196 protein-coding genes, 4 tRNA genes and 2 pseudogenes are annotated in these 197925 nt (G+C 74.8%); 123 read left to right on the top strand and 79 right to left on the bottom strand.

Annotated features, from left to right (window positions below):
- Window positions 1-178 precede the first annotated feature (178 nt).
- From ACI79G_RS06970 to ACI79G_RS06935, 8 genes are all read left to right on the top strand, one after another.
- A complete protein-coding gene (locus tag ACI79G_RS06970) occupies window positions 179-838 on the top strand; it encodes a fasciclin domain-containing protein (protein WP_456880406.1) in 660 nt (219 codons plus the stop codon).
- Window positions 839-974: 136 nt separating this feature from the next.
- On the top strand, window positions 975-1610 hold the full coding sequence (gene pyrE / locus ACI79G_RS06965; protein WP_456880405.1) for an orotate phosphoribosyltransferase: 636 nt from the start codon (window positions 975-977) through the stop codon (window positions 1608-1610).
- A 4-nt stretch (window positions 1611-1614) separates the two neighbouring features.
- Window positions 1615-2967, top strand: a complete 1353-nt coding sequence (locus ACI79G_RS06960; protein ID WP_456880404.1) for an FAD-dependent oxidoreductase — start codon at window positions 1615-1617, stop codon at window positions 2965-2967.
- Complete coding sequence (locus tag ACI79G_RS06955; RefSeq protein WP_456880403.1) at window positions 2964-3575, top strand: pentapeptide repeat-containing protein; 612 nt, start codon at window positions 2964-2966, stop codon at window positions 3573-3575. The genes ACI79G_RS06960 and ACI79G_RS06955 overlap by 4 nt, the downstream gene beginning before the upstream one ends.
- A gap of 78 nt (window positions 3576-3653) precedes the next feature.
- A complete protein-coding gene (gene fbaA, locus ACI79G_RS06950) occupies window positions 3654-4688 on the top strand; it encodes a class II fructose-bisphosphate aldolase (protein ID WP_456880402.1) in 1035 nt (344 codons plus the stop codon).
- Entirely contained in the window at window positions 4688-5110 is a 423-nt protein-coding gene (locus ACI79G_RS06945) for a DUF3151 domain-containing protein (protein ID WP_456880401.1), read from the top strand. The genes fbaA and ACI79G_RS06945 overlap by 1 nt, the downstream gene beginning before the upstream one ends.
- Window positions 5111-5225: 115 nt before the next feature.
- Window positions 5226-5810 (top strand): hypothetical protein, encoded by a 585-nt coding sequence (locus tag ACI79G_RS06940; RefSeq protein ID WP_456880400.1) that lies wholly within the window; start codon window positions 5226-5228, stop codon window positions 5808-5810.
- A 106-nt stretch (window positions 5811-5916) separates the two neighbouring features.
- Window positions 5917-6066, top strand: a complete 150-nt coding sequence (locus ACI79G_RS06935; protein ID WP_456880399.1) for a GPGG-motif small membrane protein — start codon at window positions 5917-5919, stop codon at window positions 6064-6066.
- Here the strand turns inward: ACI79G_RS06935 and ACI79G_RS06930 are convergent, their stop codons facing one another.
- Window positions 6067-6684: a hypothetical protein gene (locus ACI79G_RS06930; protein WP_456880398.1), complete on the bottom strand. Its 618-nt coding sequence runs from the start codon at window positions 6682-6684 to the stop codon at window positions 6067-6069.
- A 66-nt stretch (window positions 6685-6750) separates the two neighbouring features.
- Between ACI79G_RS06930 and ACI79G_RS06925 the strand changes: the two genes are divergently transcribed.
- Window positions 6751-8040 (top strand): adenylosuccinate synthase, encoded by a 1290-nt coding sequence (locus ACI79G_RS06925; protein WP_456880397.1) that lies wholly within the window; start codon window positions 6751-6753, stop codon window positions 8038-8040.
- 37 nt (window positions 8041-8077) lie between these two features.
- Here ACI79G_RS06925 and ACI79G_RS06920 read toward each other — a convergent pair whose 3' ends face one another.
- Complete coding sequence (locus ACI79G_RS06920) at window positions 8078-9148, bottom strand: glycerophosphodiester phosphodiesterase family protein (protein ID WP_456880396.1); 1071 nt, start codon at window positions 9146-9148, stop codon at window positions 8078-8080.
- Between the two features lie 104 nt (window positions 9149-9252).
- On the opposite strand from ACI79G_RS06920, the gene rsgA reads away from it, so the two are divergent.
- Window positions 9253-10275 carry a ribosome small subunit-dependent GTPase A gene (gene rsgA, locus ACI79G_RS06915; RefSeq protein WP_456880395.1) on the top strand — a complete coding sequence of 341 codons (1023 nt, stop codon included), beginning with the start codon at window positions 9253-9255 and terminating at the stop codon, window positions 10273-10275.
- 25 nt (window positions 10276-10300) lie between these two features.
- Window positions 10301-11581, top strand: coding sequence for a phosphoribosylamine--glycine ligase (gene purD / locus ACI79G_RS06910; protein ID WP_456880394.1), 1281 nt, complete (start codon window positions 10301-10303; stop codon window positions 11579-11581).
- Between the two features lie 85 nt (window positions 11582-11666).
- Here purD and ACI79G_RS06905 read toward each other — a convergent pair whose 3' ends face one another.
- Window positions 11667-12464, bottom strand: coding sequence for an alpha/beta fold hydrolase (locus tag ACI79G_RS06905; RefSeq protein ID WP_456880393.1), 798 nt, complete (start codon window positions 12462-12464; stop codon window positions 11667-11669).
- Between the two features lie 197 nt (window positions 12465-12661).
- On the bottom strand, window positions 12662-14068 hold the full coding sequence (locus ACI79G_RS06900) for an AI-2E family transporter (RefSeq protein WP_456880392.1): 1407 nt from the start codon (window positions 14066-14068) through the stop codon (window positions 12662-12664).
- Between the two features lie 85 nt (window positions 14069-14153).
- On the opposite strand from ACI79G_RS06900, the gene purB reads away from it, so the two are divergent.
- The 8 genes from purB to ACI79G_RS06860 all read left to right on the top strand — a co-directional run bounded on the left by purB (window position 14154) and on the right by ACI79G_RS06860 (window position 21941).
- Window positions 14154-15479, top strand: a complete 1326-nt coding sequence (gene purB / locus ACI79G_RS06895) for an adenylosuccinate lyase (protein ID WP_456880391.1) — start codon at window positions 14154-14156, stop codon at window positions 15477-15479.
- Complete coding sequence (locus tag ACI79G_RS06890; RefSeq protein ID WP_456880390.1) at window positions 15476-16336, top strand: phosphoribosylaminoimidazolesuccinocarboxamide synthase; 861 nt, start codon at window positions 15476-15478, stop codon at window positions 16334-16336. Before purB ends, ACI79G_RS06890 begins: the two co-directional genes overlap by 4 nt.
- 1 nt (window position 16337) lies before the next feature.
- Window positions 16338-17102 carry an alpha/beta fold hydrolase gene (locus tag ACI79G_RS06885; RefSeq protein ID WP_456880389.1) on the top strand — a complete coding sequence of 255 codons (765 nt, stop codon included), beginning with the start codon at window positions 16338-16340 and terminating at the stop codon, window positions 17100-17102.
- Window positions 17103-17228: 126 nt separating this feature from the next.
- On the top strand, window positions 17229-18110 hold the full coding sequence (locus ACI79G_RS06880) for a DUF559 domain-containing protein (protein WP_456880388.1): 882 nt from the start codon (window positions 17229-17231) through the stop codon (window positions 18108-18110).
- A 153-nt stretch (window positions 18111-18263) separates the two neighbouring features.
- Complete coding sequence (purS, locus tag ACI79G_RS06875) at window positions 18264-18503, top strand: phosphoribosylformylglycinamidine synthase subunit PurS (protein ID WP_456880387.1); 240 nt, start codon at window positions 18264-18266, stop codon at window positions 18501-18503.
- 14 nt (window positions 18504-18517) lie between these two features.
- The gene (gene purQ, locus ACI79G_RS06870) at window positions 18518-19189 is read left to right on the top strand and encodes a phosphoribosylformylglycinamidine synthase subunit PurQ (protein WP_456880386.1); all 672 of its coding nucleotides are present in this window, start codon (window positions 18518-18520) and stop codon (window positions 19187-19189) included.
- Complete coding sequence (gene purL, locus ACI79G_RS06865; RefSeq protein WP_456880385.1) at window positions 19186-21546, top strand: phosphoribosylformylglycinamidine synthase subunit PurL; 2361 nt, start codon at window positions 19186-19188, stop codon at window positions 21544-21546. Before purQ ends, purL begins: the two co-directional genes overlap by 4 nt.
- Complete coding sequence (locus ACI79G_RS06860) at window positions 21546-21941, top strand: sterol carrier family protein (protein ID WP_456880384.1); 396 nt, start codon at window positions 21546-21548, stop codon at window positions 21939-21941. Before purL ends, ACI79G_RS06860 begins: the two co-directional genes overlap by 1 nt.
- 122 nt (window positions 21942-22063) lie before the next feature.
- Here the strand turns inward: ACI79G_RS06860 and ACI79G_RS06855 are convergent, their stop codons facing one another.
- Both ACI79G_RS06855 and ACI79G_RS06850 read right to left on the bottom strand, forming a co-directional pair.
- Entirely contained in the window at window positions 22064-22207 is a 144-nt protein-coding gene (locus ACI79G_RS06855) for an MFS transporter small subunit (RefSeq protein ID WP_456880383.1), read from the bottom strand.
- Window positions 22204-23622: an OFA family MFS transporter gene (locus tag ACI79G_RS06850; RefSeq protein ID WP_456880382.1), complete on the bottom strand. Its 1419-nt coding sequence runs from the start codon at window positions 23620-23622 to the stop codon at window positions 22204-22206. The genes ACI79G_RS06855 and ACI79G_RS06850 overlap by 4 nt, the downstream gene beginning before the upstream one ends.
- A gap of 209 nt (window positions 23623-23831) precedes the next feature.
- Between ACI79G_RS06850 and ACI79G_RS06845 the strand changes: the two genes are divergently transcribed.
- From ACI79G_RS06845 to purM, 4 genes are all read left to right on the top strand, one after another.
- Window positions 23832-24920, top strand: coding sequence for an S-(hydroxymethyl)mycothiol dehydrogenase (locus ACI79G_RS06845; RefSeq protein WP_456880381.1), 1089 nt, complete (start codon window positions 23832-23834; stop codon window positions 24918-24920).
- Entirely contained in the window at window positions 24917-25525 is a 609-nt protein-coding gene (locus ACI79G_RS06840; protein ID WP_456880380.1) for an MBL fold metallo-hydrolase, read from the top strand. The genes ACI79G_RS06845 and ACI79G_RS06840 overlap by 4 nt, the downstream gene beginning before the upstream one ends.
- Before the next feature lie 89 nt (window positions 25526-25614).
- Window positions 25615-27168 carry an amidophosphoribosyltransferase gene (purF, locus tag ACI79G_RS06835; RefSeq protein WP_456880379.1) on the top strand — a complete coding sequence of 518 codons (1554 nt, stop codon included), beginning with the start codon at window positions 25615-25617 and terminating at the stop codon, window positions 27166-27168.
- Window positions 27165-28229: a phosphoribosylformylglycinamidine cyclo-ligase gene (gene purM, locus ACI79G_RS06830; RefSeq protein WP_456880378.1), complete on the top strand. Its 1065-nt coding sequence runs from the start codon at window positions 27165-27167 to the stop codon at window positions 28227-28229. Before purF ends, purM begins: the two co-directional genes overlap by 4 nt.
- Before the next feature lie 88 nt (window positions 28230-28317).
- Here the strand turns inward: purM and ACI79G_RS06825 are convergent, their stop codons facing one another.
- From ACI79G_RS06825 to ACI79G_RS06815, 3 genes are all read right to left on the bottom strand, one after another.
- Window positions 28318-28542, bottom strand: coding sequence for a DUF3073 domain-containing protein (locus ACI79G_RS06825; RefSeq protein WP_456880377.1), 225 nt, complete (start codon window positions 28540-28542; stop codon window positions 28318-28320).
- Between the two features lie 192 nt (window positions 28543-28734).
- Window positions 28735-29217 carry an ester cyclase gene (locus tag ACI79G_RS06820; protein ID WP_456880376.1) on the bottom strand — a complete coding sequence of 161 codons (483 nt, stop codon included), beginning with the start codon at window positions 29215-29217 and terminating at the stop codon, window positions 28735-28737.
- A 91-nt stretch (window positions 29218-29308) separates the two neighbouring features.
- Window positions 29309-30373, bottom strand: coding sequence for a Leu/Phe/Val dehydrogenase (locus ACI79G_RS06815; RefSeq protein ID WP_456880375.1), 1065 nt, complete (start codon window positions 30371-30373; stop codon window positions 29309-29311).
- A 461-nt stretch (window positions 30374-30834) separates the two neighbouring features.
- On the opposite strand from ACI79G_RS06815, the gene ACI79G_RS06810 reads away from it, so the two are divergent.
- Window positions 30835-32199 carry a M23 family metallopeptidase gene (locus tag ACI79G_RS06810; protein WP_456880374.1) on the top strand — a complete coding sequence of 455 codons (1365 nt, stop codon included), beginning with the start codon at window positions 30835-30837 and terminating at the stop codon, window positions 32197-32199.
- A 115-nt stretch (window positions 32200-32314) separates the two neighbouring features.
- Here the strand turns inward: ACI79G_RS06810 and ACI79G_RS06805 are convergent, their stop codons facing one another.
- Window positions 32315-32833 (bottom strand): hypothetical protein, encoded by a 519-nt coding sequence (locus ACI79G_RS06805; RefSeq protein WP_456880373.1) that lies wholly within the window; start codon window positions 32831-32833, stop codon window positions 32315-32317.
- A 58-nt stretch (window positions 32834-32891) separates the two neighbouring features.
- Here ACI79G_RS06805 and ACI79G_RS06800 point away from each other — a divergent pair, with 58 nt between their 5' ends.
- Genes ACI79G_RS06800 through mftG form a run of 3 tightly spaced genes read left to right on the top strand, consistent with a single transcriptional unit; the run spans window position 32892 to window position 36690 of the window.
- Entirely contained in the window at window positions 32892-33758 is an 867-nt protein-coding gene (locus tag ACI79G_RS06800; protein ID WP_456880372.1) for an MBL fold metallo-hydrolase, read from the top strand.
- On the top strand, window positions 33755-35071 hold the full coding sequence (locus ACI79G_RS06795; protein WP_456880371.1) for a class I adenylate-forming enzyme family protein: 1317 nt from the start codon (window positions 33755-33757) through the stop codon (window positions 35069-35071). The genes ACI79G_RS06800 and ACI79G_RS06795 overlap by 4 nt, the downstream gene beginning before the upstream one ends.
- Before the next feature lie 17 nt (window positions 35072-35088).
- Window positions 35089-36690 carry a mycofactocin dehydrogenase MftG gene (mftG, locus tag ACI79G_RS06790; RefSeq protein WP_456880370.1) on the top strand — a complete coding sequence of 534 codons (1602 nt, stop codon included), beginning with the start codon at window positions 35089-35091 and terminating at the stop codon, window positions 36688-36690.
- Between the two features lie 3 nt (window positions 36691-36693).
- On the opposite strand, the gene ACI79G_RS06785 is transcribed toward mftG, so the two are convergent.
- Together ACI79G_RS06785 and ACI79G_RS06780 are read right to left on the bottom strand one after the other, a co-directional pair.
- On the bottom strand, window positions 36694-38733 hold the full coding sequence (locus tag ACI79G_RS06785; protein ID WP_456880369.1) for a transglycosylase domain-containing protein: 2040 nt from the start codon (window positions 38731-38733) through the stop codon (window positions 36694-36696).
- A 160-nt stretch (window positions 38734-38893) separates the two neighbouring features.
- Complete coding sequence (locus ACI79G_RS06780; protein ID WP_456880368.1) at window positions 38894-39088, bottom strand: hypothetical protein; 195 nt, start codon at window positions 39086-39088, stop codon at window positions 38894-38896.
- A 206-nt stretch (window positions 39089-39294) separates the two neighbouring features.
- Here ACI79G_RS06780 and ACI79G_RS06775 point away from each other — a divergent pair, with 206 nt between their 5' ends.
- From ACI79G_RS06775 to ACI79G_RS06760, 4 genes are all read left to right on the top strand, one after another.
- Window positions 39295-39987 (top strand): phosphodiesterase, encoded by a 693-nt coding sequence (locus ACI79G_RS06775; protein ID WP_456880367.1) that lies wholly within the window; start codon window positions 39295-39297, stop codon window positions 39985-39987.
- The gene (locus ACI79G_RS06770; protein WP_456880366.1) at window positions 39984-40460 is read left to right on the top strand and encodes a helix-turn-helix domain-containing protein; all 477 of its coding nucleotides are present in this window, start codon (window positions 39984-39986) and stop codon (window positions 40458-40460) included. The genes ACI79G_RS06775 and ACI79G_RS06770 overlap by 4 nt, the downstream gene beginning before the upstream one ends.
- A gap of 10 nt (window positions 40461-40470) precedes the next feature.
- Entirely contained in the window at window positions 40471-40899 is a 429-nt protein-coding gene (locus tag ACI79G_RS06765) for a VOC family protein (protein WP_456880365.1), read from the top strand.
- A 130-nt stretch (window positions 40900-41029) separates the two neighbouring features.
- On the top strand, window positions 41030-42028 hold the full coding sequence (locus tag ACI79G_RS06760; RefSeq protein WP_456880364.1) for a glycosyltransferase: 999 nt from the start codon (window positions 41030-41032) through the stop codon (window positions 42026-42028).
- 6 nt (window positions 42029-42034) lie between these two features.
- Here the strand turns inward: ACI79G_RS06760 and ACI79G_RS06755 are convergent, their stop codons facing one another.
- The 4 genes from ACI79G_RS06755 to ACI79G_RS06740 form a co-directional block, all read right to left on the bottom strand.
- On the bottom strand, window positions 42035-42517 hold the full coding sequence (locus ACI79G_RS06755) for a GNAT family N-acetyltransferase (protein ID WP_456880363.1): 483 nt from the start codon (window positions 42515-42517) through the stop codon (window positions 42035-42037).
- 48 nt (window positions 42518-42565) lie between these two features.
- Window positions 42566-42639, bottom strand: a tRNA-Phe gene (locus ACI79G_RS06750).
- Between the two features lie 23 nt (window positions 42640-42662).
- Window positions 42663-42736 (bottom strand) — tRNA-Asp (locus ACI79G_RS06745).
- A 24-nt stretch (window positions 42737-42760) separates the two neighbouring features.
- Window positions 42761-42833: transfer RNA gene (locus ACI79G_RS06740), tRNA-Glu, on the bottom strand.
- A 270-nt stretch (window positions 42834-43103) separates the two neighbouring features.
- On the opposite strand from ACI79G_RS06740, the gene ACI79G_RS06735 reads away from it, so the two are divergent.
- A complete protein-coding gene (locus tag ACI79G_RS06735; protein ID WP_456880362.1) occupies window positions 43104-43745 on the top strand; it encodes an AMIN-like domain-containing (lipo)protein in 642 nt (213 codons plus the stop codon).
- Between the two features lie 157 nt (window positions 43746-43902).
- On the opposite strand, the gene ACI79G_RS06730 is transcribed toward ACI79G_RS06735, so the two are convergent.
- From ACI79G_RS06730 to ACI79G_RS06715, 4 genes are all read right to left on the bottom strand, one after another.
- The gene (locus tag ACI79G_RS06730; protein ID WP_456880361.1) at window positions 43903-44238 is read right to left on the bottom strand and encodes a hypothetical protein; all 336 of its coding nucleotides are present in this window, start codon (window positions 44236-44238) and stop codon (window positions 43903-43905) included.
- Between the two features lie 23 nt (window positions 44239-44261).
- Window positions 44262-45794 carry a metallophosphoesterase family protein gene (locus ACI79G_RS06725; protein WP_456880360.1) on the bottom strand — a complete coding sequence of 511 codons (1533 nt, stop codon included), beginning with the start codon at window positions 45792-45794 and terminating at the stop codon, window positions 44262-44264.
- Window positions 45795-45864: 70 nt separating this feature from the next.
- Window positions 45865-46467, bottom strand: coding sequence for an NAD(P)H:quinone oxidoreductase (gene wrbA / locus ACI79G_RS06720; RefSeq protein ID WP_456880359.1), 603 nt, complete (start codon window positions 46465-46467; stop codon window positions 45865-45867).
- An 87-nt stretch (window positions 46468-46554) separates the two neighbouring features.
- A complete protein-coding gene (locus ACI79G_RS06715) occupies window positions 46555-47034 on the bottom strand; it encodes a GtrA family protein (RefSeq protein WP_456880358.1) in 480 nt (159 codons plus the stop codon).
- Between the two features lie 209 nt (window positions 47035-47243).
- Here ACI79G_RS06715 and ACI79G_RS06710 point away from each other — a divergent pair, with 209 nt between their 5' ends.
- The 3 genes from ACI79G_RS06710 (at window position 47244) to ACI79G_RS06700 (ending at window position 49423) form a co-directional block, all read left to right on the top strand.
- Complete coding sequence (locus ACI79G_RS06710) at window positions 47244-48125, top strand: Rieske 2Fe-2S domain-containing protein (RefSeq protein WP_456880357.1); 882 nt, start codon at window positions 47244-47246, stop codon at window positions 48123-48125.
- Between the two features lie 39 nt (window positions 48126-48164).
- Window positions 48165-49007: a hypothetical protein gene (locus ACI79G_RS06705; RefSeq protein ID WP_456880356.1), complete on the top strand. Its 843-nt coding sequence runs from the start codon at window positions 48165-48167 to the stop codon at window positions 49005-49007.
- Window positions 49008-49350: 343 nt separating this feature from the next.
- A tRNA-Lys gene (locus ACI79G_RS06700) sits at window positions 49351-49423 on the top strand.
- Here ACI79G_RS06700 and ACI79G_RS06695 read toward each other — a convergent pair.
- Window positions 49385-50083 carry a site-specific integrase gene (locus ACI79G_RS06695; RefSeq protein WP_456880411.1) on the bottom strand — a complete coding sequence of 233 codons (699 nt, stop codon included), beginning with the start codon at window positions 50081-50083 and terminating at the stop codon, window positions 49385-49387. The two genes, ACI79G_RS06700 and ACI79G_RS06695, sit on opposite strands and share 39 nt — an antisense overlap.
- A gap of 657 nt (window positions 50084-50740) precedes the next feature.
- On the bottom strand, window positions 50741-51637 hold the full coding sequence (locus ACI79G_RS06690; RefSeq protein ID WP_456880355.1) for a heparin lyase I family protein: 897 nt from the start codon (window positions 51635-51637) through the stop codon (window positions 50741-50743).
- 632 nt (window positions 51638-52269) lie between these two features.
- Between ACI79G_RS06690 and ACI79G_RS06685 the strand changes: the two genes are divergently transcribed.
- From ACI79G_RS06685 to ACI79G_RS06675, 3 genes are all read left to right on the top strand, one after another.
- Entirely contained in the window at window positions 52270-52848 is a 579-nt protein-coding gene (locus ACI79G_RS06685) for a winged helix-turn-helix domain-containing protein (RefSeq protein ID WP_456880354.1), read from the top strand.
- A complete protein-coding gene (locus ACI79G_RS06680) occupies window positions 52845-53630 on the top strand; it encodes an SRPBCC family protein (RefSeq protein WP_456880353.1) in 786 nt (261 codons plus the stop codon). Before ACI79G_RS06685 ends, ACI79G_RS06680 begins: the two co-directional genes overlap by 4 nt.
- Window positions 53631-54029: 399 nt before the next feature.
- Entirely contained in the window at window positions 54030-54533 is a 504-nt protein-coding gene (locus ACI79G_RS06675) for an AAA family ATPase (RefSeq protein ID WP_456880352.1), read from the top strand.
- 165 nt (window positions 54534-54698) lie between these two features.
- Here ACI79G_RS06675 and ACI79G_RS06670 read toward each other — a convergent pair whose 3' ends face one another.
- The 3 genes from ACI79G_RS06670 to ACI79G_RS06660 all read right to left on the bottom strand — a co-directional run bounded on the left by ACI79G_RS06670 (window position 54699) and on the right by ACI79G_RS06660 (window position 56987).
- On the bottom strand, window positions 54699-54827 hold the full coding sequence (locus tag ACI79G_RS06670; RefSeq protein ID WP_456880351.1) for a hypothetical protein: 129 nt from the start codon (window positions 54825-54827) through the stop codon (window positions 54699-54701).
- Window positions 54828-54852: 25 nt separating this feature from the next.
- Window positions 54853-55434 (bottom strand): DUF4145 domain-containing protein, encoded by a 582-nt coding sequence (locus ACI79G_RS06665; RefSeq protein ID WP_456880350.1) that lies wholly within the window; start codon window positions 55432-55434, stop codon window positions 54853-54855.
- Between the two features lie 608 nt (window positions 55435-56042).
- Window positions 56043-56987 carry a diacylglycerol/lipid kinase family protein gene (locus tag ACI79G_RS06660; RefSeq protein ID WP_456880349.1) on the bottom strand — a complete coding sequence of 315 codons (945 nt, stop codon included), beginning with the start codon at window positions 56985-56987 and terminating at the stop codon, window positions 56043-56045.
- A 760-nt stretch (window positions 56988-57747) separates the two neighbouring features.
- On the opposite strand from ACI79G_RS06660, the gene ACI79G_RS06655 reads away from it, so the two are divergent.
- From ACI79G_RS06655 to ACI79G_RS06635, 5 genes and pseudogenes are all read left to right on the top strand, one after another.
- Window positions 57748-58068, top strand: coding sequence for an effector-associated constant component EACC1 (locus tag ACI79G_RS06655; RefSeq protein WP_456880410.1), 321 nt, complete (start codon window positions 57748-57750; stop codon window positions 58066-58068).
- Between the two features lie 3 nt (window positions 58069-58071).
- Window positions 58072-59970, top strand: a complete 1899-nt coding sequence (locus ACI79G_RS06650) for a caspase, EACC1-associated type (RefSeq protein WP_456880348.1) — start codon at window positions 58072-58074, stop codon at window positions 59968-59970.
- A gap of 1038 nt (window positions 59971-61008) precedes the next feature.
- Window positions 61009-64492 (top strand): annotated as a pseudogene (gene mobF / locus ACI79G_RS06645) (MobF family relaxase).
- A 234-nt stretch (window positions 64493-64726) separates the two neighbouring features.
- Entirely contained in the window at window positions 64727-64936 is a 210-nt protein-coding gene (locus tag ACI79G_RS06640; protein WP_456880347.1) for a helix-turn-helix domain-containing protein, read from the top strand.
- 441 nt (window positions 64937-65377) lie between these two features.
- Window positions 65378-65971 carry a hypothetical protein gene (locus tag ACI79G_RS06635; protein WP_456880346.1) on the top strand — a complete coding sequence of 198 codons (594 nt, stop codon included), beginning with the start codon at window positions 65378-65380 and terminating at the stop codon, window positions 65969-65971.
- Window positions 65972-66711: 740 nt separating this feature from the next.
- On the opposite strand, the gene ACI79G_RS06630 is transcribed toward ACI79G_RS06635, so the two are convergent.
- Both ACI79G_RS06630 and ACI79G_RS06625 read right to left on the bottom strand, forming a co-directional pair.
- Complete coding sequence (locus ACI79G_RS06630) at window positions 66712-68550, bottom strand: CHAT domain-containing protein (protein ID WP_456880345.1); 1839 nt, start codon at window positions 68548-68550, stop codon at window positions 66712-66714.
- Between the two features lie 76 nt (window positions 68551-68626).
- The gene (locus ACI79G_RS06625) at window positions 68627-70225 is read right to left on the bottom strand and encodes a trypsin-like peptidase domain-containing protein (RefSeq protein ID WP_456880344.1); all 1599 of its coding nucleotides are present in this window, start codon (window positions 70223-70225) and stop codon (window positions 68627-68629) included.
- A 319-nt stretch (window positions 70226-70544) separates the two neighbouring features.
- On the opposite strand from ACI79G_RS06625, the gene ACI79G_RS06620 reads away from it, so the two are divergent.
- The 4 genes from ACI79G_RS06620 (at window position 70545) to ACI79G_RS06605 (ending at window position 74604) form a co-directional block, all read left to right on the top strand.
- Window positions 70545-70979: a hypothetical protein gene (locus tag ACI79G_RS06620; RefSeq protein WP_456880343.1), complete on the top strand. Its 435-nt coding sequence runs from the start codon at window positions 70545-70547 to the stop codon at window positions 70977-70979.
- Between the two features lie 632 nt (window positions 70980-71611).
- Window positions 71612-71842 (top strand): hypothetical protein, encoded by a 231-nt coding sequence (locus ACI79G_RS06615; RefSeq protein ID WP_456880342.1) that lies wholly within the window; start codon window positions 71612-71614, stop codon window positions 71840-71842.
- A gap of 81 nt (window positions 71843-71923) precedes the next feature.
- Complete coding sequence (locus ACI79G_RS06610; protein WP_456880341.1) at window positions 71924-72706, top strand: hypothetical protein; 783 nt, start codon at window positions 71924-71926, stop codon at window positions 72704-72706.
- A 341-nt stretch (window positions 72707-73047) separates the two neighbouring features.
- Window positions 73048-74604 (top strand): multicopper oxidase family protein, encoded by a 1557-nt coding sequence (locus ACI79G_RS06605; RefSeq protein WP_456880340.1) that lies wholly within the window; start codon window positions 73048-73050, stop codon window positions 74602-74604.
- 71 nt (window positions 74605-74675) lie between these two features.
- Here the strand turns inward: ACI79G_RS06605 and ACI79G_RS06600 are convergent, their stop codons facing one another.
- Window positions 74676-75158 carry a hypothetical protein gene (locus ACI79G_RS06600; protein WP_456880339.1) on the bottom strand — a complete coding sequence of 161 codons (483 nt, stop codon included), beginning with the start codon at window positions 75156-75158 and terminating at the stop codon, window positions 74676-74678.
- 17 nt (window positions 75159-75175) lie between these two features.
- Entirely contained in the window at window positions 75176-75697 is a 522-nt protein-coding gene (locus tag ACI79G_RS06595) for a hypothetical protein (RefSeq protein WP_456880338.1), read from the bottom strand.
- Between the two features lie 278 nt (window positions 75698-75975).
- Between ACI79G_RS06595 and ACI79G_RS06590 the strand changes: the two genes are divergently transcribed.
- From ACI79G_RS06590 to ACI79G_RS06540, 11 genes are all read left to right on the top strand, one after another.
- Entirely contained in the window at window positions 75976-77331 is a 1356-nt protein-coding gene (locus ACI79G_RS06590; protein ID WP_456880337.1) for an MFS transporter, read from the top strand.
- 104 nt (window positions 77332-77435) lie between these two features.
- On the top strand, window positions 77436-78884 hold the full coding sequence (locus ACI79G_RS06585) for a glycosyltransferase (RefSeq protein WP_456880336.1): 1449 nt from the start codon (window positions 77436-77438) through the stop codon (window positions 78882-78884).
- Entirely contained in the window at window positions 78881-80230 is a 1350-nt protein-coding gene (locus ACI79G_RS06580; RefSeq protein ID WP_456880335.1) for an exosortase/archaeosortase family protein, read from the top strand. Before ACI79G_RS06585 ends, ACI79G_RS06580 begins: the two co-directional genes overlap by 4 nt.
- Window positions 80227-81267, top strand: coding sequence for an ATP-grasp domain-containing protein (locus ACI79G_RS06575; protein WP_456880334.1), 1041 nt, complete (start codon window positions 80227-80229; stop codon window positions 81265-81267). The genes ACI79G_RS06580 and ACI79G_RS06575 overlap by 4 nt, the downstream gene beginning before the upstream one ends.
- Entirely contained in the window at window positions 81264-82412 is a 1149-nt protein-coding gene (gene wecB, locus ACI79G_RS06570) for a non-hydrolyzing UDP-N-acetylglucosamine 2-epimerase (protein ID WP_456880333.1), read from the top strand. Before ACI79G_RS06575 ends, wecB begins: the two co-directional genes overlap by 4 nt.
- The gene (locus tag ACI79G_RS06565; protein ID WP_456880332.1) at window positions 82409-83122 is read left to right on the top strand and encodes an HAD family hydrolase; all 714 of its coding nucleotides are present in this window, start codon (window positions 82409-82411) and stop codon (window positions 83120-83122) included. The genes wecB and ACI79G_RS06565 overlap by 4 nt, the downstream gene beginning before the upstream one ends.
- Window positions 83123-83230: 108 nt before the next feature.
- On the top strand, window positions 83231-83755 hold the full coding sequence (locus ACI79G_RS06560; protein WP_456880331.1) for a hypothetical protein: 525 nt from the start codon (window positions 83231-83233) through the stop codon (window positions 83753-83755).
- A gap of 192 nt (window positions 83756-83947) precedes the next feature.
- Window positions 83948-84397: a hypothetical protein gene (locus ACI79G_RS06555; protein ID WP_456880330.1), complete on the top strand. Its 450-nt coding sequence runs from the start codon at window positions 83948-83950 to the stop codon at window positions 84395-84397.
- Window positions 84398-84512: 115 nt separating this feature from the next.
- Window positions 84513-85076 carry a hypothetical protein gene (locus tag ACI79G_RS06550; RefSeq protein ID WP_456880329.1) on the top strand — a complete coding sequence of 188 codons (564 nt, stop codon included), beginning with the start codon at window positions 84513-84515 and terminating at the stop codon, window positions 85074-85076.
- Window positions 85069-85770 (top strand): PIG-L deacetylase family protein, encoded by a 702-nt coding sequence (locus ACI79G_RS06545; RefSeq protein WP_456880328.1) that lies wholly within the window; start codon window positions 85069-85071, stop codon window positions 85768-85770. The genes ACI79G_RS06550 and ACI79G_RS06545 overlap by 8 nt, the downstream gene beginning before the upstream one ends.
- Window positions 85771-85984: 214 nt before the next feature.
- Window positions 85985-87223: a hypothetical protein gene (locus ACI79G_RS06540; protein ID WP_456880327.1), complete on the top strand. Its 1239-nt coding sequence runs from the start codon at window positions 85985-85987 to the stop codon at window positions 87221-87223.
- Between the two features lie 717 nt (window positions 87224-87940).
- Here the strand turns inward: ACI79G_RS06540 and ACI79G_RS06535 are convergent.
- Window positions 87941-88114 carry a DUF1059 domain-containing protein gene (locus ACI79G_RS06535; RefSeq protein ID WP_456880326.1) on the bottom strand — a complete coding sequence of 58 codons (174 nt, stop codon included), beginning with the start codon at window positions 88112-88114 and terminating at the stop codon, window positions 87941-87943.
- 60 nt (window positions 88115-88174) lie between these two features.
- Window positions 88175-89320: an EAL domain-containing protein gene (locus tag ACI79G_RS06530; RefSeq protein ID WP_456880325.1), complete on the bottom strand. Its 1146-nt coding sequence runs from the start codon at window positions 89318-89320 to the stop codon at window positions 88175-88177.
- Between the two features lie 393 nt (window positions 89321-89713).
- Between ACI79G_RS06530 and ACI79G_RS06525 the strand changes: the two genes are divergently transcribed.
- Window positions 89714-89983 carry a hypothetical protein gene (locus ACI79G_RS06525; protein WP_091224341.1) on the top strand — a complete coding sequence of 90 codons (270 nt, stop codon included), beginning with the start codon at window positions 89714-89716 and terminating at the stop codon, window positions 89981-89983.
- Between the two features lie 69 nt (window positions 89984-90052).
- Here ACI79G_RS06525 and ACI79G_RS06520 read toward each other — a convergent pair whose 3' ends face one another.
- Complete coding sequence (locus tag ACI79G_RS06520; protein ID WP_456880324.1) at window positions 90053-91051, bottom strand: PRC and DUF2382 domain-containing protein; 999 nt, start codon at window positions 91049-91051, stop codon at window positions 90053-90055.
- Window positions 91052-91279: 228 nt separating this feature from the next.
- Between ACI79G_RS06520 and ACI79G_RS06515 the strand changes: the two genes are divergently transcribed.
- Entirely contained in the window at window positions 91280-92029 is a 750-nt protein-coding gene (locus ACI79G_RS06515; protein WP_456880323.1) for a TetR/AcrR family transcriptional regulator C-terminal domain-containing protein, read from the top strand.
- 293 nt (window positions 92030-92322) lie between these two features.
- Here ACI79G_RS06515 and ACI79G_RS06510 read toward each other — a convergent pair whose 3' ends face one another.
- A complete protein-coding gene (locus ACI79G_RS06510) occupies window positions 92323-92637 on the bottom strand; it encodes a hypothetical protein (protein WP_456880322.1) in 315 nt (104 codons plus the stop codon).
- A 58-nt stretch (window positions 92638-92695) separates the two neighbouring features.
- Here ACI79G_RS06510 and ACI79G_RS06505 point away from each other — a divergent pair, with 58 nt between their 5' ends.
- Complete coding sequence (locus ACI79G_RS06505) at window positions 92696-93403, top strand: hemerythrin domain-containing protein (protein WP_456880321.1); 708 nt, start codon at window positions 92696-92698, stop codon at window positions 93401-93403.
- Window positions 93404-93511: 108 nt separating this feature from the next.
- Here the strand turns inward: ACI79G_RS06505 and ACI79G_RS06500 are convergent, their stop codons facing one another.
- Both ACI79G_RS06500 and ACI79G_RS06495 read right to left on the bottom strand, forming a co-directional pair.
- Window positions 93512-94555 (bottom strand): YihY/virulence factor BrkB family protein, encoded by a 1044-nt coding sequence (locus ACI79G_RS06500; RefSeq protein WP_456880320.1) that lies wholly within the window; start codon window positions 94553-94555, stop codon window positions 93512-93514.
- 98 nt (window positions 94556-94653) lie between these two features.
- On the bottom strand, window positions 94654-96102 hold the full coding sequence (locus ACI79G_RS06495) for an MFS transporter (RefSeq protein ID WP_456880319.1): 1449 nt from the start codon (window positions 96100-96102) through the stop codon (window positions 94654-94656).
- Between the two features lie 193 nt (window positions 96103-96295).
- Here ACI79G_RS06495 and ACI79G_RS06490 point away from each other — a divergent pair, with 193 nt between their 5' ends.
- Window positions 96296-96478: a hypothetical protein gene (locus ACI79G_RS06490; RefSeq protein WP_456880318.1), complete on the top strand. Its 183-nt coding sequence runs from the start codon at window positions 96296-96298 to the stop codon at window positions 96476-96478.
- 242 nt (window positions 96479-96720) lie between these two features.
- On the opposite strand, the gene ACI79G_RS06485 is transcribed toward ACI79G_RS06490, so the two are convergent.
- Window positions 96721-98514: an acyl-CoA dehydrogenase gene (locus ACI79G_RS06485; RefSeq protein WP_456880317.1), complete on the bottom strand. Its 1794-nt coding sequence runs from the start codon at window positions 98512-98514 to the stop codon at window positions 96721-96723.
- A 234-nt stretch (window positions 98515-98748) separates the two neighbouring features.
- Here ACI79G_RS06485 and ACI79G_RS06480 point away from each other — a divergent pair, with 234 nt between their 5' ends.
- Both ACI79G_RS06480 and ACI79G_RS06475 read left to right on the top strand, forming a co-directional pair.
- Window positions 98749-99225, top strand: a complete 477-nt coding sequence (locus ACI79G_RS06480; protein WP_456880316.1) for a hypothetical protein — start codon at window positions 98749-98751, stop codon at window positions 99223-99225.
- 49 nt (window positions 99226-99274) lie between these two features.
- Entirely contained in the window at window positions 99275-100444 is a 1170-nt protein-coding gene (locus ACI79G_RS06475) for a zinc-dependent alcohol dehydrogenase (RefSeq protein WP_456880315.1), read from the top strand.
- Window positions 100445-100646: 202 nt separating this feature from the next.
- Here ACI79G_RS06475 and ACI79G_RS06470 read toward each other — a convergent pair whose 3' ends face one another.
- Both ACI79G_RS06470 and ACI79G_RS06465 read right to left on the bottom strand, forming a co-directional pair.
- On the bottom strand, window positions 100647-102581 hold the full coding sequence (locus ACI79G_RS06470; protein ID WP_456880314.1) for an MDR family MFS transporter: 1935 nt from the start codon (window positions 102579-102581) through the stop codon (window positions 100647-100649).
- A complete protein-coding gene (locus tag ACI79G_RS06465) occupies window positions 102578-103099 on the bottom strand; it encodes a MarR family winged helix-turn-helix transcriptional regulator (RefSeq protein WP_456880313.1) in 522 nt (173 codons plus the stop codon). The genes ACI79G_RS06470 and ACI79G_RS06465 overlap by 4 nt, the downstream gene beginning before the upstream one ends.
- A 199-nt stretch (window positions 103100-103298) precedes the next feature.
- Here ACI79G_RS06465 and hrpA point away from each other — a divergent pair, with 199 nt between their 5' ends.
- The gene (gene hrpA / locus ACI79G_RS06460; RefSeq protein ID WP_456880312.1) at window positions 103299-107234 is read left to right on the top strand and encodes an ATP-dependent RNA helicase HrpA; all 3936 of its coding nucleotides are present in this window, start codon (window positions 103299-103301) and stop codon (window positions 107232-107234) included.
- A 91-nt stretch (window positions 107235-107325) separates the two neighbouring features.
- Here hrpA and ACI79G_RS06455 read toward each other — a convergent pair whose 3' ends face one another.
- A complete protein-coding gene (locus ACI79G_RS06455) occupies window positions 107326-107688 on the bottom strand; it encodes a hypothetical protein (protein ID WP_091224010.1) in 363 nt (120 codons plus the stop codon).
- A gap of 223 nt (window positions 107689-107911) precedes the next feature.
- On the opposite strand from ACI79G_RS06455, the gene ACI79G_RS06450 reads away from it, so the two are divergent.
- Both ACI79G_RS06450 and ACI79G_RS06445 read left to right on the top strand, forming a co-directional pair.
- A complete protein-coding gene (locus ACI79G_RS06450) occupies window positions 107912-108316 on the top strand; it encodes an ATP-binding protein (protein ID WP_456880311.1) in 405 nt (134 codons plus the stop codon).
- A 67-nt stretch (window positions 108317-108383) separates the two neighbouring features.
- Window positions 108384-108560, top strand: coding sequence for a hypothetical protein (locus tag ACI79G_RS06445; protein WP_456880310.1), 177 nt, complete (start codon window positions 108384-108386; stop codon window positions 108558-108560).
- A gap of 167 nt (window positions 108561-108727) precedes the next feature.
- Here ACI79G_RS06445 and ACI79G_RS06440 read toward each other — a convergent pair whose 3' ends face one another.
- On the bottom strand, window positions 108728-109963 hold the full coding sequence (locus tag ACI79G_RS06440; protein ID WP_456880309.1) for an MFS transporter: 1236 nt from the start codon (window positions 109961-109963) through the stop codon (window positions 108728-108730).
- A 133-nt stretch (window positions 109964-110096) separates the two neighbouring features.
- On the opposite strand from ACI79G_RS06440, the gene ACI79G_RS06435 reads away from it, so the two are divergent.
- The 3 genes from ACI79G_RS06435 to ACI79G_RS06425 all read left to right on the top strand — a co-directional run bounded on the left by ACI79G_RS06435 (window position 110097) and on the right by ACI79G_RS06425 (window position 113807).
- Window positions 110097-112373 carry a xanthine dehydrogenase family protein molybdopterin-binding subunit gene (locus ACI79G_RS06435; protein WP_456880308.1) on the top strand — a complete coding sequence of 759 codons (2277 nt, stop codon included), beginning with the start codon at window positions 110097-110099 and terminating at the stop codon, window positions 112371-112373.
- Window positions 112373-112876 carry a (2Fe-2S)-binding protein gene (locus tag ACI79G_RS06430; protein WP_456880307.1) on the top strand — a complete coding sequence of 168 codons (504 nt, stop codon included), beginning with the start codon at window positions 112373-112375 and terminating at the stop codon, window positions 112874-112876. Before ACI79G_RS06435 ends, ACI79G_RS06430 begins: the two co-directional genes overlap by 1 nt.
- A gap of 73 nt (window positions 112877-112949) precedes the next feature.
- Window positions 112950-113807 carry an FAD binding domain-containing protein gene (locus ACI79G_RS06425; RefSeq protein WP_456880306.1) on the top strand — a complete coding sequence of 286 codons (858 nt, stop codon included), beginning with the start codon at window positions 112950-112952 and terminating at the stop codon, window positions 113805-113807.
- Between the two features lie 76 nt (window positions 113808-113883).
- On the opposite strand, the gene ACI79G_RS06420 is transcribed toward ACI79G_RS06425, so the two are convergent.
- The 7 genes from ACI79G_RS06420 to ACI79G_RS06390 form a co-directional block, all read right to left on the bottom strand.
- Complete coding sequence (locus ACI79G_RS06420; protein ID WP_456880305.1) at window positions 113884-115227, bottom strand: sulfate adenylyltransferase subunit 1; 1344 nt, start codon at window positions 115225-115227, stop codon at window positions 113884-113886.
- A complete protein-coding gene (gene cysD, locus ACI79G_RS06415; RefSeq protein WP_456880304.1) occupies window positions 115227-116135 on the bottom strand; it encodes a sulfate adenylyltransferase subunit CysD in 909 nt (302 codons plus the stop codon). The genes ACI79G_RS06420 and cysD overlap by 1 nt, the downstream gene beginning before the upstream one ends.
- A 96-nt stretch (window positions 116136-116231) precedes the next feature.
- Entirely contained in the window at window positions 116232-116981 is a 750-nt protein-coding gene (locus ACI79G_RS06410; RefSeq protein WP_456880303.1) for an inositol monophosphatase family protein, read from the bottom strand.
- The gene (locus ACI79G_RS06405) at window positions 116978-117691 is read right to left on the bottom strand and encodes a PaaI family thioesterase (protein WP_456880302.1); all 714 of its coding nucleotides are present in this window, start codon (window positions 117689-117691) and stop codon (window positions 116978-116980) included. Before ACI79G_RS06405 ends, ACI79G_RS06410 begins: the two co-directional genes overlap by 4 nt.
- A gap of 30 nt (window positions 117692-117721) precedes the next feature.
- The gene (locus ACI79G_RS06400) at window positions 117722-119368 is read right to left on the bottom strand and encodes a sensor histidine kinase (protein ID WP_456880301.1); all 1647 of its coding nucleotides are present in this window, start codon (window positions 119366-119368) and stop codon (window positions 117722-117724) included.
- 73 nt (window positions 119369-119441) lie between these two features.
- On the bottom strand, window positions 119442-120164 hold the full coding sequence (locus ACI79G_RS06395; RefSeq protein ID WP_456880300.1) for a response regulator transcription factor: 723 nt from the start codon (window positions 120162-120164) through the stop codon (window positions 119442-119444).
- A 99-nt stretch (window positions 120165-120263) separates the two neighbouring features.
- Window positions 120264-121034 (bottom strand): siderophore-interacting protein, encoded by a 771-nt coding sequence (locus tag ACI79G_RS06390; RefSeq protein ID WP_456880299.1) that lies wholly within the window; start codon window positions 121032-121034, stop codon window positions 120264-120266.
- A gap of 279 nt (window positions 121035-121313) precedes the next feature.
- Here ACI79G_RS06390 and ACI79G_RS06385 point away from each other — a divergent pair, with 279 nt between their 5' ends.
- The gene (locus tag ACI79G_RS06385) at window positions 121314-121523 is read left to right on the top strand and encodes a DUF2945 domain-containing protein (RefSeq protein WP_456880298.1); all 210 of its coding nucleotides are present in this window, start codon (window positions 121314-121316) and stop codon (window positions 121521-121523) included.
- 40 nt (window positions 121524-121563) lie between these two features.
- Window positions 121564-121995 carry a DUF2795 domain-containing protein gene (locus tag ACI79G_RS06380; RefSeq protein ID WP_456880297.1) on the top strand — a complete coding sequence of 144 codons (432 nt, stop codon included), beginning with the start codon at window positions 121564-121566 and terminating at the stop codon, window positions 121993-121995.
- Window positions 121996-122036: 41 nt separating this feature from the next.
- Here the strand turns inward: ACI79G_RS06380 and ACI79G_RS06375 are convergent, their stop codons facing one another.
- Window positions 122037-123197, bottom strand: coding sequence for a hypothetical protein (locus ACI79G_RS06375; protein ID WP_456880296.1), 1161 nt, complete (start codon window positions 123195-123197; stop codon window positions 122037-122039).
- Between the two features lie 178 nt (window positions 123198-123375).
- Between ACI79G_RS06375 and ACI79G_RS06370 the strand changes: the two genes are divergently transcribed.
- Window positions 123376-125538, top strand: coding sequence for an LCP family glycopolymer transferase (locus ACI79G_RS06370; protein ID WP_456880295.1), 2163 nt, complete (start codon window positions 123376-123378; stop codon window positions 125536-125538).
- A gap of 201 nt (window positions 125539-125739) precedes the next feature.
- Here ACI79G_RS06370 and pstB read toward each other — a convergent pair whose 3' ends face one another.
- From pstB to ACI79G_RS06340, 6 genes are all read right to left on the bottom strand, one after another.
- Window positions 125740-126519 carry a phosphate ABC transporter ATP-binding protein PstB gene (gene pstB / locus ACI79G_RS06365; protein WP_456880294.1) on the bottom strand — a complete coding sequence of 260 codons (780 nt, stop codon included), beginning with the start codon at window positions 126517-126519 and terminating at the stop codon, window positions 125740-125742.
- Between the two features lie 23 nt (window positions 126520-126542).
- A complete protein-coding gene (gene pstA, locus ACI79G_RS06360) occupies window positions 126543-127628 on the bottom strand; it encodes a phosphate ABC transporter permease PstA (protein ID WP_456880293.1) in 1086 nt (361 codons plus the stop codon).
- Window positions 127628-128584 (bottom strand): phosphate ABC transporter permease subunit PstC, encoded by a 957-nt coding sequence (gene pstC, locus ACI79G_RS06355; protein ID WP_456880292.1) that lies wholly within the window; start codon window positions 128582-128584, stop codon window positions 127628-127630. Before pstC ends, pstA begins: the two co-directional genes overlap by 1 nt.
- 131 nt (window positions 128585-128715) lie before the next feature.
- A complete protein-coding gene (gene pstS, locus ACI79G_RS06350; protein WP_456880291.1) occupies window positions 128716-129831 on the bottom strand; it encodes a phosphate ABC transporter substrate-binding protein PstS in 1116 nt (371 codons plus the stop codon).
- A 251-nt stretch (window positions 129832-130082) separates the two neighbouring features.
- Complete coding sequence (mshD, locus tag ACI79G_RS06345) at window positions 130083-131009, bottom strand: mycothiol synthase (protein ID WP_456880409.1); 927 nt, start codon at window positions 131007-131009, stop codon at window positions 130083-130085.
- A gap of 8 nt (window positions 131010-131017) precedes the next feature.
- Window positions 131018-131767 carry a winged helix-turn-helix transcriptional regulator gene (locus ACI79G_RS06340; RefSeq protein WP_456880290.1) on the bottom strand — a complete coding sequence of 250 codons (750 nt, stop codon included), beginning with the start codon at window positions 131765-131767 and terminating at the stop codon, window positions 131018-131020.
- Between the two features lie 224 nt (window positions 131768-131991).
- Here ACI79G_RS06340 and ACI79G_RS06335 point away from each other — a divergent pair, with 224 nt between their 5' ends.
- The 6 genes from ACI79G_RS06335 (at window position 131992) to ACI79G_RS06310 (ending at window position 135796) form a co-directional block, all read left to right on the top strand.
- A complete protein-coding gene (locus tag ACI79G_RS06335) occupies window positions 131992-132810 on the top strand; it encodes a hypothetical protein (protein ID WP_456880289.1) in 819 nt (272 codons plus the stop codon).
- 10 nt (window positions 132811-132820) lie between these two features.
- Window positions 132821-133507 (top strand): LmeA family phospholipid-binding protein, encoded by a 687-nt coding sequence (locus tag ACI79G_RS06330; protein ID WP_456880288.1) that lies wholly within the window; start codon window positions 132821-132823, stop codon window positions 133505-133507.
- A gap of 68 nt (window positions 133508-133575) precedes the next feature.
- Window positions 133576-134037, top strand: a complete 462-nt coding sequence (locus ACI79G_RS06325) for a thioredoxin family protein (protein WP_456880287.1) — start codon at window positions 133576-133578, stop codon at window positions 134035-134037.
- Between the two features lie 150 nt (window positions 134038-134187).
- Window positions 134188-134634, top strand: coding sequence for a DUF4395 domain-containing protein (locus tag ACI79G_RS06320; protein ID WP_456880286.1), 447 nt, complete (start codon window positions 134188-134190; stop codon window positions 134632-134634).
- 32 nt (window positions 134635-134666) lie between these two features.
- Window positions 134667-135500: a sulfurtransferase gene (locus tag ACI79G_RS06315; RefSeq protein WP_456880285.1), complete on the top strand. Its 834-nt coding sequence runs from the start codon at window positions 134667-134669 to the stop codon at window positions 135498-135500.
- 2 nt (window positions 135501-135502) lie between these two features.
- A complete protein-coding gene (locus ACI79G_RS06310; protein ID WP_456880284.1) occupies window positions 135503-135796 on the top strand; it encodes a DUF1416 domain-containing protein in 294 nt (97 codons plus the stop codon).
- Window positions 135797-135906: 110 nt separating this feature from the next.
- Here ACI79G_RS06310 and ACI79G_RS06305 read toward each other — a convergent pair whose 3' ends face one another.
- The 5 genes from ACI79G_RS06305 to ACI79G_RS06285 all read right to left on the bottom strand — a co-directional run bounded on the left by ACI79G_RS06305 (window position 135907) and on the right by ACI79G_RS06285 (window position 140870).
- Window positions 135907-137139 (bottom strand): PP2C family protein-serine/threonine phosphatase, encoded by a 1233-nt coding sequence (locus ACI79G_RS06305; protein WP_456880283.1) that lies wholly within the window; start codon window positions 137137-137139, stop codon window positions 135907-135909.
- A gap of 403 nt (window positions 137140-137542) precedes the next feature.
- A complete protein-coding gene (locus tag ACI79G_RS06300; RefSeq protein ID WP_456880282.1) occupies window positions 137543-138883 on the bottom strand; it encodes a hypothetical protein in 1341 nt (446 codons plus the stop codon).
- Entirely contained in the window at window positions 138880-139560 is a 681-nt protein-coding gene (locus ACI79G_RS06295; protein ID WP_456880281.1) for an ABC transporter ATP-binding protein, read from the bottom strand. The genes ACI79G_RS06300 and ACI79G_RS06295 overlap by 4 nt, the downstream gene beginning before the upstream one ends.
- Window positions 139557-140108, bottom strand: a complete 552-nt coding sequence (locus tag ACI79G_RS06290) for a PadR family transcriptional regulator (protein ID WP_456880280.1) — start codon at window positions 140106-140108, stop codon at window positions 139557-139559. Before ACI79G_RS06290 ends, ACI79G_RS06295 begins: the two co-directional genes overlap by 4 nt.
- Window positions 140109-140186: 78 nt before the next feature.
- Window positions 140187-140870, bottom strand: coding sequence for a TetR/AcrR family transcriptional regulator (locus ACI79G_RS06285; RefSeq protein WP_456880279.1), 684 nt, complete (start codon window positions 140868-140870; stop codon window positions 140187-140189).
- A gap of 127 nt (window positions 140871-140997) precedes the next feature.
- Between ACI79G_RS06285 and ACI79G_RS06280 the strand changes: the two genes are divergently transcribed.
- The 3 genes from ACI79G_RS06280 to ACI79G_RS06270 all read left to right on the top strand — a co-directional run bounded on the left by ACI79G_RS06280 (window position 140998) and on the right by ACI79G_RS06270 (window position 144373).
- On the top strand, window positions 140998-141927 hold the full coding sequence (locus tag ACI79G_RS06280) for an NAD-dependent epimerase/dehydratase family protein (protein ID WP_456880278.1): 930 nt from the start codon (window positions 140998-141000) through the stop codon (window positions 141925-141927).
- Between the two features lie 197 nt (window positions 141928-142124).
- Complete coding sequence (locus tag ACI79G_RS06275) at window positions 142125-142658, top strand: FABP family protein (protein ID WP_456880277.1); 534 nt, start codon at window positions 142125-142127, stop codon at window positions 142656-142658.
- Window positions 142655-144373 (top strand): DUF885 domain-containing protein, encoded by a 1719-nt coding sequence (locus tag ACI79G_RS06270; RefSeq protein ID WP_456880276.1) that lies wholly within the window; start codon window positions 142655-142657, stop codon window positions 144371-144373. Before ACI79G_RS06275 ends, ACI79G_RS06270 begins: the two co-directional genes overlap by 4 nt.
- 140 nt (window positions 144374-144513) lie before the next feature.
- On the opposite strand, the gene ACI79G_RS06265 is transcribed toward ACI79G_RS06270, so the two are convergent.
- Window positions 144514-145125: a hypothetical protein gene (locus ACI79G_RS06265; RefSeq protein ID WP_456880275.1), complete on the bottom strand. Its 612-nt coding sequence runs from the start codon at window positions 145123-145125 to the stop codon at window positions 144514-144516.
- Window positions 145126-145532: 407 nt separating this feature from the next.
- Window positions 145533-146918 carry a Na+/H+ antiporter NhaA gene (nhaA, locus tag ACI79G_RS06260; protein ID WP_456880274.1) on the bottom strand — a complete coding sequence of 462 codons (1386 nt, stop codon included), beginning with the start codon at window positions 146916-146918 and terminating at the stop codon, window positions 145533-145535.
- Window positions 146919-147086: 168 nt separating this feature from the next.
- On the opposite strand from nhaA, the gene murD reads away from it, so the two are divergent.
- The 10 genes from murD to ACI79G_RS06210 all read left to right on the top strand — a co-directional run bounded on the left by murD (window position 147087) and on the right by ACI79G_RS06210 (window position 155720).
- Complete coding sequence (murD, locus tag ACI79G_RS06255) at window positions 147087-148415, top strand: UDP-N-acetylmuramoyl-L-alanine--D-glutamate ligase (protein WP_456880273.1); 1329 nt, start codon at window positions 147087-147089, stop codon at window positions 148413-148415.
- Window positions 148408-149745, top strand: a complete 1338-nt coding sequence (locus ACI79G_RS06250; RefSeq protein WP_456880272.1) for a hypothetical protein — start codon at window positions 148408-148410, stop codon at window positions 149743-149745. Before murD ends, ACI79G_RS06250 begins: the two co-directional genes overlap by 8 nt.
- Window positions 149742-150629: a glutamate cyclase domain-containing protein gene (locus ACI79G_RS06245; protein WP_456880271.1), complete on the top strand. Its 888-nt coding sequence runs from the start codon at window positions 149742-149744 to the stop codon at window positions 150627-150629. Before ACI79G_RS06250 ends, ACI79G_RS06245 begins: the two co-directional genes overlap by 4 nt.
- 10 nt (window positions 150630-150639) lie before the next feature.
- Complete coding sequence (locus ACI79G_RS06240; RefSeq protein WP_456880270.1) at window positions 150640-151119, top strand: Fur family transcriptional regulator; 480 nt, start codon at window positions 150640-150642, stop codon at window positions 151117-151119.
- On the top strand, window positions 151119-152225 hold the full coding sequence (gene ygfZ, locus ACI79G_RS06235) for a CAF17-like 4Fe-4S cluster assembly/insertion protein YgfZ (protein WP_456880269.1): 1107 nt from the start codon (window positions 151119-151121) through the stop codon (window positions 152223-152225). The genes ACI79G_RS06240 and ygfZ overlap by 1 nt, the downstream gene beginning before the upstream one ends.
- 29 nt (window positions 152226-152254) lie before the next feature.
- On the top strand, window positions 152255-152812 hold the full coding sequence (locus ACI79G_RS06230; RefSeq protein ID WP_456880268.1) for an RsiG family protein: 558 nt from the start codon (window positions 152255-152257) through the stop codon (window positions 152810-152812).
- Between the two features lie 89 nt (window positions 152813-152901).
- On the top strand, window positions 152902-153846 hold the full coding sequence (locus tag ACI79G_RS06225) for an asparaginase (protein WP_456880267.1): 945 nt from the start codon (window positions 152902-152904) through the stop codon (window positions 153844-153846).
- A gap of 86 nt (window positions 153847-153932) precedes the next feature.
- The gene (locus ACI79G_RS06220; protein ID WP_456880266.1) at window positions 153933-154445 is read left to right on the top strand and encodes a helix-turn-helix domain-containing protein; all 513 of its coding nucleotides are present in this window, start codon (window positions 153933-153935) and stop codon (window positions 154443-154445) included.
- A complete protein-coding gene (locus ACI79G_RS06215) occupies window positions 154442-155182 on the top strand; it encodes a hypothetical protein (RefSeq protein WP_456880265.1) in 741 nt (246 codons plus the stop codon). Before ACI79G_RS06220 ends, ACI79G_RS06215 begins: the two co-directional genes overlap by 4 nt.
- A 250-nt stretch (window positions 155183-155432) precedes the next feature.
- The gene (locus ACI79G_RS06210) at window positions 155433-155720 is read left to right on the top strand and encodes a DUF2516 family protein (RefSeq protein WP_456880264.1); all 288 of its coding nucleotides are present in this window, start codon (window positions 155433-155435) and stop codon (window positions 155718-155720) included.
- Window positions 155721-155730: 10 nt separating this feature from the next.
- Here the strand turns inward: ACI79G_RS06210 and ACI79G_RS06205 are convergent, their stop codons facing one another.
- Entirely contained in the window at window positions 155731-155937 is a 207-nt protein-coding gene (locus ACI79G_RS06205; RefSeq protein ID WP_456880263.1) for a PspC domain-containing protein, read from the bottom strand.
- 23 nt (window positions 155938-155960) lie between these two features.
- Here ACI79G_RS06205 and ACI79G_RS06200 point away from each other — a divergent pair, with 23 nt between their 5' ends.
- Entirely contained in the window at window positions 155961-156473 is a 513-nt protein-coding gene (locus tag ACI79G_RS06200; protein ID WP_456880262.1) for an O-acetyl-ADP-ribose deacetylase, read from the top strand.
- On the opposite strand, the gene ACI79G_RS06195 is transcribed toward ACI79G_RS06200, so the two are convergent.
- From ACI79G_RS06195 to ACI79G_RS06175, 5 genes are all read right to left on the bottom strand, one after another.
- Window positions 156463-157326 carry a spermidine synthase gene (locus ACI79G_RS06195; RefSeq protein WP_456880261.1) on the bottom strand — a complete coding sequence of 288 codons (864 nt, stop codon included), beginning with the start codon at window positions 157324-157326 and terminating at the stop codon, window positions 156463-156465. The genes ACI79G_RS06200 and ACI79G_RS06195 overlap by 11 nt on opposite strands.
- A 46-nt stretch (window positions 157327-157372) precedes the next feature.
- Window positions 157373-158131, bottom strand: a complete 759-nt coding sequence (locus ACI79G_RS06190) for a maleylpyruvate isomerase N-terminal domain-containing protein (RefSeq protein WP_456880260.1) — start codon at window positions 158129-158131, stop codon at window positions 157373-157375.
- Window positions 158132-158164: 33 nt separating this feature from the next.
- A complete protein-coding gene (locus ACI79G_RS06185) occupies window positions 158165-158341 on the bottom strand; it encodes a DUF1059 domain-containing protein (RefSeq protein WP_456880259.1) in 177 nt (58 codons plus the stop codon).
- Between the two features lie 46 nt (window positions 158342-158387).
- The gene (locus tag ACI79G_RS06180; RefSeq protein ID WP_456880258.1) at window positions 158388-159524 is read right to left on the bottom strand and encodes an EAL domain-containing protein; all 1137 of its coding nucleotides are present in this window, start codon (window positions 159522-159524) and stop codon (window positions 158388-158390) included.
- A gap of 229 nt (window positions 159525-159753) precedes the next feature.
- Window positions 159754-160659, bottom strand: coding sequence for a class I SAM-dependent methyltransferase (locus ACI79G_RS06175; RefSeq protein WP_456880257.1), 906 nt, complete (start codon window positions 160657-160659; stop codon window positions 159754-159756).
- Window positions 160660-160692: 33 nt separating this feature from the next.
- Here ACI79G_RS06175 and ACI79G_RS06170 point away from each other — a divergent pair, with 33 nt between their 5' ends.
- Entirely contained in the window at window positions 160693-161748 is a 1056-nt protein-coding gene (locus ACI79G_RS06170; RefSeq protein ID WP_456880256.1) for a UDP-N-acetylmuramate dehydrogenase, read from the top strand.
- Window positions 161749-161805: 57 nt separating this feature from the next.
- Here ACI79G_RS06170 and ACI79G_RS06165 read toward each other — a convergent pair whose 3' ends face one another.
- A complete protein-coding gene (locus ACI79G_RS06165) occupies window positions 161806-162300 on the bottom strand; it encodes an N-acetyltransferase family protein (RefSeq protein WP_456880255.1) in 495 nt (164 codons plus the stop codon).
- A 4-nt stretch (window positions 162301-162304) separates the two neighbouring features.
- Complete coding sequence (locus tag ACI79G_RS06160) at window positions 162305-163090, bottom strand: SDR family oxidoreductase (RefSeq protein WP_456880254.1); 786 nt, start codon at window positions 163088-163090, stop codon at window positions 162305-162307.
- Between the two features lie 82 nt (window positions 163091-163172).
- On the opposite strand from ACI79G_RS06160, the gene mshA reads away from it, so the two are divergent.
- From mshA to ACI79G_RS06130, 6 genes and pseudogenes are all read left to right on the top strand, one after another.
- Complete coding sequence (mshA, locus tag ACI79G_RS06155) at window positions 163173-164525, top strand: D-inositol-3-phosphate glycosyltransferase (RefSeq protein WP_456880253.1); 1353 nt, start codon at window positions 163173-163175, stop codon at window positions 164523-164525.
- 76 nt (window positions 164526-164601) lie between these two features.
- Window positions 164602-165144 carry a YbjN domain-containing protein gene (locus ACI79G_RS06150; protein WP_456880252.1) on the top strand — a complete coding sequence of 181 codons (543 nt, stop codon included), beginning with the start codon at window positions 164602-164604 and terminating at the stop codon, window positions 165142-165144.
- Window positions 165145-165221: 77 nt separating this feature from the next.
- Window positions 165222-165548: pseudogene (locus ACI79G_RS06145) on the top strand (MFS transporter); the annotation flags it as partial.
- Window positions 165488-166729, top strand: a complete 1242-nt coding sequence (locus ACI79G_RS06140) for an MFS transporter (protein WP_456880408.1) — start codon at window positions 165488-165490, stop codon at window positions 166727-166729. The pseudogene ACI79G_RS06145 and the gene ACI79G_RS06140, both read left to right, overlap by 61 nt.
- A 10-nt stretch (window positions 166730-166739) precedes the next feature.
- Window positions 166740-167042 carry a hypothetical protein gene (locus ACI79G_RS06135; protein ID WP_456880251.1) on the top strand — a complete coding sequence of 101 codons (303 nt, stop codon included), beginning with the start codon at window positions 166740-166742 and terminating at the stop codon, window positions 167040-167042.
- Window positions 167043-167082: 40 nt separating this feature from the next.
- Entirely contained in the window at window positions 167083-167850 is a 768-nt protein-coding gene (locus tag ACI79G_RS06130; RefSeq protein WP_456880407.1) for a phosphoglyceromutase, read from the top strand.
- An 88-nt stretch (window positions 167851-167938) separates the two neighbouring features.
- On the opposite strand, the gene phoU is transcribed toward ACI79G_RS06130, so the two are convergent.
- On the bottom strand, window positions 167939-168598 hold the full coding sequence (phoU, locus tag ACI79G_RS06125) for a phosphate signaling complex protein PhoU (RefSeq protein ID WP_456880250.1): 660 nt from the start codon (window positions 168596-168598) through the stop codon (window positions 167939-167941).
- 225 nt (window positions 168599-168823) lie between these two features.
- Here phoU and ACI79G_RS06120 point away from each other — a divergent pair, with 225 nt between their 5' ends.
- Both ACI79G_RS06120 and ACI79G_RS06115 read left to right on the top strand, forming a co-directional pair.
- A complete protein-coding gene (locus ACI79G_RS06120; protein ID WP_456880249.1) occupies window positions 168824-170053 on the top strand; it encodes a sensor histidine kinase in 1230 nt (409 codons plus the stop codon).
- On the top strand, window positions 170050-170730 hold the full coding sequence (locus tag ACI79G_RS06115; protein ID WP_456880248.1) for a winged helix-turn-helix domain-containing protein: 681 nt from the start codon (window positions 170050-170052) through the stop codon (window positions 170728-170730). Before ACI79G_RS06120 ends, ACI79G_RS06115 begins: the two co-directional genes overlap by 4 nt.
- 57 nt (window positions 170731-170787) lie before the next feature.
- On the opposite strand, the gene ACI79G_RS06110 is transcribed toward ACI79G_RS06115, so the two are convergent.
- Together ACI79G_RS06110 and ACI79G_RS06105 are read right to left on the bottom strand one after the other, a co-directional pair.
- The gene (locus ACI79G_RS06110; protein ID WP_091213618.1) at window positions 170788-170997 is read right to left on the bottom strand and encodes a DUF3072 domain-containing protein; all 210 of its coding nucleotides are present in this window, start codon (window positions 170995-170997) and stop codon (window positions 170788-170790) included.
- Between the two features lie 10 nt (window positions 170998-171007).
- The gene (locus ACI79G_RS06105) at window positions 171008-171193 is read right to left on the bottom strand and encodes a hypothetical protein (RefSeq protein WP_456880247.1); all 186 of its coding nucleotides are present in this window, start codon (window positions 171191-171193) and stop codon (window positions 171008-171010) included.
- A 102-nt stretch (window positions 171194-171295) separates the two neighbouring features.
- Between ACI79G_RS06105 and ACI79G_RS06100 the strand changes: the two genes are divergently transcribed.
- Window positions 171296-172291, top strand: a complete 996-nt coding sequence (locus ACI79G_RS06100; protein ID WP_456880246.1) for a helix-turn-helix domain-containing protein — start codon at window positions 171296-171298, stop codon at window positions 172289-172291.
- Between the two features lie 90 nt (window positions 172292-172381).
- On the opposite strand, the gene ACI79G_RS06095 is transcribed toward ACI79G_RS06100, so the two are convergent.
- From ACI79G_RS06095 to ACI79G_RS06085, 3 genes are all read right to left on the bottom strand, one after another.
- Complete coding sequence (locus tag ACI79G_RS06095; RefSeq protein WP_456880245.1) at window positions 172382-173230, bottom strand: class I SAM-dependent methyltransferase; 849 nt, start codon at window positions 173228-173230, stop codon at window positions 172382-172384.
- Window positions 173231-173310: 80 nt separating this feature from the next.
- A complete protein-coding gene (locus ACI79G_RS06090; RefSeq protein ID WP_456880244.1) occupies window positions 173311-175473 on the bottom strand; it encodes a bifunctional MFS transporter/dTMP kinase in 2163 nt (720 codons plus the stop codon).
- A gap of 94 nt (window positions 175474-175567) precedes the next feature.
- Window positions 175568-176383, bottom strand: a complete 816-nt coding sequence (locus tag ACI79G_RS06085; RefSeq protein ID WP_456880243.1) for a hypothetical protein — start codon at window positions 176381-176383, stop codon at window positions 175568-175570.
- An 88-nt stretch (window positions 176384-176471) separates the two neighbouring features.
- Here ACI79G_RS06085 and ACI79G_RS06080 point away from each other — a divergent pair, with 88 nt between their 5' ends.
- Both ACI79G_RS06080 and ACI79G_RS06075 read left to right on the top strand, forming a co-directional pair.
- A complete protein-coding gene (locus ACI79G_RS06080) occupies window positions 176472-177419 on the top strand; it encodes a Ppx/GppA phosphatase family protein (RefSeq protein WP_456880242.1) in 948 nt (315 codons plus the stop codon).
- On the top strand, window positions 177416-178243 hold the full coding sequence (locus ACI79G_RS06075; protein WP_456880241.1) for a hypothetical protein: 828 nt from the start codon (window positions 177416-177418) through the stop codon (window positions 178241-178243). Before ACI79G_RS06080 ends, ACI79G_RS06075 begins: the two co-directional genes overlap by 4 nt.
- 60 nt (window positions 178244-178303) lie before the next feature.
- Here ACI79G_RS06075 and ACI79G_RS06070 read toward each other — a convergent pair whose 3' ends face one another.
- Window positions 178304-178873, bottom strand: a complete 570-nt coding sequence (locus tag ACI79G_RS06070) for a type 1 glutamine amidotransferase domain-containing protein (RefSeq protein ID WP_456880240.1) — start codon at window positions 178871-178873, stop codon at window positions 178304-178306.
- A 60-nt stretch (window positions 178874-178933) separates the two neighbouring features.
- On the opposite strand from ACI79G_RS06070, the gene ACI79G_RS06065 reads away from it, so the two are divergent.
- The 6 genes from ACI79G_RS06065 (at window position 178934) to ACI79G_RS06040 (ending at window position 183488) form a co-directional block, all read left to right on the top strand.
- The gene (locus ACI79G_RS06065) at window positions 178934-179659 is read left to right on the top strand and encodes a hypothetical protein (RefSeq protein WP_456880239.1); all 726 of its coding nucleotides are present in this window, start codon (window positions 178934-178936) and stop codon (window positions 179657-179659) included.
- The gene (gene proC, locus ACI79G_RS06060; RefSeq protein WP_456880238.1) at window positions 179656-180486 is read left to right on the top strand and encodes a pyrroline-5-carboxylate reductase; all 831 of its coding nucleotides are present in this window, start codon (window positions 179656-179658) and stop codon (window positions 180484-180486) included. Before ACI79G_RS06065 ends, proC begins: the two co-directional genes overlap by 4 nt.
- A gap of 251 nt (window positions 180487-180737) precedes the next feature.
- Window positions 180738-181082 carry a helix-turn-helix domain-containing protein gene (locus tag ACI79G_RS06055; RefSeq protein WP_245699996.1) on the top strand — a complete coding sequence of 115 codons (345 nt, stop codon included), beginning with the start codon at window positions 180738-180740 and terminating at the stop codon, window positions 181080-181082.
- A 232-nt stretch (window positions 181083-181314) separates the two neighbouring features.
- On the top strand, window positions 181315-181470 hold the full coding sequence (locus tag ACI79G_RS06050; RefSeq protein ID WP_456880237.1) for a 30S ribosomal protein bS22: 156 nt from the start codon (window positions 181315-181317) through the stop codon (window positions 181468-181470).
- A gap of 10 nt (window positions 181471-181480) precedes the next feature.
- Window positions 181481-182587 (top strand): NAD-dependent epimerase/dehydratase family protein, encoded by a 1107-nt coding sequence (locus ACI79G_RS06045; RefSeq protein WP_456880236.1) that lies wholly within the window; start codon window positions 181481-181483, stop codon window positions 182585-182587.
- Entirely contained in the window at window positions 182580-183488 is a 909-nt protein-coding gene (locus ACI79G_RS06040; RefSeq protein ID WP_456880235.1) for a lysophospholipid acyltransferase family protein, read from the top strand. The genes ACI79G_RS06045 and ACI79G_RS06040 overlap by 8 nt, the downstream gene beginning before the upstream one ends.
- A 128-nt stretch (window positions 183489-183616) precedes the next feature.
- Here the strand turns inward: ACI79G_RS06040 and ACI79G_RS06035 are convergent, their stop codons facing one another.
- The 3 genes from ACI79G_RS06035 to ACI79G_RS06025 are packed head-to-tail and all read right to left on the bottom strand — an operon-like array spanning window position 183617 to window position 185284.
- Window positions 183617-184534 carry an HAD family hydrolase gene (locus ACI79G_RS06035; protein ID WP_456880234.1) on the bottom strand — a complete coding sequence of 306 codons (918 nt, stop codon included), beginning with the start codon at window positions 184532-184534 and terminating at the stop codon, window positions 183617-183619.
- A 46-nt stretch (window positions 184535-184580) separates the two neighbouring features.
- Entirely contained in the window at window positions 184581-185144 is a 564-nt protein-coding gene (locus ACI79G_RS06030) for an RNA polymerase sigma factor (RefSeq protein WP_456880233.1), read from the bottom strand.
- On the bottom strand, window positions 185141-185284 hold the full coding sequence (locus tag ACI79G_RS06025; protein ID WP_456880232.1) for a sigma factor: 144 nt from the start codon (window positions 185282-185284) through the stop codon (window positions 185141-185143). The genes ACI79G_RS06030 and ACI79G_RS06025 overlap by 4 nt, the downstream gene beginning before the upstream one ends.
- Before the next feature lie 564 nt (window positions 185285-185848).
- Between ACI79G_RS06025 and ACI79G_RS06020 the strand changes: the two genes are divergently transcribed.
- From ACI79G_RS06020 to ACI79G_RS05965, 12 genes are all read left to right on the top strand, one after another.
- Window positions 185849-187411 (top strand): AMP-binding protein, encoded by a 1563-nt coding sequence (locus ACI79G_RS06020; protein ID WP_456880231.1) that lies wholly within the window; start codon window positions 185849-185851, stop codon window positions 187409-187411.
- Window positions 187401-187649, top strand: coding sequence for a glutaredoxin family protein (locus tag ACI79G_RS06015; protein WP_456880230.1), 249 nt, complete (start codon window positions 187401-187403; stop codon window positions 187647-187649). The genes ACI79G_RS06020 and ACI79G_RS06015 overlap by 11 nt, the downstream gene beginning before the upstream one ends.
- Before the next feature lie 430 nt (window positions 187650-188079).
- Window positions 188080-188763: a redox-sensing transcriptional repressor Rex gene (locus ACI79G_RS06010; RefSeq protein ID WP_456880229.1), complete on the top strand. Its 684-nt coding sequence runs from the start codon at window positions 188080-188082 to the stop codon at window positions 188761-188763.
- Window positions 188760-190190: a glutamyl-tRNA reductase gene (locus ACI79G_RS06005; protein ID WP_456880228.1), complete on the top strand. Its 1431-nt coding sequence runs from the start codon at window positions 188760-188762 to the stop codon at window positions 190188-190190. The genes ACI79G_RS06010 and ACI79G_RS06005 overlap by 4 nt, the downstream gene beginning before the upstream one ends.
- Entirely contained in the window at window positions 190187-191125 is a 939-nt protein-coding gene (hemC, locus tag ACI79G_RS06000; protein WP_456880227.1) for a hydroxymethylbilane synthase, read from the top strand. The genes ACI79G_RS06005 and hemC overlap by 4 nt, the downstream gene beginning before the upstream one ends.
- An 85-nt stretch (window positions 191126-191210) precedes the next feature.
- Window positions 191211-192752 (top strand): uroporphyrinogen-III synthase, encoded by a 1542-nt coding sequence (locus tag ACI79G_RS05995; protein ID WP_456880226.1) that lies wholly within the window; start codon window positions 191211-191213, stop codon window positions 192750-192752.
- Window positions 192753-192825: 73 nt separating this feature from the next.
- Window positions 192826-193815 (top strand): porphobilinogen synthase, encoded by a 990-nt coding sequence (gene hemB, locus ACI79G_RS05990; protein WP_456880225.1) that lies wholly within the window; start codon window positions 192826-192828, stop codon window positions 193813-193815.
- On the top strand, window positions 193812-194300 hold the full coding sequence (locus ACI79G_RS05985; protein WP_456880224.1) for a hypothetical protein: 489 nt from the start codon (window positions 193812-193814) through the stop codon (window positions 194298-194300). The genes hemB and ACI79G_RS05985 overlap by 4 nt, the downstream gene beginning before the upstream one ends.
- The gene (hemL, locus tag ACI79G_RS05980; protein WP_456880223.1) at window positions 194297-195682 is read left to right on the top strand and encodes a glutamate-1-semialdehyde 2,1-aminomutase; all 1386 of its coding nucleotides are present in this window, start codon (window positions 194297-194299) and stop codon (window positions 195680-195682) included. The genes ACI79G_RS05985 and hemL overlap by 4 nt, the downstream gene beginning before the upstream one ends.
- Window positions 195682-196332, top strand: a complete 651-nt coding sequence (locus ACI79G_RS05975) for a histidine phosphatase family protein (protein ID WP_456880222.1) — start codon at window positions 195682-195684, stop codon at window positions 196330-196332. Before hemL ends, ACI79G_RS05975 begins: the two co-directional genes overlap by 1 nt.
- On the top strand, window positions 196329-196904 hold the full coding sequence (locus ACI79G_RS05970) for a TlpA family protein disulfide reductase (RefSeq protein ID WP_456880221.1): 576 nt from the start codon (window positions 196329-196331) through the stop codon (window positions 196902-196904). Before ACI79G_RS05975 ends, ACI79G_RS05970 begins: the two co-directional genes overlap by 4 nt.
- Window positions 196904-197725 carry a cytochrome c biogenesis CcdA family protein gene (locus tag ACI79G_RS05965; RefSeq protein ID WP_456880220.1) on the top strand — a complete coding sequence of 274 codons (822 nt, stop codon included), beginning with the start codon at window positions 196904-196906 and terminating at the stop codon, window positions 197723-197725. Before ACI79G_RS05970 ends, ACI79G_RS05965 begins: the two co-directional genes overlap by 1 nt.
- Window positions 197726-197925: the final 200 nt, after the last annotated feature.

Here is a 197925-nt window from a genome sequence, read left to right as displayed (position 1 = left end):
GGGGAGAGCCGCCACGCGCCCGCCCCCCCCCCCCCCGCCCCCCCCCCCCCCCCCCCCCCCCCCCCCCCCCCCCCCCCCCCCCCCCCCCCCCGGTACCGGACTGCTGTCGCGCCGTTACCGGCTGTGGCGCGCGGCGCCGGGGATGATGGCGGCGCACCCGACGAAGGAGCCCCGCCTCGTGACGCGCACCCCGACCCGCCGCGCCCTGTTCGCCGCCGCGACCGTGCTGGCGTTGCCGCTGGCCGGCTGCGGCTCCGACGGGCCGGCGGACGACGTCGCCGCGGCGAGCAGCGCGCCCGCGACGACGTCCGCGGCGCCGGCCGCCCCGCCCGTGCCGACCGGCCCCTTCGGCCCCGGCTGTGCCGGACTCCCGCCCGAGGGCCCCGGCAGCCCGGCCGCCCTCGCCGCCGCCCCGGCCGCGACCGCGATGTCGACCGTCCCCGGGCTGACCACCACGACGGCCACCGTGCACCGGGCCGCGCTCGCCGCGTCCCTCGACGCCACCCAGGACCTCACCGTGCTGGCCCCGGTCAACGAGGCCTTCGCCGCCGTCCCGCCCGCCACGCTGGACCCGCTGCTGGCCGACACCCCGCGGCTGACCTCCCTGCTCACCCACCACGTCATCGCCGGCCGGCTGGGGCCGGCCGAGCTGGCGGGCACGCACACCACCCTCGACGGCGGTCAGGTCACCATCGACGGGGTCGGCGAGGTCTTCACGATCAGCGCCGACCAGACCCTGCTGGGCGCCGCCGACGCGACGGTCATCTGCGGCAACCTGCCCACCCTGAACGCCACCGTCTACGTCCTCGACCAGGTGCTCACCCCGCCGGCCACCTGAGGGGGCCGCGGGGCGCCGCGGCCCCGTCAGAGGCCCGCCGCGGCCCCCGTCCCGGGCCCCGCCCTGAGCGTGCGGAGGGCGGGGAGGACGGGGTCCTTCTTCGGTGAGGAGGACGGGGTCCTTCTAGGGTCGCCGCATGGAAAAGGACCCCCTCCCTCCCCGCCCCTCGTCCCTCGGAGCGGGACCCGGGGAGGGGGCTGCCCTGCCCGACCGCGACCGGCTGCTCGAGCTCGTCGTCGACCTCGCCGTCGTCCACGGGCGGGTGACGCTCTCCTCCGGGCAGGAGGCCGACTGGTACATCGACATGCGCCGGCTGACGCTGCACCACGAGGGCGCCCCGCTGGTCGGCCGGGTCATGCGCCAGCTCACCCGTGACCTGCGCTACGACGTCGTCGGCGGGCTCACCCTGGGCGCCGACCCGGTGGCGACGGCGATGCTGCACGCCGCGGCGGCCGGGGAGGGCTTCCTCGACGCGTGCGTCGTCCGCAAGTCCGGCAAGGCGCACGGGCTGCAGCGGCGGATCGAGGGGCCCGACGTCGCCGGCCGCGCCGTCCTCGTGGTCGAGGACGTCTCCACCACCGGGTCCAGCCCGCTGACCGCCGTCGAGGCGCTGCGCGAGGCCGGCGCCGAGCCGGTCGCGGTGGCGGTCGTCGTGGACCGCGGCGGACGGGCCGCGGTGGAGGCGGCGGGCCTGGAGTACCGGGCCGCGTTCACCCTCGCCGACCTCGGCCTGGGCGGAGCCGACCCCGCCTCCCCGCAGGTGACACCCTGACCCCATGAGCGCAGCGCGTCTGCTCGTCGTCGGAGGGGACGCCGCGGGCATGTCCGCGGCCGCGGCGGCCCGGCGGCTGCGCGGTGCCCCCGACCTCGCCATCACCGTCCTCGAGCAGGGCCCCGAGGTCTCGTACTCGGCCTGCGGCATCCCCTACTGGGTGGGCGACGTCGTCGGGGACCGCGACGAGCTGATCGCCCGCACGCCCCGGGAGTTCGCCGCCCGCGACATCGAGGTGCGCACCGGCACCCGCGCCGAGGAGCTCGACCTCGACGCCGGCACGGTCCGCACCAGCACCGGTGAGACGCTCGGTTTCGACCGGCTGGTGGTCGCCACCGGCGGTCGCCCGCTGCGCCCGGACGTCCCCGGCCTGGACGCGCCCGGTGTCCACGGGGTGCACCGGCTGGCCGACGGCGCCGACATCCGCGGCGCGGTCGCCGCCGGCGCCCGCCGGGCGGTCGTCCTGGGCGGGGGATACATCGGCCTGGAGATGGCCGAGGCGCTGCAGGCCCGCGGCCTCGGGGTCACCGTCGTGCTCGCCGACGACCTGCCGATGTCGCTGCTGGACCGGGACATGGGCGAGCGGATCTGCAAGGCGATGGGCGACATGGGCATCGACGTGCAGCCCGGCCAGCCGGTGCGCGCGATCGAGACCGGCGCGGACGGCGCGGCACGGGCGGTCACCACCGACGCCGGCAGCTACCCCTGCGACCTCGTCGTCCTCGGGCTGGGCATGGGCCCCGAGGTCGGGCTGGCCCGCGCCGCCGGCCTGCGGATCGGCGAGACCGGGGCCGTCGAGGTCGACCGCACCCAGCGCAGCCGCTCGCACGAGGCGGTCTACGCCGCCGGCGACTGCAGCCAGACCTTCCACCGGCTGACCGGCGAGGCGGTGCACGTCGCGCTGGGCACGCACGCCAACAAGCAGGGGCGGGTGGCCGGCTCGGTGATCGGCGGCCGGGCGGCCCGCTTCGCCGGCGTCCTGGGCACCGCGCTGACCCGGGTGGGCGACCTGGAGATCGGGCGCACCGGGCTGTGCAGCGGGCAGGCCGAGGCCGCCGGGTACGACTTCCGCACCGAGACGATCGAGGGGACCACCCGGGCCGGCTACTTCCCCGGCGCCGCGGGGATCACGGTCAAGCTGGTCAGCGACAGCGGCTCCGGGCAGCTGCTCGGCGGCCAGGTCGTCGGCGGGCCGGGCTCCGGCAAGCGGATCGACGTCCTGGCCACCGCCATCTGGGCGGGGCTGACCGCCGAGGAGTTCGCCGGCTCGGACCTCTCCTACGCGCCGCCGTTCTCGCCGGTCCACGACCCCGTGGTGGTCGCCGCGCGGGCGGCCAGCCGGGTGGAGCGGGGGTGAGCACCGCAGGTGGGGGTGTGGCCGACGTCCGCGACGAGGACTGGTACGGCGACGACCTCTCCGGGCAGCGGCACACCGGGGTCACCTTCAGCCGGGTCGACCTGTCCGAGACCACGGACGACGGCGCCGTCTTCACCGACTGCGTCTTCCGGGACTGCCGGTTCGCGCTCAGCCGGCACACCGACGCCGCGTTCCTGAACTGCACCTTCACCGGCTGCTCGTTCGCCCAGGCCGTCTTCACCGACTGCAAGCTGGTCGGCAGCACCTTCGACCGCTGCACGTTCGACCTGGCCACCGTCGAGGGCGGCGACTGGTCCTTCGTCGTCCTCCGGCGCGCGGACCTGTCGCGGGCGGGGTTCACCGGTGCGCGGATGCGCGAGGCCGACCTCACGGACGTGCGGGCCGCCGGGGCGACGCTGCGGGACCTGGACCTCTCGGCCGCGCAGCTGTCCGGTGCCGACCTCTCCGGCGCCGACCTGCGCGGCAGCGACCTGACCGCGCTGGACCCGCGGGAGGTGGAGCTGACCGGCGCCCGGGTCGACGGCGGGCAGGCCGTGGTGCTCGTGACCGCCCTCGGCCTCCTGGTCGGACCGGAGGACGACCGGTAGCGGGGTGTCGCACCCTTCGGGCCGGGCGCGATACTGGCCGCCGGACCAGCGCCGCCACCGACGCAAGGAGTGCCCCGCATGCCCATCGCGACCCCCGAGGTCTACGCCGACATGATCAACCGGGCCAAGGAGGGCGGCTTCGCCTACCCGGCGATCAACTGCACCTCGTCGGAGACGATCAACGCCGCGCTGCGTGGCTTCGCCGACGCCGGCAGCGACGGCATCATCCAGTTCTCCACGGGCGGCGCCGAGTTCGGCTCGGGCACCCGGGTCAAGGACATGGTCACCGGCGCCGTCGCGCTGGCCGAGTTCGCGCACGTCGTCGCCGAGAAGTACCCGGTCAACGTCGCGCTGCACACCGACCACTGCCCCAAGGACAAGCTCGACGCCTACGTCCGCCCGCTGATCGCCCTGTCCAAGGACCGGGTCGACGCCGGTCAGGCGCCGCTGTTCCAGTCGCACATGTGGGACGGCTCGGCCATCGAGCTCACCGAGAACCTCGACATCGCCGAGGAGCTGATGGAGAAGGCCGCGGCGGCCGAGATCGTCCTCGAGCTGGAGATCGGCATCGTCGGCGGCGAGGAGGACGGCGTCGTCGCCGAGATCAACGAGAAGCTCTACACCGCCGACGGCGACTTCCTGCGCACCGCGCAGAAGCTCGGCCTCGGCGAGCGCGGGGTCTACCTGCTCGCCGCGACCTTCGGCAACGTGCACGGCGTCTACAAGCCCGGGAACGTGAAGCTGCGGCCCGACGTGCTCGAGCGCGGGCAGGCGATCGTCGCCAAGGAGTTCAACCTGGGGGACGGCGCCAAGCCGTTCAACCTGGTCTTCCACGGCGGCTCCGGCTCGGCGCAGGAGGAGATCCGCGAGGCCATCTCCTACGGCGTCGTGAAGATGAACGTCGACACCGACACCCAGTACGCCTTCACCCGGCCGATCACCGACCACATGTTCAAGAACTACGACGGTGTGCTGAAGGTCGACGGCGAGGTCGGCAACAAGAAGACCTACGACCCGCGCACCTACATGAAGCTCGCGGAGACCAACATGGCCGCGCGCGTCGTCGCGGCGTGCGAGGACCTGCTGTCGGCCGGCCAGTCGCAGAGCGCCTGATGACGCACGCGCACCACAACCTCCTCGGTGAGCCGCCGGCCACGCTGCTGCCCGGCAACCCGGAGGCCGACGCCGAGCTCGCGGCCGGCAACCCGCCGGCGGAGGTCGCCGCGCACCACCCCACGGTGAGTGCGGCGTGGGCGGCGCTGGCCGAGGAGGCGATCGGCCGTCCGGAGCGGGTGCTCACCGACGTCATCGAGGCCTACGCGTACGCCCGTACCGGCTACCACCGCGGCCTCGACGCGCTGCGCCGCAACGGCTGGAAGGGCTACGGCCCGGTGCCGTGGTCGCACGAGCCCAACCGTGGCTTCCTGCGCTGCGTGACGGTGCTGGCCCGGGCCGCGGAGGCGATCGGCGAGACCGACGAGCAGGAGCGCTGCACCCAGCTGCTGCGCGACTGCGACCCCAGCCTGGCGCCGTAGGCAGCCCTGTGCGGGCGTTCCTCGCGGACTGCCGGCGCTGTAGCGCCCGCGATCCGCGGGGAGCGCCCGCGATGCGTCGCTCGGTGCCGTGAGCACCGACCTGCACACTCCTCCCATGGACCACTCGCCGGGAGCCGTCACCCGCCGCCTGCGTCCGCTGCTCCTCGCCGTCCACGAGGCGCTGTCGGCCGGCGTCGCGGTCAGCGCGGCGATCCACGCGCGGCAGGGCTGGAACCCGACCGCCGACCGGCACCTGGACCACCAGCTGGTCCGTCGCGAGGCGATGGAGCGGCTGCGACCGTGGGGCGCCGGCCCCGACGAGCTCTCCGACCCGCTGCAGGCCCGCCAGCTGGACCTCGACACCGGCACCGACAACCTGGGCCTGCCGATGAGCGGGCTGATCCTGCGCACCCCCACGGACGTGGTGCGGGTCTGGCGTTCCGACGACGGCGAGCTGCCCGCCGCGGCCACCGACGGCCTGCGCGCCTTCTACCGCCAGGACCCGAGCCGCCAGCTGCAGCTCGCCCTCGACCCCGACGCGCCACGGTCCACCCCGGGTCACCTGGCGCTGCTGTGGGCCGACGCCGGAGCCGTCCTCACCCGCTTCGACCTGGTCCGGCCGTGCGGCCACGTGGGCCGGCGGGTGCAGGTGGACTGGCACGTCGACCTGCGCGAGCGACTGGGACGTCCCGCAGCCTGACGTCACCCTCCGTGATACGACGACGCAGAACAGGCGGTGGAGGGCGGAGACCGTTTACTCTCCGTACCCAGCGTCCGGTCCGGACGCCCGTTCGCGGAGGTGCAGCATGCTCACCACGCTTCTCTGGATCCTCGCCGTCGTCCTCGTCGTCGCCGGCATCGTCGCGATCGTCCGCAGGCAGTTGCTGTGGGGCATCGTGCTGATCGTCGTCGGCCTGCTCGTGGGCCCGGGTGGGGTCAACGTCATCGGCCCGTAGTCAGGGCTGCAGCCGCCAGCGCACCCGGTCGTCGGCGTACCACGTCCAGCGGTCGACCGGTCGCCGGTACGGGACCCCGTCCCGCACGACCCGGGCCGGGTCGCTGGCGATCTGCACCGCCCGTCCGCGGGTGCGGCGGCCGGGCCGCAGCGGCAGCGTCATGACGGTCACGTCGAGGGTGTCCACGGCCCGCCAGTCGGGCCGCACGTCGATCCGGGTGATCTGCCCGTCGGCGATCTTGACGGCGTCGTGGTGCGCCTGCGCGCCCAGCCGCCGCGCCAGCGGACGGCGCCGGTCGTCCCCGGCCGCCTCCAGACGGCCGTGGTGCAGCAGCACGCCGCCGTGGTCGTCACGCACCAGGCCGAGCTCCCGTGCGACCCCGGTGCCGATGCCGAGCGCACGGGCGAGGGCGGTGGAGTCGCCGTCGCCGGCGGGCTCCCAGGAGACGGGGACGTCGGCCGTCCGCCCGGCCTTCCACAGCGTCGTGAGCACCGCCGCGAGCGCCGGCACCGGCCCCCTCACCAGCAGGGCACCGGCCTCGGCCGCCGGTGCGACGTCCTCGCGCGCCGGCGCCGAGCCGGGCGCGAGACCGCGCAGGTCGAACTCGACGAGAGGCATGCCGATACCCTGCCACCTGCCAGCCGGTCGACCGCCGGTGACGAGTCCGAGGGGGACCACAGCGAGATGCCGGCAGTCGTGCTGATCGGCGCCCAGTGGGGCGACGAGGGCAAGGGCAAGGCCACCGACCTGCTCGGGGGGCGGGTCCCGTACGTCGTCCGGTACCAGGGCGGCAACAACGCCGGGCACACGGTGATCACGCCGGACGGCGAGAGGTACGCGCTGCACCTCATCCCGTCGGGGATCCTCACGCCCGGGTGCACGCCGGTCATCGGCAACGGCGTCGTCATCGACCCCGAGGTGCTCATCGGTGAGCTCGCCGGCCTCGAGGAGCGCGGCGTGGACACCTCGCGGCTGGTCATCTCGGCCGACGCGCACCTGATCATGCCGCACCACCGGGCACTGGACCGGGTCACCGAGCGGTTCCTGGGCAAGCGCCGGATCGGCACCACCGGCCGCGGCATCGGCCCGGCCTACGGCGACAAGGTCGCCCGCACCGGCATCCGGGTGCAGGACCTGCTCGACCTGTCGATCCTCCGGCAGAAGCTCGAGGGCACGCTGCAGGAGAAGAACCAGGTCCTGGTCAAGGTCTACAACCGCAAGGCGATCGACGTCGACGAGGTGGTGGAGGAGTACGCCGGCTACGCCGAGCAGCTCAAGCACCGCATCGCCGACACCCGGCTGCTGCTGGCCAACGCCCTCGACGCCGGCGAGTGGGTGCTGCTGGAGGGCTCGCAGGGCACCCTGCTCGACGTCGACCACGGCACGTACCCGTTCGTCACGTCGTCGTCCCCGACCGCCGGTGGCGCGGCGGCGGGCTCGGGCATCGGCCCCACCCGCATCGAGCGGGTGGTCGGCATCCTCAAGGCCTACACGACCCGCGTCGGCTCCGGGCCGTTCCCCACCGAGCTGCACGACCAGTGGGGCGACTACCTGCGCACGCAGGGCGGCGAGGTCGGCGTCACCACCGGCCGCGACCGCCGCTGCGGCTGGTTCGACGCCGTCGTGGCCCGCTACGCCAGCCGGGTCAACGGCATCACCGACTACTTCCTCACCAAGCTCGACGTCCTCTCCGGGCTGGAGACGGTGCCGATCTGCGTGGCCTACGAGGTCGACGGCGTCCGGCACGACGAGATGCCGATGACGCAGACCGACTTCCACCACGCCAAGCCGGTCTACGAGGAGATGCCGGGCTGGTCCGAGGACATCCGGAACTGCCGGACCTTCGACGAGCTGCCGACCAACGCGCAGGCCTACGTGCGCCGGCTCGAGGAGCTCTCCGGTGCGCGGATCAGCGTGATCGGCGTCGGCCCCGGCCGCGACGAGAACGTCGTCCTCCACGACCTCATCGGCTGAGGACGACGACCAGCTCACCCGATCATCGGGGCACCCCTCAGCGCAGCTGGGGGACGGCTCCTGACCGCGGTGCGGTCCGGGAGGACCGCGAGGTGTACAGCTCCTGCCTCGCTGCGACCGCGATCTCGGGGGCGTCGGTGATCAGCCCGTCGACGCCGAGGGCCAGCAGCAGGCGGGCCTCGGTCTGCATGTCCCCGGTGCCGCTCACGGCCTCGCCGCGGCGCAGGTGCCGGGGCAGGAAGGCGTTCTCCGGGCGCAGCGTCCACGGCACGACGGCCAGCCCGGCGCGGTGGGCCTGGGCGATGAGGTCCGAGATGCCGGTCATCTCCTGGGCCTCGTCGCGCAGCAGGATCCGGTGCCGGCTCGGGGCGATGCCCTGCGCGTAGGTGCTGACCTCGCGCAGGCCCGCCGGGGTGACCAGGTGGTCGTCGGTGCCGGCGTCGTCGACGAGCTGCAGCATCGTCGGCCCCCGGTCCCCGAGGTCGGCGCGCAGCTGCCGCAGCGCGGCCGCGTCGAAGGACTGCACCACCACGGTCCCGTCGGGCCGGGCCGCGTCGAGGCGGCGCAGCTCGGCGGCGACGAGCTCGGGAACCGGGACGCCCGCCTCGTGGTCGAACCAGCTGGGCTTCTTCAGCTCGGCCAGCACGCGCACCTGCCGCGACGCGGTCGACCGGCGGCGGGCGATCGCCACGACCTCGGCCAGGGTGAGGATCCCGGCCCGCCCGTCGTAGGTGGTGTTCAGCGGGCGCAGCGCCGGCATCCGCTCGACGGCGCGCAGCGTGCGCAGCTCGGCGAGCGTGAAGTCCTCGGTGAACCAGCCGGTGCGCTCGCGGCCGTCGACGACGCGGGTGGTGCGCCGGTCGGCGAACTCGGGGCGGTCGGCGACGTCGGTGGAGTGGGAGAGCTCGTTCTCGTGCCGGACGACGAGCGCGCCGTCCCGGCTGACGACGACGTCGGGCTCGATGAGGTCGGCGCCCAGGTCGATGGCGAGCTCGAAGCTGGCCGCGGTGTGCTCGGGCCGGTACGCCGGGGCTCCGCGGTGACCCACGATGACGGGACGGGCAGGGCGGGTCGCCGGGACCGTGGCCGGCGACGCGATCGCGCGCATGCCGGCTACAACACCCCAGCCAGGTGTCGAGACGGCGAACGCGCGCCGACTGGTCGCCCACAATTCGGAGGACACCGCCCTGACCTGCGCGGGACCATGCCGGCGTGACCGACATCTCACTCCTGGGCTGGGTGCCGGCGCGCGACGCCGACCTGCCGCCGGGCACCCGCCCCGGCCGGGTCGCGCGGGTCGACCGCGGCCGGCTGACCGTGCTGACCGGCGACGGCGAGCTGCGGGCGCACCCCGCCGCGGCGCTGCTCGAGGGCAGCGGGCCGGCGGTCGGCGACTGGGTGGCGCTGCGCGGCGAGCTCGCCGTCGCGCTGCTGCCCCGCCGGACGGCGTTCACCCGCGTCGTCGCCGGGCGGACGTCGGCCGAGCAGGTCGTCGCGGCCAACCTCGACCTGGTGCTCGTCGTCGACGCGCTGACCACGGCGCCGCGGCTGCGCCGGGTCGAGCGCTACCTCGCCGTCGCCTGGGGCAGCGGCGCGACGCCGGTGGTCGTCCTCACCAAGGCCGACCTGTGCGACGACGTCCCCGGCGCGCTGCTGGCCGTCGCGGAGGACGCCGTGGGCGTCGACGTCGTGGCCGTCAGCTCGGTGACGGGGGAGGGGCTGGACGCCGTCCGGGCGCTGCTGGGCCCGGGGCGGACGGCGGCGATGGTCGGCCCGTCGGGCGTGGGCAAGTCCAGCCTGGCCAACGCGCTGGCCGGGACGGCGGTGGCGGCGACCCGCGGGATCCGCGAGACCGACGGCCGCGGCCGGCACACCACGACCGCGCGCGAGCTGCACCTGCTGCCCCGCGGCGGCCTGCTCGTCGACACCCCGGGGATGCGCGAGCTCGGGCTGGTCGACGACGAGGGCATCGACACCGCCTACGCCGACATCACCGAGCTCGCCGCCCGGTGCCGCTTCCGCGACTGCGCGCACCGCACCGAGCCCGGGTGCGCCGTGGCCGCCGCGATCGACGACGGCCGGCTGGACCCGGCCCGCTACACCGCCTGGCGGAAGCTGCAGGCCGAGGCGCACCGCCAGGCGCTGCGCTCGGACGCCCGCGCCCGGGCCGCCGAGCACGCCCGGGTCCGGGCGCTGCACCGGTCGTACCGGTCGCAGCCGAACCGGCTCCGCTGAGCCCGCGTGGGTAGGGTCGCCGTCCGTGCGCGTGCTCGTGATCGGCTCCGGTGCCCGGGAGCACGCCCTGTGCGTCGCTCTGTCCTCCGACCCCGCGGTGACCGCGCTGGCCTGCGCGCCCGGGAACGCCGGCACCCGGGCGGTCGCCGAGCCCGCCGCGGTCGACGTCGCCGACCCGGTGGCGGTCGCCGCGCTCGCCACCGGCTGGAGCGCCGACCTCGTCGTCATCGGGCCGGAGGTGCCGCTGGTCGCCGGGGCCGCCGACGCCGTCCGCGACGCCGGCATCGCCTGCTTCGGCCCGTCGCAGCAGGCCGCCCAGATCGAGGGCAGCAAGTCCTTCGCCAAGCACGTGATGGCCGCCGCCGGCGTCCCGACCGCCCGGTCCTGGCCGGTCGGCGGCCCGGCCGAGCTGGAGACCGCGCTGGACGAGGCCTGGGCGGGTGGGGAAGGTGCCCCGTACGTCGTCAAGGACGACGGCCTGGCCGCCGGCAAGGGCGTCGTCGTCACGACCGACCGGGACGCCGCCGTGGCGCACGGCCACCGCGTGCTCGAGGCCGGCGGCGCGGTGCTCGTCGAGGAGTACCTCGACGGCCCGGAGGTGTCGCTGTTCGCCGTCACCGACGGGACGACGGTGCTGCCGCTGCTGCCCGCCCAGGACGCCAAGCGCCGCGACGACGGCGACGCCGGGCCCAACACCGGCGGGATGGGGGCCTACGCGCCGCTGCCGTGGGCGCCGCCGGGCCTGGTCGACGAGGTGCTGGCCACCGTGCTGCAGCCGACGGTCGACGAGATGCGCCGCCGCGGCGAGCCGTTCTCCGGGCTGCTCTACGCCGGGCTGGCGCTGACCTCGCGCGGGGTGCGGGTGGTGGAGTTCAACGCCCGCTTCGGCGACCCGGAGACCCAGGTCGTGCTGCCGCTGCTGGAGACCCCGCTGGGCGGTCTGCTGCACGCGGCCGCCACCGGGACGCTCGCCGACCACCCGCCGCTGCGCTGGCGCGACGGGGCCGCGGTCACCGTCGTCGTCGCGGCACCGGGCTACCCCGAGCGACCGCGCACCGGCGACCCCATCACCGGCGCCGACGCCGAGGGGGTGCTGCACGCGGGCACCACCGTGGACGCCGAGGGCACCGTCCGCTCCGCCGGTGGGCGGGTGCTCGCCGTGACCGCCGTCGGCGCGGACCTCGCCACGGCCCGCCAGCGGGCCTACGAGCGGGTCGCCGGCGTGCGGCTGGCCGACGCGCACTGGCGCACCGACATCGCGCTGGCCGCGGTCGAGGGCCGGATCACCCTGCCCACCGTCGGCTGACTGCCGCGCCCTCCCACGGTGACGGTGTGGTGCCCCCTCCGGGTCGCAGCCAGGAGTCGCAGCGGTGCACTCGTCCCGAGGGTGTTCAGCCGCCGGCAGCGTGCAGGAACGCGCGGACACCGCTCGTGAAGCGCTCGGCCGCCTCCACCGGACTCACGTGGCCGACGCCTTCGAGCACCGCCAACTCCGAGCCGGGGATGGCGGCATGCAGTGCCTCGGCCGTGCCCAACGGGGCGCGGACGTCAAGATCCCCGGTCAGCACCAGCGTGGGGATCGAGACGTGACCGAGCATCGGGCGCAGGTCCGACGCAGCGGAGGCGAGCGCCATCGCGCGGAACCCGGCGGGGTGGAACTCGCGCACCGTGGCCGCGAAGCCGGCGACCCGCTCCGGGTCCGCGGATGGCGAGAACATGCTCGGGAGCATGGTCGCGAGGAACTCGTCCGGTGGCAGCGCCGCCGCGTCCAGGCAGGAGCGCAACCGCTCGGTGACGACGTCGGGCGCTAGCGAGCCGGACCACCCCGCGTAGGCGCCGGCCAGGACGAGCGTCCGCGGGATGGCCGGGTGCCGTCGGTAGAGCTCCAGGGCCACTGCCCCGCCGAACGAGATGCCCGCGATGTGCGGTCGGCGCAGCCCGAGAGCGGCCACGAACCCGGCCAGGCAGTCGGCGAACTCGGGCAACCGGAACTGTTCCGGTGGATCCTCCGACCGCCCCGCGCCCGGCCCGTCCCAGGCCACCACCGTGAACTCGTCGGACAGCGTGTCGAGCTGGGCTCCCCACGTGCCGCGGCCGTCGCCGACGATCCCGTGCACCAGGACCAGCGGCGGCCCGTGCCCGGCCCGCTCGTAGGCGATGCGCAGACCTCTGACCTCGATCGCGTCCACCGCTGCCACCCCGCCGAACGGCCCGCCGACCACAGGTAAGGAGAAGACCACGGACGTGTGACGGGGAGTCTCCTCGCCCTGCGGGTGCCCGGGAAGCCGTCGTCTCCCGGCAGGCGGTCCCGCTGCGGCGCGGATGGCTGACGCCCCGGCGTCCCAGCGGTGGAGCACGGCGCGGGAGCCGACCGGTGCCACCGGTCCTACCGGGCGGTGACCGCCGGCCGGGCGCGCTCCCGGCGCGGCTCGGGTGGGCGCGGGCCCTCGTAGCGCCGCGACAGGTAGGTGCCGGCCACGTTCGCGCAGGCCACGGTCGGCACGGCGATGAGCGCGCCGAAGATGCCGGCGACCAGCAGCCCCGCGGCGATCGCGAGGACGACGGCGAGCGGGTGCACCCGCACCGCCCGGCCCAGCAGCAGCGGCTGCAGGACGTGCCCCTCCAGCTGCATGACCAGCACGACGACGGCCAGCGCGATCAGCGCGGTGATCGGCCCCTTCGAGACCAGCGCGACCAGCACGGCCACGGTGCCGGCGAGGAACGACCCGATGATCGGGATGAACGCGCCCAGGAAGACCAGCGCGGCCAGCGGGATGACCAGCGGGACACCCAGGACCGCCAGCCCGATGCCGATGCCGACCGCGTCGACCATCGCCACGGCGGCCGTGGCGCGCACGTAGGAGATGAGCGTGCGCCACGAGCGCCGGGCGGCCTCGTCGACGTACGCGCGCGAGTCCCGCGGGAACAGGCCGACCAGCCACAGCCAGATCGAGCGGCCGTCCTTGAGGAAGAAGAACAGCGTGAACAGCGCCAGCAGGGTGCCGGTGGCGACCTCCCCGACCGTGACGGCCGTGGTGAGTGCGCCGGAGGCGAGCACGTCCTCGTTGTCGACGAGCGTCTGCTGCAGCTGGGTGACCGCGTTCTCCAGCTGCGTCCGGGTGACCGGGAAGGTGCGGACGAGGAGGTCGCGCACCTGCTCGACACCCTGACCGACCTGGTCGGCGAGGTCGCCGAAGCCGGTGGTGACCTGCTGGACGACGAGCGTGACGATGCCCGCCACGGTGCCGAGCCCGACCACCAGCATCGTGAGCGCGGCCAGCGCCCGTGGCCAGCCGCGGCGGACCAGCGCCGAGGCGCCCGGTTGCAGCAGCGCCGCCAGCAGCAGCGCGACGATCACGGGGACGACGACCACGGCGACGTAGGCGGCCGCCCAGAGCAGCATGTAGAGCCCGGCGACGACGACGATGAGCCGCCACGACCAGGCGGCCGCCACCCGCAGCGCCCGGGGCACCTCCTCCTCGGGCGCGCCCGGTCCCCGCGCGGGACGGCGGCGCCGCTCGGCGGGCCCCCGCCGCTGTTCCGTCCCTGCCGGCGGCCCGCTCACCCCGCCGGGCCCGAGCGGGCCGTCGAGGTCGGGCGCGCCGGGCTCGGGGCTGCCGAGGGGCGGCCGGTCGGTGCCGTCGGCGGAGTCGGCCGTCTCGTCGTCGAGGTACGCGTCGTCGTCCGGGTGGGGGTGTGACCAGGGGTGCGGCCAGGCGTGGGGGTCGTGTTCGCGGGCCGCGCGGATGCGCTCGCGGGCCCGCGCCAGCAGGTGGGTGCCCCGTCGCAGCATCGGTTCCTCCGGGGAGCTCGAGGGGCCGTCGTCGACAGCATCTCGCCTGCGGGAGACTGGGGCACGTGGTGCGACGAGCTGACGAGTGGCGGGCGGTACCCCGATGATCGAGCGGTACACGCTCCCCGAGATGGGGCGGGTCTGGAGCGACCAGCACAAGTACGAGCTGTGGTGCCGGGTCGAGACCCTCGTCCTCGAGGCGCACGCCGCGGCCGGGCGGGTGCCCGCCGAGGTGGTGCAGCCCGTGCGCGACGCGCCGCCGCCCACGCCTGCGCGGGTCGCCGAGATCGAGGAGACGACGCAGCACGACGTCATCGCCTTCCTCACCGCGTGGGCCGACAACACCGAGCCCCGGTCGGCCGCCGCCTACGTCCACCACGGCATGACCTCCTCGGACCTGCTGGACACCGCCCTCGCCGTCCAGCTGACCGAGGCCACCGACCTGCTGGTGGCCAGGCTCGACCGGCTGGTGGCGGTGCTGCGCGACCACGCGCTGGCCCACCGCGACACCATCAAGGTCGGCCGCACCCACGGTGTGCACGCCGAGCCCGACGTCTGGGGCCACCGGGTCGCCGACATCGCCTTCGCCGCCGCCCGTTCGCGGGACCGGCTGCGGGCCGCGCGGGAGCGGGTCGGCGTCGTCGCCATCTCCGGCGCCGTCGGCACGTACTCGCTGATCGACCCGTCGGTCGAGGTCGCCGTCGCCGAGGCGCTGGACCTGCGGCCCGCCGACGCCTCCACCCAGGTGGTGCTGCGCGACTCGGTCAGCGAGTGGGTCGCGGCGCTGGCGATCATCGCCACCGTCTGCGAGACGGTCGCGCTCGAGGTGCGGCACGGCCAGCGCACCGAGGTGCGCGAGCTCTCCGAGGCGTTCGGCTCGGGCCAGAAGGGCTCCAGCGCGATGCCGCACAAGAAGAACCCGATCCGCTCCGAGCGCATCGCCGGCCTGGCCCGCGTCGTCCGCGCCGCCGTCGTCCCGGTGATGGAGGGCATCCCGCTCTGGCACGAGCGCGACATCTCGCACTCGTCCACCGAGCGGGTGTTCCTGCCCGACGCCGCCATCACCACCGACTACCTGCTGCACCTGACCACCGGGCTGGTGGAGAACCTCGTCGTGGACGCCGACCGGATGCGGGCCAACCTCGAGTCGACCGGCGGGCTGATCTACACCTCGTCGGTGCTGCTCGAGCTGGTCGAGGGCGGGGCCTCGCGGGAGGACGCCTACGCGCTGGTGCAGTCCGCGGCGATGGAGACGTGGAACAGCGGGACGCCGTTCCGCGAGACGCTGCGCAAGCGCGCGGCGGACGCGGGCGTGGCGCTGGACGAGGCGCGGCTGGACGAGATCTGCCGGCCGGAGCGGTACGTGGCCAACCTCGGGCCGCTGTTCGACCGGCTCGCCGCGCTGTCATGACCGTGGCCCTGCCGCTCGTCGCCCGGGGCAAGGTCCGCGAGGTCTACGACGCCGGCTCCGACCGGCTGCTGCTCGTGGCCTCCGACCGGATCTCCGCCTACGACCACGTGCTGCCCACGCCCATCCCGGACAAGGGCCGGGTGCTCACGCAGCTGTCGGTGTGGTGGTTCGACCAGCTGGCGCCGGTGCTGTCGTCCTTCGGGGCGAGCCACCACCTGCTGTCGGCGTCCGACGTCCCGGCCGAGGTCGCCGGGCGGGCGATGCTGGTGCGCCGGCTGGAGATGCTGCCGGTGGAGTGCGTGGCCCGCGGCTACCTCTCGGGCTCCGGCACGGTCGAGTACCAGCGCACCGGGTCCATCCGCGACGTCCCGCTGCCCGCCGGGCTGGTCGAGGGCTCACGGCTGCCCGAGCCGGTGTTCACGCCGTCCACCAAGGCCGAGCAGGGCGAGCACGACGAGGCGATCAACTTCGCCGCCGTCGTCGCCGCGGTCGGGGCCGAGCGGGCCGAGCAGCTGCGCGAGCTGACCCTGGCGCTGTACCGGCGCGGCGCGGAGATCGCCCTGGACGCCGGGATCGTGCTGGCCGACACCAAGTTCGAGTTCGGTCTCGACGCCTCCGGCCTCGTCCTCGGCGACGAGGTGCTCACGCCGGACTCCTCGCGCTTCTGGCCGGCCACCCTGTGGTCGCCCGGGGCCGCGCAGCCCTCGTTCGACAAGCAGTACGTCCGCGACTGGCTCACGTCGTCCGGCTGGGACCGCGTCTCCCCGCCGCCGGAGCTGCCCGCCGACGTCGTCGAGGCCACCCGCGAGCGCTACGTGACCGCCTACGAGCGCCTGACCGGTACTGCGTTCCGCTGACGTGGCAGGAACGCGCTCGGGCCTCGCGTACCGCTCCGGCGGCGCGGGTGACCACCTGCTCCTGCTGCTGCACGGGCTGGGTGCCACCGGGGCGGTGTGGGACCGGCTGCTGCCGCTGGTCGAGGCGTCGTGGCGCGGACCCTGGGCCGTTCCCGACCTGCGCGGGCACGGCCGGTCGGTGGCCGAACCGCCGTACGGCTACGCGGTGCACGCCGCGGACGTGGCCGTGCTCGCCGCGGAGTCGGGCGCCGCGCGGGTCACCGTGCTCGGGCACTCGTTCGGCGGCGTGGTGGGCGCGGTGCTCGGCGGCGGCTGGTACGGCGTGGAGGTCGCGCGGGTCGTGGCGCTCGGCGTCAAGATCGACTGGACGGACGACGAGGTGAGCCGCGCCCGGTCGCTGGCGGCCCGCCCGCCGCAGGTGTTCGCGACCCGTGCCGAGGCCGCCGACCGGCACCTGCGGCTGGCCGGGCTCACCGGGCTCGTGGCCCCGGACGACGCGGTCGCGCTCGCCGGCGTCCGCGAGGTGTCCCCGGGGTGGGTGCCGGCGCTCGACCCGCGGGCGTTCGGCGCCGTCGGCCCGCCGGTCGAGGAGGTGCTGCGCCGCTCGGTCGCGCCGCTGCGGCTGGCGGCGGGGGCGTCCGACCCGATGGTGGGCCTCGACGCGATGCGCCGGGTGGACCCGGCCGCGGTGCTCGTCGAGGGCGCCGGCCACAACGCCCACTGGGAGGCCCCCGAGGCGGTGTGGTCCCTGCTGCGCGCCGACTGAGCTCCGCGGCGTCCGAGTGCGACGGACTCGTGGTCATCCCGCCGCGATGGCCACGACGTCGTCGCACTCGGGGTCACCTGTGGACGGCGTCAGCAGGCGGACGCCGTCCTGCGGCAGGCTCCGCCGGTGCCGACGCCGCCCGTGCCGCCCCGCATCGACCGGCCCACGAACCGCCGTCGCGCCCGTGCGGACGGGGTCAGCGACTGGCAGCTGCGGCACCGCGAGGTGGTGCGGACGTCCCGGGACACATACCTGCCGCGCGTGCAAGCGGGGGAGGTCCGTTGGCGGATCGATGCCGTCGTGCTGGGCGCACCCCGTTCCGCGGTCGTCAGCCACCTGTCCGCGGCTGCGCTCTGGGGCCTGGAGGTGCCGCTCGTGCCGGACGACGTGCGCGTGCACCTCACCGTCTCCCGCGGAGAGTGGGTGCGGAACCGGCCGGACCGGATCGTCCACTGTTCGGCGGTGCCGCCTGCCGAGACGCGGCAGCTGCGGGGCGTGACGGTGACCTCGCCGAGCCGCACGTGGGTGGACCTGGCGGCCGCCGTGCCGCCTCCCGCGCTGCTCGCGGTGACCGACCAGATGTTCGCTCGGGGGTTCCCCGAGGACGAGTTCCCCGCCGTCCTCCGCCGGGCGGTGGGCCGCCGGGGCGTCGCGACGGCACGGCGGGTCCTGCCGTGGGCCGATCCGCTGGCCGGGTCACCCATGGAGTCGGTGCTGCGCTGGCTGTTGCTCGAGGCGGGCCTGCCCCGACCGGTGCTGCAGCATGTGGTGCGCGACGCCGGTGGTCGCTTCCTCGGTCGTGTCGACCTGGCCTGGCCCGAGCAGCGGGTGGCCGTGGAGTTCGACGGCGACGTGCACCGCGACCGCCGGGTCTTCGTGGACGACCTGCGGCGGCAGAACGGTCTGGTCCTGGCGGGCTGGACCGTCCTGCGGTTCACCTCGGCAGACGTGCTGGGACGCCCGGAGGCGGTGGTACGCGCGAGCGGGGACGCCCTGCTGCCCACCTGAGTCCCGAGTGCGACGACGTGGTGGTCATCGCCGACCGATCACCACGAGTTCGTCGCACTCGGCGAAGAGCCGCGGCAGCAGCAGGGGCGTCGGCCGGGCCAGCGACCCCGCGCTCCGGTCAGTGGTCCACGCCACCCCGGTACCCTCGACCACGTGCCTCGGGTGGTCGTCGACGTCGTGCTGAAGCCGGAGATCTCCGACCCCCAGGGTCAGGCGGTGCTGGGAGCGCTGGGCCGGCTCGGCCACGACAGCGTCCGCAGCGTCCGCCAGGGCAAGCACTTCGTCCTCGAGGTCGAGGGCGCCCCCGACGAGGCCGAGTTGACGCAGATCGCCGAGACGCTGCTGGCCAACCCGGTCATCGAGGACGTCGAGCTCCACCTCCCGACCGACTGAGGAGTACCCCCTCCGTGCGCATCGGTGTCATCACCTTCCCGGGTTCCCTGGACGACGTCGACGCCGCCCGCGCGGTGCGCCTGGCCGGGGCCGAGCCCGTCGCGCTCTGGCACGACGACCACGACCTCAAGGACGTCGACGCCATCGTCCTGCCCGGCGGCTTCTCCTACGGCGACTACCTGCGGGCCGGCGCCATCGCCGCGCGGGCGCCCCTGATGCAGGACGTCGTCGACCGCGCCCGCCAGGGCATGCCGGTGCTCGGCATCTGCAACGGCTTCCAGGTCCTCTGCGAGGCCGACCTGCTGCCCGGCGCGCTCACCCGCAACGGCCACCTGCACTTCCGCAACCGCGACCAGGCGCTGCGCATCGAGCGCGCGGACACCGCGTGGACGCAGGACTACGAGCCCGGCCAGCGGATCGTCGTCCCGGTGAAGAACGGCGAGGGCCGCTACGTGGCCGCGCCGGCCGACCTCGACCGGATCGAGGGCGAGGGCCGGGTCGCCGTCCGCTACGTCGAGGACAACCCCAACGGCTCCATGCGCGACATCGCCGGCGTCACCAGCGAGAACGGCCGCGTCGTCGGGCTCATGCCGCACCCCGAGCACGCCGTCGAGGACCTCACCGGCCCGAGCACCGACGGTCTCGGCTTCTTCACCTCCGTCCTGAAGGCGGTCGTCGCAGCGTGAGCCAGGAGAGCGCGACGCAGGGACTCAGCGACCTCGACACCGGGCCCGGCCCGCTGTCGCACCAGCTCGACACCGTCGAGCTCGCCGCGCGGACGCCGGACCTCGAGCAGCCCTACAGCGAGCTGGGCCTGAAGTCCGACGAGTACGCCCGGATCCGCGACATCCTCGGCCGCCGACCCACCACCGCCGAGCTGGCCATGTACTCGGTCATGTGGAGCGAGCACTGCTCCTACAAGAGCTCGAAGGTGCACCTGCGCCGCTTCGGCGACCTGCCGCGCAGCGAGGCGCTGCTGGTGGGCATCGGCGAGAACGCCGGCGTGGTGGACGTCGGCGACGGCTACGCGGTGACCTTCAAGGTCGAGTCGCACAACCACCCCAGCTACGTCGAGCCCTACCAGGGCGCGGCCACCGGGGTCGGCGGCATCGTGCGCGACATCCTCACCATGGGCGCCCGCCCGATCGCCGTCATGGACTCGCTGCGCTTCGGCCCGGCCGACGCCCCCGACACCGCCCGCGTCCTGCCCGGCGTCGTCGCCGGCGTGGGCGGCTACGGCAACTGCCTGGGCCTGCCCAACATCGGCGGTGAGCTGCTCTTCGACGCCTGCTACGCGGGCAACCCGCTGGTCAACGCGCTGTGCGTCGGCGTGATGAGGCACGAGGACGTCCGGCTGGCCAAGGCCGAGGGCGTCGGCAACAAGGTCGTGCTCTTCGGCGCCCGCACCGGCGGCGACGGCATCGGCGGCGTCTCGGTGCTGGCCAGCGAGACCTTCGACGAGGAGGGGCCGGCCAAGCGCCCGAGCGTGCAGGTGGGCGACCCGTTCACCGAGAAGCTGCTCATCGAGGCCTGCCTGGAGATCTTCCGCGAGGACCTCGTCACCGGCATCCAGGACCTCGGCGGCGCCGGCCTGTCCTGCGCGACCAGCGAGCTGGCCAGCGCCGGCACCGGCGGCATGCACATCGACCTGGACGCCGTCCCGCTGCGCGACAGCACCCTGACGCCCGCCGAGATCCTGATGAGCGAGTCGCAGGAGCGCATGTGCGCCATCGTCGAGCCGGCCAAGACCGACGCCTTCCTCGCCGTCTGCCGCAAGTGGGGCGTGCTGGCCACCGTCATCGGTGAGGTCACCGACGGCGACCGGCTGACCGTCGACTGGCACGGCGAGCGGATCATCGACGTCCCGCCGCGGACCGTCGCCCACGAGGGCCCGGTGTACGACCGACCGATGCAGCGCCCGGCCGACCTCGACGACCTGCAGGCCGACGACCCGGCCGCCCTGCCCCGCCCGGCGACCCCCGAGGAGCTCGCCGCGCACTGGCTGGCCGTCGTCGCCAGCCCCGACGGTGCCGACAAGACCTGGGTCACCGAGCAGTACGACCGCTACGTCCGCGGCAACACCGTGCTCGCCCAGCCCGACGACGCCGGCGTGGTGCGCATCGACGAGGAGACCTCCCGCGGCATCGCGCTCGCCCTCGACGGCAACGGCCGTTACGCGCGGCTCGACCCGTACACAGGCGCGCAGCTCAACCTCGCCGAGGCCTACCGGAACGTGGCGGTGAGCGGCGCCCGCCCGCTGGCGGTCACCAACTGCCTGAACTTCGGCTCCCCGGAGGAGCCGGAGGTGATGTGGCAGTTCGCCGAGGCCGTCCGCGGCCTGGCCGACGCCTGCCGCGACCTGGGGCTGCCGGTCACCGGCGGCAACGTCAGCCTCTACAACCAGACCGGCGACGTCGCCATCAACCCGACGCCGGTGATCGGTGTCCTGGGCGTGCACGAGGACGTCCGGACCCGCGTGCCCACCGGCTGGCGGACGGCGGGGGAGACCGTGCTGCTGCTCGGCGTCACCCGGCCGGAGTTCGGCGGCTCCGCCTGGGCGAGCGTCGTCCACGGCCACCTCGGCGGCCGCCCCCCGGCGGTGGACCTCGAGGCCGAGCGGTCGCTGGGCGAGCTGCTCGCCGCGCTCGGCCGCGAGGGGCTGGTCACGTCCGCGCACGACCTGGCCGACGGCGGCCTGGCGCAGGCGCTGGCCGAGTCGGCGCTGCGGTACGGCACGGGCGCGCGGCTGACCCTGGACGGCGACGTGTTCACCGCGCTGTTCAGCGAGTCGGCCGGGCGCGTCGTCGTCACCACGACCGACCCGGAGGCGGTGCGGGTCACCGCCGAGTGGGCCGGCGTCCTGGTCACCGAGCTGGGGACGACGGGGGACAGCGGTCCGGACGCAGTGCTCGCCGTCGACGGCGTCGCGGAGCTGCCGCTCGCCGAGCTGCGTGCCGCCTGGAGCGCCACGCTGCCGGCTCTGTTCGGCACGCCGGAGGCGACCGTGGGCAGCGTCCCGGCGGGGACCGTCCCGACCAGCTGATGCCGGCTGTGCCCCCGTCGACGAGGCCGATCCCGGCCGACGAGCTGCGGGCCGCGGTCGACCCGGTGCGGGCCTGGCTGGCGGGGGAGGCGGAGCGGCCCCCGCGGTCCGTGCTCGGGGCCGCGGTCAAGACGACGGCCCGCTGGCTGGCCCAGCAGGTGCCGGGGCGCTCGGTCGAGCTGCGGGTGCCCCCGCACGCCGCCGTCCAGCTGGTGCCCGGGCCGCGACACACGCGCGGGACGCCACCCAACGTCGTGGAGACCGACGCCGCCACCTGGCTGCGGCTGGCGACGGGGCAGCTCACCTGGGAACGGGCGGTCGCCGACGGGAGGGTCAGCGCCAGCGGCAACCGGGCCGACCTCTCGGCCCACCTGCCGTTGGCACCTCTTCGGTGAGCCTCTGGACGGGGTCCTTCCAGGCACCTGGCCGCGGTGCCGGCCGGTAGGCCGACGATGTGCACAGCACCGCGCCCCCGTCCGGAGATCCGGACGGGGGCGCGGTGTGTGTGCTGGTGGGCTCAGCCGCCGAACAGGGCGCTGGCGGCCTTGACCGTGTTGTAGAGCCCGTAGGCGAGCGGCACGCCCACCAGGGTCCAGGCGAAGGCGATCAGCCCCACCGGGGTGTGCGTGGGCTTCCGGTCGTCGGTGGTGGGGTGGCTCATCGGACGGCGCTCCGTTCCGTGTCGGCGCGAGCGGTGGTGGGGGAGGTGGCCTTCGGCTCGTGCCACTTGCTGGCCACCGGGCGGACCAGCAGGTTGGCGACGAAGCCGACCGCCAGCAGGCCGACCATGATGAACAGCGCCGGCCGGTAGTTCGCCGCGACGAGCTGACCGGGGGTGCCCTGGGTGTCCAGGACGCCGTTGACGATCAGCGGCCCGGCCACACCGGCGGCCGCCCAGGCGGTCAGCAGCCGGCCGTGGATCGCGCCCACCTGGTAGGTGCCGAAGAGGTCGCGCAGGTAGGCCGGGACCGTGGCGAAGCCGCCGCCGTAGAAGCTGATGATGACCGCGGCGGTGAGCACGAAGATCCAGGTGGCCGTGCTGCCGAAGAGGGCCAGGACGACGTACAGGACGATCCCGACGCCCAGGTACACCATGTAGATCGGCTTGCGGCCGATGTAGTCCGACGTCGAGGACCACACGAACCGGCCGGCCATGTTGAACAGCGAGAGGAGCCCGACGAACCCGGCGGCGGTGGCGGCGGCCACCGTGGAGGTCTCCCCGGTGCGGAAGAAGTCCTGGATCATCGGCGCGGCCTGCTCGAGGATGCCGATGCCCGCGGTGACGTTGCAGAAGAGCACCGTCCACAGCAGCCAGAACTGCGGCGTCTTGATGGCGTTGTTCGCCGAGACGTTCTCGGTGGTGACCAGGGCCTTCTTCTTGACCGAGGCCGGGTCGAAGCCCGCGGGGCGCCAGTCGTCGGCCGGCACGCGCACGATGAACGCGCCGAACATCATGAAGACCGCGTACAGCGCGGCCAGCGTGAAGAACAGGGCGGCGACGGCGTCGCCGTTGGGCGCGGTCCCGGCCACGGACGGGTCGTAGGTCGGGTCGTACCAGCTCATCAGCTGCCGGGACAGCGGCGAGGCGACCAGCGCTCCGCCGCCGAAGCCCATGATCGCCATGCCGGTGGCCAGGCCGGGCCGGTCGGGGAACCACTTGATCAGCGTCGAGACCGGCGAGATGTAGCCGATGCCCAGGCCGATGCCCCCGATGACGCCGTAGCCGAGGTAGACCAGCCACAGCTGGCGGGTCTCGATGCCCAGCCCGCCGACGAGGAAGCCCGACACCCAGAAGACGGCGGAGGTGAACATCGCGGCCCGCGGGCCGTTCTTGTCCACCCACGTGCCGAACAGGGCCGCCGAGAGCCCCAGCATCACGATGGCGATCGAGAAGATGATGCCGATGGCGGTCAGGGTCGTGTCGAAGTGCGTCACGAGGGAGGCCTTGTAGACACTGGTCGCGTACGCCTGGCCGATGCACAGGTGCACGGCGAGCGCCGCGGGCGGGATCAACCAGCGGTTGAAGCCGGGACGGGCCACGATGCGATCTCGGGCCAGGAAACTGGGTACTGCCACGGGACGGACCTCCGGAGGACATCGGTCGGGGGATCCCCCGCCGGACAGGGTCTGTGCCAGACGTCACGGACCCGCGGGAACGCTACGTCCGTCCTGGACGTACCGCTGGTCGAAGCAGTCGATCCCCACCGGTCGAGACCGGATCGTTGCGGAGTCAACCAGCTCCCGGACGGTCCAACCGCCCCCCGGACCGGGCATAGGCTCCCGCCATGGCCTACGAGGTGAGGGGCGTCGTCGCCCGCAGCAAGGGAGCCCCGGTCACGGTCGAGACGATCGTCGTTCCCGACCCCGGCCCCGGAGAGGCGGTGGTGGACGTGCAGGCGTGCGGGGTGTGCGCCACCGACCTGCACTACCGCGAGGGCAACATCACCGACGAGTACCCGTTCCTGCTCGGCCACGAGGCCGCCGGGGTGGTGGCCGCGGTCGGGGAGGGGGTGACCAACGTCGCCGTCGGGGACTTCGTGATCCTGAACTGGCGGGCGGTGTGCGGGCAGTGCCGGGCGTGTGCCAAGGGGGAGCTGCAGTACTGCTTCGCCACCCACAACGCCGCGCAGCAGATGACCCTCACCGACGGCACCGCGCTGTCCGCGGCGCTGGGCATCGGCGCGTTCGTGGAGAAGACGCTGGTGCACTCCGGGCAGTGCACCAAGGTCGATCCGGCCACGCCGGCCACCGCCGCCGGGCTGCTGGGCTGCGGGGTGATGGCCGGGGTGGGCGCGGCGATCAACACCGGCGGGGTGCGCCGCGGGGAGAGCGTGGCGGTGTTCGGCTGCGGCGGTGTGGGCGACGCCGCGATCGCCGGCGCGCGGCTGGCCGGGGCGACCACGATCGTCGCCGTGGACGTCGACGACCGGAAGCTGGCGTGGGCCCGCCAGTTCGGCGCCACGCACACCGTCAACTCCCGGCAGACCGACGCGGTGGCGGCGGTCAGGGCCGCCACCGGCGGGTTCGGGGTGGACGTGGCGATCGACGCGGTGGGTCACCCGGCGGTGTTCGAGCAGGCCTTCTACGCCCGGGACCTGGCCGGGCGGGTGGTGCTGGTGGGCGTGCCGGCGCCGGAGATGACCATCACGCTGCCGCTGCTCGAGGTCTTCGGCCGGGGTGGGGCGGTCAAGTCGTCCTGGTACGGCGACTGCCTGCCTTCCCGGGACTTCCCGATGCTGGCCGATCTGTACCGGCAGGGCCGCTTCCCGCTGGACGACTTCGTCACCGAGACCATCGGGATCGACGACGTCGATGCCGCGTTCGACAAGATGCGTGCCGGCGACGTGCTGCGCTCGGTGGTGGTGTTCAAGTGACCGCGCGGATCGACAAGGCCGTCGTCTCCGGCGTCTTCAGCCTCGACGGGCAGGACTTCGACGTCGACAACAACGTGTGGCTGGTCGGTGACGACGACGAGGTGCTCGTCATCGACGCACCCCACGACGCCGCCCCGATCCTGGACGCGATCGGCGGCCGGCGGGTGACCGGGATCGTGCTGACCCACGGGCACAACGACCACATCACCGCCGCCGTGGCCCTGCGCGAGGCCACCGGGGCGCCGATCTGGTTCAACCCTGCCGACCGGATGCTGTGGGACGTCGTGCACCCCGACACGGCCCCGGACGAGGACCTGGTCGAGGGCGCCCGGTTCACCGTGGCCGGGACGACGCTGACCGCGTTGCACACGCCGGGCCACTCGCCGGGCAGCACCTGCCTGCACGCGCCGGACCTGGCCACCGTCTTCACCGGCGACACGCTGTTCCACGGCGGCCCCGGCGCGACGGGGCGCTCGTACAGCGACAAGCCGACGATCCTGAAGTCGATCCGGTCGCGGCTGATGTCCCTGCACGGCGACACCGTCGTCAAGACCGGCCACGGCGACGACACCACGATCTCGGCCGAGATCGGTCACATCCACTAGGGCGCTGAGCCGCGCTCCCGGCCGGGCGGGGTGGCCAGGGCCACCCCGCCCGGCCGGTCCCCGTCGGCCTCCGCCGGTACCCTCGGTGAGTGCCTCGCGGTGACGGACGGCTGACGCACGACCTCGACCCCCATTCCCCCGGACCCCAGGACGCGTGTGGCGTCTTCGGTGTCTGGGCGCCGGGGGAGGAGGTCGCCAAGCTGACCTACTTCGGTCTCTACGCCCTGCAGCACCGCGGCCAGGAGGCGGCGGGCATCGCCGTCTCCGACGGCGCCTCGGTCGTCGTCTACAAGGACCTGGGGCTGGTCAGCCAGGTCTTCGACGAGGCCACCCTGGGCAGCCTGCGCGGCCACCTCGCCGTCGGGCACACCCGGTACTCGACGACGGGTGCCTCCACGTGGGAGAACGCCCAGCCCACCTTCCGGACGACGGACGCCGGCACCGGGCTGGCGCTGTGCCACAACGGGAACCTGGTGAACACCGCCGAGCTGGCCAGCCGTGCCGCCGACGCCGGTGTGCCGGGCGCCTTCACCTCCACCACCGACTCCGACCTGGTCACCGCGCTGATCGCCGCCCGCCAGGACCTCTCGGTCGAGGCCGCCGCGATGGAGGTGCTGCCCCAGTTGCGCGGCGCCTTCAGCTTCACCTTCATGGACGAGAACACCCTCTACGCCGCCCGCGACCCGCAGGGGGTGCGGCCGCTGGTGCTCGGCCGGCTGGAGCGGGGCTGGGTGGTCGCCAGCGAGACCGCGGCGCTCGACATCGTCGGGGCCTCCGTCGTCCGCGAGGTGGAGCCCGGCGAGCTGATCGCCATCGACGAGGACGGCCTGCGCAGCCAGCACTTCGCCCCGGCCGAGCCCAAGGGCTGCGTCTTCGAGTACGTGTACCTGGCCCGGCCGGACACGACGATCGGCGGCCGCGGCGTGCACGCCGCCCGCGTCGAGATCGGCCGCCGGCTGGCCAAGGAGCACCCGGCCGACGCCGACCTGGTCATCTCCGTGCCGGAGTCGGGCACCCCGGCCGCCGTCGGCTACGCCGAGGCCTCCGGCATCCCCTACGGCATCGGCCTGGTCAAGAACTCCTACGTCGGGCGCACCTTCATCCAGCCCAGCCAGACCATCCGGCAGCTGGGCATCCGGCTCAAGCTCAACCCGCTGCGCGACGTCATCCGCGGCAAGCGGCTGGTCGTCGTCGACGACTCGATCGTGCGCGGCAACACCCAGCGCGCGCTGATCCGCATGCTGCGCGAGGCCGGCGCGGTCGAGGTGCACGTGCGGATCTCCTCGCCGCCGGTGAAGTGGCCGTGCTTCTACGGCATCGACTTCGCCAGCCGGGCCGAGCTGATCGCCAACGGCCTCGACGTCGACGGCGTGCGGGCCTCGATCAACGCCGACTCGCTGGGCTACGTGTCCGAGCAGGGGCTCATCACGGCCACCGAGCAGCCGGTCAACCGGCTGTGCACGGCCTGCTTCACCGGCGAGTACCCGATCCCGCTGGCGGAGAGCGAGCTGCTCGGCAAGCACCTGCTCGAGGGCATCGGCCGCCGGGTCGACCAGGACCGTGCGGTGACCGGGTGGACCGGCCAGCAGGCCGGCAGCGCCGCCGTGCCCGGTGGCGCGGACGACGCCCTGACCCGCCCGTGAGCGGCACCGGGCCCGAGTTCACCTACGCCGCCTCCGGCGTCGACATCGACGCCGGCGAGCGGGCCGTCGCCCTCATGCGGACGGCGGTGGAGGGCACCAACCGCCCCGAGGTCGTCGGCGGCCTCGGCGGTTTCGCCGGGCTGTTCGCGCTGGACACGGCGCGGTACCGCAGGCCGCTGCTGGCCTCCTCCACCGACGGCGTGGGCACCAAGATCGCTCTCGCCCGGCAGCTGGACCGGCACGACACCGTCGGCATCGACCTGGTCGCGATGGTCGTCGACGACCTGGTCGCATGCGGCGCCGAGCCGCTGTTCCTGCAGGACTACGTCGCCTGCGGGCGGGTCGTGCCGGAGCGGATCGCCGCGATCGTCACCGGCATCGCGACCGGCTGCCGGCTGGCCGGGGCCGCGCTGGTCGGCGGGGAGACCGCCGAGCACGGTGACCTGATGGCCCCCGACGACTACGACCTGGCCGCCACGGCCGTGGGGGTCGTCGAGGCCGACGCGGTGCTGGGGCCCGAGCGGGTCCGGGAGGACGACGCGGTCGTCGCGATGGCGTCGTCCGGCTTCCACTCCAACGGCTACTCGCTGGTGCGCCGGGTGGTCGCCGCCGCGGGGCTGGACCTGGCCGCCACGCCCGCCGGCTTGGACCGCCCGCTGGGCGAGGTGCTGCTCGAGCCGACCCGCATCTACGCGCTGGACTGCCTGGCGCTGGTGCAGCGCTTCGGCGTCGACGGCGTGCACGCCTACGCGCACATCACCGGTGGTGGGCTGGCCGGGAACACCGCCCGGGTGGTCCCGGACGGCCTGGAGGCCGTGCTGGACCGCGGCACCTGGGCGCTGCCGGCCGCCGTGTCGCTGCTCGAGGAGCACGGTGTGCCGCGGGCGGAGTCCGAGCGGGCGTTCAACTGCGGCGTCGGCATGGTCGCCGCGGTCGCCCCGGACGTCGCGGACGACGTCGTGGCCGTGCTGGCCGAGCGCGGGGTGCCCGCCTGGGTCGCCGGCACCGTGGGTGCCCGCACCGGCGGGGACGCGGCGCGCCTGGTCGGCGACTACCGCTGAGGCGCTGACGCCCTACACGCACTCACGGCGGCCCCGCTGCAGGGGCCCGCCGCGAGCGTGCGAGTGGTGGGGGCAGCGGGGTCCTTCCTCAGCGACTGGCGGCCCAGTCGTCGTCCGTGTCGTCGTCCGCCCAGCGGTCGGTGTACTCGCCGTCCTCGTCGTCGTCGCTGCCCGCCCGGGACGGCGCGGAGTACGACGACGTCGGTGAACCGGCCAGCTCGCGCTGCAGCGCGGAGAGGTCGGTGTTCGGTGAGCTGTACTTGAGCTCACGGGCCACGCGTGTCTGCTTGGCCTTCGCTCGGCCGCGCCCCATCGGCTCGACCCCCTCGTTACGGAGTACGGGAGCCCAGCTCCGGGCTGGACGGCCCGCGTGGCGACCCCGACTGAGTGTCTCTGTCTCGACCGAGCTTACGACACGGATCGGCGACCGGCACGGGTCTCCCCCCGCTGTCGCCCGACCGGGGCCTCCGGCCGGTGCCACCCCGCGTCGTACGACGGGCGGGGATCACGGGATCACGGTCTCCGGCTCCTGCTCGGTGCCGGCCCGGGGTGCGGGGACGGCGGCCGTGCCGGACTCCGTCAGGCCGAGCTGGGACGCGAGGTCCAGCCGGTCGTAGTAGAAGCGGTGGGACACGGCCCGGCCGTCCCGGACCGTGATGGCGTCGCACTCCCGCAGCCGGAGGGGCCTGCCGGTGGGCGGCAGGTCGCCCTCGGGGGAGCTGAGCGTCTCGGTGTGGGTGCCGACGATCCAGCCCTCGTCCAGCGCGCTGTCGGCGTCCTCGAAGGTGGCCCTGGCCTCCCAGGACAGGTCCGGGAGGGCCCGGCGGAGGGACATCACGTACTCGACGATCGCGTCCGCGCCGTCGAGCCGGCCGGCGTCGGGTGCCTCGCCGACGGCGTCGTCCGCGTACAGCTGCCGGAGGGCATCGCGGTCCCCGGCCACGATGGCCTCGGTGATGCGGTCCATGGTCTCGCGCGCCTGTCCCATCACGACCTCCTCGGCTGCTCCGTCGGCCCCTGCACAGGGCAGTGTCCGAGCCGGCCCGGCGGCGGGCGAGAGGCGAACGGCCCCGGCTCCCTCAGCGCGGGATGCGGATGGTGGCCAGCCGGCCGACCGACGCGATGCGCTCCTCGGCGAGGCGGTCGGCGGCCACGGCGGGGGAGACGCCGTCCGCGTCGGCGGCCCGGAACACCCGCAGCGCGACGTCGAAGATGCCGGCGGCGCGGGCCTCGGCGCGGGCGAAGGAGAACCCGTGCCGCTCGTCCTCGACCTGGATCACCCCTCCGGCGTTCACCAGGTAGTCCGGCGCGTAGAGGATGCCGCGGCGCATGAGCTCGGCGGCGATCCCCTCGTGGGCGAGCTGGTTGTTGGCGCCGCCGCAGACGATCTCGGCCTCGAGCACCGCGACCGTCCGGTCGTCCAGGGCGCGGCCGAGCGCGCAGGGGGCGTAGACGTCGGTCGGCGTCCGCACCAGGGTCGCGGTGTCGGCGACGGCGTCGACCGCGGGGTGGCGGGCCAGCACCCGCTCGACCGCGCCGGCGTCGACGTCGGTGACGACGACGTCGGCGCCGTCCTCCACCAGCCGGTCGACCAGCCAGCTGCCGACCTTGCCGACGCCGGCCACCCCGACGGTGCGCCCGGCCAGCGACGGCTTGCCCCAGCGGTGCTGGGCGGCCGCCCGCATCCCCTGGAAGACGCCGTACGCGGTGAGCACCGAGGAGTCCCCGCAGCCGCCGTACGCCAGCGACCGGCCGTGCGCGAACCGGGTCTCCCGGGCCACGACGTCGAGGTCGGCGTTGTAGGTGCCCACGTCGCACGCGGTCAGGTAGCGCCCGCCCAGCGACTCCACGAACCGGCCGTAGGCGCGCAGCCGCGCCTCGGTCTTGTCGGTGTGCGGGTCGCCGATGATGACGGCCTTGCCACCGCCGAGGTCCAGGCCGGCCAGGCTGTTCTTGTAGGTCATCGCCCGCGACAGCGCCAGGGCGTCGGCGACCGCGGCGTCCTCGTCGGCGTAGGGGTGGAAGCGGGTCCCGCCGAGCGCCGGCCCCAGCGCCGTGGAGTGGATCGCGATGACCGCCCGCAGCCCGGAGGCCGGGTCGGAGCAGAAGACCACCTGTTCGTGACCGGAGCCGAGTACGTCCACGGGGCGAGCCTAGGACGGCGTCGCCCGCCCGACCGGGTGCCCGGCCCGGCCGGCCAGGGAGCGGGGCGCCACGCCCCTCCGCGGCGTGGGCGTGGTCTTCGTCACGCACGACCCGCTCCGGCGCCCACCCGGTCGGCGACTGCCTCCGCATGCTCGGCCGCGGCCGCGGCCCGGCGACCCCGCGGAGGACGAGGTCAGCGTGGCGGAGCCGACCCGGCTGGTGGCCGGCGGCGCCGGGCCCGAGGAGGCTCCGACCGGGCTCGAACCGCCGCGGGACGAGAAAGGTCACGCGCAGCCCTCAAGCTCACCCGTCCGGGTGACGAGAACAGATGTGACAGGAGTGGGGCAGGTGTCCTGTGTGCCCGGTGTGACGGCCGTGCCGCGTGGAGACTTCCGAGACCGGTGTGACGCTGTCACGCTGCGGCCGCCCCCCGACGCACCCCTCTTCTCCAGGGAGCGACATGCCGCACAGCCGTCCTCGCCAGCGCACGTCCGGGACCGCCGCCGTCCCGGCGCACCGCTCGCGCGCCGGGATCGTGCGCAGCCTGCTGGTCGGCGTGGTGGCCGGCACGGTGGTGCTGACCGCGGCCGCCCCCGCCGGCGCCGCCCCCACACCGCCGCCGCCCAACCCGTCCGACGAGCAGATCGGGCAGGCGCAGTCGGCGCAGGACGCCGCCGCCGCCGAGGTCGGCCGGATCAGCGCCCTGGTCGCCCAGGCCCAGTCCCAGCTCGAGGGCTACGCCGTCCAGGCCGAGGCCGCCGGTGCCGCCTACCTCGCCGCCGAGGAGGCCCTCCTGGAGGCGCAGGCCGAGGCCGAGCGGACGGCGGCGGAGCTGCAGGCCGCCACCGAGGCCGTCGATGCCGCCATGGCGCGCATCGCCGGGTTCTCGCGGGACAGCTACATGAGCGGCAACACACTGTCCACCGCCGCGGCCCTGCTCGACGCGGAGGGACCCGCCGACCTGATCGAGCGGGCCGCGATGCTCGACTACGTCTCCGCCAACCACCTCGACGTCCTCGGTCAGCTCGAGGTCGCCCGCGTGCAGCAGGCCAACGCCGACTCCGCGGCCCGCGCTGCCCGCGACAAGACGGCCGAGGCCGAGGCCGTCGCGGCCGCCGCGAAGGCCACCGCCGACCAGCAGCTGGCCGCGCAGCGCGCCGCCTACGACGAGGTCTCCGCGCAGAAGGCAGCCTACGAGCAGCAGCTGCAGGCCGCCGAGGTGGAGCTGCTGCGCCTGCAGGGCGCCCGCGACGCCTTCCAGGCCTGGCAGCAGCAGAAGGCCGCCGAGGAGGCCGCCGCCGCCGCGGCCGCCCGCCGCGCCGAGGAGGAAGCCGCCGCCGCGGCTGCCGCGGCCCGCGCCGCCGCCCGCAGCCAGGGCTCCGGGTCCGGGAGCAGCGCCGCGGCCAGCTCGGGTGGTTCCGGCCCCTACGTCAAGCCGACCTCCGGCCGCACCTCCAGCTGCTTCGGCTCCCGCTGGGGCGCCCTGCACGGCGGCGTGGACATCGCCGCGCCCATCGGGACGCCGATCTACGCGGCCCACTCCGGCGTCGTCGCGCGCGCCGGGACGGCCACCGGCTTCGGCTACGCGGTCTACATCCGTGGCGACGACGGCGCGGTCACCGTGTACGGCCACGTCAACCAGTACTTCGTCCGCGCCGGCGAGCGGGTGGTAGCCGGCGAGCTCATCGCGGAGGTCGGCAACCGCGGCCAGTCCACCGGCCCGCACCTGCACTTCGAGGTGCACCCCTCCGGTGCCATGTACGGCGGTCAGGTCGACCCGGTGCCGTGGCTGCGCGGCCGCGGCGTGTCCATCAGCGGCTGCTGAAGCAGGAAGCGGACCACCCTCCCCCCACGCCTCGCACGCCCGGCACGGGCCCCTGGAGGGGTGCCGCCCCCGGCCCCGCCGCGAGCCTGCGAGCGGTGGGGGCAGAGGGCCTCCCTCAGCTGGTGGGCGCGGCCGAGGTCGGGTTGCAGTGGGCGGCGACGTAGTCGGTGAGCGCCGTCTCCGCCGGGCGGAGCTCCTGGCCGATCCGGGTCGACGCGTCGGCGTAGGCCTGCTGGCCCTCCGGGGTGCCCAGGTCGAGCGTGCCGGCGGTGTCGGAGAGCCGGCGCAGCCCGTCGAGCAGCGCGGTCCAGTCGCCGGCGATCTCGGCGGGGGCCTGGACCTGCTCCAGCCGGGCGACGGCCTCGGGCAGCCGGCTCGCGACGTCCTCCGGGGTGGCCGCCGCGAGGCTGCCCTGCACCTCGGTGAAGGCGCTGGTCATCTGCCCGCAGAACTCCTCGGCGGCCGGGTCGGGTGCCGCCGTCCCGCTCGGCGGTGCGGACGACGAGGTCGCCGGGACGGAGGTGCTCGGCGCGGCGGCCGGCTCGTCGTCCCCCGACCCGCCGCAGGCGGTGAGCAGGACGACGGCGGCGGCACCGGCGAGGGCCGAGCGGAGCAGCGGGGCGGGGGAGCGCATGGGCCCGACGGTAGTTCCGCGTGCGCCGGGGTGCCCGGGCGCGGCTACCGTGCCCGACGTGAGAACCCCGGTCGACCCCCGCGCCACCTGGGACCTCCCGGCCCCGGGGGCGATGCCGCGGACGGCGGACCTCGAGCCGCTGGTCACCCGGGTGCTGGCGCCCAACCCCTCGCCGATGACGCTGGACGGCACCAACACCTACCTGGTCGGTGCCCCGGGCAGCGGGCAGGCCGTGCTGGTCGACCCGGGGCCCGACGACCCGGCGCACCTGGCCGCGGTCGAGGCGGCGCTGGCCGCGCGGGACGCCCGCTGCGTCGCCGTCCTGGTCACCCACCACCACGGCGACCACGCGGAGGCGGCGCTGCCGTGGGGCGCGCGGCTCGGCGCGCAGGTGGCGGCCGCCGACGCCCGCGTCGCCGGGCCGGACGGCCGGGTGCTGGAGCCGGGGGAGCGCCTGGCGCTCGCCGGGACGACGCTCGGCGTCGTCCCCACGCCCGGGCACACCGCCGACCACCTGGCCTTCCGGCTGGAGTCCGGCGCGGTCCTCGTCGGCGACCACGTGCTGGGCCGCGGGACGTCGGTGGTGACCCACCCGGAGGGCGACGTGCTGGCCTACCTGGCCTCGCTGCGCCGGGTGCACGAGCTCGGCCCGAGCGCGCTGTACTGCGGGCACGGGCCGGAGCTGACCGAGGACCCGGGCGCGGTGCTGGACTTCTACCTGGCCCACCGGGCGTTCCGGGAGCAGCAGCTGCTCGCGGCGATGGTGCGGGGTGCCGGGACGGTCGACGAGCTGGTCGCCGACGTCTACGCCGAGGTGCCGCGGGAGGTGTGGCCGGCGGCGGCCCAGTCGACGCGCGCGACGCTGGCCAAGCTGGCCGCGGAGGGTCACGTGGTGCTCGACGGCGACCGGGTGCGGTTGCCGTGAGCGTGCCGGTCGTCCGGGCGGCCGACAGCGAGCGCGACCAGCGGCGCGCCGCGGCGGCGCTGCGGGCGGCCGGGCTGGGTCCGGGCGACCGGCTGCTGGTCTCTGCGGGGGCCTCGCCGGCGCTGCTCGCCGTCGTGCTGGGCGCGCTGCGCTCCGGCGTCGTCCCCGTGGTGCTCGACCCCGCGCTGCCCGCGGCCGAGCGCGCCGCGCTGGCCGAGGACGCCGACCCCGGGCTGGACGTCGGCGCCGAGCCCGAGCGGCTGCTCGCCGGGGACGTCGAGGGCGAGCTCGCCGACGTCCCGCTGGCCCGGCCGATGCACTACACCTCCGGGACCACCGGCCGCCGCAAGGGCGTGTGGTCCGGTGTCCTGGCCGAGGACGACGCCCGCGCGCTGGCCGCCGAGGAGATCGACCTCTGGGGCCTCGGCCCGGCCGACCGGTACCTGCTGCTCTCCCCGCTGCACCACTCCGCGCCGCTGCGCTTCGCCGTCTCCACGCTGCTGGCCGGCGGCGAGGTGCTGCTGCCCGGCCCGTTCGACGTGGCGCGCGCCGCGCGCACCATCACCGAGCAGCGCCCGACGACCACCTTCTGCGTGCCCACCCACCTGCAGCGGCTGCTGGCCGTCTCGTCCCCCGCCCACCCCGTCGACTGGTCGTCCTTCCGCCGCCTCGTGCACGCCGGCGCGCCGTGCCCCGAGCCGCTGAAGCGGGCGGTGCTCGCCGCGGCGCCCGAGGGCAGCGTGTGGGAGTTCTACGGCTCCACCGAGGCGCAGTTCACCGTCTGCTCGCCGGAGGACTGGCTGGCGCACCCGGGCAGCGTCGGCCGGGCCCGCCCGGGACGGCGGCTGGAGACCGACGCGCGCGGCCAGCTGTGGTGCGCCGTGCCGCGCTGGGCGCGCTTCGAGTACTGGCGGGCGCCGGAGAAGACCGCCGCGGCCTGGCGCGGGGACCTGGTCACGGTCGGCGACCTGGGCCGGGTGGACGACGACGGCACCGTCTGGCTCGACGGCCGCCGCGAGGACCTGGTCATCTCCGGCGGGGTGAACGTCTACCCGGCCGAGGTCGAGGCGGTGCTCGACGCGCACCCGGGCGTCGTGGAGAGCGCGGTCGTGGGCGTGCCCGACGCGGAGTGGGGCCAGCGGGTGGTCGCCGCCTACGTGGGTGACGCCGACCCGGCCGAGCTGGCCGGCTGGGCCCGCCAGCGGCTGGCCCCCGCCAAGCGGCCCAAGAGCCTGCACCCGGTCGGCGAGCTGCCGCGCACCTCGACCGGCAAGGTCCGCCGGCTGGACCTGCCGGAGGTCCTCGGGCTGTGAGGGGTGGGTGGGGAGCCGTGCAGTGGGACGTCGTCGTGGTGGGGGCCGGCACGTCCGGCGCCCCGCTCGCGGCGCGGCTGGCCGACGCCGGACGGCGGGTGCTGGTCCTGGAGGCCGGCGCGGACCACGTGGAGTTCCCGGCCGACCTGCGCGACGCCGCCCGGATGGCCGCCGCCGTCCCCGGGCACCCGGCGAACTGGGACCTCACCGGGGTGCTGACCGAGGAGGTGACCTTCCCGGTGCCGCGCGGGCGGGTGGCCGGCGGGTCGAGCGCGCTCAACGGCGGCTACTTCGTCCGCGGCACCCGCGCCGACCTCGACGGCTGGGCCGCCGCGGGCAACGGCCTGTGGTCCTACGACGCCGTCCTGCCCTCGTTCGTGCGGCTGGAGGCCGACCGCGAGTACGGCGACCGGCCCGGCCACGGCGCCGACGGGCCGGTGCCGGTCCGGCGGGCTCCGGACGGGCACCCGCTCGCCGACGCGCTCGGGGCGGCGGCCGCGGAGCTCGGCGCCCCCGACGAGCCGGACAAGAACGCCGACGGACCGCCCGGCTGGGGGCCGGTGCCGCTCAACGTGGCCGACGGCGTGCGGGTGAACACCGCCATGGCCTACCTCAACCCGCGCCGCGGGCACCCCGGGCTGACCGTGCGCGGCGGCGTGCTGGTGCGCCGGGTGGTCGTCGAGGGAGGCCGCGCGGTGGGGGTCGAGACGGCGGACGGCGTGGTGCGGGCCGGCGAGGTGGTGCTGGCGGCCGGCGCCGTCGGGTCGCCGCAGCTGCTGCTGCTCTCCGGCATCGGCCCGGCCGACGACCTGCGCGTCCTGGGCCTCGACGTGGTGGCCGACGTCCCGGGCGTGGGCGTGGACTGCACCGACCACCCCGACGTCTACGTCACCTGGCGGCCGGCCCGGCGGCTGCCGATGCCACGTGGCCTGCACCCGCTGCACGGCGTCCTCAACGCCACCTCCGACGGCGCGGCGGTGCCCGGCGACCTCGAGGTGCTGCCCTGGCTCAAGCCGTTCAGCCGGGTCATGGTGCCCCGCACGTCGGCGGGTGCGGTCCGGGTGCTGCGCCGGCCGGGGGCCACGCTGCGGGCGCTGCGCGGTACCTCGCTGCACCGGCTGCTCGACACCGCCCGGCGCCGCGACGACCTGTTCCTCGGCGTCGCGCTGCAGCGGGAGGACAGCCGCGGCCGGCTCACCCTGCCCAGTCCCGACCCGGGCGTGCAACCGCGGCTGGAGTACCGCTACCTGTCCACCGACTCCGACCGGCGGCGGATGCGGCAGGGCGTGCGGCTGGCGGCCGAGCTGCTGCGGACGGCGGCGATGGCCCCGCTGGTCGCCGAGCGGACCGGGCCGCCCGACGACGTCCTGGCCTCCGACCGCGAGCTGGACCGCTGGATCCGGCGCTCGCTGGCCACCGCCGTCCACCTGGCCGGGACGGCGCGGATGGGCCCGGACTCCGACCCCGGCGCTGTGGTCGACCAGCACCTGCGGGTCCGCGGGGTCGAGGGGCTGCGGGTGGTCGACACCTCGGTCATGCCCACGGTGACCTCGCGCGGGCCGGCGGCGACGGCGGTGGCCATCGGCGAGCGCGCCGCGGAGCTGATGACCGAGGGCTGACCCTCACCCGCCGGGCAGCGCCGGGAGCGGGATGCCCGGCGGCGGGAAGAACACCGGTGCCTCGCCCGACAGTACCGGCAGGAAGGCGTCGTGCCAGATCTGGCCGCCGCGGCTGCCGCCGAACCCGCCGACGTCCACGTTCGCCGTCGGGTTGAACAGCATGACGCTGGCGGTGTACCGCGGCGTGGAGCCGACGAACGACACCGACGCCCGGTCCTGGGCGGTACCGGTCTTGGTGGCGATCTGGTGGCCGGGGATCGCGGCCCGCCGGCCCGTGCCGTAGGGCAGCGAGGAGCCGCCGACCATCATCTGGTTCACCGTCGTGGCGATCTGCGGCGACACCACCTCCGGCGTGCAGGAGGCGCCGGTGCCCAGCGGGCTGCCGTCCTCGCGGGTCAGCGGCCGCCCGTCCCGGCCGAGCACCTCCACGACCGGGACCGGGGTGCACCGGGTGCCGTTGGCGGCGAGCGTCGAGTAGGCGCTGGCCAGCGCGAGCGGGCTGGTCGCCTCCGGGCCGAGGGTGAACGAGCCGCGGTTCTGGGCGATCACCTGGTCGGCCACCGGGTCGAGCGAGGTCAGGCCCAGCCGCTGCGCCACCCGCACCGGCCCCTCCACGCTGCCCAGGTCGTCCTCCAGGGCCACGAAGTAGGTGTTGGAGGAACGGACCAGCGCCTCGTACATGGTCAGCGTCGGCGGGAACGTGCCCTCGACGTTGCCGACCGTGTACGGGTCGAGCCCGTTGCGGTACACGCGCGAGGTGTACGGGTCGCTCGTGGTGATCGTGTGCGAGGGCGGGAAGCCGCGCTCCAGGGCCGCGGTGGCCACGAAGACCTTGTACGTGGAGCCGGAGCCCTTGCTGGCGACCACGTTGAGGTTGACCGACGACTGGGCCGGGTCCTCGGCGTCGAAGCCGAACACCCGGTTCGCGCTCATCGCGAGCACGTTGCCCGTGCCCGGCTCGACCGCGGTGAACATCGCCGCCACGGGGTCACCCATCGGCTGCGTCGCCAGCACGGCGGCGTCGGCGGAGCGCTGCAGGTCGGCACGCATCGTCGTGCGGATGGTCAGGCCGCCGTCCTCGAGCTGCTCCTGGGTCATCCCCAGGGTGCCGGTGAGGTGGTCCTGCAGCAGGTCGCAGAAGAACCCGCCGAGGACGCCTGCGCCGGCGCAGCCGTTGGGCGGGGGCGGCGCCGGGTCGGCCTCCACCGGCTGCGCTGCGACCTCGGCCAGCTGCGCGTCGCTGATGTGGCCCTGGGCGTGCATCCGCTCGAGCACCACGTTGCGCCGCTCCCGTGCCCTCTCGGGGTCGACCAGCGGGCTGTCGGAGGTCGGCGTCTGCACCAGGCCGGCCAGCATCGCCGCCTGCGGGAGGGTGAGGTCGGCGGCGTCGACGCTGAAGTAGGCCTGGGCCGCGGCCTGCACGCCGTAGGCGCCCTCGCCGAAGTACACGGTGTTCAGGTACCGGGTGAGGATCTCCTCCTTGGGGTAGGTCTCCTCCAGCGCCAGGGCCAGCCGCGCCTCGCGCAGCTTGCGGCCCAGCGTCTGCTCGGTGGCCGCCTGTCGCTCCTCGGGGGTCGCGGCGGTCTGCAGCAGCGTCTGCTTGACCAGCTGCTGGGTGATCGTCGAGCCGCCCTCCTCGACGTCGCCGGAGCTCACGTTGCGCGCCAGGGCCCGCAGCGTGCCCTGCACGTCCAGGCCGTTGTGCTCGTAGAAGCGCTCGTCCTCGATGTCGAGCAGCGCCTGCTCCATGACGTCGGCGATCTGGTCCGCGCCGACCGGCGTCCGGTTGTTCCGGTAGAAGTAGGTGATCACCGAACCGTCGGAGGCCAGGACGACGGTGTTGCCCGGCGGCGTGGCGTCGGTCAGCTGGACCGGCAGCGGGGCCAGCAGCCTCGCCGAGGAGCTGGCGACCAGGCCCGGCCCGACCACCCAGGGGACCAGCAGCGCGGCGAGCAGTGCGCCGGCCAGGGGGAGCGCCAGCAGCAGGCGGCCGAGCGCGTGCAGCCGTCGCTGGGAGGACCCTGACCTGTGCGACCGTGCCATGGCGCCCTCGCGGTGCTCGTGCCCCGGCGTGCGGGGAGGCGCGACGCCGTGCCGGGATCATTCCGCACGGCGACGGTCCGGAACACCCGGGTGGGCGCGGTCGACGGCGCGTCCCGGCGGCGCGCCGTGCGCAGCCGCCGGGACGGCGGACGAGGGGCCCTCAGCGGGCGGTGGGCAGCTCCGAGGTCGCGGGGTTCACCGGGGCGGACCAGGCGTCGGGGTGCGGGCGGCCGGTGTCCGCGACCCACCCGCCGGAGGGACGGGTGGCCGGGCGGGCGCTCAGGCTCACGATCAGGGCGAGCAGGCCGACGAGTCCGAGCAGGACACCAGCGATCACCAGGAGCGTCGTGAGCACGTACCGAACGTAATCGCACGACCGTTCTGTGTCACGTGGCGGATCTCCACCGGAGTCCGGCGCGACATCGGACAGGATCTGACGAGCCGGTCGCTCCCGTCCCACCCGCCCCAGGCGGATCGCCGCAGCTGGACGCGGGCCCGCGAGCCCGGGTACGGGGCTCCTCCTCGACGATGGGTAGGGGGGTCCCACCCCACGACAGGAGGATGCCCGTGACCGACCTGCCCCGGACCGCCGGCCGAGCCGTCGCCGTCCCGCTGGGGGCGCTCGCCCGCTGGCGCCGCGGCAAGCCGATGCACCCGCGCGGCACGGTGCTCGACGCCGTGCTCGAGCGCACCGGCGGACCGGCCGGGTGGAACGTGCCCTGGCTGGCCGGCATCGGGGACGAGGCGGCGCTGGTCCGGCTCTCCCGCGGTGCGGGGCTGCCTACGCCGCTGCCGGACCTGCTGGGCCTCGCCGTCCGGCTGCCAGGTCCGGACGGCCCCGTGGACCTGCTCCTGTCCACGACCGGACGGGGTCGGCTCACCCGCTGGGTGCCGGTGCCCCGGTGGGACGCCGCGGCGGTCTACTGCTCGGTCATGGGTTACCGCACCCCCGCCGGGCCGGTGTTCCTGGCGGCGCTGCCCGAGCCCGGGGCCGCGCCGGTGACCGCGGAGCCCGGGCCGGTCGCCGCAGCAGCCCGCAGCGGCCGGCTGGCCTTCACGCTCGCCGCGGCGCGGGGGGCGGGGGACTGGCGGCCGTTCGCCCGGCTGCGGCTGCTCGCCCCGGTGCCCGAGGTCGACCCCGACCTCCGCTTCGACGCCGTCCGCCACCCGCCGCCGGGCCTGGTCCCGGACGGGCCGATGGCCCGGTTCCGCGCACCCGCCTACGCGGCCGCGCAGGAGGGCCGGGACGCGTGACGGCGACGGCGGCCCGCGGGCACCCGCCCGACCTGACGGTCCACCTGCGCCGGGCGCGCGACCACGTCGACCGCCACTTCGCCGACGACCTGGACCTCGACCGGCTGGCGCGGGTGGCCGGGGTCTCGAAGTACCACTTCGTCCGCTCCTTCGAGGCCGCCTTCGGGGAGACGCCGATCCGCTACCTCACCCGGCGGCGGATCGAGCGGGCCCAGGACCTGCTCCGCTCGGCCAACCTGACCGTGACCGAGGTCTGCACGGCCGTGGGCTACGCCAGCCTCGGCTCCTTCTCCACCCGCTTCCGGGCGCTGACCGGGGAGTCGCCGGTCGCCTACCGGGACCGCTGGGCCGCCCGCGGTGCGCCGCACGTGCCCGGCTGCTTCCTGTTCATGCGCGGCGTGGTCGACCTCGGCGGGACGACCGGTCCGGGTCGAGCAATCGGGGAGAAGCGCGGCACCGGCCGCCGTCCCTAAGGTCGACGCCATGATCACCAACATCTCGCTGGTCACCGTCTACTGCCTCGACCAGGACCAGGCCAAGCAGTTCTACGTCGACGTCCTCGGCTTCGAGGCCCGCACCGACATCACCATGGGGGAGGGGTTCCGCTGGGTCACCATCGCCCACCCCAGCCAGCCCGAGCTCGAGGTCACCCTGATGACCCCCGGCCCGCCGCTGGACGAGGACGCCGCCGCCTTCGTCCGCGGCCAGCTGGAGAAGGGTTCCATGGGCGGGCTGGGCCTGGCGGTCGACGACTGCCGGAGGACGTACGACGAGCTGTCGGCCAAGGGCGTGACCTTCCTGCAGGAACCGGCGGAGCGTCCCTACGGCGTCGAGGCCGTGATGCGCGACGTGTCCGGCAACTGGCTGGTGCTCGTCGAGCGCCGGGAGTTCACCCCGGCCGACTTCGCCTGACCCCCCGTTCGGGTACTCCCCGTCACCACTCGGTTGGGCGGAGTGCCGACGGGTAGTACGACCGGTACCCGTCCGTCTCGGTCCCGCCCCTGCCCGTCGCAGTGCGCGGCGGCAGGAGGAGAACCACCGCGTGAACGACGCCGACCCCCCGGCAGCTGCCGGGACCCGGCTGGTGACCATCCCGTACGCCGACCCCTACGTCGACGCCGTCCTGCCGGAGGGGGTCGTCCGGGTGGGCCCGGGGCCGGGCCCCAGCCCGTGGCTGGACCCGGCCTACCTCGCGGCCCACGCGGACGGCGTCGACGTGGTGCACCTGCACTCCGGCTACGGGCACCTGCCCGAGGACGAGGTGGTCAGCTGGGCGGAGACGGTCCGGCGCACCGGCGTCCCGCTGGTGCTGACCGTGCACCAGCTGCGGGACCCCGAGCAGCCGACCCGGCGCCGGCACGACGCCCACCTGCAGGCGCTGCTGGCGACGGCCGAGGTGGTGCTCACGCTGACCCCGGGGGCGGCCGACGAGATCGCCGAGCGGTTCGGCCGGACGGCGATCGTCGTGGCGCACCCCTCGATCGCCGAGCCGGTGCCCGGCCTGGGCGCCGAGCGCGGCCTGGTCGGCCTGGCGCTCACGGCGCCGTTCCCGGCCCTGCCCGATCCGGCGATGCTGGTCCGGGCCGCGCTGTCCGGCGCCGTCAACGGCGGTGGGCGGCTGCGGGTGTTCCTCGACGACGGCGTGGAGCCGCCGCCGGTCTTCGCCGCCGGCGACAGCCTGGAGTTCCTGCCGCGGAAGGTCGACTCGTGGGCCGCGCAGCTGCAGGAGCTGCACGCCGTCGTCCTGCCCCAGTCCTGCGGCACCCACTCGCGGGAGCTGGAGGTCTGCCGCGACGTCGGCACGCGGGTGGTGGCGCCCAGCTGCGGGTGGTTCGCCGACCAGTGGTCCGACGTCGTCCCCTACGACAACGACGAGGAGCGCGGCCTGGACCCGGTGTCCCTGGACGCCGCCGTCGCCGCGGCGCTCACCCGGCCGGCGCCACGGCCGGCCGACCGGGGGTGGCGGGCCGAGCAGCGGGCCGCCGTCCGGGCCGTGCACGCGCAGGTGTACGCCCAGGTGGGCGCCGACCGCGCCCGCTGAGGCCGGTCAGAGCTGCAGCTTGAACCCGACGTGCGAGGCGGTGAACCCGAGCCGCTCGTAGAAGCGGTGCGCCTCCGGGCGGCGGGTGTCGGTGGTGAGCTGGACCAGGCCGCAGCCGCGCCGGCGGGCCTCCTCGACGGCCCAGGTGAACAGCGCCGCGCCGACGCCCTGCCCACGCAGGTCGGCCCGCACCCGCACCGCCTCGATCTGCAGCCGTGTCGTCCCGCCGCGGGAGAGGCCGGGGATCTCGGTGAGCTGGGCGGTGCCGACGACGTCCGACCCGTGCGTCACGGCGAGCAGCAGCTGGGCGGGGTCGGCGTCGACGGCGGCGAAGGCCCGGCGATAGGGGGCCAGGTCGGGGGACTCCCGGTCGCGGCCGAGCGGGTCGTCGGTCAGCAGGGCCACGAGGGCGGGGACGTCGTCCGCCGTCGCGCGGCGCAGGCCGACGGTCGTGCTGCCCGTGGAGAGCGTGGCGGGGAGCGGGGTCACCGCGGCAGTCTGCCCGGCCGGGGCGGCGGGGGCTGCAGGAGGATGGTGTGGGCAGGGGCGGGGTCGAACCGCCGACCTCTCGCTTTTCAGGCGAGCGCTCGTACCGACTGAGCTACCTGCCCCTCCCGGTGTCTCCACCGGAGAGCGACCCTGACGGGACTCGAACCCGCGACCTCCGCCGTGACAGGGCGGCGCGCTAACCAACTGCGCTACAGGGCCTCGCTGGTACTGCTGGTGGTGCCGTGCCCCCAACGGGGTTCGAACCCGTGCTACCGCCTTGAAAGGGCGGCGTCCTGGACCGCTAGACGATGGGGGCTCGTGTTCGCCGGGGGCAGCGAGAACTCTACATGCTCGGCGGGGCGTCCCTGACGCGGGGGTCCCGTGGCCCTCGCCACGCCCCCCCGAGCGACCCGCCGACGCCCTCCCCGGCGGCGGCTGCCGATCACGGGCCCGGTGCCACCTCGGGTGGCGTGTCGCCTGCAACGACCCGTGATCGGCAACGGGCCAACGGGCCGGGTCCACCCGGGGAGTGCGACACGGTGGCGCGGTCGCGGGCGCAGCGGCGCCCGGCTGTCACCCTCAGCGGGTGATCCGCCGTGCCGCCGTCAGCCCCTCCCTCCTGCTCGCCGCCGCGCTGCTGGCCGCCTGCGGCAGCGGCGACCCCGCCACGTCGCCGTCCGCCAGCACGGGCGAGGTGTCCTCCCCGAGCAGCGCACCCGCCGCGCCGACCACCGCCGCGCCGACCACCTCCGAGGCGGCGGAGACGAGCGCCGACGCGCCCCCGTTCGAGGGGGACACGCAGCCGGCCACGCGGGAGGCGTCGGCCGACGCCCAGGTCACCGTGAGCGAGATCCGCACCGGCCGGCAGGACGGCTACGACCGGGTCGTCCTCGAGCTGGGCGGCACCGGCACGCCGGGCTGGGACGTCCGCTACGTCGACCAGGCGTACTCGCAGGGCACGGGCGACCCGGTCGAGGTCGCTGGCGAGGCCGTCCTGCAGGTGACGATCACCGGCGCGGGCTACCCGTTCGACACCGGCGTCGAGGAGTGGGCCGGTCCGGACCCGTTGCCGGGCAACGGCACGCGGACGGTCACCGAGGTCGCCTGGGACGCGACCTTCGAGGGCACCTCGGTGGCGGTCGTCGGGACGACGGGCGAGGCGCCGTTCCGCGTCTACGCGCTTGAGGACCCCACCCGCGTGGTCGTCGAGGTCGCCGACCTCGGCTGAGGGAGGACCCCGTCCTCCTCGTGGAGGACCCCCTTGCCCCCCGCCACCCGCAGGCTCGCGGCGGGCCCCTGCACGGGGGCCGTCAGGGGCTCGCGGCGAGCCTCTGGACGGGGCCGCAGCGGGACCCGCCAGGGTCGTCTGAGCGCGGGTCGGCTGCTCAGCCGAGCGAGGCGGTCAGCTCCACGGAATCGGCCTCGACGGTGGTGCAGGTCAGCGACAGGGGGCCGGCGTTCACGGTCTCGCCCTGGGCGCAGGACACGCTGGCGTTGCCCACGCTGAGGGTGGCCCGGCCGTCCTGGACGCCGCCGAAGGACAGCGTCGTCCCGAGGATCTCGACCTGGGCATCACTGCCGGTCAGCGTCACCGAGCACTCGCTGGCGCTGCACGAGAGGGTGTCCGAGCCGAACGAGCAAGCGGTCAGCGGCAGCAGCGCGAGGCCACCGGCGAGGGCTCCGGCAGCCAGCCGGGCGGCGCGCGACGTCGTCGAGGACATGAGCCGAGGGTAGGTCGGCCGGGTCACCCCGTCGGGGAGGCCGGCGCTGGGGCGGGTGTCGGCGCCGGGGCGGGTGTCGGAGCCGGCGGGCTCCCGTCGAGGCCGGTCCCGCCGGTGCCGTCCCCGACGGCGGGGGGCACGACGGGGGCGACCTCCCGCTCGATGGTCACCTCGGTCTGCCCCAGCCCGCCGAGGGTGATCTCGTCGTAGGCGGTCAGCGCGCCGGTCTGCGGGTCGAGGTAGAGCACCGTGCAGGTCAGCGGCTCGGGGAACTCGCCCTGCAGGGCGCGCAGCCCCGCTCCGCCGGTCGAGCCCTCGACCATGAGCAGGGTGCCCCCGTCGAGCCGGGTGACCTCCCGCTGGTGGGTGTGCCCGGCCAGCACCAGCGGGACGACGCCGTCCAGCGGCGGGGCCTGCCCGGGGTCGTGCACCATCGCGATCGCCGGTGGCTCCGGCAGCGTCCCGACGAGGTCCGCGAGGCCCGCGCCGCTCGCCTCCAGCGTCTCGGCGCCGTCGTCGGCCCCCGGGTCGGGCGTGAAGCGGGGGTCCGGCGTCCCGACGACCTCGATCCCGGCGACCGTGACCGCCGAGTCGTCCAGCACGGTCGCGTTCGGCTGGGCGGCGACCAGCTGGGCGGTGAGCGTGGAGTCGTGGTTGCCGCGGATGAAGACGTAGGGGACGCCGAGCGTGCCGACCCGGCTGACCAGCCCGTTCTCCGGCTGGCTGCCCCAGTCGGTGATGTCCCCGGTGTCGAGGACGCCGTCCACGTCGAACTGGGCGGCCACCTGCTGCACGAGGTCGAAGCCGGCGGGGTTGAGGTGCAGGTCGGAGACGTGTAGCAGCGCCACGCTGTCGTCGGCGCCGCCCGGCGGGGGCAGCGTGGACAGCGTCGAGTACAGCGTGCTCACGTTGGAGACCAGGTCCTCGAGCGAGGCGCGGTAGGCGTCGAACCTGGCCACGATGTCCTGCGCGCTGCCGATCAGGCTGTTGGCGTTGACCAGCAGCCCGGTGTACGTGGGCTGGGACAGCGCCTCGGGGCGCCAGGTGGCCGCGGCGACGCCGCCGGTCGCGGCGACGAGGGCGGTGGACATCCCCAGTGCGATCAGCGGTTCCCGGCGGCGGCGCAGCACCAGCAGGGCCGCCGCCGTCGCCCCGCCGACTGCGGCCAGCGCGGTCAGCCACGCCACCCGCTCGACGGCGTCCCTCAGGTCGGCGCTCACCTGGTCGACGACGCCGTCCAGCCGCGTGGGGTCGGTGGCCAGCTGCGTCGCCCGGATCTCGTCGACCCGGCTGAGCTCGATCTCCAGCCGCAGCGGCCCGTCGTACGCGTCGACCTGCAGCGCGCCGAGCGGGGGGATGTCGAGGGCGGCACCCCCGCCGAACGGGCGGAAGGCCACCGTGGCGTCGAACGGGCCGATCGGGGCGGACACCCGGCCGAGCAGCAGGATGCCGAGCCACGCACCGGCCAGGACGACGGCCAGCCGGACCGCCCACCGGCCCGCCCCGCGGGCGACCGCGCGCAGACCCGCGCGCCTGGCGGTGGTCGGCTCGGTCACCCCCGTCAACCTAGCCGCGGCCGGGGCCGGCGCCGCCCCGGTGGGCCGGGACGACGCCGCCACGCGACCGTCACGCGACGAGCTTGGCGGTCACCTCGGCGAGCCGGCGGCCCTGGTAGCGGGCGGCGGCCAGCTCGGCCTCGGTGGCGGTGGCGGACTTGCCGCCCGAGGCGTTGGAGACGCCGTAGGGGTTGCCGCCGGCCTCGAACAGCAGCGGGTCGGTGTAGCCGGGCGGCACGATGACGGCGCCGAAGTGGGAGAAGACGTTGAACAGCGTGAGGATCGTCGACTCGTTGCCGCCGTGGACGTTCTGCGCGCTGGTGAAGGCGGTCGCGCCCTTGTTGGCCAGCTTCCCGGTGAACCACAGCCCGCCGAGGGTGTCGATGAACTGCTTCATCTGGGCGGCGGGGGTGCCGAAGCGGGTGGGCGTCCCGAGGGCGTAGCCGTCGGCCCACTCCATGTCCGCCGGGGTGGCCTCCTCGACCTCGCCGGCGGTGGTGTCCACGTGCGCCCGCCACAGCGGGTTGGAGTCGATCGCCTCCTGCGGCGCGAGCTCGCGCACGCGGCGCAGGCGCACCTCGGCCCCGGCCTCGCGGGCGCCGTCGGCGACGGCGGCGGCGAGCTGGTGGGTGTTCCCGGTCGACGAGTAGTAGACGACAGCGATGTTGGGCACGGAGCCCTCCGTTCTGGTTGCGCGTTCAACCGTCCAGGAGGGGTGTGCTCGACCCCGGCGCCGCTCAAACGCGACGCGGCGACACCGTCAGGCGGTCGTCGTCGCCCGCGGGCGGAACAGCCAGCGCAGGGCGATGAACCGCATCAGGCCGACCAGGCCGGTCACCGCGACGACGAGCGCGACCTGGGTGGCGACGCTGGCCTCGGGGACCAGCGAGTTCAGGACGCCGAGCGCGGTGCTGGTGAGCAGCAGGCCGATGACCGAGATGCCGCCGGCCTCGAGCTGGGCGGTGAGCCAGTGCACCCGCTCGCCGGCGTGGAAGGTCAGCCGCCGGTGCGTCTCGTTGGCCAGCAGGGTCGACACCGCGGTGGCCGCGACGTGCGCCGGCAGGTAGCCCAGCCGCTCCAGCAGGCTGAACAGCAGCGCGTACACCAGCGTGGTGGAGACGCCGACGAGGACGAACCGGGCGAACTGGGCCAGCGTGTCCTCGGCGCGCAGCCGGGCGACGGCGCTGTCCACGGCGTCGCCGACCGCCGGGCGGCGGGTCAACAGCGACGGGCAGGTCACGACGTCTCCTCTACCGGCACCACTACGTTCTGTAGCTTCCACCTGGGGATCGGCTGTGCGCCAGTCGTTATTCCCCCGGGAACCGACACTTCTGCTGTGGAGTCGATCACCGCGTGTCGCGCCCCCGCGTGGCCGTGACCGTCCGGCAGCCCCCCACCACCGCAGGCCAGGGCGGCATCGTCCGCGGTCGACAGGGGTAGGACGCCGCCATGAGCCTCATGGGGATCCTCGACCGGGTCGCAGACAAGGCGACCTTCGACAAGGCGATCGGCCCGGCCCAGCGCGCCGTGCAGGCCGTGCTCAGGCCGCAGGCCCTCAGGGACCTGCTGCACGGCACGTGGCTGGGGCACCCGCTGCACCCGGTCCTGGTGCAGGTCCCGGTCGGCAGCTGGACGTCGGCCGGCCTGCTCGACGCGATCCCCCCGCTGCGTCCGGCCGCCACCGTCCTCATCGGCACCGGCGTCGCCGTCGCCGTCCCCGCGGCGATGTCCGGCGCGGCCGACTGGTCGGAGCAGGGCATCGGCGTCCGACGGCTGGGTCTGCTGCACGCCGCCGGCAACACCGTCGCGCTGGGCCTCTACATCGGCTCGCTGGTCGCCCGCGCGCAGGGCCGTGGTGGGCTGGGCCGGGTGCTGTCCTACGCCGGCCTGGGCATCGCGACCGGGTCGGCGGCGGTCGGCGGGCACATGTCCTACGCCCAGTCCTCGGGCGCCTCGCACGCCGCGACCGCGGCCCGGGCGCTGAGCTCGGACTGGATCGACCTCGGCCCGCTCGACGACCTGCCCGAGGGCCGGCCGGCGCTGCGCACGGGCAAGGGCGGCAGCGTCGACGTCCCGCTGGCCGTCGTCCGCCGGGGGGCGCGGGTGGACGCCTTCGTCGGGGCGTGCTCGCACCTGTCGGGCCCGCTCTACGAGGGGTCGGTGGAGCAGGTGCGCGGCACCGACTGCCTGGTGTGCCCGTGGCACGGCTCGGCGTTCGACCTCGAGGACGGCCAGCCGCGGCGCGGTCCGGCGGCCAACCCGCAGGACAAGCTGGAGATCCGCATGCAGGCCGGCCGGGTCATGGCCCGGCTGCCCGGCCGCGACCGGTAGGGGGCCCCGCGCGGCGCCGCCGTCCCTACCCTGCAGGGCGTGCGGCGGACGGCGGTGCTGGCCCTCGCGCTGCTGGGCGCGGGCTGCGGCGGGACGGACCGTGTGGTCGAGGCGGCTCCTCCGGTGTCGACGTCCGCGGCGCCGGCGCTGCCGCCCGTGCCCGGCATCGAGGCCGAGGTGGTGCGCCAGCGCACCGACGTGCCCGTCCCCGGTCAGGTGCACGTGCGCGTCACCGACAGCGGCGACCAGCCGTTCACGGTGACCGCGGTGGCGATCGACGCGCCGGGTTTCGCGCCGCTGCCGCCGACCGCGCTGAGCGCCGCCTTCGAGCCCGGCCGGACGATCGCCCTGCGCACCGCCTACGGCGCGCCGGACTGCGCCGCTCCGGCCGGTCCGCCGGCCGCGCGGCTGACCGTGGCGTGGCCCGACGGCACGGTGGAGGAGCTGCGGGTGCCGCTGACCGGGGACGACCTGGACGTCCTGCACCGCGAGGAGTGCGCGGTCGCCGGGGTGCGGGCCGTCGCCGACATCGGCCTGACCGGGCTGACCGCGACGGGCGACGCGGTCACCGGCACCCTCGACCTGGCCCGGGCCGGGGGCGACGACCGCGCCGTCACGGTGCTCGACGCCCGGCGCAGCGTCGTGCTGGACGTCGCCGTCGAGGGGCTGCCGCTGGTGCTGGGGGAGGGGGAGGAGCGGGCGAGCGCGGAGGTGGCGTTCACCCCGGCGTCCTGCGAGCCGCACGTGCTGGCCGAGACCAAGCAGCCGTTCCTCTTCCCGCTGTGGGTCGCGGTGGGGGAGGCCGAGCCGGTGGCGGTGCCGCTGCCCGTCGACGCCGCGCAGCAGGAGCTGTTCTGGGACCTGCTCGACCGGGTGTGCTGAGCGGCGGGACGGAGTCCGGCCCGACCGCCACGGGGGGATCGCGGCGGCCGGGCCGGAGCCCGGGTCCGGGATCGCTCACCGGACAGCAGTGACGCTAGGTGACGTGAACTCCTCGAGCGATCACCTGACCAGGTGATCCGTCCGTGGGCTGCGCCACGCACCGTGAGATCGCGGTTCACCGGTGCCTCGTGGGGGCACCCGGGGGTCCGTGTTCTTCCTCTTCTCCAGCCGGCTCGGCTGTCTGGGCTCGCTGGCCGTCTCCGCGTTGCTGACCCTGCTGGTGCTGCTGTTCCTCGACGTGCTCTGAACAGGCGTCCCGTCCGGGTAGCCTCGCGCTGGTGCCGGGCCTCTAGCTCAACTGGCAGAGCAGCGGACTTTTAATCCGCGGGTTGTGGGTTCGATCCCCACGGGGCCCACCGCGCTTGACCTGCGCGTTTCCCTTTCACGGGAGGCTCGGCCGGTGGCCGCGCCCACACGGCGCCCACACGCGCATCCGCGGCTGCCCGCGCGGCGGCGTCCATCCGGTCGGCCAGCGCGGTCAGGTCGTCGTCGAACAGGCCGGAGTACACGTCCAGCGTCATGGCCGCCGAGGCGTGCCCGAGCATCCGCTGGACGCTCTTGACGGTCGCGCCACTGGCGACGGCGAGCGAGGCGGCGGTGTGCCGCAGGTCGTGCGGGGTGACGTCGCTCAGCCCGGCCGTGCTGACCGCCGGATCGAAGACGGCCCGGCGCCAGTTCCGCAGCCGCAGCACCGTGCCGCTGGCCGTGGTCACCAACAGGTCGTCGCCCTGCTTGCCCTCGCAGCGGCGGGCCAGCGACTCGGCGAGGGTTGCGGGCAGGGGAACGGTCCGCTGCTGATGGGTCTTCGGTGTGCCGAACTCCAGCCGCCCGCCGACCTCGGTGACCGCCTCGGCGATGGTGAGCCGGCGCCGGAGGAAGTCGACCCGTCGGACCCGCAGGGCGGCCATCTCGCCGAAGCGCAGCCCGGTGTAGGCCAGCAGCCGGAGTCTGCGTGCTGGCGCCTCACGACTGCTCGGAGGTCTCCTTGATCGTCGCCCAAGCTCCCCCGGCTTCACATGATTGCCTGCTCGCTCACGTTGAGCAGCCGTTCAGTGGGGAGGAGGCAGCAAACTGGCCGCAAAGGCGACATGCCCGTGATGCTGTCACCGACGATTTCGACCGTATCAGAAACACCCTGCTTGCTCGCTGGGACCTCGAGCGCCCCTGGACCAGGGCGACGTCGGCGGCGGCGAGAGGCCCGCTCCGACGACCCCGGCCAGGGCGCGGCGGGGGACCGGCAGTCGCCGGCCCGGGCTGACAGCGGCGATTGGCAAGAGCGGCCAGACCGCCAACCTGCGGGCCGGTGGCCACCCGCAAACGGCGACCCGCCTAAACCGCCGGCGAGACCGCTCGAACACTTCATGCTTGACCTGGCCATCGGCTGTGTCAGTTGAGGAACCCGCTACGTCTCTTTCCCGGCGGCTCGATCCTCGCGGCGCCGGCGTCCCGCAGGGGATCGACATTCGAGACAGCACCGCAGCAACGAGTCAGAGGGCGGAAGGTTGAGCGCTCACCGCGGACTTCAGGAACAGTTCTCTCGGATCACGGTCACCCATCAGCACCCCATGGCATAGGCCGCAGGAGAGCCTCAAGCTGTGCGATGGCCTGGGCGTTGGCGCGAAATAGGACGGCGAGCGCGCCGACGCAGAGCCACGCCATCCCGCGTTGCCGCCTCAACCACCTCCGTTCCCAGCCCTGGGCCGACGTGACCGCCACGGGGGCCACGGCGGCTGAGGCACCTTCGGCAAGACATCGGCCAGGAGTGCGACCAGCCGATTGGGTACGACCGCCATGATCCGAGTCTGCTCGAACCGCTTCAGCTCGTCATGCCAGATGACGAACGGGCCGGGCGGAGTCGTCGGCGCCGCTTGCCGGTAGATGCCGGCTTTCAGGTACGCCTCGGGATGCCCTGGCCCATGCGCTTGCGTGTTCCGCGGCAACAACGTCTCCAACCCGGTCAGCAGCTGCGTAGCCACCGCCGGGTACGCCGTCTGCCCCGGCTGCGTCTGTGGCTGGAACGTCACTGGCTGACCGTTACGCCACACTCGTATCGTTCCCTGGCCGACGCTCCAGACGATTTCCGCGGCAAAGTCATGCCACGTCCCTCGGTCCCGTTCGGCCACGAACCACTGCCCTTGCCGGATTGAAGCAGCCGAATCGATCGGGTCGTGCCGGTGCAGGTCCAACATGATGTCGTCCCCGACCAAGGTGAATGCCACTGGTGGGCTCCCACCCAAGTCGTGGTCCCCCTGGTGCCACTGAAAGACCACCTGCCAGGCACGTGTACCGGACGCCACCTTCGGATCATCCGGGTAACTCGCATCGAGCATCGTCGACCACTCGTACCGGACCGGCCGACCACCGCTGTCGTTCTCGAACGGCCCGACGACCTCCGACCGCCACCCGCCGACGACGTGCCCGTCCGGTCGCGTCCCCACCTCGCCGTCACGGTGCTCCGCGCGCAGAGCACGCCCCGCCTTGACCACCGGCGGTGTCTCGCTCCGCAACCTGTCTGCCACCCCGCCCGCCCGGTGAAAGTTTAGGAACTCCCCGCCGGCCGACAACGGCATCTGCAGGTCCTCACACGGCGCGTACCAGGTCCGTCGCCACCCCGTCCGCACTCCTTCCAGCAACTCCCACATGTTCCACCGGAGCGGCATCTCGACCCTTCCCCCGAGCAGACCCCGAACGCGGGTGCCGCAGACCGTAGGCCGCCCGTCCACGGCCGACCAGTGCCAGACATCCCTCGGCGACGAACGGCTGTCGTTCACCTCTTCGAGTGGTGCCGACCGTCATGCCCCGCCGCTCGGTCGTGCCGTGCGCTTCTCACTTGCCTTGGTGCTGACCGGAGCGGGGTTCCGGAAGGGGCGATCACAGCGTCTCGTAGGGAGACCGCCGTACGGGGCGGCCGGGCCGGCCAATCCATGACCGCTCCCCGGTCCTGCAAAGGATCGCCTACCGAGCGCGGGACATCTCGGTCGTCAGTGAGCCCTGGACGTAGGTCATCACCTGTTGCGCGGCCGGATCGCCCAACCTTGACGCGAGATCGGCTGGGTCGTCGTCGAAGCGCTCAGGGAACCCGCCACAGTTCGCCCTGGACATCAGGCACTCAAGCCACCTACTCGCCGACAGCTCCTCGTCCACCGAAGCCAGGGAGACAGAGTGCCTTGACAGATATTCTTGTCAAAAGCACGGTGGCGTCATGCGCGATGTCGAGGTCATTGAGAGCGCGGAGGCAGCCGCCGCCGCGCTAGATCCGGTCCGGGCTCGGCTGCTCGGCGAGCTGGCTGTCCCGTCCTCCGCCGCCGGGCTCGCGGCCCGGGTCGGCATCGCCCGCCAGAAGGTCAACTACCACCTCAAGGCGCTTGAGGCGCACGGCTTGGCGGTGCTTTCCGAGGAGCGCCGGCACGGGGGCATCACCGAGCGGGTGCTGCAGGCGTCGGCGGCGTCCTATGTCGTGTCGCCGGCGGCCGTCAGCGCTTCCGCGGCCGACCCGGGCGCCAACGCCGATCACCTGTCGGCGGGCTACCTCGTCGCGCTGGCCGGTCGGCTGGTGCGCGAGGTCGGCGCCCTGGCGCGCCGAGCCGGAACGTCCGGCAAGCGCCTGCCGACGCTGACCATCGACACCCGGATCGGCTTCCGGTCGGCCGCCGACCGCGCTGCCTTCGCCGACGACCTCACCGCCGCGGTGCTCGACCTGGCCGCTCGCTACCACCACGACGACGGGCGCCCGCATCGGCTCGTCGTCGCGGCCCACCCCCTTCCTGAGGAGATCGCATGAGCACGACCCCGAACGTCCCGTACCGCCTGGAGTTCAGCGTCGAGGTTCCAGGCACCCCGGAGCAGGTCTGGCAGGCCATCGCCACCGCCAAGGGCATGAGCGCCTGGTTCCTGCCGACCGAGATGGAGGAGCGCGAGGGCGGCTCCCTGCACTTCAGCATGGGCCCGGAGATGGGCTCGGACGGCCAGGTCACGGGCTGGGACCCGCCGCGCCGCATCGCGTACGAGGAGGACTGGGCCGCCCTCATGGGCAAGGACCCGGACGCCCTCAGCCCGCTGACGTCGGAGTTCCTCGTCGAGGCGACCTCCGGCGGCACCTGTGTTGTGCGCGTCACCTCCAGCGGCTTTGGCACCGGTGCCGAGTGGGAGCAGGAGTGGTGGGCCGACATGGGCACCCAGTGGCGGCCGTTCTTCGACAACCTGCGCCTCTACCTGTCGCACTTCCCCGGCCAGGAGGCCACGCAGCTCGAGGTCACCGCCTCCCACCCCGGCGACCCCGAGGCGCTCTGGTCGACCCTGCGCGATGCGCTCGGGCTGGGCGAGGAGGGCGCACCCGTCGAGGTGCGCGGCGCCACCGGCACCGTCGAGCGCGTCGGGGAGCGGCAGGCGCTGGTCCGGCTCACCGCACCGGTGCCCGGGATGCTCAACGCCTTCGGCTACGGCGACGGCACGGCGACGGCGGGCGTGCGGGCGTACCTGTTCTCCACCGGCGCGGCGGACTACGTGCGGCGCGAGGAGCCGGCCTGGCAGGCCTGGTTGCGGGGGCTCTCCGTCCCGGCCTGATCTTCATCGCGGGAACCGGCTCCGCAGCCCATGACCGCGGACGCCGGCGAGGGGGCCTCTGGCTGCGAAGGCTCGCGTGGACCGCGGGACGTCGCGCATCCCGGCTCCGCAGCCGAACACACCGGCGGTCAGCTGGTCGACCCGACCGGTGGACCGCCGCGGTCAGGACCCGTCACGTGCCAGTCCGCACGCGCTGTACGCCAAATGACCCAATGAGGGACGACGACCGGCACAGCGCCCCATAGGACGACCGGTAAGCGAACCCGCTACAGCGACGTGCGCGCGGTCCCGGCGGCCGCAGCCCCGTGTCTCGCAGGGGATCGGCTTGCGGAAGTCTGAACGCGCTTCGGCACGGCGTGGCGCTCGAAAGCCGTGTGCAAGGCTCGGATGGTGTGCTTGGTGCTGCTCACCGGACCGCCGGGCGCGGGTAAGAGCAGTGTCGCGACCGCGCTGCACGATCGGCTTAGCGACGCCGGCCTCAGCAACGCCCTTGTGGAGGTCGATGAGCTCCAGCGCTGCTACCCACCACTCGATATCGAACGCGTACTCGCTCACTTGGCGATGCTCGTCGCCTCCTACCGGGAGGCCGGATGCCACCGGCTGATTGTCACCGCGACCATCGAGAATGACAGCTATCAGCACCTGCTGCTCAAGGCGGCGGAAGCTCGAAACAGTCTCGTGGTTCGCCTAGAGGCTGAGCCCACTACTCTCGGGCGACGCCTGCGGACGCGTGAGCCCGCGGCCTGGTCGGGCTTGAAAGAACTCCTGGCGTCGTCCCTGCGCCTGGCGGATGAGATGACCGCCCTTCGCAACGTCGACCTCGTACTCAGCACCGAGGGCCAAGAGCATGAATACGTCGCGGTACGCATTGAGGACGCCATGCGCGAGCGCGGCTATCTGTAGGTGCAAGACCCGGCGCCGGCTCTGGGCACAGTGGCATCACCAACTGTCCCGCAAGCCGAACGGTCAGCGGCGACCTCCTCGACGACCTGGCCAGTAGAGACACGCGTCCCGTAGGGGATCCCTTTGCGGGACGGGTTTCACTGTTCTCGGCTACATCACAGGCGTTCAACCAGCTCGGCTGGTCCGAGGCGCCGTCGGGACGAGCCGGTAGCCGTAGTCGATGAGCGCTGCGGCCGAGAAGGTCGTCACCCACTTGAGGTCACGCGCATGAAATATGATCCGCACAAACTGCATGGAGTGCAGCCTCTTCCATCTGCGGCTACACGATGAGTGGCGTGGGATTGTCTGTACGTGAATTGACTCGACGCGCCTTGAACTCCTCAAAACGTTGGCGCAGCACGTACAGATGATCCAGCAGAGCCTCCGAGAATGACAGGGCGTCTTCCGCATCCTCTCGGGTCACAACACGGTCCGTGTAGTGAGCGCCTTCGTTGCCGACTAGGCGAAGCAGGTCCGCCCACTCGGCCAACATCCCATCGATTTTTCCCTGCGCCTCCAAATTCTTCAAGCTCTGCGCTAAAGTGCGTTCACGGACGCCCTGGTCTGCGCAGGTTGCTTCCAGCGCCCGACGGACCATCACTGCAGTTGCCGTGTACGCCTTGGCCTTGAAGCATGACTGAGCCTCCTCCCATGCATCTCGAAGATGCTCAGGGATGTTCCGATTCAGCCTTCTGGGCGCAGGGAAGACGAAGACAGGATCATCCGCATCAAAGCCTTCCCCGTAATCCTCGCGAACCTGCACCAGGGGGTCGGCACAAATGGCACACTGCAGCAAGGCCCACTCAGCGGGCGGACCTATTTGAGTGCCTGTAGTGTCATCCCAACCGTTCCAGAAAACCATACCGGCCACTGAACTTTTTGAGGGCCTGTTGCAAACGGGGCAAACAAAGGTCCGTACTCGGGGCACCGTCCGAGTATGTCACAGGTGATGTAGTGACTGATGCAATCGGATCAGTCGGCGTGGCGTAGCTATGCGACGAACACTGCTGCTCTCAACTGGCCCGACGGGTGCCATGCGGCGAGGCTAACGCCGGCTCCGCACCCGCGCGGCACGTCGTCCCGCAAGCCGAACCCCATCCGGGTCCCTTTTATCGGTAACAGCTCGCCCCTACGTCGGGTGTCCGGCAAGGGATCCCCTACGGGACCCGGCGACTATCGCCCGGCTCGTCCGAACGTCGCTCCCCTCACGGGACAAACCTCTCCGCCCTGCCGCCCAGGGTCCCTCGGTAGCCGACGCAGTCCTCGACGACCGCGGTCAGGCGGGTCGTAGAACCGCTCGGCCCACGTCCGCGCCTGCAGGGCGCGAGCGATCGCCACGGCGCGGTCACTGACGCGCAGAAACAGGACACTCATGCGGGCGGCGGTGCGGACGCATCATCCTGCTCCGTCGCGGAAGGAGCCGGCGCTCCTCGTCCCAGGAGAGGCCCATGATCGCGAGGAGAGTAGTGATCAGCGGTCCGGGAAGCCCGTGCCGACCATCACCCGCAGCGCGTTGGCCTCGAGCGCAATCCGCACGGGCGTGCGTCCGCGGATCTCGCCGTCCACGTCGAGCGCGAGGGGTGGGTCGGTCTCCAACCACACCTCGCAGGCCGTGAGGAACCGGGTGCGGGCCAGCGGCCGGCGGGGCCCGATGACCGTCTGGCGGACGGTCGCGAGGCTCAGCCGGAGCCGGTTGGCGTCGCCGAGCCGGTACACCACCAGCTGGCGGTCGTCGAGACCGGTGTCGGGGGCGATCGCCCGGCCGGCGTGATGGCTGCCGTTGGCGATGTTGAGCTGGTGGGTCACGAGTTCGTGGACCTCGTCGCCGATGCGCAGGCGCGCGGTGAAGGGCCGGTGGTCGGGTAGCAGGGCGAGCGCGGTCAGCGGGTAGGCAGCGCGGCCGAGCACCCGCTTCAGTCGGTGCGGAACGTGCTCGGCGACCTGCACCGACAGCCCCAGGCTGGTCAGGTTGGCGAAGTGTTGCCCGGCCACGTGGCCGAGGTCGACGTCGGCGACCTTGCCGCCAGTGAGCACGCGCAGGGCGGCCGGCAGGCGCAGCGGCAGGCCGAGGCTGCGGGCGAAGTTGTTGGTCGTGCCGAGCGGAACCACGCCGAGGCAGACGTCGCGGTGAGCGAGCTGGTGCGCGGCCTCGCTCAGCGTGCCGTCGCCGCCGCCCACCACCACCAGGTCGGCGCCGCTGTCGGCCGCGGCGGCGAGCGCCTCGGGCAGGCCTCGAGGGTCGGCGACAGGGCGCACGTCGCCCAGCTCCACGGTGGCGTGCAGCCGCCGGTGCACCGTCGCGAAGTGACGGCGTCCCCGGCGGGACCGGACGTTGACGACCAGCGCGGTGCGGCGCCGGGCGCGGATGTCAGCGTCCAGCGCCGCCTTCGACCGCTGGTGCACAGGTCCCGTCACGACGATCTCCGTCCTCCCGGCGCAGGTGGCTGCCCCGGCAGCCTGCACCACGACGAGGGTAAGGCCGGCCAACGGTGGAGCTCCGCCGCATTGATGACACGCCGAAGGCCGACAACCGGGCTGCAATCTGATCACCCACGCCACGACCTGCCGACAAGGACGGGGTTGCTTCGGCGACGTTCGAGGGGGTCGGAGCAGCCAGCCGTCGGTGTCTCCCAGGGGATCCCTGTGCGGTGACGGTGCTGCGGTCTCCGACCTGTCCCCGAGGGCGGCCTCAGAGCCTCAGCCGAGCCGCTGCTACTCGGTGATGGTCGCCAATCGAGAGGACACCGCAGAACAGCTCTGCCTCCGAGGCAAGCCGGACTGGCTCGGCCATGCTCGCCCCGAACGACACCACACACAGGCGGGTCAACCGCCTCCACATCGGGACTCGAGCTGGCTCGCGCTGCTCAGCGGATCGCCTTACACGGCCCCGTGGCGCTTCGAGCGGGAACCAGGTCTCGCGGTTGAACGTCGAGCTGGTGGCGACCCGAACTCGCCGCCCAGTTGGAGGACAGCCTCCGCCCGGCGACATCAACAAAGGGCGCCGGTCCACCTTGGCCAACCCTCCCCCGCACGGCAAGGTATCAGAACCGGCGACTCGTCCCTCTAGTGCAGTAGCCGCTGTCCGAGCGAGTGAATCGCCGGCTCCGGGGAGGTGGCGCCGGTGAAGCATGAGATTGTCCTGCGCGTCACGGAGGAGGGGGCTCCTCCCGAGCGGATGGACGACTTGGTCCGACGACTTCAAGCGGACCTTCGGCAACTTAACCTTGACGACGTGCGACGCGCACCCCTGGGCCCAGCTCCACCCGGATCACGGGCGGGGGACGTCGCGTCACTGACAGAGCTGATCCTGACGTCTGCGGGCACCGCCGGTGTCATGAGCGCTGTAACGCAGATGCTGGTCGCGTGGGTCCAACGCGGAGGCTCGCGGAAGGCGCAGGTAACTGTGGGAGACAACTCGCTGACGCTGGAAGGTGCCTCCACGGAGCAGCAGGAACGTCTCCTCAGCACCTTCCTCCGCTCGCTCGAGGAGCAGTGACCTTTGGAGGGCAGCCGTCTCGCTCTCATCGTCGCTGTCGATCAGTACGACGACCCCGCCCTACGCCATCTCACAGCACCAGCAGCCGATGCAGACGCTCTGGCCGAGGTGCTCGCGGACCCAGCACTGGGGAACTTCTTCGTCGAGACCCTCTATAACGAGACCACGTCGGCAGTGGCAGAGCGACTTGAGGAATTCCTCTCGGAACTGCGACCTGCCGACTTCGCGTTGGTCCACTTCTCGTGCCACGGCCTGAAAGACGACAGCGGCGAACTTTATCTGGCGGCACGAAATACAAAAGTCACTCGGCTAGCGTCGACCGGCCTTGACGCCGCACTGATCGACCGACTGATGCGCAGGAGCCGGGCGCAACAGATTGTGCTCCTCCTCGACTGCTGTTACGGCGGAGCATTCCAGCGTGGCGTGATCGCTCGGGCAGGCGACAGTGCGGGAGTGGCGGAGCAGTTCCACCAGGAGGCTCTCGGAGGGGGACGCGGCCGGGTGGTCATCACGGCGTCGACCGCCATGGAATATTCCTTCGAGGGTTCGGACCTCACAGATGCCCATCAGGGAGCTCCCTCGCTCTTCTCGGGCGCCTTGGTCCATGGGCTGCGAACGGGCGACGCCGACCGGGATGAGGATGGTCGAGTGTCTCTGGCCGAGCTGTACGAGTTCGTGTACGACACGGTCCGACAGAAGTCCCCGCACCAAACCCCGAGCAAATGGGAGTACGGAGTTCAGGGCAACCTCTTCGTCGCCCGCACGCCGCGTCGCCGCGTCCGGCCGCGGAGCCTGCCCGCGGAGATCCAAGAACTTATCCAGCACGGTAATCCTTCCGTCCGCCTTAGCGCCGTGTCGGAGCTGAGCCAGATCGCGGCTGGCGAGGAACTCTCCCTAGCGGTCGCTGCTCGTACAGCACTTGACTCGCTTACGAACGATGACAGTCGACGGGTCTGCACTGCAGCGGAGGCTGCCCTGCAGGCCTCACGGCTGCGATTGCCACTCGAGCACCATGACTTCGGTCGCCTCATGCAGGGCAGACATGCGTCAGCCTTCACGACCCAGCTAGAGGGACCTCCCCTAGTGGAGACGGCGGAGGTGATGACTACAAGTCCACGTCTTCGGGTCTCCCTGAAGGACCGCACCATCACCGTACTGCCGGACACTTCGGCACTGGGAGAACTTCATGCAGATGTCACAGTTTCCAGCCCAGCAGGTAACGCCATCCTGCATGTTGAAGCCCATGTGGTTCCGCCAAGGGCAGAGACCCCGCAGCGACCTGGTGTCCCACAAGGCGTAGCAGCGCCTGCGGAGATGACTACAGCCGCTTCCCCGACTCTCTCCACAGAAGTCCAATCCATGGGGCGACCGGAGACTGAGCCCTCCCGCGTTCGACACCCCCAAGCGCCATCTTCCCCACTTCGCGCCGCTGGAGCCCCTTCATCCAAGATTGTCACGACGAGCGAAGGTAGGCGTGACAGACGGAGAGACGTCAAGCTGGCACTGATTCTTCTGGCATCGGTTTTGTTGACAGTCGCCCTGATTGTCATAGTCAACATCGGAGGCGGCAGTGGCGATTCCCTTGATTCGAGTGCTGGCGAATTCGAGAACTACGGACCTCCGTCGGAAGTCTTTCAGATGGACTCGCCTTGGATGCTGACCGTCACCTCGGACCACACGAGTCGCTGCCTTGTCGCTGTCATTCGTGATGATGGGGACACTATAGTCGCTGAGAGCACCGATACCTCCGCAACCTACCGGGATGGGCAGTACACTCGGTCTGTTCGCATTGCCGATACCGGCAGATTCTACTTGCGGTGGTCAGTCGGGGACGAGGATGACTGTCGTGTTGAGGTGACACGGGCGTCTGGTGGTGCGGCGCAGACCATTCAAGCTCCCTAGGGTCACATTCCTTGCTGAACTAGTCGAGTGGGTGGGAACGTCGGCATCGGCTTCTCCTGACTGCCGAGCCGATCAGCAACAAGCCCTAGGCGCTGGGCGAGTTGGTGGGCTCGTCCCGTGACTGGCACGCGCAGACGTCGCCGTTCTTCGTTTGTGACACGACACCCGCAGCCCTAGAAACGCCCCCTTCACCATCTGCAGATGTATGCGTTGACTCATTGCACGACTGTCATCAGTAGGTTGGTGAGCAAAAAGCACGGGCTCCGCATTACTCGCAACGGCAGTTCTGTCGGAACGAGGCCGAGAGTTGATGCACTTCCACGGCACGTTGGTCGGCGACTGCTCCCGACGCTGTTGCATGAGTTGGTCCAAGCGGTTCAGGAAATTGCCTGCACACCCGGCCTGCTACGGCAGCACGGTTATCCCGACGGCAGCGTGTCCTTCCCATGACGGAGAGCGGCGCGCAGCGGGTGGCCCGGCCCAGGCGGCACCTGCCCACCGACGTCGCGCGACTGTCCTGAAGTGGGCCGCTGTGGGCGACTTGCCTCACGGCTGGTCCACCGACGACCTCAGCCCTGTCCCGTAAGGCGAACCTCGACCGGGAACACCGCAGGACAGAGCACGTGCCCTCGGTTGCCGTCCCAAAGGCCCGCCCGATGAACCTCCCCGCAGGGGGAGGGCAACCGGGACACCCTGCTTGCCGACAGGACTGCGTCGTCCGCCAGCCGCGCGACACCCGCGCCACCGTGTCGCAGGAGGCTGCTGCGTAACGCGAACCGGCACATCGCGGAGCTGGTCGGCGGCAGCAGCAACTGGATATAAGCCACCTTGCATGCGGTCAACAATTGCCACAAACGATCAACGGCATAACAGCTACGACAACTTCCTGATCGCAACTCACAACTTCTCCTCACGTGCCCAAGTCTTCACCAGGGAACGGCACGCATGCTACCAATAGAGGTAGTCCGGGCCCCGCTCCGCGGGGCCCATCGCCGTTTCTTGGAGTGACTTGTTGGTCATTGTTGGGTGGCGCTGGAAATGCACGGTGGAGTGAAGGTGTACGCCGGGCCGCCGGCGGCTGCCCGGGTCTATCTGGAGGTCGACCGCGGCCGGGCCAATGACTACTACCTGGCCGAGGGCACCGGCCTGGCCCGCCGCTTCGTCACCCGGGACGGGCGGGTTGAGGAACGAGCGCCGCTGACCGGGAAGACCTACGAGACCTGGGTGGCCGGCCGCGACCCGGACACCGGTGACCCGCGGGGCCGGCTGCGCACCGACACGCGCGCGGTGCGCTTTGTTGAGGTCGTGGTCAACGGCCCGAAGTCCTGGTCGCTCGCCGCCGCAATGCACGGCGACGTGGCCGCCTACGACGCCGCCCAGGACCGCGCCGCCGCCGAGGTCATCGGCTGGCTCGCCGGGCACGCGACCACCCGGGTCGGTCCGCGCGGCGGACAGGTGCAGGTGCCGCTTGAGGTGCTGGAGGCGGTGACGGTGCGGCACTACACCTTCCGCGCCGGAGACCCGCACCGGCATCTGCACCTGCAGATCGGCGCGCGGGTGTTCGCAGCCGAAAGGTGGCGAGGGCTGCACACCGTCGGCGTGCGCGACTTCCTCGCCGCCATCAACGGAATCGGGCACGCCGCGGTCGCCTGCGACCCGCAGTTCCGAGCCGCGCTGGCCGCCCACGGCTACACCTTGGCCGGTACTGGAGAAATACGGGAGCTCGCCGAGTACATCGGTCCGTTCAGCGCCCGGGCGGCGCAGATCGGCCGCAATCTGGACCGCTACGAACGCGACTGGACCGCTGCGCACCCCGGAGAACAACCCGGCCCGGCGCTGCGGCGGGCGTGGGACGCCCGCGCGTGGGCCGACGGCCGCCCGGACAAGGTCATCCCCCGCTCCGGCGCCGAGCTCGTGGCGCGGTGGCGGGCCGAGCTGGCTGCTCTCGGCTACCGCGACCCGGACGCCCCGGTGCAGCTGCGCCACGTCCCGGTCGGCGTCCAAGACCGCGACCGCGCCGCCGACCAGATCCTCACCCGGCTGGCCGCCGGCCGCTCGGCCTGGAACGCCGCCGACGTCCGCGGCGAGGCCGAACGGCTGCTGGCGCTGCGGGTGTCGTCGCCGACACCGCGGTCCGTAGCGAGCTGGCCGAGAACCTCACCGCCCGTGGCCTGGCCCGCTGCCTTCCGCTGTTTGAGCGCGACGGGGTGCCCGAGCACGTCCGGGCCTGGACCTCTCCGACGGTGCTCGAGGTCGAGGCCGACCTGGCCGCCCGCCTCGCCGCTCGCGGCGGCCACCACGATGCAGATGCCGACCTCCGGCCGGAGCGGGTGGCCGACCTGGAGCTGCTAGATCCGGGTCAGACCGCTGCCGCGGCCGCGCTCGCCGGGAACCGACCTCTCACCGTTGTGGAGGGCGCGGCCGGCGCCGGCAAGACCACCACCCTGGCCATGGCACGTCGACTGCTGCGGGAGCGGGGGCGGCAGCTGGTGGTCGTCACCCCCACGTTGAAGGCGGCCAAGGTCGCCTCCGCCGAGGTCGGCGCCGCCGCCGGCTCGGCGGCCTGGCTGGCCTTCCAGCACGGCTGGCGCTGGACCGACGAGGGTGCCTGGACCAGGTTGACCCACGGTGAGGCCGACCCGGTCACCGGCCGGCGCTACGCCGGACCCGAGGAGAACGCGCGGCTGCGGGCCGGGGACGTGATGGTGGTGGACGAGGCCGGCATGCTCGACCAGGACACCGCCCGCGCCCTGCTGGTGGTCGCGGATGAGTGCCAAGTGCGGGTGGCGCTGCTCGGCGACCGGTGGCAGCTGGCCGCGGTCGGGCGCGGCGGCGTCCTCGACCTCGCCCTCCGCCACGTCGACCCGACCGCCCACCTGACCTTGGCCGGGTGCACCGGTTCACCGCCACCACCGACGGGGTGCCCGTGCCGGACAGCGGCTACGCCGAGCTGACCCTGGCCATGCGCGGCGGGGCCGACCCGGGTGCGGTGTTCGACGCGCTGGCCGCCCGCGGCCAGATCCGCCTGCACCCCGATCAGGCGGCCCTGTTCGAGGCGCTGGCCGCCCTCGCCGCCGAGCACCACAGCCGGGGCGAGCAGACAGCGGTCGTGGTGGACACCCGCGAGCAGGCCGCCACGCTCGACGCCGCAATCCGGGAGCAGCTGGTCGTCGATGGCCGGGTCGACGACCGTGCCGTGGTGACAACGCGGGCGGGGGAGCGGATCGGTGCTGGGGACCGGATCGCCACCCGGCGCAACGACCGGACCCTGGGCGTGGCCAACCGCGACACCTGGACCGTCATCTCCGTGGGGACCGTGGGCGATCTGGTTGTCACCCCGGCCGATGGAGCGCGGGGCCGTGTCACCCCCGGCCGTGTCACCCCGGGCGGCCCTGGTCGCGATGGGATCATCCCGGGCGCCGTGGGGGAGCGGGTGCTGCCGGCGGACTACGTCACCGAGCACGTGGAGCTGGCCTACGCCAGCACTGCGCACGGCGTGCAGGGCGACACCGTCCCGACCGCGCACGTGGTCATCGGCGAGCACACCGGCGCGGCATCCGCCTACGTCGGGATGACCCGTGGCCGGTGCGCGAACACCGCCCACCTCGTCGCGGTCGACCCCGCCGACGCTCGTGAGCAATGGATCGCGGTGTTCGCCCGCGACCACGCCGACCTCGGTCCCGCCCACGCCGCCGAACTCACCGGGCTCGACGCCGACGTCCGGCAGACGGCCCTCGCCGCCGAGCGGGCGACACACCGGGCGGCGGCCAACGGCGCGGCGATCGCGGCCGAAGCCGGCCGGATGCGCGACGGCCTGCTGGCCCAGTGGGACGGCGAACGTGACGCTGCCCGCGCCGCTGCCAGGGTCGTGCTCGCCGGCCCAGGCCGGCTCGGCCTGCGGCGGACCGCAGTCGCCCGCGCCGACGAGCAGCTGACCAGCTGGGCCGGCCGGTGGCGTCCGCACCTGCCCGACCTACCCACCGAAGCGACGGAGCTCGCCCAGGTCGCCGGCTGGTTCGACGACCGACCCGCGCTGTGGATGGCGTTCGACACCGCCGCTGGCCGCAGCGCGGAGCGGGACCATCCCGAGCACGCTGGGCTGCGCGCCGCTGCCGAGGCCGCCGGGCACGCCCACGACGACGCACGGCGGGCGCTGGCCGAGGCCCGGCGCCGGCGTGACGAGCGGCTCGCCTCCCGCGGTCCGAGCGCCTGGGCACCGGAGTCCGCAGCGCGGCTGGCCGATCTCGAGCGCGACATCGCCGCCACCTCCCAGCAGCTGACCGACGCCCGGGTGCGCATTACCCGGCTCACCGCCGAGCCGGCCCTCCTCGCCCAGCCGGCCGACCAGCTCGCCCGCGAGCACGACGCCTGGCGTGCCCGCCACGACGTCGACCGTCGAGCCGCACGGACGACGGTGCGCGGGCCGCAGCCGGGACCGACCCGGGCCGTGCGCCCTCCGCGCCTAGAGGACCTGCGTAACCTCGACCCCCAGCGCGGTCCGGACCGGAGCGTGCCGCGGTGACCGGATCGGCGGTCGGCGCCCCGGCTGCCGGCCGGGCGAGGGCCGAGGTCTGCCGGCTGGCGGGCGGTCGGTCGAGTGGGCCCAGGCCGGCACGGGCTGCAGGCACTGGAGAAGTACCGGAGGCGTACCGGAGGTCCACCGAAGAAGTTAGCGATGAGGTGTCACCAAACGGCCCGAAACGGCGCCTTCTCCAGGCGTATTGCCCACGACACCCGACCCGCCCAGGAGGCAGCCATGCCCGACCCCGCCGCCGACCAACCAGCCGACCTCCTCACCATCGGTGAGGCCGCGGAGCTGCTGCGCGCTCCCGTGGCCACCCTCCGGTACTGGCGGCACCTGGGCAGCGGCGCGCACAGCTTCCGCCTCGGCCGACGTGTCCTCTACCGCCGCGATGACCTCCATGCTTGGATCGCCGCTCAGCGCGACGGCAGTGGATCCCACTGACGGTGATCCACGGACTGCTCCCCGGCGGCGGCGCAGCCGGAGAGAAACCCGTTCCGGGTGACGCTCTCCCGGTCCCACGGCCCCCGAGTCCCCAACAGACCTCCGCCGATAGCGCCGAAGTTGTGAATCAGCAGCACCGCAATCGTCGACAGCGACGAGGGCGCCCCTGTCCAGCCTGGGGGCTTGGCCGGCGGGGTGACCGTCCACAACGTCTTGACCGGCCGGTATGCCCACCACCCGGCCCTGGCCGACCTGGTCCGAGCGCTCGGTCTGGTGTCAGTCCCCTGCGGAGCGGCCTGCCCTCCATGCCTTGAGGGGCAGCTGCCGTCTCGAGGACCCCTCCACCGGTGAGGGCGCGACGCTATCGGAACCGATCGGCAGACTGCTCCCGTGGCACATCCGGCCGGTGACACAACGTCTCCCCATGGACGCGGTCTCCCCATGGACGGTGAGCCGTTGGCCCTGCACGCCTGGGTCGACGAGCGTATGGACGTCGATCCTGTCCACGACAGGGGCAGCTACATCCTGGCCAGCGTCGTGTCCAACCCGGACGGCTGCGGCCCGGTTCGCGACGCCTTGCGGGCACTGCTGCAGGGGAGGCAGCGGCGGCTGCACTGGCGGGACGAGACCGCTCCCCGACGAACGAAGATCGCTGCGGCCATCAGCGCGATGGGCATGACCGCGGTGGTCGTCGTCGGTGTGCCGATGGCCAACCGGCGGCAGGAACGGGCCCGGCGCATCTGCATGGAGACGCTGTTGCCGACCCTGGAACGGGATTACCAGGTGTCGCGGGTGCTCATGGAGGCCCGCACCCAGAACCTGATCCGCAAGGACCGGGAGCAGGTCGCCAACCTGGTCGGCAAGAAACTGATCACCCCGGCCTTGCGGGTGGGCAGCGCGCGGCCGCTGGAGGAGCCGATGTTGTGGATCTCCGATGCGGTCGCCGGAGCGGTCGGCGCCGCCCGGCTCGGCAACCCCGAGTGGCTCGGCATTATCCGACACACGGTGACCGAGATCGAGGTCGCCCTCCGCTGAGCCGGGGCGTCCGGTCGGGGGCAACCCCGCCCAGACAGCGCGAACGCCGGGTCCCGTCGTCCGGCGGGGATCCCGGCGTCACTTCCCACAACCCGTAGGAGGTGGGCTACGTCCCTAGTGTGCCAGACACGGCATCGATGGCACGGCTCGCTTCTACTCCCAACGGTGACCCCGATTGGCACCTTGCCCGGCACCGGCCTCAACGCCACTGCACTCGCCCCTCTTCCGGCGCCGGCATCGCCGGGCCGAACCCGCCTGCGCGTGGTGGTAACGGCTGACGAGAAACGTGGTCGTGGACGCCGCACCCCTCGACCGGTGCACCATCGGCTGTGCGGGTGCCGCGCGGGACGTGGCTGACCTCGGATGCCAGACAGCCGGCCCCCTCCCGACTCGAACGGGCACCCTCCCGAAGGCCCTCGGAAGTACTCGGCGCCCACACCGCGCCCACACGGCGCCCACAGAGGGGCCATTCGCGGCCATCGTCAGCCAATCGCAGCAAACGGCATTTGCGCTGGTGAGAGGCGAGTTCGGCGCGGAAGACGCTGGTCAGAGGAGTGTCTCGGGGAACTGTTAATCCGCGGGTTGTGGGTTCGATCCCCACGGGGCCCACGAGTAGCTCGTGTGCTGGCGCCAGCGACGCCAGGCCGGGTCTGCGCGGCCCACGACCACCATCGGCCTCAGACCGGCATCGGTGGTCGCCCGCCCATCAGCCGCTTTGACCAGCCTCCCGGTCAGTACGACTAGCCCACCTGCACACGCACGTTGTAGTGCCCGGTGTTGTCGTCGTAGCTCTGGTCGTTCACGCACAGGAACAGTTCGCCGTCGGCCGGCGCCGTGAGGGAGGCGCTCTCCCCGACTTGGAATGGCTCTGCTGCGCCGATGCGCCCGATGAGGGCGCCGGGAGCGGCCTCCTGGGTGACCGGGATCGCGCCCGCCGCCCCCTCGCTCCCGTCCGGTCCCGTGGCGACGCCCTGCGACAGGCTCGCCTCGCCGTCCGCCTCGATCGTCAGCTGCTGCCCGGCCCGGAGCTCGACGCCGGTTCCGGTCCACCCGCGGTCAGCATCTACCGAGAACGTCGACGGACTCGGCGCCGATCCGCCCGAGGACAGCTGCTGCAGGCCGATCACGACGGCGACGACGACGGTGCCGACGGCACCGGCCAGCGCACGCCGGTCGCGTGCCACCCGTACGCGGCCGGCCGGCGACGTACCCGGTCCCGGCGCCGGTGTCACGGGTCGGCCGGTGGGAGCTCGCCCCGGAGGGCGAGGCTGATCGCCGACGACGGGGGTGGGCCCGTGCGGGACCCGCCGGTGCGCAGGTGCGGCGGGAGGGTGCGGAGGCCTCCGCTGGTCGGGCACGCGGTCGTCGCGCCTGTTCTCCGGAGGATCCCGACGGTCGCCCGGTGGCCGCTTGCGGGGTTGCAGCCCCGGGTTGGGGAGTTGAGCCACCTCGGTCCCGGTCGCAGGGACGGACGCCTTGACATCGAAAATCCGGCCGTCGCGCTGACGGAGGAACAGAACCGGGATGCCCCACTCGAGACTGTTCGGCCGCGACAGGCAGACCGAGAGCCGTGCGTCACGCACGGCGATGTCCACCGGTTGGCCGGCGGCGACGGCCTCGTAGAAGGACCGGGTGAACTCGACTGCCGCCGAGTCCGAGATCTCGAACTGCATGGCCAGCACCGCGGGGACGCCGCGCCGCACGAGAGCCGCGCCGGCGCTGGAGAAGAGGTCGTTGTCGTTGCCTGCGGCCGAGTCGCAGGAGTTCAGCATGACGAGCCGCAGGGCGTGGTGCGGGCTGAGCAACTGCGCGAGGTGGCTGGCGCGGAGCTGGTAGTTCTCCCCGCCGTCACCGGAGAGGTAGAACACCCCCTCGCCGGCGACGGTGTCGAACCCGCCGTGACCGATGAAGTGGACGACGTGCCAGCTGCTGGTGCTCAGTGCGTGCAGCAGGTCCCGCCACGTCTCGCCGGGTGCCCACCCGAGGTGGACGCCGCCGTCTCGGATGAGCGGGTCCAGCACTCGGCGCAGGTGCGCCTTCTCCCCGTCGACGTCCAGGGCGTCGTAGCCACTGGGACGGGCCACCATCCCGAGGATGCGCAACGGCCCGGTGACGCGCAGGGGGCGGACGGGCTCGAGGATCTCCGGGTAGCGGACCAGGGGCATGCTGAGGGAGAGGTAGTCGTCGCGCCGAGCGTCGTACATGAACTCCCAGGGCAGGACGGCGAGCTCAGGCGGGCGGATCCTGAGCACCAGACGCACCCGCGCATCCCGGTGGACCGCCTGCTGCCGGGTCATGTCGAACAGGAGCCGGACGTCACCGGTGAACAACCGGTCGAACAGCTCGGAGCCGAGCCGCTGCACGGGTCGCTCGTCGCGGGCGGGTACCCGCCTCGTCGTGGCGGCGGACCGCAGCAGCGTGAGCCGCAGCCGCTCGAGCTGCCGCTCGATGCCCAGCTCCTCGAGGGGGAACTCGACCTCGGACCCGGACTCGCCACCGATGGTGGACCTGGCCTCCACCCGGTAGTGGCCATCCCGCCCGGTCACCTCGAGCTCCAGCTCGACGTCGTCCGTGTCCATCGGCACCTCCTCAATGCGGCCGCCGCGCCCCCGTGCCGGTATCGGACGCCGACACGGGGGCGACTCGTCGGGAGGGCTACACGGGCCGGCGCAGGTTGGCGCCGCACTCGGAGCAGAAGGCATCACCGGGGTCGTGCGACGCACCACAGGACCGGCAGAACCGTCCGGCCGACCTGGTCATGACTGGCCCTGGGGCTAGGTCCAGCGTGGCCGCCGCCGTCTCGCGATGGTCGGCCGGTCGGCCGTTCCCGGCCTCGACCGGCGGGGTGACCCACTCCGACGGGCGCCCGTCCGCGTCCGGGTCGACCTCGGTGCCGACATCGGCGTCCCCGGGGGCCGGCTCGGCGCGTGTCCCTGCGTCATCGCTCGGGACGGGAGCCGGCACGGGGGAGACGTTCTCCTGTCCACCCCGCCGCCGGCGTCGCTGGTGCACGAGCCCGACGACCGTCAGCCCGACGACGACGGCGGTCAGCCCTCCTCCAATCGCGATTGCGCGCCATGGCATCCTCGACGCCCGCTGCGTCGTGGGCGGGACCGGCTTCGGCTGGTCGCCGAACTGCTCCCGTCGCTGCGCGGCCTCGACCTTCTTGTCGGCCACCGACGGCAGGTCCGGGACGAGCAGCAGGACCTCCTCGAAGCTGCTGATGGCGTCGCTGTAATAGCCGGCGTAGTAGGCGGTCAGCCCCTGTTGGTAGAGCTCGTCCACGTGCCCGGGGGTGTTGTCGATCCGGCCCGCGAAGTTCTCCAACACCACGGACGAGGGAACGATGAAGGAAGTGGACTGCCCAACCACGGTGCTCGTCAGGCCGACCACCTGGCCCTGGAAGTTGACCGCCGGCCCGCCGCTCATTCCCTGCGCGCTGTCGATATTGGTCGAGTAGAACCGGTTTCCCGGACCGTGTTGGCCTTGGGTGTCGACGGCCCCGATGCTGCCCTGGCGGTTGGTCAGCGCGATGGCACCGCTCTGGTCGGGGGTGGCCAATTCGAGCGGATAGCCGACCGCGAGGAGGTCCTGCCCGATCTGCACGTTGCTCTCCTCTGCGAGCACGGCCACCGGCAGGTTCGTCGCCTGCACCTTGAGCAGGCCCACGTCGCCCTGGCTCCACGGCTTGACGTCCAGCACGTTGGCCTCCAAGCCGCTCGGGGCCGTCGCCGGGTCGCCGCTCCACGGCGCTCGGCCACCGCCGAGCGTGACGTAGACCCGACGATCCGGCGCGGACTCGTTCGAGCTGCCCTCGACCCGCCACGTGCTGCCCCCGTTGAGGACCTGCTCCTGGATCTGGGCGCCCTCCGCCTGGGTGATTTCCTGCGCATCGACGGCTTGCTGGATCAGGAGCTCGACTGCAGTGCGCTTCGCGCCACCCATGTCCCAGCCGTCGTCCAGGCAGTGGCCCGCGGTCACGAGGAGGCCGTCGGAGTCGACGACGACGGCGGTGCACCCTATCGTCCAGGTCACCGGCTCCGGCAACCATGTCTCGCCGTCGATGGAGACGTACGCCGACCAGTTGACCTGGACGAACGCTGTCGCCGGCGCGACGAGATCGGACGCGCGACCCTCCGGGGTGACGCTCGGCAGGGGGGCGGCGGTGGTGCTGGGCGTCGGGGCGGGTTCCTCCGTCGCAGCCGCGGTGCCGCCGAGGACGGGGATGGCCGCGACGAGGAAGGCCGCGGTCACCGCGACGGCGCGGTGGGTCAGCCGCCGGAGCCGTCGGTGGACGGATGGTTCGTCGAGAGATGGAGTGGTCACGGTCCCTCCTCCGCAAGGTGGGTGACGCTGCCTGCGGGGCAGCTCGACCGTTACGAGCGAGGAGAGGCGCAATGAGTACCGGCGACCGGTAAAGGTCTTGTTACCTCTCGGTTACGGCTCTGTTGCTGCGGCTGTCGTGTCAGGGCTGTACGGGTCGGTCCGACCAGAGGCAGGATGACGCCGGTGACGACCGGCGGACCCGGCGCCATCCCCGCCATCGCCCCGGTACCCGTACGGAGGGCCCGAGTTGGACGCCCACCTGCTCGTGGATCGCAGGCTGAGCCCCGACGATCTGGAGGACATCGAACAGGCGTTCCGCGTCGCGGGCCTGCGTCCCACCGTGTACCGGGCCCCGGCGCGACGGGGACCGGAGGAGCTCAACTGGCTGGTGATCGCGGCCATCCCGCTGTCGTCATTCCTCACCACCATGGGGACGAAGCTGGCCGAGGACTCCTACAAGGAGTTGCGCCAGCTCGCTCACAGGGTGTTCGGGAGGGCGCCGGCGCCGAAGCCGTCCACCCTCGTCCTGGAGGACCAGGACACGGGCACCCAGGTCCTCTTGGAACCCGATCTGCCCGACGACGGCTACCAGGCCCTGTTCCAGACCGACCTCGCCAGCCACAGCGGCGACAAGATGCGCTACGACCGCAGCCAGGAACGGTGGGTCAGGTCGAACGGGTGACCAGGGGCGGCCTCCGGTGCGACTCTCAGCCCCGACACCACGGCTGACAGGCCCGAGTCCCTGGATGAGCAGCTCACCTGCGAGCTGCATCGGCGAGCGGCACCGCTTGGGCGTGCGTCGAGGGGGTGCGGTCGCTCAGCCCTCCTACGCCCTGACAGGGCCTGATATCGACGCGCAGCGTCGGTGATCGCACGGGGTTGTGTGGTCGCGGACTGCGCGCCACCCGGGGTGAGGCGACGACAGTGGCCAACAGCCGTCGCGGCCTTGACCAGCATGGATGGCATCAGGCATCACCCCTGACACCTCTGGTCCAGGACGTTCGATCCGCGGGTTGTGGGTTCGATCCCCACGGGGTCCACTCGACGCCCCCCTGCGACACGCGGTGTCGCACCGGCGCGCAGCGTGACCGAGCGCCGCCGGGAGCGCTCCCACGCTCGGGAGCAGGGCGTTTGTCGACAAGACGGCGTCCGCAGGGACGGGTCGCCGACCCCTCGACGAGGCCTCCACAACGATGCGGTGACGGCGCCGTCGGCGGGGTGTCCGACGAGGCGGTCGACGGCCCGGTGGGCCCTAGTTTTCCGGCTGCGCGCGGCCCTTCCCCGGCCGCGGCGGGACCGCCCGAGGAGCCCTGCGTGAGCACGCCGAGCACGACCCTTCCCCGCACGTCGACCCAGGCCGAGGACACCCCGGCCGACGACGGGCTGGCCCTGTTGCTGGAGCTCTTCGCGCTGGAGCCCGCCGAGGAGCCGGCGCGTGGTCCGGCCGGTCGGCACCGGGCCACGCCCCGCGAGCGGCTGCGGGACTGGACCCGTCGGGCGGCCCTCTGGGGCGCCGGTCCACAGGGGGCCTGGCGTGCCTGGTGAGCGCGGTCCCCGGTCGACCCCGACCACCCGGTCCACCGTCCGCACGACGGCCGGACCGCACTGCGGAGGTGTGGAGTGGTGATGCTGGAGCTGGGTGAGGCCCTGGTGGCCCTCGTCGCGCTGCTGGCCCTGGTCGTCGCGCTGGGCCGCAGCTCGACGGCGCGCTACGAGGCCGAGCGCGCGCGCCGGGCCCAGCAGCAGGCGGACGCCGCTCCCGCGGCTCCGCCGGCCCGTCCCGACGCCGACACGACAGCGCACCCGGCCGGCCGCGGGGCGTCGGCGTGGTGGCTGGTCGACGAGTCCGGCGACCAGCCGGGTGGTGTGGTCGTGGCCGGGCCGTTCACCGACCGGATGGAGGCGGACTGGGCCGCGGTCTCCGGCGGGTTCCCGGCCTGGACGCAGGTGGTCCACGGCGCACGCCGGGCCGACGGCGCGCTGGTCCGCCGCCAGTCGCCCGCGGAGCGGGCGTGGCTGGCCGAGCTCGGCGGCCAGCTGGACCGGCTGGCCGACGACTGGGACCAGCTGCTGTCGGACGCCGACGCGCTGACCACCCTCCTGGTCGAGGTGAGCGCGGCGCTGGTCGAGGCCGGGCTCACCCTGCACGACGCCGCCGGCGAGAGCCCGGCCGGCGGCGTGTGCCTGACCCCGGACCCGGCCCGCCGCGGCATCCTCGTCACCTGGCGCCAGCACGACCGGATGAGCCTGGAGCGCGTCCGGGGCGAGGCGGTGGAGGCGGTCGTGGAGCGCACCATGAACGCCGCGATCGCCGACGTCCTGACCGCCATGGGCTTCCCCGTCACGCCCGTCGGGACCAGCGGGTGCCACCTGGTCGCAGCCGACCAGCAGTCGGCGTCGGCGGCCTGACGCCGGAGCGATCGGGCGCGACCTGCCGTGGGGTGAGTGCTGGGCGAACCTGCAGGTCGGACGCCCGGGCGCCCGGCAACGCAGCGTTGCCGCAAGTGGACGTTGCGTGGTGGCCGCGCGCGCACCGTGGTTAGGCTGCCGCCGCACGTCACGCGGACGGCGCCCGATCCGGCACTCGCGAGCCCGGGCCGCCGACCCCCGCTGAGCACACAGCGGGCCGTCCGCCCCTCCCATGGGCGATGACCTCCGCGCCGTTCCGCGTTCCCCTCCCGCCCCACGGGCGCATCGACGCCGGTCCCGCACCGGTGCGGCTCTCTGCCGAGAGCAGGAAGGACGCGGTCATGACAGCTCCCGACTCACCCCGAACCGGTCCGGATCCGACCCCGGGCGTCGCCGGCAGGCGCCTCGTCCCCGACCTCAGCCGTCGCCGGGCACTGCAGCTGGGTGGGCTGGGCCTGCTCGGCCTCGCGATCGGCGCTCCGGGCTGGAGGCCGTCCGCCGGGCTGGCCCTCGCGGCTGCCGAGTCGCTCTCCGAGCCCGAGACGCTGCGCAGCGCGAACGGCCTGCTGCGGGTCCGGCTCGAGGTCGCCGAGACCACCGTGACCCTCGGTGGCCGGCCGGCGCACATGCTGACCTACAACGGCACCGTCCCCGGGCCCACGCTGCGGCTGCGTCCCGGGGACCGGCTGCAGGTCGAGCTGGTCAACCGGCTCGCCGTCCCGACGAACCTGCACACGCACGGGCTGCACGTCTCCCCGAAGGGCAACGCGGACAACACCCTCGACGTCCACGTGCACCCGGGGGAGTCCTTCCACTACGACATCCAGCTGCCCGACGACCACCCGCCCGGGCCGTTCTGGTACCACCCGCACGAGCACCACCTGGTGGCCGACCAGATCTGGAACGGTCTCTACGGCGGCATCGTGGTGGAGGACGCCGGCCCGGAGGTGCCGGTCACCCGGGACCGCGTGCTGGTCGTCTCGGACACCACCCTGGACGACGCCGGCCACCCGGTGCACGTCTCCGAGTGGGAGCGGATGAAGGGCCGCGAGGGCCGGCTGGTGCTGGTGAACGGGCAGCTGACGCCCACGCTCCAGGCCCGCCCGGGCGAGCGGGAGCGCTGGCGGATCATCAACACCTGCACGTCCCGGTTCCTCAAGCTGCGGCTCGACGGGCACCAGGTGGACCTGCTGGCCACCGACATCGGCCGGCTCGCGGAGCCCCGCCGGGTCGACGAGGTCGAGGTCCTCAACAGCGGCCGGGTCGACGTCCTGGTGACCGTGGGGGAGCGGACCGGCGAGCTGCAGGGGCTGGCCAACCCGCGCACGCGGGACCGGGACGGCGACGGCCCCTCCGGGGCCCCGGGTGCGCTCGCCGTGCTGCAGGTGAGCGGCAGCCCCGTGCCCGCCCTGCCGCCGGTGCCGGCGTACCCGCAGCTGCCGGACCTGCGCGGGGTCGAGCCCGCCGCCCGACGCACCATGGTGCTCGGCTTCGACTGGTCCGGTGGAGGGCACGAGGACCACGGCGGGGGGCACGAGGACCACGGCGGAGGGCACGGCACGGGCGGCATGGTCATGACCATCGACGGCCGGCCCTTCGACCACGCCCGCACCGACCACGTCACCCGGCTGGGGACGGTCGAGGAGTGGACCTACGTCAACCACACCGGGATGGACCACCCGATGCACCTGCACGTGTGGCCGATGCAGGTCGTCGCCGTCGACGGCCGGCCGGTCGAGGACGTCGTCTACCAGGACGTCGTCCGGGTGTCGGCGGGCGGTGAGACGACGGTGCGCATCCCCTTCGAGGACTTCGACGGCCGCACCGTCTTCCACTGCCACATCAACGACCACGAGGACGCCGGGATGATGGCCGTGGTCGAGGCCCGGACCGGCTGACCTCCGCGGCCCCTCCGCGTGGAGGGTGCGCGCCGGGCCGGACCCGGGGCCTCAGCAGGCGGACGCCCCGGTCAGAGCACCGCGGTCGAGGCCGTCGAGGGGTTGCCGACCCAGCGGCCCCAGACCGGGGCGACGGTGTACTGCACGCTGCCCAGGTTCAGCGTCGTGCTGTCGGTGCAGGTCTGGGTGGCCGCACCGGGGTCGGCCGGGACGTAGACGCCGGAGACGCCGTCGGACACCGCGCCCGTGCAGCTGCCGGTGTCCATGGGCGCGTTGCTGAGGGTGGCGGTCCGCTTCACCACGTACCCGGTCGCCGGCCGGCCCCCGAACGGGCGCACCGTGGGCCAGGTGACCGTGAAGGTCCGCACCGCCGGGTAGACGCCCGCACCGGTCACCGACGGCGCCGTGGTGCTCCCGGCCGGCATGCGGGCGGCCTGGCCGGGGAGCACCGCCCCGCCGGCGACGGCCCAGGCCGCGGACGCCTCCGGGGGCGGGCCGAGCGGGCCGGCCGCGAGCGCGAGCAGCAGGGGGACGGCGATCAGGCGGTCGCGCACGACGGACCGGGCGGGGGTCAGGCGGAGGCGCCGGTGACCGTGACCGGGACGCTGAGGTTCGCGCCCTGACAGCCGTCCTCGGCCGTCGCGATCATGTAGAGCGCCCCCGGGACGGTCACCGGGGTGGGCGCGGAGTTCGCCGCCAGGGTCACGGGTGGGTCGAGCGGGATCGGCGCGCTCGTGGTGGGCAGCACGTTGCCGGCGGCGCAGGTCCGGCCGGCCAGCGGGGTCGTCGTCACCGAGCCGACGGTGGCCGAGGTGATCGTCACCGGGAACGGGTTGGGGTTGGTCACCGTGGTGGCGACCGACCCGACGGTGCCCGAGCCGTAGCCCGTCGCCGGCGTCGTGTCCGCGGGCAGCGGGTACAGCGCACCGACGGGGCTGCCGGCGCCCACGACGAGCCCGGTGACGTTCGCGGCCCGCGCGGAGCCCTGGCCGGTCCCGGTGGCGGTCCAGGACGCGACGGCGACACCGCCGCCGGTCAGCAGCAGGGTGACGCCGAGGACGACCCCCACCCGCCGGCGCAGCCTGGTCCACATCGTGGTCTCCGTCCCCCGCCGTCCGATCCGTCGTGCACGACCATCGGCCGCGCGAGCCGCCTTGTTGAGACGAACGTGTCGCGGGCCTCACCCAGGAGGGGCGGGACGTGACCACCGTGACGTTTGAGCCGGTGCTGTGGCCACCTGCACAGACGAGCGGACGGCGGGACGCGGCGGGAGCTGCAACCGTGGACGTGGGTGCCCGAGGTCGTGTGCTCTCCCCGCCCCTCGAGCGGCCACCCCGGTGGTGGCCCGCGTCTCCCTCCTGCGAGGTCCCCGTGCCCGTCTCCCCGTTGCTCTCGCGTGCCCGCACCCCGGTGCCGGCGCCGGTCGCTCTCCCGCCGTCCCGGCTGCAGGCCGCCGTCGCCGCCGTCTTCGCACTGGACGGCGCCGTCTTCGGCAGCTGGGCCGCCCGGGTACCCGACGTCGCCGCCACCGTGGGCGTCGGCCACAGCGCCCTCGGCGTCGCGCTGCTCTGCCTGTCCATCGGCGCACTGGCGGCGATGCAGGTCACCGGCGCGCTCTGCGCCCGGCTCGGCGCCGGCGTCGTGGCCACCGCCGGGGCGCTGCTGCTCTGCGTGTCCGTGGTGCTGCCCGGCCTGGCGACGTCGATGCCCGGGCTGTGTGCCGCGCTGCTCGTCTTCGGCGCCGCCACGGGCGCCGTCAACGTGGCGGCCAACGCCGTCGGCGTCAGCGTCGAGCGCCGGCTCGGCCGGCCGCTGCTCTCCGGCCTGCACGCCGGCTTCAGCTTCGGCGGTCTGGCCGGCGCGCTGCTCGGCGGGCTGCTCGCGACGGTCGCCGGCGTCGCCGCCCACCTCGTGCTCGTCGGCGCCCTCGGCCTGCTGGTGACCGCCTGGGCCGGGCGGGCGCTCGTCGGTGCGGACGGCCCGCGGTCCGCAGTACCCGGACCCGCCGCGGACGAGGGCCGGTCGCGGCCCACCGCGGTGCTCGTCGTCCTCGGGGCCGTCGCCGGCTGCACCGCCTTCGGCGAGGGCGCGCTCTCCGACTGGGGCGCGCTGCACCTGCGCGAGGAGCTCGGCGCGACGACGGCGCTGGCCGCCGCCGGGTACGCCGGGTTCTCCCTCGCCATGGCCTGCGGCCGCCTCGCCGGGGGCCGGCTGGTGGCCGCGCTGGGGGAGCGGCGGCTGCTGGCCGGCGGTGCCGTGCTGGCCGCCGCCGGGGGGACGGCCGCGGTGACGGCGACCTCGCTGCCGACCGCCCTGGCCGGGTTCCTGCTGGTCGGGCTCGGACTGGCCAACGTCTTCCCGCTGGCGATCTCGCGCGCCGGCGTCCTCGGCGGTGCGCGCGGCATCGCCCTGGCGACCACCGTCGGCTACACCGGGCTGCTCGGCGGACCGCCGCTGATCGGCCTGCTGGCCGAGCACGCCGGGCTGCCCGCGGCGCTGGCCACGGTGCCGCTGCTCGCGCTGGTCGCCGCGGTGCTGGCGCTCTCGGTCGCCGGGGACGCGCTGCGGGTCCCGGTGACGCGGCGGGGCCTCGTCACCGCCGTCCGCGGGGGCACCGACGGGCTGCGCGAGGCCGTCGTCCCCCGGCTGCAGCCCCTGGTGTCGGGCTTCGGCCACGGCACCGCCGTCTACGTCCGCGAGCTGCGGGCCCTCGACCCCTCCGCCTGACGCGGCGGGGCCGCTCGGCTTCAGGAGCGCAGCCCCCGTGCCGATGGACTGAACGGTGGAGTCCGCGCTCCGCCGCAGGTCGCACGGGCGGGGAGGTGAGGGCGGTGGTCCGCGGCACGACCACGCTCGGCACCGCGCCCCCGCCGGACGCCGCCGTCCCCGCAGCGGCCACCGCGCCCGCGGCGGACCCGCACGCCGGCCGGCCCGAGGGCCGGCCCCTGGTGCTGCTCTCCTACGTCTGCGGCTTCGCCCTGGTCGCCCTCTTCCACGGCCTCGACGAGACCCTCGGCGTCGTCGGCGGCGTGCTCAACGTCGTCTTCGGCGTCTACTTCTGCCGGCACCTCGCCTTCGCCGTCGCCGCCGCCCGCTGGGCCGAGCACGACATGCTCGCCGCTGACGTCGGGCTGACGAGCTGGACGCCGTCGGTGGCGGTCTTCGTCGGCTGCAAGAACGAGGAGCTGGTCGTCGACGGGATGGTCACCGCGCTGCTCGCGCTGGACTACCCGGCCGACCGGCTCACCCTCGTCGTGGTCGACGACGGCTCCGACGACACCACCGGCGCCCGGCTCGACGCCTGGGCCGCGCGGGAGTCGCGGCTGCGCGTGCTGCACCGTCCGCCGGGCTCCGGCGGTGGCAAGTCCGGCGCGCTCAACGACGCCCTGCCCCTGGTCGACGCCGAGATCGCCGTCGTCTTCGACGCCGACCACGAGCCGGACCCGACGGCCCTGCGGCGGCTGGTCCGGCACTTCCGCGACCCGGTCGTCGGCGCGGTGATGGGCCGCTGCGTCATCCGCAACGGCCGCGACTCTCAGATGGCCTCCACCGTCTTCGTCGACTTCCTCTCCGGCTACCTGGTCAACGAGTACGGCCGGCAGGCGTTGTTCGAGCTGCCCGCGTACGGCGGCGCGAACTGCGCGGTGCGCATGTCCACGCTGCGCGGCCTCGGCGGGTGGAACCCGCACACCGTCACCGAGGACACCGACCTCACGCTGCGCGTGCTCCTGGCCGGCCAGCGCGTCCGCTACGACCTCTCCGCCGTCGACTTCGAGGAGGCGGTGGTCAGCGCGCAGCGGTTCTGGAAGCAGCGGTACCGGTGGGCCCGCGGCCACCAGAAGTGCTTCCGCGACTACTGGCGCCCGCTCATGCGCTCGCCGCACCTGGGCCTGGTCGAGAAGGTCGAGACGACGCTCTTCCTGCTCGTCTACCACGTGCCCCTGCTCAGCGGGCTCGGCCTGGTGCTGACCGTGCTGCGCGCCTTCGGCATCGGCGACCTGCCGGTCGTGGCGCTGCTGCCGCTGTCGATGCTGCTGTTCGTCGGGCCGCTGGCCGAGCTCTCCGTCGGCCTGCTGATCGGGCGGGTGGAACGGCGCTCCGCGTGGCGGCTGCTGGGCTTCCTGCCCGCCTTCGCGCTGTCCATCTGGATCACCACGCGCGCCTACGTCGACGGCATGCTCGGCCGCCCCTACACCTGGGTGAAGACCTCGCGCTCGGGGGCGACCTCGACGGTGCGGGTGGACCCGCCCGTGGTCGCGCCGGCGGGGGCGGGGTCGTGACGGCGGCCGCGGCCGTGCCGGTCGACGCGCGGGGCCGGCACCGGCGGGGACGCCGTCCCCGGCGCAGCGGCCGGCGACTGGTCCCGGTGCTGCTGGACCTGGCTCTGGCGGTGGTCATCTGCGCCGTCGGCTTCCGCTACGGCGCCGGCTTCCTGCAGGTGCACGAGGCCCGGTGGGTCGCCGACGTGCTCGGTCTGGTCGGCGTCGACTCGGTGTCGTCGTCCCTGGAGCGGCACGTCCTGGTGTTCCGCCCCGACGGCGAGATCATCCTGGCCGAGGTCACCGAGTCCTGTTCCTCGATCCTGTCGGTGCTCGGCCTGACCGCGCTGACCGCCGTCGTCCTGCGCGGCCGGCGCCAGCACGCCGTCGCCGGGCTCGTCGTCGCCGTCGCGGCCCTGCTGGCGCTCAACCACCTGCGGCTGGTCGGCTCGACCCTCGCCGGCCTGGTGTGGGGGACGCCGGCCCTGGTGCTGTTCCACGACTGGGTCGGCACGGTGTGGAACCTGGCCGCGACCCTCGGCGGCTTCCTGCTCATGGTCTGCATCACGCTGCCGACCGCCGAACGCGCCGAGCAGGACGTCGCGGGGCGGCACACCGCCCGCCGTCCCGACAGCTGGGCGCGCCCCGGCCTGGGCTACCGGCTCGCCGACGACGACCTGCGCGCCGCCTCCCGGCGGTTCAACCTGACCGGCCTCATGTACCGGTACGTGCTGCCGACGCGGGTCGCCCGGTGGATGGGCTCGCGCCGGGAGGCCGGGCGCATCGACTACCGGATCGGCCACCTGCCCTCCGACGAGCGAGCCGCGCGGGTCCGCGGGCTGGCCGCCGACGGGCTGGGCGCGCACGCCGCCTCCCTGGTCGCGGTGGCGACCTACGACGACGACCCGACCGTCCTCGACGCGCTCGCCACCTCGATCGCCGCGCGCCAGTGGGAGCCGGTGACCGACTCCCGGGTGGCGGCGCTGCGGCTGTGGGCGCGCGGCTGGCTGCTCCAGCACCCGGAGCGGGACGCCGTCCCGGAGTTCGAGCGCGCGTCCGCGTCTGCTCCGGAGCGGGAGACCGTGCCCGTGCCCGTGCCGGTGCTGGTGCCGGTGCGGCTGCCGCCGGTGCCCGTGCCCCTGCCACCGCTCGTGCGCGTCCCCGAGCCCCTCCCGCCCCTGCCGCCGCCCGTCCGTGGGCCCGCACTCGTGCCGCCACCCCGCGTGCCCGTGCCCGGAGTCGGTCCGGACGACGAGCCGCCGACCGAGCGGCTGACCCGGCTGCCCGTGCGCACCGACCTGCGCCCTCCCGTGCCGGCGCAGCGGCGCCCTCGCACCCCCACCCCGACGACCCAGGACGACCGATGACCCCCTCACTGCCCCAGCCCCGCCCGCCCGCGGTCCCGTCGCCGTCCGCGGGCGCCGCCGTGCTGGTCACGGGCGCCGGCGGCCCCGCCGGCGTGGCCGTCGTCCGCCGGCTGGTCGCCCTCGGCCACCGGGTCGTCGCCGGCGACGCCGACAGCGCCGCGGCCGGCGGTGCGCTCGCCGACGTGGCGGTCACGCTGCCGCGCGGCGACCACCCGCGCTTCGTCGATGCGCTGGTCGGGGTCTGCACCACGTTCGGCGTCGACGCGCTGGTCAGCACGGTCGCCGAGGAGCTGCCGCACCTGGCCGCCGGTGCCGACCGGCTGGCCGCGGCCGGCGTCGCCACCTGGCTGCCGGACGCCGCCGCCGTCGACGTGTGCTGCGACAAGGCGGCCTTCGCGCGGGCCATGGCCGCCGCGGGCGTGCCGCACCCGGCGACCGCGGCGTCCGCCGACGAGGTCGCCGGCGTCTCCGGCCCGTGGGTGGTCAAGCCGCTGGCCGGCCGCGGCAGCCGCGGTGTGCGGCTGCTCGACGAGCGCGCCGCCGTGGTCGCGGTGCTGCGCGAGGACGACGGCATGATCGCCCAGACCCGGCTGACCGGCCGCGAGTTCACCGCCGATGCCCTGGTCGACCGCGACGGCGCCGTCCGCGTGGTCGTGCCCCGCTGGCGCGAGGAGACCAAGGCCGGGATCTCGGTCAAGGGCCGCACCTTCGCCTCCGACGCGGTCGCCCGGGTCGTCGCCGCCGCGCTGGCCGCGGTGCGGCTGACCGGGCCGGCCAACGTGCAGGGCTTCGTCGCCGACGACGGCACCGCGACCGTCGTGGAGATCAACCCGCGCTTCTCCGGCGGGCTGCCCCTGACCCTCGCCGCGGGGGCGGACGTCGTCAGCGCGTACCTGGCCGGCGTCCGCGGGGAGCCGGTGCCGGAGCTCTCCGCCCGGCCGGGCGTCGCGATGAGCCGCTACTTCGCCGAGACCTACAGCAGCGAGGACGGCAGCCCCGTCGTCGACCCCTGCGCGCCCGTGGCGGTGACGGCATGACGCGCTCGCGGCACGTGCTGGTGCCGTTCGGCACCCGGCCCGAGGTGGTCAAGCTGGCCCCGGTCGTCCGCGCGCTGACCGACGCCGGGCACCGGGTCAGCGTGGTCGACACCGGCCAGCACACCGACCCGAGGATGGCTGCGCAGCTGCAGGCCGCACTCGGGCTGACCCCGGGGCACCGCTTCGCGCTGCCGACCGACCCGGCGGAGCGGACCGGCGCGCTGCACGCCGACGCACACCGGGCGCTGCGCCTGTCCGGCCCCGACCTGGTGCTCGCGCTCGGCGACACCAGCACCGTGCCGGCCTACGCGCTGGCCGCGCGCGCCGCCGGGGTGCCGTTCGCCCACCTGGAGGCCGGGCTGCGCAGCCTCAACCCGCGCAGCGTCGAGGAGGTCAACCGGCGGGTCGCCGCGGCCACCGCCCAGCTGCACCTCGCGCCGACCAAGCGGGCGGCGGCCTTCCTCGCCGACGAGGGCGTCCCCGCCGAGCGGGTGTTCGTCGTCGGCAACCCCGTCGTCGACACCCTCGTCGCCCGCGGCGTGCGGCGGGTGCCGGTCGCCGAGCGCTCGGGCGTGCTGGTCACCGCGCACCGGCCGACCAACGTCGACGACCCGGTCCGCCTCGCCCGCCTCGTCGGCGTGGTGCGGGCGCTGGCCGAGCAGGTCGGCCCGGTCACCTTCCCGGTGCACCCCCGCACCGCGGCGCGGCTGTCGTCGACCGGGCTGGGCGAGCGGCTGGCGCACCCGGGGGTCACCCTCACCGGGCCGGTCGAGTACGACGTCCTGCTGGCCGCGCTCGCCTCGGCACAGCTGGCGGTGACCGACTCCGGCGGCATCCAGGAGGAGGCCGCGTACCTCGGCGTCCCCGTGGTGGTGCTGCGCGGCTCGACTCCGCGCTGGGAGGGCGTGGAGGCCGGGACGACGACGCTCGCCGGGCTGGCCGACGACCGTGCGGCCGCCGCCGTGCTGGCCGCCGCGGCCGGGCACACCAGCCCCGAGGGCCAGGAGCGGGCCGCGACGGCGCCCTGCCCGTACGGCGACGGGACGACGGGACCGCAGGTGGCCGCCGTCCTCGCCGACGAGCGCACCGACGCCCTGCTGGCCCTCGACGAGCCCGACTTCACCGACGGCCGGCTGCCGTGGTGAACCGGCCCGCGCCGCTGGGGGTGGTCGTCGACCTCGACGACACGCTCTACCCGCAGGCCGAGTACCTGGCCTCGGCCGCGGCGGCGGTCGGGGTGGCGGCCGGGCACGCCGGGCTGGACGGCGCCGCGGTGCAGGCCGCGCTCCGGCGGGAGCTGGCCGCCGGCTCCGACGCCGGCGGCACGATCGACCGGGCGCTGCTCGCGGTCGGCGTCCCGGCGTCGTCGCTGGCCGGGCTCGTGCCGCCGCTGGTGGCGGCGTTCACCCGGCACACGCCGCCTCGGCTCCCGCCCTACCCGGGCGCCGAGGGCGCGCTGCGCGCGCTGGCCGCCGCCGCGCCGCTGGCCTGCCTGACCGACGGCAACCCGGCCATCCAGGCGGCGAAGGTGGCCGCGACCGGCCTCGGGCCGCTGCTGCCGGTCGTCGTCGTCACCGACACCCTCGGCGGCCGCGCCGTCCGCAAGCCGCACCCGGCCGGCCTGGTCGCTGTCGCCGCACGGCTCGGCCTGCCGCCGGAGCGGCTGCTCGTCATCGGCGACCGGCCCGGCAAGGACGTCGCCGTGGCGGCGACCGTGGGTGCGCGGGCGATCCGGGTCCGGCAGGGGGAGTACGCCACCGCACCGGACGAGCCGCGCGCCTGGGCCGTCGTCGACACGTTCTCGGCGGCCGCCGAGCTGGCGCTGTCCGTGCTGGGGGTGCCGGCCCGGGCCTGACGCCACCCGATCGGGTGGTCCTCGCCGGGAACCCTCCAGTTCCGGATCCGGCGTGTCGATGCGCCGGACGACGGGCGGACCCACCGCCCCGGACACGAGGACCCGGTCGTGGACGACAAGCCATCGGTGCGGTACCCCCACAGCCTCCTGCGTGCCGTCCTGGTGGCGGCCGTCGCCGTCGTGGCACTGGTCGCCGCCCCCGGCACGGCCTCGGCCAAGGGCACGGTGGTCCCGCTGCTGGACTGCGTCCTGACCAACGGCGACGGGTCCTGGACCGCCGTGTTCGGCTACGAGAACACGTCGAGCTCCCCGGTGCGCATCCCGAGGGGGGCGAGGAACAAGGTCACCCCGGCCACCGTCGGCAGCCCCCAGCCGACCACCTTCCGGCCGGGGACCCACCGCGGCGCCTTCACGGTCACCGTGCCCCGCGGTGGCGGCCTGATGTGGCACCTGGACGGCACCAACCTCGCCGCGCGCCAGGGCTCCGCGACGGCCTGCCCGTCAGCCGAGCAGCTGCCCGCGGACGGCAACGGCGCCGGCTGGGCCATCGCGCTCGCGGCGGCCACCCTGGTCGGGGCGGTCGCGCTGCAGCGGGAGCGGCGTCGGACGCGGGGAGGGCCCGCCGACGCGTAGGCGCCGTCCACTCCTCCGGGTGAGGTGTGGCTGCCAGGGCTCCGGGGAGGCCGGGACCTGCCGATGCGTCCCCGACGGGCGGGTCGGCCGCGCCGGCCGCGAGGACGCAGGGCTCATGGACGGCAGGTCATCGACGGTGCGGCGTGCCCGCGCCGCTCCACCCGTGCCGCGCTGGTCGCGGGAGCCGCCGTCGTGGGGCTCACGGCGGTCCCCGGCACCGCGTCGGCCGCCGGCGAGGTCATCCCCGTGCTCACCTGCACCCAGCCGGCGGCCGGTGGGGGCTTCACCGCGGTGGTGGGCTACGACAACCCCACCGGCCAGGACGTGACCGTCCCGTACGGCGAGCAGAACCGGATCGTGCCGGGGCAGTACGACGGCACGCAGCCGACGGTCCTCGAGGCTGGCGAGCACGACGGGGCCCTCACGATCACCGTCACCACCTCCAGCGCCACGTGGACGCTGGGGCGGACCCTGCTGCTGATCGAGCCGTCCGAGGCCCCGGCGTGCCCGGCGTCGACCGAGCTGCCCGAGGAGGGCAACGGGACCGACCCGGCCATCGCCCTGGCGGCGGCCGGCCTGGTGGGCACCGTGGCGGTGCAGCGGGCGCGGCGCCGGGCGCCGGCCGGGCGCGGCGATGCGTAGCCGTCGTGCCACCCCTTGGGGGGAGACGGGTCTGCCAGGGCTACGCGGACGGCCCGGACGTGCCGATGGGACGACGTCGGGCGGGTCGGCCGCCCCGGACTCGAGGACTCAACCCATGCACCGCCCCCCGAGGTCTTCGACGGCACGCCGCCTGCGCGCGCGTGCCTCCCGCGGCGCCCTGGTCGCGGTTCTCGCCCTGATCGGGCTCGCCGCGTCGCCGGGCATGGCCTCGGCTGCGCCCACGTACACGGTCAAGCCGGTCCTGAACTGCTACAAGGAGAACGCCGACGACAGCTGGACCGTCGTCGTCGGCTACGTCAACAGCTCGCGCAGGACCGTGGACATCCCCCGCGGCGCCGACAACCAGGCCCACCCGTCGAAGTTCGCGTCGCTGCCGCCGACCTCGTTCGAGCCGGGCACGGTCAACGGAGCGTTCACCGCGGTGGTGAGCCTGTCCGACCTGTACTCCGGCGCGCGCTGGGTGCTCGACGGCTACACGCTCGACTACCGCGCCGCCTCCTCCTCCTCGCGGGTCTGCCCGTCGTCGACGGAGCTGCCGGAGGAGGGCAACGGCACCGGCCCGGCCATCGGGCTGGCGGTCGCCGGCGTCGTCGGCGCCGTCCTGGTCCGACGGGCGCGCACGCGGGCGCTGGCCGTGACGAGGGGCGACGATGCGTAGGGTCCTCGCGGTCGGGGCGCACCCCGACGACATCGAGCTCGGCTGCGGCGCCACGCTGCTGGCGCACTCGGCGGCCGGCGACGCCGTCACCATGCTGGTGATGACCGGTGGCGAGAACGGCCCCGGGGACGACGAGGCGATCGTCGGCCGACGTCTCGAGCAGGAGCAGGCCGCCCGCACCCTGGGCGCCCGGCTGCTGTGGGGCGGGCAGGTCGACTGCACCGTCACGCCGGACGCCGCCACCGTCGCGGTCGTCGAGCGGGCGCTGGAGGAGACGGGGGCCGACGTCGTGTACGTGCACGCGCCCGACGACAGCCACCAGGACCACCGCGCCGTCGCCGCCGCGACGTTGTCGGCGGCCCGCCGGCTCTCACGGGTGATGCACTACCAGAGCCCGTCCACGCTGACGTTCTCCCCGACGACGTTCGTCGACGTGACCGCGTACCTCTCCGGCAAGCTCGCCGCCCTCGGCGCGCACGCCTCGCAGGTGGAGATGTCGTCGATGGTGGAGCCCGACGCGGTCGTGGCCTCGGCCCGGCACTGGGGCGCCCACGCCCGGATCGGCTACGCGGAGGCCTTCGCGCCGACCCGGCTGGTCATCGACCTGGTGCCCACGCCGCGGCGCGCCGCGGAGGAGGTCCCGGGCACCCTCCGGCTGACCCTGCCGGCCTCGCTGGGTGCCCACGCCCGCTGACGCAGGGCGCTCGAACGAGCCCGGTGGTCGGGGCCGGCACCCCCTCGGCCCCGACCACGGGGCTCGTCGCGTTGCCCTCCGGCTCGTGCCGGCCGCTCTGCTCCACCCGGGTGACCTCTCGCGGCGCACCCTGCGCCATCCCGTCCTCCTGTCATCGCCCTGACCTGGACCTTCCTCTTGCACCGACGGTCTGTTCGAACATACGATCGAACACATGGGCGACGGAGCGCAGATCCGTACCCCGGGTGCTGCCGGGCCGTCGGTGGGCTGGGCGTCCGGGCCGCTGGGTGCGGTGCAGGCCGCGGCGCGGGAGATGAGCCGGCAGGCGGCGCTGCGGGTGCGGGCGGTGGCGGCGTTCGCCGCGATCCGCCCCGCCAGCGTGGACCGGGCGCCGGGGGAGCGGGGCGCGATGTCGGCCGAACGGTGGGCGGCGCGGGCCGACGTGCTGCGGTCGGTCGGTGAGTGGGCCGCGCAGGAGCTGTCGAGCGCGCTGGACACCACCACGCAGGAGGCCGAGGCGGAGCTGGAGCGCGCGCTCACGCTGGTGTCCCGGTTGCCGCGGGTGCTCGAGGCGCTGGAGGGCGGGCTGCTGCACGAGGGGCACCTGTGGTGCCTGCTGGAGCACGAGGCGCCGATCGCCGACGACGCCCTCCGCACGCGGGTCGAGGGCGAGGTGCTGGACTGGGTGGCGGCGCGGCGGCGGGTGACCACACCAGCGGCGCTGGGGCACCAGGTGCGCCGGGTGGTCGCCGCGCTGGACGCACGGATTGCGGCGCGGGATCTGGCCCGGGCGCTGGCGCGGCGGGGGATCAGTCAGCTGGCCCGCGCCTTCGCCGGCCCGGACCCGACTCCCACGCCGACGGACGCGGCTGACGCCGTCGCCGACATCCCCACCGGCGACGCCGTCACCGACGGCACCGACGCCGACAGCGCCGTCGGCGCGGCCGGCGATGCCGACGCCGCAGACACCCGGCCAGCTGCCACGCCATCGATCGGCGCCGTCGAGCCGGTCGACGTCGAGGGCGATCCGATCGAGCGGGCGGCGCGGGAGTTGAGCGGCGCCGACTTCGACCGGTGGCTGGACGAGCTGGTGCGCGACGGTCTCGGCGACGCCCCCGCACCCGGTGACCCGGGCTGGCAGCCGGGCGTCCCACCCGGCCCCGCCGAGTGGGACGCCGGCCCCTGGTGCGACCCGTGCGAGTGGCTCGACGCCCACGCCCACGAGGACGACCTTCCCGTGCCGGGTGCCGGGCTACGCCGCACGCCGACGGTTGCGCGACCACCCCTGGTGCCGGCTGGTGGGCGGCGGCCGACCGCGCGGTGCAGGACGCCGGTGCCGCGGTGCACACCGCCCGGCTGGCGCTGGGCGCGGCGGAGCGGACGGTGCGCACCGCCCGGCGCGCCGACGCTGAGGACGAGGCCACCTGGCAGGTCAGCCCCACCGGTCGGGTGACCGCCGCCGGCGACGCGCTGGCCGCGCTGGCCGCCGCCGACACCCAGCGCGAGCAGCTGGCCGCGCTGCTCGATGCCACCGGCGGGGGGTGGGCTGGCCGACCGGCCGCGGATCGCGGTCACCGACGCGCTGCTGGCGCTCACCGACCTGTCCGGGCTGCGCCGGGCCGGGCACTGCAGCCGGCCGGCCTGCCGGCGGCGGCCGCAGACCTGCGGCCACCACCTGACCGGACGGTCCGGGCTGGGCGCCCCCGGCCCCACCGACGGGTACCGGCCCGGCGCCGCGCTGGAGCACCATGTCCGCGCCCGCGACCGGCGCTGCCGGTTTCCCGGCTGCCGGCGCCGCATCCCCGCCGCCGGCGAACTGGACCACGTCATCGCCCATCCGCACGGGCCCACCGCCGCGGCCGACCTGCCCGGCTTCTGCACGCCCGACCACCGCGGCAAGCACCAGGCCCCCGGCTGGGCCTACGCGATGACCCCCGACGGCACCCTGACCGTCACCACACCCAACGGCCCGACCGCCGTCACCGCCCCCCGCCCTACCGACCGCGCGGCTCCGTGTGTCGGCGCCGAGGACGCACGACACGGCGAGGCCCCGACCCGGGGGGACGGGTCGGGGCCTCGGCGCGGCCGCTGCGCGGCTCGGTCGGTGTGGCTGGACTGCGGGGTCTCAGGTGACTGCGGGTCTCAGGCGGTACGTCTCAGGCGGTGCGTCTCAAGCGGTGCGGATGGCAGCGCGCACCTGGTCCACCAGGCTCGCCGGGATGTCGGTGAGGCCGTGGTCGTCACGGGCGTGGCCGGCGACCGCGGCGAGGATGTCGTCCTCGGTGGGCGCGGTGGACGTCCGGCCGCACGAGGTGACGACGTCGCCACAGGCGAACTGCTTCACGGGGACACCTCCGGGGTGAGAGGGGCCGTCGTCCGGCGGACGGCGGGGACCAGGGGTCGATCAGCCCGCGTGCGCCGCCGCGAGCTGCAGCAGCAGCCGCTCCACGCGGATGATGCCGAGGACGGCGCCGCGCGCGTCCACGCACACCACCGGGTCGAACCGGTTCTCCTCAGGCCGCGCGGCGACCCGCCGGGCGACCTCGCTGAGGCCCGCGGACGCGGGGACGCGCAGGCTCATCGGCGCGCGGCGGTGGCCGGGCGGGTCCTCGCCGCGGCGGAAGGGGATGAGCAGGCAGCGCGGGTGGCCGTACTCGTCGACCTCGACGCCGACCGCGCCGTCCGGCGCGGTGCCGTCCTCGACGACCACCACCGGCTCGGCCAGCCCGACCACGTGCTCGGTCAGCAGGGCCTGTGCGGCCTGGCGCCGCAGCCGGTCGCGCACCTCGGGGTCGAGCTGCACCCACGGCGGACCCGGGCGCCCCAGCAGCCAGCCCTGACCGAGCGGCACCCGCAGCCGCAGGAACGCCTGCAGCTCGCCCCACGTCTCGATGCCCTCGGCGAGCAGCCAGGCGTCGATCCGCCCGCCGAACTCGCCGAGCATCTCGACGAGGGCCAGCTTGACCTCGTCGCCGTCCGCGCCGGTGACCAGCGCGCGGTCCAGCTTGATCAGCTGCGGCCGGAACTGGGTGATCTGCTGCAACCCCGAGTAGCCCGACCCGGCGTCGTCCAGCGCGAGCAGCGCCCCCTTGGCCCGCAGCCGGTCCCGCAGGTCGATCAGCGGGCGCAGGTCGCCGACCGCGTGGTGCTCGGTCAGCTCGAGCACCAGCGGCGCCAGGTCGTCGATGGCCAGCAGCGGCTCGGCCAGCTCGGGCTGGGTGAGCAGGTGCGGGCTGACGTTGACGGTCAGGAAGCAGTCCGCCGGCAGGGTCGGCAGCACCGCGAGCGCCTGGCGGACGACGATCGACTCCAGCTCGGCCCCGCGCCCGACCGCGTCCGCGGCGGCGAACCAGCGGTCCGGCGTCGCCTCGCTGGGCCGGCCGTCCGGCGTGGTGAAGCGGGCCAGCGTCTCGTAGCCCGCGACCGTGCCGCGCTGCAGGTCGACGATCGGCTGGTACACCAGCCGCAGCAGTGAAGGGTCGGCGAAGACGGCGGCGAGCCGGGCGTCCCACTCGGACGCCGCGACGTCGGTGCGCTCGGGCAGGGACACGGACACGCTCCTGCATCGGCACCGGATCACGCACCATTCACTCCGCGGCCGTCCAGGACCGGCTGGGCTCACCCCGGCGGGTGAGCGCCGCTCGGGCGACTGCCCGCGGCGGCGTCGAGCACGGTCGTCCAGACGTCGCCCGCGGCCTCGCCCAGCAGCAGCTGGAGGGACGGCGGCCAGTCGCGCCGCAGCGCCGGGACCGGGGGAGGACAGCAGCGGAACGGTCACCCATCGACGCTGGCCACGGCCGGTGACGGCCGGGTGAGACGCCGATGAGGGCGCTCTCGTGTCGGCGGGACACGCCGGGCGACGCGGGTGCCGGCCGCCGGTGGCGGGTAGCTGCGCCTCCCAGCGGCCGCGCAGCACCGTGCGGCCCCGACGGAGGGAGATGCCGTGCCCGAGGTACCGCAGCCGGTCACCGACAACAGCGTCAAGGTCCGCCAGCTCAGCCACTACCAGTTCAGCTGGATCGCGGGGGAGCCCGGGAAGCCGGGCACCTACACGCTCCAGCTCGTCCTGGACCAGGGGGCGTGGGAGGAGGTCCTGACGCTCGACCCGGACGACGCGGACAACCTGCAGGACCTGCTGGCCAACACCGAGACGGTGCACTACGACATCGAGCGCCGGGTGCTGATGTTCGGCGTCACCCCGACGGGGAGCTGACCCTCCCGGGACACGACGAGGCCCCGTCGGCGCATCGCGCCGGCGGGGCCTCGTCGTGTGTTCGTGCGGTCAGCGGCCGATGCGGCCGTCGTTGTCGCGGTCGAGGGCGTCCTTGGCCTTCTGGGTGAAGCTGCGGTCGTCCCCGCCGGTGGTGCCGCCGGTCACGCCGGTGCCGCCGTCGACCTCGACCTCCTCCTTGCGGACGTCGGCCGACACCCGCTCGGAGTCGGTGACGGTCTCCGTGTCCAGGCGCACCCGCTCGACCGGCACGGCCTCCTTCTCCACCACCGGGCGCTCGGCGTGCAGGGTGACCTCGTGCTCCTCCTCGGAGATCGCCGGGCCGTCCAGCGCGTTGCCGATGTTGGCGTCGGTGATCGGCTCGCGCTCGACCCGCACCTCCTCGCGGGAGACCGGCACGGTCTCGGTCACGTTCTCGGTGACCACGTACTTGCGCAGCCGGGCCCGGCCGACCTCCTCGGTGCGGGTGCCCACGTTCAGCCGCTCCTCCGAGCGGGTCATCGCGTTGTCCGTGGTGGGACCGGAGATGTCCCGGCCCACGACGCCCGCCTCGCCGGTGTGGTCGGGGCGTCCGTCACGGTCGCGGTCGGTTCCGGCCAGACCCGCGGTACCGGCGGTACCCGCCACGCCCGCGGTCTCGGTGGTGCCGGTGGTGCCCGCCACGCCCGCGGTCCCGGTGGTGCCGGCCGTGCCGGCGGTCCCGGTCTGCGTCTGCGGGGTGGTGTCGGTGCCCGTGCCCGAGCCGAGGCCGTAGTAGCGGTAGAGCTCCTGCTCCTCCTGCGGCGACAGGTGACCGTCGGTGTCGATCTTCGGCGCGTCCTTCACCTTCGCCTTGTCGTACGGGAACCGCAGGGTGTCACCCGAGAGGTCGGCCTGGGCCAGCGGCACGAAGGTCTCCTTGGTGCCGAACAGGCCGGTGTGCACCGTGGCCCACTCCGGGCGACCGGTCTCGTCGTCGAGGTAGACCTCGCTGACCTTGCCGATCTTGTCGCCGTCGGCGTCGACCGCGGTGGTGCCGATGACCTGCTGGATCTGCGTCTCGGTGATCATGCTGCTCCTGTCCAGTGTCGAGGGGAGGGCTGCGGGTCCGCAGCGCCGTCCGTTGGCGCACCGTCGTGCAGGCGCTGGGAACTCGGTGCCCGCCGTGCTTACGACGTAAACACGGGCCCTCGGGAGGAGCGGCACGGTGCCCTCCGGTCCGGCCCGAGCGGCGTACAACGGGAGGACGGACGGCGACGGGAGGCGGACGTGGCGGACGACGCTGCTCCTCCAGGTGCTGTGCCCACGGACGGGCAGCCGCACACGCGCGCGCTCCGCGCGTCCCCGCCAGGGACGGCCCGGACGCCGCTCGACCGGCGCCGGGTGCTCGCCGCGGCCATCGAGTTCATCGACGAGCACGGCCTCGAGGCGCTCACCATGCGCCGGATGGGTGCCCACCTGGGCGTCGAGGGGATGGCGCTGTACCGGCACGTCACCGGCCGTGAGGACCTGCTCGACGGCGTGGTGGAGCTGGTCGTCGACGAGCTGTACGGCGACCCGGAGGTGTACCTGACGCCGGAGCACGGCTGGCAGGACTACCTGCAGCGGCTGGCGCACGGGGTCCGGCGGATCGCCCTCGCCCACCCGGCCCTGTTCCCGCTGATCGCCACCCGGCCGCCGGCCGCGCCGTGGGTGCGGCCGCCGCTGCGCAGCCTGCGGTGGCTGGAGTCCTTCCTGCAGGCCCTGACCGGTCACGGGTTCAGCGACGAGGCTGCGGTCGCCGCCTACCGGGCGTACACCAGCTTCCTGCTCGGGCACCTGCTGCTGGAGGTCTCGCAGCGTGGGGTGCCGATCACCGCGCTGGACGACCCGGAGGGCGCCCCGGACGCCGGGGAGCGGTCGCTGGCCGAGTACCCGCTGGTGCGCCGGCTCTCGCCGCTGCTGTCCGAGGACGAGTCGGCCGAGGAGTTCGAGGAGTCGCTGGAGAACCTGCTCGAGCGCCTCCAGCGGGTGCTCCGCGAGTCGCGGCGCCCCGGCTCGACCGGCTGAGCCGCGCGGTCGGCCCGCCACGACGTCGAACCGGCCGCCCCGGTCGGGCGCAGCGCCTGCAGGACCGACCGCGAGGGGTTGCGCGGCTCGGGCCGCCCGCCGGCCCGGCGGTGCGCGTCGGTCTCCCGGCGAGCAGGGCCACCCCGGTGGAGTCGAGGAAGGCGGCCGCGGAGGCGTCCACCGCCACCACCGGCCCCAGCGGTGCACCGTCACCTGGGACGTGGGTCCGGACACCGCGACGGGCCGGCCCCTCGGAGCCGGTCCGTCGCGGTGGTGCGGTGGCGGGGCCTCGCTCAGAACAGGCCGCGGCTGCCCGAGCGGCGGCCGGGCCGCAGCTCGATGTCGACCGGCAGCTCCGGGTCGTCGACGGCCTGGCGGGCGTGGGCGACCACCCGGTCCTCCAGCGTCCGGCGGACCTCGGCGACGTCGGCGACGTCGGCCAGCTCGACGGCGACGGTGGCGCGCACGGCGGCCTCGCCGTCCGCGCGGGCCTCGCCGACGGAGATGCCGAGCGGCCGGCGGGGCGCAGCAGCGGCGCCGTCGACCTGGGTGGCGGCGTAGCCCGCGACCCGCTCGACCACGCGGTCGGCGACGTCGGCCGGGCGCATGCCGGTGGCCTCCAGCGGGCAGGAGAGTGGTCCGCAGTCCCACCAGGAGGTACGCACCGTGAGCCGTTCCATCGCCGACCAGTCGGTCGAGGAGCTCGGGGGGCCGGGCAGCGTCCTGGTCCGCCAGCGTCGTGACCACATCCAGCTGGACCGGCTCCTGCACGAGCTGGACGGCACCACCGGCCGCGAGCAGGAGGAGGTCCTGACCCGCATCGACCGCCTGGTGTTCAGCCACGCCTTCGCCGAGGAGAGCGTGCTCTGGCCGGCGATCCGCCGGGTGCTGCCCGACGGCGAGGAGCTGACCCTGCGCATCGAGCAGGAGCACCAGGAGGTGAACGAGCTGGTCAGCGAGCTCGAGACGCTCGGGCACGACGACCCGCGTCGTGCGCAGCGGCTGTCCCGTCTCGTGGAGGTGCTGAACGAGGACGTCCGCGACGAGGAGGACGTGCTCCTCCCCCGGCTGCAGGAGCGCCTCGACCCGCACGAGCTGCGTGCGCTGGGCCGCCGCTGGGACCTGGTCCGCCGCATCTCGCCGACCCGGCCGCACCCGACGGTGTCCCGCCGTCCGCCGGGCAACGCGCTCTCGGCGCTGCCGCTGACGGTGCTCGACCGCAGCCGGGACGTCGTCGACGCCGTCGTCCGCCGCGTGCCCGCGAGGCTGGCCCCGGTCGGCCAGGTGGTCAGCCGGGGGCTGGCCGGGATCGCCGGCCTGGTCGAGCGGACCCCGCCGGCCCGCCGCGGCGACCGTCCGCCGACCTCGCGCTAGACCAGCACACGACGACGGCCCCCTCCCGGATCGGGAGGGGGCCGTCGTGTGGCCCCGTCCAGAGGCTCGCCGCGCGCTTGCGAGCGGTGAGGGGGACGGGGTCCTTCTTCAGTGCGTGTGCCGGTCCTTCGGCTCGGCGCGGGCGTCGAGCTGGATCTCCTTCTCCGCCAGCGGCACGCCCTCCTTGAGCTCCTTGGTGCGCTCGATCTCGGCGTCGAGCTCGATGCCGAACAGCAGCGCCAGGTTGGTGATCCAGAACCACACCAGGAAGACGATCACCCCGGCGAGCGTGCCGTAGGTGGCGTTGTAGTTGCTGAAGTTCGCCACGTAGAAGGCGAACAGCGCCGAGGCGCCGGCCCACACCAGCAGCGCCACGGCCGCGCCCGGGCTGGTGAAGCGGAAGCCGCGCAGCTTCACGTTGGGCGTCGAGTAGTAGAGGACGGCGATCATCAGCGCCACCAGCACGACGACGATCGGCCACTTGGCCCAGCTCCACACGGTCACCACCGCGGCGGGCAGACCGATGGCCCCGGCGACGGCGTCGACCACGCGGCCGCTGAGCACCAGCATGGCCACGATCAGCGCGGCGAACAGCACGCCGATCAGCGTGACCAGCAGCTGCAGCGGCTTGAGCTTCCAGACCTTGCGGCCCTCGGGGGTCTCGTAGACCACGTTGGCCGCGCGGGTGAACGCCCCGACGTAGCCCGACGCCGACCAGATCGCGGCGGCGAGACCGAGGACCAGACCGAAGCCCGCCGGCGCGGTGTTGCCGGCGAGCTGCTCGATCACCGGGGTCAGGGTGCTGGCCGCCTGCTCGGGCACGACCGCGGTCAGCGCGGTGGTGAGCTCCTGTGGGTTGGTCAGCAGGCCGACGATGGACAGCAGCGCGATCAGCGCGGGGAACAGCGCCAGGGTGCCGTAGTAGGTGAGCGCGGCCGCCCAGTCGGTGAGGTTGTCCTCGCTGAACTCCTTCAGCGTCCGCTTCAGCGTGCCGCCGACCGTGGGCGCCTTGTCAGCGCCCTTGGGGGCGCTGTCGAGCCGGGTGTCGTTGACCTTGGGGTCGTCCGGGGCGGGGTCACCCGCGGTGTTGCCGGAGAAGCGGGTCTCGTTCGCGGCGGTGCTGCTGCCACGCGGACCGGTGGAGCGGGCCATCGTCAGTCCTCCGTCGGATGTGGAGCGATCCGCATCGGGGTTCCCCCGATGATCGTGGCCCATGCCCGCCGCCGGTGTGTCGCGACCGCTCCGTGACCTCAGCGGGCGCCGGGCACCGCGACCGTGCCGGTCTCCTCGGCCGCGCCCCGACGTCGCCGGCCGGCCACGGTCACGGCGGCGACGGCGGCCGCGCTGCCCGCCCCGACGAGGGCGACCGCGGTGAACGACGCCGCCGTGGGGAACCCGGTCGCAGTGCTCGTGCCGGCGGCGAGGACCGCGACCGTCACCGTGCTGCCCACCGCCTGCCCCACCGACCGCGCGATGGAGTTCACCGCGTTGGCGACACCGGTCTCCTCGGGGCGGACGGCGGCCACGACGAGCGCGGGCAGCGCCGCGTAGGCCACGGTCACCCACAGCTGGGTGAGCAGCCCGGCGGCGACCACCTGCGCCGGGGTGTCGCGCAGCACCGCGAACAGCAGGAAGCCGGCCAGCCCGCACACCGCGCCCACGCCCAGCGTGGTCAGCGCGCCGACCCGGGCCACGATCCGCCCGGCGACCGGCCCCAGCAGGACGCCGGCCACCCCACCGGGCAGCAGGTAGACGACCGCGGCCTCGAGCACCGAGGCGCCGAAGCCGTACCCGGCGGCCCCGGGCGGCGTCTGCACGTACTGCAGGACGACGAGGAAGGAGGCGAACAGCCCCACGCCGGTCAGCAGCCCGGCGAGGTTCGGGACGACGACCCGCGGGTCGGCCAGCAGGCCGGGGCGGACCAGCGGCTGGGTCCGCCGCCGCTGCAGCAGCACCCAGCCGGGGAGGACGAGCGCCGCCCCGGCCAGGCAGCCCAGCGTCCCCGGCGACGCCCACCCCCAGGCGTTGCCCTGCGAGACCGGCAGCAGCAGGAGCACCAGCCCCGCGGCCAGCACGGCGGCGCCGGCCCAGTCGACCCGGCCGGACCCGGTGGCCGGACGGCGCGGGAGGACGACCGCCGTGAGCACCAGGGTGACCAGGCAGACGACCAGCCCGATCCAGAAGGGGCGGTGGTAGTCGCCGCCGTCCCGGGTCAGCACCCCGGCCGCCACCAGGCCCACCACCCCGCCCACCGCGAGCGTGCTGCTCACCACCGACATGGCGACGTCCAGCCGGGCGGCGGGCAGCTCGCGGCGCAGCACGCTGATGGCCAGGGGGAACAGGCCGTAGGAGGCGCCCTGCAGCACCCGGGCCACGAGCAGCAGCGGCAGCGAGGCGGTGACCAGCGCCAGCAGCGTGCCGACCGACATGGCCGCGAGGACGCCGAGCGCCACCGGGCGCTCGCCCCAGGTGTCACCGAGGCGGCCCAGCACCGGCGTGGCGACGGCCGCGGCGAGCAGGTTGGCCGTCAGCACCCAGCCGGCGGCGTTGGCCGAGACCCCGAGCTGCACGCCGATCGCCGGCAGCAGCGGGACGACGAGGCTCTGCATGAGCGACAGCGCGGTCGTCCCGAGGGCCAGGACGGCGACCAGCACCACCGGCCGCGGCGCGCGCTGTTCGTCGTCGGCGGCGCGGGACACCTGGGGATCAGACCACGCCCGGTCTCACCGGGCGCGCCCGCCCGGGTCCGTGCGTTTGGTCACACACCATCAGGTGGAGCAGCTGATCCACGGTTGAGACGGCAATCGGACGGGGTAGTGCCGTTGTGACGACGACGTGCCGCGGGGGCTCCAGCCGCCAGCGGTGACTTCTGTGCACAAAGGGGTTTGACTGATGGTGCTGTGGCCGGCCGTGACCCTCCTCGGGTTCCTGGTCCTGACTGCACTGGTGATCGGGCTGGGGACGTCCTCGACGGCGCGCTATGAGCGCGAGCAGCGCGCCGCGAAGGCCGTGCCGGCCCGCCCGGCCACCACCCGGACCGCGACCGGCGAACCGGTGGGTGCCCGCGCCGCCTAGGAGGAGGGCCACCCTTCCCCCCCACGCCTCGTAGGAGGACCCCGTCCTCCTCACCGCTCGCAGGCGCGCGGCGAGCCCCTGGACGGGGCCAGCGGTGCCTGGACGGGGCGGTCCCTCGCTGAGACCGACCGCGCCCCGCGCCTCCTCCTCGGAGTCGCGGGGCGCAGCTGTGTCCGGGACCCCCTCCACAGGGCACCACCGGCCCCGCCCCGAGCCCGCGGGGGTGGGGAGAGGGCCTCTTCTTAGAGCCAGGCCTCGTCGGTGTCGAGGACCGTGCGGTCCAGCGACTCGAGCAGGTCGAACTGGGCGCGGGTGCGCGGCAGTTCCCAGCGCCAGAAGTAGCGGGCCGCCGCGCGCTTGCCCTCGTGGAAGGCGTCGGAGGAGCCCTCGCAGGCAAGCGCCTGCTCCAGCCACAGCCACCCGACCACCAGGTGGCCGGCGGCCTCCAGGTAGACGCTGGCGTTGGCCAGCGCCAGGTCCGGGTCGCCGGTGCCCCACAACGTGGCGGTCACCGCGCCCATCCGGGCCACCGCGGCGTCGAGGTCGGCGGCGAAGCCGGCCCACTGCGTCCCCACGGCACGGGCGGTCGTCGCGGTGATCGTCTCCCCGAGCAGTCGCAGCCCGGCGCCGCCCTGGGCGACCACCTTGCGCCCGAGCAGGTCCAGCGCCTGGATGCCGTTGGTGCCCTCGTGGATCGGGTTGAGCCGGTTGTCCCGGTAGAACTGCTCGACGGGGTAGTCGCGGGTGTAGCCGTAGCCGCCGTGCACCTGGATCGCCAGGTCGTCGGCGACCGGGCCCCACTGGGAGGGCCAGGCCTTGGCGATCGGCGTCAACGTGTCGAGCAGCAGGTGGGCCCGGGCGCGCTCCTCCTCGGTCTCGGCGGTCTGCTCCTCGTCGACCAGCCGGGCGCAGTAGAGGCCGAGCGCCAGCCCGCCCTCGGCGTAGGACTTGGCGGCCAGCAGCATCCGGCGCACGTCGGGGTGCTCGATGATCGGCACCGGCGGCGAGGCCGGGTCCTTGCCGCCGGCCCGGCGGCCCTGGGTGCGGGTGCGGGCGTACTCGAGGGCGTGCAGGTAGCCGGTGTAGCCGAGCACGGTCGCGCCCATCCCGACGCCGATCCGGGCCTCGTTCATCATGTGGAACATGTAGGTGAGGCCGCGGTGCGCCTCGCCGACGAGGTAGCCGACGGCCCCCGGCCGCCCGCCCGGGGTGTGCACGCCCTCGCCGAAGTTCAGTAGCGTGTTGGTCGTCCCCCGGTAGCCCATCTTGTGGTTCAGGCCGGCCAGGACGACGTCGTTGCGCTCACCGGGGGTCCCGTCCTCGCGGACCAGGAACTTCGGGACGATGAACAGCGAGATGCCCTTCACCCCGGGCGGGCCGCCGGGGATCTTGGCCAGGACCAGGTGGACGATGTTCTCGGTCAGCTCGTGGTCGCCGCCGGAGATCCACATCTTGTTGCCGGTCAGCCGGTACGTGCCGTCGTCCTGCGGCACCGCCTTGGTCGTGATGTCGGCCAGCGAGGAGCCGGCCTGCGGCTCCGACAGCGCCATCGTGCCGAACCAGCGGCCCTCGATCTCCGGCCGCACGTAGGTGTCGATCTGCTCCTCGCTGCCGTGCGCGAGCAGCAGCCGGGCGTTGCCCATGGTGAGGAACGGGTAGGCCGACGTCCCGACGTTGGCCGCCTTGAACCAGGCGAAGACCGCCTGGCCGACGACGTGCGGCAGCTGCATGCCGCCGTACTCCTCGTCGAACTCCCCGGCCATCAGCCCCGCCTCGACGAAGACGTCGAGGGCCTGCTTCACCTCGGGGACGAGCACGGCCTTGCCGTCGACCATGCGCGGCTCGTTCTCGTCGGCCTTCCGGTTGTGCGGCGCGAAGTGCTCGGTGGCGATCTGCTCGGCCAGGTCGAGCACCGCGTCGAAGGTCTCGCGGGAGTGCTCGGCGTAGCGCGGGCGCTTCACCAGGTCCTCGACGCCCAGCCACTCGTGGAGCAGGAAGTCCAGGTCGCGGCGGGACAGGATCAACGACGAGCGCACGACGCCTCCGCAGCGGTTCGGCAGGGACCCGGGTTCCGTCCGCCCGGCACCGCCACAGTAGGACGTGAGGTGGACGGCGGGCCGCGGGCCCGCGGTGGTCGGCCTCGATCCCGCGACGCCCCCGTGGTGGACAGCCGGAGGGGGTCGTGAGGGACGGTCCGTCCGGACGATTGGCCCCGTCGGGGTGCTGGGTAGCCCGCGGTTCCCGGACGTCGATGCCCAGGAGGACGCGTCATGGCCGTGCCCAGGTTGCTCGACTCCCTGCGGGGAGCCGCCACGCAGGCAGGAGGGGCGCTGCTCGGCCGCCTCCAGCACGTGCGGCTGCCCGGCCTGGGGCAGTCCTCGGCTCCCGAGGACCCCGAGACCGCCGCCCGCCGCTGGCGCGCGGTCACCGTGCTGTGCTCGCCGGAGCAGGTGGGCACCGGTGCGGACCTCCCCGCGCCGCTGGCCGCGCTCGGCGACCGCGTCGAGCTGCGCATCACGCCGGCGCCCGGCGATCGCGGCACCGAGCTCGCCGCGCGCTACCGCGACCGGCCGTCGGACGACGACCTGCGTGCGTTGCGCGCCGCGCTGCGGGAGACCAAGCAGTTGATCGAGGTGGGCGAGGTGCTGCGCGTGGACCCCGCGCCGCACGGTGTCCGCAAGCCGACGCCGCAGGGCGCGGCGCTGGAGGGCGCGACGGCTCGCGCCGGGGGAGAGGGTGTGCTGTGAGCGGCTGTGTGATCGTGCCGGCTCCGCCGGCCGGTGGCGAGGAGGCACGGTGAGGGCCGCGACCTGGACCGGGGTCAACGAGGTCTCGGTGGAGACGGTCCCCGATCCGCAGATCCTCAACGACCACGACGTCATCCTGCGGGTGCGGCGGACCACCACCTGCGGCTCGGACCTGCACCTGCTCGGCGGCTACATCCCGTTCATGCGCGCCGGCGACGTCCTCGGCCACGAGTTCATGGGCGAGGTCGTCGAGGTCGGCAGGGGCGTGCGGGACCGCACGGTGGGTGAGCGCGTCGTCGTCAACTCCTTCATCGCCTGCGGCAACTGCTGGTACTGCGAGCAGGAGCTCTACAGCCTCTGCGACAACGGCAACCCGAACCCGGGGATCACCGAGTCGCTGTGGGGCCAGAGCCCGGGCGGCTGCTTCGGCTACTCGCACGCGATGGGCGGCTGGGCCGGCAGCCACGCGGAGTACGTCCGGGTCCCCTACGCCGACGTCGGCGCGTTCGTCGTCCCCGAGGGGGTGAGCGACGAGCGGGCGCTGTTCGCCTCCGACGCCGTCTCCACCGGATGGATGGGCGCCGACCTGGCCGGCACCAGGCCGGGGGACGTCGTCGCCGTCTGGGGCGCCGGCGGGGTCGGCCAGATGGCGGCCCGCGCCGCGATGCTGCTGGGCGCCGAGCGGGTGTACGTCATCGACCGGCTGCCCGAGCGGCTGGCCCAGGTCCGCGAGCACGTCGGCGCCGAGACGATCGACTACTCGCGCACCGACGTCCTGGCCGAGCTGCGCGAGGTCACCGGCGGCCGCGGGCCTGACATCTGCATCGAGGCGGTCGGCATGGAGGCGCACAGCTCCGGCATCCAGGGCGCCTACGACCAGGTCAAGCAGCAGCTGCGGCTGCAGACCGACCGCCCCTCCGCCGTCCGGGAGGCGATCCTGGCCTGCCGCAAGGGCGGCAGCGTCTTCGTGCTCGGCGTCTTCGCCCTGATGGTGGACAAGTTCCCGCTCGGCGCGATGATGAACAAGGGCCTGACCGTGCGCGGCGCCCAGGTGCACGGGCAGCGCTACATGCCGCGGATCCTCGAGCACATGGCCCGCGGCGAGCTGACCACCGAGCACCTGGCCACCCACGTCCTGCCGCTCGAGGAGGCGCCGCGGGGCTACCAGATGTTCAAGGACAAGACCGACGGCTGCGTGCGGGCGGTCTTCACGCCCTGACATCGTCGGCCTACCGGCCGACACGCGGCCATGTGCCGTCCCCGATCCGCGTGGAGCCGGACCGCCGACGCTCCTCGGGGGACCCTGCAGGTCCCCGCTCGTCGGCCGCCATCGCGGCCAGGTGCCGTCCCCGACCTCCGCTGACACGACGGTGGCCCCCCAGCAGCTGCAGGGGGGCCACCGTCGTGTCGAACGCGCGGGCTCAGTCGTGCTGTCGCGCCGCGCCGTCCTGCAGGTGGTCGGCGGGGATGGACGCCAGGCCGGTGGGCGCGTGACGCGTCGCCTCGTGCTTACCGGCGTGCCGTCGGGGGTGGCCGTTCCCCCTCGCGACCGGCGCACTGCCGTCCCCCTGCGCGCCGCGGGGGACGGCGCCGCCGGGGCGGCCGACCGGGGGAGCGGTGGACGTGGGGGCCCCGGCGCCGACCGCCTGTGCGGCCTGCTCGGCCGGCTCGTCGGCGGACGGGTCCCCCGCCGTCTGCCGCGCCGCCTGCCGTGCCGCCTCCCGGGCGGCCTGGATGCCGGACTTGTTCGACAGCGCCAGCTGCGGCAGGAACAGGAACACGAGGAACCCGACGGCCGCCACGACCGCGGCGATGAGGAAGACCAGGTCGATCGCCGCGGAGAAGCCGGTCTTGAACGGCAGCGCCAGGAACGACGGCAGGTCCTGGATGAACGAGGTGTCCGACAGGTCGGAGCCGGCCTGCAGCTGACCGCTCTGCAGCGCCTCGGCCACCCGCGGGTCCGTCGCCGCCGCCGAGGTCACCGACTCCTCGATCTCCACCGGCAGGCGGCTGAACAGCACGGAGAGGAAGACGGCGGTGCCGACCGTCGCGCCCATCTGGCGGAAGAACGTCACCGAGGAGGTGGCCACGCCCATCTGGCTCGGCTGCACCGCGTTCTGCACCGCGAGGACCGCGGGCTGGAAGTTGAAGCCCAGCCCCACGCCGAGCAGGACCATGAACGGCACCAGCGCCCAGATCGAGGTCTCGGCGCCGACGACGAAGGACAGCGCCAGCAGGGCGACGGCGATCAGCGTGGTGCCGGCCAGCGGGAAGACCTTGTACTTCCCGGTCTTCGAGATCGTGGTGCCCGAGCTCATCGCGCCGACCATGAGCCCGGCGACCAGTGGGATCATCTGCAGGCCGGCGACGGTCGCGCTGGAGCCGTGCACGATCTGCAGGTACTGGGGGAGCAGCAGCAGGCCGCCGAACATGGCCGCGCCCACCACCACGCTGCCGAGGCTGGCGACGGTGAAGCTGCGGTTGCCGAACAGGTCCAGCGGCAGCAGCGCCTCGTCGCGGTAGGCCCGCTCGGCCAGCAGGAACAGGACGAAGCCGACCGCACCGATGAGGTAGCAGGTGAGGGCCCGGCCCGACGTCCAGCCCCAGAGCCGGCCCTGCTCGGCGACGATGAGCAGCGGGACGATGAAGGTGATCAGCGCCAGTGCCCCGGGCCAGTCGATGCGGTGGTCGCGGCGGACGTGCGGCAGGTGCAGCACGCGGTAGACGGCGAGGAAGGCGAGCAGGCCGAGCGGCACGTTGATCATGAAGATCCAGCGCCAGCCGGTCAGCCCCAGCAACGAGGACTGGCCGGCGAGGAAGCCGCCGAGGACCGGGCCGAGCACGCTGGAGGCGCCGAAGACGGCCATGAAGAAGCCCTGGTACCGCGAGCGCTCCCGCGGCGGGACGATGTCGCCGATGATCGCCAGGGCCAGAGACATCAGCCCGCCGGCGCCGACGCCCTGGATCGCCCGGTAGGCGGCCAGCTGGTACATCGTGTCGGCGATGCCGCACAGCACCGAGCCGACGACGAAGACGCCGATCGCGAACAGGTAGAACGGCCGCCGTCCGTAGATGTCGGAGAGCTTCCCGTACAGCGGCGTCGAGATCGTCGACGTGATGAGGAAGGCCGTCGTGGCCCAGGCCTGCAGGTCGTAGCCCTGCAGGTCGTCGGCGATGGTGCGGATGGCCGTCGCCACGACCGTCTGGTCCAGGGCCGCCAGGAACATCGCGACCATCAGCCCGGTGATGATCGTGAGGATCTGCCGGTGCGTGAAGGCGCCGTCCGCGTCGGGTGCGGAGGCGGCCGCCCGGGCGTCTCTCCGCCCGGCCGCGCTGGTGTGGGTGCTCTGGGTCATGGGTTCTCTCTCGATCGGGCGGCGACCGGCACGGCGGCGGGCTCGGTGGGCAGTGACGCGGCGAGGTCGTCGAGGAGGCGACCGAACAGCTGGGTGAAGGTCGCCAGGTCCGCGGCCGGCCAGTCGGCGGTGGCCCGAGCGAGGTGGGCCTCCCGCTCGGCCCGGACCTGCCGCAGCGCGGCAGATCCGGCGTCGGTGACGACGAGGCGGCTGGCCCGCCCGTCGGTCTCGTCGGCGACCCGCTGGACGAGCCCCCGCTCGATCAGCGAGGACACGTGCCGGCTCACCGTCGACGGGTCGGCGTGCACGAGCTCGGCCAGTGCACTCTGCCGCAGCGGGCCCAGCCGCGCGAGCGGGAACAGCAGGACCAGCGCCGCACTGCCCTCGGTCGCCTGGTGCGCCTTGAGGGCGTGCACGAGCCGCATGAAACGGGGTAGCTGCTCGCCGAGGATGCGCAGGTCGGCGAGCCGGTCGTCGCCGGGCGCGGCGGGGCCGGGCACGGCAGAGCGGAACGGCACGGCGGGCTCCCGGGGGACGACGGACGGAATGCGTGCACCGTACAAGCTGTTGTACCGATCAAACAACGAGTTGTACGACCCACGCAAGTGAGGCGGGCCACGACCACCCGGCGGCGTCCGGTGCGATCCTGGGAGAAGCGCCGGTCACCGTCCGCCCGCCGTTGCGCGCTCCCTACCTGCCCCAGACGAGGAGACCGTCGTGACCACCCCGCCCGACGACCTGCGTGCGCGGCTGGCCGGCCTGACCCTCGAGGACGAGCACCGGCTGCGCCGCCGGCTCGACGGCACCCGCAGGACCAGGGACGCCGAGGCGCGGGCCCGGCAGCGGTCGCGGATCGCCGCCGACGTCGCGGCCGCCGAGGAGCGGATCGCCCGCCGTCGCGCCGCCGTCCCGACGCTGCGCTACCCCGCCGAGCTGCCGGTCAGTGCCCGCCGCGAGGACATCGCCGCGGCGCTGCGCGAGCACCAGGTGGTCGTCGTGGCGGGGGAGACCGGCTCGGGCAAGACCACCCAGCTGCCCAAGATCGCCCTCGAGCTCGGCCGCGGGGTGCGGGGCCGGATCGGGCACACCCAGCCGCGGCGGATCGCCGCGCGCACCGTGGCCGAGCGGATCGCCGAGGAGCTGGAGACCCCGCTGGGCGAGGTCGTCGGCTGGAAGGTGCGCTTCACCGACCAGGTCGGCGACGCGACCCTGGTCAAGGTCATGACCGACGGCGTCCTGCTCGCCGAGATCGGCCGCGACCGGCTGCTGCGCCAGTACGACACCCTCATCATCGACGAGGCGCACGAGCGCAGCCTCAACATCGACTTCCTGCTCGGCTACCTGGCGCAGGTCCTGCCCCGGCGTCCCGACCTCAAGCTGGTCATCACCTCGGCGACGATCGACGTCGAGCGGGTGGCCAAGCACTTCGGGAACGCCCCGATCGTCGAGGTCAGCGGGCGCACCTACCCGGTCGAGGTGCGCTACCGGCCGGTGGTCGACCCCGACGACCCGGACGCCGACCCCGACCGCGACCAGGTCACCGCCATCGCCGACGCCGTCGACGAGCTGACCGCCGAGGGTCCGGGCGACGTCCTCGTCTTCCTCGCCGGCGAGCGGGAGATCCGCGACACCGCCGACGTCCTCACCGATCGCTTCCCCTCAGCCGAGGTGCTGCCGCTCTACTCGCGCCTGTCGGCCGCCGACCAGCACCGCGTCTTCGCCGCGCACACCGGACGGCGGATCGTGCTGGCCACCAACGTCGCCGAGACCTCGCTGACGGTGCCCGGGATCCGCTACGTCGTCGACCCGGGTACCGCGCGCATCTCCCGGTACAGCTCCCGGCTCAAGGTGCAGCGGCTCCCGATCGAGCCGATCAGCCAGGCCTCGGCGCGGCAGCGCTCGGGCCGCTGCGGGCGCACCTCCGAGGGCATCGCGATCCGGCTCTACACCGAGGAGGACTTCGAGAGCCGGCCGGAGTACACCGACCCGGAGATCCTGCGCACCAGCCTGGCCTCGGTGCTGCTGCAGATGGCCGCCCTCGAGCTGGGGGACGTCGCCGAGTTCCCGTTCATCGACCCGCCGGACCGCCGTGCGGTCGCCGACGGCGTGGCCCTGCTCGAGGAGCTCGGCGCCCTGGACGAGGCCGGCAGCCTGACCCCGACCGGCCGCGCGCTGGCCGCCCTGCCGCTGGACCCGCGGATGGCGCGGATGGTCGTCGAGGCCGACCGGCGCGGCGTGCTGGAGGAGGTGCTGGTCATCGCGGCCGGGCTGACCATCCAGGACCCCCGCGAGCGGCCCACCGAGCACCAGCAGGCCGCCGACCAGGCGCACGCCCGGTTCGCCGACGAGAACTCCGACTTCCTCGCGCTGCTCAACCTGTGGCGGTACGTCACCGAGCAGCAGGAGGCGCTGTCGGGCAGCCAGTTCCGCCGCACCCTCAAGCGGGAGTTCCTGCACTACCTGCGCATCCGCGAGTGGCAGGACCTCTACGGCCAGCTGCGCAGCACCGCTCGTCGGCTGGGCATGGCCGTCGGCGAGCCGGCGACCGAGCCCGACGAGCGCGGCATCTCCGCCGCGCTGCTGTCGGGGCTGCTGTCCCACGTCGGCCTCCAGGTCGAGGAGGGGAAGGGCCGCGACGGCGACCGGCGGCGCGGTGGCCGCGAGTACCTGGGCGCCCGCAACGCCCGCTTCGTCCTCGCCCCCGGTACCCCGCTGGCGAGGAAGCCGCCGCGCTGGGTGGTGGCCGCCGAGCTGGTGGAGACCAGCCGGCTGTTCGCCCGCACCGTCGCCCGGATCGACCCCGAGGTCGTCGAGCGGCTGGCCGAGCACCTGGTCAAGCGGCAGTACTCCGAGCCGCGCTGGGACGCCAAGCGGGGCTCGGTCGTCGCCACCGAGCGGGTCACCCTCTACGGCATCCCGCTGGTCGTCGGCCGTCGCGTGCAGTACGGCTCGATCGACCCGGTCGTCTCCCGCGAGCTGTTCATCCGGCACGCCCTGGTCCAGGGCGAGTGGACGACGCACCACCGCTTCTGGCACGACAACCAGAAGGCGATGCAGCGGGTCGCCGAGCTGGAGGAACGGGCCCGGCGCCGTGACATCCGGGTGGACGACGAGACGCTGTTCGAGCTCTACGACGCCCGCATCCCGGCTGACGTCGTCTCCACCCGGCACTTCGACCGGTGGTGGAAGGCCGCCCGCCGGCAGACGCCCGACCTGCTCACCTTCAGCCCGGAGATGCTCACCAACGCCGCCGCGGCCGGGCAGGTGCGGGTCGAGGACTTCCCGGACGAGGTGCCGCTGACGCAGGGGCTCACCCTGCCGCTGTCCTACGCGTTCGCGCCGGGCACGCCGACCGACGGCGTCACCGTCGACGTCCCGCTCGCCGTGCTGGACACCGTCGCCGAACGGACGTCCGGGGAGTCGCTGGCCTTCACCGTCCCGGGGCTGCGCGAGGAGCTGGTCACCGCGCTGCTGCGCACCCTGCCCAAGCAGCTGCGCCGCACGCTGGTGCCGATCCCCGACCGGGTGCGCGAGGTGCTGCCGCGCATCGCGCCGACCGAGCCGCTGCTGCCGGCGCTGGAGCGCGAGCTGCGGCGGGCCGCGGGGGTCGTCGTCCCGCCGGACGCGTGGGCGCCGGACCAGGTGCCCGACCACCTGCGGGCCACGTTCCGCGTCGTCGACGACCGGCACCGGCCCCTGGCCACCGGCAAGGACCTGCAGGCGCTGCGCCGCGAGGTCGCGCCGCAGAGCCGGGCCAGCCTGGCCGCGGCCGCCTCGGACGTGGAGCGCACCGGCCAGACCGCCTGGACCTTCGGCACGCTGCCGCGCACCGTCGAGGTCCGCCGCGGCGGGCACGTGGTGACCGCGTACCCGGCGCTGGTCGACGAGGGGACGACGGTCGGCGTCCGCGTGGTCGCCACCGCGGTCGAGGCCACCCGGCTGACCTGGCGCGGGGCCCGGCGGCTGCTGGTGCTGGTCGCCGGGTCGCCCACGCGGCAGGTGGTGAGGGGGCTGTCCCCGGCCACCCGGCTGGCGCTGCAGTTCAACCCCGACGGCGAGATCCCGGGCCTGGTCGACGACTGCGTGGACGCGGTCGCCGACGAGCTGCTGGCCGCCGCCGGCGGGCCACCGCGCGACGAGGCCGGCTTCGCGGCGCTGGTGCAGACCGCCCGCGCGCAGCTGCTGCCGCTGACCACCGACACCGTGCGGCGGGTCGAGGCCGTGCTGGTGCAGGCCCGCGAGGTCGCCGTCGCGATCGGTGCGGCGCCGGGACGGCGGGTGCCCGAGGCGGCGATCGCGGACCTGCGCCGGCAGATGGGCGGCCTGCTGCACCGGGGCTTCGTCGCGGCGGCCGGACGGCGCCGGCTGCCGGACCTGGTGCGGTACCTCAGGGGGATGGTGCACCGGCTGGAGAAGCTGCCGGCCAACGCCGTGCGCGACGAGCTGTGGATGCAGCAGGTCGCCGCGGTCACCGCCGAGTACGAGCAGCTGCGCGCCCGGGTGCCGTCGACGGGGGCCCCCGACGACCCGGTCGCCCGGGTGCGCTGGATGCTCGAGGAGCTGCGGGTCAGCCTGTTCGCGCAGAGCGTCGGCACCCCGCGGCCGGTGTCGGAGCAGCGGGTCTACAAGGCCATCGACGCGCTGATCGCCTGAAGCCCGCCCCTGCGTTGACGGCCTGGAGCTCGGCCCCCCTGCCGGGTCCCGCCGCGAGCCTGCGAGTGGCGGGGGGCAGGGGGGTCCTCTTTCAGCCGGCGGTGCGGGCGCGCTCGCGGAGCAGGGCGGAGATGCGCTGACGGGTGACGCCGAACATGGCGGCGATCCGGTTGATGCTGACCTGCTCGGAGGCCAGGGCGTACGCCTGCTCGCGCCGCCAGGCGCCCCCGGCGCTGGCCAGGGCCGCCATCACCGAGCTGAGCTGCTCGACGACCAGCGGGCGGGACTCGGCGGTGACGATGTCCAGCCAGGTGCGGCCGGTCTGCCGCTCCTCGAGCAGCTTCTCGGCCCGCGAGCGCGCGCCACCCAGTTCGGTCATGCAGGTGTCCAGCACGGCCATGAGCTCGGTGAGCGCGCGGACGGCCGGGTCCTGCTCGGTGCGGTCGGTCGACACGGGCCCTCCGACTCTGGTGGTGGATGGATGTGAGCAATCCGGTTGCCCACTATCCGTCGTGGCGCGGCCGAGTGCAAGACCCGTGACACGCAACGGCCCTCGCCGGGCAATGGTCGTTGCGTGTGGCCACCGCGACGGTTACGTTGCGGGCAACGGGGTGGCGCGACATCGAGCTCGCGCCCAGGGGTCAGCCGTCGTCCGGGACCCCGTCGAGGGGAGACCGATGTCCACGCTCACCGCCACGGTCGACCTGAGACCGGTGCCCGCCAGCGTCCCGGTCGCCCGGCACCTCGTGCTGGACCTGCTGGGTGCCTGGAGGTCCCCGCACGACGCCGGCGACGCCGCGCTCCTGGTCACCGAGCTCGTCGCCAACGTGGTCGACCACGTCGCCGGGGATGCCTCCTTCACCCTCGAGCTCTCGATGTCCGAGGACTGGCTGCGCATCTCGGTCGCCGACGGCTCCGCGCTCCGGCCGGTCGTCCGGGAGTTCGAGGTCGCCGCCGCGCGGGGGCGGGGGATGCGGCTCGTGGAGGGCATCGCCGACCGCTGGGGCGTCGAGGACGACACCGACGGCAAACGGGTGTGGTTCGAGCTCGCGCCTCGGGGGTGGGAGGGCCGGCAGCCGTAGCCCCGGGTTTGCCGACGACGGCTCCCGGGGACGGGCGAGGGGACCGATCCACCGAGGAGGAGACGGCATGAGCGAGCCGGACAGCACGACCTACAGCGCGGGCGAGGGGCTCTCCGACGAGGAGATGGTGCGCACCGTCGCCGAGCAGACCGACAGCATCTCCGAGCACGCCGACGTGGCGGGCAAGGACTGGGACGGCGATGCCAGCAAGGCGCCCGACCCCAACGCCGACCCCGCCGGCTGACCCGGCTGACCGACGCCGGGCGTGACCGACGCGTCGCGCCCGGCGCCGTGTGACGCTGCGCTGGACGGCCTGGCCCGGGCAGGCCCGTCCAGAGGCTCGCCGCGAGCCTGCGAGCGGTGACGAGGACGGGGTCTTCTCCTGCGAGTGGTGGGGGCAGGGGTCCTTCTTCAGCCCGCTCTCGCCGGGCTGGCCGCCCGCGGCCGCTCCCCGGTGCTGAGGACCTCGTTGCGCGCGGCGCCCCAGCCGGCCCACGTCATCGGCGCCAGGCAGGCGACGAGCAGCAGCACCGGGGCGGTCCAGCCGCCGGTGAGGTCGTAGAACCAGCCCAGCACCAGCGGGCCGGCGGCCGCCAGCAGGTAGCCCACGCACTGGGCCACCCCGCCGAGGCGGGCCGCGGTCAGCGGGCTCGGGCTGCGCAGCACGATGAGGGTCAGTGCCAGGGCGAAGCCGCTGCCCTGCGCCAGGCCGAAGGCGGCGACCCAGACCGGCGTGCCCTGCCCGGGCGCGAGCAGCAGGCCGCCGAGGCCGACGACGTAGGTGGCGAGGACGGCGAGCACCAGCGGGCGCTGGCCGCGCATCCGCCCGGCGTGGGCCGGCGCCAGCAGCGCCCCCACGGCGCCGACGACGTTGCTCAGCCCGAGCAGCAGCCCGCCCTCGGACACCGGCACCCCGGCGTCGGCCAGCAGCGTCGGCAACCAGGCGCCGATCGAGTAGAACTGCACGCTCTGCAGGCCGATGAACAGCGTCACCTGCCGGGCCAGCGGCTGGCGCAGCAGCGCCCAGGACCCCCCGTCGGGCACCGCGTCCCGAGCGGCCCGGTGCGCGCGGCCGGTGCCGGCGACCGGCAGCCACAGCGCCAGGGCGGCCAGTGCGAGGGCCAGCCAGCTGGCCAGCCCGCCGCGCCACCCCCAGCCCACGGCCGCGGCGAACGGGACGGTGGCCGCCGCTCCGACGGCAGCCCCGACGTTGAGCGACGCGGAGTACAGCCCCATCACCAGGCCCGGCCGGCCCGCCTCGCGCTTCACGTAGGCGGGCATGAGCACGTTCGCGACGGCGATCGCCGCACCCGCCAGCAGGCTGCCGGCGTAGAGCAGGGCCACGGGTGCGAGCAGCCGCAGTGCGATGCCCGCGGCCAGCACCAGCAGCGACGCCGCGACGGCGAGCTCGAGGCCCACCCGCCGGGCGGTGCGCGGCGCCAGCGGGGCGAAGGCGCCGAAGCAGAGCACCGGCAGCGTGGTGAGCAGCCCGGCCATCGCGGGGGACAGGCCGGTGTCGGCCCGCAGGTCAGCCAGCAGCGGGGCCACGGCGACGACGGCCGGCCGCTGGTTCAGCGCGACGGCGACGACGGCGGCGACGAACAGCAGCGCGGCCCAGCGGGAGCGCGTCCTCCCCTGGTCGTCCATCCCGGTCAGCTCACCACACCCGGGGGCGTGCGGCGGACCCGGCGCCGGTGGTCCCGCAGGAGGATGGGGTGGCGGAGGGGCGCTCGATCGTCGATAGTGACCGCGGTCACCCCACCGCACGGAAGGTGAGTGCATGAGCATCCTCGGTACGCGGGTGGTCCGCACCGAAGACCCGCTGTTCTTGACGCGTGGTGCCACCTACACCGACGACCTGGTCGACGACCGGCTCACCGGGGCGCTGCACGCGACCTTCGTGCGGTCCACCGTCGCCCACGGCCGGCTGCTGTCGGTCGACACCTCCGCCGCCCTGGAGGCGCCGGGCGTCGTCGCCGTGGTCACGGCCGCGGACGTCGCCGACCTCGTGCCGATCCCCCCGCCCTTCCCGTTCGTCAACCCGGCGATGACCCGACCGTGGCTGGCGTCGGACCGCGTCCGGTTCGTCGGCGACCCGATCGCCGTCGTCCTCACCGAGGAGCGGTACCAGGGCGAGGACGCCGCCGAGATGGTCGCCGTCGACATCGACCCGCTGCCCGCGGTGGTGGGCACCGCCGCGGCGGCCGCCGACGAGGTGCTGCTGTTCCCGGAGGCGGGCACCAACGTCATGGCCTCGTTCGGCGAACCCGCGCCGGCGGACTTCTTCGACGGCTGCGAGGTCGTCGTCACCCAGCCGATGGTCAACCAGCGGGTGGCGCCGGTGCCGCTGGAGAGCCGGGCCGCGGCCGCCGCCTGGGGCGAGGACGGCCGGGTCACCGTCTGGTGCACCAACCAGGGCGCCCAGCAGGCCAGGGGGCAGTTCGGGGACTGGCTCAAGATGGACCCCGACCTGATCCACCTGATCACCCCCGACGTCGGCGGCGGCTTCGGCGCCAAGATCGGCGCGGACCCCGAGTACGCCCTGATCGCCTGGCTGGCCAAGCACGTCGGCCGGCCGGTGCGCTGGGCGGAGAACCGGTCGGAGAACCTGATCGGCATGCTGCACGGCCGGGCCCAGGACCAGGTGGTCACCATCGGGGGGCGCCGGGACGGGACGATCGAGGCCTACAGCCTCGTGGTGGACCAGGACTGCGGTTCCTATCCCCGGATCGGCACGGTGCTGCCCACCCTGACCATGCTGATGGCCCCTGGGGTCTACGGCTTCCCGCGGGTGCACGCCCAGGCGCGCGCGCTGGCCACCACGACGACGTCCATCGGCGCCTACCGGGGCGCGGGCCGCCCCGAGGCGACCGCGGCGCTGGAGCGGGCGATCGACCTCTTCGCCGCCGAGATCGGGATGGACCCGGCTGAGGTGCGCCGCAAGAACCTGCTGCCGGCGTTCAGCGAGCCGCACAGGACACCGATGGGCGCCACCTACGACAACGGCGACTACACCACGGCCCTGGACAAGGCGCTCGAGGCCGCGGGCTATCCCGAGCTCCGGGCCGAGCAGGCCCGGCGCCGGGAGCGGGGGGACGCGCGGCAGCTCGGCATCGGGATGTCGGTGTACGTCGAGATCACCGGGGCGGACAACGGCGCCGGCACCGGGGAGGCCGCCTCGCTCGAGGTCCACCCGGACGGCACGGCGACGGTGCTCACCGGTACCTCGCCGCACGGCCAGGGGCACGCCACCGCGTGGGCGATGATCGCCAGCGACCAGCTCGGCATCCCGGTGGAGAAGATCACCGTCGTGCACGGCGACACCGACCGGGTCCCGCAGGGCGGCGGCACGATGGGGTCGCGCAGCCTGCAGCAGGGCGGCGCGGCGGTGCACCAGGCGGCCGGCGAACTCGTCGAGCTGGCCAGGCAGCGGGCCGCGGAGAAGCTGGAGGTCGACCCCGAGGACCTGGTCGTCGACCTGGGTCTGGCCGGGCTCGCCGTCCGCGGGACGCCGGGGACGGGGATCACGTTCGCCGACCTGGCCGCCGACGAGCAGCTGCTGGTGCAGACCAGGTTCACCGCCGCCGCACCGACGTTCCCCTTCGGCGCCCACGTGGTGGTCGTGGAGGTGGACGTCGAGTCCGGCAAGGCCCAGGTGACCCGGCTGATCGCGGTGGACGACGCCGGCACGATCCTCAACCCGCTGCTGGCCGAGGGACAGCGGCACGGCGGCTACGCCCAGGGGGTGGCCCAGGCGTTGCTGGAGGAGGTCCTCTACGACGAGGACGGCAACCCCACCACCTCGACGCTGGCCGACTACCCGTTCATCTCCGCCACCGAGCTGCCCAGCTTCGAACTGGTCGAGATGGCCACGCCGACCCCGATGAACGCGCTCGGCGCGAAGGGCATCGGCGAGGCGGGGACGATCGGCGCCACCCCGGCCGTGCAGAACGCGGTCATCGACGCCGTGGCCCACCTCGGCGTCCGGCACATCGACATGCCGACCACCCCGATGCGCGTGTTCCGGGCCGTCCAGCAGGCCCAGGGAGGCAACTGATGCAGGTCTCGATCACCGTCAACGGGCAGCAGCGCACCGACGAGGTGGAACCCCGGCTGCTGCTGGCGCACTACCTCCGTGAGGTCTGCGGGCTGAAGGCGACCAACCTCGGCTGCGACACCACCTCGTGCGGCGCGTGCACCGTCATCGTCGACGGGCTGTCGGTGAAGTCGTGCACGGTCCTGGCGGCCCAGACGGACGGCGCGCAGGTGACCACGCTCGAGGGGCTGGCCGGTCCGGACGGCGAGATGCACCCGGTGCAGAAGGCCTTCCGCGAGGAGCACGGCCTGCAGTGCGGGTTCTGCACCCCGGGCATGGTGATGGCCGCCATCGGCGTCCTGGCCGACAACCCCGACCCCACCGACCGCGAGATCCGGGAGGGGCTGGAGGGCAACCTCTGCCGCTGCACCGGCTACCACAACATCGTCCGGGCGGTCCAGAGCGCGGCCGGTGCCGGCCCCGCCGCCGGTCAGGTCCCGCAGGCGCAGGAGGTGGCCCGATGACCGAGCTGGCGAGGGCATCCGAGGGCACAGCACCCCGGGTCGTGCGCCCGACGAGCGCCAGTGAGGAGCGGGCATGATCCCGGGGTCGTTCGACTACGTGCGGCCGACATCGGTCGAGGAGGCGATCGCCGCGCTCGTCGAGCACGGGGACGACGCGAAGATCCTCGCCGGCGGGCACTCGCTGCTGCCGCTGATGAAGCTGCGCCTGGCCATGCCGGCCGTACTGGTCGACATCGGCCGCATCCCGGGGCTGTCCTACGTGCGCGTCGAGGGTGACGAGGTCGCCATCGGCGCGGGCACCCGGCACCACGAGCTGGAGAAGGACGCCGTCGCCGCGGCCGAGGTGCCGATCCTGCCCTACGTCGCCAGCCAGGTCGGCGACCCGCAGGTGCGCCACCGGGGCACGATCGGCGGCACGGTCGCGCACAGCGATCCGGCCTCCGACCTGCCCACCGCGCTGCTGGCGCTGGGCGGCACGGTCGTCGTCCAGGGCCCGAACGGTCGGCGCTCGATCCCGCTGACGGAGTTCTGGCTCGGGTTCTTCGAGACCGCGCTCGCCGAGGACGAACTGATCGTCGAGATCCGCGTGCCGCGCACCGGGTCGGCCGGCTGGGCGTACGAGAAGTTCACCCGCCGGGCCAACGACTGGCCGATCGTCGCAGCGGCTGCGGTCGGCAGTCGGGATGGTGGGGCGGGCGGACCGCTCCGCGTGGCGCTGGCCAACATGGCCGGGGCGGTGGTCCGGGCGACCGCGACCGAGGAGGCCCTCGCGCGGGGCGCCTCCATCGAGGAGGCCGCCGCGCTGGCCGACCAGGGCACCAGCCCGGGGTCGGACATGCACGCCGACCAGGAGTACCGCCGGCACCTGGCGCGGCTGCTCACCCGCCGGGCGCTGGAGAAGGCGGCGGGGGCGCCCGCAGCCGCGGCCTGAGGGAGGACCCCTGCCTCCGGCCCCCCTGCAGGTCCCGCCGCGAGCCTGCGAGCGGTGGGGGCAGGGGGGCCTTCTCTCAGCCGGCGGGGGTGAGCATCCCGGCGCCGACGGTGGCGTTGGTGGCCTCGTCGACCAGGATGAAGCGGCCGGTCACCCGGTTGCGGGTGTAGTCGTCGACGAACAGCGGCTGGGTGACGCGCAGGCGCACCCGGCCGATGTCGTTGAGGCCGAGCTCGGTGGCCTCCCGGTCCCGGTGCAGCGTGTTCACGTCGAGCCGGTAGGCCAGCTCCTTGACCATCGCGCGTGCCGTGCGGGTCGTGTGCTTGACCGCGATCCGCTGGCGCGGCCGCAGCGGCTCGTCGGTCATCCAGCAGACCAGCGCGTCGAGGTCCTGCGTGGCCGTCGGGGCGTTCTCCGGCTTGCCGATCAGGTCGCCGCGGGAGACGTCGAGGTCGTCGGCGAGCCGCAGCGTCACCGCCATCGGCGGGAAGGCCTCGTCGACCGGGCCGCGCGGGCCGTCGATGCCGGCGATCGTCGTCGGCAGGCCGCTGGGCAGCACCGTGACCTCGTCGCCGACGCGGAAGACCCCGCTGGCGACGGTGCCGGCGTAGCCGCGGTAGTCGTGGTGCTCCTCGGTCTGCGGCCGGATGACGTACTGCACCGGGAACCGCGCGTCGGTGAGGTTGCGGTCGCTGGCCACGTGCACGTGCTCGAGGTGGTGCAGCAGCGTCGGGCCCTCGTACCAGGGCGTGTTCGCCGAGTGGGTGACGACGTTGTCGCCGTGCAGCGCCGAGATGGGGACGACGGTCAGGTCCGGCACGCTGAGCTTGGCCGCGAACGCGCTGAACTCGTCGGCGATCGACTCGAAGACCTCCTCCGACCAGTCGACGAGGTCCATCTTGTTGACGGCGACCACCAGGTGCGGCACCCGCAGCAGCGAGGCGAGGAAGGCGTGCCGGCGGCTCTGCTCCACCATGCCCTTGCGGGCGTCGACCAGCACGATCGCCAGGTCGGCGGTCGAGGCGCCGGTGACCATGTTGCGCGTGTACTGCACGTGGCCGGGGGTGTCGGCCAGGATGAACGTGCGCCGCGGGGTGGCGAAGTAGCGGTAGGCGACGTCGATGGTGATGCCCTGCTCGCGCTCGGCCCGCAGGCCGTCGGTGAGCAGCGCGAGGTCGACGTGGTCGCCCTTGCTGGCACGGGCCACGGCCTCGTACTGGTCCTCGAAGATCGCCTTGCTGTCGTAGAGCAGCCGGCCGATCAGCGTGCTCTTGCCGTCGTCCACCGAGCCGGCGGTCGCGATGCGCAGGATGTCCTTGCGCGCGGTGGCGAGCCCCACGGCGTGCTCGGCGACGGCCGAGTGCACGTCGACCGGCTCGTCGGCGTCGGTCACGGTGGGGTACGTGTCGGCGGGAGCCATCAGAAGTAGCCCTCCTTCTTCCGGTCCTCCATGGCGGCGTCGCTGACCTTGTCGTCGCCCCGGGTGGCGCCCCGCTCGGTCATCCGGGTCACCGCGATCTCGGCGATGACCTCCTCGACCGTGGTGGCCTCCGAGCGGACGGCGGCGGTCAGGTTCGCGTCGCCGACGGTGCGGTACCGGACCGTGGCCCGGAACGGCTGCTCGCCGTCCTTGGGGCGGATGAACTCGTTGACCGCGTACAGCATCCCCTGGCGCTCGACGACCTCCCGCTCCTGCGCGAGGTACAGCGGCGGGATGGCGATCTGCTCGCGGGCGATGTACTGCCAGATGTCCAGCTCGGTCCAGTTCGACAGCGGGAAGACCCGGATCGACTCACCGAGGTGGATGCGGCCGTTGTACAGGTCCCACAGCTCGGGGCGCTGGTTCTTCGGGTCCCACTGGCCGAACTCGTCGCGGAAGGAGAACACCCGCTCCTTGGCGCGCGCCTTGTCCTCGTCGCGGCGGGCGCCGCCGAACAGCGCGGTGAAGCCGTGCTCCTCGACCGCGTCGAGCAGCACCGGCGTCTGGATGCGGTTGCGGGAGCCGTTGGGCTCCTCCTTCACCAGGCCCTTGGCCATGGCGTCGGGCACCGAGGCCACGATCAGCTGCACGCCGAGCTCGGCGACCCGCTTGTCGCGGAACTCCAGCACGTCGGGGAAGTTCAGCCCGGTGTCGACGTGCATGACCGGGAACGGGATGCGGGCCGGCGAGAACGCCTTGCGGGCCAGCTCCAGCATGACGATGGAGTCCTTGCCGCCGGAGAAGAGCAGCACCGGGCGCTCGAGCTCCGCGGCCACCTCGCGGATGACGTGGATGGACTCGGCCTCCAGCGTCTCCAGCTGGGAGAGCCGGTAGTCGGGTGTGGTCACGAGCTGGGGCTCCGGGGAGGTCGGGGACAAGGCCGGAACCAGCAGCAACCGCACCGGCCCGGGGGGGATTCCCGGGTACCAGTCTCCGTCATCGCCCTACGTGAACGGCTGTGACCCCGGTCGCACCGCGGCCAGCAGCCGGTCGGCCAGCTCCGGGCGGCAGACCAGCAGGTCCGGCAGGGACGGGTCGGGCTCGTTGTAGACCAGGGCCGAGCCGCCGAGCCGGACGGCGGTGAGCCCCGCGGCCCGAGCGACGGCGACCGGTGCGGCCGAGTCCCACTGGTACATGCCGCCGGCGTGCACGTAGGCGTCGGCCTCGCCGCGGACGACGGCGGTCACCTTCCACCCGGCCGAGCCCATCGGCACCAGCTCGGCGTCGAGGGCCGCCGCCGCGGTGGCGGCCACCGCGGGCGGGCGGCTGCGGCTGACCGCGATCCGCGGCCGGCCGCCTCCCGGCGGGGGCACCACGGGCGCGGGGTCGGTCACCAGCACCTCGCCCAGCGCGGGCAGCGCCACGGCGGCAGCCGTCAGCTCGCCCGCCGCCCACAGCGCCACGTGCACCGCCCAGTCCGGCCGCGGCACCTCGCCGTACTCGCGCGTGCCGTCGAGCGGGTCGACGATCCACACCCGGTCGGCGGTCAGCCGGCGGCGGTCGTCGACCGCCTCCTCGCTGAACACGGCGTCGTCCGGACGGTGCTCGGCCAGCACCCCGGCGATCGCGGCCTGCGCGCCGGCGTCGCCGGCGTCCCCGAGCGCCCGGCCGGTGAGCCGGCCCTCCTCGCGCAGCCCGGTGAGGACGGCGGCGGCCGCCCGGGCCGCGGCGGCGGCGACCTCGACGTCCCTCACGGGCGGTCGGACAGGGCGGTGGCGTCGGTGGGGCGCCCCGGTGGCCGGTGCTGGCCGGAGGCGTCGGTGATCGCGCCGAAGTAGTCGGCGCGCAGCTCCTCGCGCGGCATGACGAACACGCCGCGGGCCTCGACCAGCGTCCGGTCGGGCGCCGCCGTGGTCGCGATCGTGCCGGTGACGACGCACTTGCGGCCGGCGGCCTCGGTGACCTGCGCCCGCATCGTCAGGGGGGTCGAGAGCGGCACCGGCCGCCGGTAGTCCACCTCCAGGCGGACGGTCATGCCCCACAGCCCCGCGGCGATCGCCGCCGAGCCGAGCAGCTGGTCCATGAGCAGGCTGCTCATGCCGCCGTGCACGTAGCCGGGCGGGCCCTCGTAGGCCGGACCGAGCAGGGCCTCGCCGACGACGCCGCCCTCGACCCGGCGGATCCGCACCGGCGGCGCGAGGGCGCTGCCCACCCCGCTCACCGGGTTGTAGACGCGGCGGAAGACCAGCGGGTCGTCCAGCACGGGCAGTTGCGTCACCGGCCGCTGCGCGGCGGCCAGGCGGGCGGTGACGGCCCGCGCGTCGGCGGCCGCGGCCCGCAGCTGCTCTGCCGGGACGGTGGTGAGCACGGAGGCGTCCACCAGCTCCCGCAGGGCCGTGCCGAGCTCGGTCACCGCGGCCATCAGGTCGGCGTCGTAGGGCTGCCCGCCCGCGTCGGAGGTCACCCGCGGACGGTAACCGGACCGCCCGGAGGCTCAGGCCGCCGGGCCGTCCGCCAGCGGCGGGGCCGCCGGGCCCGGACCGGACCGGGGCAGCCGGACGGTGAAGGTCGCGCCCCGGCCGGGGGCGGTGTCCAGGTGCACCGTGCCGCCGTGCGCGTGCACCAGCGCGCTGACGATGGCCAGCCCCAGTCCGGTGCCGCCCGCCGTCCGGGCGCGGGACGGGTCGGCGCGGTAGAAGCGCTCGAACACCCGCGCGGCGTCCTCGGGCGCCATGCCCGGGCCCTGGTCGGACACCCGCAGCACGACCACACCGCCGTCGTCGCCGTCCGCCGTCCCGTCGGTCGGCGCCGGCTCGTCGGAGATGCCGACCGTGACCGGCGCGGTCGGTGGCGTGTGCACCAGGGCGTTGGTCACCAGGTTGCCGACGACCTGCCGCAGCCGGGCCTCGTCGCCGAGGACCACGGGCACCTCGCTGAGCGACTCGTCCAGGTGCAGGGTGATCGGCCGGTCGGGCTGGACGGCCCGGGCGTCGTGGACGGCGTCCCCCGCGACCTCGGCCAGGTCGACCGGCGTGATGGTGAGCGGGCGCTGCTGGTCCAGGCGGGCCAGCTGCAGCAGGTCCTCGACCAGCAGGCCCATCCGGGCGCCCTCGGACTCGATGCGCTCCATCAGCCGGGCGGTCTCCTCCGGGCTGCGCACCGCACCCTGCCGGTAGAGCTCGGCGAAGCCGCGGATCGAGGTCAGCGGGGTGCGCAGCTCGTGGCTGGCGTCGGCGACGAACCGGCGCATCCGGGTCTCCGAGGCGCGGGCCTGCTCCTCGGAGGCCTGCTGCGCCCGGAAGGACCGCTCGATGCGGGCGAGCATCCCGTTGAGCGCCAGGGACAGCCGGCCGACCTCGGTGCGTTCGTCGCCGGCCGGTACCCGCTGCGAGAGGTCGCCGGCGGCGATGGCACGCGCCGTCCGCTCCACCTCGGTGAGCGGCCGGAGGCTGTTGCGGACCAGCACGTAGGCGGCGTAGCCGAGCAGGACCAGGATCACCAGGCCGACCACCACCTGCAGGGCGACCAGCCGGTGGATCAAGCGGTCGTCGCGGTCGAGGTCGACCCCCGCGATCGCGGTCACACCACCGCCGGCGTCCCGGCTCTTGAGCAACCAGTTCGTCCCGTCCTCCGCCTCTGCGAAGACGGGACGGCCGGTGCCGTCGAGCAGCCGGTCGACGGCTTCGCCCCTGATCACCGGCAGGCTGTCCTGCGGCCGTGGCGGCCCGGAGATCAGGATGGCCTCGTCGCTCTCGGGGGGGAGGCAGGCCACGTAGATCGTCCCGATCGTGGCGTCGTCCGGACCTCCCCACCGTCCCGAGCACCCGTTGCGGAACCAGGGTTTGTCCTCGTAGCTAACCAGGGTGTCGTGGAGCTGCTGGTTCTGCTGTCCCCGGGCGTAGTCCTGGAGCAGCGCGCTGGTGATGAACCCCGTCAGGGTCAGTGCGACGGCGACCAGGCCCAGGAGCATCGCCACGAGGGTGATCCGCAGTGGCAGCCGGGGCGCCGACCACGAACGGGCGGGCGCCACGTCGGTCCGCCAGGTCGCGCCGGCGCCCGCATGGCTCAGCTCGCCGGTGCTGGTCGAGCTCGTGCCCGGCGGCGGTTCCACCTCGTGGCGTGACCTCGCGACCTCGGTCACGTGCCCTCCTCGCCGGTCCTCATCGAGCTCGTGCCCGACAGTGCCACCCCGTGGCGTGACCCTGCGACCTCGGTCACGTCCCGCGGGGCAGCCGCAGCGTGTAGCCCACGCCGCGGATGGTGTGGAGCAGCCGCGGCTCGGTGGTGTCGACCTTGCGGCGCAGGTAGGAGATGTAGGACTCGACGACGTTGGCGTCGCCGTTGAAGTCGTAGTTCCACACGTGGTCGAGGATCTGCGCCTTGGACAGCACGCGCCCGGCGTTGGCCATCAGGTAGCGCAGCAGCTTGAACTCCGTCGGGGACAGGTTGACCACCTGGCCGGCCTTCACGACCTCGTGCGACTCCTCGTCGAGCTCGATGTCGGCGAAGGAGAGCCGCGGGGCGTCGGCGGGGCGCTGCGGCCCGGTGCTGCGGCGCAGCACGGCCCGGATGCGGGCGAGCACCTCGTCGAGGCTGAACGGCTTGGTGACGTAGTCGTCGCCGCCCAGGGTGAGTCCGGACACCTTGTCCTCCGCCGCGTCGCGGGCGGTGAGGAAGAGCACGGGGGTGTGCCGGCCGCTCTCCCGCAGCCGGCGGACGACGCCGAAGCCGTCCAGCCCGGGCATCATCACGTCGAGCACCAGCAGGTCGGGGCGGAAGGACGCGGCCATCGCCAGCGCCTGCTGCCCGTCCGCGGCCGTGGCCACCTCGAAGCCGGCGTAGCGGAGGCTGGCCGACAGCAGCTCGCGGATGTTGGGCTCGTCGTCCACCACGAGGAGGCGGGCCTCCGGTGCCGAGCCCCTGTCGGTGCTGCTCACAGCACCTCCCGTCGAACGCATTGCGGTGGTCATGTCACGAGGGTGCGGCCCGCTGCTGGAGCACCCCTGGGCGTTCCCTGTGAGGAGTCTGGACGGCGGTCACCCGCCCATCGCCCGGCCGCGCCGCCAGTAGCCGATCGCGTGGTGCTGCGCCCGGCCCAGCCCCCACCGGCCGCGGAGGTCGGCGCGCACCGCTCGGACCGTCGCGGACTCCGCGGCCACCCAGGCGAAGAGGTCCTCGCCCTCGGGCCGCTCCAGCGCCGCGACGGCGTCGACCAGCAGCGTCCCCTCACCGGGCGGGGTGCCCTCGCGGTGCAGCCAGCGGACCTCCACCCCCTCCGGTGCCGGCAGCGGCTGCTCCTCGGCGGCGTCGGCGACCTCCACCAGCGCGACGCCGCGGGTCGAGGGCGGCGCCGACGCCAGGATGCGGGTGATCGCCGGCAGCGCCGTCTCGTCGCCGGCCAGCAGCAGCCACCCGGCCGGGCGGTCGCCCAGCGGGCCACCGCCCGCGACGGCCACCGTCGTCCCGGGGACGGCGGCCCCGGCCCACGCCGCCGCCGGGCCGTCGCCGTGCAGCACGAAGTCGATCTCCACCTCGCCGCGCTCGGGGTCCTGCCGGCGGGCGGTGTAGCTGCGCAGGCTCACCCCGTGCGCGCCCTCGGGCCAGACGATCCGCCCGTCCCGCTGCACCGACGGCCAGCGCGGCGCCGGGTCGCCGACCCGGGGGACCAGCAGCGAGATCGTGGGGCCGGCGGCCTCGGCCGCCGCGGGCGTGCCCGAGAGCAGGATGCGGCGCACCGAGGGGGTGACGTCGTGGACCGAGGTCACGGTGAGGACGTCGACCGGCCGGGTGGGGTCTGGGACGGTCACGGGACCCGAGCGTAGATGCGGGCCGACCCGGCCGACCCCGGGGGAATGGGGTCGACCGGGCCGGCGATCGAGGACGGAGTCGTCACGCTGAGTGTTCGTTCACCCCGCTTTGAGCAGCGAGAACGGCGTGGCGCTCCCCGTCGGGCAGAACGCTACGTGACGATTGCGCGTGCGTCAGTGCCCGCACGGGTGATTGGTCCTCCCGGACGGGTGATGTGTGTCCCGGGCCCGCGCCGGGCAGTGGCGGGGGGACCGCACCGAGCAGCCGGGGAGGACCACGTGTCGGACGACCTGGAGAAGGGTGACCACGTCACCTGGAAGAGCCACGGCCAGGAGGTCGAGGGCACCGTCAAGCGCGAGATCACGTCCGAGACGGAGGCGGCCGGCCGGAAGGTGAAGGCCAGCGAGGACGAGCCGCAGTACGAGGTCGAGAGCGACAAGACCGGCAAGACCGCGGTGCACAAGCCCGGCGCCCTGGACGAGAAGTGACCGGCGCGGCACAGATGAAGGCACCAGGAGGAGGACGATCGTGAGCGAGACCGGAGACCAGTTCGCCGGAACGGCCGCGCGCAGCACCAAGCACAGTCCGCGGGTGGACGAGGAGCTCGAGCACGAGATCCAGGGGATGCTCAAGGCCGAGCACGCGACCCGCTCGGAGGAGTGGCGTGAGGTCGAGCCGATCGCCGAGGGCGACCCGGACATCACGGCGGATCCGACGGGCACCCTGGTCGGCGGTGTGCCGGTGGGCATGACCGAGGACGCCGTCGTCGCCCGCGCCGAGCTGGCCCGCTGGCTGGACCGGGCCGACTTCCCGAGCGACGGGCCGACGCTCGTCGAGGCGGCCCTGGACCACCGGGCCCCGGACGCGGTCGTCGACGAGCTGCGCCGGCTGCCCGAGGGCGAGACCTACGAGCGGATCGGGGACGTCGTCCGCGCGCTGGGCTACCCGACCGAGACCTGACGCGTGGCGGCCGGGAGCCGGGTGCACCCGGATCCCGGCCGTCACCCGCCCTCGGCGGCCTCCCGCTCCTCGTCCTCCGCGATCTCCTCGGCGCCCCGCCGGCGGAACAGCCGGGAGCCGGGGAAGCCCTTCACCACGTGTCGCAGGTCCTGCATGGTGTCGAGCAGGTCGTGCACGTCCTCACCGACCGATCCCATGGACCCGATCACCGGCAGGATGTCCTCGTCGAGGTGCGTCATCAGCTGGGGCAGCCGGTCGATGAAGGCGACCACCGCCTCCACCTCGTCCGGGTCGATGCTCGCCGCCAGGCGGCGCACCGCCGGCGCGAGAGCGGTCAGCGGCTCCTGGAACACGTCGACCATCGGGTCGACCCGGCCCAGCAGCCCCTCGGCCCGTCCCACCGCGCCGTCCGCGGCGGAGATCGTCCCGCCGACCGCGGCGATCGCCTCGTCGGAACGGGAGATGGTCCGCCCGACGGCGGTGATCGCGTCGTCCGAGCGGGCGATGGTGCCCTCCACAGCGGTGATGGCGTCGTCGGACCTGCCGATCGTGGCCTCCACGGCGGTGATCGCCTGGTCGGAGCGGGCGACCGTCTCCTCGACGGCGGCGACGGCGTCGTCCGAACGGGAGATCGTCCGTCCGATCGCGGTGATCGCGTCGTCGGAGCGGGCGACCGTGCGGCCCACCGCCAGGATGGCCTCGTCGGCCTTGCGCTGGGTGTCCCCGACCGCGGTGATGGCCTCGTCGGCCTTGCGCTGGGTGTCCCCGACCGCGGTGATGGCCTCGTCGGCCTTGCGCTGGGTGTCCCCGACCGCGGTGATGGCCTCGTCGGCCTTGCGCTGGGTGTCCCCGACCGCGCTGATGGCCTCGTCGGCCCTGCGCTGGATGTGCCTGACCGCCGCGATGGCGTCGTCGGCGTTCCGCCGGGTCCTGTCCACGGCGGCGATCTCGTCGTCGGCCCTCTGCCGGGTGACCTGCACGGCGGCGACGGCGTCGTCCGCCCGCCGGCGGGTGCCCTCCACGGCGGTGATCGCCGCGTCTGCCCGGTCCACCACACCCTCGACCCGGTCGAGCAGCGACTCCACGCGCCCGACGACCGCCGACAGTCGCGGGACCAGCGCCAGCGCCTCGGTGACGCCCTCGCGGAGTCCCTCCACCGCGGAGACCACGTCGGACGGGCCCGGCACGAACGGCAGCTTCACCTCCGGGACGCTACGACGGCCTGCAGGGTCCCGCCCGCCGATCCCGCGCGTCCCACCCGGGAGGAGCCCTCCGCGCCCGTATCGTGGGTGACTGCCCGACTGCGCAGCGGTACTTCCGCGCGGGCGGGGACGACGGCGCCCGTCAGGGCGGTGGTTCGACGATGGGGTGTCGGCACGGGTGGGGAACGAGCGCACGCGCGACGACGCGGGGGAGCCCCGGTCGTCCGGGCGTCTCCGCGGTCGGCGCCGCCCGGCCGCGCCGTCCCCGGCCGCGGGCGGGGGGACACCGGCCCGTGAGCCGATCACCGTCGAGCAGCTGATCGCCCGCCAGGGCGGCGAGGTCGGCCGCCGCCGGGCCGCCCGCACCGGTGAGATCCCGCTACCCCTGGCCACCGGGCAGGAGGCCCCGGAGCGCCGGCGCGGCCTGCCCCCGGTGCCCGCCGACCCATCGGCCCCCACCGCCTCACCGGCCCCCGCTGCGCTCCCGGCGGCCCGGTTGCCCTCCGGGCGGCGTGCCGGCGACGTCCCCCGGCCGGCCGACGACACCCCGGCCCCGCAGCGCGGCCTGCCCCCGGTCCCGGGCGGGCCGGCCGGGCGCGCGCCCGCGGTCGCCGTGACGCCGGCCGCCGTCCCTCCGCCGCCGGCACCGACCGCGCAGCCGCAGCCCCCGGCCGAGCCGCCGCGCAGCGGGCTGCCGCCGGTGCCGCCGTCGGGCCGCCCGTCGGTGCCGCTCTTCCCGCCGTTCGACGAGGGGACGGGTCACCGCCCGTCCCGGCCGATCGCGCCGCTGCCGCCGATCCCGGGCCGGGACGCCGCACCGTCCGGCGCCACCCGGCTCGCGCCGCCCTCGCCGCGCGAGCGCCGGGCCGCCCGCCGCGCCGCCCGCAGCCCCGGCCGCCGCCGGCTCGTCCGCGCCGCCGTCGGCCTGGCGGCCGTCCTGGGCGTCGTCCTCGCCTACCACCTGGGGCTGTACTTCTACGTCGACCACCGCATCGAGCGCGTCGACGCGCTGACCCCCGACGGCGCCGAGGTGCTCGCGCCCCGGCTGCAGGAGGGCGCGGCCACCTACCTGGTCGTCGGCACGGGCCTGCCCGGCGCGGAGGGGCCGGCCTCGGTGGCCACTCTCCTGGCGCACGTCACCGCGGACGAGGAGCGGGCCGTCCTGGTCAGCATCCCGCCGACCGCGTTGGTCGACACCCCCGCGTGCGTCGGCGCCGACGGCGAGGTGCGCGAGGCGGTCACCGAGTCCTTCGCCGACTCGCTGCTGCAGGGCGGGCCGTCGTGCACGGTCCGCGTGGTGCAGCAGCTCTCCGGCCTGCGCGTCGACCACTACCTCGGCGTGGACCTGGCCCGGCTGCCCGGCATGGTCGACGCCCTCGGTGGCGTCGCCGTCTGCCTGCCCGTGGCGACGCCGGCGGTGACCACCTCGGCCGAGCCGCTCCCCACCGGCGCGAGCACCATGTCCGGGGACCGCGCCACCGGCTACCTCGCCCCCGGGGACGCCGGTGCCGACGTCACCGGCCAGGCGGTCGCCGAGCGCGCGCAGCTGGTGCTCACCTCCACCCTGCGGACGGCGATGTCGACGGGGACCCTCGGCAACCCGGCCACCCTCACCCGGTTCCTGACCCGCGCCTCCGACGCCCTCACCGTCGACGCGACGACCACCCTCGGCGACCTGCGCACCCTCGCCGGCACCCTCGGCGACCTGTCCGGCGACGCGGTGCAGCGGATCGGCCTGCCGGTGGCCCAGGTGGGTCACGTGCCCGCGGGGAGCGAGCGGGCCCACGTCGTGCTCGACGCCACCGCCACCCGCTCCCTGTTCGACCAGGTCATCGAGGAGGGCCGGCTCCCCGACGAGCTGGTCGAGCCCGACCCCGCCGACCCGGCCGCCGTGGCCGCTGCGCCCGCTCCCGCGGCGGCCGAGCAGCCCGTCACCACGCCCGCCGAGCAGCCGCTGACCGCCACGCCCGCGGGGATCACCCTCGACGTCCTCAACGGCACCGCCACCAGCGGGCTGGCCGCCACCGTGGCCGACCAGCTGCGGGCCCAGGGCTTCGGCGTCGGTCAGGTCGGCAACGAGCTCGGTGTGGTCAACGAGACCGTCGTCCGCTTCGGCGCCGGCGCCGAGGACCAGGCCCGGACCGTCGCCGCCGCCGTCCCCGGTGCGGTGCTGCAGCCCAGCGACGCGACCGGCGGGGCCGTCCAGCTGGTCATCGGGCCGGGCTTCTCCAGCGTCGTGCCGGTCGAGATCCCCCCGGCGCCGGTCGCGGCCCCGGAGACGCCCGCCCCCGCGGCGCCCGCCACCCCGTCCGCCCAGCCGGTCGCGGCCGCCAGCTGCTGAGCTCGGCCCCGCCCGCGGCCCGGCGCGGGTGTTCCCCCGGCGACCTCGGGCGCTGCTCACACGGCGGGAGCAGGGGACGACGTGGGGGTGGGCAATCCTGCTCGGCCCTGGGCCCGGGTGTGCGCCCGCATCGCGGTGCGTGCACACGACGCGAGGGGGCCGCCGCGGGGAGTCCCACGGCGGCCCCGGAGGCGGGTCGGCTCAGCCGAAGCGGCCGGAGATGTAGTCCTCGGTCGCCTTCTGGTCCGGGTTGCTGAAGATCTTCTCGGTCGGGTTGAACTCGATCAGCCGGCCCGGTTGGCCGACCCCGCTGAGGTTGAAGAAGCCGGTCTGCTCGCTCACCCGCGCCGCCTGCTGCATGTTGTGGGTGACGATGACGATGGTGAACCGCTCCTTGAGGTCGGCCATCAGGTCCTCGATCGCCAGCGTGGAGATCGGGTCCAGCGCGGAGGCCGGCTCGTCCATGAGCAGGACGTCGGGCTCGACGGCGATCGCGCGGGCGATGCACAGCCGCTGCTGCTGACCACCGGAGAGCCCGGCGCCCGGGCGGTTGAGGCGGTCCTTCACCTCGTTCCAGAGGTTGGCTCCCCGGAGCGAGCGCTCCACCAGGTCGTCGAGGTCGGACTTCTTCATCCTCTTGTTGTTCAGCCGGATGCCCGCGGCGACGTTCTCGTAGATCGACATGGTCGGGAACGGGTTGGGCCGCTGGAAGACCATGCCGATCTGCCGCCGGACGTCCACCGGGTCGACGTCCGCGCCGTAGAGGTCCTGCCCGTCCATGACGATCTTGCCTTCGACGCGCCCGCCCGGGATGACCTCGTGCATCCGGTTGATCGAGCGCAGGAAGGTCGACTTCCCGCAGCCCGACGGCCCGATGAGGGCGGTGATGCTGCGCGGCTCGATCGAGACGTTGACGTTCTCGACCGCCAGGAAGTTGCCGTAGTAGATGTTGAGGTCGGAGACGTCGATGCGCTTGGCCACAGGAGGTCCTCCAGGGTTGCCGGTCAGCGACCGGTCTTGGGAGCGAAGAAGCGACTGATGAGCCGGGCGACGACGTTGAGACCCATCACCAGGATGATCAGGACGAGGGCCGCCGTCCAGGCCCGGTCGGTGGCGAACTGCGGCGGGACGCCCGGCTGGGTGAGCTGGTAGTAGGCGTAGACCGGCAGGGTCGCCATGCGACCGTCGAACGCGTCGAGGTTCGTGGCGTTGGTGATGCCCAGGGTGATCAGCAGGGGAGCGGTCTCGCCGACGACGCGGGCGATCGCCAGGGTGACGCCGGTGCCCAGGCCCGCGATCGCCGTCGGGATGACCACCTTGACGATGGTGCGCCACTTCGGCACCCCCAGCGCGTAGGAGGCCTCACGCAGCTCGTTGGGCACCAGCTTGAGCACCTCCTCCGCCGAGCGGACGACGACCGGGATCATCAGCACCGACAGCGCGATCGCGCCCATGACGCCGAGCCGGATGCCCGGGCCGAAGAAGATCGCGAACAGCGCGTAGGCGAACAGGCCGGCCACGATCGACGGGATGCCGGTCATGACGTCGACCAGGAAGGTGATCGCCCGCTTCAGCCGCCCGCGGGCGTACTCGACGAGGAAGATCGCCGTCATCAGGCCGATCGGCACGGAGATCAGCGTGGTCAGCGCCGTGATGATCAGCGTGCCCATGATGGCGTGGTAGGCGCCGCCGCCCTCGCCCACGATGCCGACGAGCGAGGAGTTGAAGAACTCGCCGTCCAGCCGTGCGGCGCCGCGGCTGACGACCTCCCAGACCAGGGAGACCAGGGGCACCATCGCCAGCCCGAAGGCACTGACCACCAGGCAGGTCACCAGCCGGTCGGTGGCCCGCCGGGGGCCCTCCACGGTCCGGGTCAGCAGGTACACCGCCAGTGTCCCGAGGACGACGGTGTAGAGCACGAACAGCGCGATGTTGAGGTCGAACACCGGCCAGAGCGCGCCCACGACGACGGCGGCCCCCAGGAAGACCGCCCAGGGCGACCAGTTCGGCAGCCGCCGGGCGCGCTCGCCGCGGCGTGGCGCGGGGGCGCTGCTCCCCGTGGGCGCCGGGGCGGTGGAGGTCTGGCTCATCAGTTCGCTCCGGAGAAGTCGGCGCGCCGGTTCACGATCGCGCGGGCCAGCATGTTCACCGCGAGGGTGATGACGAACAGGGCCAGGCCGCTGGCGATCAGCGTGTTGATGTCGATGCCCGAGGACTCGGGGAACTCCAGGGCGATGTTCGCCGCGATGGTCGACGGGTTGCCGCTGCTGATCAGGTTGAACGTGATGCCGCCGGAGACCGACAGCACGATCGCCACGGCCATGGTCTCGCCGAGTGCCCGGCCCAGGCCCAGCATGGCGCCGCCGATGACGCCGGAGCGGCCGTAGGGGAGGACCGCCATCCGGATCATCTCCCAGCGGGTGGCGCCCAGGGCGAGCGCCGCCTCGCGGTGCAGGCTCGGGACCTGCAGGAAGACCTCGCGGGAGATGGCGCTCACGATCGGCAGGATCATCACGGCGAGGACCAGGCCGGTGGTCAGCATGGTGCGCCCGGTGGTCGAGGCCGGGCCGGCGAACAGCGGGAGGAAGCCGAGGTCGCGCTCGAGCCACTGGTAGAAGGGCACCAGCTTCGGCGCGAGCCAGAAGATGCCCCAGAAGCCGTAGACGATGCTCGGGATCGCGGCGAGCAGGTCGACCAGGTAGCCCAGGCCCTGGGCGATCCGCCGCGGCGCGTAGTAGCCGATGAACAGGGAGATGGCCACGGCCAGCGGCGTCGCCACGAGCAGCGCGATGACCGCCGCGAGCAGGGTGCCGAAGACCAGCGGGGCGATGTAGGAGGCCAGGCCGCCGTCGCCGGGGATGTCCTCGGCCGGGGCGGTCAGCGCGGGCACCGCCTCCACGACGAGGAACGCGGCGACCCCCGCGAGGATGACGAGGATCAGGATGCCGGCGCCCTTGGCGGTACCGGCGAAGACCCGGTCACCGGGACGGCGGACCGACCGTCCGGTCCCGGCGGGGGACGGGGGTGTGGTCCTGGTGCTGCTCACCGCTGCTCCGTGGTGTGTGGGCCGGTGCCTGGGGACCCGGCGGAGGGTGGTTCGGGCGCCCGGCCGGGGCCGGGCCCGCCAACGGCCCGGGGCGCCGTCGGGCACCCCGGGCCGTTGCCGGACATCGTCGCTCAGCCGGCCGTGATGGCGTCCACGGCCGTCTGGGCCTGCTGGCGCAGCGCGTCGGAGATCGGCGCGGAACCCGCGGCCTCGGCCGCGGCCTGCTGGCCCTCCTCGCTGATCACATACCCCATGAAGTCGGCCACCAGTCCGGCCGTCTCCTGGTCGTCGTACCGGACACAGCCGATGTGGTAGCTGACCAGCACGATCGGGTAGCTGCCCGACTCGGTGGTGTCGCGGGCCAGCTCGATGGCGAAGTCGTACTGACCCCGGCCCTGGACCCGCTCGGAGTTCTCGACGACCGCCGCGGCCGCCTCCGGGGTGGGGGCGACGAACTCCTCACCGACCCCGACGTTGGCCACGCCCAGGTCGCCGGCCTGGCTCTCGTCGGCGTAGCCGATGGTGCCGTTGCCGCCGCTGACGGCGCTGACGACGCCGGAGGTGCCCTGGGCGGCCTCGCCGCCGGCGACCGGCCAGTTGCCGTCCGGCTCGTGCGGCCACGCCTCACCGGCAGCAGCGGCCAGGTACTCGGTGAAGTTCTCGGTGGTGCCCGACTCGTCGGACCGGTTCACCGGGGTGATCGCCAGGTCGGGCAGCGTCACGCCCGGGTTGTCGGCGGCGATCGCCGGGTCGTTCCACGTGGTGATCTGCTGGTTGAAGATGCCGGCGATCACCTGGGGGGAGAGGTTGAGCTCGTCGACGCCCTCGAGGTTGTAGACGACCGCGATCGGCGAGATGTAGTTGGGCAGCTCGAAGACCTCACCGCCGCCGCAGCGCTCGGCGGCAGCGGTCAGCTCCTCCTCGTCGAGCGCGGCGTCGGAGCCGGCGAAGTCCACGCCACCGGCGAGGAACTGCTCACGGCCACCGCCGGAGCCCACCGGGTCGTAGTTCACGGTCACGCCCGGCTGCACGCCCGAGTAGCCGGCGCTCCACCCCTGCATGGCGGCCTGCTGGCTGCTGGCGCCGGCGCCGTCCAGGGCGCCGCTCAGCTCCGTGGCGCCGCCCGTGCCGGTGCTGCCGCCGCCACCGGCGCTCCCCTCGTTCGCCGCGCCGCAGGCGGTCAGCGCGAGGGTGCCGGCGAGCGCGGTCGAGAGGACGACGGCGCGCGACGTGGTGCTGAGCTTCAAGAAAGGGCCCTTCGACGGTGTGCCCAGGCCTTCCGCCGGGCAGCGCGGAACCAACGAGGACCGACGCTAGGGAGCCGAGGTGGCCGCCTCCCGGTGCACCGGTGAACGCGGGGTGAACGGCGGCCGAGGCTTGCGTCACGTCGTGTGGACCAGCTCACGTCCATCAGGTGAACCCGGGCGCGCCGACCAGCGCACCGGCCCCCGGGACCCCGTCCCGGGCCTGCGGAGGGTGGGGGAGGGGTGGTCCTCCCTCAGCGGGCGCGGCGCCAGGAGACGTCGACCGCGTGCCGGGTGAACCCGCTGTGCCCGTAGAGCGTCACCGCCGCGGTGTTGTCCTCCTCGACGTAGAGCAGCACCTGGCGCAGCCCGAGGCCGCGCAGGTGGGCCAGCCCCACGTCGGTGAGCGCGCGGCCCAGGCCCAGGCCCTGGGCGTCGGGGTCGATGCCGAGCACGTAGACCTCGCCGACCGCCTCCGGCCCCTCGTCGCCCGGCGGGTGCACCTTCGTCCAGTGCGACCCCAGCAGCCGGTCGCCGTCCCAGGCGAGGAAGAAGCCGGCCGGGTCGAACCACGGCTCGGCCTCGCGCAGCCGCAAGTCCTCGGCCGTCCAGTTGCCCTGTTCGGGGTGGGAGGCGAAGGCGCGGGCGTTGGTGCGCAACCAGGCCTGCTCGTCGCGGCCGGGCCGGAAGGTGCGCACCAGGACGCCCTCGGGCAGGCGCAGCCGGGGCTCGGGGTCGACGCCGGCCAGGTCGCGGCGCATCTGCAGCAGCACCCGGGCCCGTTCGTACCCGCGACGCCGCGCCAGCTCGGCCGATCCGGGCAGGTCGCCGTGGGCCCAGACCCGCAACGGGCGGTCGCCGGCCAGCTCCTCGAGGTGGGCCAGCAGCGTGCGGCCGACCCCCCGCCGGCGGGCGCCGGGGGCGACGACCAGCTCGGCCTCGGCGTCCCCGGTGCCGTTCCCGCCCTCGAACCGCGCGTAGCCGGTCAGCGTGCCGTCGGCGGCGGTGGCGAGCACGTCGCGACCGCCGGCCGGACCGCCGTGCTGCAGCCGCAGCTCGGCCTCCTCCGAGAGCGGGCGGACGCCGTCGGCCACGGTCGCCGCGCGTACCAGCGCGAGGACGGCGTCGACGTCGGCCGGGTCGAGCCGGTCGACGTCCCGGACGAGGGGGGCAGTGGACAGCGGGGGCCTCAGACCAGCTCGGTGTCGTTCTGCGCCCGGGCCTCGGCCTCGGCGCGCGCGGCGGCCGCGGTGGCGTCGGCGACCTGCTGGTCGAGCTTGTAGCCGACGTTGCGCACGGTGCCGATCAGCGCCTCGTGCTCGGTGCCGAGCTTGGCCCGCAGCCGGCGCACGTGGACGTCGACGGTGCGGGTGCCGCCGAAGTAGTCGTAGCCCCAGATCTCCTGGAGCAGCTGCGCGCGGGAGAAGACCCGGCCCGGGTGCTGGGCCAGGTACTTCAGCAGCTCGAACTCCTTGTAGGTCAGGTCGAGCGGCCGGCCGCGCAGCTTGGCCGAGTAGCTGTGCTCGTCGATCACCAGCTCGCCGGCCTGGGTCACGCCGCCGTCCGGCCCATCGGCGGGGGAGGTGGCGGCCAGCCGCCGGGCGGTGGCCCACTTCAGGCGGGCGTCGACCTCGGCCGGGCCGGCGGTGTCGAGCAGCACGTCGTCGATGCCCCAGTCGGCCGACAGCGCGACCAGGCCGCCCTCGGACAGGACGGCGACCAGCGCGGAGGCGACGCCGGTGGAGGACAGCAGGCTGCAGAGGGTGCGCGCCTGGATGAGGTCGTGTCGGGCGTCGACGAGGACCACGTCGCCGGAGTCGCCGTCGAGCAGGCTGGACAGCTCCGGCGCCACCACGCGGACGTGGTGTCCCAGCAGGCCGAGGGCGGGCAGCACCTCGGTCGTGGCCTGACGTGCGGCGGTCATGAGCACGAGTCGCATGACGTCTCCTCAGGGGAGCCGGGGACGACGGTCGTCGTCCGGGAGCCCACGACGGCGCTGTCGAAGAGACAGCAGGATAACCGACGTGATCCACCCGTCCCCGTCCCGGACCGGTCGCGACACGTGATCGTCTCCACGGACGACGGCGTGCGACCCGGCGACCGCGACACCCACCCCCCGCTCGTCGGGCGGATCGGGCGCCCGCTGTCTGCGACGATCGGATCGTGACGGCGACCGAGGCGGGACCCGGGCTCCCTGCCCGCGCGCGGCACCTGTCCACCGCCGTCGTCGTGGCCGTCGCGACGGCCCTGCTGGTCGGGCTGCCCGGGGTCGCGGGGGAGCCGGGCCGGCTGGTGGCGGTGGCCGTCCTGCAGGTGGCGCTGGTCGCGGCATGGGTGCCGGCGACCGGGATCCCCGGGCGGGCCGGCGCGCCGGCCCTCGGGCTCGCCGCGGCGGCCGGCGCGGACCTGCTGGTCGTGGTGCCCGAGCGGCCGGAGATCGGCGCGCTGCTCGCCGTCCCGGGTCTGGGCCTGCTCGCCGCGGTGCTGCACCAGATGCTGCGCCGGGCGCCGCGGTCCGACGTCGTCGGCTCGCTGGCCGGCGTCCTCCTGCTGGTCACCACGGTCGCCGCCCTGGCCGTCCTGCTGCTCCTGCCCGTCGCGGGCGACGGGACGGCCGCGGTCAGCCCCCTGCTCGTCGTCGGGACGACGCTGCTGGTGGGGTCCCTGGTCGACCTCCTGCTGCCCCGCCCGGTGGTCGCGGCCGGCGTGCCGCAGGGGGTGCCCGCGCTGGTGCTCGGTGTGCTGGCCGGTGCGGTCGTGGCGGTGGTCGGCTCCGGCGCCGACGACGTGGCCACGGTCCTCGGGGCGCTCGTCGCCGGCCTGGCGCTGGGCGCGGTCGCCGCGCTCACCGGGCTGGCCGCGGGCTACGTGGTCGCGGCGGGCCCGCGCCGGGCGTGGGCGGCGGCCCTGCTGCATGCGGTGCTGCCCTTCGCCGCGACCGCCCCCGTGGCGTTCTCCGTCCTGCTGCAGAAGGTCCTCTGAGGAGCCGGTCGTGCGTGCGCTCGTGGTGTTGCTGCTCCTGGCCGGCCTGGTCGTCGGCGCCGACCGGGTCGGTGAGGAGATCGCCGAGGACCAGGTGGCGCGGGTGGTGGCCGAGCGGGCCGGGCTCGCCGGCGCACCCGACCTGGAGTTCGAGGGCTTCCCGTTCCTCACCCAGGTGGTCAGCGGGCGGTACGAGGACGTGCGGGTCTCCCTGACCGGCGCCGACCTGGGTGAGCCCGAGGGCACCCGCGCCGACGTCTCGCTGCAGGGCGTGCACGTGGCGCTGTCCGACGTCCTGTCCGGATCGGTGCAGGAGGTGCCGGTGGAGCGGGTCGACGGCACCGCGACGCTGTCCTACGGCCTGCTCGCCGGCCAGCTGGGCCCGGGCACGATCCTGACGCGGGACGGCGACGGCCTGCGGGTGCAGCGCACCGTGGAGGTCGCCGGGGTGAGCGTGCCCCTGGCCGCCACGGGCACGGTCTCGCTCGACGGCGACACCGTGGTGGTCGACGTCGACGAGGCCTCCAGCGCCGGCGTCGACGTCCCGGGGTACCTCGTCGACCAGGTCAGCGACGCCCTGGACCTGCGCTACCGCATCCCGCCGCTGCCCTTCGGCCTGCAGGTCACCGGCGTCGCACCGGCCGACGACGGCGTGCGGGTGCGGGTCGAGGCGACCGACACGGTCCTGTCCGGCTGACCCGACCGCCCGGTCCCCCGATCGGGGGAGCCGGAACAGCCGGCGGGCCGGGCGGGTTGCTGCCCGGCGTGGACCCGATCGGAGCCGGCGTGCTGGGCGTCGCCCTCGCGCTGACGGCGATCGGGGCCTGGTGGCTGCGGAGGGGGGACGGCGCGGTGCGCGGAGCCGACGGCGAGCAGGAGCGGACGGCGACCGCCGTGCTCGAGGGCCTGGGTGTGCGCCCGGGTGACGCCGAGCTGACCGTCGTCCAGTTCTCGACGGCGTTCTGCGGGCCGTGCCGGGCGACCCGGGCGCGGCTGCGGCAGCTTCAGGCCACCCGGCCGGGGCTGGCGCACGTGGACGTCGACGCCGAGAGCCACCTCGACGCCGTCCGTGAGCTGGGCGTCCGGCGCACCCCGACGCTGTTCTACCTGGACCGTGCGGGCCGGCTGATCGGCCGCAGCAGCGGTGCCCCTCGGCCCGACGAACTCACCGCGCTGGTCGAGGCGCACGTCGCCCCGGCCCGTGCCCGGGACGGGCGTGGACTGTGATCCGTTACCCTCGCGCCGTGGGCATCCTGCTGACCAGCCGCCGCACAGTGGACCTGTGCCGCGTCGGCAGCTGCCTGTGTCCGGCCTCCTAGGGCGAGCCCAGCCTCGTCCCGACGTGCCCTGACCGCCGTCCGGAAGCCCCCTGCCCCCATGCCCCCAGCACACCCGCCGACCGGCCGCGAGGTCGACGTCCGGGGTCCGCGCGCCGCCGCGTGGGTCACCAGCGCCGTCCTCGCCATCGCCCTGCTGACCGGCAGCGGCGTCCTGGTCGCCCTCCAGGCCGCCGTCTTCGCCGTCGGTGCGTCCGCCGGGCTGCGGTACGCCCCCTACGGGGTGCTGTTCCGCGTCCTCGTCGCCCCGCGGCTGGGCCCGGTCCGCGAGCGGGAGCCCGAGGCGCCGGCGCGCTTCGCCCAGCTCGTCGGCCTCGTCTTCGCCGTCGTCGGCGCCGCCGGGTACCTGTCCGGCACGCCGCTCGTCGGCGCCGTCGCGACCGGCCTCGCGCTGGTGGCGGCCCTGCTCAACGCGGCCACGGGCTTCTGCCTCGGCTGCGAGCTGTACCTGACCGTCCGCCGGGTTCGTCCCGCGCGCACCACCTGACCGCACACCCACCACAGGAGGGACCACCCCCCATGAGCCGCAACGACGTGCTCGTCTCCGCCGACTGGGCCCAGGAGAACATCGGCGCCCCCGGCATCGTCTTCGTCGAGGTCGACGAGGACACCAGCGCCTACGACAAGGGCCACATCGAGGGCGCGGTCAAGCTGGACTGGAAGACCGACCTGCAGGACCCGCTGCGCCGCGACTTCGTGAGCAAGGAGCAGTTCGAGCAGCTGCTGTCGGAGAAGGGCATCAGCAACGACGACACCGTCGTGCTCTACGGCGGCAACAACAACTGGTTCGCCGCCTACGCCTACTGGTACTTCAAGCTCTACGGCCACGACCAGGTCAAGCTGATCGACGGCGGCCGCAAGAAGTGGGAGCTCGACAGCCGCCCGCTGTCGCCAGACACCGTCGAGCGCCCGGCCACCCAGTACCAGGCCAAGGACCCCGACACCTCCATCCGCGCCTTCCGCGACGAGGTCGTCGCTGCGATCGGCCAGAAGAACCTGGTCGACGTCCGCTCGCCCGACGAGTTCGCCGGCAAGCTGGTCGCGCCCGCGCACCTGCCGCAGGAGGGCGCGCAGCGCCCCGGCCACATCCCCACCGCGGTGAACGTGCCGTGGAGCAAGGCGGCCAACGAGGACGGCACCTTCAAGAGCGACGAGGAGCTGGCCAAGCTCTACGCCGAGGCCGGCCTCGACACCGGCAAGGACACCATCGCCTACTGCCGGATCGGCGAGCGCTCGAGCCACACCTGGTTCGTGCTGCGCGAGCTGCTCGGTCACCAGAACGTCAAGAACTACGACGGCTCCTGGACCGAGTACGGCTCCCTCGTCGGCGTCCCGATCGAGAAGGGGGCCTGAGCATGTGCGGCGCTCCCAAGCAGGGCGGCGCGCTGGCCGGCGTGGACCTGACGACCCAGACGGTCATCCAGGGCCAGGTCTGGCACGACGGCGCCCCCGTCGCCGGCGCCTACGTCCGGCTGCTCGACTCGACCGACGAGTTCACCGCCGAGGTGGTCACCAGCCCGGAGGGCGAGTTCCGCTTCTTCGCCGCCCCGGGTGAGTGGAAGCTGCGCTCCCTGGCCCCGGTCGGCAGGGGCGAGCGCGTCCTCACCGCCGACGTCGGCCTCAACGAGACCACCGTCGCCATCGCATAAGGACCCCCCGCCCCCCGCCACGAGCGAGCTCGCGGCGGGACCCTGCAGCGGGACCGCCCACGACAGCGCCCCTCTCGCACGAGCGAGAGGGGCGCTGTCGTGCCCGGGGTCTAGTCCACGCCGGGTGGGAGGCGGTTGGGGCCGGCCTCGGGTGGCCGCGGACGGTCCTCCGGATGCGCGCGGACGGCCACGATCGCGACGTCGTCGGCCCCGTCCACCGGCAGCATCCGCTCGAGGAGCGTGTCGCACAGCTCCTCCAGCGACGTCTCGCCGAGGTCGCGCAGCACCTCCCGCATCGTCGCCAGCCCCTCGTCCAGGTCGGCGTCCCGGCGCTCGACCAGGCCGTCGGTGACCAGCAGCAGGGTGTACCCGTCGCCCAGCTCGGCGGTGTGGTCGGTGCGCGGTGCGTCGGGGTCGATGCCGAGCATCAGCTCGGGGCGGGTCTCGAGCAGCGTGGTCGAGCCGTCGGGGGCGAGCAGCACCGGCGGGAGGTGCCCGGCGTTGCTCCAGCGCAGCATGCGGGTGCCGGCCACGGGCACGTCCGGGTGCCGCTCGACGCGGGTGAGGACGACGGTCGCCATCGTGCTCACCGCGAGCCCGCGCGCCACGTGCTCGGCCCGGGACAGCGTCGCCGACGGTGGCTCGTCGTTGTCGTAGGCGAGCGCCCGCAGCAGGCCGCGCAGCTGGCCCATCGCCGCGGCGGCGTCGCTGTCGTGTCCGACGACGTCCCCGATCACCAGCATCGTCGCGCCGTCGGGCTGGAGGAACGCGTCGTACCAGTCGCCGCCGACCTGCGCCCCGTGCGCGGCCGGGTGGTACCGCACGGCGACCTGCAGGTGGTCGGGCTCCGGCGGTGGGGTCAGCAGCGCCTGCTGCAGCCGGTCGGACAGTGCGCGCTGCTCGGCGGCCCGCTCGGTCACCCGCCGCAGCTCCGCGGCCTGGCGCCGGGCGGCCAACCGGTCGGTCAGGTCGCGGAAGGACACCACCACGCCGGTCACCGCGCCGTCCTCTACCGTCGGGACCGCGATCAGCTCGACCGGCACGGGGGTGCCGTCGCGGTGCCAGAAGACCTCGTGCTCGGCGGTGACCGTCCGGCCGCTCCGCAGCGCGGCCCAGACCGGGCACTCGTGCTTCGGGTACGGGGAGCCGTCGGGCCGGCGCCCGTGGATCACCGCGTGCTGGTCGCGCCCCAGCTGCTCCTCGGCGGCGAGCCCGGTCATCCGCACCGCCGCCGGGTTGACGAACTCGACGCGCCCGTCGGCGTCCAAGCCGTAGATGCCGTCGGCGACGTTGGCCAGGACGCGCTCGTACCGGGCGAGGGTCCGGGAGAGCAGGGCCTCCACGTCTGAGCGGAGCGTGCCGCCCCCACCGTTGCCGAGCATCCCCACGATCCCGTCACCTCCCTCGCGTCCGGACCGGTACCGCTGCGGTCCACCAGCCTGCCGTACCAGGATCGGCTGTCCACCAGGACGTCGCCGACCGGCCCGCGCACCCGTGCGGACGGGACGGCGGCGAGGGCCGGGACGACGGCCGTCGCGAGCACGCCACGCCACCGCCGCGGGATGCGGCGGTGGCGTGGCGTGGCGGACGCCGGTCCGGCGCGCCTCCGACCGGACTCGGCCCTGCTCCTCGCCGGGGCGCGGTGCCGGAGCCGGACCTGCCGACGTGCCCGCGCCGCGTCGGCGAGCTGCCGGGCAGCGACCACCGTCGCGGGCTCGTCGCCGCCCGGCGTCTGCTACGGGTGCATCAGGCGACCCGCAGCGAGGACGGGTCGGCGGCGAGCCTGGTCCTCGACCGGAGCACCCGGACGACCGCGGCGCACGCCGCCCACACCAGCAGCACCGCGACCGGCAGCACCCCGAGCGCAGCCAGGAAGAGCGGGCTCGACAGGATCAGCGGGGTCGGGTAGACGACGGCGCCCACCAGAACACCGGCGGCCATCGGCGTCACGGTGACCACCTGGAGGCGGCGCCGCTGCACTCGGTCCAGCGTGGCCGGGGAGGCACCGAGCGCGGCGGTCGAGGCCAGCGCCCGGCGCGTGGTCACCAGGTCGTCGGCCGCCGCCAGGGTCATCGCCGCGATCGCCACCAGCACGGCGAGGAACGCCGCGGTGGCGGTGAGCGCGAGGCCCGGGAGGTGTCCGGACAAGCCCCCGTAGCCGTCGCCCGTGAGCAGGACGGCGGTGAGCACCGACGCGATGCCGAGTGCGATCCCGGCGACGAACACCGAGCCGGCGGTCCGGCCGGCCGGCCCGCTCAGAGCGCGCAGCCCGGCGGCGGCCAGGACGTCCACCGCCCGGCCGCTGCGCGTCAGCCGTCGCGCTCGCCAGCCGACCCACGCCGAGCCGGCGGTCAGCACGGCGACGAGGAACAGGAGCAGTGCGCCGCCGAGCAGCGCGACCGAGGTGGCGGGACCCGCGCTCCTGGTCTGCAGGGCGGCCGCGATGGCGACGACCGCGAGCACCAGCCCGGCCAGCCGCCACCGCAGGCGGACGCCGCGCCGGCGCCGCGCGCGGGTCGACCAGGCGCCGGCGGCGGCCGCGACCAACCCGGTGAGCACCGCGACGGCCGGCCAGCCGAGGACGTCAGCCGGGCCGAGCGGGGGCAGCAGCCGGGCGGACGGCGGGACGGCGGCGCCCAGGACGAGCCACAGCAGGACGTAGAGCGGACCGGCCAGCAGCCCGCCGACGAGCCCGGGAGCGCCGGCATCCACCGCGGCGAGGCGGCGCAGGTCGGCCGGTGCGGCGCCGACCAGGCGCAGGGCGTGCAGGGTGGCCGCCCGTCGCGCGCTGCCGGTGTTGAGTGCCTGCCAGACCAGCGCCAGGGCCGGCACCACGAGCAGCACCAGCCCGGTGAGCACGCCGGGCTGGAGCCCGGCCTCGGTCACCAGCGGGGAGAGCCGGGGGTCGGGGGTCGGGAGGACCCCGTTGGGCTCCGTGCGCCACGACACCGTGGGGACGCGCAGGACGGCGAGGGCGGCCAGGACCAGCGCGCCCGCCACGGCGGCGCCGACGGCGACCAGCCGGCCTCGCGTGCGCGAGGCGGCGGACCGCGGCCGGGCGAGGAGCCAGACGGTCGTCGTCCTCACGAGAGGGCCACCTCGTGCACGACGGATCCCTGGCGCAGCCGGACCTCGCGGTCGGCACGGGCGGCGACCGCGTTGTCGTGGCTGACCAGCACGACCGAGCCGCCGGCCTGCGTCGTGGTGGTGACCAGGAGGTCGAGCAGCTGCCGGCCGGTCACGGTGTCCAGGCTCGCGGTGGGCTCGTCGGCGAGCAGCAGCAGCGGGCCGGCCACCAGTGCCCGGGCGGCCGCGGCCAGCTGCGCCTGCCCGCCGGAGAGGTCGTTCGGCAGCGCCGTGGGCGGCACGTCCAGGCCGACCCGGTCGAGCCACCCGGCGGCGGCGGCGCGGGCCTCGCGCGGCGCATGGCCCTCCAGCAGCAGCGGGAGCGCGACGTTGTCCAGCACCGGGAGGTCGGGCACCAGCTGACCGAACTGCAGCACGATGCCCACCGAACGCCGCCGGATCCTCGCCCGTGTCGCCTCGTCGGCGTCGGCGAGGTCTGCGCCGGCCAGCACGACCCGGCCACTCTGGGCGCGCAGCACCCCGGCGGCGAGCATGAGCAGCGTGGACTTGCCGCACCCGCTGGGGCCGGTCACCGCGACGACCTCGCCGGGTGCGACGGCCAGCGAGACGTCCCGCAGCGCCTGGGTCCTCCCGTAGGCGTGGCTGACCCCGAACAGTTCGACCGTGCTCGTGCTCATGAGCTCTTCCTCTCGGCGTGGGTGCGGAGGGCCTGCTGGTCGTCGGAGGACGGCAGCAGATCGGTGGCCAGCTCGAGCCAGCGCAGGTCGGCGTCGAGGTGGGCGATGAGGTGTTCGCGGACGAGTCGCTCCGCCGCGCCGGTGCCGGGTGGGGTCCGCTGCAGCTCACGCATGCGACGCAGGTGGGCGGCCCGCTGGCGGCTGACGAAGCCCTGCACGTCGATGCCGGTGTGCAGGGCGGCGACCGTCTTGCGCACGATCTCCTCCGCACCGGACCCGGTGGCGGAGGCCGGCTCGGCCAGCCACGCGCGCAGTCGCCGCTCGCCGTCCTCGGTCAGTGCGTAGACCGTCCGCTCGGGACCGCCGTCGGTGCGGGTCTCCACCACCTCGGCCAGGCCGTCACGCTGCAGGCGCGCCAGCGTCGCGTACACCTGGCCGAACGCGAGGGGGCGGCTGTCGGGGAACCACGCGTCGTGCTCGTGCTTGATGTCGTAGCCGTGTCGTGGCGCGCCGGCGAGCAGCGCCAGGTGGAGCTCGGTCATCGACATGGGAGCTGTCTACACCACGAGTAGACACCAAGTGAATAGCCGACCGTGCAACTCCCCGGCGGGGCCGCGCGGACCGCGTCAGAGGCCGACGAGCGTGACCAGCTCACCCATGGCGGCCTCGAACCAGCGGTCCGTGTCCACCACCGACCCGACGAGGTGCCCGAAGAGCTCGAAGCTGACGGTCCCGTAGAGCGAGCTCCAGGCGAGCAGCGCGCGCACCCGGACGGCGTCGTCGATCGCGGGGTGCTCCCCGCCGAGGACGGCGGCCGTCTCGGCGCTCACCAGCTCCGGGTCCCGGTCGGCCCCGGCGGCCTCCGGCAGGACGCCGCTGCGGGCCGCGGCGCCGAGGATCCGGCCCAGGACCACGCCCACCCGCGCGGCTGCCGGGACGGTGTCCCGCGGAGCCGCGTAGCCGGGCACGGGTGAGCCGTAGAGCAGCGCGTACTCGTGCGGGTGCGCCCGAGCCCACGACCGGACGGCGCGGCACACCGCCAGCCAGCGTTCCCGCGGCGCCGCGCCCGGGTCGTCGGCGGCCTCCGCGGCGGTCCCCAGGGCGTCGTAGCCGTCGGTGATCAGGCGGGTCAGCAGGTCGTCGCGGCTGGCGAAGTAGCGGTAGACGGCCGACGAGGCCATGCCCACCTCGCGCGCGACCGCCCGCAGCGAGAGCCCGGCCGCCCCCACCTCGGCCAACTGTCGCCGGGCGACGGCGGTGATCTCGGCGGTCACCTCGGCGCGGACGCGGTCACGGACGGTGGGCGGCACGCGGCCGATCCTCCCCGTTGTGATCGATGCACGCAAACGAGAGCACTGCTCTTGACCGGCCGTGGGCGTCGTGCGAGCGTTGTCCTCATCCGAGAGCGGTGCTCTCGCCGGACCTCGAGGAGGAGTCATGGCACTGCACGTGGTCGTGGGCAAGGGCCCGGTCGGGACGACGACCGCCGACCTGCTCGCTGCCCAGGGGCACCGCGTCCGGGTGCTGTCGCGCAGCGGGGGGACGTCGACCGACGCCGTCGAGCACCGGCGGGTGGACGCGGCCGACCCGGACGCCCTCGCCGCGGCCGCACACGGCGCGGCGGCGCTCTACAACGCGGTGAACCCGGCCTACCACCGCTGGGCGACCGACTGGCCGCCGGTCGCCACCGCGCTGCTCACCGCGGCCGAGCGGACGGGCGCGGTGCTGGTCACGATGTCCAACCTGTACGTCTACGGCGCCCCGACCGGCCCGATGAGCCCCGACAGCCCGCTGGCCGCCACCGACCGCAAGGGGCGGGTGCGCATCGCGATGTGGCGGGAGGCGCTGGCCGCGCACGAGGCCGGCCGGGTGCGGGTGACCGAGGCCCGTGCCGCGGACTTCGTGGGCCCGCAGGTGCCGGCCGAGCACTCCCACCTCGTCCGGCAGCTGCCCGCGCTGCGCCGCGGTCGCCGGGCCTGGGTGGTCGGCGACCCCGACGTCCTCCGCAGCTGGGCGTACCTGCCCGACGTCGCGGCGACGCTGGCCACGCTGGGGACCGACGAGCGGGCGCTCGGCCGGGCCTGGCACGTGCCGAGCGCACCCCCGCGTTCGCAGCGGCAGGCGCTGGCCGACCTGGCGGCGGCCCTCGGTGCGCCACCGGCCCGGGTGGGCCGGATCCCGTGGTCCGTCCTGCGCGCGATCGGGCTGGTGTCGCCGATGCTGCGCGAGGTCGTCGACGTCCGGCACCAGTTCGACCGGGAGTACGTGATCGACGCGTCGGCGACGACCGCCACCTTCGGGCTGGCACCCACGCCGTGGGACGAGGTGGTGGCCGCGACGGCGGGGGCGGTGCCGGCGACCGTCTGATGGAGGACCCCGTCCTCCCCGTCCTCCGCGCGCTCAGGACGGTGCCCTGGACGGGACCGTTCCAGCACGTCACCCGGCAGCCCTACGGTGGAGCGCATGGTCTCCGCCTGGGTCCTCGTCGTCCTGACGTCGCTCGCGGCGCTCGGCTGCGGCTTCGGCGCCGCCCGGCTCGCCCGCCGTCCGCGGGAGGCGCGACGGTGACCGGCGACACCGAGCTGCCGGTCTCCGACACCGTCGACGTCCGCTCGGGACCGGAGGTCTCCGAGGAGCTGCTCGCCGTCCTGCCGCTGCTCGGCGAGTGGCACGGCGAGGGGCAGGCCGCGGGTCCGGCGGGCGACCACCGCTTCGGCCAGTGGATCCGGTTCAGCCACGACGGCCGCGGCTTCCTCGCCTACGACTCCCGCACCTGGCGGCTCACCGACGACGGCCAGGTGGTCGGGCCGGCGGTCCGGGAGGCCGGCTTCTGGCGGCCCCGCGGCGGGGACGACGTCGAGCTGCTGGTCACCAGCCCCGACGGGCTGGTCGAGCTCTACGTGGGCCGGGCCCGGACGACGACCAGCTGGGAGCTGAGCACCGACGTCCTCGCCCGCACACCCGACGCCCCCGAGGTGTCCCGCGCCGTGCGGCTCTACGGCATCGTCGAGGGTGCGCTCATGTACGCGATCGACCGTGCCGCGGGCGACGAGCCGCTGCGGCCCACCATGTCCGCCCGGCTGGAGCGCCTCCGGTGAGCGGCACGCTCGACTCCTCCGCCCACCCCGCCGCTCCCCGCCAGGTCGCCGACCGGTACGTCGACGCGGTCTGCGAGCTCGACCCGATCGTGGCCACCTCGCTGGGCACCCGCCCCGGCGACGACCGGCTGCCCGACCCCAGCCCCGCCGGGCTGGAGGCCGAGGCCCAGCTGGCCCGCGACACCCTCACCGAGCTGGACCGCGTGCTGGCGGCCGACCCGTCCCTGGACGACGACCCGGTCGAGCGGCGCTGCGCCCGGCTGCTGCGCGAGCGGCTGGGCGCCGAGCTGGACGGGCACGAGGCCGGGGAGGGGCTGCGGGCGCTGTCCAACCTGTTCAGCCCGGTGCACTCGATCCGGCAGGTCTTCCTGCTCATGCCGACGTCCTCGGCGGAGGACTGGGCGGTCGTCGCCCGCCGGATGGCCCGCGTCCCCGAGGCGTACCGCGGCTTCCGCGCGTCGCTCGAGGAGGGCGCCCGGCGCGGGCTGCTGGTGGCCCCGCGCCAGGTCTCGACCGTGGTGGAGCAGCTCGGCGAGTGGCTGGCCGGGCCGTTCTTCGGCGGGTTCGCCGCGGGCGGACCGGACGCGCTCCGCGGTGAGCTGGACGCTGCCGCGCAGGCCGCCGACGGTGCGGTGGCCGAGGTGCGCGACTTCCTCCGCGACGTCTACCTGCCGCAGGTGGACGGGACGCCGGACGCCGTCGGCCGCGACCGCTACGCCCTGGCCGCCCGCCGCTGGACCGGCTCGGACCTCGGTGCCGGCGAGGGTCTGGAGGAGGCCTACACCTGGGGCTGGGCCGAGCACCGGCGGATCCTCGCCGAGCAGCGGGCCGAGGCCGAGCGGGTCGTGCCCGGCGGAACCCCGATGGAGGCCATGCGCTGGCTGGACGTGCACGGTCCCGCCGTCGACGGCGTCGAGACGATCCGCGAACGGCTGCAGGCGATGATGGACGAGGCGATCGAGGCCCTCGACGGCGTCCACTTCGACCTCGCCGAGCCGGTCCGCCGGGTCGAGGCGATGATCGCGCCCCCGGGCAGCGCAGCCGCGCCCTACTACACGCGGCCGGCGCACGACTTCTCCCGCCCGGGCCGCACCTGGCTGCCGACCATGGGCCGGGAGCGCTTCCCGCTCTGGGACCTGACCTCGATCTGGTACCACGAGGGCGTCCCGGGCCACCACCTGCAGCTGGCCCAGTGGGCGTACGTGTCCGGGCAGCTGTCGACGTACCAGACGTCGCTGGGCTCGGTCGGCGCGAACGTCGAGGGCTGGGCGCTCTACGCCGAGCGGCTCATGGACGAGCTCGGGTACTTCGCCGACCCGGGTACGCGGCTGGGCTTCCTCGACGCCCAGCAGCTGCGGGCGGTACGGGTGGTCATCGACATCGGCGTGCACCTCGGCCTGCCGGTCCCGGACGACGCCGACGGGACCCTCGCCGACTCCCGCGGCCGGCCGTGGACGCCGGAGCTCGCCCGCGCCTTCCTCGGCGAGCACAGCGGCGCCACGCCGGCCTTCCTCGACAGCGAGCTGGTCCGCTACCTCGGGCTGCCCGGGCAGGCGATCAGCTACAAGCTCGGCGAGCGCGCCTGGCTGGACGGTCGCGCGGCGGCGCAGCGGGCGCGGGGCGGGGCCTTCGACCGCAAGGCGTGGCACATGGCCGCGCTCTCGCAGGGCTCGCTGGGGCTCGACGACCTGGCCGCGGAGCTCGCCGTCCTCTGAGGGAGGACCCCGTCCCCCCACCCGTCGCAGGCTCAGGGCGGTGCCCCGGACGGGGCCGTTCCAGCACGTCACCTGGCTCGGCGCGGGCCCAGGGAGGGTGGCCGTTCCAGCACGTCACCGGCCGGCAGCGCGGTCATCGCTCAGTCGCGCGGCGGGATGGGGTTGACCGGGTCGGTGTCGTGGCCCACCGGGTCGTCCGGGGAGGCCGGGTGCGCCTCCAACAGGGAGCCCAGGAGGGCGTCGACCGCGCCGGCCGGCCCGCCGACGTAGGTGCTCATCAGGGTGGGGTCGGTGGCGACGAACCAGGCACGGTCGGCCGGCCACCACACGGCGGCGCTCTGCTCCTGCGGCTCGGGCGCGAAGTTGGCCGCGGCCAGCGTGACCGGCCCGCGGCGCAGCAGGAGGTCGCAGGCCGGCAGCGTCAGGTGCGGGCGGCCGTCGTGCGCGTCGTCGCACCAGCCGAACCAGCACTCCTGCGGCGTGGTCGTCCACGGGGCGAGCAGGTCGGCCAGCGCGGCGGCCACGGAGGCGGGCAGGTGGCCCTCGGCCGGGCTGTCGTTCCAGAGCTCGGGCTGGTCGTCCTCGCCGACGTACTCCCACGACCCGGTGATCGCCGGCCACTGCATCAGCCGGTGCGCGGTGGTGCCGTTGTGGGCCGCGACCTGGTCCCAGCGGACCTCGACGTCCTCGTCGCCGGCGTAGCGCACGGCGGGGTGCAGCACCCGGGCGTAGGCCTCGAACACCGGCGGCACCAGGGAGGCGACGGTGCGGTCGCGCCGGAGGGCGGCGGCGACCCACGCGCCGGGGGAGTTCCCGGTGCCGGCGGAGCGGCCGGTCGACAGCGCGGGCCTCCCGGGAAACGGACAACCCCCGGGCTGCTCCGCGGCGCCCAGCCCTCCGAGGAGGGGAGCAGCACGCGGGCCGGCTGGACAAATGCCGGCGGCCCGGGGGTCGGGTGACTGTCCGGTTCTCGCTCGCCGCCGTACGACGGACGGGCGATCTGCCGTCGCTCAGACTGTCGTCTGAACGGGCGGCCCATCTGGACGGCGGCTAGCGGACAGCCACCTCACGAGTCCGATAAGCATGCAAGTTACGGACCACCTCCTCTCTCGTGTACCTCGACGGTACGTCCCTCCCGGGAGGTCGGCAACGCGCTTTTTCAGCCCTCGGCGGAACCGCCGGGGGCGCGCCCGGGCGGGGGCGCCCCCTCCCGGTGCGGCCGGTGCTCGGCGCGGTCGTCGACCGTCTCGCGCTGGTACACGTCCGGGACGCCGTCCCGGTCGACGTCGGCCCGCTCGTCCTCGTAGATGCGCTTGTAGCGGCGGTTGCGCAGCCGCAGCACGACCGTGGCCAGCAGGGCGGCGAGCAGGGTGCCGGTCAGGATGCCGACCTTCGCGTGGTCGTAGGTCGCCGTGCCCAGGCCGAAGGCCAGCTCCGTGATGAGCAGGGAGACGGTGAACCCGATCCCGCCGAGCAGGGACAGGCCGACGACGTCGGGCCAGCCGAGGTTCTCGTCGAGCTCGGCCCGGGTGAAGCGCGAGACCAGCCAGGTGGCCCCCGTGATCCCGATCGTCTTGCCGAGCACCAGCCCGAGGGTGATGCCGACGGCGACGCTGTCGGTGACCGACGCGGTCAGGCCCGAGAGCCCGCCGACCGCGACACCCGCGGAGAAGAACGCGAACACCGGGACGGCGACGCCCGCCGAGATCGGCCGGAACCGGTGCTCGAGGTGCTCGGCGAGACCCGGCCCGGCCTCCGGCCCCCCGGCAGCCGCGCTGCGCACCACCGGGACGGTGAAGGCGAGCAGCACCCCGGCGACCGTGGCGTGCACCCCGGACTCGTGCACCAGCACCCAGGTCGCCAGTGCGAGGGGGAGGAGCAGCCACCAGGAGCGGATCCGCTTCTGCACGAGGAGGCCGAAGAACGCCAGCGGGACCAGCGCCAGCAGGAGCGGGACCACCGCCAGGTCACTCGTGTAGAAGACCGCGATCACCACGATGGCGAGCAGGTCGTCGACGACCGCGAGGGTCAGCAGGAAGGTGCGCAACGCCGCGGGCAGGTGCGTGCTGATCACGGCCAGGACGGCGAGCGCGAAGGCGATGTCGGTCGCGGACGGGATGGCCCAGCCGCGCAGCGCGTCGTCGTCCCGGCCGAGGTTGAGCAGCACGAAGATCAGGGCCGGCACGGCCATGCCGCCGACGGCGGCGGCGATCGGCAGCGCGGCGCGGCGCGGCTCGCGCAGGTCGCCGGCGACGAACTCCCGCTTCAGCTCCAGTCCCGCGACGAAGAAGAAGACCGCGAGGAGCCCGTCGGCCGCCCACGTGCCGAGCGACAGGTCGAGGTGCAGGGACGCCGGACCGACCCGGGTGTCGCGCAGCGTCTCGTAGGCCGTGCCCCACGGGGAGTTGGCCCAGACCAGCGCGATGGCCGCAGCGGCCAGCAGCAGGGCCCCACCGACGGTCTCCTTGCGGAGGATGTCGGCGATCCGGCGGGTCTCGGCCCAGGACCCACGGCCGAGGAGGGGTGCGCGGGTGGAGGGACTCACGGGGCGGCTCCAGTGGGGTCGTCGACAGAGGACCTGCCGACCAGACTTCCCGGCGCACCTGCCGGACGACCCTACCGGCGACCCGCCGCGGGCGCCGTCCCGCGGATCCCCGCTCCGTACAGTGGGCGCCGTGACCCACCGCGCTGCACGACCGTCCGGGAGCGGCCGGTGAGGCTCACCGAGCTGGCCGGGCGCCGGGTCGGCGTCTGGGGTCACGGACGCGAGGGCCGCGCCGCGGTGCGCGCCGCGCTGACCGCCGGTGCGGCGCGGGTCGTGGTCGTCGACGCCGTCCCGCCGACGGACCTGCCGCCGGGCGTGCGGGCCGGCAGCGACGTCGCCGAGCTCGCCGGCTGCGACGTGGTGTTCCGCTCGCCGGGCATCAGCCCCTACCGCGAGGACGCCCGCGCGCTGGCCGCCCGGACCACCCTCGCCTCCGGCACCGGCGTGGCCCTGGCCGAGTTCGCCGCCCGCGACGTGCCGACGCTCTGCGTCACCGGCACCAAGGGCAAGAGCACCACCAGCGCGCTGGCCGCCGTCGTGCTGACCGCGGCCGGCCGGCCGGCGGTGCACGCCGGCAACATCGGCACCCCGCTGCTCGACGTCCTGCTCGACGACGCCGTCGGGGACGGCACCTCGCTGGTCGTCGAGATCTCCAGCTACCAGGCGGCCGCGGTCGAGGGCTGGTCCGGCTGGGGTGCGGTCACCTCGCTGGCCCCCGAGCACCTGGACTGGCACGGCGACGTCGCGACGTACTACCGGGACAAGCTGCACGTCTTCGCCGCCTGCGGGCCCGGCTCGGTGGTCGTCAGCCCCCAGGCCCGGCCGGTCGCCGAGCAGCACCTCGACCCGGCGGTGCTGGTCGACCCGGCCGACGTCGTCCCCGAGGCGCGGCTGGCCGGGTTCCCGCTCCAGCGCCTCTCGGGCGTGCACAACGTCGCCAACCTGCACGTCGCGCTGGCCGCCTGCGTGCGGATGGGCGTGGACCTCGACCGGTCCGCCGAGGCCGTCCGCGCCGCCGTCGCCGGCTTCCGGGCGCTGCCGCACCGGCTCTCGCCGGTGGCCACGCGGAACGGCGTCACGTTCGTCGACGACGCGCTGAGCACCACCCCGGTGTCGGTGCGCGCGGCGATCGACGCCTTCGCCGGGCAGCAGGTCACGCTCATCGCCGGCGGGCAGGACCGCGGGCTGGACTACACCGACCTGGCCGCGGCGGTCGTCGCCCGCGGCGGCACGGTGCAGGTGCTGACGATCCCGGACACCGGCGCCCGCTTCGCCGCCGACATCCGCGCCGCCGCGGCCGCCGCGGGCGTCGACGCGCCGGTCACCGAGACCGGCTCCCTGGCCGACGCCGTCGCCGAGGCGCTCCGGACCGCCCGACCCGGCGGCCTGGTGCTGCTCTCGCCGGGCGCGCCCAGCTACAACCGCTTCCGCAACTACGAGGAGTTGGCACGCACCTATGAGCAGATCCTCCTCGACGCCGGAGCGTCGCGTGTCTGAGGGGCAGGGCGCGTCCGACGCCTTCGTCGTCGCCGGCCGCTCCCTCGACCCCGCCACCGGCGAGGCCGCCTTCACCTACCGGCTGGCCGGTGACGAGTTCACCGAGCGGCTCACCCTGGACGCGGACCTGCTGGGCGGTGCCGACCCGGCGCGGGTGGACGCCGCGCTGGACCTGGTCCACCTGGTCATGGGCACCAGCTACTACAAGCTGCGGGCGCCGGGCCGGGTCGTCGTCGAGCGGCCGGTGACCAAGGCCCAGGCCGCCGTCGCCGAGGCTGCGTACACGCACGGGCTGGGCGAGTTCGCCGCGGTCAACCGGCTGCCGGTGCCGCACGAGGTCGCCTTCGACCTGGAGCTGACGGACGACCTGCCCGCGCCGGTGGAGGGCGGCGGGCGGCAGGCGCTGCTGCCGGTCGGCGGCGGCAAGGACTCCGCCCTGGCGCTGGTCGTGGTCACCCCGGCCACCGCGCTCGCGGTCAACCCGACCGACGCCCAGCGCGACGTGGCCCGGGCCGCCGGGGTGCCGCTCATCGGCGTCCGCCGCCGGCTGGACCCGCTGCTGGGCGAGCGCACGCGGGCCGGGGGCCTCAACGGGCACGTGCCGGTCACCGCGATCAACTCAGGCGTAGCCACGTTGGTCGCCGTCCTCGGCGGGTTCGACCCGGTCGTCTTCGCCAACGAGCGGTCGGCCGACGAGGAGACCCTGACGGTCAACGGCGCGCGGGTGAACCACCAGTACTCGAAGTCCTACGAGTTCGAGCGGCTGTTCGCCGCGGCGGCGGCCGAGGTCGGCGTGGGCTACTTCAGCCTGACCCGGCAGCTCTCGGAGCTGGCCACGGTCGCGGCGGTGGCGGCCCTGCCGGACCTGCGCGGCGAGATCCTCAGCTGCAACCGCAGCTACACGCAGGCGCACATGGGCGGGCAGGCCACGCAGCGCTGGTGCCTGCACTGCGACAAGTGCCTGTTCACCTTCCTCTGCTTCGCGGCCTTCCTGACCCCGGAGGAGGCCCGGGCGATGTTCGGCGGCGACCCGCTGGCCGACCTCTCCCTGGTCGACGGCTTCCGGCGGCTGTGGGCCACGGAGAAGCCGTTCGACTGCGTGGGGGAGCGGGCCGAGAGCGCCGCCGCGATGGCCCACCTGGCGCGCAGCAGCGCGTGGGGCGGGCACGCCGTCGTCCGTGCGCTGGGTGAGGAGGCGGCCTCGTTCGCCGCGGTCACCGGCGCGACCGTCGAGGGCTTCCTGCCGCCGCGCGGCGAGCACTCGGTGCCCGACCGGTACCTGGCCTCGCTGCAGCGGGCGCTCGCGGAGGCCCGCCCGCCGGTGCGGTGAGCGCCGCGCTCGCGGACGTCGAGCGGGCGCTGCTGCGCCCCGGCGCCCGCGACGTCACCGGGCTGGCCGCCGCCGTCCCCGGGCAGCTCGCCCGGCTGGCCGCGGAGCTCGTCGCCGCCGGTCGCGCCGGCAGCCGGGTCGGCCTGGTCACCGGCGTGCACATCGCCTGGGCGCCCACGCCGGCGGCCGAGACCGACGGGCCGGTGGGCACCGCCGTCCTGGCCGCCGCGCTGACCGAGCTCGGTGCCGAACCGGTGGTGCTCACCGACGAGCCGTGCGCGCGGGTGACCGCCGCCTGCCTGGACGTGCTCGGCGCCGGGCGCCCGGAGGTGCTGCCGGCGTCCGCGGACGAGGTGCGGGTGCGGGACCGGGTGGCCGTCCTGGGCCTGTCCCACCTGGTCGCGGTGGAGCGGCTCGGGCCGAACGCCGACGGGCGGGTGCTGACGATGCGCGGCTTCGACGTCACCGGCTCCACCGCGCCGCTGCACGCGGCCTTCGACCTGCCGGGCCTGGTCACGGGGGCGGTCGGCGACGGCGGCAACGAGATCGGCATGGGCAACGTCCCGGCCGACGTCGTCGCCGCCTGCGTCGCGCACGGCGACCGGATCGCCTGCCGGGTGCCCGTGGACGCGCTCGTCGTCGCCGGCACCTCCAACTGGGGTTGCTCCGGTCTGGTCGCCGGGCTGGCGCGGCTGGCCCCCGGGCACCGCGACGCCCTGGTCGCGCTGCTGGACCCGCGGGTCGACGCGCGAGTGCTGCGGGCCGCCACCGCGGCCGGCGCGATCGACGGCGTCACCGGGCTGCCGGGGCTCAGCGTGGACGGCGTCCCGGTGGCCGGCTACGCCGACCTGCTCGCCGGTCTCCGGGATCTCGCCCGGACCTAGGCTGGACGGCGTGCCCGCCCCGCACCCGCACCCCGACGCCGCGCCCGGCGACGTGGCTCCGCTGGCCGAGCGGCTGCGCGCCCGCGGGCTGCGGCTGACCACCCAGCGCCAGCGGGTACTCGCCGCGGTCGCCGCGCTCGAGCACGCCACCCCCGAGGAGATCGCCACCCGGTTGCGCGAGGAGGCCGGCCCGGACGGCGCGGCGCCGGACACCTCGACGGTCTACCGCAACCTCGAGCTGCTCGAGCGGCTCGGGCTGGTGTGGCACACCCACCTCGGCAAGGGCGCGCCGGTCTACCACGCCGCCGAGCACCCGCACCTGCACGTCGTGTGCGCCAGCTGCGGGGAGGTCTCCTCGGTCGACCCGGCCCTGCTCGACGGCGCGGCGGAACGTCTGGCCGCCGACCTGGGTTTCCAGCTGGACGTGGGGCACGTCGCGCTGTCGGGGACGTGCCGCGCGTGCCGCGACCGAGCCGGATCGGAGTCCTGATGTCCATCCCCAGCCCCCTGCTCTCGCGCCCCGGCGCCGTCCCGGTGGAGGACGGGTCCGTCCCGGCGCACTACGGCAGCCCCCTGCGCGAGCAGCGCGAGCTCGCCGAGGGCGCCGGTCTGGTCGACCGCAGCGACCGCGACGTGCTCGTCGTCCCCGGCGCCGACCGGCTGACCTGGCTGCACAGCCTGCTCACCCAGCACCTCGCGCAGCTCGGCGACGGCGCCGGCGCGGAGGCCCTCGAGCTCTCCCCGAACGGGCACGTCGAGCACCACCTCGTGCTCGCCGAGCTCGCCGGCACCACCTGGGTGGACGTCGAGCCGGGCACCGGCGCGGCACTGCAGGCGTACCTGGAGCGGATGCGGTTCATGCTCCGCGTCGAGCCGGCGCTCGTCACCGACGCGTGGGCGCTGCTGTCCCTGGTCGGCCCGCGCGGCGACGCGGTGCTCGCCGCCGCCGGCCTGCCGGTCCCCGCCGCGCCGTACGCGGTGCTCGCCCTGGACGGCGGCGGCTGGGTGCGCCGGATGCCGCCGATCGGGGACGGCGCGCCCGTCGTCGACCTGCTGGTGCCGCGCGCCGAGCTGGCCGCCCGCGCCGACGCCCTGCTCGCCGTCGGGGCCGCGCCCGCCGGCGTGGACGCGTACGAGGCGCTGCGGGTCGAGGCCCGGCGGCCGCGCCTGGGCGTCGACACCGACCACCGCACCATCCCCAACGAGACCGGCTGGCTGACCAGCGCCGTCCACCTGGCCAAGGGCTGCTACCGCGGTCAGGAGACCGTCGCCCGGGTGCACAACCTCGGCCGCCCGCCGCGCCGGCTGGTGCTGCTGCACCTCGACGGGCTGGCCGAGCAGCTGCCCGCGACCGGGACGCCGGTGCAGCTCGGCTCCCGCGACGTCGGCCGGATCGGCTCCGTCGTCCGCCACCACGAGCTCGGTGTCGTGGCGCTGGCGCTGGTCAAGCAGTCGGTGGCGATGGACGCCGAGCTGACCGTGGCCGGCGCCCGGGCCGCGATCGACCCCGACGACGCCCCGGCCGCGCTCGACGACACGGTGGCTGCGGCGCGTGAACGGGTCCAGGCCGTGCGATCTGGGACCATCCCCCGGTGACCGCTCGCCCCTCCGGAGAGGCCCGCCCCGTGACCCCCCGACCGACCCGCGCCGGCGGTGCCGCCGTCGACGCACTGCTCGACCCCGGCTTCCTCGAGGCCGCCGTGCAGCGACCGATGGCCGACGTTCGCCGGCTGCGCCGCCAGGCCGAGCAGGAGGAGGTCAACCTCTCCTACACCCGGCGGCTGCTGCAGGGCCGGCTGGACATCGTGCGCCGCGAGCTGCAGCGCCGCGCCGAGCACGACGGCCGCTCGCTGGTCGACCTGCTCCCGGAGATCCTCGCCGAGAAGGGCCGCGGACCGGCCCACGGCCTCGGCCGGCACCAGACCGTGCAGCCGGCCGCGCCGGAGGAGTACGAGAGCTGGGTCAACTCGCTGACCCCCGGCGTCGACCTGTCGGCGGTCCCCGAGCTGTCGGACGCCGATCTGGAGCAGGCCGCCCGCGCGCTGGCCGCGGCCGAGGGGTCGCTGTCCGAGCGCCGCCGCGGCGTGCAGCAGGTCATGGACGGGCTGGCCGCCGAGCTGGGCCGCCGGTACCGCAACGGCGAGGCCGACGTCGCCGCCCTGCTCGCCGACGAGGGCCGGTGAAGGACCACCCTCCCCCTCACGCCTCGCAGGCTCGGCGCGGGACCCTGGAGGGTGGCCGTTCCAGTGCGTCACCGTGGCCGGACAACCCGGTGCTGGTGGAGGTGTGGCGCTCGGGCTTCCTGGAGTCGGTGCACCGCGGCTCGCTGGTCGTGGTCGGCCCCGACGGCGCGGTGCTGTCCGCCGTGGGGGACGTCGAGCGGCCGGTGCTGCCGCGCTCGGCGAACAAGCCGGTGCAGGCCACCGCGCTGCTGGGCGCCGGCTGGGCGCCGCGCTCGGCGGAGGAGCTGGCCATCGGCGCCGGCTCGCACTCCGGCGAGGACGGCCACCGCGAGCTGGTCGCCGGCATGCTCGCCGCCGTCGGGCTCTCGCCCGACGACCTCGGCTGCCCGCCGGCGCTGCCCGCGCACGAGGCCACCCGCGCCGCCTGGCTGGCCGCGGGACGGGCGCCCGAGCGGCTGGCGATGAACTGCTCGGGCAAGCACGCGGCGATGCTGTCGGCCTGCGTCGCCGCCGGCTGGCCCACCGAGGGCTACCTCGAGCGGGAGCACCCGCTGCAGCAGGCGGTCGAGGCCCGGCTCGGGGAGGCCGCGGGCACGCCGGTGGCGGCGGTCGTCGTCGACGGCTGCGGCGCCCCGCAGCACGGGCTGCCGCTGGCCGGCCTGGCGCGGGGCGTGGCCTCGCTGGTCGAGGCCGCCGCCGGCACGTCCGACCGGGCGGTCGCCGACGCGATGCGGGCACACCCCTGGTACGTGGCGGGCACCGGCCGGGAGGACACCGACCTCATGCGGGCCGTCGACGGCCTGCTGGTCAAGGGCGGTGCCGACGGCGTGCACGTCGCCGCGCTGCCCGGCCGTGGCGCGGTCGCCCTCAAGCTGGACGACGGGAGCGAGCGCGGCCGCACGCCCGCCCTGTGCGCCGGCCTGCGGTACCTCGGCGTCCCGGCCGAGCAGCTGGCCCCCTGGTCGCTGGCGCCGGTCTCCGGTGGGGACGGCGTGGTCGGGGAGGTGCGAGCAGCCGCAGCGCTGCCGGGGTGAGCCGACACGCCGGGTGTGAGGCGGTTCACGGCGGGGTGCTAGCTCTTCCGCTTGCAACAGCTAGCACCCCGGCCTAGCGTCGGGGTGTGCAGAACCCGAGCGACTTCGTCCGCGGGCAGGTGACCACCGTCCGTGGCGTGGTCGACCAGGTCGCGAGCAGCGTCGCGGAGACGGTGGCCGCCGAGCGCTCCAAGGTCTCGGCGACCGGCTCCCAGGTCGGGGAGTTCATCCGTGAGCAGCGCAACGCCGCCCGGGTGTCCCTCCGCGAGCTCGCCCGCACGGCCGGGGTGAGCAACCCGTACCTCTCGCAGGTGGAGCGGGGGCTGCGCAAGCCGTCGGCGGAGATCCTCGCCGCGATCGCCAAGGGCCTGAAGATCTCGGCGGAGACGCTCTACGAGCAGGCCGGGATCCTCGACCGACGCGACGGCAACCCGGACACCGTGGCGGCGATCCGCGCCGACCCGTCGCTCTCCGAGCGGCACAAGGCCGTGCTGCTCGAGCTCTACGAGACCTACGTCCGGGAGCACGCCACGAGCGCGTCCGCCCCGGCAGACCCCACAGACCCCACCCCGAACCGTTCCGCGAAGGAGTCGGCATGACCGCCACCGACACGTTGAAGAAGTACGGCGAGACCGTCGCCGTCCAGAACAAGCAGGTCCTGCTGGCCGCCGTCGGCGCCGGCGACCTGGCCGTCGAGCGCACCCGCGCCGTCGTCGGCACCCTGCGCTCGCGCGTCGAGGCCCTGCCCGGCGAGGCCCAGGTGCAGGTCGACCTGGCCGCCAAGGAGGCCCGCACCCGCGCCGAGGAGGCCGTCCGGACCGCGCGCACCTCGGCCCAGCACGTCGCCTCCGCCGTCCGCCCCGACGCCGTCGCCAGCACGGTGGCCGGCCTGGTGAGCACCGCCCGCACCCAGACGGTCGCCACCATCGAGACCCTCGCCGTCCGCGGTGCCGAGGTCGTCGAGGAGCTGCGTCGCCAGCCCGTCGTCCGCAAGGTCGTCGGCCGCGCCGAGCGCGCCGTGGACGCCGTCGAGGACACCCTCGAGGAGGTGCTCGAGGAGACCGCCGAGACCGTCGCCGAGGCCTCCAACGAGGTCACCTCGATCGCGCAGAAGACGGCGGCCAAGGCGGAGAAGGCCATCGACTCCGCCGAGGAGGCCACGCACGAGGCCGCCGCGTCGGCCAAGGCGACCCTGGAGTCGGCCGAGGAGCCCGAGGCCCCCAAGCCGGCCCGCAAGCGCGCCGCGGCCAAGAAGACCTCCGCGGCCCGCAAGTCGACCCCGGCCGGCACCTCCGCCCGCGTGACCCGCACCCGCACCACCAAGCGCGACAACTGAGGAAGGACCCCCGTCCTCCCCACCCTCCGTAGAAGGACTCCCTGCCTCCCGCCACTCGCAAGCTCGCGGCGGGAGCCTGCAGGGGCCGGTGGGCCCCTGGACGGGGGCCACGGAGGGCCGCGACCGGCCCCCGCTCGACCCAGGGCCCCGGAGCTGCGCACAGCGCTCCGGGGCCCTGCCGTGTCCGGGCCTCCCCCGGAGGGGTCGCGGCACCGTGGCCGGACGCCGCTGCGCGGGTACCCTGCCGGGCATGCTGAGCTTCCAGGGTCTCGTCTTCGACGTGCTCTTCTTCGCAGCTCTGGGAATCACGGCATGGGCCCTGGTCGACGCGCTCGTCCGGCCGGCGGCCGGCTACGTCGCGGCCGGCAAGCTGACCAAGCCCGGGTGGGCGGCCATCCTCGGCCTGTCGCTGCTGGTGATCCTGCTCATGGGCCCGATGAGCTTCCTCGGGCTGCCGGCCGTCATCGCCACGATCGTCTACCTGGTCGACGTGCGGCCGGCCGTCCGTGGCCTGAGCCGGGGCGGCAGCGGCTGGTGAGCCGCCGGGCTCACCAGCCCCGGGTGTCCTTCGGGATCACGATCCACAGCAGCAGGTAGGCGATGAACTGCGGACCGGGCAGCACGCAGGAGAGCACGAACGCCAGGCGCAGGCCGGTCCGCGAGATGCCGTAGCGCCGGGCGATCCCCGCGCAGACACCGGCGATGACCTTGTTCTGGGTGTCGCGACGGAGCGGGAGGCGGGCGGGCGGGGTCATGCCCCCGACCCTACGGTCGGGACGTGCTCCTGCGCGCGGTCCGCGGCGACATCACCCAGGCCGACGTCGACGTCGTCGTGAACGCGGCCAACCCCGGGCTGCTCGGTGGCGGCGGGGTCGACGGCGCCATCCACGCGGCCGGCGGGCCGGACATCCTGGCCGAGTGCCGCGCGCTGAAGGCCCGGCTGCCCGGCGGCCGGCTGCCGCGCGGCCAGGCGGTGGCGACGACGGCCGGCCGGCTCCCCGCCCGCTGGGTGGTGCACACCGCCGGCCCGATCTGGTCGGCCGACGAGGACCGCTCCGCCGTCCTGCGCTCCTGCTACACCGAGAGCCTGCGCGTGGCCGACGGCCTGGGCGCGCGGTCGGTGGCCTTCCCGGCAATCTCGGCCGGGGTCTACGGCTGGCCGCTGGAGGACGCCGCGGTGCAGGCGGTGGCCGGCGTCCGCGCGGCCGCGGTGCAGCACGTCCAGGAGGTGCGGTTCGTGCTGTTCGACGACCGCGCGCTGGCGGCCTTCGAGGCCGCGCTCAGCGGCTGAAGACGCCCTCCGGGGGCTCGGGGGAGGCGACCGCATCGACGTCGTGCACCGGCCCGGCCCGGCCGGCGAAGCGGTCCAGGTCGGCGCCCTCGACCACCCTGCTGGGCATCGGGTCGGCGGCGCAGCGGCGGACCAGCGCGGGGATCGGCAGCTCGGCGTCCGAGGCGACGGCGACCAGGTTGCCGAAGCGGCGGCCGCGCAGCGTGCCCGGCTCGGCCAGCAGGCAGACGTGCGCGAAGACCGCGCGCAGCGTGGCCACCTGGGTGCGGGCGAAGCGCAGCGGCGGGCCGTCGGCGACGTTCACGACGAACGAGCCCCCCGGCCGCAGGACGCGGTGCGCTTCCTGCACGTACTCGACGCTGGTCAGGTGCGCCGGCGTGCGGGCTCCGGTGAAGACGTCGCTGACGACGACGTCCGCACTGGCGCTCGGCAGGGCGGCCAGTCCCTCCCGGGCGTCGGCGGCACGCACCCGGACGCGGGCGTCGCGCGGCAGCGGCAGGTGCGCACGGACCAGCTCGGTGAGCGGCTGGTCGAGCTCGACGACCCGCTGCCGGGAACCGGGGCGGGTCGCCGCGACGTAGCGGGGGAGGGTCAGCGCGCCGCCGCCGAGGTGGACGACGTCGATGGGCCGGCCGTCGGCGGCGGCGAGGTCGAGCACGTGGCCCATCCGGCGCACGTACTCGAACTCCAGGTGGGTCGGGTCCTCGAGGTCGACGTGCGACTGCGGCGTCCCGTCCACCACGAGGACCCAGGAGCCGTCGCGGTCGGCGTCCCCGAGCAGCTCGGCGGTGCCGCCGTCGACGGGCGTGGGACCGGGCGGGACGACGGGCTCGGCCTGCCTGCGACGGCTCATCGGGCCACGGGGACGGGACGCACGCCGGCCATCCTGCCCGGCACCCTCACCGGCCGCGCAGCAGCGCCTCGGCGGCCGGGTCGCCGGTCACCGTGACCTCGGCCGGGCGGCCCCACAGCCGGCGCAGCAGCTGACCGGCCGGTGCCTCGAGCCGGGCGTCGGCGGCGCCGGCGTCCCCCTCGTGCACCTCGACGTCCCCGCGGCGGACCCGCACCGTCCAGACCCGGTCGGTGTCGGTGCTGCGCACGACGACCGCCGCCGTGGCGGAGACCACCGGCTCGACGTGCGCCCACCGGGGGACGACGACGCGCAGCACCTCGTCGGCGCCGTCCTCGGCCAGCTCCGGGTCCACCGCGGTGACCGGCAGGCCCGCGGCGACCTCGAGGTCCATGCGGTGGACGGCGAGCTCGTGCGCCTGCCGGCGGACCCAGGAGCCGGCGGTCTTCCCGGCCGCCGGGCTCATGTGCCAGGCCGGGGCGTCCGGGGGCGTGTCGCGGAGGGCGTGCACCAGGTCGGCCAGGCCCGCGGCGTACCAGTCGAGCAGGCCACCGTCCGGCGGCCGCGGTGGTGCGGCGGGCCGGTCGGTGGTGCCGGCCCGCACGATCGCGGTCGCCCAGCGGTGGACGGCGCCCAGGTGTCCGACGAGGTCGCGGATCGTCCAGGCAGGCACCCAGGGGACCGGTGCGTGCAGGCCGGGTGCCGCGGTCAGACCGGCGTCGACCTCCTGGGCGAGGACGCCGAACCGTTCGCCCTCCTCGACGACGGCCTCGGTGCACCGTCGCCGCAGGCGCTCCTCGACCGTCACGGCGCCCATGGTGCCGGAGGGCCGCCGGCGAGGTCACGAGTCGCTGCGGATGTGCTCCCGGACCTGGTCGATGAGGTGCTGCGGGATCTCGGTGAGGCCGTGGTCGGTGCGCGCGTGCTCGGCGACGGCGGCCAGGATCTCCTCGTCCGTGGGGGCGATGAACTGTCGGGTGCAGTTGGGGACGACGTCGCCACAGGAGAACTGCTTCACGGTTTCCCTCGGGGGTGCTGGTACGGATCGGTGGTCCTGCCGGCTCCTACCCATCGGCGGCGAGCCGTAGCAGGAGACGTTCGACGCGGACGACGCCGACCGCGACGCCGACGTCGTCGACGCAGACGATCGGGTCGAAGCGCGAGTGCTCGGGGCGTGCCGCGGCACGCCGGGCGACCTCACGGACCCCGGCGAGCGCGGGGACGCGCAGGCTCACCGGGGCGATCCGGTGCCCCGGCTCGTCGTCGTCCCGACGGCGCGGCAGCAACAGCGCCACGGGCCGGCCGGCGGAGTCGACGCGCAGCCCCGACTGGTCATCAGGGACCACGCCTCCCGACGGCCCGCCCTCGACGGGCACCTCCTCGACCAGGCTCGCCACGTGCTCGACCAGACGGGCCTTCGCCGACCGGAAGCGCAGCGGGGCGGCCGTCCCCGGGTCGAGTCGGGGCCAGGCGGGACCGGGGCGGCCGAAGAGCCAGCCCTGACCGAGGGGGACACCCAGGCGGAGGAGCGCCTCCACCTCCCCCCATGCCTCGATGCCCTCGGCCAGCAGCCAGGCGTCGATCCGCCCGGCGAACTCGCCGAGCAGCTCGGTGAGGGCCAGCTTCACCTCGTCGCCGTCCACCCCGGACACGATCGCCCGGTCCAGCTTGACCATCTGGGGCTTGATGGCGGCGATCTGCTGGAGACCGGAGTAGCCCGACCCGGCGTCGTCCACCGCCAGGAGGGCGCCACGGCTGCGGAGCCGGTCGCGGAGGTCGATGAGGGGATCCAGCTCGGTCACGTCCTGGTGCTCGGTCAGCTCGAGGACCAGCGGAGCGAGGTCCGGGACGGCCAGGAGGGTGTCGGCGAGCTCAGGGTCCGTGAGCAGGTGCGGGCTGACGTTGACGGTGAGGAAGCAGTTGGGCGGCACCGTGCGCAACAGCTCCAGACAGCGCCGGACGACGAGGCCCTCCAAGCGTGCCCCGGTGCCCCGGGCGCCTGCGGCGGCGAACCAGCGGTCGGGGCCCACCCGGCTCGGCTTCCCGTCGGGCTCGCAGAAGCGGGCCAGGGTCTCGTAGCCGGCGACGACGCCGCGTCGCAGGTCGACGATCGGTTGGAAGAGCAGTCGCAGCAGCGACGGGTCGGCGAGGACCGACTCCAGCCGTCGGGGCCACTCGGCCGACGCCCTCGCGGGCGTCATGGCCCGGCGTCGGGGGTCAGCAGGTGCATGGTGGTGCCCGCAGTCCTATCTCCGCAGTCCGACTCCGTCGCCCCGCATGTACGGACGGTAGCGGATCGGAACCCCTCCCGCCGCAGCTGCCGGACGCCTCCCCGGACGGCGCCGAGGGCGGGCAGGTCAGAGGTGCTGTGTCGCCCGTCAGCGGGTCCGGCGGGCGGTCCTGCGGCGCTCCCGCGGGGTGCGGCCGCGCTCAGACCGGGGCGACGGCGGACCAGCGCACGGTGACCTCGCCGTGCCGCCAGCGACGGCTGGAGCCGACGAACGGCCAGCCCTGCTCGGCGAGCGACTCCACCGCCGCGGTCCAGCGCTGGCGGGGGCCGAAGGTCGAGAGCCCGGCCGCGGTGGCCCACGCGGTGTCGAGCGCCCGGAGGAACTCGTGCACCGGCTGGCCCGGCACGTTGTGGTGGATCAGCGCCTTGGGCAGCCGCTCGGCGAGGTCGGAGGGCCGGTCGAGGTCCGACACCCGGGCCGACAGCGTCAGGGTCAGCGGCCCGTCGGCGTCGAGGGCCACCCACGCCGAGCGGCGTCCCCACTCGTCGCAGGTGCCCTCCACGAGCAGTCCTCCGGGACCGAGCGCGGCGCACATCGTCTGCCAGGCCTGGGCAGCGGACTCCTCGTCGTACTGGCGCAGCACGTTGAACGCGCGCACCAGCACCGGGCGCAGCCCGGCGAGCTCGAAGCCGCCCACCCGGAAGTCGACCCGCGGCGGATCGCGGTCGGCGGCGACGGCGGCCACCCGCTCGGGGTCGATCTCCAGGCCGACCACCTCGAGACCGTGCACCTCCGGGCCCAGCCGGTCGGCCAGCTCGAGCGTGGTCACCGCCGACGAGCCGTAGCCCAGGTCGACCACGAGCGGCCGGGCGGCGTCGCGCAGCCGCGGCACCTGGGTGGCCAGCAGCCAGCGGTCGACCCGGCGCAGCCGGTTGGCGTTCGTGGTGCCGCGCGTCGGCAGGCCCAGGGCGCGGGCCCGGCCGGCGGCCAGGCGCGGGTCGGCCTTCCTCGGGAGGCTGGCCCGGCCCTTGTGATCACCTGCCGCGGCCCCGTCCCGGGTGCCGCCCCGAGGGTGCGAGGGGCGGGCAGGACGGGGTCCTCTCACGGTCCGGAGCGTAGTCGCGGTTAGCGTGGTGCCGTGCAGGTCCGACGGAACGCCCGCTTCGCGGAGCTGACGACCCTCGGCGTGGGGGGGCCCATCGACCGGCTGGTCGAGGTCTCCGACCCCGAGGACCTGGTCGCCGCCGTCCGCGACGCCGACGCCGCCGGGCGTCCGCTGCTGGTCCTCGGCGGTGGTTCGAACCTGATCGCCCCGGACGCCGGGTGGCCCGGTGACGTGGTCGTGGTGCGCAGCCGGGGCGTCGAGCGGGACGGGAGCCGGCTGGTCGTGCAGGCCGGCGAGCCCTGGGACGACCTGGTCGCGTACACCGTCGAGCAGCGGCTGGCCGGCATGGAGGCGATGTCCGGCATCCCCGGTTCGACCGGGGCGACGCCGGTGCAGAACGTCGGCGCCTACGGCCAGGAGGTCGGCCAGGTCATCACCGCCGTCCGCGTCTGGGACCGCGTGCGGTCGGCCGAGCAGGTGCTCACCCCGGAGGACTGCGGGTTCGCCTACCGGGACAGCCGGCTCAAGCGCGAGCCCGGCCGGTACGTCGTCCTGACCGTCTCGTTCGGGCTGGAGCCGGGGGAGCTGTCCCGGCCGGTGGGCTACGCCGAGCTGGCGCGCACCCTCGGCGTCGAGGTGGGGGAGCGGGTCCCGCTGGCCGACGTGCGCGCCGCCGTGCTGGAGCTGCGCCGCGGCAAGGGCATGGTATGGGACCTCGCCGACCCCACCAGCCGCAGCGCGGGCTCGTTCTTCACCAACCCCGTCGTCCCGGTGCAGCGCGCGGTCGAGGGCTGCCCGAGCTGGCCTGCCGGGGACGGCATGGTCAAGCTCAGCGCCGCCTGGTTGGTGCAGCACGCCGGCTTCGGTCGCGGCACCCGCCACGGGCGCGTGGGGACCTCGCCCCGCCACAGCCTCGCGCTGACCACCGAGCCCGGGGCGACCGCCGAGGAACTGCTCGCCTTCTCCGAGAAGATCATCTCCGCGGTGCAGGAGCGTTTCGGCGTGACCCTGGAGCGCGAGCCCACGGCGATCACACCGTCGGCCCACGGGCCGACACCGCGGCCAGGTGCCGTCCCCGGCTCGCGCTGAGCCCGTCCGTCGTTCGTCGGGGGAACCTCCAGGCGCCACCTCGGCACGACGGGGAGGTCACACCTCGGCGAGATCGAGGAACATGACGTGCAGGCCGACGTAGCCGTGCTCGGGGTGGTGGAACGCGCCGGGGACCGTGCCGACGACGACGAAACCGAGTGACCGCCACAGCGAGACGGCGGGGGTGTTGGTCTCGACGACGGCGTTGAACTGGATGCCGCGGTAGCCGGCGTCGCGGGCCCAGCCGACCACGTGCTCGCCGAGCGTCCGGCCCACCCCGCGGCCCTGCGCCGCCGGGTCCACCAGGAAGCTCGCCGTCGCGATGTGCGACCCCCGGCCCGGCCGGTTCGGGCCCATCTTGGCGCTGCCGAGCAGCGTCTCGCCGTCGACCGCGACCACGGTCCGCCCTGGCGGCTGCTCCATCCAGAGCGGCCGGGCCTCCTCCAGGGAGAGCCCTTCCGGGTAGGCGTAGGTGTGCCCGGCGTCCACGACGGCCCGGAAGAACGGGTGGATCGCCGGCCAGTCCCCGTCGGTCGCCTCGCGGATCAGCACCGGCTCAACCCTCGCGGTGCACCTTGTGCTGGGCGGCCTGCGCCCGGGGGCGGACGACGAGCAGGTCGACGTTGACGTGGTGCGGGCGGGTGAGCGTCCAGGCGATGCAGTCGGCGACGTCCTCGGCCACCAGCGGCTCCCGCACGCCGCGGTAGACCGCCTCCGCCCGCTCCCGGTCCCGGACCCGGTTGAGGGCGAACTCCTCGGTCCGCACCATGCCGGGCGCGATCTCGGCCACCCGCACCGGCTGGTCGAACAGCTCCAGCCGCAGCGTCTCGGCCAGCGTGTGCACCGCGTGCTTGGCCGCCGTGTAGGACGCGCCGCCCTCGTAGCTGACCAGCCCCGCGGTCGAGCCCACGAACAGCAGGTCGCCGGCGCCGGAGTCGATCAGCCTGGGCAGCAATGCCTTGGTCAGCCGGACGGTGCCCAGCACGTTGACCTCGTAGGTGCGGGCCCAGGAGTCCAGGTCGGCCTCGGCCACCGGGCTGGCGTCGAACGCGCCGCCGGCGTTGTTGACCAGCACGTCGACCGGGCCGAGGGCGCCGACGAACTCCGTCACCGAGTCGGGGTCGGTGAGGTCCAGCGGGAGCGCCCGGGCCCCGATCTCCGCGGCCAGTGCCGTCAGCCGGTCCATGCGCCGCGCCCCGAGGACGACGTCGAAGCCCTCCGCCGCCAGCCTCCGGGCCGTGGCCGCGCCGATGCCGCTGGAGGCGCCGGTGACGACGGCGGTCCGGCCCGCACCGGGCGCACCTGCGGGTACGGGGGGAGACTGGGCGGAGGGGCCGGGCATGCGACCCATCCTGGTGCTGTTGCAGACTGCGATGTCGAGCGGGTGCCTCCCGGCGCCCTGGGAGCGAGGCGGGAGGTCGCACGTGGCCGCTCGCCGCCGTCCCCGCTCGGCCGTGCCCCGGCGGGTGGCCACCCTCTCGGTGCACACCAGCCCCCTCGACCAGCCCGGTGCCGGCGACGCCGGCGGCATGAACGTCTACGTCGTCGAGGTCTCCCGGCGGCTGGCCGAGCGCGGCATCGCCGTCGACGTCTTCACCCGCGCCACCTCCAGCGACCTGCCGCCGGTGGTCGAGATGAGCCCCGGGGTCACCGTGCGGCACGTCAGCGCCGGCCCGTTCGAGGGCCTGGGCAAGGAGGAGCTGCCCGCGCAGCTGTGCGCCTTCACCGCCGCCGTCCTGCGCGAGGAGGCCCAGCACGAGCCGGGCCACTACGACGTCGTCCACTCGCACTACTGGCTGTCGGGCCAGGTCGGCTGGCTGGCCCGCGACCGGTGGAGCGTGCCGCTCATCCACACCGCGCACACCCTGGCCAAGGTGAAGAACGCCGCGCTGGCCGCCGGCGACCGGCCCGAGCCGCGGGCCCGCGTCATCGGCGAGGAGCAGGTCGCCGCCGAGGCCGACCGGCTGGTCGCCAACACCGATGACGAGGCCCGCCAGCTGGTCGAGCACTACGGTGCCGACCTGCGACGCACCCTCGTCGTCCCGCCCGGGGTGGACCTCGACCGCTTCACCCCCGGCGACCGGACGGCGGCCCGCCGCCGCCTCGGCATCGCCGACGACGCCGTCGTCCTGCTGTTCGTCGGCCGCATCCAGCCGCTCAAGGCCCCCGACCTGCTGCTCGAGGCGGCCGCGCGGATGCTCGCCGACGACCCCGCGCTGCGCGACCGGCTGCAGGTGCACGTCGTCGGCGCGCCCAGCGGCACCGGGCTGGAGGCTCCCCGCCAGCTGGAGCAGCTGGCCGCCGAGCTGGGCATCGCCGACCTCGTCCGGTTCCTGCCGCCGGTGCACACCGAGCGGCTCGCCGAGCACTACCGCGCCGCGGACGTCGCCGTCGTCCCCAGCCACAACGAGTCCTTCGGCCTGGTGGCCCTGGAGGCGCAGGCCTGCGGGACGCCGGTCGTCGCGGCCGCCGTGGGCGGGCTGCGCACGGCCGTCCGGGACGGCGTCTCCGGGGTGCTGGTCGAGGGCCGGGACCCGGCCGACTACGCCACCGCCATCCGCGCGGTGCTCGCCCGCCGCGAGCTGCTGTCGGCCGGCGCACGCCGGCACGCGGCCTCCTTCTCCTGGGAGCGCACCGTCGACAGCCTGGTCGCCGCGTACACGGCCGCCGCGGAGGAGATGGCCATGGCATCCCAGAGGCCGGCCCCCGGCACGCTGCTGCGCCCGGCCTGGGCGCTGGGCGGGGTGCGGGCGCTCGGCGCACAGGTGGCGCAGTGAGCGGACGGGGGCGTGAGCACCGCAGCGAGGAACGAGCGAGGAGCGGAGCGCCGCGCGGCAGCGAACGGGAGGCGCGGTGAGCCGCGAGCGGACCGTCGCCGAGCTCGACGCGGTCATCGAGCAGACGCTGCGCGACAGCGAGCTGGTGCACGAGCACCCGGCGCCCGGCCGCTGGCTGGTCGACCTGCCCGGCACCCAGAAGCTCAAGACCGTCTGCGGGCTGATCGTCGGCGAGCACGCGCTGCGGGTGGAGGCCTTCGTCTGCCGCCAGCCGGACGAGAACCGCGAGCAGCTGTGGACCTACCTGCTGCAGCACAACGCCCGCATGTACGGCGTCGCCTACTCGATCGACAGCGTCGGCGACGTCTACCTGACCGGCCGGCTGCCACACGCGGCGGTCACGCCCGACGAGCTCGACCGCGTGCTCGGGGCGGTGCTCAGCTACGCCGACGACCACTTCAACACCATGCTCGAGATCGGCTTCGGCACGTCGATCCGGCGGGAGTGGGAGTGGCGGGTCAAGCGGGGGGAGTCCCTGCGCAACCTGGAGGCCTTCGCCGACTTCGTCGACCCGGGGCGGAGGTCCCGCGCCGCCGGGACCCCGGACGGCGGGGCGTGACGGCGACCGAACGGTCGCTCACCGAGGCCGCCGAGGAGCGGCCCGGCCACGCCCGCCGGTGGTGGGTGCTGGCCACCATGACGGTCTGCCTGCTCGTGGTGATCATGGGCAACACGACCCTCAACGTCGCGATCCCCACGCTGCAGCGCGAGCTGGGCGCCAGCCAGGGTGAGCTGCAGTGGGCGATCGACGCCTACATCCTCGTCTTCGCCGGCCTGCTCTTCTCCTGGGGCGTCATCGGCGACCGGATCGGCCGGCGCCGGGTGCTGCTCATCGGCCTGTCGGTCTACACGGCCGGCTCGCTGCTGGGCGCGTTCAGCAGCAGCCCCGGCGAGCTGATCGCCTGGCGGGCGGTCATGGGCATCGGCGGCGCGGCGGTGCAGCCGACCACCCTGGCGGTCATCACCAACGTCTTCCCGCCGGGCGAGCGCGGCCGCGCGATCGGCGTCTGGGCGGGCGCCGGGGGGTCGCCGTCGCCGGCGGCCCGCTGGCCAGCGGCGCGGTCCTCGAGGACTACTGGTGGGGCGCGATCTTCCTCATCGCGGTGCCGGTCGCGCTCCTCGGCATCGTCGCGACGCTGCTCGTCGTCCCCGAGTCCCGCGACCCGTCGCCGGGCCGGCTCGACGTGCCCGGCGTGCTGCTGTCGGTCCTGGCGCTGGCCGGGCTGGTCTACGGGATCATCCACGGCGGCTCGGGGGCCGGCTGGGGCTCGCCCGGCGTCCTCGTGCCGCTGCTCGGCGGGCTGGCCCTGCTGGCGCTCTTCGTCTGGCTGCAGCGCCGCTCGGCCCACCCGGCGCTGGACGTCACGCTCTTCCTCAACCCGGCCTTCTCCGCGGCCGCAGCCGCCCTGGGGCTGAACTTCTTCGCGCTCATGGGCGCGACCTTCTACCTCGTCTACTACCTGCAGGGCGTGCTCGCGTACGGCCCGCTGGTCAGCGGCGCCGCGCTGATCCCGATGGCGCTGGGCATGGCGGTCATGGCGCCGGGCAGCTCGCGGCTGGCCGAGCGGTTCGGCGCCAAGGCCGTCGTCGGCACCGGGTCCGGTCTGCTGACGGCGGCCGTCTGCGGCTTCAGGCTGCTGGACGAGACCTCGCCGCTGGTGCTGCTGCTGGTGATCCTGTCGGTGCAGGGCCTGGGGATGGGCACGGTCATGGCGCCGACGACCGAGTCGATCATGTCCGTCGTCCCCCGGCACAAGGCCGGCGCCGGCGCCGCGGTGAACAACTCGGTGCGCCAGGTCGGCGGTGCGCTGGGCGTGGCCATCCTCGGGTCGCTGCTGGCCAACGCCTACGCGGCCCGGCTCGGCGACGCCGTCGACGCGCTGCCGGCCGACCTCCGCGAAGAGGCGAGCACCTCGCTCGTGGCCACCCTCGGCGCGGTGCGGCAGACACTGGCCGGCGGAGACCCCGAGGCCGCCGACGCGGCCGGCCGGCTGGTCGACCCGGCCCGGGAGGCGTTCGTCGCGGCGATGCACCTCACCGCCGTGGGGACGGCGCTGGCCACCGCGCTGGCCGCCGTCGTCGTCCTGGCCTGGCTGCCGGGACGACGCGCCCGGTCCGGGGCCGGGGCGCCCGCCAGCGGTTAGCGTGACGGCGGTGCAGGAGGGTCCCGGTCAGCGGCAGCGGCAGGTCCGGGCCCTCGTGGGTCTGCTGGCCGCCACCGCGCTGGTGTACCCGCTGCTGCTGTGCGCGGTGCGACTGACCTTCGCCCAGCTGCTCGTCGTCGACCTGGGCGGCACCCTGCTCTGGCTGGCCGCCGGCGCGGCGTGCAGCGTGGCCGCCGTCGCGGCGCTGCGCTGGGGCGTCGACCGCCCCGTCCGCAGCCCGTGGCTGCTCACCGGCCTGCTGCCGCCGGCGGCGTTCGAGGCCTGGTTGCTGTGGCCGCTGCTCGTCGGGTGAGACCGACCGGGTCCGCGTCGGGCAGGATGGCCGCGTGACGATGTCCTCGCCCCAGACCCGCCCCGGCACTCTCGTGCTGCTCCGCCACGGCGAGAGCGAGTGGAACAAGGCCAACCTGTTCACCGGCTGGGTGGACGTGCCGCTGTCGGAGAAGGGCCGCGGCGAGGCCGCCCGGGGTGGTGAGCTCCTCGCCGAGCACGGCCTGCTGCCGGACGTGGCGCACACCTCGGTGCTCAAGCGCGCGATCACCACCGCCGAGCTGGCGCTGGCCGCCGCGGACCGGCAGTGGATCCCGGTCAAGCGCTCCTGGCGGCTCAACGAGCGGCACTACGGCGCGCTGCAGGGCAAGGACAAGGCCGCGACCCTCGCCGAGTACGGCGAGGAGCAGTTCACCGTCTGGCGCCGCTCCTACAGCACCCCGCCGCCGCCCATCGAGCCCGGTAGCGAGTACTCCCAGGACGGCGACGCGCGCTACGCGATGCTGCCCCCGGAGGTGCGCCCGCAGACCGAGTGCCTGGCCGACGTCGTCGTCCGGATGCTGCCGTACTGGTACGACGCGGTCGTGCCGGACCTGCGCGCGGGCCTGACCGTGCTCGTCGCCGCGCACGGCAACAGCCTGCGGGCGCTGGTGAAGCACCTCGACGGCATGGGCGAGGACGAGGTCGTGGGGCTCAACATCCCCACCGGCGTCCCGCTGCGGTACGACCTGGACGACGACCTGCGCCCGACCAAGCCCGGTGGTGAGTACCTCGACCCCGAGGCCGCGGCCGCCGCCATCGAGGCCGTCAAGAACCAGGGCAAGAAGTAGCAGCTCACGGCAGAGGCCCCTCCCGGTCCGGGGAGGGGCCTCTGCCGTGAGCGGACGACGACGTCGGCCGGTGGGCCGGCTGGTCGTACTAGTCGGCCGTCGCGTGCATCTCCCGCTCACCGGTGACCAGGTAGACCACCCGGCGGGCGACGCTGACCGCGTGGTCGGCGAAGCGCTCGTAGTAGCGGCCCAGCAGGGTGATGTCGATGGCCGCCTCCATGCCGTGCGGCCAGTCCTTGACGAGCAGCTCGTTGAACAGCTGCCGGTGCAACTGGTCCATCAGGTCGTCCTCGGCCTCCAGCGCGGCGGCCGCCTCGACGTCGAGCTTGGCGATCACGGTCGCCGTCTGCGTCACCAGACTCTCGGCGACGTGCCCGGCCTGCATGAAGATCGGCCGCAGCTCCTGCGGGACCGCATGCTCGGGGAAGCGCATCCGCGCCAGCTTCGCGACGTGGACGGCGAGGTCACCCATGCGCTCGAGGTCGCTGATGATCCGCATCCCCGCGGTGATGGTGCGCAGGTCCGTGGCGACCGGTGCCTGCCGGGCCAGCAGGGTGAAGCACCGCTGCTCGATGCTCTCCCGGGTGGCGTCGATGTGCTCGTCGCCCTCGATCACCAGGTTCGCCAGCTCGATGTCGGCATCCAGGAGTGCGGTGGTGGCCTTGCTCATCGCCGACCCGACCGAGTTCGCCATCTCGACCAGGCAGTTGTTGATGTCTTCGAGTTCCTCGTGGTAGTGCTGCCGCACCGTCGTCCTCCTCGCCGGCCCTGTCGGCCGTGGCCCAACGCTCCGGGGTACCCGCTGCTCGAGGCCCCGACGATCTCTGGACCCCGAGGGTAGGACCGTCTGTCGACCCACTTCGGCCTCGTCGGTGAACGGGTGGACACCGGGACGTGAACAGTCACGGTCCGGGGTGTCTCGGTCACCCGTACGAGGGATGTCCCGGCGGCCGTCCGGCCTAGCATCGGCCCCGTGAGCTCGTCGGTCGCCCTGCTGGTCGGCGTCGTCGTCGGCCTGGTGGTCGGCGTCCTGGTCGCCACGCTGCTGGTGCGTCCGCGCCGTCCCGACCCCGAGCGGGTCGCCCCGTCCGACGGCCCCGCCCCCGAGGCGGTCCTGTCCCGGCGGCTGCTCGACCTGATCGACCCGGCCATCGTCCTGCTCGACGCCGATGACGTGGTCCTGCTGGCGAACCCGGCGGCCCGTTCCCTCGGCGTCGTCCGCCAGACCCGGCTGCTGGTCCCCGAGCTGCTGGAGCTGGCCCGCGCGGTCCGCGAGGACGGCCGGCGTCGCGCCGAGGTGTCGCTGCCCGGCTCGGTGGTCGGCGGGGGGCCGCGGCAGGTCGGGGTGCTCGGCGTCCGGCTGGAGCGTGGTTCCGGCCCGGCACCCGGGCCGGTGGCGCTGGTGCTGCAGGACGTGACCGAGGCGCGCCGGGTGGAGGCGGTCCGCCGGGACTTCGTCGCCAACGTCGGCCACGAGCTGAAGACCCCGGTCGGGGCGCTGTCGCTGCTCGCCGAGGCGATCGAGGACGCCGCCGACGACCCGGAGACGGTGCGTCGCTTCGCCAGCCGGATGACGCACGAGGCCGACCGGCTGGCCCGCCTGGTCCGCGAGCTCATCGACCTGTCCCGGCTCCAGGGTGGCGAGCCGCTGCCCGAACTCGTGCCGGTCGACGTCGACACGGTCATCGCCGAGGCGGTCGACCGCACCAAGCTGGCGGCCACCGCCAAGCAGATCACCATCGTCTCCGGCGGCGAGGGCGGGCTGGTGGTGCGCGGCGTGGAGTCGCAGCTGGCCACGGCGGTCACCAACCTGCTGGCCAACGCCGTCAGCTACAGCCCCGAGAACACCCGGATCGCCGTCGGCGCCCGCGCCCGCGCCGGCTTCGCGGAGATCACCGTGACCGACAGCGGCATCGGCATCCCGCGCGAGGACCGCTCGCGGGTGTTCGAGCGCTTCTACCGGGTGGACCAGTCCCGGGCCAGCCGTACCGGAGGCACCGGCCTCGGGCTGGCGATCGTCAAGCACGTGGCCACCAACCACGGCGGCTCGGTGAGCGTGTGGAGCGAGGAGGGCCTCGGCTCCACCTTCACCCTGCGGATCCCGCTGGCTCGAGCCGCACCCGAACCCGCCGGCGACGCGCCGGCCGAGCACGACCTGGCCGGCGGCCCGTCCGCCGCTGACGCCCCGGAAGGACGGTCATGACCCGAGTGCTGGTCGTGGAGGACGAGGAGTCCTTCTCCGAAGCGCTGTCCTACATGCTGCGGAAGGAGGGGTTCGACCCGGTCGTGGCCACCACCGGGCCGGAGGCGCTCGCCGAGTTCGACCGCGGCGGTGCCGACATCGTGCTCCTCGACCTCATGCTGCCGGGGCTGCCCGGCACCGAGGTCTGCCGCCAGCTGCGCTCCCGCAGCGGCGTGCCGATCATCATGCTGACCGCGAAGGACTCCGAGGTCGACAAGGTGGTCGGCCTGGAGCTCGGCGCCGACGACTACGTCACCAAGCCGTACTCGGCCCGCGAGCTGGTCGCCCGCATCCGCGCGGTGCTGCGCCGCCGCGGCGACGTCGAGGCACCGGCCGACTCCGCCCTGGAGGCCGGCCCGGTGCGCATGGACGTCGAACGGCACGTCGTCTCGGTGGACGGCGAGCCGGTCGCCCTGCCGCTCAAGGAGTTCGACCTGCTCGAGCTGCTCATGCGCAACGCCGGGCGGGTGCTCACCCGGGTCCAGCTCATCGACCGGGTGTGGGGCTCGGACTACGTGGGCGACACCAAGACCCTCGACGTCCACGTCAAGCGGCTGCGCGCCAAGATCGAGCCGGACCCGGCCAACCCCAAGTACCTGGTGACCGTCCGCGGTCTGGGCTACAAGCTGGAGGCGTGACACGTCGTCGGCCCACCGGCTGACTCCGCGGCCAGGTGCCGGACGGGCCGGCCGAGGTCAGTTGCCCCGGCCGGTCTCGTCCTGCAGCTCGTCGATCTTGCGCGACGCGTCGGCCTTGGAGATGTCGTCCGGCACGTCCTCGCCGGCCTCGCGGGCCAGGGTGTGCAGGTAGCTCTTCTGCGCGCCGGTGGCCGGCTCGTCACCGGTCACCCAGTCGGACGGGTCCTTCTGGGCGCTGCGGTCGTCGTTCGCGGTGGGTTCGCTCATGTGTTCGAGTCTAGGCCGGGGTGAGCTCCGGCGCAGGTCGAGCCGCGGCTGCACGGCGGGCGGCCTCCCACCGGCGGCCGGTGCGGTACACGTGCACGCCGCCGCAGGGGCACTCGACGTGCAGCGCGATGTGGGTCGGGTGGTTGACCACCGAGCGGATGCGCCGGTCGGCGACCAGCTCGTCGGTCCTCGTCACGGGGCAGGTGATCAGCAACACACGAGCAGCGTGCTCCCGGGTGGCCGCCGGCACGAGTGGCAGAAGTGACCGCTGTCGCAGATTTCCTGCCATGATGTGCGCATGAGCACCGACCGTCCCCTCGTGGTGAGCGTGGTCGTCGCCGACGGTCTCGTCGGCAGCTTCGGCCTCGGCGTCTGCGCCGAGGTCTTCGGCTACGACCGTCGGCACATGGGGCTGCCGCGCTTCGACTTCGCGCTGGTCAGCGAGTCGCCCGGTGTCCTGCGCACCGACACCGGCATCCCCATCACGGTGGAGCACGGACTGGAGCGCCTGGCCCACTCCGACATCATCTCGATCACGGCGTGGGAGCTGTTCGACCGCGTGCCCTCGCCGGTGCTGCTCGACACCCTCCGCGAGGCGTACGCCCGGGGCGCCACGCTCATCAGCCACTGCACGGGCGCGTTCGTGCTCGCCCAGGCGGGGCTGCTCGACGGCAAGCGGGTCACCACCCACTGGAAGTGGGCCGGCGAGCTGGCCGCCCGCCACCCCGCCGTGGAGGTGGACCCCTCGGTGCTCTACGTCGACAACGGCCGGATCCTCACCGGCGCCGGGACGGCGGCCGGCGTGGACACGCTGCTGCACCTCGTGCGCCGGGAGTGGGGCGCCGCGGCCGCCAACGCGCTGGCGCGCGAGATGGTGGTGCCACCCCACCGCGACGGCGGGCAGGCGCAGTTCATCGACGCACCCGTCGCCCAGTGCGAGGACGACCTGCTCGGCGCCGTCCTGGAGTGGGCGCAGAGCCACCTCGCCGACGACCTCAGCGTCGAGCTGCTCGCCCGCCGCGCGCTGATGAGCCCGCGCAGCTTCGCCCGCCGGTTCAAGGCGACGACCGGGACGACCCCGCACGCCTGGCTGCTCGGCCGCCGCCTCGCGGCCGCGGAGGCGCTGCTCGAGGAGAGCGACGCGCCGGTCGAGGAGATCGCCCGGCTCGTGGGCTTCGGCACCGCCGCCGGGTTCCGCGAGCAGTTCACCCGCCGGCGCGGGGTGTCGCCGCGGGCCTACCGGCAGACCTTCCGGGCCGCGCTCGCCGCGGTGGACGACGACCGCGCCGCGTGAACCCGGCGAGATCGGCGGTCTCGCACGCTCGGGGGCCCGGATCCGTGCGAGATCGCCGATCCCGCCGGGCAGGGGGCAGAGGGTCCTCTCTCAGGCGCCGGGGATCGGCCGGGCCACGCCGACCAGGGAGTCCAGCCGGCCGGCGTTCGCCGGGGTCAGCGGGCTGCGGATCACCCGGGTGAGCGCGAGCCCGGCCCGGGCCAGCACCAGCGCGTGGGTGCGCGGCGTGAAGTGCCAGATGTGCTCGGTCGGCTTGAGCGTCCACCAGCGGGTGCCCAGCAGCCGCGCCGGCAGCGAGGAGACGTAGGGCGTCGAGAACAGGACGACGCCGTCGTCGGCGACCAGCGAGCGCACCGTCCGCCAGAAGGACAGCGGGTCGGGCACGTGCTCGGCGGTGTCCCAGGCGCACACGACGTCGAAGCCCGGGGTCAGCGGCGCGTCCTCCAGCTGGCCGCAGAACACGTCGAGCCCGAGGGTCTCCTGGGCGTGCCCGGCGCCGGTGCGGGACAGCTCGACGCCGGACGTCGTCCACCCGGCCTCCCGCGCCGCGGCGAGGAACAGCCCGTAGCCGGCGCCGACCTCGAGCAGCCGCCCGCCCGCGGCCGCGCCGCCGCGCTCGCGGTCGACCAGCGCGAGCCGGCCCGCCGTCCAGGTGCGCTGCAGCAGCATCGCCGGCGACCAGCCGCCCTCGGCCGAGGAGGCGCCGTCGTCCGAGGAGACCCCCGACCCGTAGACGCCGCCCTCGAAGTAGCCCACGTCGTCGTAGAGCCGCTGCAGCGCCTCGGGGCGCAGCCGCGGGCTGATGAAGACCAGCTCGCACTGCGGGCAGCGGACCACGCCGAACGGGGCGACGTCGTGCACCAGCGTGCCGGGCAGCCGGCACAGGCAGCAGACGACGTCCTCGGTGTCCTCGGCCGTCCAGCGCGCGAGCTCCGTCACGTGTCCTCCTCGCTGGCGCTCGTCGGACCCGTGCCGACCGTGCTGTGCCGCTGCGTGACCTCGCACGCGCGGTCACGTGGTCAGCCTACGGAGCGACCGGCCCGTTCCACGGCAGTGGCGGAGGCCGCGCCGGGCGTCGTCGCACCGGCGGAGGTCGCCCCGGCGCCCTCGGCGGCCGGGTAGCGGGAGGCCACCAGGGTGGCCAGACGCCGGCGGACGACGGGGGAGACCAGCCCCCCGCCCGCGCCGGTGCCCAGCAGCTCCCCGGGCACGACGACGTAGCGGTCCGGGGCCGCCTCGGCGAGGGCGAGGAAGGCGCGGCGCACCGCCTCGGTGTCCGCACCTGCGGGTGCCGAGGTCACGGGGGAGTCGACGACGACGGTCAGGTCGGGCAGCAGCCCGCGGGTGCCCCACAGCGACGTCCGGAGGATGCGGTCGCCGTCGAGCCCCTGGCCGGCGCCGTGGAAGGCGATCGAGGTGTCCACGTAGTGGGTGTTGACCACCACCCGGTTGGCCTCGAGGGCGGGGCGGATCACCGTCGCGACGTGCTGGGCGCGGTCGGCGGCGGCCAGCAGTGCGGCGGTGTGCGCCGTGACCGGGCGGCCGGTGTCGTCGACGGCCGGCCTCGGCTGCGGGACGCCGCTGCTCGAGCCGGGCGCGGCCGGGAAGAGCAGACCGCGCACCTGCCGGCCCAGCCGCGTGTCACTGGGCTCGGCGGTGACCTCGACCGGACAGCCGCAGTCGCGCAGCACCTGGGCCAGGTCCGCGGTGTACCGGCGGGTCAGCTCCCGGTCGGCCCCCTCGACGACGACGAACAGCCCCACGCCGCTGGAGGCGGCCGAGAACAGGTCCGAGCGGCCCCACAGCAGCCGCAGCACGTCGCGGACGCGGGTGCGCGAGCGGGCCGGCACCACCTGGCGGGTGGCGTAGGCGCTGACGGCCAGGGCGATCACCCCGCCCACCAGCAGCGTCAGGCCGGGGCCGGTGAGGGTGAGCACCAGGTCGCCGAGGCGGACGTCGTGGGTGCCCAGCAGCCCGGCCAGCCCGGGACCGACCGCCACCGCCAGTAGCAGCACGATGCGCACCGAGGAGATGACGAAGGCGAAGACCCGGCCGCGCAGCCGGTCCTCGACCTCGAAGCCGATGAGCGTGTAGCCGATGATCCAGCTGACGCCGGCGAACAGGCCCACGCAGAACGCCGCGGCGGTGGCCAGCACGAAGTCCCGCAGCAGCGACATCGCCAGCAGCGCCACGCCGGCCAGCCCGATGGCGTGGGTGAAGACGCTGCGCCGCGGCACCGTGGGCAGGATGCGCGGGCCGGCCAGCATGCCGATGGCCAGGCCGGTGAAGACCACGCCGAACACGACCGAGTAGCCGGCCGCGCCGGCCTGCAGGGTGGCCACGTACAGCTGGGCGACGCCGACGGTGAGCCCGCCGGCGCCGAACGCGCCGATCACGCCGACGTAGAGGGCGCGCATGAACGGCTGGCCGCGCAGGAAGGCCACGCCCTCCACGACCAGCGAGAGGACGTTGCGCTGCGCGCCGTCCCGGTCGACCGGGCTGCCCGGGATGAGCCGGCGGGAGCACAGCACGGTGGCGGCGCTCAGGCCGAAGCTGGCGGCGTTGACGACCAGGGCGACGACGATCGCCGTCCGCGCCTCGCTGCCGTCGCCCTCGCCGAGGAGCCGGCTGACCGTGGACAGCAGCGCGAACAGCAGGGCGGCGACGGGGACCGCGCCGTACACGGAGAACAGCGAGACCTGGTTGGCGACGGCGAGCCGCTCGCGGGGCACGATCGCGACCCAGATCGCCTGCTTGGCCGGGGTGGTGAACAGCCCGACGGCCTCGACGAGGAACTGGGCGACGTAGAGCCAGGTCAGCTCGTAGGTGACCGCGATCGACAGGTACAGCGTCAGCGCCAGCAGCTCGCCGACGACCACCGTCGTCCGCCGGTCCAGCCGGTCGGCCAGCGCACCGGCCAGCGGTCCCAGCACCAGGTCGGGCAGCAGCCGGGTGAGGATGACGCCGGAGATCGCCGCGCCCTGCACGGCCAGGGACTCGTCGCGGGTGAGCTGCTGGGCCATCGCCGTCGTGGCCAGCAGCCCCAGCCAGTCGCCGAGGCTGGAGACGGTGATCGCGGCCCACAGCCGCCGGAACACCGGGATGCGGACGAGCGCGAGGAAGGCGTTGTCGGACCGCCCCCCGGTCGGGGGAGGGCCCGCCGTCGCGCGCTCCTCGGTCACAGTCCCGCCGTCCGGTCGTCGGTCGCGTCGCGGGAAGGGTAGTGGCGCGACCGGCGACCGGACGGTGTCGTTCGACCCCCGGTCGGGGGAGTTCTCAGGGACGGCGGCGGTGCAGCGTCACCGGGACGGGCGGCGGGCTCGCCGGGTGGGGGGCGACCAGGCCGCGGTCCAGCCGCTCCTCGGTCAGCCGGCGCAGCTCCGCGTAGGCCGCCGGCCCCAGGAGGGCGGTGAGCTCGCCCTCGTAGGTGACCACGAGCGGCTCGGCGGAGACGTGCGCCGCCGGTGAGCCGGTGCACCACCAGTGCAGGTCGTGCCCGCCGGGGCCCCAGCCGCGGCGGTCGAACTCGCCGATGCTCGACACCAGCACCGTCGTGCCGTCGGGGCGCTCGACCTCCTCCTGCTCGCGGCGCACCGGCAGCTGCCAGCACACGTCGGGCTTGGTCAGCAGCGGGTGCAGCCCCTCGCGCAGCGCCATGCGGTGCAGCGCGCAGCCGGTGCCGCCGGGGAAGCCGGGCCGGTTGAGGAAGACGCAGGCGCCGTCGACCAGCCGGGTGCGCAGCGAGCGGACGCCGCCTTCGTCGGGGGCCTGCCCCTCCTCGGCCCAGTCCTCCTCGGTCCAGGCACCGCGGCCGACCGGCGCGAGCTGCCAGTCCTCGTCGGGGAGGTCGGCGACGGCGGCGGTCACCCGGGCCAGGTCGTCCTCGTCGGTGAAGAAGGCGCCGTGGCTGCAGCAGCCGTCGTCCGGACGGCCCTCGACGACGCCGGCGCAGCCGCGGCCGAAGACGCACGTCCAGGCCGACGACAGCCAGGTCAGGTCGGCCCGGACGACGTGGTGCGGATCGGCCGGGTCGGGGAACTCGACCCACTCCCGGGCGAAGTCCAGCGGCACCTCGGGTGGGACGTCGTGCACCCGGCCAGCGTAGGGAAGGGACCCCCTCCCCCTCACACCTCGCTCCGCTCGGCGCGAGCCTCCGGAGGGGGCCGTGCAGACTGACCGCATGAGGCTCGGGGTGCTGGACGTCGGCTCGAACACCGTGCACCTGCTCGTGGTCGACGCCCATCGCGGCGGCCACCCGACCCCGCAGCACGACGACCGCTGGCTGCTACGCCTCGCCGAGCACGTCGGCGACGACGACCTGCTGTCCAAGGACGGCGAGAAGGCGCTGCTCAAGGCGGTGCGCAAGGCGTGCGAGCAGGCCGAGAAGCAGCGCTGCGACGAGGTGCTGGCGCTGGTCACCTCCGCCATCCGCGAGGCCCGCAACGGCATGGAGGTGCTGGAGCGGGTCCGGCAGAAGACCGGCGTGCAGCTGCAGGTGACCAGCGGCGAGGACGAGGCGCGGCTGACCTTCCTCGCCGTCCGCCGGTGGTTCGGGTGGAGCGCCGGGCGGCTGCTCGTGCTCGACATCGGCGGCGGGTCGCTGGAGCTGGCCAGTGGCCTGGACGAGGACCCCGACGTGGCGCTGTCGCTCCCGCTGGGTGCCGGCCGGATGACCCGGCGCTACCTCCCCGAGGCGCGCACCGGTGGCCGCCCGGACCTGCGTGCCCTCGCCGAGCTCGACGAGTACGCCGCGGACCTGCTCAAGCCGGCGGCGAAGAAGCTGCTGGCCGGCGGTCCACCGGACCTGGTGGCGGCGACCTCCAAGACGTTCCGGACGCTGGCCCGGCTGACCGGCGCGGCGCCCTACTCCGCGGGGCTGCGCGCGCCGCGCCAGCTGACCCTCGAGGGGCTGGCGCAACTGCTCGGGTTCGTCGCCCGCATCGAGTCCTCGGCGCTGGCCGAGCTGCAGGGCGTCTCGCCCGACCGCGCGCACCAGATCCCCGGCGGCGCCGTCGTGGCGCGGGCCGCGATGCGGGCGCTGGACGTACCGTCCGTGCGGATCTGCCCGTGGGCGCTGCGGGAGGGCGTCATCCTCCGGCGACTGGACTCGTTGGAGGACGAGAGATGAGCACTCCTCCCGGCAGCCGCGGCGAGGGGCGCCGCGACCCGGAGACCGGCGGTCGGCCGCTGGCCGACATCCTGCGCGAGGCCGGCGTCGAGTCGCCGACCCGCGGCCGGCGCCGCCGCGGGGAGGAGCTCGAGGACACCGGCGTCCGCCAGCGCGGCTCCGGGGACACCGGACGGGTCGCCGACCGGCCGGAGTTCGGCCGGCGCGCGAGCGACCACGCCGGGGACCGGACCGGGAGCCGGCCGGGGGACCGGGTCAGGGAGAAGATCGAGGGTGCCGAGGCACCGGCGCCGGAGCGGCGGGTCGGACGTCGGCAGCCCGAGCCCTCCACCGCGGCCATCCCGGGCCTGCGGCCCTCCCGCAAGCCGGGCGTCCCGGCCGCCGCCGGGGCCACGCGCGACGGCACGGCGCGGGAGGGGACGGCGCGCGAGCGGGCACCCCGGGCGCGGACGGCGGGCGCCGACCCCGGGCCGCGGACCGGCCCGATCCCCGTCGTCCGGACCGACGACCCGCCGATGCTCGAGGACGAGGGCGCCGGGTCCGGTGAGGGCGCGCTCGCCTGGCTGCGCTTCATCGGCGAGCTGGTGCTCGCGCTGGCCGCCGGGGTCGGCATCTACTTCCTGTTCACCGTGCTGTGGCAGCAGCTGCCCTACGTGGCGGTGCTGCTGGCCCCGGTCGCCGTCGCTGGCCTGGTCGGCGCTGTCAGCGCGTGGCGGCAGCGCCAGGACCGGGAGCCGGCCGGCGCGCGGCTGGTGGCGGTGCTGGTCTTTGCCGGGACCCTGCTCACCATCGCGCCCGCCGCCGGCCTGCTCTCCACCGCGTGAGGGCCCCGTCCTGCCCGCCCTCCGCGGGCTCGGGGCGGGACGGGGGACAGGGCCGTCGTCCTAGTCCTCGTCGGCGTCCTCGTCCTGGTCCGCGGCGGCGAACTGCTCGACGATCGCGGCGGTGAACGCGTCGAGGTCGTCCGGCTCGCGACTGGTGACGAGGTTGCCGTCGACGACGACCTCCTCGTCGACCCAGTCGGCACCGGCGTTGCGCAGGTCGGTCTGCAGCGAGGGCCAGGAGGTCATCCGCCGCCCGCGGACGACGTCGGCCTCGGCCAGCACCCACGGCGCATGGCAGATCGCCGCCACCGGCTTGCCCGCCTCGAAGAAGGCCTTCACGAAGGCCACCGCGTCGGCGTCGGCGCGGACGAAGTCGCCGTTGATGACCCCTCCGGGCAGCACCAGCGCGCCGTACTCGTCGGGGTCGGCCGAGCTGACCACCGCGTCCACCTTCTTGGTGTCGCCCTTGTCGATGTGCTGGTAGGCGGTGATCTCCCCGGCCTCGAGGGACACCAGCTCCGGCTGGGCACCGGCCTCCTCGAGCGCCTGCCACGGCCGGTCGAGCTCGACCTGCTCCACGCCGTCGGTCGCGAGGACGGCCACCTTCAACCCGTTGAGTTCGTCAGCCATGCGGCGGCGGCTACCCCGCCCCCGAGGAGCACACACGCCGCGAGCACTAGGTTCGGCCCCGTGCGTGCGCAGCTCACACCCCCGGTGCGCCGCCTGCTCGACGGGCTGCCCCGGACCGGCCGGCAGGTCGCCGACCCGGTCCGCGCCGCCGCCGACGCCACCGCGGCGGGGTGCGCGGTCGCCCTCGAGCACACGCCGGCCGCGGACCCCGCCGCCGAGCTGCGCGACCTCGTCGCCCGGGTGGCCGACGCCGGGCTGGCGAGCGCCTGCGAGCTCACCGTCCCCGTCGACCGGCTGGGCCCCTCGGCCGCCGGGGTGGTCGCCGCTGCGGCCGACGCCGGGCTGGACGTCGCGCTGGACGGCGCCCCGGCAGCGGTGGACGCCCTCGCGGCGGAGGCCGGGCCGCTCACCGTGGTGGTCCGTGCGGCCGACGCCGGCGCCGAGGAGCGCTGCCGTGCCCTGGCGGGCGACCGGGTGCGGCTGACGGGCGCGCACCTGCCCGGCCGGCGGGGTGCGGCCGCCGACCTGGCCTTCGTGCGCTGCCTCGACGTGCTGATGAGCGGGGCCGGGCGCCCCGGCGTCGGCACGACCGACCCGCGGCTGGTCGCCCTCGCCGGCGAGCGCGCCGCCTGGAACGAACGAGCCCCCGACAGCTGGGAGTACGTCATGCCGTGGCAGGTCCGCAGCGAGCAGCAGCGCCGGCTGGTCGCCGGCGGGTACCGGGTGCGGGTGGTCCTCCGCTCGGGTCCCGCGACCCCCGCCCTCCCTCCGGCGGGCCGGTCGTGAGCGCGGGGGAGGTCCGCCGCACCGGCCTGGCGATCATCGGCGGCGGGAAGATCGGGGAGGCGCTGCTCTCGGGTCTGGTCCGCCGCGGCGGACCCGGGGGGATCGTGGTCTGCGAGCGCAGTCCCGAGCGCGCCGCGCAGCTGACGGAGCGGTACGGCGTCCCGGTGCTGGGGCTGGCCGAGGCCGCCGCCCGTGCCCGGGTGCTGCTGCTCGCGGTCAAGCCCCAGGACATCGGCACGCTGCTCGGGTCGCTGGCGGGCTCGGTGGACGCCGGTCACCTCGTGGTCTCGGTGGCCGCCGGCGTCCCGACGTCGACGATCGAGGCGGCGCTGCCCGAGGGCGTCCCCGTCGTCCGGGTCATGCCCAACACCCCGGCGCTGGTGGACGAGGGGATGAGCGTCCTGTCGGCCGGGGCGCACGCCCACGAGGGGCACCTCGACGAGGCCGAGGCCCTGTTGGCCGCCGTCGGGCGGGTGCGGCGGGTGCCGGAGGCCCAGCAGGACGCCGTGACGGCCCTGTCGGGCAGCGGGCCGGCCTACTTCTTCTACCTGGTCGAGGCGATGGTCGACGCCGGCATCCTGCTCGGCCTGCCGCGCGACCTGGCCGTGGACCTCATCGTGCAGACCGCCCTGGGCTCGGCGGTGATGCTGCGCGACTCCGGCGAGCACCCGGTGCAGCTGCGGGAGGCGGTCACCAGCCCGGGCGGGACGACGATCGCCGCCATCCGGGAACTGGAGCGGCACAGCGTGCGCGCGGCGCTGATCGCGGCCATCGAGGCGGCGCACGCGCGCTCGGTGGAGCTCGGACGGGCCGCGCGCGACCGGTGACCGTACCCCGACGGAGCGTCGATGTGTCGACACAGCGTGACTGCGTCGCCACGAGCCGCCCACGACGCGCCCGGACACATGTCGACGTGGCTACATAGGTGTAGTTCTGCCCAGGACGGACCGTTCCCCCTGTTCGTTTCTTCCATCGCTTCTGTCACGCATGTCCCCCTACTCTCTGTGTCAGCACATGCGGGCTCCGTAGTCGGTGGGGAAGCCGACGCCCGGCGCGTGCTAGGTCCGGAGATGAAGAGATGACCATGCCCCAGCGCACCGTTCCCGCCGCCTACGCCCGTCCCGGCGTTCCCGGCCCGCGCCCCGTCGGCCGGCCGATCCAGGCCGCCACCATGGCCCGCCCCGTCCCGCCGCAGCACCCGGCCGCCATGCCCGTCGGCCGCCCGCCGGTCCCGGCTCCCCGCGCCGCCGTCACCTTCCTGACGGTCGCCGAGGTCGCCAGCATGATGCGCGTCTCCAAGATGACCGTGTACCGCCTGGTGCACGCCGGTGAGCTCGCCGCCGTCCGCGTCGGCCGTTCGTTCCGCGTGCCGGAGCGCGCCGTCCAGGACTACCTGCGCGACGCCTACACCGACATCGCCTGAGGGAGGACCTCCCTGTCCCCCGCCACTCGCGAGCTCGTGGCGGGACCCTGCAAGGAGGCCGTTCCAGCACGTCACCCGCACCACCCCACCCCTGCGGGTGGGTCCGGATCGCCGGCAGGTCCACGCGGCAGCGTCGCCGCGGGGCCGCCGGGTACGCTCGGACGCCGAGCGACACCGGGGCCAGTGCGGCCCGGGTCGTCGCACGCGAGCTGATCACCTCGCGCGGCGCCCGGTGCGACCTCCCGGTCGACGGTGGCCGCCGCGCTGCAACGACGTCGGGAGCAGGCACATGGGTTCGGTCATCAAGAAGCGCCGCAAGCGGATGGCGAAGAAGAAGCACCGCAAACTGCTGAAGAAGACCCGCGTCCAGCGCCGCAACAAGAAGTGAGCTGACGCTCGTGCCGCCCGCCGTCGTCCTGGTCACCGGTGTGAGCCGGTGGCTCGGGGGTGCGCTGGCGGCCGAGCTCGCTCGCGACCGGGCCATCGAGCGGGTCATCGGGGTGGACACCGTCCCCCCGTCGCCGGAGGTGCTCCGCCGGCTGGGACGCACCGAGTTCGTGCGGGCCGACATCCGGAACCCGATGATCGGCAAGGTCATCGCGACGGCCTCGGTCGACACGGTCGTGCACATGAACATCAGCTCCACGCCCGTCGGCTCCGGCGGGCGGGGGCCGATGAAGGAGCTCAACGTCATCGGCACGATGCAGCTGCTGGCGGCCTGCCAGCGGGCTGAGTCGGTCCGCCGGTTCGTGCTGAAGTCGAGCAGCGCCGTCTACGGCGCCTCCTCCCGTGACCCCGCGGTCTTCACCGAGAAGATGCAGGCCCGTCGGGTGCCCTCCGGGGGCTTCGCCCGGGACAGCGTCGACATCGAGGGCTACGTGCGGTCCTTCGCGCGCCGCCGTCCCGACGTCGGGGTGGCCGCACTGCGCTTCACCAACTTCATCGGCCCGCGCATCGACTCGGTGCTCACCTCGTTCCTCCGCATGCCGCTGGTCCCCACGGCGCTGGGGTACGACGCCCGCGTGCAACTGCTCCACGAGGACGACGCCCTCGCCGTGCTGACCCGAGCCACCACCGGTGACTTCGCCGGCACCGTGAACGTCGGCGGGCAGGGCACGTTGCTGCTGTCGCAGCTGATCCGCCGGCTCGGCCGGCTGCAGGTCCCCCTGCCCTCGCCCGCACTCGGTCGGCTGGGCCGGTTCACCCGCCGGTTCGGGTTCGTCGACTACTCCCCGGAACAGATGCGCTTCCTCAACTTCGGCCGGGTCGTGGACACCACCGTGCTGCGTGACGAGTTCGGCTACACCCCCCGGTACACCACCGAGCAGGCGCTGGCCGACTACGCGACCACCCTGGTGCCGGTCATCCCGCCCGGGGTGGTCGCCGGTGTCACCGGGCGGGCGCAGGACCTCGTGGCCCGGATCGGTGCGACGGCCGACACGGTGGGGGAGCGGCTGCGGCCGTCGCCGCCGTCCCCGGGACTGCGGGCGGTGCGCGATGCCTGAGGCACGGGTCATCCCGCTGCGGCCCGACGACGAGGAGCCGCGGGTCCCACCGCCGTCGTCCGCCTCGTGGGAGGAGCAGGTCGCCGGTGGCCTGGAGTTCCTCCGCCGTCGGGTGACCGGCGACTACGACACCGACGAGTTCGGCTTCGACCCCGACCTCACCGACCACGTGCTGCTCCCGATGCTGCGGCCGCTGTTCGAGCGCTGGTTCCGGGTGGAGACCCACGGCGTGGAGAACGTGCCCACCACCGGCGGCGGGCTGGTCGTGGCCAACCACTCGGGCACCCTGCCGCTCGACGCGATGATGGCCACGGTCGCACTGCACGACGACCACCCCGCCCGCCGGCGGCTGCGGCTGCTCGGCGCCGACCTGGTCTTCGACCTGCCGTTCATCGGCTCGCTGTCGCGCAAGCTCGGTTCCACGCTGGCCTGCAACGAGGACGCCGAGCGGCTGCTCACCGGCGGCGAACTGGTCGGGGTCTTCCCCGAGGGGTTCAAGGGGATCGGCAAGCCGTTCCGCGAGCGGTACACGCTGCAGCGATTCGGCCGCGGGGGTTTCGTCACGGCCGCACTGCGCACCGGGGCGCCGATCATCCCGTGCGCGATCGTCGGGGCCGAGGAGACGTACCCGATGATCGGCAACGTCAAGACCGTCGCCCGGCTGCTCGGCCTGCCCTACTTCCCGGTGACGCCGACCTTCCCGGCGCTCGGCCCGCTGGGGCTGGTGCCGCTGCCGTCGAAGTGGCTGATCGCCTTCGGTGAGCCGATCGAGACGGCCTCCTACGGTCCGGCGGCCGCCGAGGACCCGATGCTCGTCTTCAACCTCACCGACCAGGTGCGCGAGACCATCCAGCAGTCGCTCTACCAGCTCCTCCTGCAGCGCAAGTCCGTCTGGGGGTAGGGAGCCGCCCTGCGAGGCGGGGCGAGGAGTGGGGGCCGGAGGCTCCCGCGATCGAGCGTCGAGCGGGGCTCAGCGCAGGCCGGGCACGGCACCTGGCCGCGGTCGGAGCGCGGAGCGCGACAGGGAGCTCAGCTCACCTTGCGGCGGCGGAGGGCGAGCGCGCCGCCGACCAGCCCACCGGAGAGGGCGGCGGCCGCCACGGTCGGCACGACGGTCTTCGCGGCCTTGCGGCCGGTGCGGAAGTCCTTGATCTCCCAACCGCGCGAGCGGGCGACCGCGCGCAGCTCGGTGTCGGGGTTCACCGCGATCGCGCGGCCGGTGAGCGTGAGCATCGGGAGGTCGTTGGAGCTGTCGCTGTAGGCGGTGCAGCGCGACAGGTCCAGGCCCTCCCGCTCGGCCAGCGCCCGGACCGCCTCGGCCTTGGCCTCGCCGTGCATGAGCTCGCCGACCAGCCGGCCGGTGTAGTGCCCGTCCACGACCTCCGCGACGGTGCCCAGCGCGCCGGTGAGCCCCAGCCGGTGGGCGATGATGCTGGCCAGCTCCACCGGTGTCGCCGTCACCAGCCAGACCCGCTGCCCGGCGTCGAGGTGCTGCTGGGCGAGCACTCGCGTGCCGGCCCAGATCCGGTCGGCCATGAGCTCGTCGTAGATCTCCTCGCCGGCCTGGACGATCTCGGCGACCGGTCGCCCGGCCACGAAGGCCAGTGCGCTCTCGCGGATCGTGTGCATGTCGTCGGCGCTCTCGTTGCCGGCGATCCGGAACTTCGCCTGCTGCCACACGAAGCGCGTCATGTCGCGGGCGGTGAGGTACTTGCGGGCGGCCAGGCCGCGGGCGAACCAGAAGATCGACGCGCCGACCATCATCGTGTTGTCGACGTCGAAGAACGCCGCCGCGGTCAGGTCCGGGACGGCGGCCGGTGCCGGCTCGACCTCGGCGGCCGCGGCCGAGGCGGCGCCGGCGACGTGCGCCCGCGTCTCCTCGTCCGGCACGGCCGCCGAGCGCGCGCGGCGGCCGCGGAAGGGCAGTCCCGGCACGACGACCTCCACTGTCGCTCCTCCACCGCCCTCGCGGGCGGCCGGTGGACACCCGACCCTAGTGGCGTCGCGCGGAGGATCGGCCGGGGGTCCCGGCACCGCTCGGACCTCGCGGAGTCGGCACACCAGCGGCCGGGTGCAGATCGGCAGCGGGGTGTCCAGCAGCGGGGCGTCGGGCTCCACGGGGACCGCGGGCGCCGGCAGCGGCACCGGGAGGTCGGGCACCGGCAGCGGCGACTCCACCGGCGGGCTCTCGGGCACAGGGGCCGTCCCGCCGTCGTCCTCGCCGGGGGAGGGGCCGCTGCTCCGGTCCGCGCCCCCGGACCCCGGGGCGGACGGCGCGGTGCTGCAGCGCCTTGACGGCGCCGTCCTCCTTGCCCATGACCGCCGGCGTCTCGGCCACCGAGAGGCCCTGCAGGAAGCGCAGCGGGATGCACTCCTGCTGCTCGCCGCCCGGCTGCCGGATGCAGGCCAGCGGCTGCTCGTCGGTCAGCGCCTGCACGACGGCGTCCTCCGGTCCGTCGGTGACCCGGTCGGCGTCGCGCATGTCGGCGGTGGTGACCTCGAGCCGGAACCGGCTGCTCCCGACATGGTCGCGGACGATGTTGCGGGCGATGGTCACCAGCCAGGCCCCGGGTCGCGGCCCTGGGAGGACAGCGAGTCGATCCGGCGCAGCGCGCGGACGAACGTCTCGCTGGTGGAGTCCTCGGCCTGGGCGCGGTCGCCGACCCGGTGCAGCAGGTACCGGTGGGCGATCGTCACGTAGTGGTCTGGAGGCGGCCGAACGCCTCCGCGTCGCCGTCCTGCGCCCGGCGGACCAGCGCCCGGACGTCGACGACCGGCGGCGGCACCGCCTCGCCGGGGGCCGCGACCTCCTCGGCGGCCTCCTGCGCGCGGGCGTCGGTCTCGGCGGCGACGTCGTCCGGCGACGCCGTGGCCTCCCCCGGGCGGGACCCCGCGCTCCGCTCCCGGCGCCGGGGCGGAGCGGTTCCGGGGCTCCGGTGCGGGCAGCGTGCCGCCGACGGCGCGTGGGTAGGGGGTCGGGCGCGGCCGGCGCGTGGGCCGCGGACGGAGCTCGCCGGACGCCACGGGCGGGGCGGCGGGCACGCGCTCGTCCGCAGGGCGCGACCGTCGCCTGCGTCCGTCCTCTCGTCCGCCCGCCGGGGACGGCGTCGTCCCCGGCCCGTGACGCCCGTGCGGGGCCCGCGGTACTGCGGGTCGGAGCCCATGGTGACAACATGACTCCGGTCCGTCCGCGCCACCCGGTCGAGTGCCGGTGCGAGGCGCCCCCGGGAGACCATGGCCGCTCCACCAGAGGAGGTGTCGATGACCGACGTCGGTGGCTCGCTGTCCGTGCTGGTGCGCGCGGCGGCGCAGGACCGCGCGGACGCGCCGGCCGTCGTGGCCGGCGAGGAGCGGCTGAGCTGGGGTCAGTTGGACGCGCAGGTGGACCGCGCGGCCGCCGGCTACGCGGCCCGTGGGCTGACCCCGGGCGAGCGGGTGGCGGTGCAGCTGCCCAACGGCGTCGACTGGCTGCGGGCGACGCTGGGCGCCCTGCGCGCGGGCCTGGTCGTCGTCCCGGTCAACACCGCCTACACGGACCCGGAGCTGGAGTACCTGCTCACCGACTCCGGGGCGTCGCTGCTCGTCGCGGCCGGCGACCGGCCCCCGGTGGCCGGCGTGCCGGTGGTCGCCGGCCCGCCGGTGGACGACGCCCCGCCACCGGCCGTCCCCGAGGGGGCCGGGGGGGATCCGGACACCGTGCCGGCCTTCCTCTCCTACACCAGCGGGACCACCGGCCGGCCGCGCGGCGCGATGCTGTCGGCGGCCGCGCTGCGGGCCAACCAGGAGCAGTGCCTGCGCATGGACCCGCCGCCGGTCCGGCCCGACGACCGCGTCCTGCTCGTGCTGCCGCTGTTCCACGTCTACGGGCTCAACGCCGGCTTCGGCCTGGTCGCCGCCACCGGCGCCTGCGCGGTGCTCGCGGAGTCCTTCGACCCGGTCGGCTCCCTCGAGGTGATGGCCCGCGAGGAGGTCACCGCGGTCCTGGGCGCCCCGCCGGTGTTCCAGGCGTGGCTGGCCGCCGGGTCCGACGACGTCCTCCGCCGCGCCTTCGCCGCCGTCCGCATCGCCACCTCCGGCGCCGCGCCGCTGCCCGAGGAGGTCTGGACGGCGATGCGCGAGCGGGCCGGGGTCAGCGTGTGGGAGGGCTACGGGCTCACCGAGGCCTCCCCGGTGGTGGCCAGCACCCTGGCGACCGGGCGGGCCAAGCCCCGCTGCATCGGCGGCCCGATCCCCGGCGTGGAGCTGCAGCTGCGCGACACCGCGCTGCACCAGCCGGTGGAGGAGGACGAGGTCTCGACGTACGGCGACCTCGCCGAGGACGGCCCCGGCGAGATCTGGGTGCGCGGCGCCAACCTCTTCTCCGGCTACTGGCCCGACGGGGTCGGCGGTCCGGACGCCGAGGGCTGGCTGGCCACCGGCGACCTCGCCTACGCCGACGAGGACGGCGACCTGCACCTGGTCGACCGGCGCAGCGACCTCATCCTGGTCAGCGGCTTCAACGTCTACCCCGCCGAGGTGGAGCGGGTGCTCGACGCGCACCCGGCCGTCGCGGAGAGCGCGGTCATCGGCGTGCCCGACCCGCGGACCGGCGCCGCCGTCCGGGCCGTGGTCGCGCTGCGGCCGGGCCGGCAGCTCGGCTTCGAGGAGCTGCGCGAGCACGCCGCGGCGTCCCTCGCCCGGTACAAGGTGCCGACGTCGGTGCACGTGCTCGGCGCGTTGCCGCACTCGCTGACCGGCAAGGTCAGCCGGGCCCGGCTGCGCGAGCTCGGCCTGGCCCGCGCCGACGAGGAGCCGACGGCGTCCGGGGGCGACGGTGACCGCTGACGCGCCCCGGCTGCAGCTGCTGACCCGCGCCGACTGCCACCTGTGCGCGGTGGCCGCGGAGACCCTCGCCCGGCTCGCGGCCGAGGCCGGGCTGGCGGTCGCGGAGGTCGACGTGGACGCCGACCCGGAGCTGCAGGCCGAGTACGGCGACCGGGTGCCGGTCGTGCTGCTCGACGGGCGGGAGCACTCCTACTTCACCGTCGACGTGCCCCGGCTGCGGCGGGACCTCGGCCTGTAGCGGGAGGGCCCTGCCGCCGACGGGGCCACTCCCGCGCCGTTTCTGACGCGCCCGCGCTGCTGCACCGGCGCGGGGGTGGGTGGGACGGCGCGGGGGTGCGCCGGCCGGGCCGGCCCGAGCCCGGGGCCCACCCGGGCGGGTCGAGCAGGGAGACGCGGGGTATGGTCTCCACCACAGCGGGGCGCATCTGCGCTGGGGAGCGGCCTCCCGGCCCCTCAGCGACTTTGTTCCTGCGTTCACAAGCGGTTACCGTGGCGTTCGCCGGGCGGCGGACCGCCCGGGTCCCCGATGTCGTTCGACCGCATCCGGCACCCGCCGGAACCCCCGGGCGCGACCTGCTGTGGAGTGCCACATGACCGAGCTCACGAGGTCATGCGACGGCACAGCTCCTCAGGGCACGGGGGCGACGCGCGCCAGCGAGGAGTGCTCCGTGCCCTCACCCCGGCCCCGGATCCCGGAGGCCACCGTCGCACGCCTGGCCGTGTACCTGCGCGTGCTGACCGGTCTGGCCGACGGCGGGCGCAGCAACGTCTCCTCGGGTGAGCTCGCCTCGGCGGCGGGTGTGAACCCGGCCGGGCTGCGCAAGGACCTCTCGCACCTGGGCCCCTGCGGGGTCCGCGGAGTGGGCTACGAGGTGGCCACGCTGCGCGACCGCATCGCCCGGGTCCTCGGCGTCGAGCGGTCCCGCCCCTGCGTGCTGGTGGGGATCGGCAACCTGGGCACCGCCCTGGCCGACTACGCCGGCTTCGGCAGCCGCGGGTTCCGCTTCGTCGGGCTCTTCGACGCCGCCCCGGACCGCGTCGGTCGGCGGATCGGCGGCCAGCCGGTGCGCCCGATGGACGAGCTGGACGAGGTGGTGGCCGCCACGGCGGCCACGATCGGGGTCATCGCGACACCGGCCGACGTCGCCCAGTCGGTCTGCGACCGGCTGACCGCGGCCGGGGTGAGGAGCATCTTGAACTTCGCGCCGGTGGCGCTGAACGCGCCCGCGGGGGTCGACGTCCGCCAGGTCGACCTCTCCGTCGAACTGCAGGTCCTCGCGTTCCTCGGTCAGCAGCGCGGCGCCACGGCGCCCACGGCACTGGAGGCACCGACCGTGGAGGTGACCGCATGAGCCTGCTGGCGGTGGGCGTGAGCCACCAGACCGCTCCCGTCGCGCTGCTCGAGCAGTTCGCGATGGGCGCCGACGACACCGTCAAGGCGCTGCACGAGCTGGTCGGCAGCGACCACGTCAGCGAGGCGATCGTGCTGGCGACCTGCAACCGGGTCGAGGTCTTCGCCGAGGTGGACCGGTTCCACGGCGGCGTCGCCGACGTCAGCCGGGTGCTGGCCCGCCAGGCCGGCGCCACGGTGGAGGAGCTCTCCCCGTACGTCACCGTCCACTACGAGGACCAGGCCGTCGCGCACCTGTTCACCGTCGCCGCCGGCCTGGACTCCATGGTCGTGGGGGAGACGCAGGTGCTCGGCCAGCTGCGCAACGCCTACGCGCTCGCCCGCGAGCAGGGCACCGTCGGCCGGGCGATGCACCCGGTGGCGCAGCGGGCGCTGCGGGTCGGCAAGCGGGTCCACTCCGAGACCGGGATCGACAAGGCCGGCGCCTCGCTGGTGTCGGTCTCCCTCGACCGGGCCGAGGAGCGCATCGGCTCGCTGGCGGGCCGTCCGGTGCTCGTCGTCGGCGCCGGCTCCATGGGCGCCCTGGCCGCGACCACCCTGGCCCGCCGCGGCGCCGCCGTGACCGTGAGCAGCCGCACGCCCGCGCACGCCCAGAGGCTGGCGACCTCCGTCGAGGGCCGGGCCGCCGACCTCGCCGACCTGCCCGCGGAGGTCGCCGCCGCCGACGTGCTGGTCACCTGCACCGGCGCGCGCGGCGTCGTCATCGGCACCGAGGTGGTGGCCGGCGCGATGCGGTCCAGGATCGGGACCACCGGGCCGGACCGGCCGCTGGTCGTCATCGACCTGGCCCTGCCGCGGGACGTCGACCCGGGCGTGGCCGCGCTGCCCGGCGTGCACGTGGTGGACCTGGCCCTCCTGCAGGGCGAGAGGAACGGAGCCCTCCTGCAGGGCGAGAGGAACGGAGCCCTCCTGCAGGGTGAGCGCGGTGCCGACGGCCACGCGCACGCGAGCCCGGTCGCGGCGGACGACGTCGCCGCGGCGCACGCGCTCATCGAGGCCGAGACCGCGCTGCTGCGGGCCGAGCGGCAGGCCGCCGCGGTCGCGCCGACGGTCTCCGCGCTGCGCAGCCAGGCCGCCGAGGTGGTCGACGCCGAGCTGCTGCGGCTCGCGGCCCGGCTGCCCGACCTGGACGCCCGTGCCCGCGCCGAGGTCGCGCGCACCGTCCGCCGCGTCGTCGACAAGCTGCTGCACGAGCCGACCGTGCGGGTCAAGGAGCTGGCCAGTGCCCCCGGGGGCGTGGACTACGCCGACGCGCTGCGGGCGCTGTTCGGGCTGGGCATCGACGCCGAGGTCATCCCGGCGCGGACGAACCTGGCCGAGGCGGTCACCGTCGACCCCGACGAGCTGCGGCCCGGGGGGACGGCGTGACGGCGACCACCACGGGCACCCTCCGGCTGGGCACCCGCGCCAGCCAGCTGGCCACCACCCAGTCGCAGGCGGTCGCCGACGCGATCACCGCGGCCAGCGGCGTCCCGGTCCAGCTGGTGCACATCAGCACCGAGGGCGACCGCTCCTCGGCCGCGATCGCGCAGCTCGGCGGCACCGGCGTCTTCGTGACGGCGATCCGGCAGGCGCTGCTCGAGGGCACCGTCGACGTCGCCGTCCACAGCTACAAGGACCTGCCCACGCTGCCCGAGCCGGGGCTGACCATCGCCGCCGTCCCGCCGCGGGAGGACCCGCGCGACGCGCTGGTCGCCCGCGACGGCCTGACCCTCGGCGAGCTGCCGCCGGGGTCGAAGGTGGGCACCGGCGCACCGCGGCGGGTCGCCCAGCTGCGCGCCCTGGGCCTCGGTCTCGAGGTGGTGCCGATCCGCGGCAACGTCGACACCCGGATGAACCGGGTCGTCCCGGGCGACCTGGACGCCGTCGTGCTGGCCCGCGCCGGGCTCACCCGGCTGGGCCGGCTGTCGGCGGTCACCGAGACGCTCGACCCGCTGCAGGTCCTCCCCGCGCCGGCGCAGGGCGCGCTGGCCGTGGAGTGCCGCGGTGACGACGAGCGCACCCGGCAACTGCTCGCCGCCCTCGACGACGCCGGCACCCGCGCCTGCGTCGTCGCCGAGCGGACGACGCTGGCGGCGCTGGAGGCCGGCTGCAGCGCGCCGGTCGCCGCGTACGCCGAGCTCGCCGAGGGGGAGGACGGCCCCGAGCTGTTCCTCCGCGCCTCGGTCACCGCGGTCGACGGCAGCGACGGCGTCCGCGGCTCGATCACCGGGCCGCCCGCCGAGGCCGAGCGCCTCGGCCGCGAGCTCGCCGCGGAGCTGCTCGACCGGGGCGCCGCCGAGCTGATGGCGGCCTCCCGGTGACAGCCACCCCCCGGGCCGGGCAGCAGGTCCCGGCCCCCCGTACCCCCGCACACGAGCCCTCCGGGGCCAGAACCAGGAGCAGGACATGACGCGCAAGAACGGCGCGGCGGCCGGCAGGGTCGTCTTCGTCGGCGCCGGCCCGGGCGACCCCGGGATGCTGACCGCCCGGGCCACCGCGGCGCTCGCCTCGGCCGACACCGTGCTCGTCGACCCCGGCGTCGCGCCGGCGGTCACCGAGGCCGTGCGCGCCGACCGGCCCGAGCTCGAGCTGACCCCCGCCACCGGGGAGCCGGCCGAGGTGGCCAAGGCCGCCGTGGCCGCCGCCAAGTCCGGCGGCACCGTCGTCCGGCTGGTCGCCGGCGACCCGTTCACCTCCGACGACGTGGTCAAGGAGGTGCTGGCCGTGGGCCGCACCTCGGTCGGCTTCGACGTCGTCCCGGGTGTCGCCTCCGCCACCGCCGTGCCGGCCTTCGCCGGTGTCGCGCTCGGCGGCACCTCGCTGTCGGCCGACCTGCGCGGCGGCGAGGCCGGCCTGGTGGCGCTCGCCGCCGCGGCGAAGAGCCTGGACGCGCCGCTGGTGCTGCAGGGCAACGCCGAGGACCTCCCCGACGCCGCCGCGCGGCTGGTCGAGGGCGGCCTGTCCGGCTCCACCCCGGTCGTCGTCACCACCGGCGGCTCGGGCACCGGGCAGAAGAGCGTCGTCGCCAAGCTGGCCGCCGTCGCCGAGAAGACCGCCGGGCTGGACGCCGTCAGCGGCCCGGTCGTGGCGACCGTCGGGTCGGTCGTCGACAAGCGCGCCCGGCTGTCCTGGTGGGAGAGCCGGCCGCTGTTCGGCTGGCGGGTGCTGGTGCCGCGCACCAAGGACCAGGCCGGCGAGATGAGCGACCGGCTGCGGTCCTACGGCGCCGTCCCGGTCGAGGTGCCGACCATCGCCGTCGAGCCGCCGCGCAGCCCCGCGCAGATGGACCGGGCCATCAAGGGCCTGGTCACCGGCCGCTACGGCTGGATCGTCTTCACCTCGGTCAACGCGGTGAAGGCCGTCCGGGAGAAGTTCGTCGAGCTGGGCCTCGACGCCCGCGCGTTCGCCGGCGTCAAGGTGGCCTGCGTCGGTGAGTCCACCGCCGACGCGGTGCGCGCCTTCGGCATCGCGCCGGAGCTGCTGCCCACCGGGCAGCAGTCCAGCGAGGGCCTGCTGGCCGACTTCCCGGAGTACGACGACGTGCTCGACCCGATCAACCGGGTGCTGCTGCCGCGCGCCGACATCGCCACCGAGACCCTCGCCGCGGGCCTGCAGGAGCGCGGCTGGGAGATCGACGACGTGACCGCCTACCGCACCGTCCGGGCCGCCCCGCCGCCCGCCCCGGTGCGCGAGGCGATCAAGGGCGGCGGCTTCGACGCGGTGTGCTTCACCTCGTCGAGCACCGTGCGCAACCTGGTCGGCATCGCCGGCAAGCCGCACGCCAAGACCGTCGTCGCGGTGATCGGCCCGCAGACCGCGGCCACGGCGCAGGAGTTCGGCCTGCGGGTCGACGTCCAGCCCGAGACCGCCGCCGTCGGCCCGCTGGTCGACGCCCTGGCCGAGCACGCCCTGTCCCTCCGCGAGGCGGAGGGCGGCGAGGAGAAGTGAGCGAGCTCGCGAGCTCACCGGTGAGCACAGCACCCGCCGTCACGCGGGCGCCGAGCGCCGGCGAGGTGGACGCGTGACGGGGGGCGCGACTCCCGGGTTCGCGCGCGGGCGTCGGCTGCGGTCGACACCCGCGCTGCGGCGGCTCACTGCGCAGACCCGGCTGGCCCCGGCCGACCTGGTGCTGCCGGTCTTCGTCAAGGAGGGCATCGCCGAGCCGCAGCCGATCAGCTCGATGCCCGGCGTCGTCCAGCACACGACCGAGTCGCTGCGCAAGGCCGCGCACGAGGCGGCGGAGGCCGGCATCGGCGGGCTGATCCTCTTCGGCATCCCGTCGGAGAAGGACGCCGTCGGCTCGCAGGCCGACGCCGCCGACGGCGTCGTCAACGTCGCCCTGCAGCAGCTGCGCGCCGACCTCGGCGACGAGCTGGTGCTCATGGCCGACCTGTGCCTGTGCGAGTACACCGACCACGGGCACTGCGGGCTGGTCACCCCGGCCGGCGTCGTCGACAACGACCCCACGCTGGACCGCTACGCCTCGGTGGCCATCGCCCAGGCCCAGGCCGGGGCGCACGTCATCGCCCCCAGCGGGATGATGGACGGCCAGGTCGCGGCGATCCGCCGGGCCCTGGACGGTGCGGCGTTCCAGGAGACGCCGATCCTCGCCTACGCCGCGAAGTACGCCTCGGGTTTCTACGGCCCGTTCCGCGAGGCCGCCGAGGGCGCACCGCAGTTCGGCGACCGCTCGACCTACCAGATGGACCCGCCCAACGCCGACGAGGCGCTGCGCGAGGTGGCGCAGGACCTCGCCGAGGGCGCCGACGCGGTCATGGTCAAGCCCGCGCTGCCCTACCTGGACATCGTGGCCCGGGTGGCCGACGCCGTCGACGTCCCGGTCAGCGCATACCAGGTCAGCGGCGAGTACGCGATGCTCGAGGCGGCCGCCGCCAACGGCTGGGTGGACCGGCAGCGGGCCGTCCTCGAGACGCTCACCGCGATCCGCCGCGCCGGTGCCGGCACCGTGCTGACCTACTGGGCGGTGGAAGCGGCCCGCTGGCTGCGATGACGTACGACGAGCCCGGGGGCTCCTGGCGGCCGTTCTGGCTGGTCGCCGGGGTCCTCGGGCTCGTCGCGGTCCTGGACCTGGCGCTGCCGGGCCCGGACGTGCCGCCGATGACCTGGGTGCTCGCGGTCGTGCTGGCTCTCGGGACCCCGGCGATGTCGGTGCTCGTCGCCCGCCGGGCGTGGACGGTGCGCGTCGACGACGGGGCCCTGTCCGTGGGGCGGGAGCGCGTCCCGCTCGCCGACGTCGACGCCGCGCACCTGCGCGCGGTCGGCGCCGGGACGGCGGGGGTGGACGCCGGCGCCCCGGTGCTCGGCGGCGGCTGGTCGCTGCCCCGCGGCCGGTCGGGCCTGCCGCTGCGGACGACCGACGGCCGCACCGTGCTGGTGCCCACGCGCGACCCGGCGGCGCTGTCGCGAGCCCTGCTCGCGGCTGTGTCGGACGTCCCCGACAGCCCGCGGGAGAGGAAGGGGACACTGGGGTCGTGACCTCGCTGGACAGCCCCCCGTACGCCTACGAGGCCCCCGCGTCGGCCGACCTGTTCGCCCGCGCGCAGCGGGTCACCCCCGGCGGGGTGAACTCGCCCGTGCGCGCCTTCGGCGCCGTCGGTGGCACCCCGCGCTTCATGGCGCAGGGCCAGGGCGCGTACCTCACCGACGCCGACGGCCGCCGCTACGTCGACCTCGTCGCCTCCTGGGGTCCGCTCATCCTCGGCCACGCCCACCCCGCGGTCGTGGAGGCGGTCACCGCCGCCGCCCGGCGTGGCCTGACCTTCGGCACCCCGACCGAGGGCGAGGTGGAGCTGGCCGAGGAGATCGTCCGCCGGATGCCGCCGGTGGAGGAGGTGCGGCTGGTCAACTCCGGCACCGAGGCGGTGCTCTCGGCGGTGCGCCTGGCCCGCGGCGTCACCGGGCGCCGGGTCGTCGTGAAGTTCGCCGGCTGCTACCACGGCCACGTCGATGCGCTGCTGGCCTCGGCCGGCTCCGGCGTGGCCACCCTCGGCCTGCCCGACACCCCGGGCGTCACCACCGGTGCCGCCGCCGACACCGTCGTCCTGCCCTACAACGACGCGGCCGCGGTCGAGGCCGTCTTCGCCGAGCGGGGCAGCGAGATCGCCGCGGTCATCACCGAGGCCGCGGTCGGCAACATGGGCGTCGTCCCGCCGCTGGACGGCTTCAACCAGGCGCTGCGCCGCACCACCGCCGCGCACGGCGCGCTGCTGATCGTCGACGAGGTCATGACCGGGTTCCGGGTGTCCCGCTCCGGCTGGTACGGCCTGGACCCGGTGGACGCCGACCTGATGACCTTCGGCAAGGTCATGGGCGGCGGGCTGCCGGCCGCGGCCTTCGGTGGCCGCGCCGACCTCATGCAGCACCTGGCCCCGGCCGGGCCGGTCTACCAGGCGGGCACGCTGTCGGGGAACCCGGTCGCGGTCGCGGCGGGCCTGACCACGCTGCGGCACTGCACCCCGGAGGTCTACGCCCGCTGCGACGAGGTCGCCGTCACCCTCCGCGGGGCGGCCAGCGCCGCGCTGTTCGCCGCGGGCGTCCCGCACCGCGTGCAGCAGGCCGGCTCGATGTTCTCGGTGTTCTTCGTCCCCGACGAGCGCACCGTGCGCGACTACGACGACGCCCGCTCGCAGGACGCCGCCCGCTACACCGCCTTCTTCCACGCGATGCTCGCCCGCGGCGTCTACCTGCCGCCCTCGGCGTTCGAGTCGTGGTTCGTCAGCGCCGCGCTCGACGACGAGGCCGTCGAGCGGGTCCTCGACGCCCTCCCGGCCGCCGCCCGCGCCGCGGCCGCCGTCGACCCGTCGTCCGCCCCGCCGGCCGAGGAACCGGCCGACGCCACCACCGGGATGAGCACCTGATGGCCGAGAGGACCGTCGTCCACCTGCTGCGCCACGGCGAGGTGTTCAACCCGGAGAAGGTGCTCTACGGCCGGCTGCCGGGCTACCGGCTGTCGGAGACCGGCGAGGCGATGGCGCTGGCCGCCGCGGAGTGGCTGGCCGACAGCACCGCCTCCCACCCGCCCATCACCCACGTGGTCTCCAGCCCGCTGGAGCGCGCGCAGCAGACCGCTGCCCCCATCGCCGGGAAGCTCGACCTGCCGATCGAGGTCGACGACCGGCTGATCGAGGCCGGCAACGCCTTCGAGGGGCTGCGGGTGGGCGTGGGGGACGGCGCCCTGCGCTCCCCCCAGCACTGGTGGAAGCTGCGCAACCCGTTCCGCCCGTCGTGGGGCGAGCCCTACGTCGAGATCGCCGCGCGGATGCTGGCCGCGGTGGAGACGGCCCGGGACGCCGCCCGCGGTGCCGCGGCGGTCTGCGTCAGCCACCAGCTGCCGATCTGGACGCTGCGGCTGCACCTGGAGGGACGCCGCTACACCCACGACCCGCGCCGCCGGGAGTGCGGCCTGGCCAGCGTCACCTCGCTGACCTACGACGGGGACCGCTTCGTGGGGCTGTCCTACGCGGAGCCCGCCGGTGCCACCCCACCGGACGCGGTGCCCGGGGCATGAGGCGGCGGCTGCTCGGCGCCCTGGCGGGGGCGCTGCTCCTGACCGGCTGCTCCACCGGCACCGACGCCGTCGACGTCAACAACGGCGGGGAGTTCCGCTTCGTGCAGGGCACCCCGGCCGGCGAGGTCATCCCGCCCGACGAGCGCGCCGCCGCCCCGGACTTCTCCGGCACCCTCCTCGACGGCCGGGAGTTCGACTCCAGCGAGCTCGACGGCGGCGTCGCGGTGCTCAACTTCTGGGGTTCCTGGTGCGCGCCCTGCCGCGTGGAGTCGCCGCAGTTCCAGGAGGTCTACGCCGAGGTGCGCGACCAGGGGGTGCAGTTCCTCGGCGTCAACGTCAAGGACACCGACCAGCTCGCCCGCGCCTTCGAGGACGGCTTCGGCATCGAGTTCCCCTCGCTGGACGACCCCAGGGGCGAGGTGGCGCTGGCGTTCCGCGACTACCCGGCCAACGCCATCCCGTCCACCATCGTGCTCGACGCGCAGGGCCGGGTGGCCGCGGTCTACACCGGCGCGGTCGAGCAGGACGACCTGCGCGCGGTGCTCGACCTGCTGATGGCCGAGGAGGGCTGATGGGGGAGACCTTCAGCGGCCTGGTGACCGACGGCCCGCTGCTCGTGGCCGCCGCGGTCGCCGCACTGGTCGGGCTGGTCAGCTTCGCCTCGCCCTGCGTGCTGCCCCTGGTGCCGGGCTACCTCTCCTACGTCACCGGCCTGGTCGGCTCCGGCGCCCGGACGACGGCACCGGCCCCCGCCGCGCAGGGCCCCGGCGGCACGGCGGTGGCGGTCCGGACCGACGAGCGCTCGCCCCGCGGCCGGATGGTGCTCGGCGCGGCGCTGTTCGTGCTCGGCTTCACCGCCGTCTTCGTCACCATCAGCACCGCGTTCGGCGGCCTGGGCCGGCTGCTGCTGCAGTACAACGACGAGATCACCCGCGTCCTCGGCGTCGTCACCGTCCTGGTCGGGCTCGGCTTCCTCGGGTGGCTGCCGCTGCTGCAGCGCACCAGGCGGGTGGCGTTCCGGCCGGCGACCGGGCTGGCCGGGGCCCCGCTGCTGGGCGTCGTCTTCGGGCTGGGCTGGACGCCGTGCCTGGGCCCGACGCTCGCCGCGGTGCAGAACCTCGCCTTCCAGCAGGCCACCGCCGGCCGCGGCGCGCTCCTCGGGCTGGCCTACTGCCTGGGCCTGGGGGTGCCCTTCGTGCTGGTCGCGCTCGGCGCCCGCTGGGCGATGGGCGCCACGTCGTTCCTGCGCCGGCACGCGCGGGCGGTCACCCGGTTCGGCGGCGTCGTCCTCGTGGTCGTCGGCCTGCTGCTGGTGACCGGCGCCTGGACCGAGATGATGCGCTGGCTGCAGGGCTGGCTGGCCGCCAACGGCTTCGCGGAGAGCGTCCTGTGACCGAGCCGGCGAGGTCACCGATGAGCACGGCACCACCGGGCGCGGCTGCGACGAGCGGCAGCGAGGAGCTGACGTGACCACCACCGCCCCGGGGGGGGGGGGGGGGGGGGGGGGGGGGGGGGGCGGGGGGGGCGGGGGGGGGGGGGGGGGGGGGGGGGGGGGGGGGGGGGGGGGGGGGGGGGGCGGGGGGGGGTCTGGGG

Source organism: Geodermatophilus sp. SYSU D00779, assembly GCF_054050595.1.
This window is presented reverse-complemented; position numbering and strand designations above follow the sequence as displayed.

What these genes read in the sequence shown, in the direction of transcription:
- ACI79G_RS06295 (WP_456880281.1), bottom strand. Translation starts at nt 139,560, where the DNA reads ATGAGCACGAGCACGGTCGAACTGTTCGGGGTCAGCCACGCCTACGGG.
- ygfZ (WP_456880269.1), top strand. Translation starts at nt 151,119, where the DNA reads ATGTCCATCCCCAGCCCCCTGCTCTCGCGCCCCGGCGCCGTCCCGGTG.
- ACI79G_RS06825 (WP_456880377.1), bottom strand. Translation starts at nt 28,542, where the DNA reads ATGGGGCGCGGCCGAGCGAAGGCCAAGCAGACACGCGTGGCCCGTGAG.
- ACI79G_RS06500 (WP_456880320.1), bottom strand. Translation starts at nt 94,555, where the DNA reads ATGGCCCGCTCCACCGGTCCGCGTGGCAGCAGCACCGCCGCGAACGAG.
- ACI79G_RS06160 (WP_456880254.1), bottom strand. Translation starts at nt 163,090, where the DNA reads ATGCCCGGCCCCTCCGCCCAGTCTCCCCCCGTACCCGCAGGTGCGCCC.
- wecB (WP_456880333.1), top strand. Translation starts at nt 81,264, where the DNA reads ATGACGCGCTCGCGGCACGTGCTGGTGCCGTTCGGCACCCGGCCCGAG.
- ACI79G_RS06805 (WP_456880373.1), bottom strand. Translation starts at nt 32,833, where the DNA reads ATGCGCTCCCCCGCCCCGCTGCTCCGCTCGGCCCTCGCCGGTGCCGCC.
- ACI79G_RS06290 (WP_456880280.1), bottom strand. Translation starts at nt 140,108, where the DNA reads ATGTCGATGACCGAGCTCCACCTGGCGCTGCTCGCCGGCGCGCCACGA.
- ACI79G_RS06670 (WP_456880351.1), bottom strand. Translation starts at nt 54,827, where the DNA reads ATGCAGTTTGTGCGGATCATATTTCATGCGCGTGACCTCAAGTGGGTG.
- ACI79G_RS06765 (WP_456880365.1), top strand. Translation starts at nt 40,471, where the DNA reads ATGATCACCAACATCTCGCTGGTCACCGTCTACTGCCTCGACCAGGAC.
- ACI79G_RS06100 (WP_456880246.1), top strand. Translation starts at nt 171,296, where the DNA reads ATGAGCACCGACCGTCCCCTCGTGGTGAGCGTGGTCGTCGCCGACGGT.
- ACI79G_RS06320 (WP_456880286.1), top strand. Translation starts at nt 134,188, where the DNA reads ATGCCCCCAGCACACCCGCCGACCGGCCGCGAGGTCGACGTCCGGGGT.
- ACI79G_RS06490 (WP_456880318.1), top strand. Translation starts at nt 96,296, where the DNA reads ATGGTGCTGTGGCCGGCCGTGACCCTCCTCGGGTTCCTGGTCCTGACT.
- ACI79G_RS06450 (WP_456880311.1), top strand. Translation starts at nt 107,912, where the DNA reads ATGTCCACGCTCACCGCCACGGTCGACCTGAGACCGGTGCCCGCCAGC.
- ACI79G_RS06775 (WP_456880367.1), top strand. Translation starts at nt 39,295, where the DNA reads ATGCCCGTGACCGACCTGCCCCGGACCGCCGGCCGAGCCGTCGCCGTC.
- ACI79G_RS05965 (WP_456880220.1), top strand. Translation starts at nt 196,904, where the DNA reads ATGGGGGAGACCTTCAGCGGCCTGGTGACCGACGGCCCGCTGCTCGTG.
- ACI79G_RS06115 (WP_456880248.1), top strand. Translation starts at nt 170,050, where the DNA reads ATGACCCGAGTGCTGGTCGTGGAGGACGAGGAGTCCTTCTCCGAAGCG.
- ACI79G_RS06540 (WP_456880327.1), top strand. Translation starts at nt 85,985, where the DNA reads ATGGGCGACGGAGCGCAGATCCGTACCCCGGGTGCTGCCGGGCCGTCG.
- ACI79G_RS06180 (WP_456880258.1), bottom strand. Translation starts at nt 159,524, where the DNA reads ATGACGCCCGCGAGGGCGTCGGCCGAGTGGCCCCGACGGCTGGAGTCG.
- ACI79G_RS06665 (WP_456880350.1), bottom strand. Translation starts at nt 55,434, where the DNA reads ATGGTTTTCTGGAACGGTTGGGATGACACTACAGGCACTCAAATAGGT.
- ACI79G_RS06080 (WP_456880242.1), top strand. Translation starts at nt 176,472, where the DNA reads ATGAGGCTCGGGGTGCTGGACGTCGGCTCGAACACCGTGCACCTGCTC.
- ACI79G_RS06075 (WP_456880241.1), top strand. Translation starts at nt 177,416, where the DNA reads ATGAGCACTCCTCCCGGCAGCCGCGGCGAGGGGCGCCGCGACCCGGAG.
- ACI79G_RS06130 (WP_456880407.1), top strand. Translation starts at nt 167,083, where the DNA reads ATGTCCTCGCCCCAGACCCGCCCCGGCACTCTCGTGCTGCTCCGCCAC.
- ACI79G_RS06920 (WP_456880396.1), bottom strand. Translation starts at nt 9,148, where the DNA reads ATGCGCGCGATCGCGTCGCCGGCCACGGTCCCGGCGACCCGCCCTGCC.
- ACI79G_RS06575 (WP_456880334.1), top strand. Translation starts at nt 80,227, where the DNA reads ATGACCCCCTCACTGCCCCAGCCCCGCCCGCCCGCGGTCCCGTCGCCG.
- ACI79G_RS06730 (WP_456880361.1), bottom strand. Translation starts at nt 44,238, where the DNA reads ATGTCCTCGACGACGTCGCGCGCCGCCCGGCTGGCTGCCGGAGCCCTC.
- ACI79G_RS06340 (WP_456880290.1), bottom strand. Translation starts at nt 131,767, where the DNA reads ATGCGACTCGTGCTCATGACCGCCGCACGTCAGGCCACGACCGAGGTG.
- ACI79G_RS06020 (WP_456880231.1), top strand. Translation starts at nt 185,849, where the DNA reads ATGACCGACGTCGGTGGCTCGCTGTCCGTGCTGGTGCGCGCGGCGGCG.
- ACI79G_RS06470 (WP_456880314.1), bottom strand. Translation starts at nt 102,581, where the DNA reads ATGACCCAGAGCACCCACACCAGCGCGGCCGGGCGGAGAGACGCCCGG.
- ACI79G_RS06845 (WP_456880381.1), top strand. Translation starts at nt 23,832, where the DNA reads ATGGCCTACGAGGTGAGGGGCGTCGTCGCCCGCAGCAAGGGAGCCCCG.
- ACI79G_RS06855 (WP_456880383.1), bottom strand. Translation starts at nt 22,207, where the DNA reads ATGAGCCACCCCACCACCGACGACCGGAAGCCCACGCACACCCCGGTG.
- ACI79G_RS06960 (WP_456880404.1), top strand. Translation starts at nt 1,615, where the DNA reads ATGAGCGCAGCGCGTCTGCTCGTCGTCGGAGGGGACGCCGCGGGCATG.
- ACI79G_RS06685 (WP_456880354.1), top strand. Translation starts at nt 52,270, where the DNA reads ATGCGCGATGTCGAGGTCATTGAGAGCGCGGAGGCAGCCGCCGCCGCG.
- ACI79G_RS06280 (WP_456880278.1), top strand. Translation starts at nt 140,998, where the DNA reads ATGGCACTGCACGTGGTCGTGGGCAAGGGCCCGGTCGGGACGACGACC.
- ACI79G_RS06820 (WP_456880376.1), bottom strand. Translation starts at nt 29,217, where the DNA reads ATGGGACAGGCGCGCGAGACCATGGACCGCATCACCGAGGCCATCGTG.
- ACI79G_RS06595 (WP_456880338.1), bottom strand. Translation starts at nt 75,697, where the DNA reads ATGTGGACCAGGCTGCGCCGGCGGGTGGGGGTCGTCCTCGGCGTCACC.
- ACI79G_RS06445 (WP_456880310.1), top strand. Translation starts at nt 108,384, where the DNA reads ATGAGCGAGCCGGACAGCACGACCTACAGCGCGGGCGAGGGGCTCTCC.
- ACI79G_RS06935 (WP_456880399.1), top strand. Translation starts at nt 5,917, where the DNA reads ATGCTCACCACGCTTCTCTGGATCCTCGCCGTCGTCCTCGTCGTCGCC.
- ACI79G_RS06480 (WP_456880316.1), top strand. Translation starts at nt 98,749, where the DNA reads ATGGCCGTGCCCAGGTTGCTCGACTCCCTGCGGGGAGCCGCCACGCAG.
- ACI79G_RS06680 (WP_456880353.1), top strand. Translation starts at nt 52,845, where the DNA reads ATGAGCACGACCCCGAACGTCCCGTACCGCCTGGAGTTCAGCGTCGAG.
- pstA (WP_456880293.1), bottom strand. Translation starts at nt 127,628, where the DNA reads ATGAGCCAGACCTCCACCGCCCCGGCGCCCACGGGGAGCAGCGCCCCC.
- ACI79G_RS06055 (WP_245699996.1), top strand. Translation starts at nt 180,738, where the DNA reads ATGACCATGCCCCAGCGCACCGTTCCCGCCGCCTACGCCCGTCCCGGC.
- ACI79G_RS06945 (WP_456880401.1), top strand. Translation starts at nt 4,688, where the DNA reads ATGACGCACGCGCACCACAACCTCCTCGGTGAGCCGCCGGCCACGCTG.
- ACI79G_RS06110 (WP_091213618.1), bottom strand. Translation starts at nt 170,997, where the DNA reads ATGAGCGAACCCACCGCGAACGACGACCGCAGCGCCCAGAAGGACCCG.
- ACI79G_RS06425 (WP_456880306.1), top strand. Translation starts at nt 112,950, where the DNA reads ATGATCCCGGGGTCGTTCGACTACGTGCGGCCGACATCGGTCGAGGAG.
- ACI79G_RS05970 (WP_456880221.1), top strand. Translation starts at nt 196,329, where the DNA reads ATGAGGCGGCGGCTGCTCGGCGCCCTGGCGGGGGCGCTGCTCCTGACC.
- ACI79G_RS06070 (WP_456880240.1), bottom strand. Translation starts at nt 178,873, where the DNA reads ATGGCTGACGAACTCAACGGGTTGAAGGTGGCCGTCCTCGCGACCGAC.
- ACI79G_RS06655 (WP_456880410.1), top strand. Translation starts at nt 57,748, where the DNA reads ATGGACGACTTGGTCCGACGACTTCAAGCGGACCTTCGGCAACTTAAC.
- ACI79G_RS06940 (WP_456880400.1), top strand. Translation starts at nt 5,226, where the DNA reads ATGGACCACTCGCCGGGAGCCGTCACCCGCCGCCTGCGTCCGCTGCTC.
- ACI79G_RS06440 (WP_456880309.1), bottom strand. Translation starts at nt 109,963, where the DNA reads ATGGACGACCAGGGGAGGACGCGCTCCCGCTGGGCCGCGCTGCTGTTC.
- ACI79G_RS06900 (WP_456880392.1), bottom strand. Translation starts at nt 14,068, where the DNA reads ATGCTGCGACGGGGCACCCACCTGCTGGCGCGGGCCCGCGAGCGCATC.
- ACI79G_RS06195 (WP_456880261.1), bottom strand. Translation starts at nt 157,326, where the DNA reads ATGAGCCGTCGCAGGCAGGCCGAGCCCGTCGTCCCGCCCGGTCCCACG.
- ACI79G_RS06315 (WP_456880285.1), top strand. Translation starts at nt 134,667, where the DNA reads ATGAGCCGCAACGACGTGCTCGTCTCCGCCGACTGGGCCCAGGAGAAC.
- ACI79G_RS06040 (WP_456880235.1), top strand. Translation starts at nt 182,580, where the DNA reads ATGCCTGAGGCACGGGTCATCCCGCTGCGGCCCGACGACGAGGAGCCG.
- ACI79G_RS06215 (WP_456880265.1), top strand. Translation starts at nt 154,442, where the DNA reads ATGACCGCCACCGACACGTTGAAGAAGTACGGCGAGACCGTCGCCGTC.
- ACI79G_RS06520 (WP_456880324.1), bottom strand. Translation starts at nt 91,051, where the DNA reads ATGATCACCGAGACGCAGATCCAGCAGGTCATCGGCACCACCGCGGTC.
- fbaA (WP_456880402.1), top strand. Translation starts at nt 3,654, where the DNA reads ATGCCCATCGCGACCCCCGAGGTCTACGCCGACATGATCAACCGGGCC.
- ACI79G_RS06930 (WP_456880398.1), bottom strand. Translation starts at nt 6,684, where the DNA reads ATGCCTCTCGTCGAGTTCGACCTGCGCGGTCTCGCGCCCGGCTCGGCG.
- ACI79G_RS06430 (WP_456880307.1), top strand. Translation starts at nt 112,373, where the DNA reads ATGCAGGTCTCGATCACCGTCAACGGGCAGCAGCGCACCGACGAGGTG.
- ACI79G_RS06510 (WP_456880322.1), bottom strand. Translation starts at nt 92,637, where the DNA reads ATGCGCCCGGCCGACGTCGCCGACCGCGTGGTCGAGCGGGTCGCGGGC.
- ACI79G_RS05995 (WP_456880226.1), top strand. Translation starts at nt 191,211, where the DNA reads ATGACGCGCAAGAACGGCGCGGCGGCCGGCAGGGTCGTCTTCGTCGGC.
- ACI79G_RS06545 (WP_456880328.1), top strand. Translation starts at nt 85,069, where the DNA reads ATGCGTAGGGTCCTCGCGGTCGGGGCGCACCCCGACGACATCGAGCTC.
- ACI79G_RS06435 (WP_456880308.1), top strand. Translation starts at nt 110,097, where the DNA reads ATGAGCATCCTCGGTACGCGGGTGGTCCGCACCGAAGACCCGCTGTTC.
- ACI79G_RS06205 (WP_456880263.1), bottom strand. Translation starts at nt 155,937, where the DNA reads ATGACCCCGCCCGCCCGCCTCCCGCTCCGTCGCGACACCCAGAACAAG.
- ACI79G_RS06640 (WP_456880347.1), top strand. Translation starts at nt 64,727, where the DNA reads ATGCCCGACCCCGCCGCCGACCAACCAGCCGACCTCCTCACCATCGGT.
- ACI79G_RS06550 (WP_456880329.1), top strand. Translation starts at nt 84,513, where the DNA reads ATGCACCGCCCCCCGAGGTCTTCGACGGCACGCCGCCTGCGCGCGCGT.
- ACI79G_RS06785 (WP_456880369.1), bottom strand. Translation starts at nt 38,733, where the DNA reads ATGGCACGGTCGCACAGGTCAGGGTCCTCCCAGCGACGGCTGCACGCG.
- ACI79G_RS06810 (WP_456880374.1), top strand. Translation starts at nt 30,835, where the DNA reads ATGCCGCACAGCCGTCCTCGCCAGCGCACGTCCGGGACCGCCGCCGTC.
- ACI79G_RS05975 (WP_456880222.1), top strand. Translation starts at nt 195,682, where the DNA reads ATGGCCGAGAGGACCGTCGTCCACCTGCTGCGCCACGGCGAGGTGTTC.
- ACI79G_RS06420 (WP_456880305.1), bottom strand. Translation starts at nt 115,227, where the DNA reads ATGGCTCCCGCCGACACGTACCCCACCGTGACCGACGCCGACGAGCCG.
- ACI79G_RS06890 (WP_456880390.1), top strand. Translation starts at nt 15,476, where the DNA reads ATGACCGTGGCCCTGCCGCTCGTCGCCCGGGGCAAGGTCCGCGAGGTC.
- ACI79G_RS06210 (WP_456880264.1), top strand. Translation starts at nt 155,433, where the DNA reads ATGCTGAGCTTCCAGGGTCTCGTCTTCGACGTGCTCTTCTTCGCAGCT.
- ACI79G_RS06690 (WP_456880355.1), bottom strand. Translation starts at nt 51,637, where the DNA reads ATGCCGTTGTCGGCCGGCGGGGAGTTCCTAAACTTTCACCGGGCGGGC.
- ACI79G_RS06630 (WP_456880345.1), bottom strand. Translation starts at nt 68,550, where the DNA reads ATGGACACGGACGACGTCGAGCTGGAGCTCGAGGTGACCGGGCGGGAT.
- ACI79G_RS06925 (WP_456880397.1), top strand. Translation starts at nt 6,751, where the DNA reads ATGCCGGCAGTCGTGCTGATCGGCGCCCAGTGGGGCGACGAGGGCAAG.
- ACI79G_RS06860 (WP_456880384.1), top strand. Translation starts at nt 21,546, where the DNA reads ATGCCGGCTGTGCCCCCGTCGACGAGGCCGATCCCGGCCGACGAGCTG.
- ACI79G_RS06610 (WP_456880341.1), top strand. Translation starts at nt 71,924, where the DNA reads ATGCTGGAGCTGGGTGAGGCCCTGGTGGCCCTCGTCGCGCTGCTGGCC.
- ACI79G_RS06310 (WP_456880284.1), top strand. Translation starts at nt 135,503, where the DNA reads ATGTGCGGCGCTCCCAAGCAGGGCGGCGCGCTGGCCGGCGTGGACCTG.
- ACI79G_RS06635 (WP_456880346.1), top strand. Translation starts at nt 65,378, where the DNA reads ATGGACGGTGAGCCGTTGGCCCTGCACGCCTGGGTCGACGAGCGTATG.
- ACI79G_RS06005 (WP_456880228.1), top strand. Translation starts at nt 188,760, where the DNA reads ATGAGCCTGCTGGCGGTGGGCGTGAGCCACCAGACCGCTCCCGTCGCG.
- ACI79G_RS06605 (WP_456880340.1), top strand. Translation starts at nt 73,048, where the DNA reads ATGACAGCTCCCGACTCACCCCGAACCGGTCCGGATCCGACCCCGGGC.
- ACI79G_RS05985 (WP_456880224.1), top strand. Translation starts at nt 193,812, where the DNA reads ATGACGTACGACGAGCCCGGGGGCTCCTGGCGGCCGTTCTGGCTGGTC.
- ACI79G_RS06710 (WP_456880357.1), top strand. Translation starts at nt 47,244, where the DNA reads ATGAGCCTCATGGGGATCCTCGACCGGGTCGCAGACAAGGCGACCTTC.
- pyrE (WP_456880405.1), top strand. Translation starts at nt 975, where the DNA reads ATGGAAAAGGACCCCCTCCCTCCCCGCCCCTCGTCCCTCGGAGCGGGA.